Here is a 230,686-nt window from a genome sequence, read left to right as displayed (position 1 = left end):
GCAATTTATCGATATCGTGGCAATCTTGCGTTTGGCTGCGCCCCACGTTGGCATTATTCTCTCCACGCGCGAGAGCAAAGAGATGCGCGACTACCTCATTCAACACGGTGTTTCGCAAATTTCGGCAAACTCCAAAGCCACGGTTGGCGGTTACAGCGATGAAGAACAGGTCAGTCAATTTAGCCTTAGCGACGAGCGCTCGCTTTACCAAACTATCTACGATCTTATTGCCGACAATCAACTGCCAAGCTACTGCACCGCCTGCTATCGGCGTGGACGGGTGGGCAAGGTCTTTCACGAGGAGGTAAGCAGTGGGCGCATTGCCAAGCTATGTAAACCCAATGCTGTGCTCACCACGCTGGAGTATGTCTTGGACTACGGCGATGAAGCGATGCAAAAAATCGCTCTGCCCTTCTTAATTAAACAAGTGAACGCCATTGAGGACGATCAAATTCGTGCCGTGGCGATTCAATTTTACACCCGCATGCTCCAAGGTGAGCGCGATCTCTATCTTTAGGAGAAACCGATGCAGACGGCCATTCCCTCCCTTGTCCCAAATGTTGTCTTGACAGGCTTAGTCAATGCTGGTAAATCGAGCTTGATCAACGCGATGACCAGAGAGAGTATCTCGATTGTGAGTGAGCAAGCTGGCACCACCTCCGACCCGATCAAAAAGCGCTTCGAGCTCTTAGGCGTGGGGGCAATCAACCTTATCGACACCGCAGGGTTTGGCGACACCACCCATCTCTCCCATGCACGTTACCAAAAGAGTATCGCCTGCATCCAAGAAGCCCATTTAGTCTTACATATTATAGATGCCCAAACTTGGCACATATTTGATCAAAAAAAAGATCTCTCTTATGTCACAAAAAAATCGCTTCTGGTTTTTAGCAAGATCGATCTTATCTCGCCAGACGAAGAGATGAAATTGAGAGAACAATACCCTCAAGCCCTCTGCGTCAGTGTAGAAAATGAGGCAAGCATAGAGGCGCTCCTTAAGGCGATGGCTAATCAATTACATCAGCAAACGCCTTTATTACTAGACGGAATAAAGTTAGCCTATCCCCTCCTTGTGCATGTCATTCCTATCGACAGCGAAGCCCCCAAAGGGCGTCTCATCCTTCCACAAATGCAACTGTTGCGCGAGGCGCTCGATCTTCATCTCACCTCGGTGGTGCTACAGGTGGAAGAGTTGGCCACTTATCTTACCAAGCACCAAGAGATCGGCTTGATTGTAACCGATTCCCAAGCCTTTAAAGAAGTGAGCGCGATTAATACCAAGCGTCATCCCCTTACCTCCTACTCCATTTTACAAGCCAGGCAAAAGGGCGATTTTTCTTACTTTCTACAGAGCCTAGAGGCCATTGCTAAATTACCCAACCCAGCCGAAATCTTAATGATGGAGAGCTGTTCGCATAATGTGAATCATGAGGATATTGGCCGCATAAAAATTCCTAAACTCTTACAAAAACTCTTGCCCCACCACACCTTAAATTTCCACTTTTTTATGGGGCAAAGTTTCCCCCAGTCGTTAGAAACATACGACCTCATTATTCATTGTGGTAGCTGTATGCTCCCTGCCATCACGTTGCAACAGCGCACCAAGCAAGCGCAATTGGCGAAGATACCCATGCTCAATTACGGACTCTTTTTAGCCCACGCAAATCATATTGTGGAAGAAGCTATCGCGGTGTTTAGTGAAGAATATCCATAAGCTAAACAATGTCAATTATTCCGTAACCCTAATTTGAAAGGAACCTTCGTATGTAATATCTTTATAGTTAACGATATAGGTAACCTTGGTTACACCCACACTTTCAGCAGAAATTGCTCCCAACCACTCCATGAAAGTTTCTATGTCAAAGTCAGCGATCGGGATTATTCGAACAATGGATGAATTTGCTACGATAAACTTAATAGAGGTGTTTTTAAGAATATCAACAAAATGAGGATCTTCATTAATGGATGAATCTTCAAGGATATCAGACAAATTGCGGTTATTAATGAGAGGAACAAGCTGAATTAGATCATCTATGGTCATGCTAATATCTGCATAAGAGAAGAGATACTCTAACGTAGGCGTAGCTGACTGGCTAACCGACAATGGCTCGTTAGACGCTTCCGATGGAGAAGCCACAATATCTTCCGCAATAGTAGGCGCTGGCCGATAGATAAAGGGAATAACGAGCGTCTGCTCTGTCAAGCCAGTATCACTACTACTTTTATATATATTAAGAAGTAACTTAAAAAGATACTCATCTCTTTTTTCTACATTCATGGAATAGTGGTAGGTGCGTCTTCGCATCGTGGGTATGATTCCCACTGCACTTACACTATTGTTCATAAATTCACCATCGATAACAAAGAAGACATTAACACCAATTAATTGAACACGATTATGTAGCATGACAGTGAAGCTGAAACCATCCCCACTCCACTGAAAATGATCAAAGAGTACCTCTAAGACAGACTCAGGATCGTCCCAGCCCATAATGCTAACAAGCGAACCATTGTCGATGAGATAGCCTGTTTCAGAGAGCTCATTAATATCTATGGTGCTTGCCGTAATAGGACTACTTGGCGGTAGCGCCTCTCTAGCTAAACGTGGAGGAAGCTCGACTCGATCTTCGTAAGATGGATTGATGTTAGCAGGAACGGGGGGGGTATAAAGTAAAGGAATAACTATCGACTCAAAAAGTCTCCCGCGGTAGCTGGTTCCTCTCTGCGCAATTGATAAAACAAGCTCATGATCTGCTTGGTTGGTAACATCAAATAATGTCTTCTCTTTCAGACGTTTTCGTGGGCTCACATAAGTAAACCCCCAAGGCTTTTCGATATATCTATCTTCAGTCTTAAAGTTGACTTCAAAGTAATAATTTGTCTTATTGTTGACAGTAATAGGCACCTCTAAAAATGCATCACGCGAAGGATACCTAGTAATACCATTTTTACGTAAACTGGGAATCCACTTAAAATTCTCAAAGTGTACCTCAAGCGCCTCATCATTAGCATCCCAACCAACAATACGTAAGATGCTACCATTCGTAATGGCATAACCACTTATAGCCACGTCGTTAACATCGATGGTGATATTTTTTTCTATGGCTTGTGGAGAAGCGACAGGCTTGGCAGTAGTCGGCTGAAGAACAGGGCTCTCACTCGTAGGAGCAGAGCTATATTCAGGGGAATTATAGCTTGGCAGCGCACCGTAGCGTAGTGCAAAATAGAGGATACCCATGGCGATGCCAATGATATTAAGGCGTTGGTAGAGGCTAAATTTAACGCTATCCATATGATTTATTATATATAAATTAACACCTCATGTCAAGCGATGTTAAGCGAATTGATTATTATCTAATAAAAATTTAGTAAAAATGAATAACTATGAGTGGTACACTCATAGTTATTCTAAAGATAATTAAGCTATTAGCTTGCTTTTTTCTTATTTATCTGATATAGTAGAAGAATATCAGGAGGGATTATGTCTAAAAATATCACTCGCAAGCGACCATTAATCGTCTTTGCTTTAGTCTTCTTTATCTTCCTAGTTAGCTTTATGCTACTACCACAAAGAAATTATATTTTATCTAATGCAACGAAAGCCATAAACACACTTAAATTCGCTTTATTTTACAATCCAAAACAATTCGATGAATTAGACAAAGAAATGCGCAACTGGCTAAAACAGCAACGATTTAGCCTTAAAAATGGTTGGTTTCATGTTGATTGGAACACAGTAGAGCTTGCTACCATAAATTCAAATAGCTCTTCAACCACTGATAATATAGGGCTCAATATTGCAGAACTATTAAACACCGCATTTATGCAAGATGCACCTTTGAGCGACCAAACCCCAGGATTTATTAATCGTGGAGTTTTTGTTCATGGCTTGGATGAATTTGACGAAAATGGTAATATTTTTACTCCTAAAATGCTAACTACTGCCACTTCTTATGTTCAGAAAGATTTATCCTATAAGAACAAATATCCTATATGGAATGATACCTTTCACGTTTATGAATTGGGACTTGGAAGCCCTGGCATTATTTACTTTCCGGCAACCAATCAAAATTCTTCCCCGGATGTCTATAGTGTCTTTGCTCTCTTTCCCATAGATGCAATGAGTAATCAGCGATTTATGCAAGTTAATACAGTCGATTATGAGATCGAAGATGGCTTCCATGACTATCGAGAAGTTGTCATTCAGGCGTGGGAAGAGCATAAAAGCGTCAATTTAGCAAAACTTGAAGGAATGACTGATTTTATCTCTTACATGAGAGGAGATCCCAATAGACGCTTTGCTCCATTACCCTTATCTGCTGATAAAGAGGGTTATGAAACATTCTTCACTTATGGAAGAGAGTTAATCAAGCATAAAAATTTTAAGTGGAATGAAGCTATTCTTCGCCTACCAGAAGATAATTTTCCGAATCAGGTGGCTGCCATTTTTTATCTTTCTGCTAAAAAACACCGATATTACCGTGCACCTAGTGGTAAGATTAAAAAATATAATGTTCACTTAATGGAGGCGCAAAAATTACAATTAGAACTTTTTGAAACAAGTGGTATCTTTAAGCCAATTATAGAGATAAACATTGATTTTCTAATCAATAGACAGGCCCCATTTTTCTATCATAGTGAAGATCAAGTAGTACTGCTTTAATAGAGAAAACAGATATCTATGGATGAGCAAATGCAGAGTCAATTGAGCCGAGCGCAAGGCTGTTTGATGGGGCAAGTTGCCGGAGACTCGCTGGGGAGCTTGGTAGAATTTAAGAATCCCAAGATGATCCGTCAGCTTTACCCCAATGGCGTACGCAAGCTCGAAGATGGCGGGGTATGGCGTACGCTTGCCGGGCAACCCACCGACGACTCAGAGCTGGCTTTAGCCTTGTGGCACGATCCTTGATAAAAGAGAAGCGTTACGATGCTTCGTCGGTCTTAACCAGCTACCATCATTGGCTTGAATCCGATCCTTTTGACTGCGGATCCACTATCCATAGAGCCTTACAAGGCTACCACAATCAGGAGAGCCAAGCCAACGGTGCACTGATGCGTATTAGTCCTTTAGCGATTTTTGGCGTTCATACTAGCTTGGTAGAGGTTGCCACTTGGGCAAAGATGGACGCCTGCCTGACCCACCCACATAAAATTTGTCAAGAGATTAATATGCTCTACGTGATGGCGCTAAGCACCGCGATCAAGCGCTCGATAGCGCCAGACCAGCTCTATCAACAGATTCGCTTTTGGGCAGAACAACTTAGCGTCGACCCCATCATTATCGAGACGATCTATCTGGCAAAAACAGAAAATCAGGAGAATTTCATCCATCAACAAGGCTGGGTTATCATCGCTTTTCATAACGCGCTCTATCAGTTATTACATGCGCCCAACCTCGAGGAAGGCGTGGTGGATACCGTGATGCGTGGGGGCGATACCAACACCAATGCCGCCATTGTCGGGGCGCTATTGGGTGCGGTTTATGGCATCGAGGTTATTCCTGCGCAGTGGCAAGAGTCGGTACTAAATTGCCGTCCGCAGGCTGGCAAAGCAGGCGTCTATCAACCGCGACCAGAAGAGTACTGGCCCGTCGATATCCTCATGCTAGCGGAACAACTTCTTTAGCCTACCACCACGGGTAGCTCTAACAGCGTCTGTATTAATACCTTCTTTACTCGATCTCTTTGCCTCTTCACGCAGTAAGTATAGCGTAATTACTTGGCGCTGTCAAGCCAAGGGAGTAGTTTACATTCTTATCGAATTGTGCTATGATACTGCTATGGACGCAACCGATGAATCGCCCCTCTTTTACCTAAAAAGCGATACGCTAGGCTACAATGCCACAGGCATCTACCACCCAAATACGGGGGAATTTACCGTGTTAAAAGGAAGTCAAATTAGGCAAGATGAAATGCCTGGATTATCGAGAGATGGTAAAAGAGTTTCCTTACCTCAAGAACGCAAAAAATTATTTGACGAATTTCCAAATGGAATTCTACTTCGCGATTTTCGCTATAAAAAGCCCTCGACGGCGGCACAAATAGTCGCAGGAAGATCTATCAGTGGATTGGATGCATGGAAAGATCAAGCGGGAAAAACACTCAAAGAGATATTTCCGCGCGAGGCGCAAGCGTATGCGGAGGCTGAAGAAGCAACCCGAATTCCTGAAACGATTCCTTACTGTTGGTTGCTTGCCGTTAAGGAGAGCCAGTGGCAGGCGCCCATTGAGCAAGGCAACTGGCAATATGGCTCTAACGTAGAGCAACAGCTCCAGAAGTTGCGTAACATCCAACCCGATGACTTGGTGGTGTTGCACTGGACAAAGAATAGCACCCTTACCCACAACGATCAGACGTTTCCGAACGTCTCTACCATCTATATTAAGGCGCTCGGTAGCGTTACGCAGTCGGCAAATGCGCAAAACAACATCGAGGTGGATTGGTTTAAGATCTATGACACGCCTCGCGAGTGGTATTTTTACTCCTTGCCCGGCGCGCTTATTTGGAAGATTGACTACAATCACCATAAAGAAAAGGCGTATCATCCCAAGCTTATCGACTTTATTTTTCATGATACGCCACAAGATATTGATTGGTTTAGAAATCAACCTTTTTGGCAATCGCGCTATGGAGATTCCTTAGAGACGGAAGAGGAATCGCCCGCGGTGGAGCAGATAACGCTCTTCTTACCAGAAGAAGAGTTCGCCATGTTTGTGCGTCGGTTGCAGGAGAAGAAGAGTATCATTTTGAAAGGGCCACCAGGTACGGGTAAGACGCTCATCACCAAGCACTTAGCCCATGCACTCTCGCCTGATGTTCAATGTGAGACGGTGCAGTTTCATCAAAATTTCTCCTATGAAGATTTTGTGCAGGGGCTACGGGTGAATGAGGAGCAAAAATTAGCATTAAGAAGAGGCAAAATGCTCACCTTTATAGACCGCGCGAATAAACTACCAGAGATTCCCCATGTGCTTATTATTGATGAGATTAACCGCGGAAACCCCAGCAGTATTTTCGGTGAGATGCTTAGCATTATCGAGCACACCAAGCGCTCTCTCCAGCATGCCATTACCCTCGCCTACTCGACAGAGCCAACGTACTTACCAGCAAATCTCTATCTTATCGGTACAATGAATCTTGCCGATCACTCGATTGCACCCTTAGACTTTGCCTTTCGTCGACGCTTTGCCTTTCTCGAGTTAAAACCACTTTTTAATGAGACTTGGCAGGCCTATCTTAAAGAGAAGAGTAAGCCCGAAGAGCATGCACTTATTAATGAGATTCAAACGAGATTAGAAAATCTTAATCTAGCGATTGCTGAGGATACGGATTTAGGGAAAAATTTCTTAATTGGACACAGCTTTTTCACCCCTAACAACCCGATTGATTCCCTGCACCAATGGTTCAACGACATTGTGGAGAGTGAGCTTAAACCGCTTTTAGAAGAGTATTGGCCGCATAATATCGCCAAGGCTACCGAGCAAACCAACAAGCTCTCTATATCTGTAGATGTAGATTCTCCTACCCCATGAGCATCGATACACAAGCGGAGAGCGACCATTTTTTTATAAATAAAATACCGCTTAACAACATCTGGTGGCTCTTGCTCTATGATAGCATGCGCGAGCATGATTTTACGCAACTCGCTTATTTTAATAAAGAGAATTATTACAACGAGATGCTACCGCTTCTTTTCTTGAGGCTTTTTAAAAGTGCACTCGCCAAGCGATATAAAGAGGGATTGAGCCGAGACTATCTGCATACCCGAGAGGTTAATACACGAGTTCGTGGAAAAATTGATATCGCCTCGACTTATCAAAAGCAGTTGCTCCAGCAGGGTAGCGTTGCTATTCGCTATGACGTATTGGAGCTCAACCACACCCTCAATCAACTGCTCCTTACGGCACTTACATACATTCTAAAGGAGATTAAAAAATCGCCCACACTCATGGAGTTTCATACAACGCCCAATTTACTACAAGAGAGCGAAGCTCTTTTGAAACGATTAGCGCGACTGGGTATCCAAGCCAAGAACGCACGCGAAGTAAAACGATTAAAGATAAAGGTTATCCCGCGTAATCAAGACGATCGACGGCTAGTGAATTTGGCACAGCTTGCCCTCCACTTGAGCCAATTGATGCAACATACGCATCAACATAGCACACAAAGTCTCTACTCGATATCGCGCGACCCAAAATATCTTTATGGTATTTATGAGCGAGCGATTCGTAACTTTTTTCGATACAATTTAGCCAGCTACACGGTTGAGGCTCAACATGTGCCTATTATGTGGCAAGTTGCCCCCGAGTATCCAACAAAGCAAAACATTCTGCCTAGTATGTATTGCGATATTTTGATTAAAAAAGAAGCATTTTCGTTAATTGTCGACACGAAATTTACCTCGATGTATAGTGGCTCTCGCTCGGCACATCTTTATCAAATTTATACCTATGTGCACGAGCATCATGCCTCGGCTGGATTACTCCTTTATCCCTCAGTAAGCACGAACGAGGAGGAAGCGATGTCTCTTGAGGTTATTCCCAAAAAGAACGGTAAATACTTTTTTATCGCACAATTTTCTTTAATGGAAAAGAATTACACCAAGATAGAGTCAAACCTATGCGCTATCATTGAGGAAATCTTTTCTCAATTAAAACAAGCGACCCCCTATCGATAGCCCTCCTCCAATACCGCCGTGTATAACTCTTCTAAAATATTATAATAGGGATTTAAAATATGCTCAAAAGCACTTGCATACTGCTCAAATCTTGTACCTTTAATCTTTTCTGATTCAACGGTGGCTGTTAGATAAATCAAAAATTGTTCACTACCCACAGCCTCCACGATATCGCGGCCATAACTCCACGCATCAAGATACCGGATAAAATCTCTTGTTAAATTCCTAAAAATACGGAGCTGATCCACCAAGTTTTCGCTAGATGATTGATTCTCTTTGGTTAACACGAAATCATTATAATAAGAGGCAAAGCCAATATGCTCATTATGATAGGCTAGCACCTGAATCAGTGCCTCGTTAACTCGCTCATTCTCAATGGTTTCTCTTGATAAAAGATCTCGCAATAACATTAAGCGTCGCTCTTCGGCCATTTTATATAAGTCACGTCGAAAATTAATAGCATACCAATACATTTCATGTTCTGAAAAGTACCCTTCTTCCTCCGAGGTTGTATTTTCTAGAGTCTCTAAAAGTGCTAGCCAAGCACTTCCATCTAGCTCATTAAACCATTTATTTTCTTCAACAAAGGTACGACTGCCATAGATACGCGCTAATGCCTCCGTCCAAAAGTTGTCAGGCGATAAGGCGAGAGGAATATCGGGATACCACGCGTGAAAATGCTCTGCAGACTGCTCGCGAAGCATCCAGCCAATCAACAAGAGTCCGGGAATGGTATCGGGGCTAGTAAGATCCATCTCTTTTAACATGGCAATTTCTTTAGTAGAGAATACATTCTGCATCATCACGTCTACAACACGCGCGTCATAACCCCGATAATCTGCATAGTCTGCAGGATAGCCCAACTTCTCCCGATGCTGTACCGCAACGTAATAACGGTTATTCCAGTCAATCTCCTCTAACACCAGATGATTACTATGAGATTCCACCGATGGCATAACTCTAGTTAAGCGCATCGCCTGCTGATAGAGCGGATGTTTATCGGCAAGCCTAGCCAAATAGAGAATTGTTTCAGGATCGCCCTCACCTCCGCGCCAGCGATAATCAACCTCCTCCATCATTTTATAGAGATTTTCCACCTCTTTGAGATAGGTCTCTTTTTCTTGATGGCTATAGCGCAGTCGTTGCTCGATGAATTGCTGACTGCCCAGTAATCCTTTTAATGCCTCGAGATATCCATCCCAATCAAACCAGTGAATGTAATCGATAAATTGAATCGCGAGCAACTGCCCCGGAATCGTGTTTGGGTTGGATAAATTATATTTATCGATTAAATGATAGGAGATGTTCATGTCGATAAAGGTGGGCGCACCGCTTGCCGTTGACCACCACTCTCTCTTTTGCTTGGGTTGATAATCATCAAAGTGAGAGGGAAAGCCTACGGCAATTCGGTGATAGGCAAGAAAGTTAGCCAGCGCCTCGTAAAGCTTTGGCGGAAGAGGTCTCTTCGCTTGATAATCCTCCATCAACTGCGCTAACAAAAGTGCATGGCGGATATCTATAGTCTTTTTTATCGCAACTTCATAATCTGTCCAAAACCACCACACGCTTAAATCATTCTCTTGCCATTCCTCTGTCATTCTTTCTATCATCTCTAACCAAGTCATGCCACTGGTATCCATCTTTTTGGTAAATTCGGCGCTACCATAATAGCGAGTAAAAAATTCAGACCAAAAGCCGTTGCCAGCATAGGCGATATCGGGGTACCATGCGCCAAAAAAGTCGACTGGGGGATACATGATAAGCCAACTCATGAGCAACTGCCCAGCCAAGGTGTCGGGCGAGGTTAAGCCGTAATAGTGCAGGTTGTTGATCTCGGCATCGCTGAGTGTATACGCCATTAAGGTAGCGAGCAACGCCGCGTCAAAGCCTTGATAGTCGGCGTACATTTGCGGACGCTTAATCTCTTCGCGGTGGTGCAATAGCTCGTAACCAACCTCTTTCGTTTTATCGAAATCTGCTAGCGTTCGCCCCGTTAGCGACGCGTTAAGCGCTTCGGTCGTCGTATGGATCGACAAGACTTGTTGATAGACCCAGTGCGGGGATTCAGTTAATTCGATAAGCTCGGTTGGTTTCTCGAGGATAATCGCCCCATCAGAAGGAGGGATCGCGCTATCCGTGGGCGAAGGCGTGCAACTCACAATAAGCAGTAGCCATGGCAAAAACTTTCTCATGGCTACATTATATCTTCTTTACCCTAAAAAAACAATCCCATTAAAGCGCGTCGTCCTCGTCCGTATCCTCTTCTTGCTTATCTAGTTCGGCTTGGATACGCTGGCTATCCACACGTTCCACATCATTTAAAGTGCGTCCATCAGGGGTTTTCCACATGATCTTTCCATTGACCGAACCATTGAAAACAAATTTAGCCGCGGCAGAAGCCGTTCGGAAAAGAATATCTTCTTTCAAAATTTCATCATCATTTAACTTGTCTCTTAATAATCGTACCTTCGCTGGTATATAAGGACTATGCTCCTCTACCAAATCCACATAACTGCCTTTAAGCACAAGAAATCCATCGTTGGTAGGATAGCCATAAGCCTTACCACGATTATTTTTTGCTGTCAACTCATAGATAATATTATCGCTCTCTTCGTCATCGGAAGGCGTTGTCGGCGACTGCGTAATGGTATTATCCACGGGATTGATTACCACTTTACGGGTATTAATCGGCTCGAAGAGTTTATGCGCGAGCGCTCCGCCAAGGATAAGAATCACATTCTCGGCAAATTCATTCAGCGTGGAGATTTCTGATTCCGAAAGGGGGCTTCCCGACGGTGTCTGACTATTCATTATTTTATAACGATTTACCTCTTTCGCCCGTCGATGAAAGAGCTCTTCCAAGTAACGCACCCCTGCTTTATTGAGTGAATTTTTACTCGCCACCACCGCGACGGCTTCTTGCCAAAATTCCTTCTTTTCGTCGCTATAATGTTGCATGAGGCGCTTGTAAACATTATCGGTCTCCCCAATATAGACCATCATTTTGTCGTTTTCGTCCAAGCCAAAGAGAAAGTAGACGCCCGTACTTTGGATATCCTTACGGTGCGAAAGCTCTGGCAGGCGCGGGCGCGGAATGCGCATTAATTGCCCCGTCCAGTTAGATAGCTCGGCAATGGCAACGCCGTCTGGTCTGCCATTAAGTAAAAAGAGTTGAATTGGCTTCCCCATCATCGCTCCCTGTATAAAAAATTAGCATGACACGCTCGATGTCATGCTATTATAGATGATTATTTCGCTAATGTCAAGATCGCATGGATCATCGTGCTATCGACTTGACCATCCTCACCAAATCGATCGCCACGCTTGGCAACTTTAGCGCTTACGGCTTCCACGGCATCAGCTGGGATATCAGCTTGACTTAGTTTAATGGGCATATTAATGGATACAAAGAATTTTTCAGTCTCGATAATCGCAGCATCGGCGACTTCGCTATCGCTACCGGTTAAATCTAGAACATTACGGCCATATTGTGCCAAGCGACCCATCTTAATCTCCCGACGTACGCGCCAAAGATTAGGCATCACGATGGTCAAGGTGCGCCCGTGATCGGTGCCATAGAGAATCGTTAGCTCATGCCCAATCATGTGCGTCGCCCAGTCACTGGTTACGCCCATGCTAATCATCCCGTTCAGCGCCATCGTCGCTGCGTGCATAAAGATGGCGCGCGCTTCGAGATCCGCTAAATTTGCCATCAACTTAGGAGCAACCTGAAGAATCGTCTTTAAGACACCTTCTGCCCAATACGATTGCAACGTCTCGCCCTTATCTGTGGTAAGATATTGCTCCAATACATGCACATAAGCATCGGCAATGCCATTACTGGTTTGACGCAGATCACAACTTGCCGTCGCACTTGGTTCCATGATGGCAAATTGGGGGATAACCAGAGGATTGCCTCCCGCGCGCTTCTCGGTTAACCCAACGTTGGAGATCACAAAGCCGGCATTCATCTCGCTACCCGTTGCCGCCAAGGTAGGAATTACCGCAACAGGCACAGCATCTTGCCGACGATGACTATGCAACACAGCATCTTGCCAAGCGTCGCTCCCCGATGGAAGTTTGGCGGCCAAGCCAATAAATTTAGCAGCATCCATGACACTACCGCCACCCACGGCTAAAATCAAGGAAATCTTCTCGGCTTGCACCACTTCCACAGCCTTCATGCAGGTTTCGTAGTGAGGATTGGGTTCAATCCCTGCAAACTCCACAAGGTGATAGCCCGCCAAAGCTTTTTTTGTGCGATCGTAAATCCCATTCTTTTTGATGCTACCACCGCCATAAAGCATCAAGATGCGCTCGCTTTTCTGCACCAACGAAGGAAGTTCTTCAATCTTTCCCTCGCCAAAAAGCAGATTAGTGGGGCGATAAAAATTAAATGTCAACATACAGTTCTCCTCTCTCTTTACATTATAATATATGCGAACTCTTTAATCAATAGGTGCTAACACAAAAAACCGAATTCCCTATTCCCGCTTCACCGCTTGACAAGAAAAAGAAGGCGTGGTATAATTTAAGTAAATTTTTACTATTTTTCACTAAAAAGGAGATTCGCATGCCCACACTCCAACAACAGATCCAAAATAATGCTTTTCAGGAGACCTTCAATCAACTCTATCGCTATCCAGAAACCGCAAAAGAGCGTTATCTACTCCTAGTGCACTCCTTTAAGGAGCACTTTAAAACCGAGCCCACTGCCCTCTTTAGTACCCCAGGACGTAGTGAGCTTATCGGTAATCACACCGATCATCAGCAAGGAAAAGTCATCGCCACCGCCATCGATCTCGACATGATTGCCGTGGTTGCCCCAAACCAGCAGAACATCATCCGCGTTCAAACAGAAGGCTTTAACATCCCTCCGCTAAATCTCGATAACTTAGCCATCAATCCCGATGAGTTTGGCACATCCCTCGCCCTCATTCGCGGTATTTGCGCCCGATTCCAACAGTTAGGCTACGCCATTGGTGGATTCAGTGCATCCATTCAAAGCGATATTTTGGAAGGATCTGGACTCTCCTCTTCGGCAGCATTTGAGGTGCTTATCGCAACTATTTTATCGCATCTCTACAATCATGCAATGATTGATCCAATTACCATTGCACAAATAAGTCAATACAGCGAAAATCATTACTTTAATAAACCCTGTGGTCTCATGGATCAGCTGGCCTGTAGTGTGGGAGGTGTTATCGCTATCGATTTTTACAATCCAAAGATACCAAAAGTTACACCGATTCCTTTTAATCTGGCGCAAACGGATTATGAGCTCTGCATTATTAACACTGGCGGATCGCATGCCGATCTTACAGAAGATTATCGAGCGATAAAAGATGAAATGCAAGCCGTGGCGCAATTTTTTCAAAAAGAGCGATTAAGTGAGGTTGATCCGAGGCACTTTACGCAAAATTTACCTGACTTACGCCAGAAAGTAAGCGATCGCAGTCTCTTACGTACAATGCATTTTTTTGGAGAAAATATGCGGGTAGAGCAATCAATTAAATATTTACAAAAAAATAATCTACCAGAATTTCTTCGTCTTTTTGCTGATTCTGGCGCAAGCTCTTTTAAATATTTACAAAACATCTACTCTTCAAAAGATCCTCTTCATCAACATTTAGCACTAGCCTTAGCGTTAGCAGAAGATTTTTTATCCAAAAATGGCATCGCCCGTGTACATGGCGGTGGCTTCGCAGGGACAATCCAAGTATTTCTCAAGAGTGATAATTTACAAGAATTTAAAGAAAAGATGGACAATATTTTTGGACAAGATGCCAGTATCGTTCTTAACATACGCCCAATTGGAAGCATACAACTGCAACCACAAGATAATCATGGATAACAAGATACTAGAACCTCTACTCCAAACACTGCTAGGTTATGGCGAAGCTCATCAGCTTTTTTCTCGCGACGAACGGGACTATTGCTATAATCAATTACTCTTTTTCTTTGAGGTTGAGAAACTCAATAGCATCGATAATCAAGCGGTAGCCTTTACAACACTAAGCGAACTACTCTCTATGCTATATCCATTTGATAAAAATCATTTACCTCAAGAGTTGTTTGAATCCGCAGTCATGAACATCCTCATGCCAAGACCTCATGCCATTAATGATCGCTTTTGGCATCTTTATCGACAAAACCCAGAAGAGGCCACCAGCTATTTTTATCATTTAGCAATTGCTTCCCATTACATTAATAAGGATCGATTAAACTTAGATAAAAAGTGGAAGTATACCAGCCCCTTTGGCCTTCTAGACATCACCATAAATCTAGCTAAACCTGAAAAAGATCCTAAGGCTATTCTTCAAGCACATCAAAATAAGGAGAAAAAATATCCCACTTGCCCCCTCTGTAAAGAGAATGTCGGCTATGCTGGAACATGTAACCAAGCACCTCGGCAACAGCATCGTATTGTCCGATTAACCCTAGGGGAGCAACCCTATTATTTGCAATATTCTCCTTACTTATATTATGATGAGCATGCCATTGTTTTTCATGAGGAACACCGACCGATGCGTATTGATCGACAGGCATTTACCATGATGTTCGATTTTGTTGATCAATTTCCGCACTACTTTATTGGCTTCAATGCCGACTTACCGATCGTCGGTGGGAGTATTTTAAGTCATGACCACGCCCAAGCTGGGCGCTACACATTTGCCATGCATCGGGCCTCTACCATCGATAGGTATGAGACAAAAAGATATCCTTCGATAAAAATCGGACGACTCCATTGGCCCATCAGTACGCTACGCCTAGAGTCAACAAATCGCACCGAACTTATCGCTCTTGCCAATCAAATATTAACCCATTGGCGCAACTACAGTGATCCGCAAGTAGAGCTTCTGGCATCTACGGAAAAGACTAGGCACAACACCATTACGCCCATATTACGCAAAGAAAAAAAGATCTATATCCTCGATCTTGCCTTACGTAACAATCGTACCAATGACGCACATCCAGATGGAATTTTTCATCCACATCGTCCTTGGCACGCCATTAAAAAAGAGAATATCGGTCTCATCGAGGTGATGGGGCTAGCCATCTTACCAGGGCGACTGCTATCTGAATTGAGCATATTGAAAAGCTGGTTATTAGGCGATAATGTCTCAACCGATTTTATGCATAAATTTAGAGATATTTATGACTATGTTAATAAAAATTATCTAAATATAACCCAAGATAGTGTCGATAAGATTCTAGACCATGCCGTAGGCGCGGTATTTTTTCATGTGCTAGAAGATGTAGGAATTTTTAAGCAACATCCCTTAGCACAAGAGCGATTTTTACGTTGCTTATCGGCTCTTCTCGAAGGAGATTTACATGTCAGCTAAAGAGCTTACAAAAAATATTTACTTATATCAATTAACTAATGATTATCTTACCATTCAGGCGATAAATTTGGGCGCAATAATTACCGATATTCACCTGAAAGAGCAGAATAATGCATGCCCTAATATGATTGCATCTTATGATAATACCATGAATTACATTGAGCATTCTTATCATTATCTCAATACAATGATTGGTCCTATTGCGGGGCGTATCGCTTATGGTGGCGGGGATAAAATATTTTCGATTAATCAAGGATTACATCACTTACATGGTGGGTTTAATGGCATATCCGAACAGCTCTTTAACGTAGAAAAACACAAAGAGCCAAACAAAGAAATCTTGCGCTTCACACTAGAGAGCGAGCATCATAAAGATGGTTATAAAGGGCGATTTTTTTATCAAATTGACTATATTTTGGAGGCAAATACATTTAGTATCATCAGTCACTGTTATCCTAGCGTGCCTCAACATGTGAGTCTAACCTCTCACCTCTACTTCAATTTAAGTGGAGATCTCGCCTATCCAATAAGCGAGCATCTGCTGACATTACCGGCAAAAAAGAGACTTCGTATTCATCTCCATGGACATCCTGATGCCATCTTGCCTATCCAACAAGGTGATGCCTATGATTTTAGGAGTCCAAAAACAATCGGGGCGAACCTAGCTCTTGATGATTCAATTTTGAAGCGATTAAATGGGTATGACACGCCCTTTCTTCTTGAGCAAGGAGGCGTGATAAGCTTAGAAGATCCTACTAGTAAACGCAGGTTAGAGATGCGCACCAACGCACCTTCCGTGGTGGTCTATACGGCAAATCATTTCAATCATAAAATGATTCTAAATCAACACAAAAAGGGAGAGCCCTTAGATGCGATTGCTTTAGAGACACAACATATTCCCAATGCCTACCAACTTAATCCCCACTTTGCGCCCACCTATTCAGCAGATAATCCCTATCAACAAGCCACACACTATACCTTTTCAAGCCCGAATTTTCTCATGCCGGAGCGGTAGAGTCTCGTACTTTAAGCTCCGTCGCCAACATAATCTTTTGGGCAATCGGACTGGCATCTTGAAGCAAGCGTAATGCGTGATCTAAGGCAAGCCCACCCATCCAATGTGTATGTACCTTAATCGTGGTGAGGGCAGGCGTTACATATTGCGCAACGCTAATATCATTAAAACCGATAATGGATATCTCTTGAGGAATCTTGATACCCTCTTCTTGTAGCGCCTGAATGGCACCAATGGCAAGGGCATCACTAGAGGCGAAGAATATGGTGGGTAAATTATCGGTGTGTTGCAGAAATTCTTGCATCGCCTGATACCCATCTTGTACATGAAAAGGCGCTTGAATAATCCATTGTGGATTAAAAAGTCCCAAGGGTTCTGCTAGCGTGCGAAATGCAATATAGCGCTGATCGGTAAGCCAGAGATCGCTCTCTTTTGTCGACTCAATACCTGCAAGCATGCCGATCTTAGTATGCCCTAGTGCTTGCGCATAATCCAACACTAACCCTAAACTATAAGAAAAATCGATCACCAGAGAGTGCGCGCCATAGCGCATGGCGTCAAAGTCAACAAAGAGCAACAACCCTGATAGTCGCTGTAACCGTCGCACTTGAGGCTCGTCAAATTTACCCAAGGCAATCGTAATCTGCATCGCGTTATCGCTAAGGGCTTCTAGTGATTCCCGCACTATCGTAATACCTAGCTCCTGCGCCCGCTCATTGAGTCCGAGGCGAATCGACATATAATAGAGATCTTCAAGCTCCTCTGATTCGTTGTACCACTGGACTAAACGCACCAAAATCTTCCCAACTTGCGCTTTCTTTTTATGCTTGGTATACTCTAGCGTTTCGGCTGCTTCAAAAATACGTTTTCGCGTACTCTCGGCAACGCTCAATGTTGCATCATAAGCCAACACACGAGAAACGGTGGCGGGGGAGACCCCAGCCATGATCGCGATATCTTTTATTGTTGCCACCTATCACTCCTTGTTTAATCAACCCAAATCGACGAGACATTCTGGGTTGATTATCGACATCTACATGCAGATTGTCTATACGACAGCTTTACTTTTTCGCCAGTAATTGATAGATGCGTGCCGTAAAATCCCCCTTATCCGTGCCACTCATGCCGGTAAATTCGGGTTCACTTAGCCAGCCTACATGCATCAACTCATCACCATAGTACGATAATTCTCGTTCTGGACAGTAGTAAAGCAAGTTTGGATTGAGTCCTTGTAGGTTAAATCTTTTGAGCGCAGGATTAGCTCTCGCTAAAATTTTATACGATGCAACCAACGCCTGCTCTTTATCTTGCGAAACAACCATCCAGTAATAATAATTCGGATCGGCACTCTCCAAACGATAGAATTTGCCCAAAGCGATCACGCTCTGCCACTGTTTAAAAAAGGCAATTTGACGCACAATTTCGGTGCGCTCATCAGCAGAAATTTTAGTGATATCCAACTCATAGCCAAAAGTACCAAAATAGGCTACACTCGCCCGCATTGCCAATGATGTATGGCGATCGACTTGATGATTCGGCGACGTGGGCACATGCGATCCCATACTAATCAACGGGTATAGCATCGAGGTACCATGCTGAATCGCCAAGCGCTCGATGGGATCCATGTTATCACTCGTCCAAGCTTGCGGTGCATAGAAGAGCATGCCCGCATCAAAACGACCGCCACCACTTGCGCAAGATTCAAAGAGAATATTTGGATATTTCGTAATGAGACGATCGTAGAGCTGATAGACTCCCAAAATATAGCGATGAAAAAATTCTCCTTGCCGATCTGCCGGTAGGGAGGCAGAGTATGCCTCCGTAATATTACGATTCATATCCCATTTGATGTAATCGATGAGTCCATCAGCCAGAATTTTATCCATCATCGTAAAGACGGTATCGACCACCACTGCTTGCGAAAAGTCGAGCACATATTGATGGCGACTATAGGTTTTATGCCGATTAGGCACGCCAATTGTCCATTCTGGATGCATACGATAAAGCTTACTCACCTCATTGACCATCTCGGGTTCAAACCACAGACCAAACTTCAATCCTAATGCTTTAATCTCCCTAGCCAACGCCGACAACCCTTGTGGCAGCTTCTCTTTGTGGACAAACCAATCGCCAAGAGAACTTTTATCATTGTCGCGATGCCCAAACCACCCATCGTCCAAGACAAAGAGTTCGATGCCCACCTCTTTTGCTTGTTGGGCAATAGCGATAATTTTGTGATGATCAAAATCAAAGTAAGTCGCCTCCCAGTTATTAATCAAGATCGGGCGAAGCTCCCTTGCCCAACGCTTAGGCATCAGGTGATCTTGAAAGAGCTGATGGAAGGTCTGGCTCATCTGGTTGAGACCGCCATCGCTATAGACCATTACTGCCTCAGGGCTTTGAAAGTGCTCATTGGTCGTTAAATTCCAACCAAAACCAAAAGGATGAATGCCCAGTAACAGCCGACTCACATCATAGCTATCTACCTCGACCTGCGCTAAAAAGTTCCCGCTATACACTAACGTAAAGCCGTAAACCTCACCCTGACTCTCGGTGGTTTGGGGTCGTCGTAGCGCCAAAAATGGATTATGAAACGCCCCACTAGCACCACGCGCGCTGGATATCGCCTGTATACCATTAAGCAAAGGCCGCTCTTGTACATGGCGTTCGCGACTCCAAGCCCCATCTAACTGCATCATAACAAAATGATTATCATAAAAATCGATGCTCGTAGACATAAGCCGATCGATCTTGATAGGTTGCGCTCCTTTATTTTCTACCCTTGACGAACGCGTAATCACGGCTAAATCGTGGAAAATCGTATAGTACAACGTCAGCTCACATGCGATAAGTTCATCGTAGAGCGTGATAGCTAAAGTCTGTGCCTCCCCACCATCGCTAAAGGTCGCAGGGAGCCCATCGAACCTAGGCTTCCCCTCCATCATGGTGTGCTCCTTGTAGATAAAATGCGAAATTTTATCACCAATTGACGTAGTAATTTGTACGGCAGGCTCACGAAAATCGCCGGTGCCATAACTAGGATACTCCTGCTTAATCACCTCCAAAGAGAAGGAGAGGTCATCGCGATAGGCCACCGGCGCTAAAGCCCTTGCCTGCAAGACAAAAAGATGCGCAAAGGACTCTCGGTCTCTAATTGCTTTACCATAATAGAGATGCCCAAGTTCTCCGTTGGCTAAAATCATAAAAATATAACTTATTTCATCGTTAAATAGATGAAATGTTTTGCTTGATGCATGATACTGAATTGGCATAGTTCCTCCTACCTGTTCTCTTTAAGAATGATATACGCAAAGCCTGTTAGCCGAACAAGATTGATTGCTTGATTATCGAGCGTATAGTGCGTTTTTTGTAGCGGAAGCGCATGCTCTTGTTGGGTAAAATTCATGATAAAAAGATAGCGATGGTTAGCAATTTCTCGATGCGTGGCGATGAGCGGTAGACCAGCGAGTTCCAAGGTTTTCTCTATATGATGCTTGGTAAAAATGGCGTGAATTAGCTCTGTTAAACCAGCCTCAACTAAACCGCCAGCCACATGATAATGTCCCTGATGATGCGTAATACAAGGTTCTCCTTGGTAAAAATCTGCTTGGTAACGACTCATAACCTCGGCTCCAGCGAGTTTATTCAACTCACAAAAATGCTCCACAGCATAGCAATTATCGCCAATAACCGTGCTATTTTTATCCGCCTCTTCTAGTGCATCTAACTCGTGATAAACTAACCCTAAACTCGCCTCAAAGAGCGGATGGCGCGAGCGTGGATAGATCAGATCATCGTCATTGGCATAACCACTCATGTACGTAGAGAGGATGATACCTCCTTTCTCTTTAAAGAGATGGAGCTTCTGCCAAAAGGCATCGGGAGCGCTGTAGACCATTGGTAAAACGATCACTTTATAACGATCCAAAGAGCTATCGTAATTGACAAAATCAACGCCATATCCTTGCGAAACAATTGCCTTATAGTACATTTGGATAGTATCGAGATCGCCTACGCCAACCATGCGTGGGCCTTTATTGGCGCGAATCGCCACATGATTCGACCAATCCAAATAGATGGCGATGGAGTGCTTCGGCGTACTGCCTAAAATAGGGGCGAGATCTTTAAGCGATGCGCCCAAGGCTTTAACATCTTGATAGACGCGATTGTCGTCAGTGGAGTCGTGATCGAGTACGGCGGAGTGGAATTTTTCGGTCTGACCGCGCCCTTTTCGCATCTGAAAATAGCCAACCATATCAGCACCGTGAGCAACAGCCTGTATCGAACTTAGCGCGTGCATTTTTGGGCGCTTAAGCTTACACGCATTACGCCAGTTGGCGGCCGAAGGCGCTGACTCCATCAATAAGAAGGGGCGATTCCCTTTGAGCGATCGCATTAAGTCGTAGAGCATGCTGGTGTTGAGTCCAATCTGATAATCATCGCCACTGTGCCACTGTGGATAACTATCATAGGCGACCATATCTAAATGTTTAGCAAAGGCAAAACAGTCCAGATGCAAGAGATCCAATGAGAGTGGTTCGGTGGAGATCGGTGGGAAATTCGTGGTGGTGGGTAGAGTTGAATATTGCCGAATCGCGCGTACCTCTTCTTTGTAAAAATCGATTGTATTCTCGGTGGTAAAGCGATGCCAATCGAGCTCTAGTGGCACACTATTCTGCTCCCCAATGGGCATCGGTGGATGGATCTCCTCAAAGCTGGTAAAGTCGTGCGACCAAAATGCATTCCACCAACGCTGGTTGAGTGTCTCGATAGTTTGGTACTTTTCTTGCAAGAAATTTCTGAATTTAGCTTGGCAGAGATCACAATAGCAAAATCCCGAAAATTCATTGGAGATATGCCAAAGCATCACCGCAGGATGCTCACCATAACGCTTAGCAAGAGCACTATCAAGGGCGAACACTTTCTCTCGATAACTTGGCGAAGTCATGCAGTGATTGTGGCGATTGCCATGATAGGCGCGTCGCCCATAAGCATCAACCCGAGCGCTATCAGGGTAGCGACGCGTCAACCACGCGGGCTTACTGCCCGATGGCGTAGCTAAGACAATCTTAAAGCCATGCTCGTGTAAGCGATTAATTGTTTGATCTAACCAATCAAAGGTGTAAATGCCCTCTTCACGCTCTAGTTGTATCCAACTAAAAATATTGATAGAGACAAAATTGATATTCGCTGCCTTCAATAAGCGCATATCTTGCTCCAAAATTTCTGGATAATCCTTCCATTGATCTGGATTATAATCCCCGCCATGTAAGATCATCTCTACATCTAAAATTTTCATCTTTTATGCCTCCCTAGCTAGATGAGATCGTTTCGCACGATCGCGTTTTTCTAATAACATCACAATAATCACGGTCAATCCTGCAACTAAAATCAAAGTCAACCACGTAATCGCATTAACTCCGCCTGCCTGTGCAAAGCCCAGTGGCGAAAAGAAAACATACATCGCTATCATTGAGTAGATGACCCCTGCCCCCACTCTAAATCGATTAACCCAAGGCTCAATATTAACGGCGCGAGCGTTTGGCATGATAAAATCTTCTTTCATTGGAGCAATGCGTCCAATCAATAACATTAAAATCGTAGTAAGCACAAAGAGTATCGCCGAGATATGCAGAAAGTGTAACCCCGTATCCCAAAACAACTGTGTAATGCCGTAAATTACCACAAAGAAACTGATACCAATCTTAGCGGCGATGGCAGGTACGCGTTTGGTCATATATCCTACTAAAATAATCGTAAAGATTGGGACATTAAAAAAGCCTGCAACTTTCTGTAAATATTGAAATAAACCATCGCTACTATACATCAACATGGGGGCGATGAAAAGCGAGATAATCGCCACAAAAAGACCAAAAAATTTACCCATATTTACAACTTTTTTATCATCAGCCTTCCTACCCCAGATGGGCTTATAGATATCCAAGGCAAAGATCGTCGAGGCGCTATTAAGAATGCTATTAAGCGAACTCATGATGACGCTAAACATCGCTGCGGCAAAAAATCCGGTTAAAGGTTTGGGTAATACCAAATTAACTAATCGCGGATAAACAGTGTCAGGATTATCGATATTACCGCCGAAAATCTGAAATGCCATGATTCCTGGAAGTACAACGAAAAAGGGCGTTAACACCTTTAAGAATCCCGCATAAATGACTCCGGCTTGTCCTTCTTTTAGATTCTTTGCCGCTAGTCCGCGTTGAATAATGCCTTGATCCGTGCCCCAATAGTACAAATTTACTAAGAGTAAACCCGTGAAGAGCGTACTAAACGGTAAGGGATCGCTACTAGCACCAATGCCATTGAATTTCTCTGGCGTTGCCTCTAAAAAGTGACTAAACCCCGCGGATAAACTGCCATCACCTAAGTGGAGAATCGCATAAAGCGGAACAAGTAATCCACCGATGACAACCACAATACCGATAATTGTATCCGATACAGCCACCGCGCGTAAGCCACCTGCTATCGCGTAGATCGCACTAACAATGCCGATCAGCCAGACCATAATCCAAATACCTTGCTCATAACTTACGCCCAGCGTTCGCTCGATGTCAAAGAGCTGATGCATTGCCAGTGCTCCGGCATACAGCGTAATAGGATAGCCATTTACCACCAAACTTATCAAAAAGAAGATTGCCAGAAACTTACGGGTACTCTCCCCATAACGATTACCTACAAATTCTGGGATTGTCGTAATGCCTTGTTGCAAATAGCGAGGCATCAAAAAGATAGCCACCAAGACCAACGTAATACCAGAGACAACCTCCCAGCCCATCACCGACATATTGTGCGTATAAGACTGTGCCGACATACCGACAAAGTTTGCAGCGCTAATATTCGTCATTAGTAACGACGCCATAATTACCGTTGCACTCAAACTGCGCCCAGCCAAAAAGAATCCCTCACTACTCTCTAAATTAGTTTTTCGCGTCTTAAAATAGGTAAAGACGCCCACTGATAATAGAAATAAGATAAAGGATCCTAACATTAAAATATCCATTTTATAAATCTCCTTTTAAGTAAAAAATAGGTAAATATTTTACTAATAAATTACTTCATATTTTATTATAGAGCCACTTCTTTCTTATTGTCAAGTAAAAAAGAGACAACTTTTGCATTTATTAGTCATTTGTGGTATAGTGTAAGGCATGAAGAAAGAAGAACTCTCCCTGCGTACCAAAGAAGAGCTAGCATTAAGCTTAAAAATCTTGATGCAGAAAAAGGAATTTAAGAAGATTACCGTTACGGATTTAATTACCGAATGTAATATTAGTCGACCTACTTTTTACTATCATTTTAAAGATATTTACGCATTGATGCGCTGGGCATTTGAATACAATATTCTCACTGCGGTGCGCCAAAGTAGCCATACCGAATCATGGAAGGTTGGTTTGACGCTCTTTTTGGAGCATATCAAAGAGAATAGACCTTTTGTGATGATTGTCTATCAAAGCTTAGGCATGGATACGCTACACCAAATTTTTTCGGGCGATGTCTCAAGAGTGATTAATAATGTGGTACGAAAATTGATCGATGCATCACGCTATAGCCCCAAGCAACATCAATTTTTGGTCGACTTTTACAGCCACGCAATTATGGCATCGATTATGCATTGGGTCTTTACCGATATGCAAAATTCCGTGGAAGAAATGATTCAGCTGTTGGAATTAGCCTTAGAATCACCACACTTGGTATAAAAAAAGTCAGATTACTCTGACTTTTTCTCGCATACTACAAAACATATTTACCTAAATCATTGGCTTCGCGCTCTTTGGTCTTTAGCTCGCGATCAACGTAAGTAGCATCAATCAAAATATGTTCGCCACCCCGATCGGTAGCCTCGAAGCTTAGCGTCTCTAAAATTCGCTCCAGAATATTATGTAAGCGTCTTGCCCCAATATTCTCTTGCAAACGATTCTCCTCATAAGCAATCTCGGCAATGCGTTTAATCGCACTTTCATCAAATTCGATAAAGAGATCTTCAGTCTTGAGCAGTTCAATATACTGCTGGGTAATGGCATTTTGTGGCTTAATTAAGATCTGCTCAAACATCGCTACACTCATCTCTTCCAACTGCACACGGATAGGAAATCGTCCTTGTAATTCAGGGATAAGATCGCTTGGCTTACTATTGCTAAAAGCCCCAGCAGCGATAAAGAGAATGTAGGTTGTATCAATCATACCATACTTGGTGTTGACCATCGAGCCTTCGACAATCGGGAGGATATCACGCTGTACGCCCTCGCGACTCACCTCTCCGCCCTGTTTATTGCTTCCGGAGCTGATAATTTTATCGATCTCGTCGATAAAGATAATGCCACGACGCTCCACCCGCTCTTTAGCGATTTCGATGACCGCATCTTGATCAATGAGCTGTTCTCGCTCCTCTTGCATCAGGATATTATACGCGCGCTTTACCGAGACAACCTTCTTCTTACCACCGCCAAACATCGCGCTAATTTGACTACTAATTTGTTGACCCATATCAGAAAAGTCCGGTCCATCACCCATACCACCCAAGCCTACAGGAAAGACTTCCACACCAGGCATAATAGATCCACCCTTGCCACCCTTAGAGGAAAGCTCTACTTTATGATCGTCCATCTGACCACTCTTAATGCGCTCCAAAAGTTTCGCACGCGTGCGTGCAATTACCGCCTCCTCACTCTCTTGGGCTTCTTCGTTTTCAGATAATAACGAGATACGAGGTGGCTCATCTTCCTCGCTTTGCTCTTTATGATGCGATTTTGTTCCCGGTAAAAGGAGATCAAGCAGTCGATCATACGTTCGCTTTTCGGCTTCGGCTTGAATATTCTTCTCCATTTCGGCTTTAACCAGAGAAATCGCCGCGTTCATCAAATCGCGCACCATGCTCTCGACATCGCGCCCTACATAGCCAACTTCGGTGAATTTTGTCGCCTCCACCTTGATAAACGGCGCACCCGATAGCTTGGTCAACCGACGCGCAATTTCCGTTTTCCCCACGCCCGTGGATCCCACCATAATGATGTTTTTAGGCGATACTTCGTCACGCATCGCCTCTGGCAACCGCCCACGACGCACCCGATTACGCAGAGCAACGGCAACCGCGCGCTTCGCCTCGTCTTGCCCAATAATGTACTTGTCTAACTCCGCAACTAACTGCTTTGGCGTCATTGTCTCGTAATCAAACATCTACAGCTCCTCCACGATAATATTATGATTGGTATAAACGCAGAGATCGCCTGCAACGCGTAAGCTTCGTAGTGCAATCTCTCTTGCTGAGAGCGACGATCCATCCAGATACGCCAAGGCCGCCGAGTAAGCAAAATTCCCACCAGATCCAATTGCCATGGCATTATGCTCGGGTTCGATTACGTCGCCTGAACCCGATATCAATAACGTTTTTTGGCTATCGGCTACCAAGAGCATCGCCTCAAGCTTTCGCAATCGACGATCACTACGCCACTCTTTAGCCACCTCAATAGCAGCACGCGTTAAATCAAAACCACGCTCCTTCATCTTCGCCTCAAAGAGCTCTTCTAGGGTAAATGCATCGGCGGTACTACCTGCAAACCCACAGAGCACCTTACCATCAAACAACTTACGTACCTTCTTTGCCGTCGCCTTCATCACCACACTCTGCCCAAAGGTAACTTGTCCATCGCCAGCCATGGCAACATTTCCATCTTTACGCACCACTAAAATCGTGGTTGCCTTCATGCTATATTCCATCTTTAACTCCTTCTTGCGTGGGGATGCGCCTGTCGATAGGCCTGTTTGAGGCGCTCGACACTGACATGCGTGTAAATTTGAGTGCTACTTAACTGTTCATGACCCAATAACTCTTGAACTTCACGTAAATTAGCCCCTTCGTCTAGCAGATGGGTGGCGAAGGTGTGGCGAAAGAGGTGCACCGTTAGACGTGTACGCTCGGCCAACTTGTTTTCATATTTACGGATAAGATAATACAATGCTCGACGCGAGAGACGCTCACCTTTAAGCGTGATAAAGAGCGCTGGTTGACTGCTGGAAGCAAGTTCTTTGCGCTTGTAGTAATAATTTTCTAATGCTTGGCGGGCAACGTCAACCAAGAAGACAATGCGTTGTTTATCGCCTTTGCCACGAATCAAGACCTCGGTGCGACCTTCTACCTCTTTACAGTCTAAGTCGACCAGCTCTTGCGCCCGACAGCCCGTACTATAGAGTACTTCTAAAATTGCACGATCGCGCACTCCTTCAAAATCGTCGCTGGTGCAAAGCGAAACCAACTCACTAAATTGTTCATAAGTGAGATATTGAGGCAATCGCCCTTTACGTTTGGGTGCGCGCATCATCTGAAAAATATTATCCTCAATGTAGCTACGCTCTTGTAAGAAACGAAAAAAATTCTTTAAAGAGGAGAGTTTTCGCGCAATACTACTACTATCTTTGCCCTTTCTGGCGAGATCAATCATATAGGCAGAGGCCTCATGTTTACTGGTGGCGAGTGCGTCAATTTGATGAAGCTGATTATATGCAATCCACTGCTCAATGTCTCGCCGATACGCAGCAATCGTATGCTCGCTATAGCTACCAATCTGCAGAGACAACATGTACTCTTCTAATAACTGTTCAATCATCATTACAATATCGACCTATAAAGAAGAAGTATTAAGCATCTTGACAAAAAAAGAAATCTCCATAGAATGAAATTTGTGCCAAAGCCGATCGCTACGACAATTAAGCATCTTTTTGTAACCTTTTTTGCAAGGCATGGCTCGTTTACGATTTTATTATTGACATTAGAATTGCTCTTTATCCCAATTTTATGGCTACTTCACCTAGCCATCACGGCGATGCTCTCGATAAAGCAACACCGTCTCAAGCTTTTTATAGGGATGATAACTATTCACCTGCTTCTTAGTTTTCACCTCTATCGATATCTACACCCCACCATTGCGATACCCATAAATGCCATCAGCCAGATGCGTCTCACCCTCCAACAAGATGCCATCCCTAATGCTCTTGAACGCGCTACCGTACAAGCTTATAGCCTTACTTTAGGGGCAACCGAAATACAGGTCTATCAACGCTTACCCCTACGTGTATCCTTTCGAAATTTAGATAAAGTCCTGCCACGAGGAAGCGTACTCTCTGCGCCGATTAAGATGTATCAAGAAAAAAATGGTACGCTCTACATTAGTGTGGATGCTCGCCAGATGACACTAGAAAGATTCGCCTCTCCGCTCTGGCAATGGCGCGAGAAAACCATGCAACAGATCAAGCATCTACTGGAGAGTCGCCTACAATCGAGTGCCGGACTCTATTTAGCCGTAACCCTAGGCGATCGCTCCTTACTCTCGCCCCACACCGCGCGCCTCTTTCAAGCCACAGGATTAGCGCACTTACTAGCACTCTCGGGCATGCACGCCACCTTTTTAATCGCTACGATCTTTTTTCTTTTAAAGAAATTCTCTCTGCGCCAACGCTTTATCCTCCTCCTACCCATCGTCATACTGCACGCGCTTCTTGCCGGCATGCTCTACACCTTGCTTCGCGCGTACATCATGGCGATAACCCTCTTAATCGGACGCCTCGATTATCGCCACTTATCGGTTCTTGATACCCTCGCCTTTAGTAGTATTCTCCTGCTCCTTTATGATCCGCAAGTGCTCCTCTCCCTCTCTTTTCACTTGAGCTTCGTATCGGTGCTGGGCATTATCCTCTTTTATCGGCCTATCTTTAAACTCTTTAAACAATTAGCGAAACCTCTACCAAAGAAAGTCCGTAACCACTCCCTCACACAGGTCATTTTTGGATCGCTAGCCATCAGCTTTGCCGTAGAGCTTCTGCTTAATCCGCTTATTTTATTTCATTTTAAAGAGATGCAACTCTTCTCCTTTTTAAGTAACCTCCTCTTTCCGATACTATTTCTAGGCTTTCTTTTATTAGGAAGCCTCACCCTTATCGCCCCAGTGCTACTCCCTTTTCTCACCTTTTTTGACACCTTGATGCACCATGCTTTACAGCATTTAGATATCTATCGAATCTCCCCATCATGGCAATTTATCGCCATCATTCACCTGCCCCTTGCACTAAGCCTCCTTTTTTGGCATAATAGAAGACGATGAATGCGCCACTCAATTATGACTCACCGCAAGAAATTGCTCAATTTCTCGACTCTTTTGGCATTGCCGCGCGCAAGCGTTGGGGGCAAAATTTTCTCATTAATCGTGGTGCAAGAGAGAAATTGATCGATCTACTTTGCCTTTCGCCAAACGATCATCTACTGGAGATTGGGCCAGGTCTAGGTGCGATGACCTATCAAGCAATGACACATCAGCTTGCTGGCGTAACGCTCTTTGAGATCGATCCTGCCTATCAAAAGATCCTAAGAGAATTCTTCTCCCGTCACCCCCATTTTCAGGTGATCGATGGCGACGTTCTCCAAACATGGCAACCCTTTATCGCGCAAAACAACAAAGAAATTTCTTACAAAATTCTCGGAAACCTCCCATACAATATCTCGAGTGCCATCATCCAACTTCTTGCGCATACGCCCTTTAGCATTGCCGTACTTACCGTACAAAAAGAGCTTGCTCAACGCCTTATGGCTTCGCCCAAGAGTAAAAATTACAGTAGTCTATCGGTCTGGAGCCAGTGCAATTTTTCCATACAACATCACGTCAACCTCAAGGCAGGCTCCTTCTATCCTCAACCCAATGTCGATTCGGCGATCATCTCGCTAACTCCGCGTCAACCATTACAACCACAGTTACTGGCAATTCTCGATCACCTCTTAAAATCAGCGTTCGCTCACCGACGCAAAATCTTACGCCACAACTGGCAAAATCTCCTACAAGGTGTGATGCTAGCGTTACCTCAAGAAGAATTTGATGCCATTCTACGCGATCAGAATATATCCTACCATATGCGCGCCGAAGAGATCGATAGCGAAACCTACCTATCCATTGCCAAGGCCATAGCAATCTCATTAGAGGAGAAAAATCACCATGAATCTAACTAATCTTCATATTGCCATTGTTGCAGGTAGTACCAGTAGCGAGCACGATGTCTCTCTCACCTCTGCGACAAATATTTATCGTGCACTCAAGGAGATAACACCTAATCTCTATCCGCTCTACTTAGATAAAACAAATCAATGGATGCTCTTGGACGCAACATTAGAAGCGCCCTATCAAGACATCTCTCGTGCTAAGCCAATTTTACTTCAAAAAGAAGATATGAGGCTTGATATTCTCTCAAAAAAGCAACAAAAAATCGGTCAAATCGATCTCTTCTTTCCTGCCTTACATGGTAAATTTGGGGAAGATGGGGCGATTCAGGGCTATTTTGAACTCCTAGGTATTTCCTATGTCGGCGCAGACGTTACTGCCTCTGCCCTTGCGATGGACAAGGAATTTACTAAAATCATCCTCGCGGACGCAGGTATTCCTGTCTTACCCCATCTCGTTATCAATAAAAGAGATAATGAGTATCCCTCCTTTAGTGATGCATGTAAAGAACTCTCTCGCGATATACTTTTTGTCAAGCCAGCCAGAGCAGGATCCAGCGTAGGAATCAGCAAAGTACAGGATCAAATGCAGTGGGAAGAGGCATTAACTCTCGCACTTCTCCATGATGATAAAATTCTTATCGAACCTGCACTAGCAGTTCGAGAGGTGGAAATTGGTATCTTAGACGATGGCGAGCAAGTTCACGCATCAATTGCCGGAGAGATCGCGTATGAAAAAGGCTTCTATGATTATGAGCAAAAGTATTCCGCTGAAAGTCAGGTTCAACTGCATATTCCCGCGCTTATTCATGAGACAATCTTAGCAGAGTTCCAACAGCTCGCCATCAAGGCGCACCAAAAATTAGGCATTAAAGGGTTAAGCCGTGTTGACTTCTTTCTCACCAAAGATAGCAATGAAATTTTCCTTAATGAAATCAATACACTACCAGGATTTACGGATAAAAGTATGTATCCGTTACTTTGGCAAAGCATGGGTTTATCGCAAAGTCATCTCTTAAAAAAATTAATCGAATCCAGCCTTAAATCATAAGTAGCATGTTCACTAAAATTCTCTTTTTCAGTAGTACCATTCTTCTCTTTTTTTGGCTTCTACTTAAAGGCTTCAAATTTTCTTTACTACAGAATATTTATGCATTTTTTTTATCTTTTTTTATTTTTATTTTTGCATTTTTCGCTTCATGGAGCGTTAATCTCCTTCAACTTCCCGATATAATCACGCTATTTAGTGCACCGCTCATCGAAGAAAGTAGTCGATTTTTACTCTTTAGCTTATTACTCAAAGGCCATCCCTTTCACACCGCGCAACAAAAACTCCAACTCGCCCTCATTGCTGGGTTGCTCTTCTCGATTCTTGAAGGTGCTGGCTACTTGTTCACAACCTCAACCAGTGCATTCCTCTTGCGTCAAAATTTAACCACCCCATTACATATCTTTCTTTCTATGCTCCAAATAAGGTATAAATTAAAAGGATTTATTTTATCCATAATCATACACTCTTTATATAATATTTCGATAAATACTCATATAATATTTCTCTCTTTAGTGCAATTTCTTGTAATAAGTCTCTGGCTAATCATCTTCTACTGGCTCTATCAAAGTAAACCAAAACAATTTCGTGTCTTTTAAACTGGCTCAAAAAAAGATTTTAGTAAATGTAGTAAGGTATTTTTATACTGATTACTTGGTAAAATTGTATCAAGTTGATCAAGTGATTCTTTTAATAATTTACTACCATAATCCCTGGCTTGGTCGACCACGCCACTGGCTAATAAAAGATCTGCAACCTCTAAAGCAATCTCTTTATCATATTTAGATTGCAATAAAAGGGAATAAAGTTCTACTTTTTTCATAGGAAACTGCTCGGTATAGAAGATGATAGGTAAACTTTTTTTCCCTTCAACGAGATCATCTGCACGCTCTTTTCCAGCAATGCCTCCGTCAAGGTTAAAAACATCATCTAAAATTTGAAATCCTAAGCCAATATTAAACCAAATATCCCGAAGAGTCAAACGAGTATCAGCTGATAAATTACCCACGGTAGCGACAAGATCTATCCCCATAACCGCAAGCGCAGAGGTTTTCAATTTAGCCATGGTCTCATACTCATTTTGATTTGGAATAAGATCGCTGTTGTGCCAAGTGATATCAAGTGCTTGCCCCATATGCACTCGACGCATCGCTAAATGCCAAACCTGATAGCACGCTAGCTTATCTTTTGGGTTTAACTCCATCTTATCCAAGGCAACCAAGGGTAAAAAATAACCAAAGTTAGCACTATTGATGGCATTATCCTCACCGTAAATTAAATGCACCGCGCTTTCACCACGCCGTACCGATGATTTATCCTCAATATCATCAACAATAAGACTTGCATTGTGTGGGATTTCTACCAAAACCGCTAAGTCAAGCAAAGTTTCTAGCGATAAACCATAGGTTAATCCCAGTAATACGGTAGATAATGCTCGCCAACGTTTTCCCCCACGTGTTAATAAATCGTGCATGGGTGCAAGTAAATTCTGATGAGACTCCTGCCATTCGGCACGCCATGAGTCAGCATTAATGCCACCGGTATGAAGATCCCACCATTGCGGGTAGATCTCTTTGGGAATGAAATAAGCAAGACGTTGTTCGATTTTTTCTTGTAAAAAAGTGATATCTTCTCGATTTTCTTTCATTTAGTTACTCCTTTTCAATAATAATTGAATTCCAGTATCAGCAAGAAGTGCCCCAGCAACCATCACGGAAGCAACATAACTACCCAAAGATTTTTCACCCAGTTGCTTGGGCACATCATGTGGGCTTTTTGTAGGGATTTCTTTACTAAAGATTGCTTTAACATTGCGATAAATACCCAATTTTTTCACAGCAGTACGAAGCGCTCGAGCCAACGGATCTTGATAGGTAGAAAAGAGATCGACTACATGAAAATCGTGAGGATGTGTGCGTTGCGCAGCACCTAATGCACTTACAATTTCAATGTCATGTGTTTTTGCATAATGAATAAGATGTGCTTTACTGCCAACACTATCAATCGCATCTAAAATAAGATCTAAGTTGTAATTGCCTAAAATCATCGAAATATTATCTTTATGCATGACTTCTTGTATTGCAATAATTTCAAGATCTGGGCGAATTTTGCTTGCTCGCTCTCGAAATTCCTCTGCTTTACTTTTACCGATATTTTCTTGTGAGGTGATGATTTGTCTATTAATATTACTGCGAGTAATGATATCCCCATCAATAATAAGCAATTTTTTCACTCCTAGGCGTACCAAGACTTCGCAAGCATAACCACCCACCCCACCTAGACCAATCACAGCGACAAATGCTGACTGTATTTTAGCAAGCTCTTCTTCTCCGAAAAGTAAAGAGCTACGCGAATCCTCTTCAAGGAGACTCACGAAAGAAAAACCTTTGTCTTCGCAATGGTAATACCCCAACTCTCAAAACGCTCCAGATAACTACTGGCTAATCCTTGAAACCCCTGTACCGCAGACGTGCAATCACTAAGCAATACGATTTTTTCCAAGACACGAGGATCCTCTACATGCGCATGAAGATCGATCAAGGTCTGTCCCACACAGTGCGAGAGAGCTTGTCCTCCGACATAAAGTCGATCACAGTCAAGAAGTTTCTTCGCAAAAGTATCATTAAATTGAGTAGAAGCATCGGTAGGATCTGGAATAAGCGCAGAGAAGACACTGAAGTGTTCACTATAAGGATTTAACCCTTTGAGTAGCGCCTCTGGAGCTTTTTGGTGCGCTACTTGGAATTTTTCTAAAAATAAGATAACCTCGTCAGCCAGCGCATGACCCCATGTAGATAATATACAATGTTCAGGCCAGAGAGTATGTTTTGATCCTTTATCCTCTAAAGCCTTAATATAGCTCTCCGCACGTGCTTGATCTATGGGATTAATCGCCACAATATCACCATTTAACAGATTTTCTAAAGTAACATGCGAAAACGGTTCTGGCGACAAGCCATTATCCTTACGCCAAAAACGCGGATGCGCAATATCATAAACCCAATGGCTATCTAAACTGACAAAAACTTGATCAATATCACCTATTTTCTTATCTAAAAATTGCATCAAATGTGCTAAATCTTCGCGTGCATGCGGTACGTACAACGCGCCATCAGGATGACAAAAATCATTTTGTACGTCAACTAAAAGAACATGCTCTTTCATATGTTACTCACCTTTCCAAACAGGGATATCCCATTTTTTAATACGATCACGTTTAAACTCAGGGTCTTTACCCAGTTTAAGCTGTTGCGTAAAGTCATCCAGCGTTTCTTTTGCGACAGGAAAGAGGCGAACAATTGCATAGAGATTAACAAATGCCATCAAGATAACAAAGAGATCCCCTAAGTTCCAAACTAAAAGATTCTCCGCCAAAGGTCCAATAAAGACCATTAAGGCTACCGTAACCTTGAATACATTTAACATCAATCGATTCTCTTTGGTTAGGTAGGCTAAACTACTCTCGGCATAAAAATAGTTACCGATCACGCTGGTAAAAGCAAAGATAAAGATCAAAATAGAGACATAATAATTACTCAAACTACCAATCGATTGGGCAAGGGCCTCTTGCATAAGAACAATGCCTTGCGCCTCACTTACCCCCCAAATGCCACTGCCAAGAATGATAAAAGCCGTTACCGAGCAGACCACAAACGTATCGGTAAAGACGGAAAAACTCTGAATCAATCCCTGCTTAACAGGATGCGAGGTATTGGCAGCTGCAGCTGCAGCCGGAGCACTACCCATCCCCGCCTCGTTACTAAAAAGTCCACGACGAACACCCACCATCATCGTTCCCAAAAATCCCCCAAAAGCTGCGTCTGCTCTGAATGCACTGCTAAAAATAAGGGTAATCACCGATGGAATGTTTTTATAATTCATGATCACAACAATAAACCCCACCACAATATAACTCAATGCCATCACAGGTACAAAGAGGCTGGAGAAGTTGGCAATACGTTTAGCTCCACCCATCAAAATTAATATTGTCATGATGGCGAGAACAATCGCACTAATCTTAGGGCTAAGATTAAATGTCTCTTGAAAAGAGAGCGCAATCGTATTAACCTGAATCATATTGAGTACATATCCAAAAGTAATAACCATTAAAATAGAGAAGAGAATAGCAATACCGTTACTGTTTAATGCATTACGTAAATAATAGGCCGGACCGCCTCTAAAGTGTCCAGACTCACTAGAGGGAACTTTAAAAACTTGCGCAAGGGTACTCTCCACAAAGGCAGTAGCCATGCCCAAGAAGGCCATAACCCACATCCAAAAGATAGCCCCAGGACCACCTAGAGAGATAGCCATCGCGACGCCAGCAAGGTTACCCGTACCTACACGACTAGCAATACTAATAGCAAAAGCCTCAAAGCCTGAGATACCCGCCTTTTTTTTACCACTATCGTCGGTGTGATGGAATCCTTCCCCCAACATAGCTAACATTTTAGGAAAAAGTCGCAGTTGTACGAAGCCAGAAGAGAGCGTAAAATAGAGTCCAACTAAAATAATAATAGGAACGCCTAAGTACTGCCAAAGATTATCCACAATAAGGCTAATCAGTGCAGCTAGTTGATTAATGGTTTCTTGCATGTCTACCCCTTTAATATGCCCTCCAAGTAAAAAAGCATATCAGTATAATTATTATATTTTTTTTGATGAATGTCAAGCTTTTTTGATTTATTTTATGATAATAATAGATAAAAATAGGGAATATTATTTAATGCATAAGTATTATTCTGTCTAATAAAAAAGCCTTTTTTCTCAATCAAATCATTCTTTATCATATGCTTCTTCATCTCTTAGGTTTATTGTCGTATTTTGATCTCTTGCTCTAAGCTATAGAGCGGTTCAAGCACACTCTCTTAAAGAAGCTTAAATATAGGTAGAAATCAGCTAAAAAATATTAAAAAATGCCCCTTCCCTGTTCATCATCAAGAATAATGCGATGATGCTCTTCATCTTCGGTAATCACATCAACGCCCTGTGCATCCCAAGCGAGATGAAGAATCCTCTGGCTAAAGGGTATCTCTTGAATAATTTTACCCTCAACCGTAATGAGATAAAGGACTCTCTCACAATCCACCAGAAAAGTGCCGTTATCGAGAATGTGGAGACCCGCAATATACCATTGGCAAGCTACCACTTGGACCTTTTTCTCCAACATATCGATAAAAATAAGCTTATCGTGGATAGCAATAAGCGCCACACGCTGATCGGCGGTAATGTGTAGCATTAAATTGTCATCGCTCTCGGCACTAAAGGTAACACAGAGATAGCTATCGCCTCCCGTTAGTTCAAAGAGATAATGATGCGCGCCCCACGTCTCCACCAGATGCAGATACTCTGGCGTATGATGTCTTGCTTGAAAGTCGGTGATATCCTTGGCTAAGCTGATTTTATGCAACGCACAAACTTGATTATTAGGTAAAATGTATTTCATAATAATCTCCTTTCACTGTTCATTTTAATAAGAATAAGAGCACGCCGACAATCACGCCATTTAAAGATATGTTCATACGTTATTCCCTGCCTTTAGTAATTATTAATCTTTATATACTGACAATTTTTCTATATCATTGGGGATAAACTGTTTATTTGTATTAAAATAAGCAACCACATTGATATGAAGCAAAACACCGCGACGAAACCATAGCGTAGCTTGACCAAAGATATCCCCAAACTCTGCGCACACACCTAAATCATCTTCTAGTCCTTCATAATATAGGTAGGCACAGGAATGAAATCCATCCTCCGCGTAATAACCATCAAAATAAGTCGGAAACAGCGCTTCTGCTTGACTGGTCTCCTTCTCAGTAAACTGAATGTAGCAAAATGCCCCCGTATAGACGATATGAAGATGTTTCACCGCAGAAATTTGCGCCTGCCATACCGTATACCATTGAGGATTATACCATTGCATATGTTCATCAAACAGTACGATGAGACGTTGAGCAAACGCCCGCAGATGCGTCTGTTGTTCTAAGCTCAAAAAATAATTAGAGACGTTCTCTAAAACATACTTGTATTCCAATCATTACCTCCCGAAAAGAAAAAAGGTGAGTAAATAGATGATTGCCAGTACGATTGCTCCTTTTAAAAGAAGAGGACGCGCTTCACGTCGCATACGATGGCGATGCGCTTTTAATTGCGCCTCGAAGTGCGAATTTTGCAAATAGATCGTGCGCAATGGTTCTTTACAAAGCGAAAAACCAGCGAAAAAGCCTCGTCTAATGCTCTCTTTCGTTACTCCGTACTTGCCTAAAAATTGATACCAAGCGCGGTAATGCAACATCTGCACCCGAATCACCTACCAGAAAAAAAGATAAGAGCTACTAATCTCAACAATGCACTAATTAAATCAAACTCCATCTCTACCTCCTAAAAAAAGAAAAAAGGTATCGGCAAACCTATCGCCATACCTTTTTTTCTTCATTACATCATACATTCTTTTTTCTAAACAATGTTACTCTTTATATTCCTCTAGCAATGCGCGTAGTGCTTCCATCTCTTTTTGTAACGCTTGAATTTTACGCATGTTTTGCCAATAGATCAATCCAAAAGCCATCAAGAAGAGGGGGAGCAAGAATATTAGCCATGAAGAACTTTTTACCACCGCTGTAGGTTGATTGAGTAACGCCACCTTAAAGGCGTAATACTCCTGCTCTAACTTCTCTACCCGCGTGCTAAGATCCTCCACCAAGAGAACCACTTGTTCTTGCGACTCGCTCCTACGACGATTGCTTCGTTGACTTGCATAAAGCCACGTACTTAGTATCACCATCGCCACAATACCCACCAAAAAGAGCTTCATCTTCGTTTGCATAACACAACCTCCGCCTTTATTATAGCACAAAAGAAAAAAAATAACTATTCTTTTTCTTTATCTCTTGACATTTTTTTATCATTCTGCTATGATAGAGTTATCAAGAGCCTGTAGCTCAGCTGGATAGAGCATCAGTTTGCGGTACTGAGGGTCGGAGGTTCGAATCCTTTCAGGCTCGTTTTTTAAAACCAAGATTAATCTCTTGGTTTTTTTATTTATCCCTCCCCCAAATTTAACCACCTGTCACCTCATCAAAAAGAGATACCCAACAAACGCTAGGTATCTCTTCTCCTCTTTATCATTTTGTCATTTAACTCAAGCCTAATCGCTTGATCTTCCAGTAATCAAAAAGCACCAACGAAATTACCGTTACAATATAAGGAAGCGCCAAGAAGAACTCGCGCGGAATAACGCCACTGTTACTGCTACTCATCAGCGCGTAAGTCATTGCTGAACCAAAGAGAATCGAGGCCAAACTTACTCCGCCCACTGTCCAACGACCAAAGCCAATCGCAGCAAGCGCGATAAATCCCGTACCGTTAATCAGCGAACCGGTATATTGAATGGTTTGTGTAAGCACCAGCGTCGCCCCACCAATACCAGCCAATGCGCCACCAGCAACCACGCCGATATATTGCATGCGTTTGACATTCACTCCCGCCCCAGAAGCAGCCTGAGGATTCTCACCACATGCGCGCAGACGCAACCCGAACACCCGTTTATTCAAAAGATACCAAACCCCCACCATTACTGCCAAAGCGATAAACGCGCTCGGATAAATCTTGTAAGAGGTTAATCCAGACATACCGCTCTTAAAGGGATTGGTGCGCTCTTGATTGAAGATCAATTGTGCAAGGAAAATGGTGAGTCCTGAAGAGAGAAAGTTTAATCCCGTGCCCGAGATAATTTGATTTCCTTTAAGCGATATCGTGGCAAATGCATGGATGAGGCTAAAGAGCATACCGATCAACGCCGCCCCCAGTAGAGCAACGCTCACCGATAGACCATTACTCAATTGAGGCTCCAAAGTAACATGAATCGCTGCAGCCGTAAATGCACCAAAACCCATCAAGCCTTCCAAGCCAATATTGACAATCCCGCTCTTCTCATTAATTAATCCCCCCAGCGCCGTCAAGATAATTGGAGCGGAGATCATCAGCATCGAGGGTAAAAATGTCTGCCAAAAACTTATATCAAAAATATTCATGCTAGGCTCCTTCCTTATCTTTGTGTTCTGATGTTGATTGTGCACGCTTCACCTGCTCGCCAATGAGCCAACTCTGCATGCGCTTTTTAATACCAAATTCTAAGGCGATCAAAATAACCACAAAGGCGCTAATCATACTGGTAATCTCACGCGGAATGCCTCGAGATTGCATCAAGGGAGAAGCTGCGTTGAGTAGACCAAAGAAGAGTCCCGACAAAAGCGTACCAATCGCCGATCCCCCGGAGACTAAGCCCACCGCGATACCAGTAAAGCCATAACCATCTTGCCCTTGGATAACGCGTCCAAAGGTAAAGCTACCCAAGTAGACAATTCCCCCAGCAAGTCCAGCAAACGCCCCCGCCCCCGCCATCGCGATAAAAGCGGAACGCACTGGCGCTATCCCTGAAAATTTCGCAGCCATGGGATTAAATCCCGATGCGCGTAAGCTAAAGCCGTGCACCGTCTTCTCCATCACTAAATGATAAACCAACAACGCGATAAGCGCGATAAATATTCCATTATTTAATTGAGAGTTATTTGTAATACTCTGAAGCCAGCTATTCGTAAGGAGTGCTTCTTGCGGAAAATTTGCCGCCCGATAGGAGTTTGCATCGGGGAGAAAATTTTGCGAAAACCATCGACTAAAAAAGAAGGCAATGTAGTTGAACATAATCGTTAGTACCACCTCCGAAACCTGATACTTGCCCCGAAAGAAACCAACAATTCCGCCCCACATCGCGCCAGCAACACCACCTAGAAGCACCGCCAAAATCGCGGTTAATCCCATCATAGGAGGCAAGACAAAAGCAAAGTATTGCGCAAACGTGAGCCCCATAATGAATTGCCCCTCAGCACCGATATTAAAAAATCCGCTGCGAAAGGCGAAATTCAACGACAATCCCGTTAAGACCAATGGCATACTCAACATTAGCCAATTGCCAATATAACGCGCATTAAAGCGATGCCTTGTCAAATCATATCCTGTAATATTTTGAAAAATCGCATTATACATCACCATCGGTGACTTACCCACCATCAGTAAAAGAAGCGTAGAGAGCAAAAAGCCAATCGCCACCACATATAGACTCATTAAAAGCTTATTCTTCAACGAAATATCAACAAAACGCATTAAAAGCGTAGAGCGTGTTTTATCCATGTTATATCCTCTTTAATCGTTAACGAGTCGTAGCCATCATCTGACCAACAGCCTGCTTGGTTGCATCCTTGGCATCGAGAACACCGACAATCTTTCCGTGTGAAATCGCCGCAATGCGATCGCAAAGATTGAGGATCTCATCCAGCTCAAAACTAATCAGCAAGATCGCTTTTCCCTGATCGCGGTGTTCAATAATGCGTCGATGGATATACTCAATCGAGCCCACATCCAGACCGCGAGTAGGTTGGGAGACGACCAAAAGCTTATCCGCCAGAGCAATTTCTCGCGCTACAATTAACTTTTGACGATTACCTCCAGAGAGATCGCCCAACATCGATCGCCACCCATCCGCCGATCGTACATCGAAATTTTCCAATTGAACCTGCGCGTCATCGATCATTCGCTTTTTATTAAGCCAGCCAAAACGATTAGAATAGGGCTCTTTATAGTAAGATTTCAGCACATAATTTTCGGCTAAATTAAAGTCGCCTACACCACCTTGCGTCTCACGATTCTCTGGGGTTAAACCAAAGCCCATCTCCACGCGTTGGCGCACGCTCTTTTGGTTGATGCACTCCTTACCAATAAAAATTTTGCCCGACTCCGGCCGTAAAACCCCCGCCAAAGCCAGCGTAAGTTCACTCTGTCCATTGCCATCCACCCCAGCAATACCCACAATCTCTCCGGCATGCACATTCAACGTAAGCCCCTCAACGGCCAATGCGCCGAGGGGAGATCGTACCGATAAGTCCTCAATGCGTAAGACCGCACCCCCCACTTGCGCCTTCTTCTTAGGCGTAGTAAAGGAGACCTCATGCCCCACCATCATCCGCGCCAACTCAGCCTCGCTACAATCAGAAACCAAAGCCGAGCCCACCATCTGCCCACGACGCAACACCGTAACCTGATCAGCACAAGTCTTAATCTCTTTAAGCTTATGGCTAATAAAGATAATCGTTCTGCCTTGGCTCTTTAGGCGAAGAATAATCTGCATCAACTCATCAATCTCTTGAGGCGTCAACACCGCGGTGGGTTCGTCTAACACAATAATCTGTGCTTGGCGATAGAGCGTCTTTAGAATCTCTACCCGTTGCTGCATGCCCACATTGATATCACGAATTTTGGCATCGGGGTCAACATCTAAGCCAAATTGTGTTGACAGCTCCTTAATTTTGCTACGCGCCCCCGCATAGTCCAGATGGCCAAACCGATTCCTTGGCTCCATTCCCAGTACGATATTCTCCACGACGGTATAGCTTGGCACCAACTTAAAGTGTTGATGTACCATACCAATGCCCAATGCATTAGCGTCGTTGGGATTTTGAATATTCACTGGCTTGCCATAAATCAAAATCTCACCAGCATCTGCCTGAATGAGCCCAAATAAAATGGAAGTAATGGTCGATTTCCCCGCGCCATTCTCTCCCAGTAATGCATGAACCTCACCCTTTTTAATGCGCCAAGAGACATCATTATTGGCAAGCAACGAACCAAAACGTTTAGTAATTCCCTTAAATTCTATTGCATACTCTTCACTCATAGTACCATTATACAATCAATACTTCGTTGCTGTCTAGTAAAAAAAAAGGAAAAAAAACACTAGCTTTACGCGATAAATCTAAGTAAAAGAACTTCTTAGGCGATTCCCTTATTTATTCATTTTTGATAAATATGAGGATATGATATTGTTATTGATTTTTATAACCACTAATTCGGGGCGATTATAGATGCGTGGACGCTCTTTGTACACCGCAAGTCCACGGCTGACAATGTGCACCACAGCCCCATGCTCATACCGACCACCGGTATAGCTGGGGAAGAGACCTTGATTAGGCGCATACAACCCGTTGGACGCAAGCAAAGGAATACGCACTTGCCCGCCATGGGCGTGCCCCGATATCACGAGATCAAAGGGATAGCCTAGATAAGTCTCAATCCACTCGGGGCGATGCGCAAGCAGAATTTTAAGTGTATCATCCTCGCGCAAAGGGCTAAACGCTCGCTCCATGCTCCCCACATAATCGTACAAGGGCATCTCATAGCGACGCTTCGCAGGATCTTCTACGCCCGCAAGTAAAATCTCCTGTCCATGTACGCGAATGATTTCGTAGTTGTCCGATAAAATTGTAACACCATAAGAAGTTACCATCTCGCGCAAGCGATCGATTTCCCCACTCCAATACTCATGATTACCCGTAACATAATATGCCGGAGCTATCTCTTTAATTCCCTGAAAAAAGAGATGTGCGCCTGCTTCTGGAATGATATCATCGATAATATCACCGACTAAAAAGATGAGATCAGGATTTTGTTGCTTAATGTAATTAATAGTGATTGATTCTCCCCATGCATTGTGCTGTGCAAATCGCTAGCCACCACGATGGTCAAACCTTGCGATCCCTGCCACTTTTCGCTGGCTATCCGATACTCCGTAATCTCCAGCTCCTCGCTCCAGCCCACCCAAAAAAATGCTATCAAAAGCACCACGCCCAGCACCAGCCAACGGGTAATTTTTCCTAATTTTTTATCATCTTGTCTCATTTTTACATATTAATAAATTCCAAAAAATAATGCAAGAGAGCGCCCTTGTCAAAGATTACGTTTTAGGATATAATTCTTTCTTGAGCTATGAAAAATAACGAATCTAAACCCCTTATTGTCCAAAGCGATGGCACGCTTATCCTCGATACCCACGAGCCTCTCTTTGAAGAAGCGCGTAGCGCCATCAGTCTCTTTGCTGACCTAGAGAAGAGTCCAGAACATTTCCATCAGTACCGCATCAACGACCTCTCCCTCTGGAATGCCTGTGCCATGGATATCACCCTTGCCCACATCGAGACCACACTCAAGCAATACTCGCGCTACCCGATTCCGCCTAGCCTCATGGCAAAGGTAGAGCAACGCTACGATCGCTATGGGCACCTCAAGCTCGAGAGCCACCCCACCGATGAGACGCAACTCATCATGAAGGTGCTAAACAAGCCACACCTCATGCGTGAGTTGCAGAGCCAACCCAAATTACGCAAGCTCATCATCACCGAAGAGACCGACACCTTTCGCCTCAACGCCCTCGATCGCGGATTACTCAAGCACGAACTGATTAAGCTGGGCTGGCCCGTAACCGATCTCGCCCCACTCACCCAAGGCGATCCGCTCGCTATCGATCTCTTGCCCTCCACCCAACTACGCCCCTACCAACAATCGGCCGTTACCGCCTTTCTTGGCGACAAACAGCTTGGGCGTGGTTTTGGCACGGTGATTCTGCCCTGTGGCGCCGGTAAGACGCTCGTGGGAATTGGTACCATGCAGGCGCTTCAATGTGAAACCCTCATCCTCGCTGCCAACATCGCCGCAGCCAGACAGTGGATCCGTGAAATCGTTACCCGCACCACCCTCACCGAAGATCAAGTCTCCGAATATTCAGGACAGAGCAAAGTCATTGCCCCAGTAACCGTCGCTACCTATCAGATCCTCGTCTGGCGCAAGGCAAAAACCGAGCCATTTCTCCACTTTAACCTCTTTAAAGAGCGTAAATGGGGACTGATCATTTATGATGAAGCGCACCTTTTACCCGCGCCTGTCTTCCGTATTACCAGTGAGATCCAGAGTGTCAGACGTTTAGGACTCACTGCGACCTTAGTCCGCGAAGATAATGCCGAAGCCGAAGTCTTTACCTTGATTGGCCCAAAACGCTTTGATGCGCCATGGAAAGAATTAGAGCATCAAGGGTGGATTGCTACAGCACAATGTGTGGAGGTCAAGTGCGATCTCAACGAAAAAGAGCATCTTGAGTACGCCATCGCCCCCAATCGATCTAAAATTCGTATTGCTAGCGAGGCCGTGAGTAAGATTACTCTCGTTAAAGCGATTCTTGCTCTGCACCAAGGCAAACCCACCATCATTATTGGGCAATATCTCAGCCAGCTTCAAGCCATCGCAAAAGAACTCAACTTGCCCATTATCACCGGAAAGACTCCCCAAGATCTCCGCGATGACCTTTACAATCAATTTAGAAATAAGACGATTCAAACCCTCATTTTATCCAAAGTAGCCAACTTCTCCATCGATCTCCCCGATGCCACGATTGCTATCCAACTTTCAGGCAGCTTTGGCAGTCGCCAAGAAGAGGCACAGCGCCTTGGGCGTATTTTGCGCCCTAAAGAAGAGATGAGCTACTTTTATAGCTTAGTCAGTCGCTTTACCCTCGAGGAAGAATTCGCCATCAACCGAATGCGCTTCTTAACCGAACAGGGTTATACCTATCAAATTCTTAGTCAAGAAGATTTTTTTGACGATTAGGAGATGCCATGCAATCACGAGCATTAGTCGAAGCCTATTTTCTACAACTCACCGATATTCAATTGCGTAATCTCGCGCGCCACTACCTCTATACGGAGGACAAAATCCTTCCTAATCAAGAAATTGCCCGTAAACTGATCGCTTGGCTCCTCGATGAGCAACATCAACGTCAGTTAGTTGCCTTACTCGATGACCAAGATCGCTTTGTGCTCCAAGCGCTAGAAACACTTCATCAACTGCCTCTGGAGTATCAGCAAAATCAACATCTCCTCAAAGCACTCCTCTATCCCTTAAAACGACAGACAATTGCCTTTGCTCTACAAAATCTTCGCGAACGGCTATGGATTATCGACCCAGAATATTGTACCTATCCTCTCATCAATCCGCTACTCAAGCCAATCATCTTGCCCGATCTTGAGCAATCAACACTATTTACAACCCTTCCACACCAAGAAGAGAACCTTACTCCGCAATTTACCCCAGCCCTGATTCACGCCATTCTCACCATCTACAATCAGCCAGATAAAGAAAAAATTACCGAAGAATTACAGGCACACTTTTCCTCGAGCCTCCAGCGCCCACTCATTGATCTTCTCCTGCAACTATGTTACACAACCAACCTTATAAATCCCGATCATAGCCTCAACCTACCCAAACTTATCGCGATCTCTCACCTTGATTTGCTCCAACAAACCGCTCTTTTTTACGCACATCTACTCTACGACTACGCCCCAGAACTCGATCGCCTAGCCCTGCAACGCCTCCTCTTACTGCTCTTTCAAGAGAAAAACTTACTGCATCACGAAAGTTTCATTCGACTTTATGCAATGCATCTGGAGTATTTTAAAGTAAAAGAGATGCAAGCCCTTATACCAGCACTAGAACACTTTTTCCTGATTCGTAAATCGGAAACCCACCCTCACTACTACCAATCTCTAAATCTAAACAATAGTTACACACCGATTAGAATAGAAGGGAATCTTACCTTTTTTTACTCTTTTGAGCAACCGCTACAATGGCAATTGATCCTCACATCAACCCTCATCCATTACGATATTTTTAGCACCTATGCCCTCGATAAAGATCGCTTTATTCAAGCGAATCAGCAACAACATGATCCTCAAGCACTCTTTAACTTCTTTGCGGACGCGACACAAACTCCAGAAAATTTCAAACAGACGCTCCACTTTTGGCTCGAAGAGAGTACATCGCTACAGCTTTATCATGGATATCTGCTACAACTCCATAAATCCCTCAGTCACTTACTCCAAAATCAACTCTTCCTCCAACGCTTCGTCAACAAGGTGATATCGGAAGAATTTATCCTTTTAAAAGATGCGCCATGCAAAGAATTTTACCACTTCATCCACACCTTAGGACTACCCAAGCCCACCCTCATTCAAGGCGAAACGCACCCTCACATCATCCAAACACCAGCACCAGCGGAGCAATCCATCTTGCCAACCCATCTCTTAAAATCGCTTATCAGCCACACCTCTGACCTACCCCAGAGAGTAGAGCCTATATCTAAATCTAAAAATAAAAAAGATTCTATTAATATCCCCGTACACCATGCAGATAATCCTATCCAACAGCTTTATATCGAACGAAAATTAATTATTAGTGCAGAACAACTTATGCGCCTCTCAACATTTCGTCAACAGGCATCGGGCATCGACTACCACGCGAAAGTTCGCCTTGTCGAGCTAGCCATTAAAGAGGAGCGCGACCTGCTCTTACAAATCAACAACAACGGGGAAATTGTCGAACATTACCTCATGCCCCTTCACTTTGACAAGAAAGCAACGCAACAAATCAAAGCCTATGACTATCGACATAAAGCTAAAATCATCTTCCACATTAACGCCATCACGCACCTAGATGTCGTCGAGCGCTCCCTCCTCACAACAAAATAGAAGGAATGAGCACATGCTGAGCTTGATATCTTTCCCCTATATCTGCTAAAATGAGCCTATGCAAAGCTATTTAGAGCAATTACTAACTCGCCGAAATCCTATCCATATTCGTAAAGAAGAGGCGCGATTTTCAGATATTCTCACCATTTTACAGGATATAAACATTCAAAAACCACGCTATAAAACCATCCATCTTGCTGGAAGTAAAGGGAAAGGGAGCACGGCACATGCAATCACTGCGACGTTATATAGCCTCGGCTATCGGACGCTACTCTTCACCTCGCCTCATCTTATCGATATAAAAGAGCGCTTTTTACTCAATCTCACGCGTATTTCTACCGAACAATTGCATCGCGCGCTTCGTTGGTTACAACACCAAGAAGACGCATATCATATTACCCTGCCCTTCTTCGATGCAATGACGGCGATGCTCTTTTTTCTTGCCGATAGCCTACCCATCGATTTTTTAATCCTAGAAACCGGATTGGGTGGCCGATTAGATGCGACCAATCTCTGTGCAAGCGATATTACCGTTATCACGCCAATCGAGCGCGAGCACACCGCCATTTTAGGTGATACGCTCTTAGCCATCACTCAAGAAAAGGCTGGCATCATCAAGCCAAAGACTCCGCTCTTTATCGCCAAACAAGCTCCTCAAGTAGCACAATGTTTAGAAGAATCCGCGCAAAAACTAGGCGCACCCTACTTCCACTTTAACGCGCTCTTTGCCGCTATCAAGGAGCGCGCGCGTTCTCCTTTTCAACAAGAGATCATCTACAAAGAGAGATCATTTATCGTACAATTCCCCACCCCGATGAAGGTGCTTGCAGAAAATGCACTCTTGGCGCTTGCCGTCGTCGATTATCTCTTTCCTGAACATGATATTATACCAGTTTGGCAAGAGAGTATTCTTAGCCATCAACTGCCCGCACGCTACCAAAAAATAAAAGCAAATATCGTGCTAGACGCAAGCCACACCCCCAGCAGTTTTTGCGCTTTAGTGCAGACATTTTATCAAGAATTTCCTACGCAAGAGAAGATCTTAATTTTTGGCTGTGCTGTCGACAAAGATTTTATCTCTATATCAGAATCATTTTACTATTTTGATAAAATTTATTTTGTTGCGCCCAAGGGCATTCATCAACAGATGGAATTGTTAAGCCAACAATATCCTCAAGCTAACAGCTCTTACCATCCCGATTTAAAAACTCTCTTAGAGACGTTACCCCTCAAAAAAGAGCAAGCGCTCTTGATTACGGGCTCTTTTTATCTAGTAGCCGAAGCTCTCGAACATTTTCATTAATTTACTTAACTAATTAATACCTTAAAGGTAAATATGTTGGGGGATATAAGGAACTTCTCGGGCAAGCATACGTGTTTGCGTATTCTGTTCTAAATAGCGAGGTGCAACCAAATAATAGAGTAATCCTGGGATTTCGCGCAAATAATTGAAGAGGAATTGCCAACCCTTAGCACTAGATGTCGCACCAGAAAAGTAGACTTGCTCATAACCAAGTTGTTCTGCCGTAGATATCGAACGGGCTAGGTGAAAACTTGAGGTAACAATAATGACATCTCTAAAGTTGTATCTATCAATAATTTGCTTACTAAACGAAAGATTTTCCCAAGTACGTCGCGATCGATTCTCAATGAGGATATGCTCTAATGGCACCCCGTGCGCTAATAAATATCGTTGCATCACGCGCGCTTCACTCACCGCCTCGCCTGGCCCAACTCCACCACTCACCAGAATATAGGGCGCATAACCTTGATAGTAAAGCAATAGCGCCTCATTAAGACGCTCGCGCAACATCCCACTAACCTGCCCATTAGGCGCAGCACAGCCCAACACCAAAATAACATCGGCATGGGCAATGTGCTGTCTAACCTGTGATACAGTAACAATATAGATCGACGCCAAAGAAAAAATTCCAACTAGATAAAAAAACCCAAGCCAAACCATCACGCTCACCATACGACCTATACGTCTCTTCTGCTTCAAGGGTTACCAGCCTAAATAGCTCTTGATGTCAGCGACTTTATCCAGTTGCTCCCAACTAAATTCAGCGCGCCCAAAGTGCCCATAACTTGCCGTAGGAAGAAAAACAGGGCGTTTTAAATCGAGCGAACGTACAATATCCGCAGGTTTGAGCGCAAAAATTTCACGCACCATCGCCTCAAGCTTAGCACCGTCCACCGTGCTATTATCGTAAGTCTCCACAAAGATGCTCACCGGTTCGGCAACGCCAATAGCATACGCCAACTCCACTTGAATCTTTGGAGCAACCCCAGCGGCCACTAAATTCTTGGCAATATAACGCGCCATATAGGCAGCCGATCGGTCAACCTTAGAAGGATCTTTCCCACTAAACGCACCACCACCATGCGCAGCCGCTCCGCCGTAAGTATCGACAATAATTTTACGTCCCGTTAAACCAACATCCGCTTGAGGACCACCCATGATAAATCGTCCAGTCGGGTTGATATGATAGGTCGTCTTTTCGTCTAAAAAGTGAGAAGGAATCGCCTTAGCAATGACCTCCTCTTGTAGGAATTTACGTAGTGTGGCATTATCCACCTGCTCGCCGTGTTGATGACTAAGCACCACCGTATCGATATATTTAGGCATACCGTTCTCGTAAACCATGCTCACCTGCGCCTTACAATCAGGGCGCAGAAAATCGACCACGCCACTCTTGCGTACCCGAGCTGCCTCACGGACAATCGCATGCGCATACTCCAATGTTGCGGGCATATAATTTGGCGTATCCGAACATGCATAGCCAAACATAATGCCCTGATCGCCTGCCCCCTGCTCTTTCTGTGCCGATGCGTCTACCCCCATAGCAATGTCTGGTGATTGTGGTTTAATCACCGATAAAACCGCACAATCTTTATAATTAATGCCATATTCACTATGATCATAACCGATATTTTTTAAGACATCGCGCGCGCTCTGCACCACATCGATGTAACAATCGGTAGTAATTTCGCCACCCACAATCACCATGCCCGTGCTAGCATACACCTCGCAAGCCACCCGACTCTCAGGATCAGCACGAAGCGCCTCATCTAGGATAGCATCTGAAATCTGATCGCAAATTTTATCGGGATGCCCCTCACCCACACTCTCGCTGGTAAACGTATAACTCTTTCTTATTGACATATATCTATCTCCCCTTAGTACTAAATATTAAAATATTATACGAAAATTAACTTTTATACAATATCATCAATCAAATGTTGCATAATATAGTCTCGCCGATGCGGGGTATTTTGCCCCATATAAAAGGTAAGAATCTCTTTGTTTTGCTTTAAGCTATCAATCATCACTGGGGTAAGGCGAATTTGTTCACCAATAAACTGCCCAAATTCGTTAGGACTAATCTCACCCAGCCCCTTAAAGCGCGTAACCAATACACCTTTACCTAATTTTTTGAGCAAAGCATCTCGCTCACTCTCACTGTAGCAATAGTGCGCCTCTTTCCCTTTCTTAATGCGAAAGAGAGGCGTCTCTAAAATAAAAATCTTGCCAGCTACCACCAACTCCTCAAAGTAGTGAAGAAAAAACGTTAACAGTAAATTACGGATATGAAAACCATCAAAATCAGCGTCCGTTGCCAAGATGATACGCCCATAGCGTAGCTCTTCGGCGCTATTTTCAATACCCAAGGCCATCATCATATTATAGAGCTCTTCATTGCGATAAATTGCACTTTGGGGCGCACCGTAACTATTCCAAGGCTTGCCTCGTAGTTTAAAGATCGCTTGGGTGTGCACATCGCGTACCGAAGTAAACGATCCGCCAGCAGAGTCGCCCTCAACTAAAAAGATAGACGATCGCTCACCGCCTAGGTCGCCCACATGTAATTTACAATCGATAAGCTTAGGAATCTTCATAGAGATACGCTTAGCCGCAGCGCGCGCCTCTTTTTTCACCTCATTAAGCTCTTTGCGTAAACGCTCATTTGCTAAAATCTTATCTTTAAGGATCTTGGCAGTTGTCGCATTCTTATGGAGATAATCCTCCACTGCACGACTGACATCCGCAACTATCCAGCTACGAATATCACTGTTGCCCAGCTTATTTTTGGTCTGACTCTCAAAAATAGGATCCTTGACCTTAACAGCTACCGCACCAGCGATACCTTCTCGCACATCTTGCGCCGTAAATTTATCATTATAAAAGGCATTGACTCCGCGCAAAATTCCCTCTTTAAAGGCAACTAAATGCGTACCACCGTCGCTGGTAAACTGACCATTAACAAAACTAAAGTAAGTCTCGCCATACCCCTCGGAGGTATGGGTGAAGGCAAACTCTAAATGGGTTGCACGATGGCTAATCATCGGATAACGAATGGCATCTTCAGTCTCTTTTTCGAGATAGTCAAGCAATCCATTCTTACTGATAAATTTTTCCCCATTGAGCACCAATGTAAGCCCGCGATTCAGACACGCATAACTATGCATGCGCTGGGCAAGATACTCCATGTTAAAGCGATATGAGCCAAAAATTTCGACATCAGGGGTAAATTCAACATAAACGCCATTCTTTTCGTGACTTTTGCCCTTATCCTCTGAAAGAAGCTTGCCCTGCGAGAAGGTCGCCTCTTGGTAAATTCCCTCGCGAATGCTACGCACCAAGAAATGGCTAGAGAGTGCATTCACCGCCTTGGTTCCCACGCCGTTGAGACCCACGGAGAATTGAAAGACATCGTCGTTATACTTGGCACCGGTATTAATAATAGAGACACAATCGATCACTTTACCCAAGGGAATTCCCCGCCCCTCATCACGCACCGAAACACGCCCAAGCTCGACATCCACATCGATGACAACCTTCTTACCATGCCCCATGATAAATTCATCGATAGTATTATCCACCACTTCTTTAAGGAGAATATAGATACCGTCGTCAAAGTGGCTACCGTCGCCTAGTCTACCGATATACATACCACTGCGCAGGCGAATGTGCTCTAATGCAGAGAGGGTTTTGATTTTGCTTTCGTCGTACTCTTTTGCCATATCTGGTAATTATAGCCGAAAATCATAAAAAAGTAAAGCGTTCTAGCCATCTATATGCGGGGCTAAGAGTTGGATACGCTCGCCATCCACACGATTAAAGGTGAGAGAAAAGCGTGTACCGTGTCCGCTAGATCCATACTGAAAGATGGGGCTCTCCACGTCGATAAACGCACCATGCTCGCGCAAGATTTTAAAGACAATGGTGAGACCTAGTCCATTACCGTTCTTTTTGGTAGTGAAGTGGGGTTCAAAAATTTTGGCGATGTTTTCATTACTGATACCATCCCCATCATCCTCAAGAATCACTTCAACCCGATCGAGCAAAATATTGATGCGTGTATAAATATGTTTGGCGCCACTTTGCATGGCATTTTTTAGTAAGTTGACAAAACATTGTTTAATCAACCCCCGATCCAAAGAGAGCATTGGTACAGCAGAAGTACGTTCAGCTTGGGCGATGGTGATACCCAATTCCTCTGCTTCTACCTCCATTAAAAGGAGTGATTCTGTTAAAATTTGCGCGATATCCGCACGTTCTAAATGAATCTCTAAGGGTCTGGCGGCATTAAGATAGGCGTGTACCACCTCACCCAGACGTGTAATCTCTTCGCTAATAATTTGATAGGTGCTCTCCATCGACTCCGACCAGTGGACTTGGGTCATCGACTTTTTCAATAGCTGTAAGTGAATGGAGATCGCACCCAGTGGATTTTTGATCTCATGCGCAAGGGTCTGCGCCATCGTGCCAAGCCGTGCCATCGCCTCAATATGACGAATTTTAACCAACTGCGCACGCCTCTCGGTAATGTCTTCAATCCAGATCAGACTCCCCTTAATCTTCCCATGAAAGACCCAAGGTTTAATTTGACAAGAGACTAATCGCCCATGAATCCAAAATTCACTACTGCTGTCTAACGTTTGAATCTGAATGGAGACTTCCAAAAATTCCTTTAAATCGACATGCTCAATGCTAAACCATATCGGGCGCTCTTTCTGGAGATCTTTAATTTGAAAGAGTGTCAATGCTAATTTATTTGAATGCAGATATTTGCCCATCTCATCAACCACAAGAATGCCGTAGTCAATCGAGTTCATGGTAGCGCGTCCCTCTTCCATCTGCTGATTCAACTCATCCACAAATTGCGCCCAAGTCTCCGTCGAAATCTTCGACGCCCGCTCCATCACCTTACGTACCCGTCCAGCCATCTGCCCTCTCCTTAGCGCTCAAAATAGCGAATATATCCCGCAATACCCTCATGCAACGCAACTGCAAGCTCTTCCTGATAGCTCTTACTTGCTAGCAAGCGGGCCTCTGTCTCATTACTCACAAAGCCCAACTCCACCAAGACCGCCACCGTATGCGCCCCACGCACCACAAACCAAGCCTCCTCGCGCAATCCCCGATCTACCGTGCGATCGCTTAACCTACGGGCGAATGATTGCCTCAAAAATTCTGCCAAACGCTGCCCACCGGCAATAATCTCTTGATTGACAAACTCATTAATAAGATCTTGGACAATCGCAGAATTTTCTTCTCCCCGATAAATATCGCGCCGAATTGCCGGTGGTAGGTGCCAAACCTCAAAGCCTCGTGCATGACGATTGAGCGCCGCATTCGCATGAATCGAGATAAAGATTGCCACCTCGCCCTCGGCCAAGGGTAAATTATTCGCCATATCCACCCGCTGTTGTAATGACGGATAAGTATCCGAGGTACGTGTAAGGAGAATTTTTTTCTGCGGATAAGTTGCACGTAACAGTTGCGCTAAACGTAAACTCACCGCCAACGTAACATCTTTCTCTTTCACCACCAGCGATCCGTGACGCCCCACCGCACCACTATCACGTCCGCCGTGTCCAGGATCAATCAAAATAGTAGAAATACGATACGTATCGACAATCTCTCGTGGCGACAAGATCTTTCCCGTACGCAAAAAGTGATTCACCAGTTGGCTACTACGTCCATCAAAAGAGATAATTCCATCCGCATAATAAATCTTCGCAGGAACAACCATCCCGTTGCTAAAAATCAGGTAAGGGTGCTCCACAATAAAGAATACTCGCCGATCTTCATAGATAAGCTCACCGCGTTGCTGCCAACTATGCCAAGCCAATTGTGCTCCACTCTCTTGAAGTAATTGGTTTAATGTTGCCCCATACCCAGAGAGCGTAAAGCCCAAAAAGAGAGTAAGACTAAGCCAGCAACGCCCCAAACGTATCATAATACCAAACTGCCCCCTGCAGGCCACCCTTTTCGATTGCACGCTCAAACTCTAATAACCGATCGGGTTGATAAAGCTTCGGCTGATGCCCAGTAATCGCCTCATAACGAACAAAAATCTCCTCGCGCGTATTCCCATTAAAATCTTTTCCAAGAATAAATGCAGAGGAGAGATGCGTCGATCCACTACCAAACAAAAAATCACGCGTAGCTACATCATCGGCCTTTAAGCGCAAAAAAATCTCTTTTCGCGCTATTTCAGAAAGCGTAATCGCCTCTGCATAGCTATCGGCCACAGCAAGCACATTACCAGCCTTCTCCACGTTATTTTTCGGAAAGTGCACGCGATCGCCATGTTTAACCCTAATGAAGATCTCTTTAACACCCTCCATCTTGCGCGCCGCATCCAAATGGAGAATTTCAGCAATCTCCCCCGGAATCGAGATAAATGCTCGCTCAGCACAGACACTCTTTTGCTCTACCAACACATCTTCTTCCTCAAAAATCGATTGCCCTAAAGCTAGCTTGACCGCAAGCTCGGTAACATTAACCCCACTAGAGAGCGGATACGTCCAGCCCGACATATACCCACCCGACAGACGCCCTGCAATCTCACCAATATAAACGCCATCAGCCGTTAGCTTGATATCGCCTTTAGCAGCCCCATGGTGTAAACCAAGCGCAAAAACTCCCTTGGTAAATTCTTCGATGATCGCTTGCTTCTCTTCATTAGACAAGGAAGAAGGAATCGTGTGCCCCATCTCGATAAAGTATGGGGGATAAAAGATATGACGATCAGCGATACCATGAATATAGACCTTACCATCGGCGACAAGCGCATCCACACTCAACTCAGGGCCATCTAAATAGGCTTCAACAATCACCTTACCACTACGACTATACGCCCGTGCCTCCTCACCGGCATGGAGAATCTCCTTAAGCGTATGCGCACGCACCACACCGCGCGCACCCATCGAATCTACCGGCTTGATCACCACATCCCAAGGCTCGCTCAATTGCGCCTGACGTAACAATCCCTCAAGCGTCGGCTCATTGATCCCCATGGGTAACTCAATAAATGCAGGAACACGCACGCCATGTTGATGCAACATACTACGCATCCTCAACTTATCCGTCGCCGCCATCGCTGCATTTTTGCTATGCGCAGGTAACTGATACCGCTCTGCCAAAGTCGAGACCACATAGGAGAAGTCTGTACCAGCTGTAAAAATCGCAACCAACCTACGCTCTTCAATAAATTCATCCAGATAAATCATCAAAGCCGAAATATCCTTAAGATCGATCAGCGCTCGCTCATCGGCTAAGCTCATCAACGGCGCATGCGCATTGCCATCCACCACCAAGCTCGCATAACCTAAAGTCTCAATTGCTTTGAGTGCGGGTAATTGCATCATCGATGCTCCCAGCAATAGAATAAATTCTTGTTCATTATTCGTCATCTAAATCCCTCTTTTTTCTTGCATAAATCTCAAAGGTATCGCCTAATCCGCGAAGAGTAAAAAGACGCTTAAGAAGTCGCTCCTGCCACGATCCCAATACAATCTTCGCATATTTACGTTGAACATGCACGCCTGTCGTCTCAATGTGCAGTAGCTCCAAACCATAGCGTTGCAACAAGGCGCGTAAGCCCACCTTACGAAAGATCGTATAATGATCGTCTGGACTTGCTTCTAAAAATGCCGATAAATCCTTTTTCGCACTCAAGCCATCACCTTTGGGCGTGGAAAAAGCAAAAATCCCACCCACATTAAGGTAACGATTCACTTGACGCATCACCACATCTAACTGCTCAAAATGTTCAATCACATACCACATCGTAACAAAGTCAAAACGCTGATGCGCATAAGGAAGCTCTTGCGGAAAATTTGCCACTTGCGCACTAAATCCCAGCTCATTTACCACATAATCCACCACCTCTTTCGCCGTATCCACGCCATAAACCTGCAAACCCGCATCCGCCCCCGCCTGTAAAAAAGGACCATACGCACAGCCAATATCTAGCAAGCTCATCTGACTTTCGCCTCGCACTGAATGATAACGCATCACCCGTTTAAGCCTGAGCATTCCCATCTTTTTGATATATTCAAAATCCTCCAAATAACTCTTGCCATACTGCTTGCGGTAGCTATCATCAAAATAAGTAGCATCATAGGTTACCGCTTTGCGTACAAAAAGCATCAAATAGAGCATACCACATCCAGCACATTCAGCATAGCTTTTACGTTGCGTACGATAGAGAATGCTTGAGACCTTGTTGCTGTCACAAACGGGACAGGCATGTTTATACGCGGTCAACTCCATCAGCCGAACGGCTAACGATCGTGGGGGCATCAAACGTGCAGAGACAGGCATTGCTTGCATCACTTGCGTATAGGAATTACTCTGCAGACAACGCTTCAGCCAAGGGTGTCGTTTTTTGGAGATCTCCTTGACCCCTAAAGAAAAAAAGCCCTCTTGCGTTGCTAAATCTTCATGATACTGTGTAGGATTGAGTAAAATAGGCCAACATCCGGCAGCAAGCGCCTCGTAAGCCGTAATGCCAAAGTGCGTAAAGACAATATCAAAATCTTGATAAATCTCTGCCATATCCACATGCTCCATCACTTTAACCCCAGGCCACGCAATTGTTCGCTTAAAAAGTGGTCCTTTGACAACACTCCACTGTTTACTAGGAAAGTTGATCGATGCCAAAAAATTCCCCACCACTTCAGTCATTTTCGCCTGATCACTTCCACCAAATGTTAATAAAATACGTAGCTCGCCGTCGCTATGGTGCGTCTTTCGCCTAATGTGGTTAAGGCGAAGATAACCCCTCTCATCTTCATTTGCCAGCGAATGACTCTTACACCGTGGCAAAATATCAATAAGGTAAGGATAAATTGTCCGACCTGCCCCCCCCTCATCCAGCGCAACAACCAAGCCATGCTCACGCCATTGATGCGCAAAGGAAGCATCGCTTTGAAAATAATCCAAGACAATCAACGACCAGCGCTTCTCTTTGGGTACCTGATGCAACAACTGTTCCATCAAAATATGTTGCGCAATCTCTGCTCCCAACTCTTGATAAAAATACTCTTTTTCGATATAAATAAATGTTTTTACACGAAAAAATTGCTCCATATCTCGCATTAACGCTAAAATACGGCGCAAATGACCAAAGCCTAAGTTCGCCCTTACCTGCGGAACAAATAGTATCTCTATAAACTCATTTGATAAAGATTGCTCCTCATCCATGCAATATACTCCTCAATTATCGTTTGGCTGGGAAAGGCTCGATGTGTAAAAAATTCCACTAATCGTGTATAGTCTTCTGGTGTATCTAACGTACTGCGAAGATCAGGGGCAAAAAAACGACTCTCCACCACAGGCTTGATCACCTTATAGCGTTGCGGATGCCCATAAATATATGGCGTAACATGCTCCCGCTCAAAAGGGCTAGATGCGTTGGCATAGGCATCCAATAAAACCGTACGCCGAATCACCTCCACACCACTGCCGTGCGCAGTGGCCTCAAAACAGAAATAATCAGCATCACTGTCGATAGCGCCATCCAATGCTAACCTCACTAACTCTTGCCCCACAATTAAATTATCCGCAGTAGCACGAATCACATAATCCACCTTATACTCTTTTGCCACATGTGCAAAACGCGCGAGAACATCATCGGCATCGCCCGCCATAATCGCAAAGCCTGCCTCTTGGGCAATGGGTTCAAAGGAGGAAAAACTTGCAACATCACACGCCAACACATGCGCATCCGCCACGCCATAGACCCCTTGCATTGCGTATAAAAGCGAAGGTTTACCCGCATAAATCGGTAAAAGTGCCTTCTGCGCCAGACGACTAGAAGCTAAGCGCGCCTGCATAATCAACAAAGACGAAGCCATCGCTTATCCTTGTGGCTGAGCGGTATAGGGAAAGACCGTAACACTAGCGCCCCAATCATCAGGATTATTGGCCCCAGGGATTGGCATTAAACTGATATACCCAATCTCCTCTCCATCGTGCAAGACGCGCCATAAGAGATTATCGCCTTGAAAGACTTCCTCGCCAAACTCCTCACCTCGAGAGAAGGGCTTCCCATAGAGAACGCTCAACTCACCGACCAATGCTGGCATATCGCCCTGTTTAATTTGAAAGACAACATATTTAAAACGATCATCCTTAAAGTGAAAGCCCGCCTCCACGGCTTGACCAAAAAGTTTGCCTTCGTACGTTGCAAAAGAGTCAATAAGAAGGAAAATTTCTTGATCAGCAGTGATTTTCTCCTCATAAATAAACCGAAATCCACGCTCGCGCAACATCTGCTTCGTTGCTAAAACACTCATCTCAAAGGGAAATCCATCCACCGTAAATGTCTGCATCTGCATCGTTGCAGGCTTACTATCCTGTGTAATCTTATCCTGACAGCTCACCAGTAACATCGCCAAGAGAGCCCATCCTATCCATCTCTTCATCTCGTTTTCCTTGTTTTAAAATCTTGCTCCCAAAGAAGATACCAAATATGCCGATCGGTTTGTATGGTTATAGTAGAGACCGATATCAAAGTAACCAAACCCTAAATTCGCCACAATTTTGGCACCTGCACTCTGGTAAAAATTCTCCTTGGAAAAAGGATTAGCTACCTCCTCCTCAAGCAAGTAGCCGTACCACTCTAAGGCTATCATAAATCGTAAAAAAAAGCTATACTGCAATGCCGTTCTAAATCCCACCATCGTACGCCCCGTTAGCGCGCCAACCGCGTAGCCTGGGAGAGGATAGGTCTCGCGCTCGCCGAGCATGCCACCCAGTAATGCATATCGATAGAGATTAGGATTTTCACCAAACAATAAATTCCCATTGCTAGCAAAAAGCCAAGAGAGGCCATGAGGCATGGGTTGAATATAGCGAAGATCGAAGGCTAATCGATGATAAACGCCCTGATCTTGCGCATTTTTTTGGAAACCCACGTCGTAGTAGGCGGCAGCCTTGTACCCACGATTGGCATAGTACTGCTCATTAAGTTGATCGGCAACTAATGCAAACCGCCCCTCAATGTAATTTTGCCCATAATAGGTAAGAAAATGCTCATTATGTACATTAGCCGAGCTCCAGTTACCCACCTCCGTCCCTAATTGGGCGTAAAAATAGTTCTCATAAGCAAACTGTACACCCACTTGTGCGTGATAATGTCCCGGTAAGGATCGCTCTGTATTCAAAATATTAAAATTGGGAATCAAGCTCGCGTAAGTATTCGAATCGAAAATACTCAACTTTGCGTAGGTATTGAGCCAGTAGAGATCGCCTGGAAAGAAATCGATATAGAGCAATCCCTCCACTCCATGCTGGTAACCAAAGTAGATATTCGCATCGATTGCGCCAAAATTTTCAATGGAGGTAACCTCAATAGCCGTGCCCACCCGTAGACCAAAGTCACTACTTAATTGTAAAACTCCCGAAAACGTCAAAAACGGCTCTTCTTGCGCGTACAAATAGAGCGTCTGCTCATGCACCCAATAGCGCACCCGCTGATAGAAATTTTTATTAGCAGCGCGAGTAACCTCCATCGCCACCCAATCAGGGGAGGCACTCTGCCCTAAATCAATACGCAACTGACTCAACAAGCGCTGTTCGGCGCGCTCGTTACTCTCTAATCCCAAAACCTTAATCTCATTAATTAAGAGATTCTCCTCAACCTGTGCGGTAATTGGCACGATATTTTCCGTAGCAAAACGTTGCGCAAGCAGACGCAGAGACTCCTCCATAGCTAGGGCGGCAGTACGGCCACGCTCTTTAAGTCCGACATAATCACCAAACGAGGCGGGGGTAAAGCCATCTAATTCTGGCTTAATATGAATATCCACTAAAGGCATCACCGCCTGATCCGCTTCACGCCCTCTAAGCATTAAAATGGAGAGCAGACCACTTAGTGTCGTAATCGGTTGATCGGCAACGTTATCATCATAATCACTTAAATCGACAAGAATAATAATGTCCGCACCCAAGTCAATCGCCTCTTGGATTAAAAAGTTCCCAGAGACACCACCATCGACAACCAGATCCCCATCATCCATCAACGCAGGCGTAAAGACCCCCGGTACCGCAATACTCGCGCGCACCGCACGGCCAAGCGATCCGTCTGTATAAACGACACGCTCACCGGTATTAAGACTTGTCCCCGATGTGGCAAAGGCACGAGGGAAGGCACGAAAATTCTCATAAAATCCTGACTGCCAATAAATACGATCCAAAAAGTGCTCTACACTATAGGCACCAGATACGCCACTAGCTTCAGGCGCCGAGAAGTCCTTACGAAAACGTACATCTACCACCGTGCGCCAGTCATGACTGCGCCGAATGGGGTTGTGGTAAGGTCGACGATTCGCATCATCAAGCACCTCAAAAATATCCATACTACGCGTAATTTCATCTAAAGCAGCCGCATCAAAGCCTAGCGCGTAATATGCTCCCACCATCGACCCAATGCTTACCCCCGTTACGATATCGACAGGAATACCCATCTCCTCAAGCACCTCGATGACCCCCACATGCGCCAACCCCAGCGCTCCACCACCGCCTAAAACCAAGCCCACCTTAGGACGGGCAACCAAGGAAAATGTTACCATCATGCCCCAAAAAAATCCTATGCTCCACTTTGATAATTGCCTCACGCACCCTCCCCGTTGCCTGCTAAGTCGTTCAAAAGTTATGAAAAAATAGCTCCACCCTTATCAAGCGGAACTATATCATAGCTATAACATCAAGTTGAAAAACTTAAATCCTAATACTCTCGACGCACTGGTCTTGGTCGATCTTCGGCCTCTTTCACACGAAGCTGACGACCGTCAATCTCCTGTCCATCCAATGCCGCAATTGCTCTAGATGCCTCATCACTATTGCTCATCTCTACGAAAGCAAATCCTCTAAAACGACCACTCTCGCGATCTTTTGCTAAATGAACAGACTCCACGTTGCCGTACTCGGAAAATAACTGGCGAAGCGCCTGATCTGATGTGCGGTAATTAATGTTACCGACATAAACTTTAGAACTCATGATACTAAACCTTATAAAACGTAAATTTGGCACCTAAAAAAAGGACCGGCATTCAATCTCTACCGGAAAACTAACTTAACAAAAATCAATCAAACCAATAAGACAATGCTTCCTCAAGCATAAACTGCTTATCAACTTTTGTCAAGCCTCTTTGGCCGATCCTCTCTAATTTTTTAGCTCAACGTTGCCTGCCATAGGCCGTGGAGGTTGCAATACTCGCGCGCAACCACACTCTTACCGTGTGCAACATTGAAGATAGCTTCTGGGCTGGCAACAGGTTGTAGCATTTGCGAATAGTGGTTACCATCAACAATCAACTCGATAAACGAAATGTAGTGCTCTTGGGTCATCGGGTGAGCGACCGAGCCGACAGTAACCTTATAGCCGGTATCAATCTTTTCGATCACAGGTACGTGTTTTTCAGTAGATCCGTCAATCTCACCCCCCTTAAGTACTTGCATCTCATGTCCACAGCAAGTAAGCCCGCCGTGCCCTGCCTCTACTACATAAACCACGCGCCCACAATGCGGGCAACGATAAATGTCACTTCTATTCATCTTTATCTCCTTACATATAATATGATATAAACAGGATCTCTCATAACAATTTTTTACAAAAGATCTACAATAATTATACACTGTCCCATAAGAAAAATCAAGGATTTTTGAAGAAAATCATCAGACATAAAAAAAGATTGAGTTATTCCTTGTACTAGCCGATAATCTTAAAGAGAAAATTGTATTAAAAAAGGAGCAACCATGAGTGTATTTAAAGCCTATGATATTCGAGGCATTTATAATAAAGAGTATGACAAAGATGTTGTCTATAAAATTGGATTTTTCCTGCCCAGGCTCTTGCAGGTTAATGAAATTTATATCGGTAGAGATGATCGTATCAGTTCACCGGAGATCTTTAAGTACCTAAGCCAAGGTATCACGGACGCAGGGGCTAATGTTGTCGATTTAGGACAAACCACTACACCGGCTGTCTACTTTGCTACCGCACACTTTAACGCACAAGCCAGCGTACAAATTACTGCTAGCCACAATCCCAAAGAGTATAATGGACTCAAAATCTCGCGTGCTAAGGCGATTCCTGTAGGTGGTGAGACCGGTCTCAAAGAGCTAGAACAACTCGTACTCACCCAAGAAGTTACCCCCGTTACTGATACAAATAAAGGGAAAATTATCGCCAAGGATATCAAGAACGATTACATTCAATTTCTCCAAAAATTTGTTCCCACTCTCCACGGCTTACGTATCGGTATCGACTACAGCAACGGCATGGCAAGTCTCTATGTCCCAGAGCTACTCAAGGAGCGTGGCGCAGAAATTCATGCTATCAACCAGACCATCGACGGCTCTTTCCCTAGCCATGAGCCCAACCCACTAGAAGAGAAGAACTTAGTGCAAATTATCGATCTGGTAAAGCGTGAAAAGCTCGATCTAGGTATCATTTATGACGGCGATGCCGATCGTGCGATGTTTATCGATGAAAAAGGACAATTCATCCGCCCCGACATCATCACTGCCGTACTTGCCAATGCATTAGGCGTATCCAGTGGGGAGAATGTTCTTGTCGATATTCGTACCAGCCGTGGAGTCAGCGAGTATCTACAAAATCAACGTAAAGCTAATGTAAATATGTGGAAAGTCGGACATGCATTTGCCAAGCTCAAGCTGAAAGAGATTAATGCCGTAGTTGGGGGTGAGCTTGCGGGACACTATTACTTCCGCGATTTCTTCAACTGTGATTCGGGTATCTTAGCTTCGTTGCTCGTGCTCAAAAATGCACAACAGGTCAAAACAAACGAGCATCAACCCATCTCTGCCATCATCCAAAATATCGACATTTATGCAAACTCTGGGGAAATTAACTTTGTCATCAACGCCAAAACTGATGCTATCGCAGCCCTCAAAGCGTACGCAACCGCCATCAGCGACCTCCAAGCTACCCTCGACTTTGACGGCTATCGCTTTGAGTACCCAAATTGGTGGTTCAATGTTCGTAGCTCCAACACCGAACCCTACTTACGCATCGTCATGGAGGCTAACGATCAGGCAACACTGAGCAAACATCTCGACGAAGTAAAAGCCATTCTAGGCAAATTTAGCTAGAAAAGCGAGGAAAATAACGGTGCAAGAGTACGATTTAGACGATTTTGAAGACGACCTAGACGAGGAATTCATGCCTCAAGAAGAAGATTGGCAAGAATTTGACGATGAAGATTTTGACGAGGATTATAATGATGAAGAATTTGATGAATTTAACGACTAACCCCCGCCGATCGCTTGGCGTCGCCTTGGCACTAAGTCTCTTTTTGCTTGCACCGTTTGCCTATGCTCAACCCCAAAAGATCCTTAGTGATCCTTTGGTACGAGCGCTAGCCTATACATACAATGTACAACAAGAGAAGAATGTATCCCATTTGTCGCAAGAGCCACTCGACGGACACTTGCTACACGTGCGCGAGCAAAATAGCTGGCAAGGCATGATTCATCTTTATGATATTCAAGAGGTGAATGGGCAACGCCAGCAAAACCTTTTACTCTCCTTTTCCTATGACCTTAGCACCCCCACCCTGATTACCGCTACACAGCACCGGAGCATTCCGCCAGCGCACTTTTGGGGGCAGATGGGACCAGCATTAATCCTCTATGAGCCAATAAGTACGCCAGCTTCTATTCTCTGGCTAGAGCAGGGTAAGGAGACGCTTATTCTTGACAATGTAGCGAGTTCTACGATGATTAGCTACTTGGGCGGTGAACAATACCATATCGAACAGCGCCCCGATAACTTTCCCGCAATGAACCACCTCTTCGATGCAACCACAAAAAAGGTTTCGCAAAATTTCCCCTATCTGATTAGCCTACATCAAGCGACGCAACAAGTGCTCTACAGCCCAGATGGAATCCATCTTTATCTCCATGACACGCTCACCAACCGATCGCGCAAGCTAGATACAGAAGGCTTCACACTCTCGGATGCAGAGATAGCGAGCCCTTATCGTTCTATCAGCCAACGCATTACGAAGGTGGAGTGGCGAGTCGACGCAGATGCCGACTGGGGGCATCTCGTGCTGGAATTTACCATGGACAATGGCGGGCGCTCGCGTGCCTTCTACCATACAGTTACGGGCATGCGTATCTACTTTTAAGAGGGGATAGGTCGTTGATACTTAAAGAGATCGACGCGCGGTATCACCCCGGTATCTAGTGCGTCGCTGGTTTTTCCCCTTTCTAAAAAGAGCTCTTTACCATAATAGGCAATCATCTGCCCGTTGTCGCCACAGAGCTTAGAGGGGAGCGAAAAAAACTTCAAATGTGTATAACTTTGTATCATCGCTCGCAATGCCGAATTGGCCGCTACGCCACCGCCTATCACCACCTGATGCAGAGAGAAATCATTGCTAGCCTTCAAGATAATCTTAACCAGCTGGCGCACCGCTACATATTGGAAGCTCGCCATGATATTTTCTAAACTATCTTCTGCATCGGCGCGTAAAAACTGCTCTTTTTGATTGATGACCGCATTTTTGAGTCCACTATAAGAGCAATCGTACGCACCGGCATAACGTGGATTGAGCTTAGGATAAGGAAACGCATATGCTTGCGCATCGCCTGTTTGTGCTAACTTATCGACATGAACACCCGCCGGATAAGGCAAGCCATACGCCTTGCCCACTTTGTCAAAACACTCACCAATCGCATCATCTAGCGTCGTGCCGAGCACCTTCACCTGATCTTCTTGGTATCCCTCCACCACCGCAATCACCGTATGCCCGCCCGAGGCAATCACCCCTAAAAAGGGGAATGTCAATGTAGGATGCTCCTGTTTTGCCACAAAAAGATGCGCCAAAAGATGGTTCACCGCGATAAACGGTTTTCCAAGCGCCCATGCAAAATGTTTGGCAAACGTCGCCCCCACCAACAAACTCCCCATCAGCCCAGGACGATTGGTGTAGGCAACGAGATCGATATCTTCTGGATGGTAGGGCGACTGAGTGAAAAGCTGATCGACCACCGTCGAAATTTGCTCGATATGCAGACGGCTAGCCACCTCTGGCGCCACGCCACCATAACATTGATGCGCCTCAATCTGCGAGGCGATGACCTGATGCACCACCTCATCGCCTGCCAACAGCGCCACCGCACACTCATCGCAACTGCTCTCAATTCCCAAAACTATCATCATAAAATGGAGTATACCTCCTTTTTCTCGATTAGTAAAGACGCTTTTTATGCAAATATCGTCAAAATCGGCTCTATACCTTTTGACAGAAATAACTTTTTCGGCTATACTAGCCTCTAGGATAAAGAGAGAATGTTAGAACGATTACAAGATTCATTTGCAAAGATTACCAAAACCCTCGTCGGCAAGAGCAAAATTACCGACAAAAATATCGAAGATGCGATCGAAGAGATCAAAACTGCCCTCCTCGAGGCCGACGTCAACCTACGTGTCGCTCGTCGCTTCATTAATGCCACTGCCGAAGAGGCGCGCGGAGAGAAAGTTCTCAAAGCCGTCGACCCTGGGCAGCAGTTTGTCAAGATCATCTACGACAAAATGGTCGCCCTCCTCGGCGATGAGCGCAGTAACCTCAACCTACGTGGTCCTGATGTCGTTAGTACCATCCTCTTCTTAGGTCTGCAGGGAGCGGGTAAGACCACCAACGCCGCTAAGCTGGCACTTCACCTAAAAAATGAAGGTCGACGTGTCTTGCTCTGTGCTGCTGATTTGAGTCGCCCTGCCGCCGTAAAACAGCTTGAAATTTTAGGCGAACAGATCGGTGTGCCTGTCTTTACGGGTAGCGAACAAGATCCCGTCGCTCGATCCAAGGCTGCGCTGGAAGAAGCAAAAAAGCATCAATATAATGTATTGATTGTCGATACTGCCGGTCGTATGCAGGTCGACGTGGAGCTGATGAACGAAATTTCGGCCATCAGTAAAGCGCTTAACCCAGACGAAAAGATCCTCGTTGCCGATGCGATGATTGGTCAAAATGCAGTTGATGTCGCCAAGGCTTTCGACGAGCAATTGGGCGTTACGGGCTTCATTTTGAGTAAATTCGACTCCGACACCCGTGGTGGTGCTGCCCTAAGCCTCAAGAGTATTACAGGAAAACCAATCAAATTTATTGGTGTAGGCGAAAAGGTCGAAGCCCTTGAAATCTTCCACCCCGAGCGTATCGCTAGCCGTATTTTAGGCATGGGTGATATTGTCTCTCTGGTAGAAAAGGCGCAGGAAAAATTTGACGAAGAAGAGGCGTTGCGCATGCAACAAAAGCTCTTCTCCCCCGACTTTTCCCTCGAGGACTATCTCGAACAGATTAAGATGGTAAAAAAAATGGGTAAAGCCGGTGAACTTGCCAAGCTCCTACCTGGGGTATCGGCCAAAGATATCGAAGAGAAACTTGACGAACAACAGATGGTACGTGAAGAGGCAATCATCTTGAGTATGACCAAAAAGGAGCGTAAAAATCTCCTCATCTTCAACCCATCCCGACGTAAGCGCGTCGCAAAAGGTGCCGGTGTTACCGTGGTTGAGGTCAACCGCTTCATCAATCGCTTTGAAAAGATGAAGGTGCAAATGAAAAAAGTTATGAAAAATAAAGCCTATCAAGCGCAACTAGCAAAGAGCTTGAAAGGGTAGAATAGGAGAAAGTTGTGGTAAAAATTCGCTTAAAGAAATTTGGGGCTCCCAAGCGCCCTTATTACAGAATCGTTGCGGTGGACTCTCGCAAACCTCGCGATGGCAAGACGCTTGAAGAGCTTGGATTTTATCGTCCCGTAGAGAGCGATCAATTCAAAGTTGATCAGGAACGCGTGCAGTATTGGATCAAAAATGGAGCTCAAGCTACCGACACGGTGCGCGATCTCTTTAGAAAGTATAAAATTGCTTTAAACTAAAAGTGAGGAAGGATCATTGTGGAAAAAGAGTTAGTAAAGCATATCGTTGAGTCTCTCGTGGAATACCCTGATCAGATCGATATTCATGTTATCGAGGGAGAGAAATCGACTATTTTAGAGCTACGGGTCGCCGAAAGCGATCTGGGAAAAGTTATTGGTAAGCACGGCCGTATTGCAAAGGCTATTCGTGCTTTATTGTCTGCAAGTGCCAGTCGCACAGGTCGTCGCGTCTCTTTAGAAATCCTTGATTAATAAAGACGCGTACTTGGCTATTGGTAAACTCCACGCCCCCTTTGCACTCAAGGGGGGGGTGAAGTTTTTATCGTATTCTGAAGATGTTAAAGCTCTGCGTAAACTGATCGGGAAACCACTTCTTTTTCTTCGTGCGCAAGAGAAATTTACCATTCATATTGAACGCGTCGAAATTAAAGGAGATAGCCTCATTCTCTTTCTTGCTGGTTATGATAATCCAGAAATGGTAAAAGAGGCGCTCAAAGGCGGAGAACTCTACGCACCAAGATCGCTTGCCAGCACCTTAGCACGCGATGAATTTTATCTAAGCGATCTTATTGGATTGGAAATTATCTATGAGGGTAATGTGATTGGTCAATGCGTTAGCTACTTTGAGGCAGCACATACCGTTGTTGAGGTACGCATGCAATCGGGCGAATTGCGCTATTTTCCTTTTATTAAGGAGTATTTTGATATGCCTAATTTTACCAAAAAAGCGGTCGTTTTACTACGGGGAGATCTGCTAGAGTGAAATTCTCTATCCTCTCGCTCTTTCCTGAATTTATCGACGCATATTTTAAAAATTCGATCGCACATATTGCGGTGCATCGCAAGCAATTAATTGATATAGAAAATCTCAATATACGCGACTTCACCGAGGACAAACACAAAAAAGTTGACGATATCCCCTATGGTGGTGGTGCAGGCATGGTCATGACGCCACAACCGCTAGCCTCTGCTTTGCGCTACTGTATAACTCCTTCTAGCTATGTAATTTATGCCACACCAAGTGGCAAAGTCTTTACCCATCAAAAAGCCAAAGAACTTGCGCAAAAAGAGCATATCATCTTCATCGCTGGACGTTATGAGGGTATCGATCAGCGTATTATTGACTGCTTTGTCGACGAAGAGCTAAGCATTGGCGACTACGTCCTCTCCAACGGTGAACTAAGCTCCCTCGTCATGCTCGATGCCATCATGCGTCAAGTTCCCGGCGTCATCAAATCCGAGAGCCTCACCGAAGAGAGCTTCGAAGATAACCTCCTCGAGTACCCCCTCTACACCCGCCCCGAGATCTTTGAAGGACTCCCCGTTCCCAGCGTTCTCCTCAGCGGACACCATGTTGAAATAAAAAAGTGGAAATTTGCAAAAAAAATCGAAAAAACCCTTGCCAATCGTCCCGATTTAATGCATAATAGTAACCATAATCAAGACGATATACCACGAGACGATGACTCATGAATAAACCCATCCAAGGTTTATTCCGCTAAGCACGTATTGGGCGTATGAAAACCTAATGGAGGAAATTGTGGATCTGATTAAACATGTTGAATCGGCACAAATGAAAGAGAATGCTGAAGGCTTTAGCATTGGAGATACGGTACGGGTACACTTCAAAATTGTTGAAGGGAAAAACGAGCGCGTACAGATTTTTGAGGGCACTGTCATCGCCAAAAACAATGGCGGACTTCGCCGTAGCTTCACCGTGCGCAAACTCTCTTTTAATATCGGCGTGGAAAAGGTTTTTCCTCTACACAGCCCTCGCTTAGAGCGTGTAGAACTCGTACAGGCTGGTCGTATTCGCCGTGCAAAACTTTACTATCTACGCGATCGTGTCGGTAAAGCCACCAAGGTACGCCAACTCATCACGAAGAAAAGTACCAAAAAGTCGTAGTTTTTGCGATATAAACACTGTCCAAACCCTCGCGAGGACAGTGTTTGCGTGAGTCTATCATGGCATCAAATATCAGCAAACAACGAGGCTATGCCGGAGAGGATCTCGCCACTCAATTTTTAGAAAATTTAGGAGTAAAAATCTTAAAAAGAAACTTCAAGAGTGAGTATGGAGAGGTCGATATTATAGGAGAGGATAACGAAAATACTCTTGCCTTTGTCGAGGTAAAAAGCTGGAAAAAATATGATTTTACCGATCTAGAATTTTCCATCTCTAAAACAAAGCGAAAACGTATTATTCAAACATCCCTCATCTATTTGCTAGAACATCCTGAGTTTGATAACCATCAAATTCGATACGATATTCTATTTTTAGCGTGGAGGTCCAAGCAGTTGAATTACATAACAAACGCTTTTGAAGGAGACGGAACTCCCCTATGATTCGTATCGCAAAACCATCCGACCCACAAAAAATTCAGGAACTCAAGAAAAAAATCTATCAAGAAAGCTACCTAGAAGTCGCCATCCTCGGGATTGCAACCATCCTTACCGGTGGACTTTTAGAATGGAATGGAGTAGAACTTGTCGACGATGAATCAGTCCCCACAACCAAGAAAAAGAAACAACTCTAGACAGAATTCGCAACATCCTACTGCTAAACATGGTGGAAGGCGTGGGCGTAACCAGTCATCACAGCAAAAAAAAGAGTTGCTTCCTCCTGCTGATCGTGGCATTCAACGTATTCAAAAAAAACCCACCTTCAAAAGACGCGATTATCCTAAAAATAATATTCCACAAAAACAAGATCTTCAAGATCCTTGCCCCCTCTGCCAAAAGATAATTGGAAAAGAAGCAACGGCTATTAAGTTCGGAAAAGATTCTCATCCAGCTCACTTTCTCTGTGTAATTCGCTGGTTAGAAGAGAACAATCCTATTCAACCCAATGAAAAAATCGCTTATATTGGTGGTGGTAAGTTTGCTGTTGTCGCGCAATCTCCAGAGAAAAAAGCGCCTTTTGAAATTATTCGCTATCTTGATTTCACAGAAGAAGATTTACCGTCAGAACCCTTATGGCGTAGAAAATTTGCCATCACCCCAGAAATGCTCATCTCTATCGAAAAAAAGAGCGATCCCTCCTAATCTTACATTCTATATTCATTTTTTTCGCCCTTTTTTTATCCTTTTTTTCTCAAATGTATCCATATGCCCTTTTTCTTGAAGAGAGTAATACCTATCCTCTGTAAAAATAATATGATCGTATAAAGGAATTCCGATAATTATCCCAGCTCGCCATAATCTCTCCGTAGAAGTAATATCACCCTCAGAGGGATGAACACTACCGCTAGGATGATTATGCATCAAAACAATACTGACAGCGTTATCTGTTACCGCTAACTTAAAAATTTCGCGAGGATGCATCTCTACTCGTGTTAATGATCCGCGGGCGATAAAATGTTTAGCTAAAACTTCTTGACCAGCGTTTAATGAAATGAGAAATAAGTTCTCTTCAGTTCGCTCACCGTGATGATGCATCATTCGATGCAAATCTCCAGCATTGCGAATAACCGTTTTTGCTGGATATAATAATCTACGAAAAAATTCCTGTGACACCTGTAAATACTCTAAATGAGCTTGGCTTAAACCTAAATCGAGTAGTTTAGATTCCTCATGAGTAACCGGAGCATCTCTTGCTCGAAGCTCTAAATAATGAACGATCGCATCGCAAAGCTCATGAGAAAGAAGCTCTTTGCTTGAATCATTTTGACCTAACATCACACGCACTAACTCTATATTAGTCATCCACTTAGGATCTTTCATTATTGAAAAAAATTCCACAGTCCCCTACTCTAGGAGAGATGTTCACTCACCTTATGTCTCTTTGATCTACTTCTGAGGTTGCATTATAGCATACAATGACAGCTCTGACAAGCGCCCATAAAAAAGTGAGAGCAATACCGACATTGCGATATTGCTCATTTTTTAGACTAAAGCTTTCTAAATTCAGCTTTCGATACGCCACAAACTGGGCAGTACCAGTCTTCTGGAATATCCTCAAACGCAGTGCCTGGGGCGATTCCGCTATCTGGATCCCCTTCAGCGGGATCATAGATATATCCACATGGCTCACAAATATACTTGTCCATTACAACTCCTTCATACTAGAAAATCTAGCATAGATTTATTTTTAACTAAAATTAGGTCTACTCCCTAACTCTTTATCCAACAAATAAATAGCAGCGCCACTCTTGGTCTCGTGATTGATGCCAGCTAAGGCAAATTTGTCCAAGATCGTCTGCAAACTCATCTCCTCTTCCTCTTGTTCAGTAACATACCAATTTAGGAAGATAGCTGCACCCTCGTCCTGATGCTTAAGGGCAAGTTCACGCAACGACAAAATAACTTTCGCCACACGCCCTTCGGCCTTATAAACCTCTTCAAAGACCTCTAGCGCCGAGCTAAATTCGCTACGTGGTTGAGCAATCGCGGACAACGCAACCTTCGCTCCGCGAATTTCCAAATACTCGCGCATTTTCTGTGCGTGTGCTCGCTCTTCCTCTACCTGCAACTGCACCCACTGTGCCATTCCATCCAGACTATTATAGCGTAACCACAATGCCATTGCCTCGTAGTCATAAGCGGTCTGCAGCTCACCATGTAGTGCTTGATTAAAAGCGATTAAAATTTCTTCTTTCATTTTCATAATTGAAAACTCCTTTGTTTTATTTTAGCAAAATTTTACACAAATTGCAATACTTTTGGAAAAATTCTACCTAAATTGACTCCCACTAATCGGAAATTGCGCGCTTAGTGCCCGACTTCGTAGTTTAATATCCTGTAACATGGCGTCATTATCAATGGCTTTTAGGGTATCTACGATGAGCGTAGCTAACTCTTGCATTTGCGGTTCTTTCATGCCACGGGTGGTGAGAACCGGCGTGCCAAGACGGATACCCGATGTCTCCCGTGCAGGGGCTGGGTCGAAGGGGATGGCATTTTTGTTGCAGGTGATGCCCACCCGATCGAGAAGTTTTTCCGCGACATTACCCGAGACTTTCAGTGGGCGTAAATCGACAAGAACTAAGTGATTATCCGTACCACCGCTCACAATTCTTAACCCAAGATCTTGTAGGGATGTCGCTAAGACCTTGGCATTTTTTATCACTTGTTGTTGGTAGTTTTTAAAGCTTGGGCGAAGCGCCTCACCAAAAGCCACCGCCTTACCAGCAATCACATGCATCAACGGGCCGCCTTGACTAGCAGGAAAGATGGCGCTATCAACCAACTCGCTAAAGAGCTTGGTGCGTCCGCTCTTTGCCATCACAATGCCTCGATCATTTTCTCGATCTTTCCCCATCAAGATAAGCCCACCACGTGGTCCACGCAAAGTTTTATGCGTTGTCGATGTGATAAAATCGGCATGCTCCATAGGCGAAGGGTGATCGCCTGTCGCCACCATACCCGCAATATGCGCCATATCCACCATTAAATACGCGCCCACCTCCTTTGCGATAGCAGCGAATTGCGCAAAATCGATAAAACGCGCATAGGCCGAAGCTCCGGCAACAATCATTTTGGGGCGATGCTCTTTGGCAAGGCGCATGACCTCATCATAATCGATGCGCTCACTCTCTGGATGCACGCCATAACCAACCGCCCTATATAATTGACCCGAAAAACTAACCGGCGCCCCATGGGTAAGATGCCCACCCGCGCTCAAATCCATCCCCAAAATCGTATCATAGGGGTTGAGCGTCGCCATATAAACGGCCATATTCGCCTGCGAACCCGAATGCGGTTGCACATTGGCATACACCGCCCCGAAAAGTTCTTTTGCTCGATCGATAGCCAGCTGTTCTACCTTGTCGACCACCTCACACCCACCATAGTAACGCGCGTTGACATAGCCTTCGGCATACTTGTTGGTCAAAATCGATCCAACCGCCGATAAAACATTCGGACTAACAATATTTTCGCTGGCAATCAGCTCCAAATTCTCCTCTTGACGTAACGCCTCTTGCTCAATAATTGCCTCGACCATCTCATCCTTTATCACTATTTTACTCCTTTACGTGCCACGTCGTTCCCGAGGGCTCATCTACTAATATGATATCCATCGCCAAAAGTTCATCGCGCACCCTATCTGCAGACACAAAATCACGTTTTTCTCGGGCAATAGCACGTTCCTTTATTTTTTGTTCGATAAATTTAAGTAAATCCTCATCCACTTGCGGGCTAACGGTTTCCGCCACGGAAAAAAGATCTAAAGCAAGAATCTTCTCCAGTTCGAGAGCAATCTTCAACTTTTCCCCATTGTTCAACGTTTCGCTCTTCATGACTTGCCATAAAATCGACAAAAGTTCAGGTGTGCCCAAGTCATCAAGTAGTGCTTCCCAAGCGCGCGACAACCATGTTTGGGTTGCATCCGAATGAGTCGGTTCAACATGCGCAAGCTCTCTGATGCGCGCGCGTAGACGATGAAGCGCCTGTTGCGCGCCCTTGAGCGCCTCAAGGCTGAAGGTCAACTGCTTGCGATAGTGCGTCTGCAAGAGAAAGTAACGATAGGCTAAGGGATCAATCCCGAGCTCTTCGAGTCTATTCAATGTATAGAATTCCCCTGAGGATTTACTCATCTTTTGCGCGTTGCCCATCAAGAGAAACTCACCATGCACCCAATAATTGGCGCCTACGGATCCACAATGACCAAAATTTTGCGCCATCTCATTGGTGTGATGGGTAGCGATATGATCAACACCACCGCAGTGAATATCAAAATGCACACCTAAATACTCATGACTCAAGACACTGCACTCTAAGTGCCACCCCGGATAGCCCACCCCCCACGGACTAGGCCACACCATCGCCTGATCAGGGAACTTACTTTGGGTAAACCATAGGACAAAATCGCCACTCGATCGCTTCGCATCAGCTTGAACCACCCGCGCATGGGCATCTACCACCTCGCGATAACCGCGCAACGCACCGTACTCGGGATCTTTACTGGAATCAAAATAAAGATTTCCCCCCGCTTGATAGGTAAAGCCTTTTTGCTCTAAAATTTCGATAAACGTAATCATCGAGGCAATATACGCAGTTGCTCGCGGGTAGTGATGCGCAGGCTTAATGTTGAGCAACGCACAATCTTGTAAAAAAGCTTGCGTAAAAAATTCAGCAATTTCATGCACCCCCATGCCCTTAGCACGCGCACTCTGAAGCACCTTATCCTCACCCTCATCGCCATCACCACTCAAATGCCCCACATCGGTAATATTGACCACATGCATGACCTCATAATCGAGTAACTCTAGCGTGCGCCTTAGAATATCCTCAAAAAGATAGGTACGCAAATTGCCAATATGCGCGTAATTGTACACGGTAGGACCACAGCAGTAGAGCGAAACCTTATCTGCATGAATCGGTTTAAAAAGCTCTTTTTCTCGGCTTAATGTATTATAAATATAAAGTGATCCCTTCATGGTTCCCCCGATACGGTTACTTGCGTGCAAACTCTCTCTAACAGTATAATCAAAAATCGACAATTGAACAAGCCTTTTTACGAGGGATTGTGTAGCAGTTTTTTAGGAGAATTCATAATTTCTTCACATTCTTAGACTATATTCTAATCTAAAATAAGAACGAGTAAGGGAGAAGATCCCTCGCTAACGGAGGATGCGCCATTGCACAAGAGACTCTTTTTGATCATTATCACGTTGCATGCTATCTATTTGAGCTCAATCCATGCCCAGATGATGGGAGGTGGTCGACAATCGGCCATGCAAATCGAGAGACTGCAAGTACGTGAACTCTTCAATCGTAGCCTCTATGGCGGGCGATTTGAACCGATACAGACGTATCCCCAGCCATCGTTGGTTAGTGGAGTTATCCGTGCTATGCATGTTCGCCCTGGTGATTATGTACGCACAGGGCAACTGCTCTACACCGTGCAACAGACCGTGGTGGCGCAAAATTACCTACCCACGCCCATCTATGCCCAAAACAGTGGTATGGTGGTGCATATCGACCTCAATGTTGGGGAGCGCGTGCAAGCAAACACCTCGGTGATTACCCTTGCTAAAACCGATAAGATTAAAATTAGACTAGCAATTAGCGAGAAAGATTTCCACCAACTCTCCCTTGGCGACAGCGTCTACTTACCGGGGCGCATCGAGAGCGCCAATGCCCTCATCGAGGCGACCCAAGAGCGGATTCGGCGCTCTGAAGATCCACAATTTAAAGAGAGCATGCGCGAGATTATCCGCCAACAACGTCAAATTATTACCCAAAGCCAAGGCACTATCACCTACCTACCCATTATCCCCAATTATCAAACTGGTCTCTTTACCATCGAGGTTACCTTCGATTACGCCCCCGATCTCTTCTTTGGTAAATTTGAACGCGTCGAACTACGCACCAATCGCACCCACAGTATTGCAGTCCGTCAATCAGCGATTCTGGTACGCTATGGGCGAAGCCACGTCTTGCAAGTCGACGAAAATAATATCGTCTCTTATCGGCAAGTAGAGCTCGGCGAGGCTTTTGGCGACTATGTAGTCATCCTCACCGGGATTGAGGCGGGCGAAGAGATCATTCGCGAGCTTCCTGGACGTATCCCACAGTCAGGTGATACCGTACGCGTATCTCGGCCTAATCAACAGCCAGAGAATACCCAACAACAAGGCAATAATCAAACCCAAAACAACCAACAACAAGGTAATAACCCATCGCCAACCCTACCCCGCAATTAAGGAGACATCATGAAGCGCTTTATTGAACTTCTTATTAATAATCGGCGGGCAGGGTTTCTCATTCTCGCGCTCTTGCTGGTTGCAGGCATTATCTTCATTGGACAAACCCCCGTCAGCTTTTATCCACGTACCCAAAAACCTGCCTTTTTCGTACAAGTCTCTGCCACCGGCGTAGCTGCCGAAGACATGTATAATGACTATAATGCAAAAATCCAATCGGCCATTCTTGCTATTGCCGATCTAGAATCAAGCTCTGTTACCTACTTCACCGGACGTGGCGGTTTTATCGCCATTAACCTCGAATTCCCTTGGCGCATGAGCATTGCAGAGGCAGAGCTGGCGACACAAAGTTTTGTCAGTCAACTCACATCCATTCTTCCCAATTCCTTCAACAAGCCTCTCTTTGGTGCGCGTAGTGACGGCGGTGCCTCAGGAGAACTCTCGATAGCCCTCTACAGCTCCATGCTCACCAATGAAGAGATCTACATGGAGGCACTTACCCTCTTTGAAGATGACATCAATAACCTCTCCGAGGTCGATATCCTCGACATTAGTCCCATCCAGCAACTCAAAGCCGAGGTAACCTTCCATCCAGACACGCTTCTTAGCTATGGGTTTACGGTAGACAGTATTTTAAATCGCGTTAGCAGTGAGTATCGCACCGTGAGCATGGGTAACTTTCAAGATGGACGTAAGAGCTTTACTGTGCGTAGTTTAAGCTCAATTAGTAATATTTTCGATCTGGAAAAGATTCCAGTAGGTACCGTGGGCAAGCAGACGATCCTTCTTGGGAATGTTGCCGAGGTCAAAGTCTTTTATGATCTTCCGCGTAATGTCTATCGTGTCGATGGCGAGCCTGCTATCGTCATCAACGTTACCCCCAAACAAGGAGAGAGTGTCAAAGTGATGGCGGAAAAAGTTCTCGCCATCATCAACGAAAAGATGCCACTCTTCTCCCAAACCGTAGAGGCCGATGTCTTGCTCAACCCCGCCCAATTCATCGATGTCGCCATCAATAATGTGCTCAACTCCGCTATCATCGGCGCTATTCTCGCGATGATCGTAACCCTCCTCTTTCTTGGTGTCTTTCGCAACACCTTTATCGTCGTCTCGGCGATTCCTATCTCTATCATCTATGCCTTCATTTTTTTATATAACTTTGATATTTCGATTAATCTTATCTCTTTATCTGGATTAGCCTTAGCGGTAGGTATGTCGCTCGATGCTGCCATCGTTGTGATGGAGAATATCCATCGTCATCGTCTCGAAAATGCAAGGCTCCCCAACCCCTTGCCCATCAAAGAAGTCATCACCAAAGCCACCGCCGAAGTTGCCCAACCCGTCTTTATGAGCGCACTCACCACCATTGCTGTCTTCCTTCCCCTTAGATACACCTCTCCCCTCGCCGCGGCTATCCTTGGCGACCTTGCGCTTGCCATTATCTTCACCCTCATCACGAGTGTCTTTGTCTCCTTCACCGTCTTGCCACTCTTAGCCTACTACTTTTTTCGACCCTCCAAAAATGCAAAAAACATCCCACAAGAGAGAGAACCCCAACCCGATAGTTGGATGTTACGTCTTTCCCACGCGGTCATGGGATTTCTTCTCAAGCTCTATAAAGGCGGACTTAGCTTCTTTTTAGGCTCTAAATTACGTGGCATCATCCTACTAAGTAGCTCTGTGGTGCTCTTTGCTCTCTCTTTGCTTATCGTTACCACAGGGCAAATCCCTTTCCTTATTATGGAGGAGCCTAACAGTGCCAATCTCAATATTAAATTAACACACAGCGATGTCGATAATATCAACGACTTTATCCTCGAGGTCGAGCCCATCGAAGATCAAATCATGGATCTCATCGGAAAGCATTTAAGCACCCGCCTGCTTAAAACATCTGGCACGAACCAAGGCACACTCTCTCTCGGATTTACCAGTGCCAAGCATGCCGAAGAAGCTTTAGAAATTCTCCAAAGTCATCTTATCTCTGATAATACGTGGACATTTGTCGTATCCCAATATAACCCCGCGGCCATGCCTCTGCCAGATACTTTTGCCGTACAAGTAGCCGTTAGCGGAGCCTCACAGGAGAAGATTTTTCACTATTTAGAGCAAATCGTTGACCTTACCTTACGTGTACAAAATGCAGAAGGCACCCGTGCCTATACGAGTATTTTCAGCATTCCTAGCACTACCCCCACCAGCGAGCTTATCTTTCGTGCCAGAGACGAAGTCTTTATCGATCTCCCTGAATACACCAAAGCGCGCCTCACCTCGCTGATTACCACCTATCTTAATGGGAGTAGACCAGTAACCTTCCTCCTAGATGATGGACAGGAGATGCGTCCGCTCTTTCGTTTTCCTGCCCTCTCTAGTAAAGAAGATGTCGGTAATATTTTGATTCCTTACAACAATATGGCACTTCCTGTGAGCCACTTTTTTACCATCGAGGAGGATCAAGGGCTTAGCATGATTTCCATCACCGATCAAATTACCCTCACCGAAATACGTGGACGCACGCCCAAAAATACGCTACCTGCCGATCTGGTACGCTATGAACGGGAACTTGAAGATCTTATCAAAGAACATATCACCTTCGATGCGGGTTACTCCTATCGCATGCTCGATGCCAGAGCCATCACCAATGATGCCATTCGCTCCTTAGCTGTCGCCCTCGTGATTAGTGTCCTCCTCGTATTTCTCGTACTGACCATTCAATTCAACTCCTTTAAACTCTCCCTTATAATCCTACTTGCTATCCCCTTAGGTATCATCGGCGCTATCTTTTCCCTCGATGCAACCAACCTTAGTATATCGATTAACTCTATGCTTGGTATGATTTTACTGGGAGGAATTGCCATCAATAACTCACTCTTAATTGTCGATTTTTATATCCATGATACCCAAAGCAGATCAAAAAAAGAGGCCATCATCCATGCTTGTATGCTCCGTTTTCCAGCCATCCTCAGCACCACGGTTACCACCCTCTTAGCAATGCTTCCACTGGCTATCGCTATCGGTGATGGAGCAAACGTCATTCAATCGCTAGGTGTCGCGGTGAGTGGCGGACTGCTCTTATCGACCTTCTTCACATTATTTGTCATTCCCGTTACCCTCTTCCTATTTAGTAAAGAGAGAAACGTGCAAAATTACTAAATAAAGATTACAAAGAGAGAATAAAAAAGTAGATGTAAAGACATCTACTTTTTGTTATCAACATAAAAAATGATTATTGAATCCAAACAGCAAAACGCTCCATAGCACTGGCATTCATCGAGTAGAAACTGGGAACAAACCAGCTCTCCTCGGCCTCGACCCCAAAGACATCAGAGGCAAAACGCACAATACCAGAGACCAAAAAGCTCTTAATCATACTATCATCAGAGCTGTGGATAATGACATATTGATTCTTCTCCACATGTAAAACAAAGCTATCTTTACCTAATAATTCATAAAGCATATCGCTCCACTGCTGGAGAATTTCACTCTCTTGCACAGGATCATCAGATTGTTTGGTCAACTCATCAAGCAACGTCTCCGTGTTTAGCTCCAATACGTAGACACGACGATCGGCATCTTCCATCTGTTCGACATACTTCTGTAATTTATTTTCTGTAACATGCGCCGTACTATCTGCGCTCATCATAATGGGTTGATACTCCCGTCTTCGGCGCTCTGCAATAACCGATTCGGCTCTAGCTAACAACCCCATTATCTTTTAACCCCCAACTCTTTGTAGAGCTTTTTATAAAGCTTAAACGCCGGACTTTCGGCAAATTCAACCACCTTATCCTCTGGCAGATCCTTAAGAAAATCATCAAAGTACGCCAACATGGCGCGCATCTCTCCCTTTAAATCTGAACTAAGTTCATATGCCATCTCTTCATTCTCCTCGTCTTCATCTATTTTATTCAACCACTCATCTAATAAGCAAAAAGATTCTGCTTTATCCAAGGACGCATGCTCTTCGTGCTGAAGCTCATGATGCAACTCCATATACTCCACTGGCTCATCCTTAATAGCCAAGACAATGTCTCGCACTTGTTGAAAATCCAACTCTTGTACATTAAAATTTTCAAGAACTCTACTCATAGTATCGGGTGATTTCTTCTTTTCAATGAGATCTCTTTGCGAAAAATCATACGGATCTTCCTCTGAGGGAGAGATCTCTTCTTCTGATGGTGCAAGCAACAAAAATTCTTGCTCGCCATCTTGCACGATATACGAATCACTCTCCTCTATTTCAATAAGATCATCCTCATCCTCAAAAAAACTCTTCTCGGCTTCGGCAATTTCCAGCTCCTCTAACACTGCAGAAGAGAGCGATTCCTCCATACTTTGATCGATAAAATCATCATCCATATCAAAAGAGTCATAATCGAGTAGCGCATCATTATGGAGCTTTTTTTTCTCCACAACCCCTGTATCTTCTAGCAAATTGAGCCTATCCCCTTTCAACGCGTCTAACTCCAAGGGTGCTAACTCTACCTCATCACTCTCTAGATCTTTCTTAATAAAAGATAGATTCATTGTTTCATCCGAAGCAGGCTCAATGAATTGCTCAACGGTACTCAGAGGCGCGAGATTCTCCTCATCAGGCACAATAATCTCTACAGAATCCTCTGTTGGTACGATAGCAAGGGATGGCGCAGTCTCGTCAAAAAGGAAGAGATCCGAAGCAACAGCTATCTCCTTTTTATTAATTACCACGACTTCGCGTTCTAAAAAGGCTTGAATCGCTTCGGGTTCGCTAGGCAAGAGAGGTACTTGCTGAATCGACGCCAAAAGCTCGCGCAAATCGTCATTCACCACTAAACTCTCAGGCGAAGAGGCATCCATCGCCTCTGTCGGAACTTCTACCTGTATTAAGCCCTGCGCAAGCGGATTAAACTCCTCACAAGGTTCCCCAGTATTGGGAAGATCAAAGTGCGACAATAATGAGTTGCTAGAAGCAGAAGTCGGCAATGGAACAGCCGTATCCGTCTGTTCTTGAAGTTGATCCAACCGCTCGCGTACCAAATGAAGCTCTTGCAGTACCGATTGTAAAATCTCTTTATTGGGTTCATCCTGATGTTGCTGTTGTGCAATTTGTGCTAAACTCTCACGAATATTTAACCATTGACCATATGAATCAAGCTCTATTTTATCAAAATTGTCCACTCCACCTACTCCTCTATCTGCTTGTTGCTAAAAAATCTAAGATTATTGCCTCATTAATCTCTTGAGAAAAAGTCAGGATCGATACGCTTCTGTCGTGATTGCTCGTCAGCTTCTCGAGAGAAATAATACGCCATGTGGCGCGGAGTAGCTAGACACTCTTCTACAATACGATTGAAGAGACGAAATCCGCGCTCCACCTCCTCGCGCGTGGGCGGATGCTGTAAAGTAATTTGCATGCTATCATTACGCTTATCCTCAAAAATATAGTAGCTGCGCACCTCTTGCCAGAGCTCCCACGAGCCTAGCTCCACCTCCTGCCAGCGCACCACATCCTCAAGCATCACAGAGGCACGACCGTTCATGTAACAGAAGAGTTGATAAATCGCCTGTTGTATGTAGCCATAACTCAAGGAGACGTCGTATTTGAGCGCCATCATTGCCTGGAGATACGCAGGCTTTAAACTCTCAGGAGTAAGATAATGAAGAGGTAGGGTCATCTCGATAGGTGGCTCAATGATTTCATGATTGTGCCAGAGCATCGTAGCCTGGCACTTTTGACAGGTTGAGAGAGAGATCCTAGCGCTATTCTTGGTGTAGAGAATTTGCCACTGTTGTTCGGAATAAACACCACACAGCGGACAGATAAAGGCTTTGGCATATAAAGTAGGATAACTTTCTTCTCTCATAACATCTTTATGATACTCCAAAATGGAATAAAGTGCAAGTTCATTTTGGAGTATCTCTCCTATTTTACGCTTGAATTTCTCCTAACTTTTTAATGAGAACAGGAGCAACCTCATGGAAATTGGCAACAACACCCAAATCGGCAACTTGAAAAATCGGGGCTTCCTTATCGGTGTTGATAGCGATGGTAAGCTCAGAATTCTCCATACCAATAACGTGTTGAATTGCACCAGAGATGCCAGCTGCAATATAGAGGTCGGGTTTAACGGTCTTGCCCGTCTGCCCTACTTGACGCGAACTCTCAACCATTCCCTCTTCAACAAGGGCGCGCGTACCAGCAAGCTCGCCATGAAGCGACTGTGCAAGATTGATTAAGAGAGGCATACCTTCCTTACCGACACCGCGACCACCTGCTACCAACACCTTGGCTTCGGTAATGTCGATCTTTTTAGATTTATCCACCACCTTGTCGATGAAACGCACCTTAAATTTACTCTTATCAAAGGTGATCTGTTCCTCAATGACATCGGCTTTACGGCTGGTATCTTTAGCCAATTTAGCCATCACGCCGGGGCGCACACTCGACATTTGTGGACGATGGTCGGGGCAGACAATCGTCGCCAATAAGTTACCACCAAAGGTTGGGCGTGTCGACCACAACTCGCGCGTTGCCTCATCAATCGAGAGCTCGGTACAGTCAGCAGTAAGACCAGTGCGTAAGCGACCCGATAGCCGCGGAGCCAAATCACGCCCCAATGTCGTAGCGCCCACCAAAAAGATTTCAGGTTTGTACTTATTGACCACCGCGGTTACAGCTTGGGTATAAGCTTCGGTATCGTAATGAGATAGCACCGCATCATCAACAATAATTACGCGATCAGCACCATAGCTTGCCAACTCCGTAGCCAAGCTTTTAATGTTGGATCCCACCAAAACCGCCGTTACACTCTCTTTTAAATGCGCAGCCAAACGACTCGCCTCACCAATGAGCTCTAAACCAACGCTCTCTAAAACCCCATCGCGCTGTTCGGCAAAAACCATCACACCTTTATATTCTGCAATATTCATGTTAGCCTCCTTTAAATAATGAAGAGCTCTTTGAGCTTCTCCACAATAAGATCAGCCGCCTCTTCTGCATTAGCAGGCTGTACGATTTTACCCGATTGCTTGACACCCTTGGTATAAGACTTCTTCACCTTAGTAGGCGATCCAGCGAGACCAATTTGGCTCTCATCTGGTTGAATTTTGGCAAAATCCCAAATCTCTACCTCTTTCTTAAAGACCTCTACTAAGTGATTCACATGCATATAGCGCGGTTTATTGGCCTCGGTAAGCACGGTGATAAGACAAGGCAGATCCACCTCTAGCAGATAGTGTCCATCCTCAATTGCCCGCTCAATTTTAAGCGTCTTTTTGCCATCAAATTGAAGCTTTTTTACATACGATACTTGAGGCAAATCGAGCATCTCAGCCACCTGAGGCCCTACTTGCGCGGTATCCCCATCAATCGCTTGACGGCCTGCAATAATCAAATCGCTAGACAATTGCTTTAAGGCGGCAACTAATGTCGTACTGGTAGCAAGGGTATCTGCGCCACCAAATTTACGATCGCTCACTAAAATCGCCCGATCTGCACCCATCGCCATCGCCTCGCGCAGAGCAATCTCTGCCTGTGGTGGCCCCATGCTAAGCACCGTAACAGTTGCACCAAATTGCTCTTTTAGGCGTAACGCCTCTTCCAATCCAGCCTTATCGTCAGGATTAATAATGCTCGGCACACCGTCTCGAATCAACGTATTCTTTACAGGATCAATGCGAATCTCGGCAGTGTTGGGCACCTGCTTAACCAATACAGTAATATTCATTCTCAATCTCTCCTCTCTTTAACGCAACACCGCGCCAGCAATAACCATGCGCTGAACCTCAGAGGTTCCTTCGTAAATTTCTGTAATCTTGGCATCACGCATCATACGCTCCACAGGATACTCGCGCGAATAACCATAGCCACCATACAGTTGCACCGCCTTCGTGGTTACCTCCATAGCAACCTCCGACCCAAAGAGTTTAGCCATCGCCGCATCAGTGCTATAAGGGGCTTTGGCTTGCTTTTTCATGCTAGCACGATAGAGCAAAAGTTGGGCAGCCTCCACCTTAGTATACATGTCGGCCAATTGAAACTGTGTATTTTGGAACTGTGCAATCGAACGCCCGAACTGCTTGCGCCCCTTAACATACTCCACAGTAGACTCAAGCGCACCTGCAGCCAACCCAACCGCCTGCGCAGCCACTCCGATACGCCCGCCATCGAGGGTCATCATGGCAACTTTAAAGCCCATCCCCTCTTTGCCCAAAAGATTACCAGCAGGAATACGCACGTTTTGTAAGATCAACTCAGCCGTCGCACTTCCGCGGATACCCATCTTCTTCTCTTTAGGACCTACCGAAAATCCTGCGCGATCCGCCTCGACAATAAAGGCGGTAATACCCTTCGTTCCCTTACTCTTATCGGTCATTGCAAAAATAATATAGATATGTGCCTGACCAGCATTGGTAATAAATAACTTAGATCCATTAAGCACCCATTCATTGCTCTTCTCATCAAACACCGCTACCGTCTGCTGACCCGCCGCATCGGTACCTGCGCCGGCCTCGGTCAAACCAAAAGCTCCAAGCCACTCACCCGTACACATTTTAGGAAGATACTGCTTCTTTTGCTCCTCGGTACCAAACTCTAAAATCGGCGCCATCCCTAAACTCGTATGTGCCGACAACATAATCGAAGTAGTACCACAAACCTTTGCCAATTCTTCCACCGCGATGGTATACAAGAGCTGATCACCACCAGCACCGCCATACTGAGTAGGCACGTTAATGCCAAAAAATCCACAAGATCGCATCTTCTCTACCGTTTCGATAGGGAAGCGCTCCTCCTCATCGATAGCATGCGCAAGAGGTTTTACCTCATTATTCGCAAAGTCTCGCACCATCTGTTGAAACAACAAATGCGTTGCACTTAAATTAAAATCCATACTCTTTTACTCCCTTTTTTAATCGCGCTTTAAAATGGTTGCCTCGCCCTTAATCACTTCCGTACCATCTTGCTTGGTACAAGTAGTTGATAAAATGACGCGGTGTTTTTCTGGAATCAGCTGGGTAATCTCACACGTTGCCGTTACCGTGTCGCCTAAAAAGACTGGCGCAGTAAATTGCAGGGTTTGTCCCATATAGATACTGCCCTCACCCGGAAGCTTAGTGCCCAAAATCGCCGAGATAAAGCCCGCAGAGAGCATTCCGTGCGCCACACGCTGTTTAAAGACCCCCGATTTTGCCGCCTCTTCGTTCATGTGCGCGGGATTAAAATCCATGCTCAAACCTGCAAACATCGCTACATCAGCCTCGGTTACCGTACGACTCAACGACGCCTTCATGCCTACTTCTAGTTCTGAAAATTTCATTTTCAACCTCCAATACTATATATACACACGCAGTCTTGCCACATTTTCTTAGCGCAAGGAGAGTCCTCAAGCTAAGAAAAATTAAACAATACCAAATGTATTATACACGATAATCATGGTCAGCGAGGCTAAAACCGGCCCCACTACAGTGGTTACTCCCACGTCCAAGTAGCCCTTGCGCGAACTGACCCCACAGACAGCCAAAAGGGTTACCACCGCTCCACAATGAGGTAGACTATCCAAGCCACCAGCGGAGACCAGCATGACACGATGGATTGCTTGCGGATCGATACCCATCGCCAAAAATTCCGATCCCAAGGCCTCCAATGCGATCCCCGCACCGCCCGAAGAAGATCCGGTAATACCTGCAATCGCACTGCTAGCGATCGCTACTTTGTATAAACCGGGAATCGCCAAGCCCATCACTGCATCACGAAAGAGCGCAAAGGCTGCTGTCTGACGCACCACTCCACCAAATCCAATAATCAGTGCCGTGTTAAAGATAGGCGAAAGCGAACTCTCCGCCCCTTGATTGACCAAGTGCAACAGCGCACTTCGTCCACCAATCTCTTTACGATATAAAAATAAGCTCAATAAAATTCCCACCAATAAGGCTAAAATCAGCGACCAAGTATTATTGACTCCACCAAAAGGGGCAAAGTAAGCAACAACGCTCGCTTGTTTAAAGAGAAAAGTCAACGCTAAATTCACCAAGAAAATCGTCACTAAGGGTAAAATTGCTAACACCACCGACATGCTCTTCTCATTAGGATTCACCGCCAAATTCTCTATCGTCTCCCCATAGCCCTCGCCAAGCTTTTTTGCTTGCCTTACGCGCATGTTCAACCAGAGCATGCCCACCCCAAAGATAATGATTGCCCCGATTGTCCCCAAAATAGGTGCGGCAAAAATCGTGGTGCCTAAAATGTTTGTGGGCAAGGCGTTAATGCTCTGCGGAGTCCCTGGGAGCGCCGTCATGGTAAAGGTAAATGCACCTAATGCAATCGCCCCAGGAATCAATCGTTTAGGGATATCAGCCTCTGCAAAGAGCGCTTTCGCCAAAGGAAAGATCGCAAAAACCGCCACAAATAACGAGACTCCACCGTAAGTAAGCACCGCCGTAGCCAAAACCACTGCTAACATCGCACGTTCTTTACCCAATTTTTGCGCAATAAAGAGCGCTAAACTTCGAGCCGCACCAGTTTGACCCATAATCTTGCCAAAGAGCGCGCCACCCAAGAAGATCAAAAAGAAATCGCGCACATAGTTCATTGTCGAGGTCATAAAAGGACCTGTCAATGCCGTTAAAATAGGCATATCTCCAGACAACAACGCTAAGACTGCCACCGTAAACGGCGCAACAATCAACATGGAAATACCACTAAAAGAGAGTATCACCAAAATACCTAGTGCAATCAACAATGCCATCACTTCCATCTTCACCCATCTCCCTAGTTACAATTATGATGCTAATTAAAAGGACAAGTTCATCACTTGTTCTACAAAAATTCTGGCGTCCATCTCGCGCAAATTCTCGCTAATCAACGGGACAAACTCCATCTGATCGAGAATATCACGCTGTAAGTCGACCCCTGGAGCAATCTCGGTGAGCATAAACCCTTGCTCATTAAGCATAAAAACCGCACGCTCGGTAATATAGGTTACAGGCTTTTTCGCCTTTACCGCCTCTTTCCCCGAGAAGGTAATTTGCTCGACATGTTGTACAAATTTCTTATGTTTACCCTCTTCAAGAATGTTAAGTTTGCCATTATCAACCGCAATTTTTAAGCCGCCTGCCGTAAACGTGCCACAAAAGACTACCTCTTTGGCGTTTTGCGTGATATTAATAAAGCCTCCACAGCCTGCAAACTTAGGGCCAAAGCGCGAGACGTTAATATTACCAAACTGATCACACTGGGCTAGCCCTAAAAAGGCATGATCCAGTCCGCCACCGTCGTAAAAGTCAAACATATAGGGTTGATCGATGATTGCCCATGGATAGACCGATGCACCAAAATCAAGCCCGCCAGCAGGTGTTCCCCCCACAATTCCCGGCTCTACGGTAGGGATAAAGGCATCAATAAGCCCTTCTTCGCGAAGCACCTGAGGGATTCCTTCGGGCATGCCAATGCCATAATTGAGCATCACTTTATGCTTGTCTAGTGTTAAAGCACTGCGTCTAGCGATAATTTTTCGCTCATCTAACGGTAAGGCATCGACAGAATCGCTCGCCATATCTTGAGGCTCTTCCATGACAAAGGCCTCATTAAATTGTGTGCCGAAGGTCTGCATATGCATGCTCTTGTCGGAAGATTGCACCACGTAATCGACAAACGATCCAGGAATCACGACATCGTGTGGGTTTATATAAGTATCCTCTAGCACCTCTTCCACCTGCACCACGATCGTCCCACCATTATTACGGGTGGCGATGGCCTGCGCGAGCATTTCGGTGGTGAGTGCCTCGTGTTTCATGCTGATATTGCCATGTTTATCGGCGCAAGTACCGCGCAACAGGGCGAAGGTGGGCTTGGGAAGCGTGAACCAGAGAAATTCTTCATTATCTATCGTAATGAGTTTGACTAAATCTTCGGTAGTTTTGCTATTAACCTTACCGCCAGCGTTGCGCGGGTCAATATAGGTGCCGATTCCCGTGCGCGCGAGGATACCCGGCATGCCCGCCCCAAGTGCGCGCATGGCTTGGGCGATGACGCCTTGAGGAAAGTTGTAAGCCTCGATTTTATTATCCATCGCAAGCTTGCCCATCTTAGGCGTTAATCCCCAATGACCCGCCACCATACGTTTTACCAAGCCTTCTTGTGCAAGGTGATTGATACCACGCTCTTTGCCATCGCCTTGGCCGGCAGCGAAAATAATTGTAAGGTTTTGTGGGCTTTGACTAGCGAAATAGCGCTCTTTTAATACTACCATTAACTCTTCTGGTACTGCTGTACCGATAAATCCACCCGTAGTTACTATGTCATTGTTTTGAATTAAGGCGATAGCCTCTTTTGCCGAAACAAATTGCACCCGTTGCATGATACTCCCCACTCCTTTACTGCTAATCTAGTAATCTTATTGTAGCACATTTATCTAAGTGTGCATAGAGCATTTTTGGAAAATTTAAGAGTTATTTTATTAAATTATGATAAGACATCGCTAGGTTTCAGAATTTATTCTATTGGCATGTTGACAATTTACAAAGTTTGGATATCATATACATTAGTAATATATTTATTTTAAGGAAGGTTTCTATGAAACGTCTGTTTATGTTAATGAGCGCCATCGCTCTGATTAGTTTGAGCTGTACGGATAAATCGCCCAAGCTCACCGTTGACCCACAAGCCATAGAGGGTCGTGATGCCCTTTATGAGCACCTCATGGAGATGCAAGGTTTCTATGAGTCTGCACCGAGCGTTTTCGATGCCGTCCACGAAAACACCACCCCATACCCCAACACCTACAGCGACTACAAGAAACCTAATGCAAAAATCAGCGACAATCTTCTCAAAGAACTCTTTACTCCAGAGCAAATTAAGGCGCTAAAAGATGCCGGCATGCTCGACATCAACACCCCCCTTGGCTTCTACACGGCTATCATTTTAACCACCACCACTGAACTTCCGGAGTACACCGAAGAGAATGAAGAAGAAGTCTTCACCACACATTACCGCGACGTTACGGGCATGTTGTTAGGTAGTAAAGAAATCGCAACCGCTCTCTTTGACGAAGAGAAAATTGGCGAGTATATCAACAGCATTGAGATGGCTATCTTCCAAATTTACATGTCTGGTAGCATGCAGATACCAGGATTAGAAGGCGCTGAATTCTCCTTAGAAGATCTTGACGAAAGTGTTGAGGGAGAGTAAATCTCATTTTAAAGTGTATAAAAAAAGAGTCTGTTGCCAGACTCTTTTTTTCCTTAAAGTAAACGCTACTACTGTAGTAGACGTAATACGTTCTGACTGCTGGAATTCGCTTGAGCGAGCATCGCAACGGCAGTTTGAGAAAGGATTTGGTTGGTGGTGAGCTTCACAGTCTCTTCAGCCATGTTAAGATCGCGGATGCGAGACTCACTAGCTTGGAGGTTCTCAGCACCAATGTCAAGACCCTTGATGGTCATTTCGAGACGATTTTGGTATGCACCCAAATCAGCACGTTGTTTGTTTACCATCTGAAGAGCATTGTCCATTACACCAATTGCGCTGTTAGCACTCTCGGTGGTAAGAGCGTCGATGATGGTACCAGTACCAAACTCTTTCAATCCAAGAGCCGAAGCAGTCATCGTACCGATGTTCACACGAATGCGTTGATCCATGTTCGCACCAACATGAAGCCACATGCTGGCAGTAACTTCGTTACCACCGTTCTCGGCAGCAAAGCGACCAGTCAACAAGTTCATGCCGTTAAATTGAGCATGGCTTGCCACACGATCTACCTCATCAACGAGAGCAGCAATTTCTACCTGAATGTACTGGCGATCTTCATCGGCATACGTACCGTTGGCAGATTGAACAGCCAACTCACGGATACGATGGACAAGATCAGTGGTCTCTTGAAGGTAACCCTCAGTGGTTTGGATCATAGAAACACCATCAGCAGCGTTACGGCTAGCTTGGCGAAGACCACGGATTTGCGCTCTCATCTTTTCAGATACAGCCAATCCAGAGGCGTCATCGCCTGCCTTGGTAATGCGAAGACCGCTAGCGAGTTTGTCCATGTTTCCCTTAAGGTCGCCTTCAACAAGTTTGTTGTTGCGAGCACCATTCATAGCGCTCATGTTGTGATTAATAATCATTCTTTTCCTCCATGATTTGTCTTTGTACAGATCGTATCACCATCTAACATCCCTGTTACCGACGATACCATCCAAGTATGTCTACCTATAACATATTTTTCGTCATCTTTGGCTAAAACATTAAAAGAAATTGCCCAAGATATCGATTTTTTTTCTTTTTTTGAAGAAAATTTTAACAATTCCCCCAGTAATCGGCGTAGAATCGAGCATTCGCTTGCCGATAAATGAGAGGCAAAGAGGCGATTCCTGCGAAGACGTTCTCTTTCTTTTTACATTTAATATTGTAAACGAAACAAAAGAGGTCTATCGATGTCTAAACCGCTCTACATTCTCGACGGCTACGCGCTCATCTATAAATCCTACTACAGCATGGGTAAGCAAGCCCCATTGCGCAATAGTAAAGAGGAAAATATCACCGCAATAGTGGTCTTTTTTCGCTCACTCTTTTCTCTCATAAAAAATTTTGATATCGAACACTTTGTCGTGGCGCTAGATCCTATCGAACCGACCTTCCGACGCAAGCGCTATCCCGAATATAAAGCCCATCGCCCCGCCCCCCCAGACGAACTACGTAGCCAAAGCGATCACATTGAACGCATCTTAACCGAGTGTGGTTTTATCACCTTACGCATTGGGGATAACGAGGCCGATGACATCATCGCCTCGCTGGCTTGGCAACGCCATCAAACCGGATTAGCTACCGTAATTATCTCTGGGGATAAGGATTTAATGCAGTTGCTCAATGAGGAAATCACAATGCTACGTTTCACGACCAAGCGTGAATTTAAAGCAGGGGTCGAACCCATGAGCGCATCCGACGTTCTGCCCAAAATGGGCGTACCGCCTCACCAAATCCACGACTATCTCGCGATTCTGGGAGACGCCAGCGACAATATCCCAGGGGTCGCCGGTATCGGGGAGAAAGGTGCTATCAAGCTCTTAGAGAAGCACCACTCGCTTAAGCGTATCTATGACGAAATCAACCACGTAACCCCCGCCGGCACGCGCGATAAGCTGATCCGTGCCAAAGAGATGGCCTTCTTGAGTTGGGAGCTTGTCGACCTCAAACGCGACATCGACCTACCCAGCATCAACATAGAAGCGTTCCACCTCGCCTCAGTTCACTTTAGTAGGCTCCATCAAGCGTTAGAGGCGCTGGGCATCAAACAAATTTTATCCGATATCCCACCCATTGCCTCGCGTTTTCAGCACCAACTTGAGCTAAACTCCCAGCCCGACAGCCAACCGCAAAAGCTCCCGCTCACCTACGCCCTCATCACCACCATTCCCGAACTTATCAACCTCTTTAAGGAGATCGAACAAGCAGGTATTGTTGCCTACGACAGCGAGACAACTGGCCTCAACCCGCGCCAAGATCAGATCGTGGGGATGAGCTTTAGCCTCGACGGCAAGCACGGTTATTATATCCCCTTCTCTGCACCAAAAGGAGAAGCAACCCTCGCCTTTGACGAAGCGCTACCCCACCTCAAAAAGCTCTTTGCTAGCGGGGTCAAGTTCATCGGGCAAAACCTCAAATTCGATATGCAGTTTCTTTTTCCACTAGACATAATACTCACCCCATACTTCGACACCATGATCGCGGCATGGCTCATCGACAGCCAATCACCGGTCAACCTCGATACCCTCGCCAAGCGCTATCTCAACCACCAAACCATCCATTACAGCGATATTGTCGCCAAAAACCAACGCTTCGATGAGGTCTCCCTCACGCTAAGCACCGAGTACGCCTGCGAAGATGCCAGCCTCGCCTTCGCTCTCTACCAACTCTTTCGCCCACAAATGGAAAGCCTGCAGTTAGATCGACTCTTTTTCGATCTCGAGATGCCCCTTGTCTCGATTCTTGCGAGGATGGAGTGGCGGGGAATCGAGCTGGATGCCCAGGCCTTACGCGACTATGGTCAGCAACTTGAACGTCAAAGCAAGGAGCTAGAGGCGCAAATCATCGATCTCGTGGGGCATTCTTTTAATGTCCAATCACCAAAACAGCTCGCTCAAGTGCTCTTCGAGGAGTTAGGCTTTACCGACCTCAAAAAAGGCTCCACCGATGTCCACATTTTGCGCGAACTGCAACGCCTCCACCCAGAAGATCTCCTCATTCCAGCGGTTTTAGAGTACCGCAAAGTCGCAAAACTCAAATCCACCTACGTCGAAGGACTACTCAAAGAGATCACGCCCGAAAACGCCATCCACACCAGCTTTTTACAGAGTGGAACCGCCAGCGGTCGCTTGAGTAGCATTAATCCTAATCTCCAAAACATCCCCATCAAAAATGAAGAAGGGCGCAAAATCCGCCAAGCGTTTCAATCGCGCGAGGGCTACCAACTGATCAGTGCTGACTATAGTCAAATCGAACTGGTCGTGCTTGCTCACCTTGCCCAAGATCCCATCATGCTCGAGACCTTTGCCAATGGGCGCGATCTCCATCGAGAGACAGCAAGCTTCCTCTTTCAACTCCCACAAGAGCAGGTCTCCAGCGAACAGCGACGCATTGGCAAGACTATCAACTTTGGGGTGATCTACGGGATGTCGGCTTTTCGCCTTAGCAACGAGCTTAAAATTCCCCGCGCTTTAGCCACTAAATTTATCGACTCCTACTTTGCTCGCTATGCAAAAGTCCGAGAGTTCGTACAAAAGAGTGTCGCCTACGCCAACGAGCATGGCGAGGTGCGTACCGTCCTCCAGCGCCGTCGCCTCATCCACCAAATCAACAGTAAAAATCACAACGAACGCCTTGCCAGCGAACGCATCGCCCTTAATACCGTCATCCAAGGTAGTGCTGCCGATATCGTCAAGCTGGCCATGTTGCGTGTCAATACCCTCCTCCAAGAGTACCAACTCAATGCACACCTCTTGCTCCAAGTCCACGACGAACTCATCCTCGAAGTCCATCACGATCATCTCGATATCGCCAAGACTCTCCTCACCCAAGCCATGCAAGAGGCCGGAAAGAGTCTGCCTGCGCCAATTCCTCTTACCATCAACCTCGAAAGCGGAAAAAAGTGGGGAGAATTCCATTAATCGACTTTTCCAACGAAATTTAGTTGCATTTTTCGCGCACTAAGGATATACTATAAGAGACGTATAAGTAAAATTTACAATCTAATAGGAGGTTGAACATGCAACAGCATAATCCCTTAGCCATTATCCTTGGTGGTGGGCAAGGCAGTCGGCTCTATCCACTCACCGAGCAACGCTCAAAACCCGCCGTTACCTTCGGCGGTAAGTATCGATTGGTGGACATCCCCATCTCTAATTGTATCAACGCTGGATTCAATCATATCTTTGTCTTGACACAATTTAACTCAGCCAGTCTTCATACACACATCAACTCTGCTTATAAATTTGATCAATTTAGTGGTGGATTTGTCGAAATTCTCGCTGCCGAACAGACCCCCAGTAGCACCAGTTGGTTCAATGGTACAGCCGATGCAGTGCGTAAAAATATCACACACTATCATCCTTTTAATCCTAGTCACTATATCATTTTATCGGGTGATCAACTCTATCAGATGGATCTCAAAGATTTCCTTGCGCGCCACCAAGAGCAACAGGCCGAAGTTTCCATTGCCACCACCTGCGTAACCCGCGAGGCTGCCAACGAGTTAGGTATCCTCAAAATTGATGAACACGGACAAATCATCGACTTTTTAGAAAAGCCCGGTGCCGATAAAGATATCTCTGACATGGCTATCCCCGAGGCGTATCGCCAAAAATACAATATCGATCCAGCACATAACTACTTAGCTAGCATGGGAATGTATATCTTTAATCGGGGAACACTTGAAAGTTCTCTGGATAACGAAATGCTCGACTTCGGTAAAGAAGTTATCCCGCATGCCATCAAAAATCTAAAAGTCAACGCCTATCTTTACCGTGGATACTGGGAAGACATCGGCACCATTAAATCCTTCTATGAGGCAAACATCAATCTCGCCTCCAACCTCCCGTCCTTCAATATGTACGACTCACTCAATCCCCTTTACACTCGAATGCTCAACCTTGGTCCCACGAAATTTAATAACAGCGAAATCATAAATACGCTTATTTGTGAGGGCTCGATTATTTCGCAAAGCCACATCGAACAATCTGTGATTGGCGTGCGCTCCATGATCGCCGATCATGTGCATCTCTCTGGCGTACTGATGATGGGTGCCGATTTTTACGAAACCGAAGAACAAAAGAGCGCCAATCAAAAAAATGGTATCCCCAATGTTGGAATCGGCTCGAACACCCAGATTCATCGCTGTATTATCGACAAAAATGCACGTATTGGCAATAACTGTAAAATCGGTCTCTCGCCCAACTCCCTCAAGGATGGCGACTACAATGCCTATATCATTCGTGATAACATTATCATTATTCGTAAAAATGCCGTTATTGCCGATAATACGCTCATCTAGTTATTGACTTTATCCCTTAAATTGGCTAGAATTAGAGTAAATTTAGAAAGAAGAGGTTCAGATGTCTAAAGCACACCGAGGAAAAGGTTTGATTGGCGAGTACGCGAACAGAGGTAGAGGCACATGCCCCGCATGTAAGCGTACCGGCATCAAGACTATTTATGAAGTAGTCCAAGCCGACGATCAGAAGATGAATGTTTGCAAAGAGTGTAGCAAAGCTATCAAGAATAAAAAGGCTAGCTAAGCTTGCGCGTCCATTATGAACGCCTAGAACCCATCAGTTCTAGGGCAAGCTCAACCTCTCCCAGCGAGAGGTTGAGTTTTTCTGCAATCTCTTTGGCCTCTTTACCCTCCCGCCATAAACTTGCCACACGCTCGGCACTACCCTTACCTGCTTTTGGTGGATGTTTATCCACCACCGCTTTACTGCTGCCTTGTTGCATCGATTGGGTAGATTCACGTAAATGTTCTGATAAATTCTTCATACCAATAGAGATCTTTTGATCATAACTACTCTCGTGCTCAGTCTCTCGCTTAGGAGTTGCACCAGATTTTTGGATATCAACCACTGAAGTCACCAACGATTTACGTCGAGATAGATCATTGTAGGTCTGCCGTGATTGCTCCAACTTTTGGCTCTCTTTCTCCAGCAAACGCAACTTACGGTTCACCGAATCCATGACATTATCAGCATCCTTACGCATCTTCTCCATCAATGCCACATAACCGGCGACATTCTCTTCTAATGCCGCCATAAATTCCTGCATTTCACTGCGAATATCCTGCATATAAGTGCGATCGCGCTTAACTTGATTCATTTTAACCGTAATGATCCACCAAGAAAAAACAGCATTGAGGGTGAAAACTATCAAAAACCCAACCACTAGCATGACACTACCTCAAACTTAACTGGAAATATCAATATGCCCGCCCAAGCTTGGATCATGATAATAATGACTTTTCTTAGCAATCACCTCGTCATCAGAACCTTTCTGACTTGCTCGCCGTTGCTCATCCGAAGAGTCGTCTCGCCCTAGCGCCTCAATTTTATCATTTTCGCTCATGCTGGGCACCGCTTGACTCTTCTCCACATGGCGCAACTGCTCACTTTCTTCCATTTTTTTGCGCAATGCACGCTTTTGCTCTTTGTCAATCGCCTGCTCTTTACCGATATCTGCCTGACGGGCTAAGTAAGCCATCTGCTCAATCCCTGACACTCCCATACGCTCCTCCTTGAGACATACTGTTTTAGGATAAAGATACTTTATTCTTTGAGTACCTCTTCTTTTTCTCCTCTACATCGGGGGTAATATCATCGGTAATTGCCTCATAGCCTTTAATCTTAATCTGATCTTGTTCTAAATAGAACGTCTGCCCTTTATTGTATTCAGAGGTTACTTGATACTCATAATCACCGATGATAATTTCTACTCCACCATGAATTTTTAAGCTAGCAGCAATTTTTGCATCATCATGTCGCGCATTCAATTGCTCTTTGATTGCCTTCATTTGCTCTTTGTTCTCTTGAATTTCGCGATTAATCTCGTCGGCTTGGGCTATCATTTCGTCAAATTTACTCTTCTTTTCTGGTGGCAAGGGGCGTGTGCGACTTGCCTCACTCCAGTTATCAATAATCCGACGTAAATCAACAAGCGCGTCATGATGCTTCTCGTTCCTTGTTTCTAAGTCAGAAAGATTGTCTTTTAGCTTAGGATTTACACCCACCTCTAAAACCGTCGTTGTGCCAGAATTAGAGCCAAAGACCACCGCATTAATTTCGTCCAAAGCACGCACTCGGCCACCAACAATGGCAGCACGCTTACCCTTACAAAGAACCTTCCCAAGCGACAAAACATTAGAATTTAATATACCATCAGATACAACTACCATTTGATTGGCTTCTACATAACAGTTTTGAATAAAGCTCGCCCACAGACTCTTACCTGCCTTGACAAAACTCACCGCATCGCCTGAGGCACCATCACCATATTTATTCCCGTTAATTCCATTGCCCACAATAATATTTCCCTCGGCAGTAAGCTGACTACGACCCACCGATCCAGTTACGGTGATATCACCCTTGGCTTTGACCTCATAACCATCCTCAATATTACCATTGATAACAACCGTACCAAGAAAGTCGATATGGCTCTTCAAATCACCTTCCACCGTATAGATATTCTCGACACTAACAATATCCTCCTTGATGATTAACTGACCATTATTTGTGGCGATAACCTCCGTCTCATCATCAGAGATACGCACATTTGCGCCTAAATTGATCGCTTTTTTCTCCCCATTTTTCGCAGCAATCATGCTTCCGCGTACAGTCATACCAGGAATACCATCGGTAGGTTGCAACACACGTGCCACAACGTCTCCAGCAGCGACACTATGGATACTTGTCATTCGCTTAAAATCTATCGATCCCTTAGAATCTACCTGAATACTCTTTTCAGATAAATCCGTCTCATGTAAACATTGAATACGGGTATCCTCACCTGCACGCGCAGGTACTCCCATCGCCACGACCATGGCAGTGCGATACACTGGGTTCATTTCCAACTCATTGAGCGCATCCTCTTGAATACCAGCAAAAACACCCGCTTGATGTAGCGCATTCTTCATCTCTTCGTAGGTAACCGTTGCGCCACCCACCCCCGGAGTAGAAAGTGTAATCGTCGCCTTCATCTCATCATCAGACATCAGCACCGTAAAGCTACTATCAGCCGAAGCGTTGTGCGCGTACTCTGCCACTTTTACCCAAACGCCACTACTCTCCATTACTGTGCGCCGAACTGCCGCCTCATCTAAATGTGGAATAGATCGCATTTGTGAGGCTTTTTTAAGAATATCATCCACCTCGACATCTTTACCATCACCAACCGAAGCAACCACCTTGAGCATCACCTCGCCATTTTTGTTGAGTAAAAAGCCAAAGAGACCATCTCGTTGTTCTTCCTGCGCTAAATCAAGAGCATGGTGATCATCCAAGCCTGCCTTTTGCATAACTCCTTGCTTAGTAACCATATGTTTTCGTGCGGGGTAGACCATGACTCGCCAACTGCGTTTACCAAATGTCCCAAATAAAAAGCCTTTACTTCCACGGATTTGCACTTCATAATCTAATTTATGCAAAGGTAACGAGAGTTCGATGGAGGCTTGCGCAAGAATTTCCTCAAGGCTTTTACCCACCAAGACAATCGATCGATTGGCCTTTTCCTCTTGCCACGCGTGCTTCATGATTCTCCGAAATTCATCCAAATTCTTCATCGCTATCTATCCTGCCTTTGCCTACAAAATTCCTTTTCTTATATGCGATAACTTAGTACGTAAGCGCATAATCGCCTTGGTGTGGAGCTGTGAAACACGCGACTCAGTGACCTCCAAGACTTGCCCAATCTCCTTGAGCGTGAGATCCTCGTAATAGTAGAGAACCAAGACCATCTTCTCTTTATCCGGAAGCTCGTGAATTGCATCAACTATTAAGCGACGCACCTCACCCTTTTCAATGATGATATCAGGCTGTAGACTAGAGGGCGATTCAATCGACTCCAACAAAGAGGTCTTATCAGATTCATCGACACGCTTAGAGGTTTCATTGAGCGAAAGCATTGCAGATCCCGATACTTTAAGTGCTAATGCGTTGTATTCAGGCAGAGAAAGACCAAAATGTTCCGCAATCTCCTCATGCGTGGCGGTGCGCCCAAGTTTAGCCTCAAGATGTTGCGTCCCCTCATCCAGCTCTCGACTCTTCTGACGCACACTACGTGGCACCCAATCATCTTTGCGCAACTCATCATAAATTGCACCGCGAATGCGCGTAACCGCATAGGTCTTAAATTGCACATCTTTAGATGGATCAAATTTATCCACAGCATCCATTAGACCAAAGACACCAAAGCTCACCAAGTCATCAAACTCAACCGATCCCGGCATATTCGCCATCACCTTGCCCGCCACAAATTTGACCAACGGTGCATACTGATTGATGAATGCCTCGCGAATTTTGGGATCCTTGCTCTTTTTATACTCCTGCCAGTAGCTGTCTTCGCTCTCTTCGGTAATGACAATATCCCTCATCTTACCCTCTCTAGCTATCATCGCGACCAAGTGCCGTGCGCACCGCTTGCGCTAAGACTTCTGGGGACTCATGAGCAAAGGATTCTGCAGAGAGATCTTTAGAGCGCGCAAGAGTCTCTTGCTCCCCGCCCTCCACAGAGAAGGAATCCGAAGATGATCTGCTATAGTAAGGGTTTTCAATCGCATCATCAAGCACCACATTAACCCGCTGTCCCGTAGAGACGCTTTCGGAATTATGCATATCTGTACGAGAGAAATCATCCCCAGATTCTCCATGCTCTGGGCTTGAAGAATCTCCCTCTTCTTCCCCATTTTTCTCGGCTAAAGGCTCATTTAACTCGGGCAAAAAGCGTTCAACCGCACCCTTAATGATCCAGAGAAGGAAAAGAACAATCACAAAGGTTGCTATAGAGTTGGTGAGAATGAGTCCGATCTTAAAGGAGCTACGTACGACCCCGAGAATAATATTTATCACCAATGCAATGAGAAATGCAATGATTGCAGATGTTACGATTCGTTTCACTTTTTTCAACTCCTTTCCATCCCACACCTCCACAGATTACTAGCTGCACATTTTATGTTTGGAGTAGATCTATCTTTTTTCTTGAAAGGGCGACTTAGCCATGATAAGTCTAAGTCGCTATCATACACTACTTGCCTAGAAGCTCATCAATCTCTTTGACAAAATTCTCTTTGGGCTTAAAGCCTAAAGACGCACGCAATGCCTCTCCCTTTCTAAAGTAGATAACACAGGGGATGCTACTGATATTATAGCGCATTGCAAGCTCTTGTTCAAGATCTGTATTTACCTTACAGACAGAAACTTTGTCCGACATTGTTTTGGCGATGTCATCGAGCACTGGCCCCAACATGCGACAAGGGCCACACCACTCCGCCCAGAAGTCGACCATCGTCAACTTATCCTCATCAATTGCTGCCTGAAAGGTCTCCTTTGTTAAATGCTTGACCATACAATATTCTCCTTAAATTAAAATATATGTTAATACCATAATGTATTTTCGCAAATCTGTCTACAGGTTATCCAGCCACTTTTTGCCTATATCGACCGCAATAGAGGCTAAAGCAACCCCACACGCTAACGATTCTCCAGCACACTGCTCCACTCCTCTTGGTACTCTTGCAAAAGTATCGGCTCCCCAATAAATACTCCCTCATGCAAGAAATCTTGTGTTTGACCCTCAATCAATATTTGCACGCTACTAACCGGAGAAACGGTGGCAAGCGTACGTAAAATTTGATGTAATGCCCCTGCATAGCCTTCGCTCCCATAAGGGTTAAATTGCAAATCTTCAGAAAAATCTACATACAACACCTCGCCCTCAACCCACAAATTACGTAGCTCGACCTCTGGCGGAATCAAGCTAAAGAAGGGATCTTCTCCACTGAAAGAGACCGACAAAAGCTCACCCAAAAGCCGTTGCGCGCCCAAAATATCATGAGACATACGCCGTTCGATGGGAATATAGAGAATCTTCTCTTCCACCAAAGTTACCAAGTAATAGGCACTCTGTTGCTCTTGCACCCGACTTACCGGCTCTTTTTTTCCCAAAACCAGAGTCTTTAGGCTAATCACGCCTCCCATCGCCACCAAGACAATCAGCGCCAAAGTCAACGACAAAAAAAATGTATACCATCGACTCATGTTTGTTTTATGCGACACTCTTTCTTCACCTCAAACACCCACCCCCTCTGCACATAAGATACGCAAAAAAGCGCGCGCGTGGTATAAAATTTGCTCCATTGAGACCGAAAAAGAGTGAATTTCACTCCACTCTTTTTCGAACATCACTAAAAAAGAAGTACTTTAGCTAAGAATAAGTGGATTATTAGGTAATAGGTTGTTGGCTTTTGCCTCGGCATACGTGCCATACACCACGATCTCTCCACGTACAATTTTATCCGCCAACGCACGCACTTGTGCAATCACTTCCTCATTCAGGCGACTATTACGCGTAGAAAAGCCAACGCCACCTTCGGCAAGACCGTAGTAAACCGTGCCACCAGTAAATTGGTTGCTATCTACATCGATAAGGGCGTCGCTTACCGCCTTCTCCACAAGCTTGAGCATGCTTGTTAAGACAGCGCTCTCACCCTCGCTATACAGACCATCTTCATATTGATCAGAATCAACCCCCAACGCCCAGACATTCTTACCTAACATGCGTTGCTCTTTTGCCTCGGCGATGACACCGCTACCCGTACCACCCGCAGCGCTCAAAATTGCATAAAAGCCCTTATTAAACCAATCCTTGGCCTTGGTTTTCCCCACTTCCGGAGCACCCCAGCTATCGGCATAAAAATCTTCAATTAGAGCATCGGGCAAGACGCTCAAAATACCTTGAATATAGCCTAACTCAAAGCGAGAGATAACATCACTCTGCATACCGCCGACAAAGCCAAATTTAGGATCCGCAATGCCATCTGCCTGTGCCTGAAGCGCAACCGCAACACCTACCAAAAAGGCACCTTCGTGCTCCTTAAAAAGCACACCACGTAGATTATCGATATCGCCATTGCTACCATCAATAAGGAGATAGTGCTGATCAGGATTAGCCTTAGCAACGCGCTGGATAGGCTCCTCAAAGGTAAAACCCGTACCAATAATTAGGCGTGCACCCTCATCCGTAGCAATGTTGAGATTCTCCCAGATTTTATCTTGAGAGCTTGAATAGAGCTCCTCGTAGCGAACACCGCGCTGACTTGCATTTTCTGGCGTATCGCCAAAGTGTGCCGTAATCCCACGCCAAGTAGCCGCATTAAACGATTTATCATCAATGCCCGATCCCTCGTCCACCAAGATAACATCCTTCATTGCCATGCCACGTCCACCACCAGACGATTGATTATTCCCCGATCCGCCACAGCTAAACAGCGCCAGCGACGCCAAGGAAACGGCCAACAAACGTACATAACCTTTCATGTTTCACTCCTTCTCTCTTGCCTAAAAATAAAAAAACACCTATATTTATCATTATATATCCAATCTTTTCCCTTGTCAAGGCAGAATACGTCAAAAGCGTTTTATCCAAAGTGCTTGATACACTTATGCTTTTTTGTTAATTATTTTACAGATACGCTCTTTTTGTTAGTTGTTTATTTTGAGAATTTCTATTACAATGATACTCATTATGACAAAATGCATAATATCTCACCAAAAGCCCAACGATGCTCTATAAATTTTTTCAAGCTTTTGGTATACTAGTGTTAAATGTGAAAAGAAAATGAAAAAAGAAAGGACAAATGAGAAGAATGAAAACATCTTTACGGTTAAAACTAGGTCTGCTTAGCCTCTTCTGCCTACCTGCCTCGCTCTTCGCGCAGTCTTCTGAGGCTATCTTTCTAGATGAAGCACGTGTTGAAACGCTTATCATCTCCAACAATATCAATGTTAAAGGAATCCAAATTCAGTTCGATCAAGCCAAACGTGCCCGCGATCACATGTGGAACGAATTCCTTCCCCAAATTAGTGCAGGAGTAAGCTCCAACCGCGTCTACGGCTACAATCAGGCGCTCCTTGCTCATAGTAACCCCACCGGTGGCTGGGTTAACCAAGTAACCTTTGGCGCACAGCTCAACCTCACTAGCTGGGTCTGGATGGGCATGCTCAAAACTCAATACGAGTACGAAGCCGGCGAACTTAGCTTTGAACACGCCAAACAACAGATCATCTCCAGTGGTCTCATCACCTTCTACTCCCTCCTGCTTAGCCAAGAGCGCCTCAACCTCCTTGCCGATAGCGTACGCGTTGCCCAAGAGGCCTACCAACAGAGTTCTCGTCTATATAATAATGGCATGGTGCAACAACTAGACCTTCTCAATGCCGAGGTTAGCTACCAAAATCAGCTCAACCAGTACGAGCAAGCCCTTATCGACTACCAAGAGGCTGAGCTAAGCTTCAAACAGATGCTAGGCATCGCCTTCGACCAAGACGTCGTCCTCCTAGGCAGTGTCGACTTAGAGCCAAATAAATTCGACATCGACCGTACGCTAGCGGCCTTTTCGGGGGCGAACCTAGCCATCCAGCAAGCGCTCAAACAACAGCTTGCCAATGAGTGGGGATTGTGGTATAGCCATGCCGCCCAAACCTTTACGCCGTTCGTTCGCTTAGACTACGCCGCCCAATATAACACCTCCCCCCTATCCCATGCCGGTCTGGTAAGCACGAGCCTCATGCCCCGTAACAGCTTCTCCCTCACCTTAGGCTTTAGTATGAATCTCGATGCCATGCTCCCTTGGAGTAAAACCGGACAGAGTCTCTGGAAGCAACGCGAAGGCTTCTATTATCAGGCACTCAAAAACGATGAAGATATTATCACCAACGAGCGCGAGATTATCAATCAAACACAACAGATTAACAATATCGTAGAGCGTCTGCTCATCTTACAAAATGCCGCTAATGTTAGCGAACGCGCCCTAGAGCTGACAACGCAAGGATATAACCTCGGTGTACGAAATCAAATCGAACTTGATCAAGCGCTTATTAGTAGAAACCAAGCACGGCTTAATCTTGCTGTAGCGAAATTTGATTACTTCCGCGCCCTCCAAGAGCTAAGCGTAACCACTGGACAAAACCCATCAACGCTGATGAATTTCGCTCGTGGCACGTCAAATATCCCCAATACATTTTAAGGTAAGAGAAGGAGTTTTAAAATAACATGATGCATAACACCAACGTCAATGAGGTGAAAACCTTTCGCCGATCCAGCAGTCGATCGCCGATGGCTCTCATAATTATTCTTAGTATTATTGTCGTAGCAATTGTGGGCATTGCCCTCTACATGTTAATGAATAAGAATAAATCCAATGAAATTATTATCGAGCGAAAAGTCTACTCCGTAGCTACGCAAGAGATGCAAGCACAAGAAATTGTCGACTACTTCAAGATTAATGGCGATGTCATCGCGACCAATCTTATCAATGTCTTTCCCGATGTCCAAGTTGGTCGCCTGATGTCTTACAGTGTAAAAGTAGGCGACAAAGTGAGTCGAAACCAAGTCATCGGCTATATCGATCCGAGTCAACCCGGTATGACCTATGCGCCTAACCCAATCCGTAGCCCCATCGCCGGTACAATTATTGCCTTACCTCTTGATATCGGCACGCGTGTGGCATCCTCTTCGGTACTCGCGCAGGTGGGAAACCTTAACTCCTTACAGATCGAGGGCTTCATCCCCGAGCGCCTACTAGGACGCACCGCCCTTGGTGCCAATGTTACTATCCATATGCCGGCCTTCCCTGATGTTGTAAGCTATGGCAAAATCAGCGAGATTGCTCCAGCTATCGACGTGAATAGCCGAACTACACTCACCCGTATTCAAGTCAGTGATCTTCCTCCCCAAATGAAATCGGGCATGTTCGTCGAGCTCCTCATTGAGTCTGATCGCTACCAAGATGTCTTGGTGATTGCCCAGCGTGCGGTTATCACCCGTGGTGGTCGCTATTATCTCTTTGTTGTTAGCGACAGCGAAGCAGTAGCAAAACAACGCGGTATCAATGTGGAACAACGCAAGCAAGCCGAAGAAGAGGTTGCTCCTAAAAAAGGATTTTTGGCAAAGTGGAAGGAGTCCAGAGAAGAGAAAAAACGCCAAAATATGGTCGTTACCGTGAAGGACTCTGCCCCTATCTCTGGTTGGGCAACGCTTATCGAGGTGGAGCTTGGTTTTAGCATCGATGGGCAAGTGGTGGTTACCCAAGGCTTAGAGGCCGGTGATATTGTCATTGTCTCTGGACAAAGCGACCTAAGCAATGCCTTACCTGTTAATATTGTGGATGCACTAGAGAATTAAAGAGGATAAATTATTATGAGTATGGTTAAAAGCCTAATTAATAAGCCCGTGAGCGTCGTGGTGCTCGCTTCGCTTACCTTTATTATATCGATCTTTATGATCAACTTGCTTCCTCAAGAGCTGACGCCAGAGTTTGACTTCCCTACCATCTCTGTCATCACCACTTATCCTGGGGCAGGCCCCGAAGAGATTGAGAGTAGCATCACCCAAGTTCTTGAGAGTGTCTTTTTGAGCATCTCTGGAATTACCAAACTTAGTAGCACCAGTAGCGAAGGGCAATCGGTGGTAAGTATCTCCTTTGACTGGAACAAAAATCTCGATGTTGCCACCAATGATATTCGTGATAAGATCGATCTGGCGCGCAATGCACTCCCTGAAGGGGCAAATACCCCGATCATCTTTAGGCTCAACCTCAACACGATGATTCCAGTCATGATCCTCAATTTGTCGGGATTGGATATGAATAGCGATGAGCTTAAGGTGATTGCTGAAGATAAGATCATTCCTTACTTAGAGCAGATTAATGGCGTGGCCTCGGTAAATACGTTTGGTGGGCGCCAGCGCCAAGTACGCGTGGAGGTTACCCAAAACCGCCTTGAGGCCTACAATATTACCATGGGCGATATCTCCCGCTCGATTGCCGCGCAAAATGTGCAAGTGAGCGCCGGAAATATCAACATGGGCGATAGTCGTCTCCTCTTGCGCACCGCAGGAGAATTTGCAAACCTTACGGATATTGAAGATGTGGTCATCACCTATCGGCCAGTTCCCTACTCGCCCACGACCACTACGCAAGGCAGTAGCTGGAGTAGTACCAGCACCAATCTATCGGCGGGGGGAAATTCGCCTCGCATGGTGCCGATTAGGGTGCGGGATGTGGCAGATGTCTTTTGGGGCTTTGCCGATGCCGATAGTCATGCTGAGGTAAACGGTGTGGAGGCGCTTAACCTCAATATTCAGCGCCAATCAGGTAGCAATGCGGTGGACGTCTCCAAAGCACTGCGTCGACAAATTCCTGTACTTAATGCCCAGCTCCCTGATGGTATCGATATCGAGATTATCTATGATACGAGTAAAATTACGTCAAACTCAATTGCGCAGGTAGTCAACTCTGCGTTGTCGGGATTACTGCTGATTATTTTCGTATTGCTCATCTTTTTGCGTAATATTAAAAGTGCGCTCATCGTTAGCATCACCATGCCTCTCTCTATCTTTACGACGCTGATGTTTATGTACTTCTTCGATCTTACATTAAATATCATCAGTCTTACTGGTTTGACGTTGGGTGTTGGTATGGTGGTTGATTCTGCGATTGTTATTATTGAAAATATCTACCGCTATCGCGAAAAAGGGGTTAAATCGACCACTGCTGCCCACCTTGGTACCAGTGAAATGGCCTTAGCCATTACCGCCAGTACCCTCACAACAGTTGCGGTCTTCTTGCCGATGGTGCTCTTCCAAAAAGAACTTCAGTTAGTGGGTGTTTTGCTAGGCGACCTAGCCTTTACCATCGTCATTGCGCTTATCTCCTCGTTGGTCTTCTCGATTACGGTAGTACCAGTATTGGCAGGAAGCTTCTTAGCGATAGACACGCCTAAGCAAAAGCCTCTGAAAGGATTTATGGCGGTGATTGATCGTGGAATGGAGCGCATACTAAGCTGGTTAGACGCTAAGTATGCACGTGGTATTGAGTGGTCGTTAAACCATCGGTGGTCGGTTATTTTTATCTCCTTTGGGACACTGGCGGCATCGATTGTCTTGTTGATGTCTCCCCTTATCGGTACCGAGCAGATGCCTGCCATGGATAGCCAGACCTTTACTATCAACTTTACTCTGCCGGTCGATAGTACCATCGAAGCAACTATTGAGACAGGACAGTCATTTAGTCGTCGCTATCAAGAAGTGATTGCCGAAAAGAATGTAGGGAAAGCAGCTAGTTTTTACATTCTCTCCGCTGGTGGTAGCAATATGGGCTTTGGTGGCTCACTTAATGAGGGTTCACTCGATATCATCTTGGATGACGACTTTAAAAATCGCCCTTTAAGCATCAACCAAATGCAGGATATCGCGCGTGGTATTTTTAGCGAGTACCCTGGAGTTGAGTTTGGCTTTAGTGCCGGAGGTCCTCCAGGATCTGGTGGTGGCTCGGCATTAACCATCAACATTTCGGGTAACGATCAGCGTAAACTAGAGGAAGTTGCTAACACGATTGTAGAAATTTTACGCACAGTGCCCGAGGTCAAAGAGCCTACCAGTAACCTCTCTGCAGGCATTCCCGAGACAATTATTATCCCTAATCGTGATAAAGCTGGAGCCTTTGGTGTACCGATGGCGAGCATTGGTTCGGAGATTCGTAGTAATATCAATGGTTCTACTGTAAGCATTTATCGCGCTGATGGTGAGGAGATTGATCTCTTTTTGGTACTGCGCCCGGAAGATCGTATGTCGATTCGAGACCTTGATCGTATCTATGTTAATAGTCAAGTTACAGGGACACGCATTCCGATTGCCAACCTCGTGGAGATTGAGGAAGGCATTAGTCCGATGAGTATCCGACGCGAAAACCAGACACGTCAAGCCACGGTAAGCGCAAATGCGGGATTACGCCCCGACGGCAAACCCTTTGCACCAAGCATTGTCTCCGAAGCTGCATGGCGTGCCATCAATCGCGACTTTATCCCCGTTGACGGAGTAACCATCAAAGAGGCTGGCGACAACCAAGATTTCATCGATCTCATTCCGATCTTCCTTGCCGTTATCGCTATCTCGATTATCCTTGTTTATGGGATCATGGCATCGCAATTTGAGAGTCTAAAAGATCCGTTCATTATCATCTTGAGTATCGTTACCATGCCCATTGGTCCTATCCTTATCTACGCGATTTCGGGGCAACCCTTCAGTAGCTTTAGCGTTATTGGAATGATCATGCTGATCGGTATCATCGTCAACACCGGTATTATTCTCGTCGACTATATCAACCTGCTACGCAAGAGGGGCACCAACCTCCGTGAAGCAGTTATCGAGACTGGTCGTCTGCGTTTACGCCCCATTCTCATGACCACTCTCACCACGATTTTGGGTATGATTCCCCTAGCCACTGCCACCGGAGATGGTACCTCCATGACGCAACCTATTGGTGTAACAGTAGTAGGAGGAATGATCTCCTCTTCCATTATGACACTATTCCTAGTACCAGTACTCTATTACATGTTCAACCAAAAAGGCGAGCGCAAGAGAGTAGCACAACAGCAACGCGAACATGCGATTCTTTTAGAGCGTCGCCAACAAATGAATAAAGAGGCAAATCATGAGTAAACCCTTCTATCGTATTGAGATCATCATCAATCAGTCGCTACGTGATGAACTTCTGCAGGAGTTTCAAACCATTGAGTGTCAATATTTTACTGAAATCCCCCTCGCCTACGGGCAGGGGCGACAAGAGCCAAAGCAAGGCGATGGTATCTGGCCCGAGACCAATGGAATCTTTATCATTTATGGCGATGAAAAGACATTAAAAGATCTGCGTACCAGTATCGATTTAATTAAAGAGCGCTTCCCGCACGAGGGCATCAAAATGTTTGCCCTCAAAAGTCAAGGCTAACACATTTATTCATCCGCACTTAATCATTGAGATTAGGTGCTTTTTTTAGAAAGATAGCGTCAAAATTAGCGGCTAACTGCGCTTGTAACTCATCTATCGATATCCCACGTATCTGTGCGACAGCAGCATAAATAAGCAGGAGATCCTGCCAAGGCGTTGCTACTACGCCACGGCGCGGTTGATAAGGGGCATCTGTCTCCAAGAAAAGCCATGCAAGAGGGAGATTTTTTGCCAACTGTTGCGCTATCTTACTCCCCCACAGCAATGGCGTACCCACACTAAAATAGGCATGAACTCCACGTTTACGTAACGAAAGCGCCTCTAAGAACGTGCCTGAATAGCCGTGAAAAATGACCGCCGGTAACCGCTTAAGGCTAGATATTTGCGCAAAGATTTCATGCATGGCGCGACGTTGATGCACCACAATCGGGAGGTGATACTGCTGGGCTAATCGTAACTCTTCGACAAAGATGGATCGTTGTAAGGCAAGCGTATGGCGAAATTCTGGCCAAAGATCAAAGCCAATCTCACCGATAGCATGCAATGTTTTCTCTCCTTTTGTCGCTAAACGATCCGACAAATGCTCAAAATAATCCATGCGAACATCCTGCGGGTGCACCCCCGCCGAGCGATAGAGCCAAGGATGATCTAGACCAAAGAGCGTATCCACCTCTTTTGGCGTGTGCGTACTAAAAAGCGTCTTGGCTATAAGCCGATGATCTCTCGTATATGCCGATAGATGCGCATGAATGTCGATCCACATAACTCTATTTTACGCCATTTTTCACCGATAATCAAGACATGTCTCAATATAGTAATCACTCACTCTTTCTCTCGTTTTTTAAGATAGGTCTCTTTACCTTCGGCGGGGGCATGGCGATGATCCCTTGGCTTGAAGAGGAGCTACAGCGCTACGGCATGTCGCGCGAGGAGATTTTACGCATCTTTAGCTTGGCGCAGAGCATGCCTGGCATGATCGCTACCAATGTCTCCACGATTGTCGGGCGCAAACTTAATGGATTTTGGGGAAGTGTTTGGGCTACCTCGGGCGTTATTTTTCCCTCGTTTGTGATTATTTTGGTGATCGCCTTGGGCTTTAGCTCCCTTCTCTATCAAACCTCGATGCAAGGAGCGCTCAAGGCCATCCGTGCAACCGCAGCCATCATGATTCTCTTTAGTGCAAGTTCCTTAATTAAGAAAACCCTTTCAGGCAAAAAGATACCCACTAAGTTACGCGCGATGAGTATTGTCCTTGCGATCATTCTCCTCTCGCTCTTCACGAGACTCAATCCCATCATCTTTATTCTTACGGCCATTCTCACCGCAAGCATCGAGTATCTTATTCGTAAAAAACGAGGCTCCCTATGATATTATATATCAAATTGGCCTGGGAATTTTTTCTCATTGGTGCCATCAGCTTTGGGGGTGGGTTCGCAATGCTTCCTCTCCTAGAGCGCGCGCTTGTTAATAAGTGGATTAGCGAACAGCAATTTTTGGATATCCTCGCCATCAGCCAAGCCACCCCTGGGGCCTTTGCCATCAATCTTGCGACCTACGTGGGGGCGATTGCCTTACCGTACGCCATCTTAGGCTCACTTATCACCACCACCACGCTCTCTCTCCCCGGATTTTTATTAAGCTACTTCGTTGCCTACCCACTCTATCGCGCCAAAGAGAATCCCTTCATCGCCATCTTAATGAAACACCTCGCCCCTGCCACCCTAGGGCTCATTGGTTATGCCGGCGTAAATCTCTTTCTCTCGGAGCTCTTCACCCAAAATCCTACGCACCCCATTCACCTCACCACCGCGCTTGTCATGCTTCTCTCGGCAATCATCCTCAAATTCAAACTCATCAAGAGCGTCTATCTCATCTTTCTCATGGCCTTTTTAGGAGCAATTCTCACTTTTCTTTGAAAAATCTCTTGTAATATTTTTGTCTTTGATCTATAATTTTACTATAAAGTGAGGGAACTCTAATGGCACAGAGCACGGTATTAGTGAAGCTAGCGGATCTCCAAAAGTCCGATCAGGCAAGAATTATTGGGTACGAACATTCAGACGACGTGGCGTTGCATCGTCTGCTAACCTTGGGTCTCACCAAAGATGAAATTGTAACGGTAAAACAGGTCGCCCCCATGGGAGATCCCGTAAAAGTTGGTGTACGCGGATTCAATTTGAGCTTACGCAAAGATGAGGCGCAAGCACTTATTCTTACCAAAATTTAAGGTTAAGGAAGAATTAACATCGCATCGCCGTAAGAAAAGAAGCGGTACTCTTGCGCTATCGCTTCTTGATAACTTTTACGAATAAAATCGTAACCAGCCAATGCACTAACCAAAGCTAAGAGCGTTGATTTTGGCGTGTGAAAATTGGTAAACAAGCCAGTAATACACCTAAATTGATAGCCTGGATAGATAAAGATATTACTCTTTGCATCACCTGCATGAATTGTACCATCAGGACTTCTCTGCATTGCGCTCTCCAACAATCGACAACTTGTCGTACCAATCGCGATAATTGGACGCTTTTCTGCCATTGCTTGGTTAATCTGTCGGGCACTCGCCTCGCTAATATGGTATGGCTCGGTGTGCATCACATGATCCGTTAAGATCTCGCTACGCACTGGGGCAAACGTGCCTAACCCTACGTGTAGTGTTACAAACGCCTGTTCGATACCTCGTGCGCGTAATTTATCTAAAATATCCTGTGTAAAGTGAAGCCCCGCCGTTGGCGCTGCCGCACTGCCCACGCGTTGCGCATAAATGGTTTGATACCGCTCATCATCGGCATCTTGGGCTTGACGTTGCATATAAGGCGGAAGAGGCATTGCCCCGTATCGCTCAATATAACTCTCGGTTAGGTAGCTAAAATAGACGATCTTCGTCCCTTCACTCTCGCCATCACCAACGATTTTTGCCTGCACGCCCTCGGGTAGCTGATAGCTTTTTCCCACCTTTTGACGCTTTGCCTTACTCACCAAAACCAACCAGTGATGCGCATCTTGAGGCTCTAGCAGAAGAAACTCTACGCTCGCTCCATGTTCACTCTGCGCCATCAACCGCGCCTTACGTACCTTTGAGTCGTTAAAAACCAGTAGCGCATGATCAGGGATAAGATCGACGATCTCTTTAAAATTGTGGTGCGCTACCGATTGATTATGGCGATGCAACACCATCAACCGATCCTCCCCTCGCACAAGGCTGGGCTCACTAGCGATAAGATGCGCAGGCAAAATAAAGTCAAAATCACTGGTTTTTATCATTTTTTGTCGTTTCTCTCTTTTCAAAATCTCTTTTTTAGGATACCATAAAAGCGAGGCTTCGCCTAGAGGAGAGAGCATGAGCATTTTTGAAAAAATTTTGCGTAAGGAAATTCCTGCTAATATTATTTATGAAGACGATTATGCCATCGCCTTCCCCGATATTGCCCCACAAGCGCCCATACATATTTTGGTGGTGCCCAAACATCCTGCCAAAAATTTCTCCGATACCGCGCAGTGGTCGCCAGAAGCACGTGCAGGCTATATGCAGTCAATTAATCAGGTTATTGCCCAACTTAACCTTACCGATGGCTATCGTTTAGTCTTTAACACCGGCGAGGATGGCGGGCAAACCGTCGATTACCTTCATCTGCACATTCTCGCTGGCAAAGCCATGAGTTGGCCACCCTTTCCGCTTTAAAATCCAGTCAAGAAATTTTACTATAAGGTCGATAAGAAAGAGTATGCAAAAGTTATTATCTATATCTATCATTCTATTTATTCTCTCCCTCCCCCTCCTCGCGCAGGTAACCCAGAGTCCAGAGCCACCCTCGAGCCTGACCTTGCACATCAAAATCAGCAACATGACCTCAGCCCAAGCGCCAGAAATTTGGAACGATCACTTCATTTTGACTTACTCATCGCGTCAACGTGCACGTATCGTTACGGTTGCCTTTGAACATGAAAATTATCAAATTTTACATAAATTCTTGCGCAACGAGCATAATGTTTTCGTCTACTACGATACCCTGCCCGATGTGTCGGAACTGAAATATCGCATCAATGTTGACGGGGTTTGGCAAACCGATCCCCAAAATTCGCAAAGCATGCAAGATCCACGTGGCGTTAGTCTCTCCATCTTAGAAATTCCGCAAAATCGCGCCAACATTATGCGTGGCCCTATCTATCGTGGCAACGGGATTGTCGACTTTTATCTCTCGGCAAAACCCTCGGCAAGTGTCTTTTTAGTAGGTAATTTTACGCGATGGGATCCCTTCCTCCTCCCGATGAAAGAGATTGAAGAGGGGCTTTACCACTTGCAACTCCAGCTCGCAGAAGGGGAGCACCACTACTATTTCCTTGTCGATGGCGTACGGATGACCGACCCTGGTAACTTTCTTCAACGAGAATTTTTAGGGGAAAATGTCTCTGCTTGGCGCATGCCTGCCTTCTCCGATCCGCGTTCACGACGGTGAATCTCCTTCTTTTAGAAGAACAAGACTTTATCGCGCGTGATGAGATCGAAATTGTCGCGCGTGATACACGTTATCAACATATCAAAAAAATTCTTCGCCTTGCTCCCCCAGATACGCTCAAAGCAGGCGTTTGGCAGAAACATTTGGGTACGCTCCAACTCACCGCTTTTGATCATCACTCCTTACGCGGAATCTATCAGCCACATCATGATATTACACCGTCCCCTAGTCCCATCGATCTCATTCTCGGTGCTACGCGCCCGATTGTCATGAAACGTCTACTTAAAGATATCGCCACGCTTGGTATTCGCTCGCTCACCATTTTCGCAAGTGAAAACGGGGAAAAAAGTTATCTAGCCAGCTCACTTTGGCATGACGAGGCGTACCTTATCCCCATCAAAGAGGGACTATCTCAAGGCGTACTCGTCCACCCGCCCCAAATCAATCTAGCGCGCTCGCTTCATCATGCGTTAAAGATACGCAATGAACTATTTAGCCCAACCTCATACGCGTTCATTCTCGATCCATACAGCCAAGAACATCGACAAATTCCCTCAAAAATCGATATGACAGAGCAATCAATTACTCTTCTCATTGGCGCAGAGCGTGGCTTTACTCCCCAAGAAATAAACATGGCTAAGGAGCATTTTTTTCGCCCCCTAGCCATTAGTCCACGTATTTTACGCACCGAAACCGCCGTTACTGCAAGCATTATTCTCGCGCAACAAGCCTGCTTCTAAGCGGGCGTTTCTTGGCCTTTTCTGGCACTACGCATAAAATTATCGGCTTTATCATACTCTGGGCTTGTCAATAAACTGACACCTATATAACTTATCAGCGATAAGGTTATCCCGATCACCACTTGTAACACGCTCTGTTGCTCCCATGCGCTAGGCAACGGAAGATCAAGGGCTATCAACAAGTTATACAGAGAAAATATTAGACCTAATGTCATGGAGCTTAACGCGCCCTTGGTGTTTCCTCGACGCCAAACGAATCCCCCCAACAACGGCACAAAGACACCCGTGGTAATAATGTCCGAGGCCAACCACGCCACCGCTAAAATCGATTGAATCCTTAGCGCGATGACAATAGCCACTAAGGTTACCAGTAGCGTGGTGATTTTTCCTAACTGTAACTGCTTCTCTTCGTTCTTTACCGGATAGATATCTAGTGTGAAGGTCATCGCCGCAGTGTTAATCACCGAATCCATCGTCGACATAATCGCCGAGATAATCCCCACAAAGGTTAGCGCCGAGAGCACCGGTGGCAGGTAATCTTGTGTAATTGCCAATACCACGCCCCCTTCTGGCAGTGTTTCATATAAAACCAACCCCGCCATACCCGTCAAAACAACTATCAAATAGAGCGGAATAAAGACAAAAAAACTCATCAACGTCATCTTTTTGGCATCACCTACCGTCTTCGTCGCGGAGATGCGTTGCCACACATTCGCCTGAATCATCCACGAAGTCCCAAAGGTAACCAAATAGGCAAAGTGTTTTCTTGCACCCACCCAGAAATCAGTGTAATCTGCCTTTTCTAACTGCATAGCTCGCGCACTGATGCCCTGAAACCCATCGGCGTGGTGCATAGCAACAAAAAAAACCACCAGAGCGGCCAGCGTTAAAAAGATAAATTGAATGATGTCGGTGAGTACCACCCCACGAAATCCGCCAAAAAAAGAGTAAATTAAGACGATTGCCGTACCGGCGATGACTGCCCACTCGTAGCCGATGGATAAAAATTCTCCACCAAACTGACCAATCCCCACCATTTGTGAAGCTGCGGTAATCGTCATAAAGAGTAAGATCATCAGGCTCAACAACTTAGCAACAAGATTATTATAGCGACTAGCCATCATTTTACCTTGTGTCAAATAACCCACGCCACGAATCATCCGGGCAAAGAGGATCATCATTAACGTGGAGACTAAGACGGGGACACCGTAGTACCAAAAGGCACTTAACCCGTCATCATAGGCTAAATCTGCTGTCGATAACGCCGATCCAGCACCCCACCACGAGGCAATAAATGTAAGCGATAACGCCCAAAAGGGCAATGTTCTACCCCCAAAAAAATACTCAAAAACCGATGCTTTCTGCTTATCGCGAAGCACCGCAAAAATTAAAAGCGCAAAGTAGAGAAACAATCCTACCAACGAATATATTTGTATATTATTCAAAATTATCTCCTATGAGGTGTAAAATTTTTTCGCGGGCGTCCATGCGCTCGCTCTTTTTCTTGCCAATATAGACGAATTTGCCAACATCGATGCACTTTTGTCTTACGAAAATCGTAGGGCAAGGTGAAGTCGGTGATCTCTTTGATCTTGAAATTAGGCAACTTTCGATGCTGAAATTGAAGCTCTTGCAAGGGAGAAGAGAAGTAAATTACGCCACTCTTAGCGCGTAAAAGCTTTGCCGACTGCTCGATGAGCCACAAGTAATCGCGTTGAATATTGAGCGTACCCGCCATCGCTCGACTATTGCTAAATGCAGGCGGGTCGCAAATAATCACATCAAAATGATTTGCATATTGCGCCACCGCATCCTTGAGCCACTGCATAATATCGGCTTTAATGAATTTAAATTGATCGCCCAAGAGACCATTCCGCACAAAATTAGCCTTGGCAATTTCCAAATAGCGGGCAGAAAGATCAACATTGATCACTTCGCTTGCGCCACCGGCAGCCATACTCAAACCAAAAGATCCCGTGTAGCTGAATAAATTTAATACACGCAATCCGCGCGCGTACTTCATCAACTCACCACGTAAATTCCGATGGTCCATAAAGATACCAACGTCAAGGTGATCACTTAAATTTAATTGATAAAAGAGACCATACTCCTGCATTTCGATCTCCACACTCGCCTGATCCACCTCACGCGCCACGCCTCCACGCACGCCTTTTCGACGCTCTTTATAGAAGAGACGATCGGCAGAAATACCCAGCGCTTTTTGAATCACCAGCAAGTAGGCATCCGCAACCCACGCATCATCTTCTTCGAGATAAGCAACAACTACCGCATATTTATCGTTGTAAAAATCAATCGTAAGAGGAATGTTATTCTCGCGATCAAAAAGACGATAGCCCGTGGTCTCCTCGGCAACCGCCCACTCGCGTCGATGCGCCAGACGCTTCTTTAAGCTCCGCATAAAACTCTTCAAATAATACTCTTCCTGACTCATTTCGGGAGCTTGTTTGTCCATCCTACACATCCTTTCTAGGTAAAAATATTCCTTGCCCTAACCCTAAAGTAGAACATATCGCTCTGATTCTCTCCGCTAAAAGAGAGATCAAAGAGATCCTAACAATAAAGATAAAAAACAATAAATTTAAGATAAAAAACCTTTATCTCGCAAAATATCGATAGCCACTTGCTCTTCGCTCCAAGGCATTTTTCCCTGTGGCCCAATAATCGAACCCTCATGTCCCTTGCCTAATAAAAGCAACGTATCACCATGCGAGCAGAGGCTCACTGCGTGCTCAATAGCCTTCTTACGATCGGGAATCAAGAAGAGCGATTTATTCATCTGCTTTTGCTCCACACCGCTAGCAATATCTTGCAGGATAACGAATTCATCCTCTAAACGCGGATCTTCATTGGTTAAAATAATCACATCACTATGGAGGTCAGCCAGTCTACCTTGAATTGGGCGCTTCTCTAAATTACGCTCGCCTCCCGATCCAAAGAGTACCACCACTTTCCCCTTCGTTGTCTCTTTCATGTGGGGTAATAAACGCTCGAACGCCCCCGGTGTGTGGGCGTAATCGATAATCACTTTAAAGGGTGCATGCTGAACCAACACCATACGACCAGCGGGCGCTTTCAACACCGATAAATGCTCGGCAACCGTCATCGCGCTCACGTTAAAGAGTTTTGCCACACAGAGCACCGCGGCCAATGCATTTTCAATGTTAAAGCGACCCACCATCGGTAAATGCACTTGCTTACTCTCACTGGGACTCTTTAGTAAAAAGTGGAAACCATCCTCGCTGGACGCAATCTCCTCTGCCCAAAGGTCACTATTCGCCGATCCATATAGATAGGTTTTTGCTGGAGCGCTCGCCTCCACATAGAGATTGACATGTTCACTCAACCCGTTAATCACGGCAAAGCCATCCACCTGTGCCACTTTACGGAAGAGATTAGCCTTATCATCACGATAACGTTCCACCGTTTGGTGAAATTCCAAATGCTCAATCGTAACATTCGTAAAGACACCCGCAGCAAAGTGAATCTGCGCCAGACGCCCCGTAGCCTGCGACAATCCGTGACTAGTTGCCTCCAATACCGCATATTGGATACCCGCATCTAACATATGAGCAAGAGCCTCCTCAATTTGCGGAGCCTCGGGGGTGCTTTGACGAAGATTATTCGCCTCGATGGTGCTTCCCGTCTTAATATTGACTGTGGAAATCAATCCACAACGCTCGCCCATGGCTTCTATGAGCTGCATAATCAGTTGCGATGTCGTGCTCTTGCCGTCCGTTCCGGTAACCCCGACGATCTTCATGTTGCGACTTGGTGCACCGTAGTAAATAGAAGCTAGGTCAGCCATCGCTAGGCGTGTATTGTCGCAAAGCATATAGATCAAATCATCATTGTCCTCAATAAAAGAGGCGTTACTAACCAAAAAGTGGCGCACGCCCTTTTGTTTCGCTTGCTCAATAAAACGATGCCCATCAGTATGAATACCCACCAGCGCGCAAAAGAGCGCTCCCGTGCATGACTCATTGCTATCAAAAATAATCTTTTGAATACCCCAATCCAACAATTGAGACTGTGTAATCGTATTAAGTTCAGTGATAATCATCTAGTTTTACCCTCATATTCTGCTAAAAGTGTAATTCATTACCGATAAAGAGTTCAAAGAGTGATCCACGCATTTCCCAGCCAAACCAGCGGTTAATGTTAAGACCAAAACTGATACGCGTCGTAAGATTACGGGAGGAAAGTGGCACTAAACGCACTTCTACACCCATGCCAGCAAAAGGCTCCTGCCAGCCCTCGTTGCCCACCAGAGAGCTATGCATCATCCCACCGTCAAAAAAGAGTACGCCGTGGACATTGAAGATCTTAGCTAGACGCCACATCCATACATTAGACTCAAATTCGAAATTCCAATAAAAGAGCCCATTTCCGCGCATGGCTTCATTGCGAATACCACGCACTTTCTCTGCCCAATTATCACGCACAAAATAATCGGCTTTTTCTCGCTGCCAAGGTTGATACTCAATCCCGATACGCGCATTAAGCGCCACCCGATCTAAAAATGGGACATAGACACGTGCTTCGGTACCAAAAGTCGGTTGATATCCGCTCTTGTTCGCAGGAGCATCCTTCCACATCAGCCCATATTGATTCATTCTAAAAACATTAAAGTTATTATTATTATATAAGGAGAGCATATAGCCACGCTTAAAGTTACTGGCTAAAAGTTCCACCTCGCCATAACTAAAAGAATGGTTTGTGAAAAAATCAAGACCACGACGATACTCTTCTACCTCACGCACAAAAGTGTAATTGATACTTGTTCCTGCAGAAATATTGTAACGAAGCCAAGCATTCTTGATCCAAGGTGCAGCCATAATGTTCACCCAACCGCCCACCCGCGCATTACTGTTAAAGTAATGGGTGTCATATACGCGCGACACATCAGCCGGTTGTTCCAAGGCGATCTGCCCCAAAATACTCACCGACTGCCCCACGTTGAAATCCAAGTAAGCCACAGGACGCTGAATACTACCAAAAATCCAAAAGCTACCAAAGCTTAGCCCACCACGAAATAGCGTATAACCTCGATCTAAAGGATGCTGATAACCACCTCCCATCGAAACCGATAGACGATAATAGTGATCCTGAATATTAAAAAGGGAGCTAAAATCTATCGAATTATCCACATAATGTTGTCCATAATCATTTTTACGATAAGAAGTACTCAAAAACAATGGCTCCATTGTACCCATAAAATTATAATGCCTCGCGCGTAAACCAATGCTCGTACCCGCATCCGAGGTTATCTTAAAAGAGGGAAAACCCGTAACGTTAACTCCCTCTTCCACAAAAATCGTTAAATAAACAGGAATTTCTCCATCAAGCTCCTCCCCTAAGGTATAGCTCACCTTAGCGTTGCCCATAAAGATACGAAATTGGTTCAGTTCATTCTGCCAAAAGCGCGAAGCCTCATCCAAATCCTCAAGGGAAGTGAAAGTCATCCCCTCGCGTACCCGAATGCGTTGCATCAATTGCCCCTTCTGCGTCTTACCGCTCAAAAACCAACCACGGCTCTGCAATTGGTAGTCCACATCTACTAGACGATAAATTTGCTCCTGCGCTCCCACCTGTCGAACAAGCAACAACCACATCAGCAACACACCAATACTAAATATGTGAAGATTTATCTTAATCATGTACATCCCTAATCACACTGCCTTACAGTATTCACTAACCAGCAGAGTGTAACATCATCCATCTATTTTTTCTAAGATACCCTGTTTCGCCCCATCTTGTCAATCCTCAGCGTACCCTATACCCACGCACGATTTGACTTTGTTCGCCTTTTATGCTATACTTTATTACATTATGAAGCAAAAAGAGTCTACCCAGATGACGCAGACCCAAACCACAACCCCAAAGCCAAGCAGACCAAGCTCATTAAACCTTGCGCAAAAAACCCCATCCCCCAGCAAACATGAGACATTATTGCAAAGCTTTGAAGAAGTTAATGCCCTTCTATCTGATGTAGAACGAGAGCTTAAAACAGCTAAGGAGTAATTCATAATTTTTTAAAGGAGAAATGTTTATGATTCAAAATGGAGGCTATTCTGCCTACAAAAACACCAAAGTCATGACCGCAAGCCAAGCAAAACTCATCGTGATGCTCTATGCAGAGGTGATCCGCCAAATCAATATCGCCTTAGAGTTGATGAAAAAAGAGGATATTGTAACCCAATATGCAGCCATCAATAATGCCCTAAACAAAGCCTTAGACATTGTAGGCGAACTCACCGCAAGTCTCGACTTCGAAAAAGGTGGCGATATTGCTCGTAATCTTTTTAGTGTTTACTCCTACTTTACGCGCGAAATCAACGAGGCTAACCTTACCAAAAAACCTCAACAACTCCCAGAAGTCTTATCCCTACTCATGAGTCTCTCCGAGGCATGGAAGGCCATCGATGCGAATAAGCCAGATCCCAGTCGTTCTCTTAATATCGCTGGATAGTATTGCCTATGTCTGATGTGCTATACAAACACTTAAAGCATTATTTACTTACTGCTCAAAGAGAACAGCATATCTTAGCCAAGCTAGATCTTTTGCCGCACTTTAATGAAGCCTCCTTAAATACCTTTACCCATCAAGCAGCTTCATTAAACCAATTGATCACGCAATATCAAGGATGGATTGCCCTCTTAATAGATAAGTATGGACTCACGGAGGAGTCCAATCAACTTATCCATCAAATTGAAACCACTTTTCAGCAAAATTTGCGATTATTGCAATCCCTTCAAACCAAAATTACTCTCTATAAAGCAGAACTAGAGTCGCTCATCGCTAGTGCAAAGCCGACAACACGAACGCAACCCACATATCGCTTCAACACCCCCAATCATTACTTAGATCTGCACTTGTAGCTCAAAAAAAATCCTTTTAATACAGAGACAAAAATGAAAAAATTACTATTTTTACCCCTTTTTGCCCTTTTTATTGCCTGTCAGCAGAGTAATAATACCCAGCTATTGCAACAGATTATCGAAGCTCCCTACGGTAGCAACCAAGACTCAATCAAGAAGGTGTTTCCTGAAAAATTCTATTCATCAAGCCAACTTTCGCAAGAAACAATTCTTCAAAGTATTGCCAGTGTTGATTTTCTTAAGAGTGCACTCGATAACTTTGCCCATCGTACGCAAATCAAAACATTTCAGACAATCTTCTATAAAGAGACTTATCCACTCATCGTTTTTTTCGATCAAGATCAGCTCTATGCCCAGCTCATTCCCTTTACCCCAATGAGTGCAGAAAATTTTCGGCGTCTCTTTGATGAAGCAAGCGCGCATTTAGGCGCACCCAATGAAGAAGAGCGACAGAGTCATCAAGAAATTGTGATTTGGAATATTCCGCAACAAAATGCTTTTTTACAAATTGCATACAATCATCAAAGTCAAGAAGGCTTTCTCCTTCTGCTTAATTATGAAATTCGTATGCAAAATGATTTGCGCCTGTTTAAAGAGCTAAATATTAATCCTAATTTTTTAGCTAATATAGAGCTGGGACAAGATTATGCCACAGTAATAAAAGAGCATCCTCATTTTTATGCGGCTGCACATAATCGAGAAACTTTAGTTTATCTAGCGAAACTAAATAACCCATATAGCCCCATTTTTTATACCTACTTCTTTGAAAACGACCAACTATCCTCCATCTTCTTTCAAAATATCGAGGAACAAGAAGAGTATATCATAGAAATCTTTAATAAACTTTTGCAACAATCACCAGAGATCACTACTCAAAAAATCAGCGACTATCATACGATTGTCAGCTACAGTTGGAAAAGAGAAAACAACACCGGAGCACTCATTGTTATTCATTACTACGAAGGAGAAAATCAACAACAACGCCAATCACAAGCCGTTATTACAGAAAATTTTAACGCATTACGCGATCAACTACTGTAGAAGGAAATCCCTTCTACAGTAAAAGCATCAACTCCGGAGAAAATTGGCTCTCCCGTCCTAATTCATCGTAAGTAACGAGAACAATATAATACATTCTTCCGCGTTCTAAACCGTACAACAAGAGACTATTCTCTTGTTGTGCATCAAGAGGCGAGGCACCTTGCGCACTCACACCCAAATACTCCCCAGACTCTGTACCAAAATAAAGACGATAACCTGCAACGTTGCCTGCGATCACCGGTTGCCAAAGAATACGAACATCATTGCCCTCCCGTTGCATGCGTAACATACCAGGACGTGGCGGTAGAGGAACCATATAATAATGAAGCGTAATATCGCTCAATATAGGCGTACTTCGACGACTCTTACCAGCAAAAAATTCTACACGTAATTGTAAATAGCGATAATTCCCCTCATTCAAATAAGCAAGGTAGGTAGTAGCGTCTAACTCATGCCAACCAAAATCATCTGGCAAAGATTTTAATAAAAGCGCACTCTTATCGCCACGCAACCATACACGTATCGATGAATGATCCTCGCCAGCATGCTCTGCCACAATATCCTCAAAAATTTTACCCTCGACAAAAAGGGGCTCTGATATAAAATAACCTCGTTGATTAAAGCTATCCAAACTAACCCTATCCATAAAATTCCTAGAAATAAAAAGACCATCAAGATAACCAAAAAACTGTCCTAAGATGAGCGACTTATCTTGCGTAGGTTGAAAAATCGCAGGAAATGTGGGAAAATTCGCGTTATTGTGCCTATTCGTATAGTAACTATCCACAGGAATATTATTATTAAGCAACTGAATATATCCTCGCTTGGTATCGAAACTAACGGCATGATGAGACCAAGTATTTTTAAAAATAGGCTCACCTTTAAGCTCAATAAGCAAAGGCGTTCCATCCTCTTCAAAAAAGATATTTTCAAAACGCCAAACCAAATGCTCCATCGCGAAAAAGGCAGTTACATTCTGTTGCAAATACTCTCCCTTGTAAACGACAGAAGATTGATAACTAAAGAGAATCTCGCCATCCCCCAAACGTAGAGGATTTAACCAAAATCCAATAGTGAAATTCTGTTCAGAGAGAGAAAAAATCGATCCATCTTCTGGTAAAAGCGTCACCGCATCGGTTACCCGAAAAGCAGATGAATTACCTCCAACCCGAGATTGTGCATCAGAAAGGCTAAACGTTGAGCCTATCAGACGATAAGGATAATCTCTAAACTCGCCACTATCTTCAAAGTTAAGCAAGAGATCAAGATTTTCTATCATACTGTACGCACGTAAACGCATTACCGCCTGATTGCTCTTATTGCGTAGCGACTTAACAGCGTGAAAAGTCCCTTTTCGCCAATCATCAGACTCTTGGCGTAAACTCATTGAATCAGCGGCCAATGACCACAGCGCTCCAAGCCATATTAATGATATCAATAAAATTCTCTTCATACCTAACCATCGACCTCATCTATTCTAAAGTTTAAGAAAAAACAACCCAGAGACTACTCCGCACCCGATATTTTTAGTTTCAACTCCTGTAGTTCTTGCTGACTAAGCACATGCTTCACCGATAAATAACCTCCAATGCGAATGGTATCTTCCCCATCAGCAATATCCCCACCACGGTTGACAAGAATGCGTGCAGTCGGATGACGCGGATCGGTAGGATCGACATCCATAATGATGCCAATAGATCCGTCTGAAAGCTTGACGCCCGAGCCAAGAGGGAAAATAGAGAGCTCTTGCACCAGTATTTTAAGGATAGTTGGATCATACTTACTATTTAAGCTGTTAAGTAGATCGACTAAACTAGAGTGTCCGCTCTTGACTTTCTTAAAGTTACGCTCAAAAATTTGCGCATGATAGCTACAGGTTACGCCAATAATCTTAGCAAACAGAGATATTTCATCGGCGGTTAATCCATCATTATATCCCGTACCATCATTACGTTCGTGGTGCTGTAAGACCCCCAGCATAATCTCCCGCTCCAATCCTAATGGCTTTAAAATATTGTATCCTAAAATAGTATGCTTGGCTAAAACATTCTTCTCTTGTTCATTTAATACTTTATTCTCATCAAGAAGCTCCGGAGGCATGTGCAAAAGACCAATCTCGTGCAAGAAGGAGCTGGTACCCAAATACATTAAACGATGGGGAACAAGTTTCAATGTTTTCCCGATAACAAGACTTAAGATTGTCGTCTCTACCGCATGGGCGATAAAGTAATCGTCGCGAATAATATCAAAGTCATTAAAACGTAGCGCAAATCGACGATCATGGCTGATAAGATCGATCATATCGCGAATAATAACCCCTAATTCAGTCAGATCAATCACGCGTCTCTTTTTATAGCGTGTGTAAAAATCAACCGTGGCCTGATAAATGTGCGCATATACCGAGCCTGCGCGTAATAATCCCTCATCGTCATCACTTTCGCGATCATCTTTGGAGATTTCACGAAAGAGCGAACTAGAGGGAGTTCCCACGAAAACGCGATCAATGCGCCACTTGTTAAACAGCAGTTGTACGTCAGGAATGAGTGGGCTATTGATGCCACAGACAATATGTCCGTAATCGGCATCTAACCACACCCCTTTCCCCTCTAAGGCTTTATCGTTAAGCTCTTGGGTTGCCATAGGGCTTAAATCACTGGTTTTCCACAGCTCTTTACGCTGCATGATTGTTGTTATCTCTTCCATTTTAGATACTCCTTGCTGTGCAATGTGCTAAAATTCTACGCGCCTCACGCGCATGGCAATATCGCTTTTGGCATACCAGTTTCCCTCTTTAATATCGATAAGCGTTGGCTCACGCAACACTAACTCGCCAGAGACACGATGGGGACGGGTACGATAAAGCGTGCGTAACTTCAGAAAAATGGCATTCTTAATCGACTCCTCGATGGCTACTTTACGACTATCAAAACCAAAGTGCAACTCACTGCGCGCACTCCCACGCGCATGCGTAGCACCAAGCCGCTCTTTTTGTTGCATATAGCGATACTGCTCTGATGAAAGTGCATACTCAAAGGTCAAGCCTAACCAACTTCCACTCGTAGCAACACTCACCAAGCGCATATTTTTATCACCTAACTTAATCAACTCAATATGCTGGAGCAAAAACTCCTCACTCACCTGATGCTCACGCGAACTAGGGGTGTACTCAAACCATAATCCATAAACCATGCCACTCAAAATCCAACGCGCCTCTTCAAATAAAGAGAGAATTGCATAAAAGTGGGTCTCTTCTTCGGGGGCTAAGGAGTCTATAAATTCCTGTGAGTAGCGAGTGGCCACCCACCAGATATCGCGTTCCACAGCAGGAGAAAGCAATTCCGTATTAACCCAAACAAACGTCTGCACATAATGAGGAGCAACCCGTTGCTCTAGGGCGTAAGCAATATTCATAGTCAAAAAGATAGCACTAAGTAGATATCTCCAACGAACCATGCCCACTCCCTGCGCCCTTAACCTAAAGGCTCAAATGGGGAGAATGGTAACCAATCATCGTCCTTCTCTTCCTCTGGCTTTTCGGCTTCATCAGAACCTTCCGTAGAATCATTTGCGCCATCTGTATCATCAGTTGAGTCGTTACTTGAGGACTCGCTACCAGATTGGGCGTCGTCTGGTGCATTAGCAGCAGTTGAATCTTCCTTATCTTTAGATGAGTCAGGGTTTTGTGCCTGCTGGCTAGAAGATTTGCTCTCTTTCTCCTTGGCTTTACGCTCACGTTCTAGCTCTTTAAGACGCTCTTTTTGCGCCTTGGCATCCTCTTTAACCTTGCTCTTTTGTGCTTTCTCCTCGGCTTTACGCTCTTTTTCTAAGACCTTAGCCTCCACCTGTTCATACATAATAGGAACCATCACGCGCATCCAAGGAAGCATACTGGTAAGCTCATTTTCCAATTCAGCTTTCAACATCGAAAAGATTGCAAAGGCTTCGTCATACTTTTTGAGATACCGATAGAGCACAATCCCTTTTTCATATTGCGCTTCAAAAACCCTATCTGGCTTATCGGGAAATTTAGCAATAATCTCGTCATACTCAGCAACTGCCTGCTTATATGCCCCACGATTAGATGCATCATGGGCAACCTTAAAATGCATCTCAACACTCCAATTATCTCGATCTCCATACTTAATGCTTGTATCGGTAGCACAAGCACTGACAATCGTTATTAGTAATAAAAGTAAGGCAAATTTCTTCATATTCCCTCTTAGATTACCATGCTTTGCCAAGAAAATCAAGCAGATAGCAAAATAATCGCACAAAAAATGCCTAAATACAACTAATTTTTCAAATATTTTATGCCTAGCTATAGCTATTTTTTAGGATTTTTGCTAGTATGTTCTGTAGGAATAGTTGAGGATGCTCCGCTAAGCAAGAGAAATTTAAAAAAAGGACTTTAGAAGCATTGACCATGATCTATACAGCCATCTTCAAGCGACTATTCGATCTCTTCTTTGCTCTACTCTTTTTACTTCTTCTCTCCCCGTTACTTATTCTTATTTCAGTTGCCATTAAAATTGCCTCTGGCAATGCTCCAATATTTTATGGGCATCAACGTCTAGGTAAAAATGGCGTAATCTTTACCTGTTGGAAATTTCGCACGATGATCCCAAAAGCACAAGAGAAGCTTCAAGATATCCTTCAAAATGACCCTACGCTCGCGCAAGAATTCAACCAAACCCAAAAACTTAAAAGGGATCCACGTATTATTCCAGGCATCGGACACTTCTTGCGTAGAAGTAGCATGGATGAACTCCCTCAATTTTTTAATGTACTAAAAGGACAAATGAGTATCATCGGCCCTAGACCTATTACTCCAAGCGAACTCAATCATTACGGCGAACATCAAGCCCTCTTCCTAAGCGTCTTGCCAGGCATCACCGGACTCTGGCAAACCTCCGGGCGTAACAATCTCTCCTATCAATCACGCGTCAACCTAGACATCTATTATATTCGGCATCGCTCTCTTTGGCTCGATCTCAACATTGTCCTAAAAACCCTTATCACCATCATCAAGGGTAGTGGATACTGATATTTACATGTCAATAAACAAGAATCATTAACATTTAAAGTAGGATACATTATATGAAAAAAAGATTTCCAAAAATACTCTCAACATTGGCTATGCTTCTCTTATTTGCTCTCTCTACTCACGCGCAAACGCGTCTTTCCGTAGATATTAATGATCCCGTCTATCTCCTTATCGAGATCGGTGAAGTTAAAGGACTCCTTACCAAAATCACACAAGTTAAACCCTATACCCGCCACGACGTCTACACCTTTCTTAGTCAAATGAAAGCAAGAGAGTATGAGCTCTCTGCCCAAGAGCGGAAGATCCTCGATGAGTATATCTTACGCTTCTCCCCTAGCTTCACGCCAAAAGCCCCTATTAGTAACGCTCTTTGGAACGGTGGCTTTGACTTTGGTAATCAATATGGACACGCGCGCCTAGGTATTCGTACCGGTTACCACTTTCAATTTGCCGCCGAAGATATTAGTAAACAGTACACCTCCATTCCCATTGAGCTCTTTGTCGAAGGCGACTTTCTCCAATCAATGTTCTCCTATAAAGTAAACCTTATCCTCAATACAGGGATGAATAGCACCTACCCGTTTGCTCACTTTGGTGAACATGTTGCCATGGGCATGGGCTTTTGGCAACGCTGGTTTGGCTCTCCCAAAAATTTTGAAATTTGGGATACGGGTAATATGGATAGCTGGGCGCAAGCCTTGGAAATGACACCAGAGCTTACTGGTCAATTTTGGGACGATCGGATCTTATTACGTCTTGGTATCCTTGAAAATCGCCAAGTAGGCAGTGGTCTTATTCTCTCTAAAGACGCAGCCACCTTTGCTGCTGCCGAATTCGCTATCCGCCCCATCGATTGGTTTAACTTTTACTACATGACCGGATCCTTAAGTGGTGGAAGAAACACCCTCGGGAATGATTATCGCGATACAGAATTTCATAATGAGCAACTTGTGCAAAATAGCAAAATGTTTAGCTACCACATCGGCGAATTCTTTATCAGCGACTATTTCTACCTCAATGTCTGGGAGAGTGTTATTTGGGGCAGTCGCATGGAGGCCTCCTACTTAGTTCCTATGAATGTCTTCCTCATCGCACAAAATATGATCGGTGATCACGACAATATTGCCTTTGGCTTTGGTGCTGCTACCATTATTCCTAACATCGGGAAGCTCGAAACCAACCTTATGCTCGATGAATTTCAAGGAAAAAATATCGGTACTAGCCCCCGAAACATGCTGGCTTGGGATGTGGGTCTTCGCCTGCATATCCCATGGTTAGCGTTTACCCAAGTTAAACTCAAATACACCAATATTGGCCCTTATGTTTACTCGCACTACGCCCAAAACTACGCCCAAATGGGTCAAAATATGCGTGGGGATAATGTGCTCATTGATACTGGCTATCACCATCGAGGTAAAGCCTTGGGTAGCTTTCTAAAGCCTAACAGTGATCACTTTAACCTTAGCTTAGAGACACTCTTCTTCCCGGGATTAAGCCTCTCTGTAGGATACGATCTTGTCAGGCATGGTAATTCAGCACCCCACAAATACTGGCTTGGCGTTGATGGGCGCTACTACACCGATAGTCAAAAAGCCACCATGGACGAAAACTTCTTCCGTGGGGAGGTCTGGGCATGGGATCGTAATGGCATCACCGGCGAGCTTAATGGCTTTTTAGATTATGGTCAATGGGATTCTAATCCTTGGTTCAAGCACTTCCTTAAAGATGCTATCTACGACTGGACAAATGCCTTTTCGCTCAAACTCACCTACGACTTACGCTTTATCCCACTCTTTGATAAAAACAATCAACGCAGAGAGATCCCTGTTGTGATTGGTATTGGCTACACCTTTGCCCACACCTTCTATGACTTCAACGATCGCGACTTCTCGCACATCAACGATGCAGATATGGCATCGGCCATGGCTTGGGCAGGACGCTTTGGCTATACTTATCAAACTAATCATAAAAATATCTTCACCTTCACCATGTCGATATTCCCGCGTTAATATAAGAGAAAAAGTAAGCGGGTAAGAGCAATTATCTGCCCGCTAACGCTTTTTCCGCTCACCGAGTACCCATAATAAAAAGAGAAATCCAGCCAACAATAAAAAGGGAATCACCATTGCTGTTACCCAACTTACCGAGGTGTATTGAAGCCAAACATTCACCCATAAGTCGGCGAGCTGTACTAATAAAAAGCCACCAAAAAATCCACCAAAAAGGCGTAACAGTGCAAACTTTTTTGAGGGATCGTACCAAAAAATAGGAACAAGCAACAACAACAAAATCCACCACTCTCCCATACGTGAAGCGAAAAAGTGTTTCAACTGGTTTTGTTCACGCCCCAGTAGATGCTCCTCACCCAATCGCACATAAAGCGTGCTAGAGCTACTTTTTGCCCAATCCTCACCACGAAAACGTCGCTCAACTTCCTGCCACGTAGGCATCCACTCACTTAATGTTAATACTTCGGCAGTATACCAATCTTCTTCTGTGGTAACTCCGCGCACACGCTCCAAATGCCATTCACCCGCGTTCTCTACTGCACGCATCGCCTCTAACCAACGCCATCCTTCAGGTCTCTTTGGAGAAAGTGCTATCACTTGCAAACCTCGCACTTCACGCGTATTCTTATTGATGCCCTCTATTTCAATCAAATATTTATCTGTCAATAAAATAGCCTTCTTGCTCTTTACCGATGCCTCTCCCAAAATATCTACTTCAAACCATTCATTCTTGCGCTCCATACTTGGCAGTATCGACCAAGCTGTTGCCAACTGAAAGAGTATCAATAACAAGGCAAATAGCCAGATAAATCCTAACCCCTGATGCAAACTTTTTCCACATAAATAAATAACTTTCAATTCACTTTTTTGTTCTAATGTAAAGACCAAAATAACAATCGACAATAAAAAAATAATGGGCAATAATCCATGAAAAATCAAGCCACTACGCAACATCACCCAGACGAAGAGTCGCCCCAATGCTAAATCATCCTTATCCATCACTTGTAAAAAGAGAAGGGCAAAAAAGACTAAGTAAAGCAAGAGAAAGAGGATTAAGGTTGTACCACCCCAAGTTACTAGCCAATTTTTTATCAAATGTTTGCGAACTCTATCCATTACCTAATCCCCTCTTTTTATGCTGTATCGACCAAAACAAAAGCAAATTAACAAGATTAATCGTCATGACCGGTAACAATAAGGTGATAGGAGACCACCGGAGACGTAAGATTTGAAAGGATATTAAGTAAAAGGAAATCCAGTAAAAAATAAGCGCAACGACCCAGCCCAACAAGATCCAAAGCGATCGTTTACCTAGGCGTTCTACCAATAAAAAGGCAAGAAATACCAGTGTAATCACAAAAAGAAGATGCGAGGTGCGTAGGAGTACAACAAAAAGATAGCTCACAAAATCAGAGTTAAACCGAAAATCTTTTTTAATCGCTACACGCTCCTGTAAGTAGAGGTCGCGATCCGTTTCGGTCAGTAAGCCATTACGTAAAAGCGCATTAATCTCCACAAGTCGCTCACGTTGAAATGCAGTACGCCTGTAATGCTCATCGCGTAAAGCCAAACCTCGCGCCCACAAATCACGAAGGATTAAGCCATCATAGGGATTGTAGCTCTGTGTTTTAATCGAAAAAATCAACGGATAACGAAAGTCCTTTGCCACAATCGTACTCCAACTCTGCCCATTACTGTTACGCTCCACGACTAAAAGATCAACCTCCTCTGCGGACAAAGCGCGTAATCCCCCATCCATACTCACATCAGCGTTGGTAGCCCAGAGAACCAATCGATAGCCATCACGCATATCCACCACCAACCATTGCTCTTTCCCCTCAAATATCGCACCATAAAGAATCATATCGCCAAGCATTTTGGGTTCATTACTCTTGGTATCAATTTTAATATAGCGACTCAACACCTGACTATAATATTGCTCAAATGTCGACATACTATAGGGATAGAGACCAAAGGCTACTCCAAAGGTTAAGAAAAAAGTAAAAAGTGTATAGTGCAGGAGTGGGCGAAAAATCGCAAAAATGCCAAAGCCCAAGCTACGCATCGCGTCAATCTCTTTATGTAATTGTAAGCGAGTATAGCTCACCAAAAAAGCAAGGGAAAGCGCAATCGGGGTGGCTTGAATCATCGCCCCAGGAATAAAAAAGAGCACCATCACCAAGACATGACGAATCGAAACCCCCAACTCCAACCACTCTGGAGCAAAGTACCAAATATTACTCAATAATACAAAGAAAATAAATAATAGCGTTAAAAAAAGATGCGTCTTTGCAATGTCCACCAGAAGATATCGATATAACTGCTTCGCTCGCCACAGCTTAGCCATACAAATGCATTCCTATCCTAATCCACTAGCACCAAAACCAGAGCTAGCCCGCACCGTTGCATCTAAACCATCCAGCCGAACAAAAGTCCCCACGACAATCGGAGCAAAAACAAGTTGTGCAATCCGCATGCCCACCTCAATCGTAAAGGGGTGTTCCGAAGTGTTATATAAGATAACACCAATCTCTCCGCGATAATCGGCATCAATCGTACCCGGACTATTTAACACAACCACGCCATGATGAAGCGCCAATCCCGAACGCGAACGCACCTGCGCCTCATACCCTGCAGGAATGTCTAACGATATCCCCGTAGGAATCAACTTACGCTCTTGCGGTTTTAAGATCCAAGCTTCTGAAATATTTGCCTGTAAATCCGCCCCCGAGGCTAAAGCAGAAGCATACCTAGGCGCCCCATCAAGGGAACCTAGGTAATGGACAACAATCGTTGGATGACTAGTCATCACCAGATTTGCGTTTTGCTTCGTACTCTTTAATCATCGCCTCGGTAACATTATTAGGTGCCTTAGCGTACTTTAAGAATTCCATGGTGAACTCAGCCTTACCTTGCGTCAAGGAGCGCAAGACCGTAGAGTAACCAAACATCTCAGAAAGAGGAACTTCCGCCTCAACACGACACATCACGCCCTCTTCGGTAGAGCCTAAAATCACACCACGACGTTGGTTAATCGATCCAAAAATCGATCCTTGGAACTCGGTAGGCCCTTCGACAGCAACCTTCATGATCGGCTCCAACACCTGTGGCGAAGATTTCATGTATGCTTCACGGAATGCGCCACGACCAGCAGCTTGGAAGGCCATGTCCGAAGAGTCCACGGGGTGGAACTGCCCATCATTGATCATCATCTGCACACCTACAATCGGGAAGCCAATTAAGCTGCCCTTACCAAGGCACGAACGGAAACCTTTATCACAACTAGGCACATATTCGGTAGGAATTACACCACCCTTAATATTATTAACAAATTGATACTCACCCTCTGCCAACGGCGTCATCTCACCGGCAACACGCGCGTATTGACCTGCACCACCAGTCTGCTTCTTGTGGGTATAATTGAACGGCGTAGCCTTCGTAATCGTCTCACGATAGGCAACCTGTGGCATACCAGTCTCCACCTCGGCCTTGTACTCGCGCTTCATACGCTCAACATACACCTCAAGGTGAAGCTCGCCCATTCCCTGAATAACCGTCTCGTTACTTTCGGGATCGACATAGGTGCGGAAAGTAGGATCTTCCTTGGTAAAGCGGTTGAGCGCCTTAGCCATGTTGTCGCTGGCCTTGCTATCCTTTGGTTTAATCGACAACGAGATAACCGGAGCTGGCACAAACATACTAGTCATCGAGTAGTTGATATTAGGGGAAGTAAAGGTATCGCCCGAAGCACAGTCAATACCAAAGAGCGCAGCGATATCACCAGCGGGAGCTTCGGTAATATCAGTCATCTCCTTACTATGCATGCGCACAAGGCGACCGACCTTAAATTTCTTCTTGGTACGGGCATTCACCAACTCATCACCCTTGCGAATTTTTCCTTGGTAGACACGGATATAAGTAATCTGACCATACTGGGTATCATCAAGCTTAAAGGCGAGGGCTACCGCATTTTTGTGATTCTCATCACTGGCTAAGACGATCTCCTTCTCCTCTTGATCGAGATCAAGGGCAACATTCTCCACGTCGTTAGGCGCAGGCAGGTAGTAGGTAACGGCATTAAGCAACGGCTGAATCGCTTTGTTTTTATAAGCAGAACCAAGCATCACCGGTACAAACTCGCGCGAGATAGTCGCCTTGCGGATGGTATCTTTGATCAATTGCTCAGGGATCTCTTTCTCTTCCATCAAGAGCTCCATAAGCTCGTCGTTGAACATACTCAAGGCATCAAGCATATCATAGCGATAGGTATCAGCATCGGCTTGGAGTTCGGCAGGGATATCGCCTTCGGTCATATCACCATCTTCGTTAAAAGTGTAAGCCTTCATGGCAACCAAGTCGACCACACCACGATGCTCCTCTTCTAGCCCGATAGGAATCTGAATCATATGCGCGTTAAGATTGAGCTTTTCACGCAACTGATCGCGCACTTTGAAGGGGTTGGCACCGACACGGTCGCACTTATTAACAAAGGCAAGGCGTGGTACATTGTAGCGCTTGAGCTGGCGGTCTACGGTGATAGATTGCGACTGTACACCAGCAACCGAACACAAGACAAGGATAGCACCGTCTAAAACCCGAAGCGCGCGCTCAACCTCGATGGTGAAGTCGACGTGGCCTGGAGTGTCGATCAAGTTAATGTCATAATCCTTCCAAGTAACGTTGGTGGCAGCGCTGGTGATGGTAATACCACGCTCGCGCTCAAGCTCCATGTGATCCATAGTGGCGCCCACGCCGTCTTTACCGCGCACCTCGTGGATGGCGTGAATCTTATTACAAAAAAAGAGAATGCGCTCCGAGAGAGTTGTCTTACCACTATCGATGTGCGCACTAATACCGATGTTTCGTACCTTTGCGATGTCCATTGTTTTTCTTCAGTAACCTCATTTAGATTTAATTTTATGCCTTATAGTATAATTTTTTTTGCCATTATGTGCAAGAGGGGTGGGAGAGAAATTATGACAGAAACAATACAAGAAGTAAAGTGATGAAACAAAAATTAATCTAAATAAATATTACTTGCGTTTTTCTAAGGTCTTACCATGATAGCGTGCAGCTTTTACCCCATGATAACCAGCAAAACCCCAAAAACCTATACCCACTGTCCCCAACACTATAGCCCAAATTGTATGCCCATCACCTTTAGAACGGCTTTCTTCCGATACTTCGGTACTCTTAATCTCGTAATTTTCAATAAAACTTTGAATTACTGGTTTTTCATCATACATAGACAACTCCTTTAAAATTTTGTTTGAATTCATCACTTCACCTACAATATACTATCAAAAATTTGACCTGTCAAGAATATTTTTTCGCATGGATACTTACTCGTACTCTGCCTCGTCGATGGCGACCACCGCTTGGGCGAAGCGTGCTTGACTGGGTAAAACCGCCTTCTCTTTGGCAGGAAATTGGCGCTCGAAGGCGAGAAGAGCATCCGAGTCTACCGCAAACACATCCGACAATATCACTTTCCCCGCGTAGCTTTTGCCGGCGTTTTGCGTAAAATCGAGCGCGAGAAGCCCTTTGTAGTAGATGCCCTCTTCCAGATAGATACCGTACTTTTTGGCGCTCACAAAACCATACGGTGCATAGTGATAGTCATAGCCAAGTGTAACAATCAGCGGGTAGCCCAGCGCTTTGATCTTGGCTAGCGAGTGCTCCATCAACCGTCGACCCATCCCTTGGCGATGTAGCTTAGGCAAGATGCAGAGAGGCCCCATTGCTAGGGTGGCGAGTGGCTCACCGTGTAGAAGCTCGACTGTGGCTTTGCTATAAAAGACCGCGCCGACGATCGCATTATCCACCTCGATAAGAAAGGAGACATCGCGCACCCAATCGGCATGATGCAACATTTGGTGCACCACCAGATGCTCCTCAGCCCCAGGGCGATAGAGATTCCAAAATGCCTCGCGCGCCACCTCTATCAATGCGGGAGCATCCTTCTTTTCTATTAATCGTATATTAATATTCACATTATTATCCTTTGTCTATTTTTTTAATAATATTTGACACTCTGCCAGCAATCTTTGTGCCTCGCTATCGTCGGGATCAATCGCCAATAATCGCTCTAAATAGATGATAGCCTCGGTGTAGCGCCCTAAGCGATAATAGGTACCCGCTAAGTTATGCAGAGCATATCTATATTGCGGATCAACGGCCAGCGCTCGCTGATAATAGGCTATCGCCTCATCGTACCTCATGGCCATAGCATAGAGAATACCTAACATGTTCAAGCCATCAAGATGCTTTGGATCGAGGCTGATAAGCTGATGGTAGGTCTCCACCGACGCATCAAATGACTGATCACGATAGAGCACCCAACCAAGACTATATAAGATATCCACATCCTCTGGCTCAACCGCTAAGGCACGCTCGTAATAATCAATCGCCTCGCGATACCTACCTAACTCTTTATAGAGCCTAGCGAGATTATACAATGCATAAAAATATTCCGCATCGATCGCTATGGCTTGCTGATAATAAGCTATCGCCTCGTCATAACGCTCAAGATTATAGTAGCAGTTACCTACGTTAGAGCGCGCCAGCTCCTTCATCTCATCATCAGCATCATCCGAGGCAAGCACCTGCTGAAAATAGGGTATCGCCTCGGTATACTCTTCACTATCTCGCAAGGAATTCGCTAAATGAAAGATGACATTAATATTCTCTGGCTCGATGCTAAGCGCCCGCTGGTAGAGCGCAATTGCCTGCGGATGATTGCCCTCTTCATTATAACACCAAGCCAATCCTGCCATTGCCGGGACATTATTGGGGTCTAACGCAAAGGATTTCTCATAGTAAGAAAGCGCCTGCGCCACTTGATTCACCCGAGGGTGGGTATAATAGTATCCAATATTATTGAGCGCTTGCGTATTTGTAGGCTCTAAGCGTAACGCCTCTTGATAGGCAGATAGACCCTCCTCAAGATGCCCTAGGCGCATCAATACATAGCCCATATCGACAAGTGCGACCACATCATCGGGAACAAGTCTAAGTAACTCCTGATAATAGGGCAGAGCTTGCACGTAGTCGCCCTGACGATAATACCAAGAGCTTAAGTGATAGTAAGCAGGCAGGCAATCCTTATCTAAGGCAAGCGCCTTTTTGCTCCAAGCCACCCCTTGCGACGATCGTCCAGCTAAATCTAAGCTACGCCCTAACATCGCCATATTGACCACTTCATCAGGATCTCGTGCTATAGCTTGCTCGAAATAACCAATGGCTTGGTCATACTCCTGCAGATAAAAGTACATTCTGCCAATATAGTGATACCAACGCCCCAACTCTGGCTGGAGGTTCGCTAAACGTTCGTAGATCACAATCGCCTGTTGATACGCTTCCACCTGCGTATAACAGTACGCCAGATTCTCCCAACAACTCAAGCATGCCTCGTTATCTGCCACAATCTTCTCATATTCGGTAATCGCCTCGGCATACTCGCCCAATTGAACCAACGCATAAGCAAGATTATACCACGCTTTCACATCAAACTGTTGCGCCAGAGCCTCCCGATAACAGACCACCGCCTTGGCATACTCCTTATCTGCATAAAGTGCATGCCCTTCTGCTAACTTTGGTGGATTATCCCTTTGCATCGTCTTCTCCTATCCCTTTCTCCTCCATAAGCAACCTAAGCCTTACAATAGTGGTTGCAGCATCGCTATTCTCTGGCTCTATTGCTACAAGTTGCTCATAGCAGGCTATCGCCTCGGCATAGCGCCCTAGCTGATAATAGGTACTTGCTAAGCTATAAAGCGCATCTCTATATTGCGGATCAACTGCCAACGCTCGCTGATAATAGGCTATTGCTTCATCATGCATCTCTAGCCATCCGTACACAAACCCTACACTATGCAAAACTTCGGAGCTCTCTCCAGCTAAGGCTAATGCTTGCTGATAGGCGCTAATGGCGGGGTAAAAAAATCCACTCATCGCATAACAATCCCCCGCCTCTATCCATGCTTGAGGCGACATCTCTGTGGTGATTACTGGGGTGCAGATCAGGGGATCTTCTTTCTCGATAGAGATCCAACGTGCATAAGCAACCAGTGCCTCAGCGTGGCGATCTTCCCTCGTGTAAGTAGAGCCTAGAGTAAGCCAGGCCTCCTCATTCATCGGGTCAATCACGACAAGTTGCTCATAGCAGGCAATCGCCTCGGCATAGCGCCCTAAGCGATAATAGGTGCCTGCTAAGTTATGCAGAGCATATCTATATTGTGGATCAACGGCCAGCGCTCGCTGATAATAGGCTATCGCCTCATCGTACCTCATGGCCATAGCATAGAGAATACCTAACATGTTCAAGCCATCAAGATGCTCTGGATCGAGGCTGATAAGCTGATGGTAGGTCTCCACCGACGCATCAAATGACTGATCACGATAGAGCACCCAACCAAGATTATATAAGATATCCACATCCTCTGGCTCAACCGCTAAGGCACGCTCGTAATACGGTATCGCCTCGCGATACCTACCTAACTCTTTATAGAGCCTAGCGAGATTGTACAACGCATAAAAATACTCCGCATCAACCGCCAACGCTCGCTGATAATAGGCTATCGCCTCCTCATAACGCTCTAGCTTTTTATAGACAATGCCTAATTCGTTTAACGCATCCACATTATCAGGATCAACGGCTAAGGCCCGCTCGTAATACGCTATCGCCTCGCTATACCTACCTAACTCTTCATAGAGCCTAGCGAGATTATATAATGCATAAAAATATTCCGCATCGATCGCCATGGCTTGCTGATAATAAGCTATCGCCTCCTCATAACGCATCAGCTCTCTATGCGTAACGCCTAATCCATTTAAAATAGCCACATCGTCTGGATCAACGGCTAAGGCTCGCTGAAAATAGCGTATCGCTTCATCATAATGCTCTAACTGATAATGGGTAGTACCGAGGTGATATAAAGTGTTTGCATCATCAGGATCAACGGCTAACGCTCGCTCGTGATAGGCTAGCGCCTCGTCATAGCGCGTGAGCCTTTCGTAAAAAATACCTAATCCATTTAAAATCCGCACATCATCAGGCGCAACCGCCAACGCTCGCTGAAAATAGAGTAGAGCCTCGTCGTAGCGCTCTAACTCTCTGTAAACCACGCCTACGTTGTACAAAAATTCAGCACTCTCTGGCTCTAGGCTTAGTGCGCGTAAAAAATACTCCTTCGCCTCTTCATACTGATTTAAATAATAAAGGGCATCGCCTAAACCATTTAACGCATTGCTATCATCAGGAGCAATGGCCAAGGCACGCTGATAATAGTCGCGTGCTTCTTCATAGCGCTCTAACTTTCTATAAGTTAATCCTAGGTTACGCAAAAATTTAACACTCTCTGGCTCTAGGCTTAGTGCGCGTAAAAAATACTCCTTGGCCTCTTCGTACGCCTCTAGTTCATAATAAGCGACCCCTAATTTGTTCAAAACATCGCTATTCTCTGGTTCTAGGGGTAGCCCTTGTTGATAGTATTCGATGGCTTGGCGATACTCGCCCATTTCGGCATAACATTCAGCCATCTCCAGTAGCCCTTGGTGCGACATCTGCTCGACAATTTCTATATTTGGACAATCCATCATACGGTATCCCCCTTATCTTACTATAGCATAAAAATCAGAGGATGACAATATATAGAGGATAGCACAGAAAAATACTATTACATAAAAAACCAGATAGATGACTTATCTGGTTTTTTATACACTTGGTATACAAGGCTAGATGCCCGCTTATTTGCTCTGATAATAAAAGCTCACGTACCAATTTTCCTGTAAAAATTTGATAATCACTTGTTGATAGCTGTTGCGATAACGACTCTGCTCTTGCTCGGTCTTTTTTACATTAATATAGAGCACGCGATCTTCCATCTCATCTTGATAGGTACTGCGCTCTTGGGTCTTGGCCATTTTTAAGACCTCAAGGTGGGTATAGACTTGCTCTTGGCGCGAGTAGGTGCCATAACGAGCCAAGGCGTCTAACAGAGTTGCCACCGTATCGTAAAATTCGCCATTATTCTTCAGACGTAACGACTCCTTCATGCCTCGCTCGTCGTATACCTCAATGGTGTAAAGATAACCAAAGTCCGAAACTGTTTTGTAGAGACGAATCACCGGCGGTAGCGACTGCTCTTCCTCCAAATGCGCAACTAATCGATTATAAAAAAGCGCCGAGACCCCCGTTTGTTGCAGTGGTTTAAAGGTGGGTAGCGCAGGAGTTACCACCGGTGCAGGCGTGCTGATCGTTTGCGCGACAGGCTCACTTACCACACTGGCCACGGGGGTACTACCCTCACGCAACTGACGACGCACCGCCAATAGCATCTCTTTATTTAAAAGATCAGCAGGGATACTCTTAATAGCCACCTCACGCCAATTTTTATCCAGCTTTGTTAAATAGAATTTGCCTCGCATTGTTAGTTCATTATTAACCCCTGCATCGTCCATCGAGGCGATAATCGCATCGACGATCTCCACGGTTATATCATCATTTTCTAGCTCTGCATACGCACGCCAATCTTCGGCTAATTGCTCCAATACAAATTGACTAAAATCAATATCATCATTCATGCTATTCTCTTTCTCCTAAATCCTAGATTTTTATCGTAAAAAAGCGAAGTAGGCCTCCACTGAGCCATCAATATAAAAGTTGGTGCTACCACCACGCGCAAAGTCTACCTTCCAACTAGGATAGACCTTCTCGCCGATGATAAAGACATGCTCATCGCTATGATGCACCTCGGTTGTCTGGCGATTAAGATAGGCAATACGTTGCATAATATTCATTGGGGAGCCATTGTCGGTACGCTTGAGATCATTCTTTAGATAACACTTCTTCGCCTCATAGAGCATCTTTGTCTCGCCCTCTTGCTTAATTTCACTAAGATAGGTGACAATCTCTTTGACCTTCTCCTGATCAAAACTCAAAAGCGAATCCACCTCGCCATCGTCATAAAAAATTTGTAATTGATACTCCATGGCATAGCCCTCACTAAAGAGCGCCCGATCCATCTGCGTAACAATCACCAGTGGCGGACGCCCTCCTTTTTCTACAAAATAGTCATACACTACGGGTAATAGTCCCATGCTTCTTCTCCTTGTCGAACAATTTCTCTATTCTTTGCTATATTATCTATCGGCTACTTTAAAGAAGATCTAAATTTATCTTAAGCTTTCTTCTCCAGCGCGTAGGTGGCAATCGCCTGCGCATGGATAACCGTGGTATCAAACAGTGGTATCGATACGTCTTGGGGAGATAGCAATAAGCCAAGCTCGGTACATGCCAGTAACACGCCTTGCACCCCCTGCGGACGCATCTGCTCAATCAGATCTTGCAGTTGCTTACGCGAAGACGCTTGGATCATCCCAAGACAAAGCTCGGTATAGATAATATGATGCACCACGTCCATCTGCTCGGCTGACGGCACAAAAACCGTAAGCCCTGCCTGCTCCAATGCCTCGCGATAAAAATCTTGCGTCATGGTGTACTTCGTACCCAACAAGAGCACCCGCGAAACCCCCTCGGCTAAGAGCTTGTCGGCGCTGGCTTGCGCAATATGTAACAGCGGAATCGATAGTTGCGCGCTAACTCTCGGTGCAACCTTATGCATGGTATTCGTACATATCGCAATAACATCAGCACCAGCCTGCGCCAAGAGGCTAGCTTCTTCGGCAAGGATTTCTCCACTCTTTTGCCAATCCCCCCGCGCTTGAAGCTCGGCAATCTCGGCAAAATCGACACTAGAGAGCAAAATCTTCGCCGAATGAAGCCCACCCAACTCCTTTGCCACCGCCTCGTTAATCAACTTGTAATAAACCAACGTACTCTCCCAACTCATGCCACCCAACAGACCAATCTTCCTCATGTTACCTCCCTTAGTGTATAATTCTATTAATATTTTTATTTTGATAAATTTTACCTACTTGATGCCATACATATTCTCAAGAATTCTATCGGTTCATACATGAAAAAAATTACCACGACAATACCTGATCCCCGTAAAATATATAATGGAAGGTGCATACATCTCACATACACATCTCCCATTATAGAAATTTATTATCTTTTAAACAATGCTCTTACAGATAATCATTCAGCCCCAAGACAAAGGCATCATCCATCAAAATTGGATAAATAAAAACTAAATGATCTCTTGAGGATACATCTGCTTTAAATCCGCTTCTACTGTACTAATAGCCTTAATTTGCCACTTTTGTACTAAAACATCTAACACATTAGGAGATAAAAATAGAGGCAAAGTGGGACCAAGATAGATATTTTTAATATTCAAATGTAACAACGTTAACAGAACCACTACCGCTTTCTGTTCATACCAAGAGAGTACAAAAGTTAATGGTAGCTCATCAACCGAACAATGAAGCCGATTTGATAAACTTAAGGCAATATTAATCGCACCATACGCATCATTACATTGACCAACATCTAAGAGCCTTGGTAAATCACCAATCTTACCAAAATCTATATCATTAAATCGAAATTTACCGCACGCCAAGGTAAGGGTGAGCACGTCTTTAGGCAAGGCTTGCACCAGTTGTGTATAATAGTTTCGTCCTGTTTTAGCCCCATCACACCCTCCTACTAAGAAAATATGTTTTAAATCACCGGCTTTAATGGCATCAACTACAGCATCCATACTTTGATTAACTGCATGATGCCCAAATCCTGTAGTAAGCTCACTACCGCCATTAATACCCGTAAAGAGTTGAGGATCATCAAATCCCCCTAAAGCCAAGGCTTTATCAATAAGCGCAGTAAAATCCTTTTTACCATCAATATGCACCATGTTTGGGTAAGCAACGAGCGAAGTTGTAAAGACTCTATCTTCATAACTCTTCTTTACCGGCATAATACAATTAGTCGTAAAAAGAATCGGTGCAGGCAAATGAGAGAATTCAGATTGCTGGTTTTGCCAAGCCGTACCAAAGTGCCCTTTAAGGTGCTTAAAAGCACGCAACTTAGGATAACCATGAGCAGGTAGCATCTCACCATGCGTATAAATAGCAATACCTTTGCCTTCTGTTTGCTGTAACAGGAGATAAAGATCTTGCATATCATGTCCACTAATAACAATAAAAGGACCAGCTTCCACTCTCATCGATACGCTTGCTGGGAAAGGGTGACCAAAATGCTCATAATGCCCCTGATCTAATAACTGCATACACCTAAGATTTACCTCACCACATTTAAGATTTAATCCCAAGAGTTGATCCAAAGATAGTGATTCAGGCAAAATAGCAAGTGCCTCGTAAAAGAAGTGATCTACTTCCTGATCACTCATTCCTAGAACACGCGCATGATGAGCATAAGCAGCTAAGCCCTTTAACCCAAAAATAAGGAGCGATTTTAAGCTCCGCTCATCCTCTGAAGCTTGCCAGATTTCGGTCATAGAAAAGGTATTATCCATATTATGACTGTAACGTTTTAGTAAATTGATCCAATCCTCTACGTGTTGCTTATCAAAACTTACGTTAGTTACGGTAACAAAAAGAGCATCTTGTAATAATGCAGATACCTCAGGGTTAGGCGCATCACAATACTCCTTAGCCAACATAATCGCTGTCGCTAAGAGTTCATCTTGTTTGTTTGCCAACAAATCATCTTTACCGCAAACACCGACAGTTTTACAACCATTTGTTGCCGTTTGCTCACATTGAAAACAGAACATTTAAATCCTCCAATATTGACAATAGTAACTCTATCCTACTTGATTTTTTTATTTTTGTATGTTACATTTGTAACAATATGTTGTTTTCTTTAGAAATAATACAAATCCTTAAGCAAAATATTGTTTTTAACCAATTTAATAGCGAAGAATTAGGAGAAATTTTTTCATTGCTAAACGTAAAACAAAAAAAGTACGCTAAAGATCAAATAATTTTACAGCAAGGCGATCCACTAAATTACATCGGGATTCTTATCAGTGGCAAACTCATGCTTTACCACACAATATGCGAAGAGACACCACGGTTACTTAATGTTATTCATCCCGCACAGATGCTAGGCGAAGCCTTTGTGATTACCGGAAAACATATAAGTCAAGTTACAATAAAGTCCCAACAAAAAAGTAATATTTTATGGATGAATTATCATCCAACCAATTCCACAACATCACCCATACAGAAAGATCTCATTGCGCGATATCACCAATATCTAACAAAATCTCTTGCTGAAAAAATTATTTTTTTACAAAAAAAACTTTACGTTTTAGCACAACCAACATTAAAAATGTCAATGATTACACTTTTGCAATTTTATTATTGTGGAGAAGATTGGATTACTTTACCTTTTAAAACGCATGAGGAGTTAGCTGATTATTTATCTGTCAATAGATCCTTTTTATCTCGACTACTCAATGCAATGGAAAGAGATAATATTTTTAATAGAGAAAAAAATAAATATAAATTAAATACAAAATTTTTAATGTAAAAATTTTGTATTTAATTTATATTTATCCTGCTAACAGTCCTATAAGCGAAGCGCTTCCTTCATCCAGTGCAACTCCGATATCGGCTCAGAGGCGCTCTTATCCACAGATTGGCAAGAGCCTACCCCAAGACTCATCACCATCGCCACAACAAAAGCCAACCATTGTTTCATCTCTCTCCTCCTTTACGCGTATTCAACGTGATACCAATAAGGACGCTACTCATCTATCGATCTATCATTAGCTACATCCGAGGCCCGATTAGCTTCGCGCTGCATCGCCTCTGACCTAGCTCTAAAAATAGCCGCCTCCTCTCTATTTCTAGCTGCTTTTCCTCTAAAATATTCTGCCATTGCAGGATCTCTAGCTTGCTCTGCTGCTAAATCGAAGTCATTAGCATTCTCCTCAAACTCATTAGCAATATCATCCAAGTAGTTTGATGCCTCGCTAAGATGCTCTCCACTTTCCATTAGCTGCTCTTCTGTGGATACTATCGGCTGCGATGCACGCTCTTTTGCTTGCTCTTGTGGTACACACCCTACCATTACCATACCTGCTATAAAAACCAACCATTGTTTCATCTCTCTTCTCCTCACTTTTTTACGCGTTTACGCTTATGACGCATGTTAGTAGCCCTCTACCAAGGAGTATCCCTTGATATGGTAGAATTTCCCTTGGATAATCTTCACAAAATCAATAATGAGCAAGACGGTAAGTGCTAAGATCAGAAAAAAGGCTAAGAAGGGGCGGAGATACGCCATGAGAATAGCGCCTAGGCTAAGGGCTAAATAGAGCACGCCACGACGTTGCTGACCGGCTAAAAATTGGTGCACGCCAAACATGCCCAAAAAATAGACTAAAAGAAGCAACAAAATCTTGTTATACTGCTGTGGTTTTTCATTCATAAAAAACTCCTTAGGATATAAAATAATGGCTTCATTATACATGAACCTTAAGAGAAATACAAGGTTAGAATATAAGAATAATATATTTTACATAACTTTTATTCTGTCTTTTTATGCTATCCGCTTCTTTCATCTTCATGTAAAAAATTAACCTTTGCAAAAAAAACGATTCACCTCGACAAAGCTATCTCACATCACTATGTTCTTGCCGAATTTTCACATTATCGTCCAAGAGAGCTTGACTATCGCTTTAATATAGATTATCTTAGATAAAGAGAAACTTATAATGCACTTTTATGTGAGGAGAAGAAAATGAAGAAATTTGCATCACACCTTAGCGCCGGTAAGCTTAAGTTGTCGCTTATGGCGTTGCTTATTGGTGGTTTATTGTTTAGTTGTCAGCCTACTGGTAGCAATAACGATTCGTCTACAAAAAAAGAGAAGAAGGGTGGCGTTATCTCTTATGAGCACTCAGACCTTAAGCTAAAAGATGGCGAGGTAGAGAGCTACGGTTACAGCCATAACACCCAAGATACTTGGGAGGTTGTCGCAGGACATACCCAATCGCCTATCCAGATTAAGTCTAGCGATGCTGTACCGATGCGCGACAGTGGTCTTATCGATATGTACAAGAATATCAGCCTCAAGTCGGTCACCGATGAGAAGACCACGCTCTTTGCCGAAGTTGCTAGCAACACCACCATCAATGGACGTAGTTTTGACCTAATTCAATTCCACTTCCACAGCCCAGCCGAGCACGTTGTTGATGGCATCACCTACGATCTCGAGTTGCACTTTGTACACATCTCTCAAAGTGGTCGTCTTGCTGTATTGGGTGTGCTCATCAAAGAGGGTGCGTTCAATCCTACCTTCCAAGTGCTTCTTGACGCCCTTAAAGATCCCTCCACCGCACCTGCTACCCTCGATGTAACCCCACTCTTCCCCACCAACCTCAACTACTTCCACTATCTAGGATCGCTTACCACCCCACCTCTCACCGAAAATGTTGAATGGCAAGTCTTCGCGCAACCTATCGAGATCTCCGCAGAGCAACTCGCTGCCTACCGCGCTCACGAGCATTACAACAACACCGCCCGCCACACCCAACCACTCAATGGCCGCGCATTACTCAATGCCAATGCAGAAGGTCTCAAATAATTCTGTAAAATCCAACGAACATTTCTAGAAATCACTAAGAACCCCCTTGGAATTCATTGGGGTTCTTGCTATAATAAAGGGATGGAATATCCTTTTGTTCACTTACATAATCACTCCGAATTTTCTCTCCTAGATGGCTCTATCCGTGTTGCCGATCTCGCAAAAAAGACCGCTCAATCTGGCATGAGCGCCATCGCCCTGACCGACCATGGCAATATGTTTGGCGCATTATACTTCCAAAAAGCCTGCCAAAAAGCAGGCATAAAACCGATCATCGGGTGTGAGGTTTACATCGCACCCAAAGGGAGACAGATCAAAGACAAAGAGAGCCGTTACTACCATATGTGCCTCTTCTGTAAAGACGAAACTGGCTATAAAAATCTACTCTACCTCACCAGTCAGGCCTCCATCGACGGCTTCTATCACCGTCCACGCATCGACGACGCCCTCCTCCAATCTCACCACGAAGGCTTAATCTGCTCTAGCGCCTGTCTAGGTGGCGAAATCGCTCAACACCTCTTACGCAATCGCTATGAAGTTGCAAAAGAACGCGCCCTCTTCTACCAAGAGCTCTTTGGGGAGGGTAACTTCTATTTGGAAATTCAAGATCACGGCTATAGCGAAGAGCAACGTGTACGCCATCTCATGGTTCAACTTGCCAAGGAGACGGGTATTCCCCTCATCGCCACCAACGACATTCACTACCTCGAGCCCGAAGACAAAGAGACCAACGATATACTAATATGTATAGGAACCCAACGTAAACTCAAGGATAGTAGCCGAATGAGCGCCGCCGACAATTGCTACTTTCGCTCGGCAGAAGAGATGTACGCCCTCTTTAGCGACGTGCCCGAAGCACTCACCAACACCGTTGAACTTGCCAATAAATGTAACTTAGTTATCCCCGAGAGTGGCCCCATTCTCCCCGAATACACCATCCCCGAACCCTTTGCCAACCCGACCGAATACCTAAGGCACCTCGTCTTTGCTGGGTTAAAAGAACGATACCCCGAAGTTACGCCGGAACTAAGCCAACGCGCCGAATTTGAAATTGAGACGATCGCTTCAATGCAATTTTCTGGCTACTTTCTCATCGTCTGGGACTTTATCGACTGGGCAAAACGCCACGACATCTCCGTAGGGCCAGGACGTGGATCGGGGGCAGGATCGCTGGTGGCCTACGCCCTCAAGATTACCGATGTGGATCCGATCAAGTACAACCTTCTTTTTGAACGCTTTCTCAACCCCGAGCGCGTCAGCATGCCCGACTTTGATATCGACTTTAACGACGACCGTCGGGATGAAGTGGTCGCCTATGTTACCGAAAAGTATGGCGCCGATCACGTCGCGGGCATCACAACCTTTGGGACGCTCGCCACCAAGGCTGCCCTCAAAGACGTTGCCCGTGTCTTGGATATCGCCTTTGACGAGAGCCTCAAGATTACCAAGGCTGTTGACGAGACCGCGCTACCTGAGGAGCAAGATGTTAAACTCAATGTAACCACGGCGCGCACCTATAATCCCTACCTCAAGAGCCTCTATCAACAGGGCGGATCCTACAAACAACTCTTTGATGTTGCCGCCAAAATTGAAGGGCTCACGCGCCATATTGGTACGCATGCTTGTGGCAAGGTGATTGGAAAATCTCCCGTGGTTGAGTACGTACCGCTCATTTTTGACCAGCGCTCTGGCTCGATCAACACCGCGTTCGAGAGTAAAATTATTGAAGATTGTGGGCTAGTAAAGATGGACTTTCTTGGGCTTAAAACGCTCTCCATCATCGACAACACCGTCGCCATGATCCGTAAAGAGCAACCCGACTTCCACATCGATCGTATCCCCGAAGACGATGCCCTCACCTTTAAACTCTTCTGCGAGGGACGCACCCACGCCATCTTTCAATTTGAAAGTGAAGGCATGCAGAAAATTCTTAAAGATGCGCAACCCAGTAGCATTGAGGATCTTATCGCCTTAAATGCCCTCTATCGCCCTGGCCCCATGCAATTTATTCCTGCTTTCATTAAGGGTAAGCGCAATCCAAGTCGGGTGAAATACTTCCACCCCTCGCTCAAGGAGATCCTCAAGCCTACTTATGGCGTTATCGTCTACCAAGAGCAAGTTATGCAAGTTGCCCAAATCTATGCGGGCTACTCCCTTGGCGGGGCAGACCTCTTGCGTCGTGCAATGGGTAAAAAGAAGAAAGAGGAGATGGACAAGCAAGAGCAGATCTTTATCGAAGGAGCCATACAAAACGGACACACCAGAGAGGCTGCCGCCGAACTCTTTCAAATTCTCCTACCCTTTGCTGGCTATGGATTTAACAAGAGCCACGCTGCTGCCTATTCGATTATCGCCTACCAAACCGCCTACCTTAAAGCCCACTACCCAGCACAATTTATGGCGGCCAACTTAAGCAACGAGATGAATAGCTCACCCAAATCCTTTATGCGAGCGCTTGACGAAACCCGATCGATGGGCATTCCCATCTTTCCACCAGAAATCAACCATAGTGAGGGAAAATTTACCGCGCGTGAAGGCAAGATCTACTACGGTCTATTGGGTATGAAAGGATTGGGCGAGGCAGCTGCTGGCGATATTATCCGTGTGCGAGAGAATATCGGAGCCTTCACCTCCTTCATTCACTTTTTAGAGGAGCTTGCCAAGCAGAACGTCGCACCGAATAAGCGCGTGGTGGAGACGCTCATCTTGGCAGGATTATTTGACAAAATTGAACCCGATCGCACCCGCAGTTTTTTGCGCTATCATGCGAACAAAGCCTGTGATTGGGCAACAAAAATCGCCAATATCGACACTCAGGAGAACTCCCTTTTCGATCAAATGGAGGCACCCAGCTATGCGCCCTTCGCCTATACTGATATGCCCGATTATGAAGAGGATGCAGAGGGAAATCACCAATCGAATATCCTCACTGCCGAAGAAATCCTCGCACTGGAACATGAAATTTTAGGGTTTTATGTCTCTGGACACCCGCTAGAGCCGTATCGTCGGGCTTGGGAGCGTCAACAAAATATTAATCTTTTGGAACTTGAACAGAGCTCAAAACAGAACATCTATACCGTCATTGGATTAATGAAACACTTGAGCATTCGCCCCACCAAGAAGGGCTCGCTGATGGCAAGTGCCACCCTTGAAGATTTTAACGGGAGCATTACCATTGTCCTCTTCTCCAAAATCTTAACGCCAGATAACGATAAACTACTCAAAGCGCGTGAAGGCAAAGCACTGGGCGTACAAGGAAAAATCGAACTAGATCGCGGAGCTGATGCCCAGCTTTTGGTGGAACATATCTTTGTACCAGAAGAAAATGATGACGTTTTCCCTATCAAAAGTTGCCCTACGGATACCACAACCCACTCCGAGCGTCCCGCCCAAGCCATATACATCTATCTCAAAGAGCAGGCAATTAACCAAAAGAACATTAGTAGCTTAAAATTTCTCCTACAAAAACATGAAGGTGCACTCCATGTTAAGATCATTATTGGTGGAAAAGAGGGCATCACCTTGCCGATTGAAGGCATGCAAGTTAGTGCTAACCTAACCATTGACCCCCTATGGCTAGAGCTTAAGAGCGATCTAATTGAAGAGACGGAGGTAGCTTTTTAGTGTTTGAAAAAATCCTTACTATCACAAAAATAGTTGTGCAAACAATTTTGAATGCCTTTGCCCTTAGTGTTCTCTTGAGCATCGCGCAGAGACGCCTTGCCCTCTGGTTAGAACCACAGCTACCCAATGCCACCCTCTGGGTTACGTTGGGCGATTTGCTCTCGCAATTACTTATCTTGAGTATCTTAGCCATGCCGATGCTGGTTATTGCCTATCTTTTAATAAGGATTTTATCTTTTTTTCACAAGATCCCAGCCACCTTCACACCCTATCTGAGTGCCGTGGGCTTAGTGGGGATCGCACTCTGGCTTATCTATCAGTCGTCGTTTACTGGGCTCTATATCTACCTGACTTTTGGCGCTATCAAAAGTATTTCTGAACAATTTTATTTTATCGCCATCGGCTATCTTATGCTCAATCTCTTTTTACGCTCACTGAAAAACCAACGAGAATAACCCAACGATTAGCCAATAAAATTAATTTTTTCTTGACAAATAAAAAAGTGCGGTTTACAATGAATTTATAGACTAAATAAAAAGGTGGAATTCATGTTAAACCGAACAGAAATCGTAGAGAAGCTTCTCCATATTCTTTCTAAAGAAAAAGTTATTACCGACGAAACACTCCTCAAAGAGTATAGTGTAGATCGGTACTATAAGGTGGAGACGATTTGGGGGATCTACTCCATGCCAACGCCTGCAGCGATTGTGCGACCAACGAATAGCCAGGAAGTATCATCAATCTTAATGCTTTGTAACGAGCACCAAATCAATGTTGTACCACGCACTGGTGGATCGGCGACAGAGGGTGGATTAGAAACAGCGGTGGAAAATTCCATTGTGCTAGATGGTTCGAACATGAAAAAAATCATAAACATTGATACCTATAACATGGAAGCAACCGTTGAGTGTGGGGTAGTTCTGGAGACTTTAGAAAATGAAGTTCGTGCTCTAGGGTTTACTACAGGACACTCACCGCAATCTAAGCCACTCGCGCAGCTTGGCGGACTGACTGCCACGCGCTCAATAGGGCAATTTTCGACACTCTATGGTGGAATCGAAGATATGATTGTTGGTCTGGAGAGCGTATTTCCTAATGGCGAAATTTGCCGTATCAAAAACGTGCCAAGACGCGCAGCTGGTCCTGACATTCGCCATATCGTCATTGGTAACGAAGGTGCCATTAGCTTTATTACAGAAGTAACCGTAAAGCTCTTTAAATGGTATCCAGAAAATCACCTCTTTTATGGCTATATTTTAGATGATATGGAAGTTGGCTTTAAGGCTATTCATAATGTGATTACGGCTGGATATCGCCCCTCTGTTGTGCGACTTTACTCACCAGAAGACGCAGCGTATCACTTTTCTCATTTTGCGCAAAATAAGTGTGTCTTAATCTTTATGGCTGAGGGACCTAAGGGAATCGCGCAAGCCACAGGCAACGCAATCGAGGAGATTGTTGCCAAGTTAAACATTCAGCAGGTGGAAAGTCATTATATTGAAACTTGGTTTAACAATCTTAACTGGGATGAAAGAAAGGTTCAAGAAGAGCGCGATGAGATTAAAGAGACCAACAATTGTGGCTTTACTACCGAGGTTTCCGCCAGCTGGAGTAACGTCTATCCCCTATACAAAAATGCTATCGATCGCATCCGTAAAGAGATTCCTGATCTCACCCTGTTAGGTGCCCACTCTAGTCATAGTTATATCAACGGGACTAATCTCTACTTCGTATACTACTACGATATGAAGTGTGAACCCCAAGAGGAACGCACCAAATATCACGATCCAATTCAAAATATTATCGTAGAGGAGACACTCAAAGTAGGTGGATCTATGTGTCATCATCATGGAGTTGGAAAGCACCGCACCCACTTCTTAGCGCAAGAGTATGGTTCATCCTTGTACATGCTCAAAACACTCAAGAAGGCCTTTGATCCAAAGGGAATTATGAACAAGGGTACAATTTTTCATATCAACGAAGAGCTTTAAGCTCTTCGTCAGAATAAAAGGAGGCAAAAAGTGAGTCGAGAAATTACAGACTTTAACATGAGCTTTTTTTCTTTAAAAGGAAAAAATGCCATTATTACTGGAGGAAACGGCGGTCTTGGACAGGCATTCGCACTGGCATTAGCCAAGGCCGGCGCTAATATTTTCATTCCTAGCATCGTGGAGGATGATGGAACAACACAAAAACTCATCGAAAGTACTGGTCAGAAGTATCGCTTCATGCTAACCGACATTACTAAGGCCGGGGAGCCCCAAAAAATCATCGAAACATGTGTAAAAGAGCTAGGCAGTGTTGATATTTTGGTTAACAGCGCAGGCATGAGTATCAATGAACCAGACGTCTTAAAGTACAATCGATCGCAGTGGGATCCGATGATTGCACTTAACCTTACCGCGGCCTTTGAGCTTAGCCATGAAGCCGGTAAATTCATGATTCCACAACAGAGCGGAAAAATCATTAATATTGGCTCAATGTTTTCTTTCTTGGGTGGACAGTGGTCGCCAGCATATGCAGCCACTAAGCATGGTATCGTAGGCTTCACCAAAGCCTATTGCGATGAACTAGCTCAATTCAACATTCAAGTAAACGCTATCGCCCCCGGCTATTACGCGACAAAAATAACCGAACAGACTAGAGCAAACTCAGCGAGTAATCAGCGAGTCTTGGATCATATTCCCGCCGGACGCTGGGGCGATCGGTTAGACTTAATGGGAACCGTTGTTTTTTTAGCCAGTAAGGCCTCAGACTACGTTAATGGGCACACCCTTACCGTAGACGGTGGCTACTTAGTGCGCTAGACATCTGGGTTGGATAAAAAAGGAGGAATTTTTATGCTAACACAATATTTTATGGGCATCGATGGTGGGACACAAAGTACGAAAGTCGTTATTGTTGATACAAAAGGCAAAACAGTTGCGCAAGCCAGCAGAGCATTACAGCCAATGTATACCACCCCAGATGGTATTGCCGAACATCCAGCTGATGATCTTTTTGACTCACTCATGTTAACCATAAAAGATGCGCTCACTCACTTTAAAGAAGATAGAAGTCAAATTATTGCTATTGGGCTTGGCAGTATTCGCTATTGTCGTTGTTTGGTTAAGGCCGATGGAACGCTGGCACATCCGGTTATCAGCTGGATGGATCGTCGCATTAGTATGCCCTATCAAAACGACCAAAAGGATGTTCAGTATGTCGTAGCTACCACAGGATATCTCATGGGGCGATTAACAGGATCTTTTACAGATACAATCGCTAATTGTTTGGGGCAGTGGCCTATCGATGTTAATCAATGGAAAGTATTAGAGAATCCCCAAGATTTTTCAAGCTACGGAATCTCTAAAGAGATGATGTACGAAATGCGGATGCCTGGAGAAATTGGTGGATATCTAAGTCATGAAATAGCTAATCAGATTGGTTTATATGCAGGTATTCCCGTGGTGCACACCGCCAATGACAAGGCTGTAGAGGCACTTGGTGCAGGGCTTCTCAATCAAGAGACGGTACTTCTCTCCTTAGGCACCTATATCGCTAGTATGGTAGTTGCCGATGAGTCGCGTGCAACTAGCCAATTTTTTTGGACGAATATGGCATCACAACCCCATCGCTATCTCTATGAAAGCAATGGAATTAGACGAGGTATGTGGACAGTAAGCTGGTTAAAAAATCTCCTAGGAAAAGAACTTAGTCATCAAGCCAAAGAACACAATCTTTCTGCAGAGAACTATTTAAATAAAATTGCCGATAATGTGACCGTAGGCAGTGAAGGGCTTATTTGTATTCTAGACTGGCTGGCCCCACCCAACGAACCTCATAAAAAAGGCATGTTTATTGGCTTTGATCAACGTCACACTTACGGGCATATCTATCGTGCTATTCTAGAGGGCATCTCGCTCACAATGCGTCGCCATGCATTCAATATGACCCAGGAACTTAGCATTAACCCTAAGGAGCTGGTTGTTACTGGAGGCGGATCGCATTCAGATTTATTCATGCAAATTTTAGCTGATGTCTTCGCTATTCCCGTCTATCGCACCAAAAATGAAAGCATCGCAGGCTTGGGGGCAGCGATTTGTGCGGCTGTTGCCACAAAAGTCTACCCTAGCTTTGAAGAGGCTATCCAACACATGGTAGAACGGGATAAAACCTTTATGCCTAACCCAATGCATGTGGAAAAGTATGCAAAAATCGCTAAGGCTTATGAGTATCTTAGTGACAATATGGATACCATTTTACATCATCTGCACGACACATTCGAGGAGTTATAGATGAGTAATAAAAAATCTTATTTTGAATTACTCCTATTGGTACTAGCGGCAGGGGCAATTTATCCACTCATTTATTTACGCACTAACTTCCAAGAGCCTTTACTGAGCGCGCTAAACATGAGCATGGAAGAGCTGAGCCAAATCTACTCATTTTTAGGGATGATGTTCATCGTTGGATATGTTCCTAGCGGGTGGTTAGCCGATCGCTTTCCTGCTAAGTGGTTGATCTTATTTTCACTAGTTGCTACAGGTCTACTGGGAATCTGGCTGGCTACCCTACCCGGCTACACTATCGTGCGCATCATTTTTATAGGATTTGGCTTTTCCGCCGTCTTTACCTTCTGGAGCGCATTAATGAAAGCAGTAAAGATGCTGACAACCCCACAAACCGAAGGAAAATTCTTTGGTATTTTAGATGGTGGGCGCGGTTTAGTCGAAGCATTACTGGCAACCTTAGCCGTGGCTATTTTCGTTTTTATCTCAAACAAAAGCGCTAATAACAGCCAAGCAATGCAAGCTGTCATATTAATGTATAGCATTATGCTCTTTATATTGTCTGTTGCTATCTTCTTCTTTTTAACCAACACTAGCCCAACTACAGAGAGAAGCACAGAACATAAAACAAAAAAAGATTCACCGATGCTCTTGATGAAAACTATTTTAAGCATAAAAGAGGTTTGGCTCATTAGCGCAATTATTTTTACTGGATATACACTATTTTGGACAGTCTACTACTTTTCTGGATTTTTAGTCAGTAACCAAGGAGTTACGCCTGAGATCGCTGGATTTATTTTAGTTATCGTCATGTGGATGCGCCCAATTGGTGGTATTATTGGAGGCATGATTGCCGATAAAATTGGTAAATCCACGCTATTACTCATCTCCATGATTATCTCCATTATCGGCTTACTCCTCATCGCATTACTACCCCTAGCCAATGCCCTAATCTTTGCTATTATTATTTTAGTGGGACTAGCTAATTATACTATCCGTGGCGTCTATTGGTCACTACTGCAATTTTTAAATATACCAGCAACGCTACTTGGCATGGCGATCGGTCTTATCTCTTTCTTAGGCTATCTTCCCGATATTCTTTTGCCTGGTATAAGTAGCTATATTTATGGTCAATTCTCTAGCGATAAGGCCAATATTATCTACTTTATTATTTCAGCGACAGTTGGCATTATCGGCTTACTCTTTGTGCTGTATTTTAAGCAAAATATCGAAAACAAATGGAGTAAAAAAGAATAAGCCCAGACATTATGTGAAATTGCCCTTTGACAAAAATCATTATCTAATATAGAATAATAAAAAACATCAAGGGGCATCTTATGCAAACAGTTTCACCTATTCTCTTCCACAAGACATCTTTCGCGATGGGTGCACCAACTTTTGAAGATCTACCTAGTGATGCGCAAATAGAAATTGCCATCGCTGGACGTAGTAACGCCGGAAAAAGTACACTGATCAACAACTTAACGCGTCAAAATAAGCTTGCACGCGTCTCGCAGACTCCCGGCAAGACACGGGAAATGAATCTTTTTCATCTTTATTTAAAGGATAGAAACGAAGCGATCGCTCGACTGGTCGATCTCCCCGGATATGGCTACGCTAAGGTGAGTAAGTCGATGAAGAGTAGCTGGCAGGCCGAACTAGGACACTATCTTTTAGAGAGAGAGAATCTAAAAATACTTATCGTTATCCTCGATAGCCGTATGCCTATTACCGAACTGGATGCCATGCTCATCGATATGGCGAGTAAACGTGGGCTTCAACAAATTTTTATCTTTAATAAAATTGATAAACTCAACCAGAGCGAAAAGGCCAAGTGCCACGCCATGGCGCAAAAACTTGTCTACGAGACGCCCAACAGTAGCTATATTGTCTACTCCTCGCCAAAAAATATTGGTAGGGAGCTCTTGACAGAAAAAATTAGCGCCTCTTTGCACCATCATGCGCAAAAAAGTGAGCAAGATACTTGACACAATTGGCAAAAAATGCTAGAATACAAGTACGTTTTAACACTTGGAGAAGTGTCCGAGCGGTTTAAGGAGGCGGTCTTGAAAACCGTTGACGTGCAAGCGTCCGTGGGTTCGAATCCCACCTTCTCCGCTAGAAAAGTGCCAAAAAACGTCATACGGAGAGGTGCGAGAGTGGTTGAATCGGTCTTCCTGCTAAGAAGTTGTACCTCATAAGGGTACCGAGGGTTCGAATCCCTCCCTCTCCGCTATCATCAAGAGACTCAATATGAGTCTCTTTTTTTATGCCCTATTCTTATTGCAAAAAAGAAATAATCCATTAAATACTACTTGACAAATTATATATATAATTAACTTATCCTGTATTAAGGAGGTGAAAGTTTTATCTACAAAAAAATATCTTCATATTCTCTTCACTACTAGTTTATATTATCTCTACGACATATTCATAAAATCTTTATATTGATTTTATATATTATTCATAATCTATCCGTTTTAGATTAAAGGAGACAGACATGAAAACAAAAATTGGTTTACTCGCCCTCTTCTTCAGCCTTTTGGCGATGAAGAGCTTCGCCCTGCAAGACATTGAGGTGGGCTTGCGCCTAGGTGTCGATTTACCCACCAATGTGATTGGTTTTTACACCGATGATGGCAAGTATATCCCCAAGCGGTGCGACCTTGACGGGCGCTTTAACTCGATCAACTTCGCCGGTGCGGTGGTTGCCGACTTTGCCTTTAATGATTACATCATTTTAGGCGTGGCAGGGCACTTTAGCCTCTTTCGTAGCTATTCGCTCGCCGAGAAAGATATCGATGGCAGCGAAATCGGTAAGACCAAGGTAAATTTTCACACCTTTGCCCTAGACATCATGATGAAAGGACGCATGGCCTTTGCCGACGATCGCTATAGCCTCATTGCTGGCATCGGATTAGGGCCTACGCTCAACACCAAACCAACCTACAAGCAGACCATCAACAACCAAACGGAGCGCGGTTCTATCGACAACGGCAAGCTCTACGTGGGATTAAACCTCATCGCTGAACTTGGCTTTTCCATGCAAACAGTAGAGAATCAGTTTATCCAATTTGGCGTACGCACCACCCTCGATGTCTTAGCCTTTACCTACAACAAGGGCATGCCTAGCGCTAGCCTTAATGGACAATCTGCCATCAGCCCCTATAATGTTGGAATCTTTCTTGGCTATAGTTTTCGTTTTTAATCGCTACGTTATCTTAAACAAGAGAGGTTTCGCTGAGCCTCTCTTTTACTCTTTATCTTCTATCTTAAGTGTATAAACAAAGCCGTTATCTTGCCCCTTCTCTGGCTCTGCTAAAATCGGACTAAAAAACGAGGCATCGCGCGAAAAACCGTAGTTGTCGTAAAAGGTGTAGCTACACGAGATGTCTGTCCACAGTGCAATAGAGCGTGCGCGATGGGTTTTTGCATAAGCCACGAAGTTTTTCATCAACGCCCTCCCCGCTCCGTGTCCGCGCGCCTTGGGGTGTAAATAGAAGAGTTCGATCTGGGCATCGTGTGGATCTTTATGAAGCTTACACATTGCCTCAAGGGAGTAAACCTCTCTTAGTTGATGCAGGACAAAGCGAGGTTTTCCTAGCTGATGGGTAAGCAAGATGAAAGCAAACTTAGTGTAGAATGCGATACTTGCCAAGAAATTATACAATCGGCAGGCGACGGGTTGATGGTGCTTGAGCACTCCTGCCAACAAGCCTACGGGTTGACCATCCACCACCGCAACATCCACCCAACAAGAGGCTAAGAGCGCCATATCAAAAAAGAGCTCGTAGACTAACATCGGACGTTTAGCGTCAGGAAAGTATGCGTGCAAAGCCCATGTCTCCTTGAGCGCCACAAGCAAGGCTTTTCTATCACGCACGCGACGATATATGTTGATATCCATACTATGATGCTAGCATGGAAGAGCGCGATTGTCAAGCGATATTAAAAGAAAATTGCCCCCTTGCGCAGAGGGCGATGTAAGTAAAGAAAATCCTCTTGATCTCAGCAACTACCAAGAAAAAATTTACTAAGAAATGTCAAGTTTTACTGTTAAACTATTTATTGTCATCACATTTCTAGTTTTAGTTGTACAACGATTTCATTATACACTAATTTTGAGAAAATAGCAAGCCAAGCTACGAACTGTATTGACAAAATAACTATAATAATTATAATAACTAAAGAGAGGTGATACATTATGTGTAATGTAAGTGATGATATTCAATCAAACATAAAATTTGCGATTGATTTTGAAATTGAATCGTTAAAATTCGATATCGATGCAATTCAGAATTGGCTAGAAGGCTACCCAAAATGTAAAGCCATGGTCAACGTAAATAAGTTAACCAAACTCTTAAAAAAAGACAACATCAAAGACAGCTGGTATAATTCAGGAATGTTTGATGACTATGGCGATACAAATAAGCTTGAAGATTATGTCAATAGTTTAGGAAGTGAGTATAAAAACTATTGTGATATGGTTGACGGAAGTAAAGAAGAATTTTCTATAAAATTTCATGATGATGACAAGCATTATTATTATGTTCACACAGTAAATGGCGTAGATAATAATTACTATTTGGATGAGAACAATGAAACTTTAGATTTTACAAGTTGGTTTAAGATCTATAAATCAAAGGAAGATTTTGGTATCAATATGGATTATTAATTCAATTTTTCGGCTAGGTCGACACAGCCTTAATTGCCATTCATTCATGGATGGCAACTAATCATCTTTTAGAAAAGCGAGTACATCATTTTCTGCCTCAATTTTGAGCATACGTACATCACGCGAGCAATCCAAAAACCATGGGTATTTTTTCGCCATCTTGCGAATAATCTTTAAGACAAGTAAGTTATATTGAATGCTCTTATCCTGATAGAAGTAGACCGACCCTTGCTTCCATTTAACGCCATTCTGTTCTAAGTAGCGTCTTGCAAGATAGTAAGCTTTGATGTAGGCACGCTTCACTTTTTCCGTGATTTGTGCCGGTAAAATAATATCCATATCTAAATCTCGGGTAATATCATCACTGCTAAAGTGCTTTTCTAGGCAAGCGGTGTCAAAATCAAAAGTTATCGCGTACATATAATTATCATGCGTTTAGATAATGAATATGTCAAGGGTTTCAATTCATGCCCTCGCGTGGAGGGCAACACAAAGTTAGTCTCTTGGGCGGTACCGCTCGAGCATGTTTCAATTCATGCCCTCGCGTGGAGGGCAACGGGAGTACCAGCGGATTTATTGATAGAGTCAAAATATGGTTTCAATTCATGCCCTCGCGTGGAGGGCAACTGGTTAGTAGTACCAAGTCAACCAGCATTACTCTACAGTTTCAATTCATGCCCTCGCGTGGAAGGCAACCTCGATGCCATGCCCGAGGTCGATGACATCGCCCCCTGCGTTTCAATTCATGCCCTCGCGTGGAGGGCAACGCGTGGGTTAAAGGTGTTGCTAGCGGTGTGTACTTGTGTTTCAATTCATGCCCTCGCGTGGAGGGCAACAATGAAACGGGAATCGAACTCAACGACTACCGAAGAGTTTCAATTCATGCCCTCGCGTGGAGGGCAACTCAATTGAGAGGGCGCATAGAGCGGTTTATTAACGTTTCAATTCATGCCCTCGCGTGGAGGGCAACGATAGAATGGATATCGGCTTGTTGCGTGATATCCGAAGTTTCAATTCATGCCCTCGCGTGGAGGGCAACGACGTATCTCGCGCCTTAGCGCCTTATTTGTTTGGTGTTTCAATTCATGCCCTCGCGTGGAGGGCAACCGCGTGCTACCCGATGAAAAAAACCGCTATCACAAGGAGTTTCAATTCATGCCCTCGCGTGGAGGGCAACATTATCACGACTAATAAATGCCATTAAGCTGGATATGTTTCAATTCATGCCCTCGCGTGGAGGGCAACTGGTTAGTAGTACCAAGTCAACCAGCATTACTCTACAGTTTCAATTCATGCCCTCGCGTGGAGGGCAACGGTATCATCTTATGCCCTTCAAGATTGTAGAGAAGGGGTTTCAATTCATGCCCTCGCGTGGAGGGCAACACGAAAATCATATCCAGCGAGTGCCGAGATACTATATGTTTCAATTCATGCCCTCGCGTGGAGGGCAACCTATATGCCGACACTTCCAGGCGATAAAGTGAGCCTGTTTCAATTCATGCCCTCGCGTGGAGGGCAACTTCCTTTTTAATAGTTTTAACAAACGCTTTATCGGGTTTCAATTCATGCCCTCGCGTGGAGGGCAACCTACCCGATAGCACCGCGCCCTTGCCTCTTAATAGTGTTTCAATTCATGCCCTCGCGTGGAGGGCAACGTTTCTTTAATCAGATTAATTAGTGTCATCTGATTGTTTCAATTCATGCCCTCGCGTGGAGGGCAACGTAGCGTGTCCAGTACACGCTCCATATCACGCCCGATGTTTCAATTCATGCCCTCGCGTGGAGGGCAACAGGCATGAACGGTCGCCTAGAGATGTACGACGAGGTAAGTTTCAATTCATGCCCTCGCGTGGAGGGCAACATATAATTTATATTCATTTTACACCTCCTAAGTGTAGTTTCAATTCATGCCCTCGCGTGGAGGGCAACGGCGAGAAGCCCAGACCTATACAAGTTGAGTGGATAGTTTCAATTCATGCCCTCGCGTGGAGGGCAACCTATCGACTTCCACAGCGAGACCACGGAGCGACTAAGTTTCAATTCATGCCCTCGCGTGGAGGGCAACTGCATATAGCGGCATCGGGCGCGTGATGGATAGTCTAGTTTCAATTCATGCCCTCGCGTGGAGGGCAACGAACTCCACCCACATAGTACGCCCACCAGAGGGCGGTTTCAATTCATGCCCTCGCGTGGAGGGCAACATGCGTTGCGGGATAGCGAGCGCGAGAGTAAGGTGTTTCAATTCATGCCCTCGCGTGGAGGGCAACTCCTTGATGTTGATGATTACTTTCAGGTTATCTTTTTGTTTCAATTCATGCCCTCGCGTGGAGGGCAACATGCTGTGATCCCGTTTTTTTACCCACAAGGTGATCCGAGTTTCAATTCATGCCCTCGCGTGGAGGGCAACTGGTGGCAATATGACAGTGAGGGTAGACCTAGGCGAGTTTCAATTCATGCCCTCGCGTGGAGGGCAACCTCGCGTAAAAAATACCACGTACCGAAACCCTTGCAGTTTCAATTCATGCCCTCGCGTGGAGGGCAACGCCAAGATATACTAGCCACAGTATCACGTTTAGCAACCGTTTCAATTCATGCCCTCGCGTGGAGGGCAACCTACCATCTATGCTATCATGAATATAAAAATCCTCTGGTTTCAATTCATGCCCTCGCGTGGAGGGCAACACGAGCTAGAGCGCCTACGGCGTGAGTATGACGCCAGTTTCAATTCATGCCCTCGCGTGGAGGGCAACCGTGAATGAGGCTAGTGGAGGCTCGAAACGAGGCGAGTTTCAATTCATGCCCTCGCGTGGAGGGCAACATCGGATAGTGAAACATCACCGCTCCATCCACGCACAGTTTCAATTCATGCCCTCGCGTGGAGGGCAACATCAAGGTTTGAGCGAAGCACAAATCTTGCAATTAGAGCGTTTCAATTCATGCCCTCGCGTGGAGGGCAACCGATAGCCTAGATTGTCAGATTCAAAAACAACTGTAGTTTCAATTCATGCCCTCGCGTGGAGGGCAACGGATCTTGCGATGCATGAAATCCTGCATTTTCGCAGTTTCAATTCATGCCCTCGCGTGGAGGGCAACATTTGAAAATTATCCTTTGTTATTTTTTGCCCTAAATGTTTCAATTCATGCCCTCGCGTGGAGGGCAACTTGCTATATTTTCGAACGCACCAGAAAAATCGCCTGGTTTCAATTCATGCCCTCGCGTGGAGGGCAACACGGCGATCAAGATTGTGAGACCCGACGAACCCGAGTTTCAATTCATGCCCTCGCGTGGAGGGCAACTGAGATAGACAGGAGCGGAGTAGACGCTGAAGGAGGTTTCAATTCATGCCCTCGCGTGGAGGGCAACATATCCTAGTGAGTTGCGGTAAGTAGCGATGGCAAGGTTTCAATTCATGCCCTCGCGTGGAGGGCAACAATCGCCCAAATCTAAATAGTGAATTCCTAGAGTGGTTTCAATTCATGCCCTCGCGTGGAGGGCAACCTATTGAGATTCTTGACGTTGACGATTATTTTCAAAGTTTCAATTCATGCCCTCGCGTGGAGGGCAACTGACGATGACAATCTTGCACCACGCATTGAATGGAAGTTTCAATTCATGCCCTCGCGTGGAGGGCAACACGCAAGATGGAAAGAGAACAAGAGGTCATGAACGAACGTTTCAATTCATGCCCTCGCGTGGAGGGCAACCTTTTTCATATCCGTTTGACGTTGCACCACAGGCGATGTTTCAATTCATGCCCTCGCGTGGAGGGCAACAGAGAGTGATACGGCAGAGGATATTGCAGAAGCAAAGGTTTCAATTCATGCCCTCGCGTGGAGGGCAACCTGTAAAAGGAGGACGAAAATGTCTATATTCAAGAGTTTCAATTCATGCCCTCGCGTGGAGGGCAACTAGGGATGCGGTGCTAGAGAGGAGGGCTAAAAATGGGTTTCAATTCATGCCCTCGCGTGGAGGGCAACGCTCGCCAATTGACAGTATCAGTTTATGGCTTGCTGTTTCAATTCATGCCCTCGCGTGGAGGGCAACCGTCCATATTAGTGCTGGCTGGCTTGGTACGACTAACGTTTCAATTCATGCCCTCGCGTGGAGGGCAACCTGTACGGCTACGAGTCGCGTCTCGGTAGTGCCGTTTCAATTCATGCCCTCGCGTGGAGGGCAACAATTTTGCGCCTGTCGATGCTCCATATTTAGCGCGATGTTTCAATTCATGCCCTCGCGTGGAGGGCAACGCCGTTTTTTTCCTCCTACCGTTTCGGCGCTGGCATAGTTTCAATTCATGCCCTCGCGTGGAGGGCAACCTCGCAAGCCACCACCAGCAGGGATAGCGGAAGCATGTTTCAATTCATGCCCTCGCGTGGAGGGCAACTTTTTGCACTCAAGCGCTCTTTTTCGGCGTAGCTCATGTTTCAATTCATGCCCTCGCGTGGAGGGCAACCCTAGCACATCGCGTATCTGGTTTAGCACGTTCTGCGTTTCAATTCATGCCCTCGCGTGGAGGGCAACTAGGTATAGGTAAGACCACGCATATTCGTGAAGTAAGTTTCAATTCATGCCCTCGCGTGGAGGGCAACAGGAGGATAGCTTGACTACTGTTATCAGTCGTATCAGTTTCAATTCATGCCCTCGCGTGGAGGGCAACATGTTACTTGCCGCAACTCACTAGGATGTCTTTATAAGTTTCAATTCATGCCCTCGCGTGGAGGGCAACCGCAGGCAAAGCAGCAGGAAGAATCGCAAATGTGCTGTTTCAATTCATGCCCTCGCGTGGAGGGCAACATCCAGCGAGTGCCTAGGTACTATATCAAGCTATGGTTTCAATTCATGCCCTCGCGTGGAGGGCAACATCCTTTGCACGTGGTCTTTATTATCCGCGTATTTGGTTTCAATTCATGCCCTCGCGTGGAGGGCAACCCACTTATCGCCCTTCCAGAGTAGCCGATTTGGCACGTTTCAATTCATGCCCTCGCGTGGAGGGCAACCACCCACAATATCGACCGCCTGCCGTGGCGTATTCAGTTTCAATTCATGCCCTCGCGTGGAGGGCAACTAAATATCTTCTTAATGGTATTAATTACCGCCTTAAGTTTCAATTCATGCCCTCGCGTGGAGGGCAACCTAGAGCTAGTGGGATACATTACACAAAGCGGATACGTGGGTTTCAATTCATGCCCTCGCGTGGAGGGCAACGAGAAGGATGGCTAAAGGAGATATGATAATAGAACGAGTTTCAATTCATGCCCTCGCGTGGAGGGCAACAATTCGGGGTTGATGGGCTTGATTTTTTCCTCTATGTTTCAATTCATGCCCTCGCGTGGAGGGCAACAGACTACAAAAAACTCACAGAAAAAGAACTAAAAGGTTTCAATTCATGCCCTCGCGTGGAGGGCAACTTCACCAGCCTCGGCCATGAGACGATACCGCGCGGTTTCAATTCATGCCCTCGCGTGGAGGGCAACCCCACCAGCCCAAAAATCCATCTAACTCTATGCCATAGTTTCAATTCATGCCCTCGCGTGGAGGGCAACGACATGCGAACGGGCTCAAGATACTTTGAGTACATCGTTTCAATTCATGCCCTCGCGTGGAGGGCAACTGGATACAGCGGGGTACGCAAGCGGTATGATGATCGGTTTCAATTCATGCCCTCGCGTGGAGGGCAACCGCTATTGGATACATCAAGAGATTGTGGGAAGGAGGTTGTTTCAATTCATGCCCTCGCGTGGAGGGCAACTATAGGGGGCGATAACCGCCCCCACTCAAGGAGGGAAGGTTTCAATTCATGCCCTCGCGTGGAGGGCAACCTAGCGTGATGGCTACGTTGATGATATCGTGCATATTGTTTCAATTCATGCCCTCGCGTGGAGGGCAACGTTGCCTGATGCGGTCATCTATCGTGAGTTTTCCTTGTTTCAATTCATGCCCTCGCGTGGAGGGCAACCTAGCGTTGCTTTTTTTTCTATTGCAATTGAGCTTATGTTTCAATTCATGCCCTCGCGTGGAGGGCAACTTGCTTATTTATTTTTGTCAAGGTTACATAGACAAAAGTTTCAATTCATGCCCTCGCGTGGAGGGCAACGCTCCGCGTCGGTGAGCGGTTGGTTAAAGAGAGTGTTTCAATTCATGCCCTCGCGTGGAGGGCAACAGAGAAGCTTATGAAACGGTATAGGCTCATGGTTTAGTTTCAATTCATGCCCTCGCGTGGAGGGCAACAAGGCAAACGGGTTTTTGCGTTGATAAAGCTCCACGTTTCAATTCATGCCCTCGCGTGGAGGGCAACTTCATCACCACGTCTTGCATACTGACAGCATGCTCCAGTTTCAATTCATGCCCTCGCGTGGAGGGCAACCACTAACCCTACTACTATCATACTACAACAGCAGAAGTTTCAATTCATGCCCTCGCGTGGAGGGCAACTTAGTGCAAACGGGATTGAGAGCGAGCGAGCTAACGTTTCAATTCATGCCCTCGCGTGGAGGGCAACTCTTTTATAGTGGTTCTTTTTTATTTTCTGCTTGTCAGTTTCAATTCATGCCCTCGCGTGGAGGGCAACCCCTGATTTTCGGATTTCGTGTGCCCTCCACTTCGCGTTTCAATTCATGCCCTCGCGTGGAGGGCAACCAGGCATTAACAACACCTTTCAACTCTATGATATGATTGTTTCAATTCATGCCCTCGCGTGGAGGGCAACGCATAGATGCGACCCGTTGGCTTGAGTTTGGTGGTGGGTTTCAATTCATGCCCTCGCGTGGAGGGCAACAGCTCTAACCGCCGCATCAGCTCTTCTTCCCTTGTCGAGTTTCAATTCATGCCCTCGCGTGGAGGGCAACTTGAGCGTCATAATCTTCATCACTTTATTTTGAGTGGGTTTCAATTCATGCCCTCGCGTGGAGGGCAACCTTGGATTTTGCCATTCAACCGCTTGTCGTTTTGCTGTTTCAATTCATGCCCTCGCGTGGAGGGCAACGAGCGTCCCCTTACCCGTTCCCTGCTTGCCATAGAGTTTCAATTCATGCCCTCGCGTGGAGGGCAACGGCGATGCCACGCGCCCAGCCATCGACAAGGGCATGCGTTTCAATTCATGCCCTCGCGTGGAGGGCAACACCGCTACTACCAGAGCTAGCGTCTATATCGTGGGTGTTTCAATTCATGCCCTCGCGTGGAGGGCAACTAGCGCACCAGAGAGCGGTTTCAGTTACAACTTTCGTTTCAATTCATGCCCTCGCGTGGAGGGCAACTATCCTGTCGCTAGCTGGATCTGCGTACCGCTATCGCAAGTTTCAATTCATGCCCTCGCGTGGAGGGCAACCGCTAGACCAGCTAGTAGTATTGGCGAGCGACCACTGTTTCAATTCATGCCCTCGCGTGGAGGGCAACGAAATTTACTACATTCAGCCCCGTACAATAGGGGCGAGTTTCAATTCATGCCCTCGCGTGGAGGGCAACGTTGCATGGTTGCGCGGAAATCTAACCTCTATGCAGTTTCAATTCATGCCCTCGCGTGGAGGGCAACAAGAGTTATGCTGATGGAGTGTATATCACTATATCTGAGTTTCAATTCATGCCCTCGCGTGGAGGGCAACATTACCATGCTTAATACTGCCGTTAAATCTGTGCTGTTTCAATTCATGCCCTCGCGTGGAGGGCAACCCATGGCTAGATTACGGGGCGAGGAACGCCTAAAAGTGTTTCAATTCATGCCCTCGCGTGGAGGGCAACTATGGATAGAGGACGGCGATTACGTGAAATTGAGCAAAGTTTCAATTCATGCCCTCGCGTGGAGGGCAACGGTTTTATCGATAGCAAGTTGAAGGGTGAAGAGTTGCGTTTCAATTCATGCCCTCGCGTGGAGGGCAACTTTCTCCAGTATGCTCTTATCCATATTAAAATTCTCGTTTCAATTCATGCCCTCGCGTGGAGGGCAACCTTCACAAATCGATCGATATCCATCGTACCGCCAGGTTTCAATTCATGCCCTCGCGTGGAGGGCAACTATACGATACGGTGGAGGTGGTAGAAAAATGACATAGTTTCAATTCATGCCCTCGCGTGGAGGGCAACTCCTCCACTAAGCAGTGCATCTAAAACCCAAAAAAATGTTTCAATTCATGCCCTCGCGTGGAGGGCAACTCTACCCTTCCTATTTCCTTCGCTTACATGCTTTTATTTTGCACTTTTCGCGAACCTAGCCTCACTTTATCTCGCTATCCAGACAAAGCTTCCTCTCACGCAAAAACAACATCGGCGAGCAACAAAATCCTCTACTCCTCAGGGAGTCTAGCCCTTCCCCACTCGCCTAAACTATCTTATCACAGCTAGTCAAGCCTTGTCAATCACACCCTCACTCTCCCAACATGTTGCGAACCCTCCTCGTTTTTCACCATCACTACCACTTCGCACACGCACCCATCCCTAAAATAAAAGCAAATCATTCTCCATATCGATAGCCACTTTTGCTCCCACATGTTCTACCTTATTTTTCCAATTCTTTCCTAAGTGATAGTACCGCAAACTATCTACTTTCATGTTGATAGCTTGCTCCAATGATCGCTTCAACATCAGCAATTGCGCCGGATCCACTAGACACTCAAACACCGAATACTGCACCCGTATCCCATAATCCTCGCAGATACGCGCCACTTTACGCAATCGCCTTGCACCATTATCATCGCGTGCCACATCGTAACAGACCAAAACTTTCATTCTACCCTCCCATCATCGCACCACAAAGGCAGGATACCCTTCAATATTACCTCGCAAATACCTTGCCAATAATTGCCCCTGCACGTGCCATAAATGTGGTAATTTCAGCTTCTCTCCCGTATAAAAATGAAAATATGACTCTCTCTTTTGATCCACATACCCTTCAAGAAAGATCCGCCTCGCTTTATCCTTTATCCGCACACTTCCGCTAGCCGAGATATCAAAATCTTCGGGTGTAATTTGCCCCAAGTTAATCAAGCGTATCACCAAACGATCAATGACCAACGAACGAAATTCCTCCATCATATCCAACGCCAAACTCATCCGACCCGGACGATCCCGATGTAAAAATCCCATCGCAGGATCCAAACCCACACTCTCCACCAGCCCAATCATATCATGGTACAACACCTGATACCCATACGACAGCAACGCATTCACCCGATCCATCGGTGGGCGACGATTGCGTCCCTTCATAAAAAATTCCCTCTTATGCTTACGAATCCGATCGTTAAAATACTTAAAGTAGAGACTACTAGTCACCCCCTCATAACCGCGCAACTCATCGAGATCCTTAGCAAGTTCCACATACCGCAACTGATGCTTCAATTTACTGATATCTTCTATCAACCTGCGATCCTCTTTCGCATACTCTCGTTTGTAACGTTGCAACTCATGATGTTGATTGAGTATCTTCCCCATGACGATCGACTTAGCCACCGGCAACGCATTCTCTGCTTTGGTTGCTTCGTGTTGTGCGCGCCGTAATAAGACATTACTACCAGCCAAAGATCGATCAATCTTAAAAAGCATCCGATCATTCACGCTAAAATAACTCACCAAGATACCATGCTTGGCACAATAAGCCAATACTCGCGAGCTAACATAGACCGATCCTCGAATCACTAACGAATCGATATTGAGCGTAGGAAGCTTTTTCTTCTCCCCGTTCGCCAAACGTAACACAATACTTTCGCCTTCCATCCGTAAGCTACTCTTAGGCGACTCAATAAAGAGCGTATTCAACATCTTTTTCATCAATCCACCTCCGATGCCATCGTTTGCCAATAATCTGCCACAGCCATATTCGTTAAATCAGGAATACATAGCTCCACCAGCGAGCAAAGTGCACACTTCTTGCTCTTCTCTACAACAGGCAACTCTTTATTAAACAATAACTTATGAACATTCGTTAAAACATCTACGGTGAGCGATCTTAATGCTTCGTCTATCTCGATATAGCTACGGCTCTTTTCTTGATTGTAGTAAATCGCTCCCTGTGTAATCGATTGACCGGTCATCTCTTCCAAACAGAGTACCTGCGCACATAATTGCACCTTGTCTACCTCATAGATGCTCTTACTTTTTCCTACTTTATACTCAATCGGCAAAATTGTATCAGGGTGAAATTCAATCGTATCACACACCCCCATCAAGCCATAGCGATGCGACACCACCGTCGTTGCCGTCTCGATACGCACACCTTTTTCATAGCGAATACGCTCTTGGTGCGTCTTCTCATGCAGAATATCGCCTGCCTTGGTGTGATAGCTATCCGCCCAAATTTGTTCATTATACATTAGGGCGCATTGACGCGGACAATATTGATAGTGTTGTAAACTTGCTATCTGAATATAGTCATACTCTTGCATAAAATTCCTCCTTTTTTATGCAGTTCAACCCAATACGCGCATGATAACCATCATACGCGCTATAAACTTTCTATCTTTTCATCATTAATCGATGAGCTTTGACTTCCATCCAATCAGTGTTACTAGGATGGTTACATGTATCGCAAATTGGAGCTATATACACCCTAGTTATATCGTAATCATGATATAAATGACCACCAGCAGTCGCTAAATTTCCACAACCTTTGATAATACAGGTTTCCGCATTACTATCGCCTTCAGCATAAAATGATTGAAGCCAATTACCTCGATCTTTACTAGATCCACTAACATTTTTAACCTTTTGGTTTAAACTAGTTACTTTTGAACTCATATTATTCCTCCAATTTTATCTCACCTGGTGCATAATAAAGGATTACACACCAGATAAATTTATCTTACAACCTTTCGATTAGCTCGACACCTGCGGGAACGTTCTCTTTCGCGATGGTAATTTGATAGTCGCTAAAGGCTCGCGCTGGTGCATCACTAGAGGTAACACGCTTGGTTTGCACCAAATCAAAGAGCGTTTGAGCAGGAGCCTTTCCCATCTTGTTATCATGCTTAAAGACCACCAACTTCCGCACCGAAACCTTGCCACGGCTCGCCGATCGATCATGCTCGTACATGTTAAGGATCGCCTCCCACAAGAGCTCTAAATCATCACTGTCAAAGCCCGTCTGGTTCGCCAAGTTCGCACTGATAAAGCCCTCGGCACGGTAGAGACCATAGGGAATAAACGCTTTCTTACCAATGGTGCGGTTATCACCCTTTTGTTGCTCTGCCTCTTTTTCGGTAGCCACAGCCATACGCGTAATCGAAACCTCATTCGCAAAGATCGGTTCTTGGCTACGTGCAAAGGTCAATTGTACCGGCCCTCGCACTTGTCCTGCATTCACCCCCGTACTCATTACCGCGCCAAAAGTTCGCACGTCGTAAAATTGCTCGCACATCCAAGCCCGTGCCTTGTCCACCTGATCCTCACTGCCAATGCGCTTATTGCCCTTAGCGTCCTTCTTCTTATCCTCGCCCTCGGCAGAGTTATCCACTGCCTTTACCGAAACACTATTAGCATGGAGATAAGCCTCTTCATGAAAAAGATTAAGCACGCCCTTCTCCTTCACGTAAATACGGAAGTCTTTGCCCTCATCCACGCGATCTTTAAGCGGATACTTCAACTGCACGTAATTGCGGATCTTACGCTTAATCGAGACATCAGTGGTAAAGCCATAGCCGGTCTCTGGGTCGGTGCGTGGCAGATTACCCGCATCAGGGTCTCCGTTGGGATTACCATTCTCCACGTCAAAATAAAAGACAAAATCGTAACGATTCTCTAAATGATTACTCATGATTATATACTCCTTTTTTATTGATTACTCTCTTCTTTCTTCTCACTGCGTAAGCGATCGCTCATGGCAGCACGCTGGTGATAATAGCCCACAAAGAACAATCCCTGTTCCTCTAGCGACAAAATACGTGGGAAAATCACCCCCTTCTCATTCACATCGAAATGTGCCATAATCCGCTCCAGCTCTAGCTTAAAGTTAAAAGCCATGCCACCACCAATCTTACTTAAGTGATGCACATTCAACTTTAAAAGTAGCGGAAAGACCACCGCAGGACGTGTAGATACCGAGCCAATGTATCGATCACTGATACTCGCATTGGCACCAATGGCCATATCCTGCGCCCTCTCTAGCACCGCAAACAAGCGACCACTCAAATAACCATGGCTGGCTAACTCATCATTTAACACAACTAACCTCCTTTTTTTTCTCTCTTCTTCATTCATCGATGCAATACAAACCAATGACGCATATCGCTCTAAATACGATGCGTGATTACGCAATAAAATCGCCTTAATCAACGCCGTACGGGTATAGCCCGTATCATGATCGCGCCTAATACGACTAACCAAATGGGACAACAATGATCGATGATACTCCTGCCCAGTCAAAACAGATTGTAACAAGTAGTCAACAACAACGGGTGAAGTCTCCCGTTCCATTTTACTCTTAGTCGCACTCACTAAAGCATATAACGGAATAAATTCAGGCTGTTTGTCGGTAAAACGTACCAACTCCAGTTCGTTATAATATTTAGTGATAATTGCTTTATTCACCCCAATGGTGCTCTCCCAAAAAAAGCGAATGCCCAAACGTTGCATATTCGCCACTAAAGACAAAACATAGAAGGGTTGAGGATCCTTTATATTCAAGTCCTCATCAACAATCGTCATATCCGTAAGACCTTCTACAGGTAAACGAACATGCGTAAGATCAATCCACCCTTTATCAAGATTGTAGCGGATAAGTCGTCTTTTTAACTCCGCTATCGTCTGCTCTTCCTCTGGCTGCAGTGTATCTTTTAGTCCCTGCTCATACTCACTAGCACCGTTTGACCAATAAACTACCGTAGCATCGCCCAAACTAATTCGCTGATTTTTTGTACCAATTAACATATTGAGCGCTTCGGTGTATTTAAACGCTGTCTCCGCCCCAATAGGGGCATTAGCTCCACCTTTCTTATTATAGGAAGTCAACACACCGTAATTATAGGAGACAAATTTACTGCCACCACCGGGCATCTTGACGTTTGGGTGCAAATCGGCAATCACCACATTCTCCTTGCCGGTAACCATACAACGCCCACGCTCGCCTTCGGCACTACTGGCTTGATCTACCGCGTAAGCCTTAACACTTGCCAAATCATGCGCATACGCTCCACTAGGCAAGCGAAAAACAATAACTGCGTCTTCCATACGTTGCCAATCGTCCCATTTAGGCATATTATCTTGCACAAATTGCTCAAAATTATGGGGATTCCACTGCGCAAAAAAACGCTTTACCGGCTCAAGTAGTGGCTCATTCATACGAGAGATTTCGCTAAGGTGTAATGCCTTGGAAGCTTCAAATTTTTTTAACTTTTTTTCTTGTGTCTCAGGTTTTTTGGGTGTATAGCTATTACCAAGAATATATGTTAGCGTATCACACAAAAAATAAGCTCGAATGTTTTGACTACGCCCTTCTTGCTCGGGAACAATCATCGTTTTGGTAAATTCCATCTCTTTTGTCTTGGACGTACCATCTTTGTTTTTGCCTGTCACCACACGCTTTTTGTAGCGTAAATAATCTTTATCTACTAGCTCGCCAGCCTCATTCAGATGCAGGGCATACACCACCTTAGCCAAGCTAAATCCATACAGAGGCAACGCCTCGCGCACATCCTCGCTCTCATCTCCAGCAAAGCGATCGTACAAATCAGTAAGTTTTTGCAGAATCATAAGCTAAGTGCCTCCTTTTTAGGAGCATAGATAGTTCCCTCCTTCAGTTTGGCATGAAAGAAGAGCGGTCTTGGATTTTTTTTATCTGAAAAGTCAAAGTCATAAAACATCCAGCCCCAATCCTTATTCTTCTCCTCCTCGCTAAGCAAGCAAACATCCGCATCATTGGCTAGGCGAAAATAAGCCGTGCACTCCCGAGTGCCAAAATAGGGTTGGGTGAACGCACTTCCATTTTGTAAGCGTTCCATAATAATAGCAAGATGTTTGTCAGGGTTGGCATCATTAGCCAGCTCCTCGGGGGTATGTTCTTGCCACTTTTTCCGCGATACGCCTGCAAGGTCGGTCATACGAAAGTGAGCGTTAATAATATACGCCAACTTCGGACGCTCTTGCGGAGCATCTTCTTGCTTAATACCAGCAAGCATCAAAGTATACCGCTGGGTGCGTAGCTCCTCAATGTAAAAATCGTCCTTACCCTTAATGGCTAAACTCTTTACCTCGTTGCGTTTAACCGAAATAAAGCGCGAGGGACGCAAGACCTCAATGCTCTCTACCACCCACTCAATCGAGGGCTTCCAGTAGATTGCTTGCAAACAATTTCGAGCCGAACTAAAGGTCATTGCGGGATAAGAAACCCGTTCTGCTTTATTTTCAGGACGCGTCCACAGCGCCCGTTCGCCTTCCACATAAATGCGAATGCTCATAGCTTACCTCCTTTTAATAAAACTAAAAGCGATATCAACCAATAGAAAGAAAGTTGATATCGCCTACTTCCTTTTTACTAATTATATTCTACTTTATTAGAAAAAAATTGTCAAGAGGTTTTATAAAAATTTATTGAAAAAATTATTCCAAAAAAAATAGAATAAGTGAAATGCCTATAGTCAATCCTATAGGCGTAAAACTGATAAGATTATATCCAAACAAAAATAGAAAAAGTGGTTTCAATTCATGCCCTCGCGTGGAGGGCAACCTTAGAGACCTTAGTATAGCCAAAAGCAAGCGAAAAAGCAAGTAATTCATCTAATATATCGAACTATCACTCACCAGAATATCGCTTACCTCTTGCCTCAAGCCCATGCGTTCGTCATAGGTGGTCTGATAATACGCTGGTTCAAGGTAGTAGATACCCAGCGCATTCCCCCGACTATCCACTAGCTCTCGAATATGATGCTGATGGTGCAACTCATTATAGTGATTTTTATAGACACCCACGCTATAACGTGCGAGCTTACGTAAGTGCTTACGAGAAAGTCCCTTCTGTTCGATGTACTGAATCGACTCTTCAACCTCTTTATGATAAGGAATAACTACCGTCCACTGCTCATCTTTAATGAGAGAGAACTGCTGGCTAATCGACGCAAAGGGCATATTATTGAGCGCAGCACCCTTCGCAAAATTCCTACCGACATTCCTCACATCTTGCTCAATCGCATAGACATCTAGAGGATTACCTTGCGCACCTTTAACCCCGGCATTATTGATATGATAAATCTCTTGATAATAATCACGGATCGCATCTAAGTGAAATAATCTCTCCCCATATGCATCACGGATACGCTGATAGATGGCATGTTGTTGGGCGTGCATATCGGGAATCTTCACATCAGCCAAGGCAAAGATCACAAAAGCACCTCGCTCCACCTTAAATTCTCGATTGCATCGACCTGCCGATTGAATCAGATTCTCTAATCCCGCCTCCTCACGATAAACGACAGGAAAGTCTATATCCACCCCCGCCTCAATAAGGTGCGTACTCACCAAGTAACACGCCTTACCCTTGGCAAGATACTCTTCTTTGACTCTCGTTAAAATCTCTTGACGGTGTGCCACCGCCATCAGTCCACTCAAGTGAAAGACCGCCTCCTTATCTGCCACTTGCTCACAAATCGCCTGATACACCTTAGATGCCGTTCCACGTAAATTGACAATGACTAATGCCTGCGAGCATGCAATAACCTCCTGCGCCAACTCTTCTATGCTCTTCGCCGCGTGCGAAAGGTGTAGTGTTACACGAGATAAATCATCGGCTAATTGTTGAGGGTTAGGCATCATCTCCTTAATATCCTGTAGCGCCAAGTGCGATAATTGTGGAGCGTCAAACTGTGGCTGGGTCGCCGAGCAGAGCACCACCGAACAACCATACGCCACCAAACTACGCATCATGTGCAAAATAGGCGAGAGATACGCACGCGGAATGCTCTGAATCTCATCGAGAATAATCACACTGTTGGCGATGTGATGAATTTTTTTCGCCTTGGATGGCTTGTGCGTAAAGAGCGACTCCCAAAATTGCACAGCTGTCGTCAAAATAACCGGCTGTTGCCAACTCTCACTCAAGGCGTTGCGCAATGGCTGATACGCCTCTTCGGCATTCTCCTTAAATTGGAGCGCATCATAGGTACTGTAGTGGGCAAAGAGATTATGCTCTCCCACATATTGCTGATAAATGCCAACCGTTTGATCCAAAATTGAGGTAAACGGTGCCACATAAATCACGCGCTGTTGCTGGTGATGTTCTGCATGATGCAAAGCAAACGCCAGAGAAGAGAGTGTCTTGCCTCCCCCCGTTGGCACGGTGAGGCTAAAAATTCCTCGCTCTTGCGTTGCCATGGACAAGCACGATTGGTAAATCTCATTACGTTTTTGCTGTAATTTAATCGCCGTAACGTCGCTAGCCGAAGGGTGGGTACGATGAGCCAAAAATTGTCTATATTGAGCTACAAAATGAGTTTTTATCTCTGCAATAGAAGCAAAATGAATCTCGCTATCATCAGGCAAGCGAAACTTTGCACTCGCTAGATGATCCGCATGCACCAACGCCGAAAAAAGTAGACGCACCGTCATCATCGCATTAAACCCTAATTGACTATGCTTGGCATCATTGCTAGGCAGGTGATTTGTCTTGTCTATTAGACCTGAAGTAAAATCCGTTAACTGTGGTTCCAGTGCATGGAGATTGTCAAGCATCTCACGCCAAAATGCATAATCTATCGTTGAGTTAAACTCTTTTTTACTGATTGTATCACTCAATCCGGCATGGTGAGCGAGAATAGCGTATGAAGGTAAAAAAGTAAACAATGCATGATATTTAGGATTCATCGTTGCTTTCTTTTTCATTAAATATCCAAGAAACCCATCCACCCCTAGCTGTGCATGCGGTGCTTTAGGAACGAGGATCTTATCGGCTAAACGGCGCTCTTCTTCGGTGTTGGCGACTAACTGCGCGTGCTCTTTAGCCTGAGCCTTACGCAACCGCTCTTGAAAAGCGGGGTTAAACTTGCCATAATCATGAAAATACCCCGCCAGCTTTGCCCAGCTAGCCAACTCTCCATCCACATCTTTTAGCGTATCATACGCTAACTCTGCCACCTCACGCAAATGATCGTCTAATCGTTGCCAGAAGACCTCGCCCTCATCATTAATGTCATAGCGCGCATAAAACTCATCTTGATTAACATTTTCCATACTTTATTATCAAGGCAATCAAGACAATTGTCAAGATAAAACTTATTAAAATTACTTAATAATGATTTATATAAATACAAGAAAAAATTAAAAATTCCTCATCTCTCCTATAAAGAAAATGAGGAATCTTTTACTATTTTTTTATCTTATGCAAGACATTAACCGCCTCTTGCGCTAGTTGAGTAATTTTTGCCCAATCCTTCGCCTTAATCAAATCAGAATGCACCATCCATGTGCCCCCCACGGCGTGGATATTGGGCTGTTTGATATATTCAGGCAAATTAGCTAGCGTTACTCCGCCGGTAGGAATAAATTTGATGTGCGGATAGACCGAATAGAACGTCTTGAGCATTGCCACGCCACCAAATTGTTCAGCAGGGAAAAACTTTAAAACGTTCAACCCCATACTCGATGCTTGCTCCACCTCGCTCGGCGTACATACCCCCGGCGTGATCGGGATACCTCGTTTAAGCGCGTGCTCCACCACGGTAGGATTAAACCCTGGACTCACCAAGAACTTAGCACCCACCGCAATCGCCTGATCTACCTGCTCCGTTGTCAGAATCGTACCCGCCCCTAAAATGACATCAGGTCGGGCCTTGCTTATCGTCGCAATCGCCTGTGGGGCAACTTGCGTACGAAAGGTAACCTCGGCAACAGGCAAGCCACCCGCCATTAACGCTTCTACCAACGGCACGGCATCTTCCAACCGATCAATTTTGATAACGGGTAAGAGTCCTGCTTCACCTAATTTCTGCATAATGTCACTCATCGCTTCCCCCTAACGCGCCACGCGCGCGCTGCCACCCTTAACCAGATTTTCTACCTCTTTGAGACTCGCCATACTGGTATCCCCCGGTGTAGTCATCGCCAATGCACCATGTGCCACGCCATAATTGAGCGCCTCTTGCGGACTCTTGCCCGTTAAAAAGCCGTAGATCAAGCCACTTGCAAAGCTATCGCCACCACCCACACGATCAAAAATCGCCAAGTGTTCTAACTTCATGCTATCGTAGAATTTATCCTCATAACTTAAAAGCGCTGCCCAATCGTTATCGCTTGCCGTATGGACCTCGCGCAACGTAGTAGCCATCGCTTTAAAGTTAGGATACATCTGCTTAACTTGATCTAACATCTTCTTAAAGTTATTGCTATCGAGTCCTTTGATATGATGATCCAAGCCTTCCACGGTAAAGCCAAGCGAGGCGGTAAAGTCCTCTTCGTTACCAATCATCACATCGACATATTTAGCAATTTCGCGATTAACCTCCTGCGCAGCGTTCGGGCGACCGGCTTCGACCTGCGCTTGCCAGAGACTAGGGCGATAATTGAGATCATAGCTGATAATCGTGCCATATTTTTTCGCAATCTGCATCGCCTCGATAATGACCTCGGGCGTGGTGGACGAGAGCGCGGCGTAAATGCCTCCACAGTGAAACCAGCGCACACCCTCTTGACCAAAGAGCTTCTCCCAGTCGATGTCGCCCTTTTTAAGCTTAGCCGCTCCACTATTTGCCCGATCCGAGACGCCCAACGCTCCACGCACGCCAAAGCCACGCTCAGTAAAGTTGAGCCCCACCCGCACATCGCGCCCCACGCCGTCATACTTGAACCACTTGACATAGCTCATGTCCACCCCACCTTGATAGATGAGATCCTCCAAGAGCAAGCCCACATCATTTTGGGGAATACCCGTAACGATCGCGGTGCGCATGCCAAAGCATCGCTTGAGTCCACGTGCGACATTATACTCGCCCCCGCCTTCCCACACCTTAAACGATCGAGCTGTTTTAATGCGCCCTTCACTGGGGTCAAAGCGAAGCATGACCTCTCCCAAGCTAACCAGATCATACTTACATGTATCTGCCGATTTAATCACGATTTGCTTCATAACTACCTACTCCTTTCTTATCATCATGGTAAAAAATCATCACGCTTAGGAGTAAAGTTATCGATAAGTGTCCCCGCCTCCAAGCAGAGACATCGATGCGGAGTATTACTGGGAAAGACCAAGGTATCGCCTGCCGAACAGTGATGCTTCTGCCCATCAATCTCGAACTCAAACTGCCCGCTCAAGATATACGTGCTTTGCGTATGCATATGCTGGTGCCGAGCAACCTCCTGCCCTTCAATAAAATCGAAGCGTACCACCATAATATCATCACTATAGGCCATAATGGTGCGGATAACGCCATTGTCTAACTGCGCAGGCGTGCCGGTATCTTTGGCTACATACATCTTTTTTTCCCCTCCCTATTTGCTAACATTTAGCATCGATGGTATAATTCATTATACCATCAAAGAGCCAATTGTCAACCACTCTTTTCCTTCGATAAGAGAGAAATTACCCCTTTTTAGCTGGATAGCCAAAGAGACGTTGCCACCAGTGTTGACGTTTTTGCTTAAATTTACAGCTATTTTTGCATCGATAGCGACAGGTGTTTTTAAGATTACTCTCCATCAAAAGCACGCCCGAGCGCGCACGCATCTTAGGGGGAGGCGAGCCTGCCACTCCCGTGCGATTGTTACAACCCGTACACATCGGCACAATATAAATGAGCGAAAATTCATGCCGACGACGCATTAGCCGAACATGCGCCCCAGTTGTCGCAAGCTTGCCACACTCTGCCACCGCACAAAGAGGCGCTTGCTTCATGCCGAACCGTTGCATCCACTGCTTAAGCCAGCCCACCCACACCTTATCTTTACTGCTATCACAGGCATTAATGAGGAAATCTCCCCGTTTTGTTTTACGCAAAAACCACTCAAACACGCCTATAGTAAAGCAGAGATGAAGAATTTAATCAAGAGGGCGCTTGACAAAACTACTCCCATTATAGATAATAAGAAGATGCAATCTATCGACTATCACACAACAAAACTAGGCACACTTCGTTTCATTCTCGCCATCATCTTCGTTGGTCTCTTCTCATTTCTAAGTATCTATAGTTGGTATACAGGCGCCATGGAAGATATCTCTTTGTATCTGCATCATGACGGATTTGTTCTTGTATACTTAATCATTTCTATCATTCAATTTATCGTCTTTTTGGGTATCGCCATAGCGTTACAACCCAAAATGGTGTATGCCTTTACCGATTTTCGCCTTCAATGGAAGGGCGTTTTCCTCCTTTTAGGAGCATCTCTCCTGCTGACTTTGCTTAGTGGTTTCGTTATCCCTCCAGAGCTTGCTGAAAATCCCGCTGGAATACTCTTTCAACGCATGCGACATCTCTATCCGGCGCTTTTTGTCTTCATGATGATTCTTGTTGGCTATAGCGAAGAACTTCTTTTCCGCCTTTTACCTATCTCTTTTAGCAAAAAGCATCCCCTCCTCATCGGCGTAATCTGGCAGATCATCTTTGCTAGCATGCATCTCTATCAAGGAATTCTCGCCTTCTTCTTCACCTTTATTCTTGGCATGATCTTCTGGTTTGGTTTTCGTCGAGGCATGAGCCTGCACAGCGTAGCTTGGACGCATATTATCTACAACCTCACAGTTACCTTTTTTTATTAAAAAATTCTTGCGTAAATCAACAAGATAGGCTATAATAAAAGAATGAAAAAGCACGTTGTTCTCCTGATTCCATTTTTTCTCCTACTAACCTCGCTGGTCTCTAGCTTAGGCATCAATATCAGTAAAGAAGGCGTTGCTTCCTTGCCCGATGGCGCGGTACATGTCGATAAGCATCGCTACTTTTTTGTAGAAGAATATGAACTTATCGACAAAGGGAAAAAAGATCAATTACGCCTAACCGTGCGTGTTGGATCAGATTATAATATAAGCGGAAACATTTCTATCTCTAATTATTGGCAAATCGGCAGAGATACCCGCTACTTTTTTGAAATACGCGATCATAATCAAAAAAAATACAAGTCAATCTCTCAATTTAATATTACCCCTACGCTTGACGGCACCAGAAATATGACCATCGAGATTCGCTTTACCATACCGAAAGAATTCAATCTATCCGAAGCAAAGCTCTTCTTTACCGGCAAACCCGATCGCATCACCAAGACAAAAGGCGCCCCCATTCTCCCCCCTCAGCAAGAAGAGGAGAATGCATCCTAAACTACTCACGCAAATCAGGTATTTCGTGTTTTAGCAAGAAGTTGCCGTAAGCATAATTCCCTTCTAGGATAGAAAAGCTCTCCTCGCTTGCCCATGGTTGTAATTTACGATCACTGCCTACATAGAGGATTTTATCTCCGCGTATAATCCACGCTAAGCCATACTCCTCATCCCATGCACAGCTAAATGAGATGTAAATCTGAGGAATTTCCACTTCCAGCGGATGAATCGTGATATAGAGCGGGCGAATATATGCTAAAATATCCCTGTCGCTCGGAATGGGCGGGCGAATAAGGTGATAGGGTTGCTCCTTACGAGGTAACGTGGCGATAATCTCTTCCTTAAAAAATATCTTTATTCTTGATACATTTCGATATTTACGATGCCCCGCCACACGTTGCTCAACGCGTTTGACAATACCTCTAGCGATATCTTCTGCAATATTCCAACGTAACAAAAGCTCGCGTAGATCGATATAAAGATCCGCGGTAATCCTAGGATAGTCGCTATCCACAATCATACTATCGAGATCTTCTTGTGCGTAGATACAAAAATCTTCAGAAAAACGATAGGTATCGTGTGCCAGTTGATCGATAAGCTGATGCGCGTGATACTGCCAATGACGAATCGACGCCTCGGCATAGCCCACACTGACACGTGGATCGAGGTAGACATCCAACGCTTGACGAAAAATCGGGCAGGTTGCTTGCGCAATTAACTGTTCTGGAAAATCAGGATTGTAACGTAAGTGATCGAGCATAACGCAACCAAAAATCCGTCAACGCCGTTTAATATAAGCGATCGCGGGGCGCTCATTCATACTAGCACCCCCGCCCGATAAAGAAGCGCTACCTCGCAAAGAAGGGAGAATCATTAACCTTGCTGTCGATAAGTCAAAAAGATACCACTGATAATAGCCCTGCGCGCGTTGCTGTCCTGCAAAATAGTAATTAATCAGCAACTGTTGCCGATCGATCAGTAAATAGCCTTCTAAAATTTCCCCTCCGTGGGTAGGCAGAAAATACTCATCCTCACCATAACCAAGACGGTTGCGCGGATGTAAAATGGACAATGGCTGCAGCGCATGCGAGGCCAGCGCCGTAGAGGTCACATTGTCGAGGGTGAGGGTAATATTATTATCCAGAAGAATTCTACTATCAGAGATAAGACGAAAGCCGTGAAAAGGTTGCGGGGCTAGAATTTCGCGCTCTTGCCCCGTAGCAATATGACGCTGATAAAGCGACTTATTATTCATAAATCTTTTTGTATAATAAAGATATACGCCATCGCTAGAGATAGCAGGGCGTACGCCAAAAGGATTTTTTTTATAATTAAATTCATAGACAATCTTCATTTTATCCAAATCGAAAAGGACAAAATCATGCTCTAAAGGCACGAAAATTTGTTGCGCAAAGAGCGAGGACGCGAAAACAATCGAGACAAAATAACCTAATAGATAACGCATTAAGGGAGCTCCTTGATGAAGAAAAGTTCTCCTTGCTCACCCGCAACAGGCCATTGCTGTAAGAGATCGCCACTCTTGCCGTCATAGAGCGCCAACTGCGCAGTAGATGCTTGCGCGTACGGCATATGATGCCAAATAAGATACTGATCATTACCCATCGGTAATACAGCTGGCGTACGCCATGCTCCTGCCACCGAGGTAAGTATATTATTAAAGACGATATTTGTTGAAGTTATCTTTTTGTCTAATAAAGAGATATGATGAAGACGCTTTTCAAAAAAAAAGTAGATATGCTCGCTTACTTGATCGTAATATATGTGCGCCCCAGCGGGAATAACTATGGGCTGAGTACCTCGTGACTGGAGCTGTATCGTATATGCTCGCTGACTGGCAATTGTCCCTAGTGCCGGATTGGTATAATAATCGAGACGCTCCATGTGCGTACTAGCAAGCAATTGTTGCGAAGGGCTATAAATAATTTCACGCATGGCAAGTTCATGCAAATCGGGTAAGTTAAAGGGGAGTTCCTCTATAGTATTGGTGCTTCGTTGCCACAGCGCAGGACGATTTTTGTAGCGAATCAGGAGCAACTCCTGACTTATCACCTGTAAAATATCTTGTGGATAAAAGAGAACCTGATACTCATTCGCCTCTTCTAGGTTATTATAATATGTAAGAGAACGTGTCGTACTAAAAGAGAAAAATCCACCATCTGGCGCAAAAAACCACGGAAATGGCGCAAGATTTCGTTGTTCAAGGCGCTCATGTGCAGGACGCCCATTTTGGTATTGCGTGCGCAAAATACGGCTAAAATGTGGCTGAATACGCATGATACGTTCGCCTGATTGCGAAAAAATCGTAATCTCCTGCGCACCCACCGCAACAATATATCTATCATTAGCCCAGAGCATCGGCACAAAAAATAGCCACAACAGCATCGCTCCAAAGCGACTCATCATCCTCACCATATCCCCATTATACCATAATAAAAGAAAGATGTCAAAGTTTCCCCGCTATTTTCTTCATTGTCAAAAAAAAGACTTGACTTTTTTGGCTATTTCGTCGATGATAAAGATAGGAAAAATCTCTCAAAAGGAGCTAATCAGCTTATGATGCGTTCGCTTTGGACTGGTGCCAGTGGCATGAATAGTCAACAATACAATATCGATACCATCGCCAATAACTTGGCTAACGTTAATACCACCGGCTACAAACCAATGCGTGCCGAGTTTGAAGATCTGCTCTACCAAACCCAACAACTTGCCGGCTCCCCCGCTACAGACGAAACGGTGCGCCCACTTGCTACTCAAGTTGGTCATGGCTCCAAAGTAGCCGCCACCCAACGCATGTTTAAGCAAGGCAGCCTTCAAGCAACGGGCAATGTCAGCGATCTCGCCATTGACGGTGAAGGATTTTTACGTGTCATGATGCAAGATGGTACCTACTCATACACCCGCGACGGTAGCCTAAAAATCGATGCCGATGCCCAACTCGTTACTAGCCAAGGTTATCGCGTTGCCCCCGAGATTATCCTCCCCGAAGAGGCAATTCTCGATAGCTTCACGATCAGCACCACTGGAGAAGCCAGTGTACGCCTGCCCAATATCCCCGATCCTGTGGTCGTTGGGCAACTGGAACTCTATCGTTTTGTCAATCCCGCAGGACTAAGCTCCATTGGCGAGAACCTCTTCAAAGAGACGCCCGCCTCCGGAGAGTTCATTGCAGGACAACCCGGCAGGGATGGCATGGGTCGAATTCAACATAAATTCCTAGAAATGTCCGCTGTCAGTAGCATCGAAGAGATGGTATCCCTCATTGTGGCTCAACGCGCCTACGAATTCAACTCTAAAACCATCCAAACCAGCGATAATATGCTTGGAACCGCCGTACAGCTCAAGCGATAAAGTGAACAGCCAGCCTATCTATAATATCTTATTTTGAGAGGTTTTATCATGAATACTTATGCAAAATTGTTCGCTTTTTTAGCCTTAGGGTTATCCTTTGTCGCTTGTCCTAAACCACAAAACAACGAGAAAGTTTCCCTAGGAAAAGAAGTCCCTACCGTCATTCATATTACCGAGGCTGGCGGGGTAGATGACAACTCTTTTAACGCCTCTACTTGGCGTGGAATTAATCGCTTTTACAGTGAGTTTAACGGGAAAGAAGGCGTGCATTACTCCTATATGGTTACGCCTAATCTCGCTCAAATGGATGGTAATTTGAGTATTGCCACCGATGAAGATCGTTCACTTATCGTAGTGGCAGGCTTCAACTTTATCGATGCAGTAGAGCGTATCGCCCAGCTCAATCCTCAACAAAAATATCTCCTCATCGATGGACCAGATTTTGGTCTACCCAACGTAAAATCTGCCCACTTCGCCGATGAACAATCCGCCTTTCTTGTTGGTGCACTTGTCGCATATAAATCTCAAGAAGATGGTATTGAGAATCCCGTCTTCGGCTTCATTGGGGGAATGCCTGGTGGCGTAATTACTCGCTTCGAAATGGGGTATCTTCAAGGGATCAAGCATGTGCTAGGCAATAATGTTACCATCTTGAGTTATTATGCCGATGACTGGGCAAATCCCGCCAAAGCAAAAACCATGACCGGTCAATGGATCAATCAATACCCCAATTTGTACGCGATATTTAGTGCCGCAGGACCTACTGGTAACGGCACCATTGCGCAAATTAAAGAAAGCTATCAGAGTGGTCGCATTCTTTGGGCTATTGGTGTCGATTCTGACCAATATATAGAAGGTCTCATGCCCGATGGTCATAGCGTCGTACTTACCTCTGCCATGAAAAATGCCGATGCTGCTGTTTACAGTACGCTCTTCGATCTCGAACGCGATATCTTCCACTATGGGCAAGCAATATACGATCTGGATAATGATGGAGTGGGCTTCAGCCAAAGCAACACCATCGCGTTATCGGAGGATCTTCTTCTCAAAGTTAAAGCGCTTAAAGAGCAAATTCGCAATCGAGACATTACCGTATACACCACCCTATCACAGGTGCAAAAAGCCGGTCTTATTGCCAACTACACCACCGACGCCAAGGACGACTAGTGATTGCTTCTATTGACAAAGTATATAGTTATATTGTAGCTCAAGATAATGGATACTCCCCAAACCCATTCTGGGGAGTCCTCTCCTTGCCATGGTGCAAGCCGACGATGCGCACAGCTATCGCTAAATACAACATAAACAATCCCAATCACACACTATGGTTAGTGGGATTAACGCGAAAAGACAAAACCGGACATAACCGCGTGCTCTATCTTGCACAAATTTCAGAGATACTCTCGCATCACGACTATTTTTTTCGCTACCCACAAAAACAACCCAAATTAGAGCCAAACCTTCCCCACATCTTTCAAGTTGGTGACAATGTTTATCAAAAAGATGCGCAATCAACGTTTACACACAAAGCCATTCCCTCGGTACACAGCAACGATGAAGCAATGAAAAAGCGCGACCTAAGCTCGCCACATGTCCTACTCTCCTTTCGATATGTTTATTACGGGAAACAAGCACCCGTTCTACCAGAGAATTTGCAAGAACTTACGGTGGGACAAGGTTTTAAATCTAACTTTAGCGAAGAGCTTAGAGCCTCTTTGCAACAATATATCGATGAATTAAATCTTACCGAAAATTTAATCCTCGCCCCACCGCATATTTGGCCCGACCAAGATGACTCGTGGCAACAAACAACAAAAATTTTATAGGAAAGACCATGAGCGATACCCCCTTACTTGAAATTTTATCTTTAAAAAATGGTGACACTATCTATCTACTAGGAACAGCGCACGTCTCTGCCAGAAGCGTGGAGGATGTCCGCGAAGTTGCGCAAACATATCAAGTGGACGCCATTTGTGTCGAAATAGACGCGGATCGTTTAGCCAATATGCGCCAAGAAAAGGCGTGGAAAGAGAGCGATCTCATCTCGATTCTTAAGAAAAAACAAGGATTTCTCCTTCTCGTCAACTTGGCACTTGCTAGTTTCCAGAAAAAAATTGGCGATGAGCAAGGTGTTGCGCCTGGTAGTGACATGAAAGAAGCTGTGCTTATCGCGGAGTCAATGGGAATTACTCCCGCACTAGTGGATCGCAAAGTGAGTATTACACTGCGCCGTGTCTGGGCGATGAGCTCTTTTTGGCAAAAAACCAAACTTTTTAGCTCGCTCATTTTAGGTGTAAAAGAAGACAAAGCCGATGAAAACGACATCGAATCTCTAAAAAATAACGACATTCTCTCCCAAATGATGGAGGAGCTAGGCAAAGAATTCCCCTCAGTCAAGAGTGTCCTCATTGACGAACGAGACATTTATCTAGCCCACCATATCTATCACACCAAAGGCAATCGACGTCTAGCTGTAGTGGGTGCTGGGCACATGCGTGGGATTATCGAGCACATCCACGCCATGGAGAATGGTCAAACATTTAATATTGCAGAACTTGAACACATTCCAGCAAGATCTACTTTTAGTAAATTCCTTCCCTACGTTATTCCCATCGCAATGCTTGCGCTTATCCTCTTTGTCGCCAGTAATCAAGAATCAAAAGCTGATATCTTTTCGGTATTTAAAATATGGACAATTGCTAATATTGCCCCTGTATTGCTTCTCGGCACAATTGCCCTTGCCCACCCCTTAGCCCTTCTTGCCGGTGCTCTGCTATCGCCCATTACCAGTTTTATTCCCGTGCTCAATGCAGGATTAGTTGCCGCAACCATACAAGCAATGGTGCGTAAACCCAGAGCAAGTGATTTTGAAAGCATGACCAATGATTTTCCTCATGTTAAAAAACATTATAAAAATCGAGTTCTTCACACTTTGTTTGTTTTTATACTAATTAATATCGGCAGTTTAAGTGGTGCTTGGATTGCCACCGTCCTCATTGCTTCGATGAATAAGAGCTAAATCTAAGGATGCCCCTTATGTAGATCCACTTTTTTGCCGATAATGAAGCAAATGAATAAGGTTATCGCTGTTATTAATCAATTGGAATTCTCTTCCTATGCTAGTCAACCATGGAGAGACTTTGCCAATACCTATGAAGCATTATGCCATAAATTAAATTTTATTAAAGAAATATACACACTTACGCCACAGACATTTACACAAAAGGCTCATATCACAACCTATGACATCCTAAAAGAGATGCAAGCTTATATACACGAGCCCACCATTATCGTATATGTCGACGCGCAAGCACCATTTTTAGATATTGAGTTACTCAAAAAAATGATTCAAACTACACAACAATATCACTCGCAATATCATTTTGCTGAAGGGTATCCACTAGGACTTTGCGCGCAAATTATTCACTCATCTATCCTTGGGGATCTTACGATCTTAGCTCAAGAACATCAGGACGCGTTTCTTTACAAAACAAATAAATATACATTTTTTTTCGAATTACTGCGCAGTAAACTCAATGATTTTGATATCGAAACAACCCTAAGTCCGATTGATTTACGGGAAAAACGTATAGAATTGTCTTATGATAATAAAAATAACGCAAAGATTGCAGAACAATTTGTCAAGGCGGGCATTTTCGATGCAACCACATTATTAGCAAATATCGCCAAGCTCGATCAACTTAAAGTAGGTCTGCCTAACTACTACCCTATCCAAATTACCGCTAACTGTCCACAAGAATGTCATTATTGCCCGGCTCCAACCCTACCAAACTTTAATACCAATAAAATGATGGATATTGCTTTGTATAAAAAGATTTTAGAAAAAATTGTCGCATTCTCTGGGGAAGCAATCATTGGATTGAGCTTACTAGGAGAACCGGCACTACACCCTGAAATCGCGTCATTTATTGAGATCACCCTCGCCCACCCGAGCTTACGATTACATATCGAAACTAGTGGCATCGGCTGGAGTCAATCTGCTCGCGAAACGCTTGCTCAATCTGCCAGCCCTCGCCTCTCCCTTATTCTTAGTCTCGACTCCCTTGATAGGAGGGAATACGAAACCATGCGTGGGGAAAAATTTGAGGAAGCTATCGATTTTTTTCACTTTATGCTAGAAAACCCCGCACTAAAAGAACGATTTTGGGTACAACGGGTACGCTTAGAAGCACAAGAAGCAGGATTGCAAGCATTTTATCATCAAATAAAAGAGAAACATGAGCAAATAATTATTCAAAAATACCATAACTACGCAGGATTATTACCTTCTCAAAACGATATTAACATTAAACCTCTCACGCGCAGTGGATGTTGGGCATTACAGCGGGAAATGAGTATTTATCTGGATGGATCGGTTCATTTGTGTCGCGTAGATGTCTCGAAAAAGCATGACCTAGGGAGAATTCCAGAAAATTCCTTAGAAGAAATTTGGCAAAAACAGCAAGAATTCTACCGTTCACATCTGATGCATGATTATCCGATGATCTGTGCCAATTGTGAAGAGTACTATATCTACACATTTTAGGGGGCAACAAATCTATACGATTGTAAGTACATGCGCGCCCCTTAGCCATACCCACAGCTTCTCTGTAGCCATTTTACCTCGGGGGGTTAATCACTTCTTTAGCGATCAGATAGAGGCGCTATCAAGGTTTAATCCAGAAGAGATTCTTTTGTTTAATTATAGACCGACAAAACAGATAAATATTCCGATTAGAGAAATTTGGACAAAGGAGAGCTTATCGGCAGGTGAGATGGTTAATATTGCCATGACAGAGGCGAAAACTCCCTTTGTCTTTATTTTGTGGAATGATATTGAATTAAATGCGCAAGATGTCTCTCATCATTTATTTTTAAAGCTTGAGGAACGTGGGGATCTCTGCACGACACCTCAATTTTATAATCAAAATGGTATGCCAATTCCCTCTCTAACGCTTCCAATCTTTCCACCAAATGATATTTTTCGCGTCATTCGCACGCAACATCAAGAGAGTCAGACGGCAAAAACATTCATTACGCTGGACTTTTGTGGAGTCTACAATCGTGCGCGCTTTCTTAATTTAGGCGGATACGATCCGCAAATCACCTCGGAGTATTGGCAAAAAGTAGAATTTGGCATGCGCGCCTCTATGTGGGGGGAGCATATCATCTTTAATCCGGCTTTAGGGGTGAGCTATACCGACACCATTCCCGTCGATGATGAGAGCATCACGTTGAATACCACGCTCTTTGCCCTCAAGACATTAGAGGTAAAGATGAGCAAGCGCGGGGCTTATCTGCCATGGAAGAGTTTTTTTTGGCTGTGGAAAGAGAAAAATGGGTGGCAAATGTTTAAAGAGCTACGAGATTGGGTGTTGGAGAATCGCTTTAGATTTAAAAGTGATGCGCTCTTAGTCGTGGATAACTGGCAAAGCTATCCACGCGCTTAACTACGCAAAAAATATCAACTCCATTATCGCAAGCTACGCTGAAGCACCGCAATGCGACTCTTCGCTTCATTATTACTGGGATTCAGTTGTAATACGCGTTCGTAGGCATTTTTTGCACTATTAAGCATATAAATGCGTTCGCTACCCACTAGTAACGTAGCAGCCTGTTCGCGGGCATACCCCAACCTTGACCACCATTTATCGGATTGAGGATTGTGATAAACCGCCGTAGAGAGCGCCATCTCCGCTTGCTGATAGCTACCCCGCAAGAGATAAATTTCTCCCATATAATAATAAGTTTGTCCGATAGCTTCCCCAGTAGGATTGTAGGCGACGTAATCCATGAGGTAGGGAAGTGCATCGCTACCTCGACCTAGATGGTAATAAATTTCGCCAAGAATTTGGATGAGACGTGCATCTTTACTGTCAATACGTAAAAGTTGTTGCGCCTCATTAAGCGCCTCTTGATAGCGACTAAGTGGAATAAGTGCTCGTATTTTTGTGAGGGTAATCTCAAAATAGCCACTGCTATTCTCCGGATCAAGCCCATCTTGGACACGTTGAGCGAGGGAAATCGCCTCTTCATAACGTTCTTCACGCAAGGCTAAAAGCGCATCTCGGCTTAGACGATCCATCGTTTGCGCCGATAGGGCTGAGGTTAATGTCAAGATAAAGAGTGTCAATATTATCACATATTTCATTCTTGATGCTACCCCATTTTACAGATACCATTGAAGGTAGTGCCATTTTCAATAACCATGCGTCCGGTGATCACATCACCGTCGAGCACGCCCTTGCCAATGATCTCCACACGTGCGGTTGTTTTTACATCGCCTTTGAGAGAGCCCAATAGATAGAGCGAAGTTTCACTATCGACACGGCCTATGACTTGGGCATGCTTATCGATAAGAATGTTTTCTTTTGCATTAAGATTTCCTGTAACTTTTCCTTTAATTGCGATGCCACGCGAACTAGAGACGTTACCTTCTAGCACGACATCCTCTTGAAGAACGGTCTCAATAACAGTTTCGTCAATCTTTTTTGCATGAATTTCTGGCATATGCTACTCTCTTTCTCTCATTTTTAGATCTTCTTCCCTCTATTATATAGATTTTTTTACATATTTCAAGTAAAATAGAGTCAGTTTTAGAAAAAAAGGAAAAAAGATGCGTAATCAACGAGCAATCGACGTCTTAGTCTTGAGCGGTGGGCGAGCCAGACGTTTAGAGGAGTACCGAAAGATTATCAACAAAGAGCATTACCCGATGCTCGCAAAATACGCAGGAGAGGAGGGACCAAAAGGCTTGACCCTTCTAAATATTAAGGATGATAAAATACCCTTACTAGATCTTCACTTAGAGCAATATTGGCGCAATCCAAGCATCAAAGAGATTACACTGGGCTTGGGCTTTGCTAGCCAGATGATTATGGATTACTATCAGGGTCAAGAGCATACGCCATGCTTTGTGGTAGAAGAACGCCCCGCTGGTACGATTGCACCCTTACTCAAACTTTATCAAAATGGCAAGCTTAGCGATCGTCCGCTCTTATTAGCCAATGGAGATAATTTATTAGAGTTAGATTTAACTGAGATTTGGCAAAAAGCGGAAGAGATTCTCAACAATTTTAGCAAAGAACAACAAGCAGAAATCGCTATTAATATTCTTACTCTGGTTCCTTGGGAGCAATCAGATGCCTATGGCGTAGTCGATTTTGATGCGAAGACGCAGCTGATTCATCATTTTTTTGAAAAGCAATCCGTAGAGCAGAACCCTTACATTATAATAAAGGATAGACGCTACAGCTACATCAACAGCGGATTCTCGCTCATCCTCAACCCCAAAACATTGATCGAAACCTATGTAGATCCGACCATTTTTAGTCTTGTTGAAGATCTCGAGCAAGGCAAAAAAGCGTACGCTCTGCACGAAACCCAAGTTAAATACGAAACCCTCTACAGCACCCTCGCCCCAAAAAAGCGCCTCATCGGCATCCACCACCACGGCTTCTGGGCAGACTCAGGCAGCGAAACCCAAATCTTAGCCATTGAAGCACATTATGCGAAAATTGAGTAAATAGCTGGCAGTAAGTAGCCGATAATAGTAGTGTATGCTATTGCAAATCAACGAGGGGGTTATCGATTGAACGAAGAAGAGGAACTCAAAAACGCCGGTATTTATCTCTACAATGAAGGTAAATACGAGAGCGCCTTAGCCAAATTCCTGCTGACCTCACAGCAAGATCTCGGCGTAAGCATGATGTATTTAGGCTTCTGCTACACCCGTCTAGGGCAAACCGACGCCGCCATTGTCGCACTAGAGTCCATTCACTACGAACTACTCAACCCCGTCCAATATAAACAGAGTAAAATCGCCCTTGGCTATCTCTATATCGAAGCAAATCTCCTAGAAAAAGCCGAGGCTCTCTTCGAATCACTCAGCGATTATGACAACGAAAATAGCCAAGTTTTCAGCATGTGGGGCTATATCGCACAACTCCAAGGTCAGTACGATGTCGCTATCAGACGCTTTCGTCGCGCTATCCAACTTGACTCCGGTAATGCCAATGCCCTCAACTCACTTGCCTATCTCTACGCCCAAATCGATGACATCTCAAGCATGCAGGAGGCGCTCGGTCATGCCAGACGCGCAGTCGCCATCTCTCCCCAAAATGCCTCCTACCTCGACACCCTCGGCTGGGTCTGTTTAAAGCTAAACCGTAAAAGCGACGCCCTTGAGTATCTCCAGCGCGCCCTTTCCTATCGAGAAAATGACACCCTAATTAAGGAGCACCTAGAAGCCGCTCGGCAGGCTGTGACAAAACGATGATGAATAAAAAACTATCTTTATTACTCTTTTTTATTTTTATAAATACTTCGCTCTTCGCCCAAGAGAGTAATCCTTTCGACGGGGATGTGCTCTTTGAAGAAGACCTCGTGCAACCAATTAAACGCCTAGATGTTGACAGTATCAAAGCGATGGAGCTCTTCAATTGGGGCGTGCGTGCCTTTCATGAGGGTCTCTACAACAAAGCGCTTCTAGACTTTGAACAAGCTGTGCGTCTTAAGCCCAGCGAGCCACTCTATCGATTGTGGCTAGGGTATGCTAACTTTGCAACGGGGCTTGACGACTTAGCCATTCGTCAGTGGCAAGGATTGGTCAACGATGATCAAATTGGGGGTGGCTGGTTGCGCACACGCATCGAGACGCTTCAGTTTCGTACATCACCTAGCCGGGAAAATATCGATCAAGATCCATGGACAGTTCGCCATCAAACCGACGGAAGAAGCAATCAAACCATCCGTTTCGACTCCCCCACCGATCTTACCAGCGATCCACTGGGAACTCTCACCTATGTTGCCGGATACACCAGTAACAATATCGCCGTATTTGATGTAAACGGTAATCTTCGCACACGTTTTAGTGGCGGAGTAATGCCATTAAGCGGACCATGGGGTGTCTTGGCAATGAGCGATGGCAATCTATTTGTCAGTGAGTTTAGGGGTCAGCGTATCACGCTTCTCAACCCCAATGGTAGACGACTCCTCACCTTTGGAAGCACCGCAGAAGAGGGAGCACTCCTAGGGCCTCAGTATATGACAAGTACGGAAGATGGATATTTATATGTAAGTGATTGGGTCGGTAACAAAGTCGTTAAGTATGATTTTAACGGAAAATACATCATGACCGTAGGGTTACCTAACGAACAATTTAAAGGATTAAGGCAACCCACAGGCATTGCTGCCACCGCACAAGAGCTCTTCATTGTGGATAGTAAAGATCGACTTATCCATGTCTTTGATCACTCAGGTAATTATCTAAGAACCTTCGGACAAGGCTTACTCGAACGCCCAGAGCAGATCCGCATCGAACATAATCGTCTACTCATCGCCGATGGTAAGCGGGTCATCAGCTACGATCTTAGCACGGGGGATGTCATCACTGCCACCGATCTCAATGGTCGGGCACAACGTATTGTCAGTGTTGATATCGATCGCAACGGAACCATTGTGGTTGCCGATCAAATTAACAATAATCTCTCCTTTTTGATCCCTCGCTCCGAATTATATGGGAACTTTTTCGTCAATGTGCACCGTATTAACAATGACGCTTTTCCCACTACGCGGGTGATTGCTAGTATTCAAAGTCGCTCAGGCTCACCGATGCTGGGTCTTGACAAAAATAACTTCTTCATTGAAGAAAATGGTCTTCCCCTCACCCCCCTTACCGTAAGCACCCTAGACACCCGTAGAGATGGCTCTCTAGCCTCTGTTATTATGGTGGAAGGGAGTAAGCTCACCGAAAATTATCGAGAAAATCTCCTTCACGCTATTCAAGAATTGAGCAATAATTTTACTCCTAACGATGAATTTAGCCTCATTTGGGCAAGTGAGCAACCCATTCACCTTACCAATCAAAACAGTCAAGAAATAGTGGGACACTTTCATCGGCTCTTCCCGCAATCCCTTAGTTCAGCGTGGAACTTTGAACGAGGCTTACGCTTAGCTGGCTCCCAACTCATCAATCGAAATGCGCGCTTAGCCATCTTTTTTATCACTACCGGCGAACACGAACGTACGGTAGCGCAATATGCCTATCGAGACCTATCAAGCTATCTAAAAAACAATAATATTGCATTTTATCCTATCTACTTGAAACAAGGTAGCAGTAATCAATTTTATGACGCAATTGCTCAAGAAAGCGGTGGCAAGCCTTTTTACCTCTTCCGTCCACGAGGTCTTAAGGAGGTGGTGGATATCGCCAGAAGTCGCGCAACAGGACTCTATCAAATTGAATATCGCTCACCTCTTTTCCACAATCACGGAAGAGACTACATCAACCTCTCTATCATGGCAAATGTGCAGAGTCAAAGCGGGTTGACGAAAAGTGGCTACTTTCCGCCCATTATTTTGTCGGAAACAAGATAATTTATGGTTGAAATTTGTGCCTTCGTAGCTACCGGCTACCATGGGCAAATTGTCAAGGTTGAGGTTGATATGCGACGGGGACTACCGGGGGCTGAAATCATTGGGCTTCCCGATAGCGCCGTAAAAGAGGCTAAAGAGCGGGTACGCGTTGCCATTAAAAATAGTGGACACGAATTTCCGCGTGAGCGTCTGCTCATTAATTTAACGCCAGCGAGCATCAAAAAAGAGGGCTCTACCTTCGATTTAGCTATCGCCATCGCCATTCTCTATCACTCCGAACAAATTGCAATCTCAAACTGGAGTGGCTCTCTTCTCATTCTCGGAGAATTAGAGCTATCGGGACGGGTGCGCGGGGTTCGTGGAGCACTATCGGCAGTGGCACAAAGCATCAATCATGATATTCGTTACGCAATATTACCAATAGAGAACATTCACGAAGCCCAAGAAGTCCAATCCATAGAAATCTGGCCCGTCAGTTCCCTCCAAGAGGCAATGGAGGCACTTATTGCAATCTCACATCAAGAAAAACCACCCAAAAACGTAAACCAATCCTCACCGAATTTGCCCAATTATCCTTTCGACATGGCCGATCTTAAAGGGCAACCTACCGTCAAGCGCTTGCTCGAAATTGCCGCATCTGGCAGGCATCACTTTCTTCTCTTTGGTCCACCAGGCTGTGGCAAAACCTTATCTTGTAAAATTTTAGAATCAATTTCACCGCCACTCTCCTTCGAGGAAAGTTTAGAGGTGAGCCAAATTTATAGCCTTAAAAATGAACTCCATCAAGGACTCATCCATTACCCACCCTTTCGCATGCCGCATCACTCGGCATCAAGTGAAGGAATTATTGGGGGAGGAAAGCAAATCTTACCAGGGGAAATCAGCCTAGCACATCAAGGCGTGCTATTTTTAGACGAGACCCCCGAATTCGGCAAGCACTTGCTTCAAACATTGCGCGAACCGCTGGAAAATCGACGCATTAGTATCGCTCGTGCCGGACTCAATAGTTGGTATCCAGCTGATTTTCAATTAGCGATGAGTGCCAACGTCTGTCCCTGTGGTGCCTTGGGACGTAGCGATCGCACTTGTCTCTGCTCACCTGCCCAAATCGCTAAGTATTGGAAGCGCATGGGGGCAGCGATTTTAGATCGTATCGATATGCGCCTTGCTGTACAACCAGTTGCACCCGAAGAGTTGCTCGCAGAGCGTAGTGAATCCAGCCAAGAAGTACGCGCACGCGTTATTGCCACACGTCAGCGCCAAAAAGAACGTTATCAACACGAATCTATCACAACCAACGCACAACTGCAGGGGGAATTATTAGAAAAATATTGTCATTTAGAGGAAGCCGATCAAGCTATTTTCTTTAAAATTATGCAAAAGCTCTCCCTTTCAGCACGTGCAGGACATAGCATTTTACGGGTAGCAAGAACCATTGCGGACATGACATCTAGCCCCAATATTGCCAAGGAGCACCTCCTTGAAGCGGCGAGTTACCGTCGGTATGGAGATCAGGATCTCTACTGGATAGATATTTAATTCTCAAAAAGAATGAAAAATTATATTTATATACAAATATTATTAAGGAGAAGAGAGTATGAAAATTGCTGATTTTGATCGATGGGCGCGTGAGGTGATGGATTTTTCCCTTACCGATCGATCGATTAATGGGCTGCAAGTCGGGTCGCTGAATCAACCGTTAAGACGCATTGCTTTTGCCCTAGATGCCTGCGCCCAGAGTTTTTCCTTAGCCCAAGAGGCGGATATGCTCTTTGTCCATCATGGACTCTTCTGGGGTGCGTCTGCTGTCGACGATCACCATGCGATGTATCCACGTATCAAGCAATTAGTGGCGTCTAATCTTGCACTTTATGCGGTGCATATCCCTCTAGATGTTGCACCTCATTTTGGCAATAACCATGCCTTGGCGCAAAAAATTGGGCTAGAGAGTCTCCAACCTTTTGCGGGGGTCGGGGTTATTGGTGATCTGCCAAACCCACGCGCAAGCCAAAGCATCGCCCAAGAAATGTTTGCGCCCTATCCCTATACCCTTTGGAATCATCACAATCAGGCATTACAACGTATCGCAATTATTAGTGGCGGTGGTGCTAATGCGCGGTGGATTCAAGAGGCAATCGACCAAGGCGCCAATGGCTATATTACCGGTGAGGTCAACCACGCTATCTACCACTACACGGCCGAGATGCAACTCAATTTGATTGCTGGTGGGCACTATTGGAGCGAATATATTGGCTTGATGCGTTTTGCCGAAGAAGTACGTAAAGTTTTCCCTAATTTAGAGATAGATATTTATGATATACCTACAGGATGTTAACCGATGAAATCTAAACAACGATTACTACATACTATTATTATTCTTAGTGTGATCTTACTGGATCAATGGAGTAAGTGGCTGATTGTCAAGCACGTTCCCTTGTATAGTCACCCAGTTTTTAGCTGGGGTGGCGACTTTTTTCAGATTATCCACGTGCGTAATACAGGCGCGCTCTTCTCCTTTGGACATCAGTGGCCCTTTTGGATTAATATGATACTTCTAAAGATCATTCCGACGATCCTTCTCTTTTATTTGATGTTTCTTTTGATTGCGCCTCGCCCCATGATCGTAAAAATTCCACAAAAATTCCAATTAAACCTCAAACCGCTATCGGCGGTGGCCTTTGCCTTTGCGGTGGGTGGAGGATTGGGTAATATGATTGATCGCTTCTTTCGTCCGGCTGGGGTGGTGGACTTTTTAGATGTTAAATTTTACGGCATCTTTGGCTGGGAGCGCTGGCCTACCTTTAATGTGGCAGATATGGCGGTCGTCTTTTTTATGATTCTCTTTTTCCTCAGTGAAATTCTCCAAAAGAAGGAGCCAAAAGCATGAAAGAGCTTCCCCTCAAACTAAGCATCATGGTGATGGCAACCCTCTTTCACCTCATGCTCTTTTTGAGCATACTCTTTATCCTTTTAGAGATATCGCGTCCGTGGATTGTGCGCATCGCGGCCTCACTTATTTTGAGTCAACTACTCTTTATGGGCGTGGTGATACTTAGCCTGATGGGGTCGCTCTTTTTTTATGTTAAAATCGGTAAAATTATCGAAAAAAAGTTATAAAAAGGATAAGACGTAAGATGAAAGTTGCATTTACCGGCGGTGGTACGGGTGGGCATGTCTACCCGGGACTGGCAATTATCCAGAGCATGCAAGAGCTAGATCCATCCATAGAATATCTCTGGATTGGGGAGAATAAAGGCATGGAGGGGAAGATTTTAGGGCAAACCACGACGCCTTTTTATGGCATCCGTGCGGGAAAACTACGTCGCTATTTTAGCGTTAAAAATGTTACTGATATTTTTAACATTATTATAGGATTCTTCCAAGCTTGGCGGATTCTACGCAAAACATCGCCGGATCTCCTCTTTAGCAAAGGAGGATTTGTTGCTGTGCCGAGTGTTTGGGCGGCGCGCTTGTGTAAAATTCCTATTTTTATCCATGAGTCAGACTACGCGCTGGGGCTGGCTAATCGACTCTCGGCAGGCGCTGCGAAACAGATATTCGTCTCCTTTCCCCAAACTATCGAGCTGGCTTCTCCTAAATGGCGTAAAAAAATGACACATCTAGGTGGGCCGATTCGTCCTGCACTCTTACTAGGGAATCGCTTTAATGGGCGAAAAGCGTGGTTAGAGCGAGAAGAACAGCTCCTTATTTTAGTGATGGGCGGAAGTCAAGGGGCAAAAGCCATCAACGACTTAATTGTTGCCTATCTCCCCACGAAAACCGATCAAATTGTAATTGTCCATCAAACCGGACAATTACACGAACAATATGCACCGTACGCACAACGTGGATATCATCCAAAGGCCTACTTTCAAGATGAACTCGCCGATCTTATTGCTGCTGCCGACGTGGTAATTAGTCGCGCGGGGGCGGGGGCAATCAATGAATTTGGCGCAATGCAGAAAGCACTTCTCTTGTTACCTTTACGTGGGCATCAGAGCGATAATGCTAGGTGGCTCGCCGAAAAAGAGGCAGTGCACGTACTCTACCCCGATGAGGCAAGCCTTGAACACTTTAAGAGTAAAGTTCAACATCTTATTCATAACGATATACTACGCAAACAGTTAGCGACAAAGTTACATACCCTCATTAAACCCCATGCCAGCAAAAATATCGCGCAAATCATCCTCACCGAGTTACAAAAATAAGTGCATAAAGTTGTATAGATTTAGCATAAATACGACGATAATGCTAGTGAATAGTACAATTTTCAAGAAAAGGAGTCGCTATGTCCGTCTTAGACATTGTTTTTATCACCATCTTTATTGTTTACACCCTTAGAGGACTCATCATCGGCTTAGTCTCCTCCTCCATATCAATTCTAAGTAAGGCGGCGGCGCTCTTTTTAGCAGTGGGAGCAACCCCTTATCTCAAATTCTTGACTCCTTTTTGGATATTTTGGAGCATTATCTTCCTCTTTTTGGCTTTAACGATGCTTATTCGTATGCTCTTTCTTAAGAAAAATGACGAGAAAATTTCCTTTTTTGATCGCATCTTAGGTGCAATTATCGGCTTATTAGACGCAGTCTTTGTCGGGGGTCTTATTGCTTACTTTATGATGGCCTTCTCCCCACAATGGATGGATATTGTGGAAGCTAGCACCATTGGCGACATTTTTGCCAGTTACATTCATCAGGCGCAATCGGTCGTAACGCTATAGAGCCGTGCCCTTTGCATCCATTGTTGCACAAGAGAAGATCACCGCACAATTACTCCACGATTGGGAGAAGACCCAACTTGCGCCGGCTAATCTCTTTGTTGGCGGTGCTTTTTCGGGAAAATCGACCACTGCCTTAGAAGTGGCGCGTCTTATTCTGTGTGAGACCAAAGCCGAACAATGCTCCTGTCGTGCTTGTCTTATGCATCGCAAGCTAATGCATCCGCGCCTCTTTCTCTTGGGTAACCGCTACTTTAAAGAAGAGATTCGCGCCTCACTGCAAACGATGCACGCCTTTATTCAGCATAAAAAAGCGATTCCAGATGCGGTAAAACTCTTGGTAATTCAGAGTCTACGGAAATTGATTCGCCGTTTCGATAGTGCCCTTTGGGAAAGCGACGATGCGCGCTACAAAGAAGCTAAGGGACTGACCGTGGCGCTGAATGAGTTACTCTCAGAAAAGATTGATACAGAGCATGAAATCACAGCGGAAAATTTACTGATGATAGAGCAAAAGGCGCTCGAAGTGGCTGAAATTTTGCACCATTATGTCATCAATATTGGGCAAATTCGTTCCCTCATTCATCATGTGGGAATGCTCTCGGGCGAGAGTCGCGTGGTGATCATTGAAGAAGCGCATCTCATGCAGGAGTCGGCACGCAATGCCCTTTTGAAAATCTTGGAAGAACCTCAAAAAGAGCTCTACTTTATCCTAACCACCACCAACAAACAAGAGATGCTTCCCACCATTCTCTCGCGGTTGCGCCCCTACTACTTCCAAGAGAGAGCGCCCGAGGAGCAAAAGCGCATTATTCAAAAAGTCTTTCGTAACAACGAAATAGCAACCCTAGATGATCTCCTTAGCCCATTGCCTCTCACGCAAGCTCGCGATCTTGCAAATCGATTTTTTACCAGCGCACAAGCATCGAAAAGCATCTACTTTACCTATAATCAAGAAGAGAACGCCATCCTTTACCAGCAACTTCCTGCGATCTTGTCACAAGTAAAAGAACGTGTCCTACAAAGTACGCTCCCCTACCCAAACAAGCGCGAACTCTTCCTGCGCATCGACCAAAGCTACCTAGGCGCCCGCGATTACAACCAAAACCCCGAAATCCTCCTCTACACTCTGCACAAAGAGATTCAACGGCTTTGTAGAAAATCAGAAAAATCTCTAAACAAATAGCCTAATAATACCGAAAATTAAGGGTATCGGAGAATATAAATGCGGATATTAAAATCTTATTTTCTACTACTGTTTTTTTTACCCAGTTTCTTGCTCTTTGGACAAGAGGTGAGTTTTCATCTTCAGTTTCACAACCAACGTGTCTACTACCCCAACGACACCATTTGGGTGCGAGCTTCGGTGCGAAACAATAGCGCAGAAGATTACATCTTCAGCCTCGCCGATCAATCCGAACGTAACATCAATCTTTCGGTGCGTACGCTAGCTAATCAAGCGCTTCCTGTCTCGGAAAATTACATGATGCGCATTGCCAGCAATGAACCGATTTTTTATCGCCTCATCAAGCTTCTTCCCGGTGAAGAGCATAGCTTTTTGATCCGATTGAATGATTTTGTCGACATTCGTGAACCTGGTAACTTCATCGTGCAGGCGGAATTTATTCCCTCCGTAAAGAATGCGCAACCAACAATTAGCTCCAACTCATTGAGGTTGTCCTTACGTCCGAGTTCACCATCGACGCAATTTACGCATAGCATCGACGCACAGACCGGTGAAATCCTCGAGCGAAGCCCACTCACCCCCGATGAAGTTGTCAACTTTACCCTCAACGGTAGACAGATGAGTCAATGGAATCGCGTCTTCTTATACCTTAACCTTGAAGCACTTTATCAGCGTAGTAGCGATCGTCGTGCCTACTTCCTGAATGCCAGTGAAAGTCGTCGTGTAGAGCTTCTCGAGAATTTTAAGGAAGAAATTCGCTCAGGAGAGATTGAATCTGGTGTTGCTGTTGCTCCCGATGAGTTTGAAATTTTACAAGTCAGCTACACCCCTACCCATGCAAGAGTCTTAACACGACAGGTCTATTACCGTGCACAATTCAATGAGGTAAAACAATTTACTTGGCATCTTGAACGTCATGAATCTATCTGGTTGATTACTGGCTTTGCTATCGAAAATATTGGAAACCAATAAAAACACCTCAAAACATTCCTCTATGTTGTATAAAAAAAGAGTACCTAATAGGTACTCTTTTTCCATGCATTAAAGGCTAAGAAGCAACTCTTTACCTTAAAATCCAACACGAAAATTCATAAAATCAACAACCTCAATCTTGCAACCAAGCTCTTTACCAAGGCGATCAACGACCTGTTGCACAGTAACCTTAGGCTCTTTAACAAATTCTTGATCGACGAAGCTAATTTCAGCTAGATGGCTCTTGAGTTTACCTTCGGCAATATTCTGTGCGATATTCTCCGGTTTACCCAACTCCATGGTCTGTTTAACAAAAATCTCTTTCTGACTCTTCATATAATCAGCATCAATGGCCTGCATATTGAGGTAAAGTGGGTTAGATGCAACCACGTGCATCGCACAGTCGCTAAGCAATGCTTTAATTTGAGGATGATTCTTATCCCCACCCGTAACCTTTGCCTTTACGATCGAACCCATAGGCATACCGGTGTGAACATAACCTGCAGCCACTTCGTCATCGGCTAAGAGAAACGTTTGTACCCGACGCACCACCAAATTCTCTTTCAAGATGGCGGCAGCCTCTTTGGCAGGATGCTCCAACTCTTCGGTTACGGTGTTAGCGCCCGAAGCGTGTGCCATATCAGCAATTTTCTGACCCACCTCTTTAAATTGATCAGTGAGGGCAACAAAATCGGTTTCACATTTAAGCTCGATAGCAGTAGCCTTCTTCTCGTCAATCTTAATAAAGATATTACCTTCTGCCGTGATGCGCTCGCCACGTTTGTTAGCAGCGGCAAGTCCGCGCTCTTTGAGCAACTTTATCGCTTCCTCAAAATTTCCTTGCGCATCGGTGAGTGCCTTTTTACAATCGCCCATGCCCGCGTCCGTCTTGGCGCGAAGCTCTTTAACCATCTCTACGGTAATCGTTACACTCATCTTCTACTCCTCCGTATCGCCTTCATTTTCGTACTTCTCTGCATACTCCTGCTTACTGCGTAGGAGATCCACCTCTGACTCATCAAGCCCCTCGATAACCTGAAGCCCTACATCATTGTCAGCCTCTAAGACGGCGTTAGCGATGGTCTGGGTAAAAAGCGCAATCGCACGGATCGCATCGTCGTTACCGGGAATAGGAAAATCGATGCCTTCGGGGTTACTATTGGTGTCCAAAACGGCAACCACAGGAATACCCATACGGCGCGCTTCGGCAATGGCAATCGCCTCTTTGCGTGCATCAATCACGAAGAGCAATCCGGGGATCTCCTTCATATCTTTGATACCGCCAAGGTTCTTCTCTAGCTTGTCTTTCTCTTTTTGAAGCTTTGCTACTTCTTTCTTGGTGAGTGCTTCAAAGGTCCCGTCAATCTCCATCTTCTCTAGCTTTTTAAGACGTAATAAAGACTTCTTGATGGTGCTAAAGTTGGTGAGCATACCGCCTAGCCAACGGTTGTTGATATAGTACATTCCACAACGCTCGGCCTCTTTTTGCACGGCCTCTTGGGCTTGCTTTTTGGTGCCAACAAAGAGGATCGTCTTGCCCGCACTTACGGTGTGGCGCACAGCCTCGTAAGCATCTTTAATGAGGACGATAGTCTTCTGCAAATCGATAATGTGAATACCATTACGTTCTGCAAAGATGTAGGGCTTCATGCGGGGATCCCAGCGTTTGGTCTGATGTCCAAAGTGAACACCACTCTCTAATAAATTTTTCATTGTCACTACTGCCATGACACGCTCCTTATGCTTCGCTCTAGGCGAACTCTTCTCCTTAATGACAGACATTAAGGGAAATTTTCTCTGCACAGACGGCAAAGAATACACTTATATTACTCTATTTATGCGATATATGCAAGTAGCCCCAGTGGCGACGCAAGAGAAAACGCTCTACGATACTCACTCCGGCGTAGCTTAAGAGACCTAAAGTCATGAGCCAAAGGAGCGCAGTAAACATTAAGGGCATATTATAATTAGCTTTAGCGATATTCAAAAGCGCACCTAATCCCTTCGAGCCGGCAATAAATTCGCCCACCACCGCGCCCATAATGGAGAGGGTAAGTGAGACCTTAATGCTCGAAAAGAGATGTGCCAAGGTAGCGGGAAGCTCTAAAAAGCGTAACGAACGATACCATTTAGGACGAAAAAAACTCTTATGCTCGCGCACCTGTCCCATTGATATCTTAAATGCCTGATAACTGCCCATCAACATCGGCAACCAGACAATCAAAAAGACCGTCAAGACCCGCGCGAAGAGACCAAAACCAAACCACAAGACAATAAACGGCGCAATCGCCACGGTCGGAATCGTGTTCGCCATCAAGACCACGGGCATGCCGTAGTTGTGGAGCAGGCGACTACGACTAAAGAGATAGCCCAAAGGCAACGCGACGAACAACGCCAAACCAAAGCCAAGCAAGGCCGCCTGACTGGTAACCCACAGATGCTCCCCAATTAAACCACTACGCATCGTCTGCCACCAAATGTTGATGACCGCATTGGGATAGGGCAAGAGATAGTCGGGCCAACCTAGCGTATATTTCAACAGACTCACCACCCCCGTGAGTAGGGTAATAATGATCAATGTCGGAATAATATAATTGTGAATAGAGAAGCCTCGCACTAATCGCGGAGTTACCTCAAAGCCCACCTGCAAGCGCTCGGCCTCTTCGTAGAGAAAGCGATGCATCTGCTCCTTGCTCTGCGCAGGATTGATCAACGACGGCTCAACTGATTGTTGCTTATCGCCTTTGCCCACCAAGCCAATCGATGCTGGCGCACCCATCAAGCCAAAAATTCTATCGGCAAGCAACCAAGCCTCATCCAACGAGTGCGAAACCAAAATCAAACTCGTGCCTAACTCCGCACACATCCGCTGGGTAAGCTCCTGCAACTTCTCCCGATGATAGAGATCCAAGGCGCTAAAAGGCTCATCTAAAAGTAACAATTCAGGTTGATGCAACAACGCCCGTGCCAACTCCACACGCTTCTTCATCCCGCCCGAAAGTTGATAGGGAAAGTGCCCCTCGTAGCCCGAGAGACCCACTTGCGCCAATATCTGACGTGCCTGCGCTTCATTCTTCGCCTCACCATGCAAGATCTCGCGCAAGAGGATATTCTCTAAAACCGTCAACCAAGGCAACAAGCCATCGCTCTGCGAGACATACGCCACCCGCTTGGTATGCACCGAGAGATCCCCAGCCGTGGGCGATAAAATACCGGCAATCAACTTTAAAAGCGTCGTCTTACCACCACCGCTCAACCCGACAAAGGCGATAGACTCTCCGCGCTTCTGTTGAAAATGAACCCGCTCAAGAATCGTTTTTTCCGCATACCCAAAGGATAAATTCTTCGCCTCTACCAATATCGACATACTTAGTCCTTTATCCTTGCAAAAAAATCTTCATACCGAATAATTTCAATGCCCTTAGCTCTAGCACGCTTCATCTTACTGCTATTGCCCTCCACATCATCGGTTACCAAAAGAGTCGTCTTCGTACTAATATTATCCTCCACCAGATAGTTCGCACCTTCGGCCATCGCCTGTAGCTCCTTGCGCGACAACGCACCCTTGCCAGTAAAGACTACCACAATCTTATCATCAGACACTTCATCGCTAACAGCCTCTTCGGTTAAGAGAAGCACGCTTTTAAGATCCTCAAACAGCTCGCGGTTATGCTCTTCGCCCTTCCACTGGATAATGTTTCTGCCAATCACATAGGTCTCATCAGTAAATGCCATAAAGTCCTCTACGCTCTTAATGCTCAGCTTGATAAGGGCCTTTTTCGCCACCAAGGGGATACCCAAAATCGATAAGAAGGTCAATGCCGTCATGGTACGAGAAACCTCTACCTCGCGCAAAAAATTCTCAATGCGTTTTTCGGCGAATCCCTCCAAACTAACTAAATCATCATAAGTCAGTCGGTAAAGATCGCTTGGATGGCGAATCTTCCCCAATGCATAAAGCTTCGCGATGGTCTGCTCACCAATCTCTTTCATCTCTAACTTCTTTACCCAGTAAAGGATGCTCTGAATCGCCACCTCTGGACAAGATAAATTATTGCATTTAAGATGCACCGCACTGCGCGTCAAACGATGCCCACAACTAGGGCAAATCGATGGGATGAGCGTCGCATCTACAGCTAAGACCGATAACGCATCAAGATTCTCTTTGACAAAAGGAATCACATCGTTGGCGCGCTCTAAGAGAATACGATGCCCCAAGTGGAGACGCAGGCGCTCTACATTCTCCACGTTATTCAGAGTAGCCCGACTAATCTTCGCTCCCCCCATCTCCACGGCATCAAAAATGCCTACGGGAATCAAAAGCCCTTGCCGGCTCAACTGCCACTCAATCGCCACCAGTTGCGTGGTGCGACTCTGTGCAGGAGGCTTCATCGCCATACTATAATGATGATAACGATCCACCACCTTGCGCCCATCAATAGACACATGCAGTGCCGTATCATCCACGATAAAGATCAAGCCATCGGTCTCATAAAGCCACGTCTCACGCAGGGTTTTAAGATACTCCTCGACCATCACCGAAACATCAGCAAGCGATTGACAGAGGCGCTCCTCCACCACGGCAAATCCCCAGGCACGCAACTGCGCCAAACGCTCCATTTGGGAGGTCAACGCCTCTTCATTCAGCAACGCATAAGCGACAAAGTGGACATGACGCAACGCCTCCGAGACCTCTTTACGATTAACCAATCCTACACAATTATTACGTAAGGGTCGACCTTCTGTATCATAACTCGTGTTCTTAGGGAGATAGAGCTCCCCCCGAATCTCTAGTGCCTCTTTATGCGGAATCTCTAAAGCAATCCCCTGCAAATAGGGTGCTAGGTGCGAGATATCTTGTCCCACAACGCCATCTCCACGGCTTGCGATATAACGTAGCTGGCCATTCTCATACTTAATTGTCGCCGACAACCCATCCACTTTGGGCTGTGCCACTAAACGTATTTCGGGAATATCCAGCCAAGCAATCCACTTCTCAAGGTCAGGAAGCGTCTTGACCTTTGCCGAAGAGAGCATCGGGATAGGATGCACAATTTTCGCATCCAAGTCGCGCGTAATCGGCGAACCTACTTGCTGAAGCAAAGGATGCGTGCTATCCAACGATCGTAACTCATCCATCAGCTCATCGTACTCCTCATCCGAGATCGACGAATCTCCTTCGCTATAATACGATTGAATCGCCGACTGAAGCAACTCCTCCAACTCGATAATACGTTCTACTGCCATCCTATCCACCTCAAAAGGAATTCCTCTATCCGCACGCTTAAGAACATCGCAATCGCTCTCTTCATCTAGCGTAACCCTGTTGCTTCTTTCAAGCGTAGAATCTGCTCTTGCGCCAAGGCTCTTACCCGCGAAGCGCCATCCATCAAGATCTCTTCCATTTTTTCTGGATACGCCATCCAATAGGCGTACTGCTCACGAATTGGGGTAAGCTCCTCATTAAGGCGTAAAAAGAGCGCCTGCTTCGCCTCCCCCCAGCCCATACCCGGTTGACGATAGCGCTCGGCAAGTGCCTCTATCTCTTGTGCATTAGCGAAGGATTTATACAGTGAAAAGACATTGCATTGATCGGGATCTTTGACTTCATCAATCGATTGCGAGTTAGTTTGAATGCGATTAACCAACTTTTTCAACTGCGAATCACTAGCAAAAAGCGGGATAACATTGCCATAGCTCTTACTCATTTTTCTTCCGTCCAGACCCACCACCACCTGACTCTGTTGTGCAAAGTAAGGGCTAGGTAGCTTGAGAAGCTCCTCCCCATAGGCATGATTAAACGCCTCGGCAATATCGCGCGCCATCTCGATATGTTGCTTTTGATCATATCCCACCGGCACAAGATCGGCTTGAGCAATCAAAATATCGGCAGCCATCAGTACAGGATAGGTATAGAGCCCCATATTAATGTGATAATCAGGGTCGCGATTATCCATAATATTTTGCTCTACGGCCGACTTATACGCATGGGCACGATTAAGCAATCCTTTAGCACTAAAAGCCATTAACATGGTGGTAAGCTCATGCACTTCGGGTACGTCGCTTTGTCGATAAAAACAGGTATTAGTCGGATTCAAGCCACAGGCCAACCACGCTGCAGCCACACTTTTTGCGTAATCACGCAACGCGTTTGCATCTTTAATGCCATTCAGCGCGTGGTAATCGGCGATAAAGTAGTAAGCATCATGCTCTTCTGCTAACGCCAAGGCCGGGCGAATTGCTCCTAAGTAATTGCCTAAGTGCATCTCGCCCGTTGGCTTGATTCCGGTTAATGTTCGTTTACGCATAGTTCATCCTCTATGCATATTTTAATCAATTTCACCAAAAAATACAAGAGCAAAATCCGTTAGACGCGCATACGCTGGGTGAGATCTTCGCGTAGACTCGAAGCCCCAACGATCAGTTTCATCGGGAAGAGTTCACGCACGGGGGAGCTATCGATCTGTAATAATTGATTGATCATGATCGAAGCAGAGCGCCGTCCCCATAAATCAATGTCAAAAGCGACACTGCTTAAGTGCGGATAGAGATATCGTCCAATCGATAAGCCATCACATCCTACAATAATAATATCTTTGCCCACTTCTAAGTCATTTCTTCTTGCATAGTCATAAATGCCCAGCGCCGTCTGATCGTTAAAGACAAAAAAGACCAAAGGCCGACGAAATGCTCGCACATAAATACTCTTGGCAACGCGATACCCCGATTGCTCCTCTAAGCTACTGGTGTGCCAGTGTACCACCACCGATTGATGCTCCTGTAAGAAGTGACGAACCGCACGCATGCGCTCCTCCATATAAAATTGATTCAACGATCCCGTAACGCAATGAATCTCTTGATGCCCTTGTTCCACCAAATGCGCCATGGCATCGGCAACGCCCTTCATGTTATCTAAAAGAAGCGTGGAGACCCCCTTTGCCGATATCGTACGATCTAACAGTAGCACAGGCTTACCCGCCGAAGCGACCTGCGTAATCTCGCGCTCGCCAATAATCGAATCAAAGACAATAACCCCATCCAAAAAACCCTCACCCAAAAATCTCTGCGCCTTTGCCCCATGGCAAACCACAAACTCATACCCCTCACTACTCAACCCCTCGTTAATCCCACGAATCAACTTGCTATAAAATTCACTCACCTCATTACTAATAAACAATCCAACCACCCGCGTACGCTTACGCTTCAAGCTTTGAGCCACAAAACTCGGCTCATAATTTAACTCCTTTGCAATCTGTAAAATTCGCTCCCTCGTCTCCACCGAGATGCGCCCCGTATTATTAAGCACACAGGATACCGTCGAAATGGCCACTCCTGCCTCATGCGCTATGGCTTTGATACCCCTCAATTTCTCTTTCATACTCTCTCCTCCACCCATGCAGTACATTGTTGCTTTCACCTTATTGTTGCAGTTAGAAATGAGAAATTATTACATTCATGTCTTATTATAGATATTTATCATAAAATTCCCTTCTTTTTTCACACCATCCTCCTTTGTAAGCTTATTCCATTATCCTCTCTTTCAAAAAAATCTGTCAAGAGACTTTTCTCTATCCCGCGCACATGGAGAGTATTATTGTTTCGATTATTTATATAAAAATAGATAAAAAATGCATATTTATTACTAAATATGCGCTCCAAGAGAAGAAAAAATATCCTAAAAATCGTTTAATAGTACCTCGACTTTAGAGAAATCGTTAATGCTACCTCTAAGCTTAGGAAAAAAATATGCATACACAAAAAGATGGCTTTAAGCATGAATTTTAAAGAGAAGGAACATAACTACGGTAAAATTTGCCAGCAACATTGCACATGTTCATTGCTCCTTGGATGCCGAAACCTCAAGGCTGTCGCCCAAAAAGCAACAATATCCTGCGCAACTCCACCATAGAGCGTATCGCCGAAAATAGGAAAACCCAGCGCCGAAAGCGTCGCACGTACCTGATGACGATAGCCTTTATGCAGGCGAACCCGAAAGTGATATCTCGCCTCTGGCTCTATTTTATCTAGCATAACATGACTGTAATAACTATCACTAGCGTGCTTCGATCGACTCTCTATCGGCAATAAACGTACCGCCTCGCGCCCCTTACCACGATAGACAAAACGCGAAGCAATATCTACAAACCAGCCTTCCTGCATACGCCGAGTATCCCACGCGTGAGCAGAAAATCCCGTAGGTACAAAGCTCGCCGTTGCCAAGGAGCTTATCGCTTGATACTCCTTTTCCATCCGAAAATCCCGACTCTCTTGCCGTAGATAGTGATAACTATCGACATTTTTGGCAACCAATACCAATCCAGCCGTCACAAAATCTAAGCGCTGAATTAAGCCAGATTCTGGTAATACCGATAGGTTCAACGGTAACTGCTCGAGAAACAATTCCAACGAATCTTCGCTATGAGATTGTTTTAACGTATGCATATATCTGGGCTTATAGACAATCAAAATTGCCTCATCTTCATAAACCACTGTAATATTCTTTCGTTCGTTGCTTTTAAATAGAATCTCCATCCCTCTTGACCTTTTTGCTAAAATATTGAAAAATTATATCTATGAAAAGAATACCACTATCTATCACCATTATGCTCTTTCTCGTCAATCACTTATCGGCACAACTACGCTACAACTATGCGCCTTATAGCTTTGAGGCGATGCAGAACTATCCTTTTAAAAGTTCTGAAATCGTGCTTACCCAAGTATTACGCGAAACCCCAGAATACATTGGCTATGAGGCTTATTTCCATACCATGGGACGCAAAATGTCGCTCTTTGTGGGCGTGCCCAGAGGACAACTGGAACCCAGTAAAGGCGCGGTCATTCTTTTACGACCATTCCAACCTCACTACAACTATACCACTGGGCAGGCCGTCGAAAAGATAGCGCAAGCCTACATGCTTGCCGGCTACGTCGTCATTGCTCCAGATTTCTTTGGCTTTGGCCTCTCCGAAGATGCCCCCATGGGGATGGCGAACTCCGCCGAAACCTATCTGATGATGCCCATCAATACGGTAGAGCTCTATCTTACCCTACAACGATCGCCTCTCTTTCTTAGCCAGAGAATACCCTCAAGCTTACGTCCATTGTTGCCAGAACGTTTTCAACAGATTGCGCTGTGGGGTCAAGGCGATGGCGGCTATGTTGCCTTGCATACCCTCGCGCTCTTGGGCGAACCCATTCCCACTATCCTCTGGTCGCCAGTAACGCTCGACTTTGCGCATGCTTGGAGCTTTTTTCGCCAACAGTATAGCCTAATTGCTGGACGTAACGCACAGCAATTTGTGCAGGAATTCTTACGCTTCTATAAAGTCTCCGACTATGCTATCCTCAATAATCTCCACCGCATCGCCCAAACCACCCCCATTCGGCTCACCCACGGAGAGGCTGATGCGAGAGTTCCCCTTGCATGGAGCCAACAATTTATCAACAGCGTGCAAAAAGAGAACACGCAACGCAGAGCCGAAAACATCAAAAGCATCGACCTCTCTTATACGCTGATTGCCCAAGCGCCACACGACCTCATGAAGCATACGCCAAACATTGTCCTCAATGATATCGCGTGGCTTAAGCAATTTTATCTCCCATACTAAGAGAATTTCTTGATCAAATCCGCAAGGATAGGTGCAAATTCGGCATGCTGTTGCGCATAGCTAAAGGTGGCTTCTAAGTAGCCAGCAGGTTCGCCTACATCAAGGCGCTGACCACTAAAGCTTACACTCCCCACCTCCCCCAACGCCATCATGCGGTTGAGCCCATGGGTGTGATAAAATTCGCCCTTATCGGTAAACTTGTCCGCCTCTTCCTGCAGAAGCGTAAAAAATTTCGAGGTATATAAAAAACGACCAATGCTGGCTTGATTAGAAGGCGCAGTGCCACGCGCAGGCTTCTCCACAATCGAGGTAACCTTGCCTGCATCGTCAAAGGCAACCACCCCATAACGCTCCAACTCCTCGGTTGCACAAGTCATCGTGGCTAGCTGACATTGCCCATTCTGATGATAGGCATCAATTAACTGCTTGGCGAGAGGCTCCTCTCCAAAGTGAAGATCATCAGGATATGCCACGACGCAAGGCTCATTGCCCAACCAAGGTGCAGCTGCCAAGAGCGCATGTCCCGAACCATTCATCTCTTGTTGGCGCACAAACGCCACATTGATGTCGGCAGGGAGAATTTTCTCCAGCTTTTTGCGCGATTGCTCACGCGTAAAGAGCTCTTCTAACTCGCTCTCACGATCAAAATAGTCGTCCATCACCTTCTTGCGTCTGGAGGTTACCACAATAACATCCTTAATGCCACTGCGCACAAACTCCTCGATGATAAAAGCAATCGTTGGCTTATCAATCAACGGTAACATCTCTTTGGGTAGCGTCTTGGTGGCCGGCAAAAAGCGCGTACCATAGCCAGCGGCTAAAATGACTCCCTTCATTCTCTTACTCTCCTTGGGTTATTGGTATATCCACTTCTTCGATAGCATTCTGTGTCATTGTATCTTGATTAGAGGCAGATTGACTCTCGCTATCACCCTGATCAAGCTCTGCAAGCCAAGCTAGCTCCTCCTCTTCCGGCGTAGCTAAGGAGAAGTGAAGCTCCTCGATGAGCCCTTCTAGGGTAATGGCAGAAGCAGGCACCCAGCCTTGACGATCGATAAGATACCAGGCGTAGGGAGAGTCGATAAGATGGATGGCTTGATTCTCGCCATAGCCTGCAACAATGGTAAGGCGACGATCGTCGGTGAGATACCCTAAAACACGCGCACGATCGTGGGGTTTACTATAGATAGGGATGGCGCGTTCTTGGTTATCAGGAGCGCGATGGGCAGGATAGGAGCGCGCAAAGAGGCGCAGTTGCTTGCCTAGGGCGCTCATATTTTGAAGATCGAGAAGATCACTTGCCAATTTGGCAAAGGGCGTGTTGGCATGGTCGCGCTGAATTTGTTGGGCATATTTGATCGTGGTTTGCCAATCGTCACTAAAAAAAGCTCGCTGATAAAGGGCATGCGCTTGAAGCAATTGGGGTGAAAAGTGCACCACCTTTCGCTCGAGGTAGCCTTCTAGCGGATTGCCCAAGAGATCGACACTTTTGTAGGCAACAAAAGGCGAAAGACCTTGGCTGTCGTTACTAAAAATGAGGCGATAAGCAGGGACAAAGATCGCAGAAGAGGCACCAAAACGACGGTCGGGTTGAAAGTAATGGGTCGTGTATTCTGTGGTCATCCCGATGGCGTAGGTCTCGTCGATTAGGTAGGCTAAGGGGATATATCCTCGGCGATTATCGGCAAGATTTTGCACATAAAGATAGCTTCGTTCGAGGTCGGAGGTGTAGATGGTTTCGTCGAGCACGCGCACTTTATCGCCTTGCATTAAAAAAACATCGGCTTGGCTCTGGTTAGCCGTAGGCAACGAGACAAAGAGCGGAATCTGGTTGGCCATGACCCACATAGTGCGCACTTTTTGCTCTTGGCGATCTTGCAAAATCTGAAGATCTTGTGTCGTGAGCGCCTCGCTGTTACTCTCTTTTTCCTTGGAGCAAGAGAAGAGAAAAATGCTCAAAAAGAGCAAGAGTCCTAGGGAATATTTAGGGTTGAATGGCAACAATTTCATCTAATAATACCTCCGGGATTTGGGGCGTAGTCTCGATAATAGCAAGCGAAGAGGCATCCTCTAGGGCGATGGCTGGCAAAGGTAAATCGGCAAGCAAGAGGCTCTCGACCAACGTAGAGGGTTGCGGACTCACATTCACCGTAAGGCTCGGCAACTCAATCTCCAACTGGGCAACAACAACCATTCCAATCAACAGCACCATAGCAAGACTCAACCATAACGTCCACTTCATGCGTTAAGTTTAGCACAAAACAACCATTTTAGCAAGGCGCTTACGCATTAATTGACAAGGAAAGTACCCGATCTGTAAAAAATTTAGCGAAAAAGAGGTGTTTGCTCTTGACATCTTTGGGAAAAGATGCTAGAATGCTTGTATCAATAGCCGATAAGGCAAGATTTTGGGTCGTTAGCTCAGCTGGTAGAGCAATTCCCTTTTAAGGAATGGGTCGAAGGTTCGAACCCTTCACGACTCAAGACATTTATACCCCAAAAGAGTATCCTTGCGATACTCTTTTTACTTTATATCACAAGGATTATTCAATATGAGCAAATATTTTATCGAGACATACGGCTGTCCTATGAACGTTGCCGAATCTCAAGCCCTTGCCCAATCGCTGGAAGAAGGCGGACACACCAAGGCCAGCGCGCCAAATGAGGCCGACTGGATCATCGTCAACACTTGTAGCGTGCGTCAAAGTGCCGAGGATCGCGTTTATGGGCGTCTAGGCTTCTTCAAGAGCATCCGCACCGAGATTAACCCCGATCTCAAAGTTGCCGTGATGGGCTGTATGGCCGCCAAAAAAGAGGCCAAAGAGCAACTGATGAAAGCGCCCTTCCATGTTAATGCGGTGCTCCCTCACGACCAGCGCGACGACCTTATCAAAATGATGAGCGACCAAATCACCGACGAAGTGCCTAAATTCTCCTTCTACACCTACCACCCCAGCGACGACGGCATCCATGCCTATGTCCCCATCATGCACGGTTGTAACAACTACTGCACCTTCTGTATCATCCCCTATCTTAGAGGCAAAGAGATTAGCCGCCCCAAAGAGGAGATCGCCCAAGAGCTACAACGCCATGTCGACCAAGGCGTCAAAGAGATTACGCTCTTAGGGCAGAATGTCAACAGCTATCAAGATGGCGAGGTCGACTTTCCAGCGCTCATTCGTTATCTTAGTGCGCAGGTGAAGGGTAAGGTGTGGTTTCGTTTTACCAGTAGCCATCCCAAAGATTTTAATCTTGATCTCATCGATGCGCTTAAGAGTGATGCGCGCTTTTGTCCACATCTGCATGTGGCGGTGCAACATGGTAGCGATCGCATTTTGCGTGAGATGGCTAGAGAGACGCGTCGCGATAAATTCGAAGCACTGGTACGCGAGGTACGTGCCCAATGGCCACAGGCCGCCTTGATTACGGATCTCATGGTGGGCTTCCCAAGCGAGAGCGAGGAGGACATGCAGGCACTCTTTGCCATGCTTGATACGGTGCAATTTGAAGATGCTTTTATGTATTATTATAATACGCGTCCCGGTACGCCAGCTGCCAAGCGTACGGATGTGGTGCCTGAAGCGATTAAGTCACTACGACTGCAACAACTTATCGACAAACAGCGCGCCATTAGCCATCAGATTTTACGTAAACAAATTGGGCAAGAGCGCGAAGTGCTCTTAATTAGCCCCGCCAAAAAGACCGAAAATGGGTTTCTTGGACGCACCCAGCGCAATGAGAATGTCATTGTGGTGGGTAAGCAATTTAACGTAGGAGATTTTGTTCATGTGCAACTGCGCGATATTAATGGACAAACCCTCCTTTGTGATGTATTATAGTAATGTAAGATGTGCGCATGCGTGGGTAAGGTGCTTTTACCCTTACTCGCCGTTCACAACATAGGAGATTTTTATTTATGTACAAACTAATCCTCTCAACCCTCGCCCTCGTGCTTGTCGGTATTTTTATGGCGATGAATTCTAGCCAAAGAGTCGTTTTGAACCTTTTGTTCACTAGCTTAAACGATTTTCCCTTAGCCTTAGCGTGCCTACTCTTTTTGGTATTAGGATTGGTGGGAAGCATCCCCTTCTTCCTTGCCGATCGTATCCAGCTTCTTCAAAAACAGAAGCAAGAGGTGCGTCGCCTCAACACCTACCTTGAGGCTGCCCGTAGCGAAATCAAAGAGTTGGAAAAAAGAGTAAAAAGCCAAGAAGAGCCTCTGACAGAGCGTTAATATCGCGCCCCTTTGCGCCGATAACTAGGGTATATGTCTAATGTTATCGTCTTTGCAAATCAAAAAGGGGGAGTCGGAAAGACCACCAGCGCCGTCAATATTGGTGCCTCCCTGGCGGAAAAGGATCAAAAAGTCTTATTGATAGATTTTGATCCCCAAGGAAATTTATCCAGCTCTGTAGGGTTATTTAATAACGAGAAAACTATTTATAGCGCGTTGGCTGGGCAATTTTCCATCAACGAGGTCATTCACGCCATCCCCGAATTTAAGTTAGACGTTATTCCCGCTACCATCGACCTCTCGGCCGCCTCCTTAGAGCTCGCCGATCAGGAGAAGCGGGAGTACTTTCTTAAAGAGCTCCTAGATCCAATCAAAGAGCGCTACGACTTCATCCTGATCGACTGCCCACCCTCCCTCGATCTTCTCACGATTAACGGCATCGTCGCCTCGGATGCCATCATCATCCCCGTGCAGTGCGAATTTTTTGCTGCACAAGGCTTTCTCACCCTACTCTTCAACACCATCAGTCGGATTAAACAGCGCCTCAATCCAAAACTTCACATCCTTGGCGTCATATTCACCATGTACGATAGTCGCACGCGTCTTGCCCAAGAGGTTATCGAGATGGTGGTAGAAAAAGTCGGGGATCCCTCGCTCTTCTTTAAAACCGTCATTCCACGCAACGTCAAACTTGCCGAAGCGCCCAGCCACAGTCAACCCGTTACACAATACGCCAGCGCCAGCTCGGGGGCAGAACGATATAGAAACTTAGCACAAGAGGTCTTAGAGCGTGTCAAAAAGTAGATTAGGCGCCGGCGCTGCCTCGCTTTTGGGGAGTTTAGCCAGCGAGGGAAAAGAGCAGATTCAACAGGTAGCCATCGGTGAGGTAAAACCCAATGAGCAACAACCTCGTCAATATTTTGATGAGGAGAAGCTTAGCGAACTTGCCCAGTCGATTAAACAGAATGGTATCTTACAGCCGCTCTTGGTAGAAAAAGTTGCGGGCAACTATCTATTAATCGCCGGTGAGCGCCGACTACGTGCTGCCCAACTCGCGGGATTAAATCAAGTCCCAGTCGTGGTAAAGCAATTTAACGCCGAGCAGAAGCTTGAGGTTGCCCTCATCGAGAATATTCAACGCGAAGATCTCAAACCTATCGAGCAAGCCAATACATACGCGCAACTCATTAGCCTGCTTAACTTATCGCATGAAGAGTTAGCAAACCGCATTGGTAAGAGCCGTAGCGCAGTTACCAATACCTTACGTCTCTTACAATTACCTGCACCCATTCAAGAAGCACTGGAGCAGGGAAAAATGAGCGCAGGTCATGCCAGAGCCTTGCTCTCCTTGGAGAATCAACCAGAACTCCAGCAAAAGCTCTCGCAAATGATTATTGAAGAAGAAATTTCGGTGCGCGAAACCGAAGAACGCGCCAAAACGATGGTACAAACATCTCATAAGAGTAGCTCATCTAAACCCAAAACCACGCGATCGGCGCAGATTCTTCACACCGAAAAGAAATTAATGGAAAACTTAGGAGTCAAACTCCAAATCAAGGGTGATGAGCATCGGGGGGTGATAGCCATTCGCTATCATTCACAGGAGAAATTAAACCGCATTATTGCGTTACTTGAACACTCTGATAAAGAAGAATAGCCATGGGAGGTTCTTGTGTCTGTAACGCCAGAGATTTATTTACGTTTTAGCCGGCTCATTTATGAGCACAGTGGGCTTACCTTTAACGACATTAATATGAGCATTTTGCAGAGTCGTTTGGGTGAGCAATTGCGCAAGCATAACAACATCACGTTGGAAGATTACTTCAAGTTGGTGAGCTCGCGCCAGAGTGAGCTTAAGCAGTTGTTGGCAGCGGTTACCACCAACTTAACTAAATTTTTTCGCAACCAAGCCCAGTACGACGCACTTCAACATTTCATTATTCCCAAACTTGTCGAACATAAGCGCCAAACGCGCGCGCGCCCCTTTATTCGCTGTTGGAGTGCTGGATGCTCTACCGGTGAAGAGGTCTACACCAATGCTATCTGTTTACGAGAGTGGTTGCCGCCTGACTTTAGTTTTGAAGTGATCGGCACCGATCTCAACCCCGAAAATCTCGATGTTGCGCGCAAGGGCGTTTATAGTCGTGAGCGGGTGGAAGAGATCCCCAACGGCTGGGCAAATAAGTATTTTATCCCCAAAGCAGAGGAGTATGAAGTCAATTTATTATTGCGCGAAGGCGTGCGTTTTGACTATCACAACCTTAATGATCCAGCCTATTCGATCAATTTTGATATCATTTTTTGTCGAAATGTCTTGATTTATTTCGACGAAAGCGCCAGATTAAAAGTAACTAAAAATTTTTATGGAGCTCTCAACGATCTTGGCTACTTGGTAATCGGACACTCCGAAAGCCTTTTTGGACTAGATACCCCATTCAAATTTATTCGTACGCAGTGGAGCTCTTTGTATGGAAAAAATTAGCTGGCAAAAGATAGCCGTCAGCGAAGGATGAAGCGATGCAGAATAAAGAAACTCCCCAGGTGGGCGAGAGGAATTTGATTGGTAAAATGAAGGATTGGCCTAAGTATGAGCCTACGCGGTTCACAAAGTCGGCAGATATTGTCTGTATTGGCATCTCCACGGGAGGGCCAGCAGCGCTCATTAAGATGCTTGGACAGATTGAAGAAGATTTTCCTTTACCTATTGTGATTGTTCAGCATATTCCCCTCGATTTCGTCGATGACTTTGTGCGTAGCCTCTCCTCCAGCGCCAAGCTACCTATTCGTATCGCCGAAGAGGGGCAGAAGGTGAAACGTGGGGAAATTTTAGTCGCCCCCGGTAATCAACATCTCACCATTGTGCGCGAAGGTCTTTATAAGAAAGTCAAACTCACTAGCACACCAGCGGTGGGTGGGCATCGTCCTAGTGTCGATGTGCTCTTTGCGAGTGTCGCGCAGGCATACCATGGGCGCGTCATTGCCGTTCTCATGACTGGTATGGGGAAAGATGGCGCCAGAGAGATGGGTGAACTCTATAATTTGGGGGCAATTACCGTTGCTCAAGATGAAAAGAGCTCGGTGGTTTACGGCATGCCCAAAGCTGCCGTGGATGCTGGCTACGTCCATTACGTCGTAAGCTTGGATCGGATGGCGAAAACGCTCATCTCACTGGCAAACAAATATAGCGATTACATCCCTGCCCCTGCAAAAAGTTGATATTTTTTTAGGCGACTTGCCCCGCAACCCTATCAAAATATCACAGAAAAAAAACTCCTAGCTCCTTGCATCATCGTATTTATAGGCGATTCATCTTGATGCTCGGCGAAAGAGCATCGTGATTCCTCTAACTAAAGAAAAATTTTCTTTATCGGCAGAAGTAAAAAAAAGTTAAGCGTTTTATCAATTTATTGCACCTATTTGCCGATCTTCTAAGTGTAATGAAGTGCTTACGGATATTTACATTTATTATTCTCTTCTTGATGGGGTTCTCCCTATGGTCGAGTGAGCATGTCGTAGAGGCAGGGCAGACGCTCTACTCTATCGCCAGACTCTATAATACCTCCGTCGCTACGCTTCAAGAGCTAAATCAACTTAGCGACCCCACCCAAATTCGCGTGGGGATGATCCTAAAAATTCCTTCGCAAGAAGAAAGTAGTGTAGTCGCAACTAGCCAAGGTTATCACACTGTTCAGGCAGGCGATACCTATTATAACATCTCGCAACGCTATAATTTAAGCGTTGAAGAGTTACTTAAAATCAATCAGCGTACTGCCGATACCGTCTTAAAGATTGGGGAAGAGCTCCGTATTCGTCCACCGAGCAATACAGCTAGCACCCCACAAACGCCACCGCCCACCTCATCGCCCGAAGCCCCGCAAAATACCACACCGCGCCCACCCGAACAAGTGGTTGCTCAACCCAACACGCAAACAACTTCGCTACAGTGGCCCATCAAGGGCACGATTAGTCGCTACACCGGACGACAAGAGGGCGTAACCATCGCCTCACAACGCGCCAGCTCGGTGCTTTCTGTTGCATCAGGCACCGTGATTTATCTAGGACCCCATCGCGAATTAGGCACAATCGTTTTGGTAGAAAAGAGCGGAGGGTATGTCTACATTTACGGCGGACTCGATGCCGTCTTTGTCATTAAAGGACAAGAAATTAGCGTCGGCACTCCCCTCGGTATGATCACCGAAAATACCGGAAAAATTACCTTCTCCGTCTTCAAAGATGCCAACCCTATCGACCCCGCACAAGCACCTCGTTCCTAAAAATGAGAAAAAATACTTGACATTTTTTTGTTTATGTGGTAAATTAAATTACCTGACACTGGTTAGGTTAATAGCCAAGAAGGTTTTAACCTCCTTTTTTCCTTCTTGGTTTTTTCTTTACCTTCCCACAAGATACACTTTACCTATTCCTCTTTTCTGTCGATAAATGTAATCATGAAACAGTATGTATATCTTCCCTTATTTATCCTCTCCTTTTTTTCTTTGCTCAACTGCAGTGCCTCTCACCTCGAAAACTCTTTTACCGCCCCACGCGACGATCACGCTCGCCTAAAAACACTCACTCTCATGCGTACACCTCACCCCGATGCCTCCCTCTCTACCAAAGAGCTTCAACAAGCAGGCTTAGGTAGCGATTACTACTATTCCTATCATCTATTAGCCATGAATGAAGAGAAAAAAGCCTTCCATCTGCTTCTTGCTGGTATTCGCTCCGATAATCCTTGGTTTGAGTACCACGCCCTACAGACCATGAACTTAGCAAAGGATGCGCAACAACGTGGACTTATCGCTAAGCAACTCCAAAAACTCAGTAAAAACGATCAAAAAGCAACCGCAATTCTTTATACAAGGGCGCAACTGGCTTATCACCAACAAGAATACGAAGAATCCTTACAGCATTTGCAAGCAACCGATCCCCTGCGTCTTGAAGCATTAACCATTAAAGAAGATGCAAATACATTAAAAATCTTAAATAATATGCATCTTAAACGTGCATTTTGGCAAAATGGAGTAGAAGAATTACTGCTCAAGTGGCCCTTGCATCCGCAGTTTAGCGAGATTGTTACAGAACTGGTTGACAATACTACATCGGAATCTTTTCCTTTATTGCCGATTGTACAAGCAATGAAGACGATGCAAGATCGTCGCACACGAGAGAATTTTCTTGCCCTTGATGCCCTTATCACAACCAAAGCAACCCATCCCTTTCTCTCATATCCAACAATGGTGCGCCCGTATATTCAACTGGCAGGCTATGTCAATCAACGTGAGGTGGCTATTGAGCAACTCCAATCAGCCCTAAAGCATATTGATCCGTCTCACCCCGCTTACTTTGAAATTCAACGCGCGAATGCCGTGCTACATTGGCGACTTGGACGCTACAAAACCAGTGTAGAGCTCTTCGCTCCTATTATTAGCCTTGCCACAAATAATCAAGATTATAATGACGTGGTTTGGTACTATCTCAATTCTCTATATAGAAATAATCCTAAAGATTTTATGGACGCAATTGCTTCACAAAAGATTCTTATCCATCAAGAGGCTAGCTGGTTTGACGATCTTTTTCAAATCATTTTACGCGACTTTGTTGCCAATCGAAAATTCGCAGAATTAGAAAAAGTTCACAATCTCATCATCGATCGCCAAGCATCCAACCAAATGCGCGCACAGTATGGCTGGGTGTTAGCGCGCGCCATGCATCACGGCTTTATCCCGCTTAACCGCGCCAGAATGCTGGCTTATCTCCAAGAGGCAACCCTCGATCCCTTCAGTTATGCTGCTTTTATGGCAGCCACCGCCCTCAATGAAGTGCCCGTTGCCCTGCACAATGTACATCGCCTTTCCTCCCCTCTTCTTCAAGAAGAGAACGATCTTAGCGCTATTTTAGAGATCGACAAAACCTCGGAAGCCTTCTCGAGCTTTGCTAGTGCTGCCGCGGTAAGTAAACAACCATCAGCTGACCTCCATTTACTGGGATTTATCTACTATGGGCTCAATCAGATAGCAATTGATAAATCTATAGCTACACGCACATTAGTTCAAACTGATACCTTGCGGTTACTTGCCCGCGCACTCGATGAGCAAGGGGAGCATTTGCAAGCTATTCGTATGATGAATCGTGCGCGAAGTAAACCGCTATTTCAACCCGATCAAGGGGATTTACGCGTACTCTACCCGCGTGCTTTTTATGAAGAAATCCATCAAGCTGCCCAAAGCATCGATCTCAAAACAAGCATTTATTTAGGGCTCATCCGCACTGAGTCAGGCTTTTCTCCAGAAATTCAATCCCGCGCTTCGGCGCAAGGGCTTGCGCAAGTGATGCCGGCAACCGCAAAGGATATGGCGCGTCAATTAAGAATCCCTGAAAATGACATTGATCTCTCTGACGTAACACAGAATTTGCTCATTAGTAGTAACTATATTTACTGGATTCAAGGGCGTTTACCAGGACTTTATGCACAACTTGCTGGCTATAATGGTGGCCCCAATCGGGTGAGACGTTGGCGGGAGGAGTGGAAAGATCTTCCCGAAGAGCTCTTTATTGAGGCGATTCCCTACGCCGAAACACGCAACTATGTAAAATCAATCGTTGTCGCCAGCGCCACTTATGAATATTTATACAATAATGAGACCCCTCTCTTGGTGATTAGTCATATTTATCCGTCATTCAAACGTACAAATACCTATGCATCTCAATAAAACGCAAATCCTCGCGGTGGAAGAATCGGCACATCGTCTCTTAATTATTGCAGGAGCAGGCACCGGAAAAACGGCGGTCATTACCCAGCGCATCGCCTACCTTACGCAAAAAAAGGGAATACCCTCAAGGGATATTTTAGCGCTTACCTTTACCAACAAGGCAGCCAAGGAGATGCAAATCCGTGCAATAAGCATAGCGTCGGAACTTGAACGCACTACCTTCACGACGTTCCACAGCTTTGGCGCGAAATTTCTGCGTGAATATGGAAAAGTGATGGGATTGTATCGCTACTTTACGATTTATGATGATCAAGATCAGCTTGCTCTCCTCAAACGACTTTACCCAAGCGAACCGAAAAAACAGCTTTTAGAGTGGCGACATCTTATCAATAAAGCAAAAGATTATGCGCTTTCACTAGAAGAATTGGATAATTATACTCATAATATCGAAGAATTCAGAGCGATGTTTGATGACTATCAACAGACATTGAGAGCTAATCAAGCCGTTGATTTTGGCGATCTGATTCTTTTACCTCTGCAAATTTTGGAGCAATATCCTTTGATTAAAGCAGAACAAGAACAACGATGGCACGCCATTTTAGTGGATGAATATCAAGATACAAACCGCACGCAATCGGCGTTATTGCAAAAACTAGTGGGAAAAGCGACCTATTTAACCGTCGTAGGTGATGAGGATCAGTCGATTTATGCCTTCCGCGGGGCTGATACCACCGCGATTCTTGAATTTGATACCATCTTTCCAGAGACAAAAATGATCAAACTCGAACAAAATTATCGATCGCATCAACATATTTTACATATTGCAAATTATTTAATTGATAAAAATATCAATCGCCTAGGAAAAAGACTCTTCACCGAAAATTCGTCGCAAAAACCTGTAGAATTTCATACATTTACCGACGAGATTGAAGAAACTAAATGGATTATTAATCAAATTAAAGCAAACGCATTGTATAAAAATAGAACAACTGCGATTCTTTATCGTACCAACGCGCAGAGTCGGATTTTTGAAAAATATCTTACACAAGAACAAATTCCCTATAAACTAGTGGGTGCCATGCGGTTTTTTGAAAGAGAGGAGATCAAAACAGCGATTGCTGGCTTAACACTCCTAATCAATCCTTATGACACTGTGGCTTTTAGGCGAATCTTAACCACGCCCAGCCGAGGTGTAGGGGCAAAGAGCATCGAAAAAATCGAAGATCTGCAAAAAGAGTTAAAAGAATCTTCTCTCATTGACAGCGCCATACAAGCCAAACTTCCAAGTAAAGCGCGCGTATCCATCGAAAAAATCGCGCTCACTTATCAAGCATTACAAAACCAATTGGAGGAAAATTCGCCCTTAAAAACACTTCTCGCCACATTGCTTCATGAGCTCGAACTGTTTCAGCACTATCAAGAGAAAGATCAAGAGGAAGGCAGTGATCGGTTGGAAAATTTACAGGAGTTACTTTCGGCTCTCTCTTTTTATCCCACGGGTAAGGATGGGCTTATCGCCTTTTTAGAGAGTCTACAACTCAACCAACAACCCGAAGAAGATCAAGAGCAGACGACACTCAATCTTATCACCATTCATAATACAAAAGGGTTGGAGTATGACTGCGTTTTTTTAACCGGCATGGAACAACACCTCTTTCCAAAAATCAACACCCATTCGAGAAATATTGTAGAAGAGCTTGAGGAGGAACGCAGGCTCTGCTACGTGGCGATAACTCGTGCCAGAGAAGAGCTTTATGTAACGCATGCCCAACAACGTACTCTTTATGGGGAGCGCCGTTATCAACAACCTAGCCAATTTTTACAAGAAGCATATCTTTCCGAGGATGTTACGCTTCATCACCACGATGTAGAAGCACAAAATAATGGAGATCATATCTATTATATAGGAAGATGGGTGCGTGATGAGGAGTATGGCGTGGGAAAAATCCTGAAGACGCACCACACGCGCGCAGGACATTTAACCCTCACGATACAATTTAAAGAGCGTATCGCTACCTTTTTTCCACAATTTCGTCAGCTTGAGCCCATCGTCTTTGACGGACTAGAGGAATTCTGATATCAAGCTAATTCAAACTCCCCGTATACGCGATACCCGCTTCTGCCATTTGGAGCAATTTTTGTAACTCTTCATGATCAGGCATTGCGACTAAGAGCTTTTGAAAATCACGTTTAGCTGCTGCAAATTGGCTGGTCTTAAGATAAAGAGCGCCACGTGCCAAGACGGCCTGTCCATTACCGGGAGAAAGCTCGATGACCTTCGTCATATCAGTAATAGCCTCGGGAAAGCGTTCTAGCTTCATAAAGACTAAGCCACGTTGATAAAAGAGATCGCCTACGGAAGAATTCATGCTGATTAGGGTATTCATATCATTAAGAGAGAGCTCATACTGCTCTAAAGCCATGTAAACCGCAGAGCGGGTACGTAAGGCAAGTTGGTGATTAGGATTGATGCGCAAAACTTGGGTAAGATCTTCGGCTGCACGACTGGCAAAGCCTGCATTATTATAGATAGAACCGCGCGCATAGTAGGCTTCGACAAACGTGGGATTAAAGGCAATAGCTCGAGATAAATCTGTAATAGCACTAGAGATATTCCCTAAAAAATTATAAAGACTGGCGCGTTCATATAAGATGGCAGCACGCTCAATATCGCTGGTAGCCGACTCAAAACGTTGGCTCTCCAATTCGATACGGGCTAAGACCTCTTGGCGCTTGGCAAGCTCTTTGGCTGCCGAATCTTGCGCAAAAGCCAGCGGTGCAATCAACGCAATGATAAGAAAATAGATGAGTGAACGCAACATTTCTCTTCCTCCACGATAAAATTATATCCGATAAAACTCTAGCTGTCAAGCTTAATCAACAACATTACTCGCCAAAAATAAAAATTCTAGAAAAAATGAAGATTTTTTGTAAAAAGATATTTTATATTCTGCTAAAATGGTGTATACTCTTTACAGGCTATAAAGAGTATCATGATTAAGGTTATCCAGATTTATGGACGATAAATAAGGATGTTTTTACATAGAAGGAGAAAAATATGAAAACAAATTTAGCCTATGTCGCAGACCCAAATCATAAGCGAAAGTATGAAGGGGATTGGCCTACCTTACCCAAAATGTTGCATAATTCCGCGCAATCTTTTGCCGATAATCTCTGCTTTACCGTCTTGGATCCAGAAAACCCCTTTAGCATGACATACAAAGAGGTCTTAACCAGTGTACAGCGCCTCTCTTCGATGCTTACCCATGATCTTAATGTGCAGGCAGGCGATAATATTGCCCTTTGTGGCGCCAACAGCCCAGAATGGGGCATTGCTTTCTTTGCGATACTCTGGTCGGGGGCTACGGTTATTCCTTTAGATGCCACCGCTTCTATCGAAAAGAATAACTCACTAGCAAAGCGCGCCGACGTACGCTTTGTTATTGGTGATGAGGAATTTTTCAAAGAGGGATTTGGTTCCGCCTATAGCGCCCACAATCTCTGCCTCAACAAAACGCATCCTCGCTATATCCTTGAGATAAGCGCGCGCAAAGAGCTCGCAGAAGTTCCCACCTATAACAATGAGCAACTCGCTGCCATCCTCTTTACCTCAGGCACTACGGGCATGGAAAAGGGCGTAATGCTTACCCATCGCAACCTCGTCTCCGATGCTTACTGCCTAGAGAGTATGGTCTCTTTTACCCCTAAGGATATGTTCTATGCGATTCTTCCCATCCATCACACCTACTGTATGCAATCCTCGTTTATTACCCCCCTCACTAATGGGGCAAGCATTGCCTTTGCAAAGGGCATTGTTATCTCGCAGATGATGAAGGAGCTGGCGCTCAATAAAATTACCGTTATCGCGGGAATTCCTCTGCTGTTTAATAAATTGCTCCAAGGTATTTTGGACGGTGTGCGTAAAAAGGGCGCAATCAGCTATGGCTTAGTCCGCAGCCTCATGGCGATTAACGCCTTATCGCTTAATGTCTTTAATAAAAATGTGGGCAAAAAACTCCTAGGATTTGTCCTTAAAAAAGCCAATCTACAAGGAGTCAATCTCATGATCTCCGGCGGAGGTCCTATCCCACCTACCACCATCAAGCTCTTTAACCACCTAGGCATTACCTGTGTGCAAGGCTACGGACTCACCGAGACTTCGCCGATTGTTACGCTTAATCCGGTCAATCGCAATAAACATAAGTCGATTGGGCTACCCATCGATCTTACCGATATTATTATTCATAATGTCGACAATGACGGTAACGGAGAGATCGCGGTTAAAGGGCCGATGGTCTTTGAAGGATATTACCACAACCCCGAGGCAACTGCCGATGCCTTTACCTCCGAGGGTTACTTTAAAACTGGCGATTTAGGCTATATCGATCCCGATGGTTATGTCTACATTACAGGGCGATCGAAAAACATTATTGTTACCGAAGGCGGAAAAAATGTCAGCCCAGAGGAGGTTGAAGATATCTTCCAGCTCACCCCAGAGTTTGAGCAAGTCTTGATCCGTGGCTATCTTGCCAACGCAGAGACACAGAGCGAAGGTATCGAGGCGTTAGTCTACCCCAATAAAGATCTATTCAAAGGTAAGTCTGAAGCCGAAATCACCGAGAGTATTCTTGAACTCATCCGCGCTGGTAATAAACGGCTTAGTAGCTATCAACGTATTGGTCAAGTGCGCCTATTAGACCAACCCATGGAACTTACTGGCACCAAGAAAATTCGTCGACACACCGTTGACAAAGATGCAGGTAAAATTATAATGTAAAGTTTTTACAATATTATCAACAAACCTAAAAGGAGGATGGTATGAGTACCATTAACAAAGAAGAGTGGCTACGCGACATCGAAAAGCGTGTCTCCGTAGACTTTTTTAAGACACTTTCCGAAGCCTCGCTAGAAGAGCTTCATTATGTCTTTAGTCGCGAAGCCTTAGGTCTGCTAAAAAATAACTGGACGCAGACCAGTAATCATTGGAACAAAGAAAAAGCCAAAATGGCCTATTATTTTTCCGCAGAATTTTTGATGGGGCGCTGGCTTAGCAACGCCCTCATCAATATGAATCTCTATGAAGAGGCTGGCGATGCTGCGAAAAAGTTGGGCATCGATATGAACGCCCTAGAAGAGGCGGAGACCGATGCAGGATTGGGTAATGGTGGATTGGGTCGTTTGGCCGCCTGTTTCCTCGACAGTCTTGCTACAGGAAATTACCCATCGATGGGCTACGGCATCCGCTACAAATACGGGATGTTTGAGCAAAAAATTATCAATGGTTACCAAGTAGAAAAGCCTGATAACTGGCTAGTTCACGGAGATGTTGCTTCCATTAAGCGCCCCGATGAAGCGGTCGAAGTGAAATTTTGGGGACGCGTCGCCATTGAAAAAGATCATAACAACAAAAATTACTATCATCTTTATGATTACGAATCCATCATCGCAGTACCCTACGATCTGCCCGTTCCAGGGTATGGCACCAGTACGGTGCTCACGTTAAGACTCTGGCAAGCGTCCTCTCCCGATGGCTTTGATCTCGATCTCTTCCAAGCCGGTGAGTATAGTCGTGCCGTCTCCAAAGAGACCCAAGCCGAAAATATTAGCCGTGTCCTTTACCCTAATGACAACACCGTTGGTGGTAAACAATTACGTCTTCGCCAGCAATACTTCTTTGTGGCCGCTGGTCTGGCTGACTTGATTCGTCGCTTTAAAAAGCAGTGGGGTACCGACTTCTCCAAGCTCCCCGATGCCGTTGCCATTCAGCTCAACGATACCCACCCTGTAGTAGCTATCCCTGAACTCATGCGCATTTTGGTAGATGAAGAGCACTTGGATTGGGATACCGCATGGGGTATTTGTATCCGCGTCTTTGCTTACACCAACCACACCCTTCTTGCCGAGGCGCTCGAAAAGTGGCCTATTAATATCTTCGCGCCGTTGCTACCTCGTATTTATCAGGTGATCGAAGAGATTAATCGTCGCTTTCTCCACTTTCTACACCAAAAATTCCCTGGTGATTGGCAAAAACACAAAGAGATGGAGATCATCAATGACGGTGTCATTAAGATGGCGTGGTTGGCGATTGTTGGTTCGCACTCCATCAACGGCGTAGCGCAACTCCACACCGATCTTCTCAAAACGCAGGAACTCAAGATGTGGTATGAGCTCTTTCCTGAAAAATTCAACAATAAAACCAATGGTGTTACTCAACGGCGCTGGTTGCTCAAAGCCAACCCTGCCTTGGCGAACTTCATCACCACCCGTATCGGCGATGGCTGGATTACCAATCTTGACGAGTTAAGCAAGCTAGAGCAGTTTGCCAGCGACCCCAAAGCACAAGAAGAGTTTATGGCAATTAAACTCAAAGACAAGCAACTTCTTGCCAAGTATATCCAACAACACAATAATATCAAGGTGAACACCTCCTCCATCTTCGACGTACAAATCAAGCGCCTGCATGAGTACAAACGTCAACTCCTCAACGCACTCCATATCATCTACCTCTATCAGCGCATCAAGAGCGACCCCAACTACCACGTTACTCCGCGTACCTTTATCTTTGGGGCAAAGGCTGCAAGTGGCTATCACATGGCAAAGCTTATCATTCGCCTTATCAATGCGGTTGCCGATGTGGTCAACCATGATCCTGTGGTAAGTGATAAGATTAAGGTGGTCTTCTTAGAGAACTATCGGGTAAGTCTTGCCGAGAAGATTATTCCTGCTTCCGATGTTTCTGAACAGATCTCTACCGCAGGTTATGAGGCATCAGGTACTGGTAACATGAAATTCATGATGAATGGTGCTATCACATTAGGTACGCTGGACGGGGCGAATGTAGAGATTGCCGAACTTGTGGGTCGTGAAAATTCTGTTATCTTTGGTCTCACTGCCGACGAGGTAAATGCGCAAAAAATGTCTTACAATCCGCATCAAGTCTTAGCACAAGATCCTGAAATCGCTGCGGTAGTAGAGGCTTTACATGACCCTATTTTTGCTTCCGAGAATGTGCATATGTTTGAACCTATCTACCAAAGCTTGTTGTATGGCGTAGATGGTAATCCTCCCGATAAGTATATGGTATTAAAGGATTTCCGTTCCTACATCAATGCGCAAAAGCAGGTAGAAGCACTCTATGCCGACGAGAAGAACTGGGCAAAAATGATGCTCATCAATATTGCTCGTTCTGGTAAATTTAGCTCTGACCGCACCATCAAGCAGTACGCGGAAGAGATTTGGGATATCAAACCCTATCCACCTAAGAAATAATCAAACGCTTGATAAACGAAATGCCCCAAATCTGGGGCATTTTTCTTACATACAATAGAAATAACCTTTGATTTACTTAGAGCTAAATTGTTGAAACATCTGCACCAAGTAGTAAACTTTGGTATAAAGCTCAACCATGTACTTACCTAAATTAGGGCGATCCGCACCTTTTTCAATCTCGCGCCAGTTAATGATAATCTCGCTCTTTAATTGAAGCTTGTAGTCCTCAATGTAAATTTTGAGATAGCGCCCCAACGTCATATAATGACCTGCAATCTTCATCATCACATCGCGCGCATCGGAATTAATCTCGTCCAAAATACCATTAACTGTGTTCTTGGCAAATTTATCCTTATCCACCGATCGTAACGCGTTGCGTAAGCGAGAAATACGGGTACTATCTTCACTTAATGTAGCGTCGAATTTAAGAATATCATCTGCGCTAGGCAAGAGCGCTTGAAATGCTGCCGAAAATTCTTTATAGTGCATGTTTTGCGACCATTTCCCCTTAAGAATAAGGAGGTCAACCAGCGTTTTAATATCCTTATCTAAATACTCATAAGCAAAAAGCACCGCCGTATTAAGCACCTCGTGATATTGATACTCCAGCGTGCCCTTCCCCACCAACATCGCATTGTTTTTCTCTTTATTGTAATTTTTGAGAAAAACCGTAACCTCGGTTGTATTAAAGATCTCTTGCAACACCTTCGACATCAATCGGCTACGCTCTAATGAGACAATGCGCCCAATCTGCTTTTTCGCCTCGTCCTTAAGAGAAGCTAAATAAGGCTTGATAATATCCACCCGCGTAGGCTTAAAGTTCGCCTCATAGTAAGGATCCTCTTTTGCCAAACGGATAATCAGTTGGATGGTCTCTTCATTCACCATATCCCGAGTTGAGGCAAGCACCTTATCCCAGTTACCACGATTAATTAACTCGACATTGCGATATTGGTGCAAAATAGCAAATATCTTATTCCAATCCACATTACCCATAATTCCTAGCGCGATATGCAAAAACTCATCCAACGACTCGGCAATACCAGAGACTGCGGTAGAGTGAAAGGTGGGCTTATACTTAAAGTTATTCTCCGGATAGCCGTCGTCGAATTTATGAAGCATGTAATAATAGTCAAACATACAAAATTCAGCAAAGGCTACAAGATAGGAATAGATCATATTAACCTGCGCAGCGATTTGATTACTAGAGAGTACCATACTAATCTCTTCAATCCCGCTATTGATATGATCTTTAAGTGCTTGTGCATTGCGCATCTGCACGTAAGCCTTCTCTATTTCATCAGAACGCAACAGGTTGATGGTCTTCATCGACTCCTTAGACAAGAAGGATTCAATAATGATCGCCCGAATCTGTTGTGACTTCATAATATTTTGCAAGGAGGTGGAAGCAGGCCCCACCACGGTATGAATATCATGAAAAAAACGCGCCATACCCGGTTGCACCTGCAGAGAACCAACCTTAAAATACTTGCCACGCTTTTTGAGAATACTCTCCACGCCACGCAACATGCGCGCGCGCTCTTTTTGCGGGTCGTTTTTACTACCAAACAATAAATCTAATATTGCTGTGAAAAAATTGTTATTTGCGGCCATAATCCTACACTTTCTTTTATTAAAATATACAATAAGCGCCAGTTATCTGGTTATTGCCTACTCTCTATATCTTCGTCTCATGGAGACAAACTCTTAAGCAAAAGCGATCTAGCGAGGATGAATGGAGACTTCATCGATGCCCTCGACCTCTTTAAGCTTGACTTTAATATACTCATTATCTTGTGCAGCGACATCTAACCCGACAAATTCCGGTAAAACAGGAAGCTCTCGACCGGGGCGCTTGACAAGGGTAAGCATCGAAATTTTGCTGGGTCGCCCTTGCGTAAAGATAGCATCCAAGGCTGCGCGCACGGTGCGTCCGGTGTAAAAAACATCATCAATAAGAATGACATGTTTGTTGGTGATATCAAAATCGATATTGATTGCCTTAACATTGGGAGAATCATAATTTTTGCCCAAATCGTCGCGGTAAAAGTTGACATTAAGAATGCCCAAAGGCAGTTGCCCTGCAATCCCGTCACGTTGCATCTTGGCGTGAAGCAGAATGCGTAAGCGCTCGGCAAGTTTATCTCCACGGCTCTGAATCCCAATAAATACCAAATTCTCCACCGCCGGCACATGTAAATAGAGATCGATTGCCATACGCTCTACGATCGTCTTTACCTCATCTGCGTCCAAAATTACTCTCATTTTCAGTAGCCTCTCTCAATTGCAATTTTTTACTTATCTATCTTATCTATTAGTTTACGCTTTTTTTCATCTTTTTACTAGAGCCTTTCTTTACTTTTTTGCCTCTTTTTGTTATAATAATTTTTATATTATAGCAAAATTTTAGGATATTTACCATCCTAAAGCGAAAGGAGTCGCTATTTATGGATAAAGATAACCCATCTGCAACCCAAAATGCCACGTTGCAGATCCAAAATATGACCTGTGCCGCTTGCAGTAGTGCTGTGGAGCGTCGCGCAAAAAAGATTGATGGAGTAGAGCAAATTAGCGTAAATCTGGTTACCGGTAAGGCTAGTCTCTACTTTGACCCCACCAAAACCACTCTCCAAGATGTCATGCAGAGTATTACAAAAATAGGCTACCCCACCACCCAAGCCAAAGATTCCCTTGCCGATGCGCAAATCTCCTTTCAAAAGCAACAGCAAGAGCTTCTCCTCGCCATGACCTTTGGGACATTGCTCTTCCTGCTTGCCATGGGATCGATGATCGCCCCTAGCCTCTTTCGACCCTATCTCAACCTCAAACCTTGGATGCAAGCCACCATCCAAGTCGGTCTGCTCCTGCCTGTGCTCTACGCATCACTCAATATCTACCGTAAAGGCATTCTTGGCATCGTTCACCGCATGGCAAACATGGACACCCTCATTGCCGTTAGCACCATCACGGCGATCATCTACTCCTTTTGGTTGCTCTTTCCTGCCAGTGGCGCGCACCATCATCTAACAGAGCATCACCAGATACACTTCTATTTTGAGACGGTCGCCGTGATCCTAGCGCTCATCAAGCTGGGAAAATACCTCGAGGCTAAGAGCAAAAAGCGCGCCAACAGCGCCCTTGCCAAACTCTTCGAACTGGAGAGTGATACCGCGCTCATTATGGACGACGCCCACCAAGTGCACACCGTACCTGCCCATACGATCCAAGTCAAGCAGAAAATTTTGATGCGCCCCGGTATGCGTGTTCCTTTTGATGGGATTATTGTGGAAGGCAATCTCGCCCTCGATGAGTCGCACTTGACTGGCGAGAGTCTGCCTGTCGATAAGACCATCCTCGACGCAGTCCACGCCGGAAGCCTCAACCAAGCCGGAAGCGCCACCATCGAGGTAACGCGCATTGGCGAAAATACCACCCTCGCCCAACTACGTCGCATCGTCGAGCAAGCAGGTCTTAGTAAAGCACCCATCGCCCGCCTTGCCGACAAGATCTCTGCCATCTTCGTCCCCATCGTCTTCCTCATCGCCCTCTTTAGCGCCATTGCCTGGTGGATAGCCACCAAAGATCTCACCTTCGCCCTCACCATCTTTATGGCGGTGCTCGTCATCGCCTGCCCTTGCGCCCTAGGATTAGCCACGCCCACCGCTATCGTCATCGGCGTCAATCGCGCTGCCACCCTAGGCATCCTCATTAAAAATGGCGAAGCCCTTGAGAATATCGGGGCAACCCAAACCATCATTTTTGATAAGACAGGCACGCTAACCACCGGTAACATTGCGGTTATCGACTGGAAACTATCCCCCAATAGCCCAATGAGTGAGGAAAAATTTCTCCAGCTAGCCGTAAGCGCCGAGCAACGTAGCGAACATCCTATCGCCAAGGCAATCGCAGGGCTTGCCAAGAGCCAGAACATTGCCACTCTGCCCGTTGAGACCTTTCATAATGAAGTAGGCTTTGGCATTCACGCCACCATCGCCCAAGAGAGTATCTTGATTGGCCTTGGTATTTTGACACGAGAAGATCTGCTCGATAGGACAATTCTTCAACAACTAGAAACCGAGGCGATGCAAGGCTTTTCGGCGATTCCTGTAGCCATCAATGGGGCGTTTATCGGTTACTTTCGGCTAAGCGATACCATCAAAGAGAGCTCCAAGGAGCTTATTCAATCCCTTCATCAACATAACATTGAGACGATTCTCCTCTCAGGCGATCAGCTCGCCACCACCAAGCGCATCGCCCAAGAGCTTCACATCGATCGCTACTATGCGCAAAAAATCCCACAAGAAAAAGAAGCAATCGTCGCCGAAGAGAGCCTCAAGCGCCACACGATGATGATTGGCGATGGCATCAACGATGCAGCCGCTCTGCACCGCGCCCAC

The 230,686-nt window shown here is 45.0% G+C and carries 211 protein-coding genes, 4 tRNA genes and 1 CRISPR repeat array (2 of these 216 only partly in view); of the genes, 98 read left to right on the top strand and 117 right to left on the bottom strand.

The window, feature by feature from the left end; all coding sequences use genetic code 11:
* On the top strand, positions 1-517 hold the 3' portion of the coding sequence (hydG, locus tag PVA46_RS03530) for a [FeFe] hydrogenase H-cluster radical SAM maturase HydG (protein ID WP_167695378.1). 845 nt of this gene lie to the left of the window's left edge; the window shows 517 of its 1,362 coding nt (coding positions 846-1,362); its start codon lies beyond the left edge, outside the window; it ends in the stop codon at positions 515-517.
* Between the two features lie 9 nt (positions 518-526).
* A complete protein-coding gene (gene hydF / locus PVA46_RS03525) occupies positions 527-1,714 on the top strand; it encodes a [FeFe] hydrogenase H-cluster maturation GTPase HydF (RefSeq protein ID WP_167695377.1) in 1,188 nt (395 codons plus the stop codon).
* A 15-nt stretch (positions 1,715-1,729) separates the two neighbouring features.
* Here hydF and PVA46_RS03520 read toward each other — a convergent pair whose 3' ends face one another.
* Positions 1,730-3,292 carry a hypothetical protein gene (locus PVA46_RS03520; RefSeq protein WP_167695376.1) on the bottom strand — a complete coding sequence of 521 codons (1,563 nt, stop codon included), beginning with the start codon at positions 3,290-3,292 and terminating at the stop codon, positions 1,730-1,732.
* 189 nt (positions 3,293-3,481) lie between these two features.
* Here PVA46_RS03520 and PVA46_RS03515 point away from each other — a divergent pair, with 189 nt between their 5' ends.
* The 5 genes from PVA46_RS03515 (at position 3,482) to PVA46_RS03495 (ending at position 8,676) form a co-directional block, all read left to right on the top strand.
* Positions 3,482-4,663, top strand: a complete 1,182-nt coding sequence (locus PVA46_RS03515; protein WP_167695375.1) for a hypothetical protein — start codon at positions 3,482-3,484, stop codon at positions 4,661-4,663.
* A 30-nt stretch (positions 4,664-4,693) separates the two neighbouring features.
* Positions 4,694-4,909 carry an ADP-ribosylglycohydrolase family protein gene (locus PVA46_RS03510; protein ID WP_212603951.1) on the top strand — a complete coding sequence of 72 codons (216 nt, stop codon included), beginning with the start codon at positions 4,694-4,696 and terminating at the stop codon, positions 4,907-4,909.
* Positions 4,840-5,625, top strand: a complete 786-nt coding sequence (locus PVA46_RS03505; RefSeq protein ID WP_212603843.1) for an ADP-ribosylglycohydrolase family protein — start codon at positions 4,840-4,842, stop codon at positions 5,623-5,625. The genes PVA46_RS03510 and PVA46_RS03505 overlap by 70 nt, the downstream gene beginning before the upstream one ends.
* A gap of 154 nt (positions 5,626-5,779) precedes the next feature.
* A complete protein-coding gene (locus tag PVA46_RS03500; protein ID WP_167695374.1) occupies positions 5,780-7,531 on the top strand; it encodes a DUF4357 domain-containing protein in 1,752 nt (583 codons plus the stop codon).
* A complete protein-coding gene (locus PVA46_RS03495; RefSeq protein WP_167695373.1) occupies positions 7,528-8,676 on the top strand; it encodes a 5-methylcytosine restriction system specificity protein McrC in 1,149 nt (382 codons plus the stop codon). Before PVA46_RS03500 ends, PVA46_RS03495 begins: the two co-directional genes overlap by 4 nt.
* Here PVA46_RS03495 and PVA46_RS03490 read toward each other — a convergent pair.
* From PVA46_RS03490 to PVA46_RS03480, 3 genes are read right to left on the bottom strand one after another with little or no spacing between them, the layout of a single operon-like run.
* On the bottom strand, positions 8,667-10,868 hold the full coding sequence (locus PVA46_RS03490; RefSeq protein ID WP_167695372.1) for a hypothetical protein: 2,202 nt from the start codon (positions 10,866-10,868) through the stop codon (positions 8,667-8,669). The two genes, PVA46_RS03495 and PVA46_RS03490, sit on opposite strands and share 10 nt — an antisense overlap.
* 40 nt (positions 10,869-10,908) lie before the next feature.
* A complete protein-coding gene (locus tag PVA46_RS03485; protein ID WP_167695371.1) occupies positions 10,909-11,868 on the bottom strand; it encodes a GIY-YIG nuclease family protein in 960 nt (319 codons plus the stop codon).
* Between the two features lie 56 nt (positions 11,869-11,924).
* Complete coding sequence (locus tag PVA46_RS03480; RefSeq protein WP_167695370.1) at positions 11,925-13,082, bottom strand: iron-containing alcohol dehydrogenase; 1,158 nt, start codon at positions 13,080-13,082, stop codon at positions 11,925-11,927.
* Positions 13,083-13,249: 167 nt separating this feature from the next.
* Here PVA46_RS03480 and PVA46_RS03475 point away from each other — a divergent pair, with 167 nt between their 5' ends.
* From PVA46_RS03475 to PVA46_RS03465, 3 genes are read left to right on the top strand one after another with little or no spacing between them, the layout of a single operon-like run.
* Positions 13,250-14,530 (top strand): galactokinase, encoded by a 1,281-nt coding sequence (locus tag PVA46_RS03475; protein WP_167695369.1) that lies wholly within the window; start codon positions 13,250-13,252, stop codon positions 14,528-14,530.
* Positions 14,523-16,025 carry a UDP-glucose--hexose-1-phosphate uridylyltransferase gene (locus tag PVA46_RS03470; RefSeq protein WP_167695368.1) on the top strand — a complete coding sequence of 501 codons (1,503 nt, stop codon included), beginning with the start codon at positions 14,523-14,525 and terminating at the stop codon, positions 16,023-16,025. Before PVA46_RS03475 ends, PVA46_RS03470 begins: the two co-directional genes overlap by 8 nt.
* On the top strand, positions 16,015-17,040 hold the full coding sequence (locus PVA46_RS03465) for an aldose epimerase family protein (protein WP_167695367.1): 1,026 nt from the start codon (positions 16,015-16,017) through the stop codon (positions 17,038-17,040). Before PVA46_RS03470 ends, PVA46_RS03465 begins: the two co-directional genes overlap by 11 nt.
* Here the strand turns inward: PVA46_RS03465 and PVA46_RS03460 are convergent.
* The 4 genes from PVA46_RS03460 to PVA46_RS03445 form a co-directional block, all read right to left on the bottom strand.
* Positions 17,024-18,013 carry a LacI family DNA-binding transcriptional regulator gene (locus PVA46_RS03460; RefSeq protein WP_167695366.1) on the bottom strand — a complete coding sequence of 330 codons (990 nt, stop codon included), beginning with the start codon at positions 18,011-18,013 and terminating at the stop codon, positions 17,024-17,026. The two genes, PVA46_RS03465 and PVA46_RS03460, sit on opposite strands and share 17 nt — an antisense overlap.
* An 88-nt stretch (positions 18,014-18,101) precedes the next feature.
* Complete coding sequence (locus tag PVA46_RS03455) at positions 18,102-20,312, bottom strand: alpha-galactosidase (protein ID WP_167695365.1); 2,211 nt, start codon at positions 20,310-20,312, stop codon at positions 18,102-18,104.
* Between the two features lie 8 nt (positions 20,313-20,320).
* Positions 20,321-22,339 carry a beta-galactosidase gene (locus tag PVA46_RS03450; RefSeq protein WP_167695364.1) on the bottom strand — a complete coding sequence of 673 codons (2,019 nt, stop codon included), beginning with the start codon at positions 22,337-22,339 and terminating at the stop codon, positions 20,321-20,323.
* 3 nt (positions 22,340-22,342) lie between these two features.
* A complete protein-coding gene (locus tag PVA46_RS03445; RefSeq protein WP_167695363.1) occupies positions 22,343-24,058 on the bottom strand; it encodes a solute:sodium symporter family transporter in 1,716 nt (571 codons plus the stop codon).
* A 148-nt stretch (positions 24,059-24,206) separates the two neighbouring features.
* Here PVA46_RS03445 and PVA46_RS03440 point away from each other — a divergent pair, with 148 nt between their 5' ends.
* Positions 24,207-24,755, top strand: a complete 549-nt coding sequence (locus PVA46_RS03440; RefSeq protein ID WP_167695362.1) for a TetR/AcrR family transcriptional regulator C-terminal domain-containing protein — start codon at positions 24,207-24,209, stop codon at positions 24,753-24,755.
* A gap of 34 nt (positions 24,756-24,789) precedes the next feature.
* Here the strand turns inward: PVA46_RS03440 and hslU are convergent, their stop codons facing one another.
* From hslU to xerA, 3 genes are read right to left on the bottom strand one after another with little or no spacing between them, the layout of a single operon-like run.
* Positions 24,790-26,232 (bottom strand): ATP-dependent protease ATPase subunit HslU, encoded by a 1,443-nt coding sequence (gene hslU, locus PVA46_RS03435; RefSeq protein ID WP_167695361.1) that lies wholly within the window; start codon positions 26,230-26,232, stop codon positions 24,790-24,792.
* Positions 26,233-26,772: an ATP-dependent protease subunit HslV gene (hslV, locus tag PVA46_RS03430; protein ID WP_167695360.1), complete on the bottom strand. Its 540-nt coding sequence runs from the start codon at positions 26,770-26,772 to the stop codon at positions 26,233-26,235.
* Positions 26,773-26,774: 2 nt separating this feature from the next.
* Positions 26,775-27,659: a site-specific tyrosine recombinase/integron integrase gene (xerA, locus tag PVA46_RS03425; RefSeq protein WP_274360327.1), complete on the bottom strand. Its 885-nt coding sequence runs from the start codon at positions 27,657-27,659 to the stop codon at positions 26,775-26,777.
* Positions 27,660-27,734: 75 nt separating this feature from the next.
* On the opposite strand from xerA, the gene PVA46_RS03420 reads away from it, so the two are divergent.
* From PVA46_RS03420 to PVA46_RS03410, 3 genes are read left to right on the top strand one after another with little or no spacing between them, the layout of a single operon-like run.
* Positions 27,735-29,150 carry a ComEC/Rec2 family competence protein gene (locus PVA46_RS03420; protein ID WP_274360326.1) on the top strand — a complete coding sequence of 472 codons (1,416 nt, stop codon included), beginning with the start codon at positions 27,735-27,737 and terminating at the stop codon, positions 29,148-29,150.
* Positions 29,147-30,046, top strand: a complete 900-nt coding sequence (gene rsmA / locus PVA46_RS03415; protein WP_167695357.1) for a 16S rRNA (adenine(1518)-N(6)/adenine(1519)-N(6))-dimethyltransferase RsmA — start codon at positions 29,147-29,149, stop codon at positions 30,044-30,046. The genes PVA46_RS03420 and rsmA overlap by 4 nt, the downstream gene beginning before the upstream one ends.
* A complete protein-coding gene (locus tag PVA46_RS03410) occupies positions 30,033-31,085 on the top strand; it encodes a D-alanine--D-alanine ligase family protein (protein WP_167695356.1) in 1,053 nt (350 codons plus the stop codon). Before rsmA ends, PVA46_RS03410 begins: the two co-directional genes overlap by 14 nt.
* Before the next feature lie 592 nt (positions 31,086-31,677).
* Here the strand turns inward: PVA46_RS03410 and PVA46_RS03405 are convergent.
* The 8 genes from PVA46_RS03405 to PVA46_RS03370 form a co-directional block, all read right to left on the bottom strand.
* The gene (locus PVA46_RS03405; protein ID WP_167695355.1) at positions 31,678-32,730 is read right to left on the bottom strand and encodes a polyprenyl synthetase family protein; all 1,053 of its coding nucleotides are present in this window, start codon (positions 32,728-32,730) and stop codon (positions 31,678-31,680) included.
* A complete protein-coding gene (locus tag PVA46_RS03400) occupies positions 32,731-33,495 on the bottom strand; it encodes a tRNA threonylcarbamoyladenosine dehydratase (protein ID WP_167695354.1) in 765 nt (254 codons plus the stop codon). It abuts the gene before it with no gap.
* Positions 33,453-34,247, bottom strand: a complete 795-nt coding sequence (locus PVA46_RS03395) for a cysteine hydrolase family protein (RefSeq protein ID WP_167695353.1) — start codon at positions 34,245-34,247, stop codon at positions 33,453-33,455. The genes PVA46_RS03400 and PVA46_RS03395 overlap by 43 nt, the downstream gene beginning before the upstream one ends.
* A 3-nt stretch (positions 34,248-34,250) precedes the next feature.
* A complete protein-coding gene (locus PVA46_RS03390) occupies positions 34,251-35,678 on the bottom strand; it encodes an alanine/glycine:cation symporter family protein (protein WP_167695352.1) in 1,428 nt (475 codons plus the stop codon).
* A gap of 313 nt (positions 35,679-35,991) precedes the next feature.
* On the bottom strand, positions 35,992-36,528 hold the full coding sequence (locus PVA46_RS03385; RefSeq protein ID WP_167695351.1) for a hypothetical protein: 537 nt from the start codon (positions 36,526-36,528) through the stop codon (positions 35,992-35,994).
* A 102-nt stretch (positions 36,529-36,630) separates the two neighbouring features.
* A complete protein-coding gene (locus tag PVA46_RS03380; RefSeq protein WP_274360325.1) occupies positions 36,631-37,077 on the bottom strand; it encodes a hypothetical protein in 447 nt (148 codons plus the stop codon).
* Positions 37,078-37,122: 45 nt separating this feature from the next.
* Positions 37,123-37,380, bottom strand: a complete 258-nt coding sequence (locus PVA46_RS03375) for a hypothetical protein (protein WP_167695349.1) — start codon at positions 37,378-37,380, stop codon at positions 37,123-37,125.
* Between the two features lie 171 nt (positions 37,381-37,551).
* Positions 37,552-37,911, bottom strand: a complete 360-nt coding sequence (locus PVA46_RS03370; protein WP_167695348.1) for a hypothetical protein — start codon at positions 37,909-37,911, stop codon at positions 37,552-37,554.
* A gap of 104 nt (positions 37,912-38,015) precedes the next feature.
* Here PVA46_RS03370 and PVA46_RS03365 point away from each other — a divergent pair.
* Positions 38,016-38,089, top strand: a tRNA-Arg gene (locus PVA46_RS03365).
* Positions 38,090-38,221: 132 nt separating this feature from the next.
* Here PVA46_RS03365 and PVA46_RS03360 read toward each other — a convergent pair.
* The 5 genes from PVA46_RS03360 to PVA46_RS03340 all read right to left on the bottom strand — a co-directional run bounded on the left by PVA46_RS03360 (position 38,222) and on the right by PVA46_RS03340 (position 42,815).
* The gene (locus PVA46_RS03360; RefSeq protein WP_167695347.1) at positions 38,222-39,118 is read right to left on the bottom strand and encodes an ABC transporter permease; all 897 of its coding nucleotides are present in this window, start codon (positions 39,116-39,118) and stop codon (positions 38,222-38,224) included.
* A gap of 1 nt (position 39,119) precedes the next feature.
* Positions 39,120-40,274, bottom strand: a complete 1,155-nt coding sequence (locus PVA46_RS03355) for an ABC transporter permease (RefSeq protein ID WP_167695346.1) — start codon at positions 40,272-40,274, stop codon at positions 39,120-39,122.
* A 19-nt stretch (positions 40,275-40,293) separates the two neighbouring features.
* On the bottom strand, positions 40,294-41,814 hold the full coding sequence (locus tag PVA46_RS03350; protein ID WP_167695345.1) for an ABC transporter ATP-binding protein: 1,521 nt from the start codon (positions 41,812-41,814) through the stop codon (positions 40,294-40,296).
* A gap of 108 nt (positions 41,815-41,922) precedes the next feature.
* Positions 41,923-42,549, bottom strand: a complete 627-nt coding sequence (locus PVA46_RS03345) for a metallophosphoesterase (RefSeq protein WP_476701399.1) — start codon at positions 42,547-42,549, stop codon at positions 41,923-41,925.
* Between the two features lie 11 nt (positions 42,550-42,560).
* Complete coding sequence (locus PVA46_RS03340; RefSeq protein WP_167695344.1) at positions 42,561-42,815, bottom strand: hypothetical protein; 255 nt, start codon at positions 42,813-42,815, stop codon at positions 42,561-42,563.
* Positions 42,816-42,902: 87 nt separating this feature from the next.
* Between PVA46_RS03340 and PVA46_RS03335 the strand changes: the two genes are divergently transcribed.
* The 3 genes from PVA46_RS03335 to PVA46_RS03325 are packed head-to-tail and all read left to right on the top strand — an operon-like array spanning position 42,903 to position 47,792.
* On the top strand, positions 42,903-44,573 hold the full coding sequence (locus PVA46_RS03335; RefSeq protein ID WP_167695343.1) for a DNA repair helicase XPB: 1,671 nt from the start codon (positions 42,903-42,905) through the stop codon (positions 44,571-44,573).
* A gap of 8 nt (positions 44,574-44,581) precedes the next feature.
* Entirely contained in the window at positions 44,582-46,489 is a 1,908-nt protein-coding gene (locus PVA46_RS03330; RefSeq protein ID WP_167695342.1) for a hypothetical protein, read from the top strand.
* A 58-nt stretch (positions 46,490-46,547) separates the two neighbouring features.
* Positions 46,548-47,792, top strand: coding sequence for a bifunctional folylpolyglutamate synthase/dihydrofolate synthase (locus PVA46_RS03325; RefSeq protein ID WP_167695341.1), 1,245 nt, complete (start codon positions 46,548-46,550; stop codon positions 47,790-47,792).
* Between the two features lie 21 nt (positions 47,793-47,813).
* Here the strand turns inward: PVA46_RS03325 and PVA46_RS03320 are convergent, their stop codons facing one another.
* The 12 genes from PVA46_RS03320 to PVA46_RS03265 all read right to left on the bottom strand — a co-directional run bounded on the left by PVA46_RS03320 (position 47,814) and on the right by PVA46_RS03265 (position 61,346).
* A complete protein-coding gene (locus PVA46_RS03320; RefSeq protein WP_167695340.1) occupies positions 47,814-48,491 on the bottom strand; it encodes a YdcF family protein in 678 nt (225 codons plus the stop codon).
* A gap of 3 nt (positions 48,492-48,494) precedes the next feature.
* Positions 48,495-49,655, bottom strand: coding sequence for a methionine adenosyltransferase (gene metK, locus PVA46_RS03315; RefSeq protein WP_167695339.1), 1,161 nt, complete (start codon positions 49,653-49,655; stop codon positions 48,495-48,497).
* 53 nt (positions 49,656-49,708) lie between these two features.
* Complete coding sequence (locus PVA46_RS03310; RefSeq protein WP_167695338.1) at positions 49,709-51,514, bottom strand: DNA topoisomerase IV subunit B; 1,806 nt, start codon at positions 51,512-51,514, stop codon at positions 49,709-49,711.
* A gap of 42 nt (positions 51,515-51,556) precedes the next feature.
* Positions 51,557-52,720 carry a sensor histidine kinase gene (locus PVA46_RS03305; protein WP_167695337.1) on the bottom strand — a complete coding sequence of 388 codons (1,164 nt, stop codon included), beginning with the start codon at positions 52,718-52,720 and terminating at the stop codon, positions 51,557-51,559.
* A gap of 11 nt (positions 52,721-52,731) precedes the next feature.
* Entirely contained in the window at positions 52,732-53,736 is a 1,005-nt protein-coding gene (locus tag PVA46_RS03300) for an N-acetylmuramoyl-L-alanine amidase family protein (RefSeq protein ID WP_167695336.1), read from the bottom strand.
* On the bottom strand, positions 53,708-55,195 hold the full coding sequence (locus tag PVA46_RS03295) for an ATP-grasp domain-containing protein (protein ID WP_167695335.1): 1,488 nt from the start codon (positions 55,193-55,195) through the stop codon (positions 53,708-53,710). The genes PVA46_RS03300 and PVA46_RS03295 overlap by 29 nt, the downstream gene beginning before the upstream one ends.
* The gene (locus PVA46_RS03290; protein WP_167695334.1) at positions 55,185-56,990 is read right to left on the bottom strand and encodes a methyltransferase domain-containing protein; all 1,806 of its coding nucleotides are present in this window, start codon (positions 56,988-56,990) and stop codon (positions 55,185-55,187) included. Before PVA46_RS03290 ends, PVA46_RS03295 begins: the two co-directional genes overlap by 11 nt.
* A complete protein-coding gene (locus PVA46_RS03285; protein WP_167695333.1) occupies positions 56,954-57,643 on the bottom strand; it encodes a cytidylyltransferase domain-containing protein in 690 nt (229 codons plus the stop codon). The genes PVA46_RS03290 and PVA46_RS03285 overlap by 37 nt, the downstream gene beginning before the upstream one ends.
* Positions 57,644-57,646: 3 nt before the next feature.
* Positions 57,647-58,213: a hypothetical protein gene (locus PVA46_RS03280; RefSeq protein WP_167695332.1), complete on the bottom strand. Its 567-nt coding sequence runs from the start codon at positions 58,211-58,213 to the stop codon at positions 57,647-57,649.
* 15 nt (positions 58,214-58,228) lie between these two features.
* Entirely contained in the window at positions 58,229-60,364 is a 2,136-nt protein-coding gene (locus PVA46_RS03275; RefSeq protein WP_167695331.1) for a patatin-like phospholipase family protein, read from the bottom strand.
* Positions 60,365-60,516: 152 nt separating this feature from the next.
* On the bottom strand, positions 60,517-60,789 hold the full coding sequence (locus PVA46_RS03270) for an RNA recognition motif domain-containing protein (RefSeq protein ID WP_167695330.1): 273 nt from the start codon (positions 60,787-60,789) through the stop codon (positions 60,517-60,519).
* Between the two features lie 173 nt (positions 60,790-60,962).
* Positions 60,963-61,346, bottom strand: a complete 384-nt coding sequence (locus PVA46_RS03265) for a desulfoferrodoxin (RefSeq protein WP_167695329.1) — start codon at positions 61,344-61,346, stop codon at positions 60,963-60,965.
* Positions 61,347-61,547: 201 nt separating this feature from the next.
* Between PVA46_RS03265 and PVA46_RS03260 the strand changes: the two genes are divergently transcribed.
* Genes PVA46_RS03260 through PVA46_RS03250 form a run of 3 tightly spaced genes read left to right on the top strand, consistent with a single transcriptional unit; the run spans position 61,548 to position 63,946 of the window.
* Positions 61,548-62,906 carry a phosphomannomutase/phosphoglucomutase gene (locus PVA46_RS03260; protein WP_167695328.1) on the top strand — a complete coding sequence of 453 codons (1,359 nt, stop codon included), beginning with the start codon at positions 61,548-61,550 and terminating at the stop codon, positions 62,904-62,906.
* Between the two features lie 19 nt (positions 62,907-62,925).
* Complete coding sequence (locus PVA46_RS03255) at positions 62,926-63,066, top strand: hypothetical protein (RefSeq protein ID WP_167695327.1); 141 nt, start codon at positions 62,926-62,928, stop codon at positions 63,064-63,066.
* Positions 63,035-63,946, top strand: coding sequence for a hypothetical protein (locus tag PVA46_RS03250; RefSeq protein WP_167695326.1), 912 nt, complete (start codon positions 63,035-63,037; stop codon positions 63,944-63,946). Before PVA46_RS03255 ends, PVA46_RS03250 begins: the two co-directional genes overlap by 32 nt.
* Here PVA46_RS03250 and tsaD read toward each other — a convergent pair.
* Positions 63,943-64,983: a tRNA (adenosine(37)-N6)-threonylcarbamoyltransferase complex transferase subunit TsaD gene (gene tsaD, locus PVA46_RS03245; protein WP_246226701.1), complete on the bottom strand. Its 1,041-nt coding sequence runs from the start codon at positions 64,981-64,983 to the stop codon at positions 63,943-63,945. The genes PVA46_RS03250 and tsaD overlap by 4 nt on opposite strands.
* A gap of 129 nt (positions 64,984-65,112) precedes the next feature.
* Here tsaD and ffh point away from each other — a divergent pair, with 129 nt between their 5' ends.
* Genes ffh through PVA46_RS03200 form a run of 9 tightly spaced genes read left to right on the top strand, consistent with a single transcriptional unit; the run spans position 65,113 to position 69,743 of the window.
* Entirely contained in the window at positions 65,113-66,441 is a 1,329-nt protein-coding gene (gene ffh / locus PVA46_RS03240; protein ID WP_167695325.1) for a signal recognition particle protein, read from the top strand.
* 14 nt (positions 66,442-66,455) lie between these two features.
* Positions 66,456-66,698, top strand: coding sequence for a 30S ribosomal protein S16 (rpsP, locus tag PVA46_RS03235; RefSeq protein WP_167695324.1), 243 nt, complete (start codon positions 66,456-66,458; stop codon positions 66,696-66,698).
* 18 nt (positions 66,699-66,716) lie between these two features.
* Positions 66,717-66,950: a KH domain-containing protein gene (locus PVA46_RS03230; protein ID WP_167695323.1), complete on the top strand. Its 234-nt coding sequence runs from the start codon at positions 66,717-66,719 to the stop codon at positions 66,948-66,950.
* On the top strand, positions 66,943-67,461 hold the full coding sequence (gene rimM / locus PVA46_RS03225) for a ribosome maturation factor RimM (protein ID WP_167695322.1): 519 nt from the start codon (positions 66,943-66,945) through the stop codon (positions 67,459-67,461). Before PVA46_RS03230 ends, rimM begins: the two co-directional genes overlap by 8 nt.
* A complete protein-coding gene (gene trmD, locus PVA46_RS03220; RefSeq protein ID WP_167695321.1) occupies positions 67,458-68,171 on the top strand; it encodes a tRNA (guanosine(37)-N1)-methyltransferase TrmD in 714 nt (237 codons plus the stop codon). The genes rimM and trmD overlap by 4 nt, the downstream gene beginning before the upstream one ends.
* Before the next feature lie 55 nt (positions 68,172-68,226).
* A complete protein-coding gene (rplS, locus tag PVA46_RS03215) occupies positions 68,227-68,604 on the top strand; it encodes a 50S ribosomal protein L19 (RefSeq protein ID WP_212603842.1) in 378 nt (125 codons plus the stop codon).
* Between the two features lie 59 nt (positions 68,605-68,663).
* Positions 68,664-69,044: a YraN family protein gene (locus PVA46_RS03210; RefSeq protein ID WP_167695319.1), complete on the top strand. Its 381-nt coding sequence runs from the start codon at positions 68,664-68,666 to the stop codon at positions 69,042-69,044.
* On the top strand, positions 69,041-69,235 hold the full coding sequence (locus PVA46_RS03205; RefSeq protein WP_167695318.1) for a hypothetical protein: 195 nt from the start codon (positions 69,041-69,043) through the stop codon (positions 69,233-69,235). The genes PVA46_RS03210 and PVA46_RS03205 overlap by 4 nt, the downstream gene beginning before the upstream one ends.
* Positions 69,186-69,743 carry an LIM domain-containing protein gene (locus PVA46_RS03200; RefSeq protein WP_167695317.1) on the top strand — a complete coding sequence of 186 codons (558 nt, stop codon included), beginning with the start codon at positions 69,186-69,188 and terminating at the stop codon, positions 69,741-69,743. The genes PVA46_RS03205 and PVA46_RS03200 overlap by 50 nt, the downstream gene beginning before the upstream one ends.
* 15 nt (positions 69,744-69,758) lie before the next feature.
* Here the strand turns inward: PVA46_RS03200 and PVA46_RS03195 are convergent, their stop codons facing one another.
* The 5 genes from PVA46_RS03195 to cysS all read right to left on the bottom strand — a co-directional run bounded on the left by PVA46_RS03195 (position 69,759) and on the right by cysS (position 74,107).
* Entirely contained in the window at positions 69,759-70,439 is a 681-nt protein-coding gene (locus tag PVA46_RS03195) for a JAB domain-containing protein (RefSeq protein WP_167695316.1), read from the bottom strand.
* Between the two features lie 149 nt (positions 70,440-70,588).
* Complete coding sequence (rd, locus tag PVA46_RS03190) at positions 70,589-70,747, bottom strand: rubredoxin (protein ID WP_167695315.1); 159 nt, start codon at positions 70,745-70,747, stop codon at positions 70,589-70,591.
* A 41-nt stretch (positions 70,748-70,788) separates the two neighbouring features.
* Positions 70,789-71,304, bottom strand: a complete 516-nt coding sequence (locus PVA46_RS03185) for a ferritin (protein ID WP_167695314.1) — start codon at positions 71,302-71,304, stop codon at positions 70,789-70,791.
* Positions 71,305-71,370: 66 nt separating this feature from the next.
* Positions 71,371-72,654: a serine hydroxymethyltransferase gene (locus PVA46_RS03180; RefSeq protein WP_274360334.1), complete on the bottom strand. Its 1,284-nt coding sequence runs from the start codon at positions 72,652-72,654 to the stop codon at positions 71,371-71,373.
* Between the two features lie 7 nt (positions 72,655-72,661).
* Entirely contained in the window at positions 72,662-74,107 is a 1,446-nt protein-coding gene (gene cysS, locus PVA46_RS03175; protein ID WP_246226699.1) for a cysteine--tRNA ligase, read from the bottom strand.
* A 171-nt stretch (positions 74,108-74,278) separates the two neighbouring features.
* On the opposite strand from cysS, the gene PVA46_RS03170 reads away from it, so the two are divergent.
* Both PVA46_RS03170 and PVA46_RS03165 read left to right on the top strand, forming a co-directional pair.
* Complete coding sequence (locus PVA46_RS03170; protein ID WP_167695313.1) at positions 74,279-75,346, top strand: efflux RND transporter periplasmic adaptor subunit; 1,068 nt, start codon at positions 74,279-74,281, stop codon at positions 75,344-75,346.
* Positions 75,347-75,355: 9 nt separating this feature from the next.
* Entirely contained in the window at positions 75,356-78,496 is a 3,141-nt protein-coding gene (locus PVA46_RS03165) for an efflux RND transporter permease subunit (RefSeq protein WP_167695312.1), read from the top strand.
* Positions 78,497-78,569: 73 nt separating this feature from the next.
* On the opposite strand, the gene PVA46_RS03160 is transcribed toward PVA46_RS03165, so the two are convergent.
* The 9 genes from PVA46_RS03160 to PVA46_RS03120 form a co-directional block, all read right to left on the bottom strand.
* Positions 78,570-79,052, bottom strand: coding sequence for a hypothetical protein (locus PVA46_RS03160; RefSeq protein ID WP_167695311.1), 483 nt, complete (start codon positions 79,050-79,052; stop codon positions 78,570-78,572).
* Positions 79,052-80,500, bottom strand: coding sequence for a hypothetical protein (locus PVA46_RS03155; RefSeq protein ID WP_167695310.1), 1,449 nt, complete (start codon positions 80,498-80,500; stop codon positions 79,052-79,054). The genes PVA46_RS03160 and PVA46_RS03155 overlap by 1 nt, the downstream gene beginning before the upstream one ends.
* A gap of 53 nt (positions 80,501-80,553) precedes the next feature.
* Positions 80,554-81,186 carry a hypothetical protein gene (locus tag PVA46_RS03150; protein ID WP_167695309.1) on the bottom strand — a complete coding sequence of 211 codons (633 nt, stop codon included), beginning with the start codon at positions 81,184-81,186 and terminating at the stop codon, positions 80,554-80,556.
* Between the two features lie 64 nt (positions 81,187-81,250).
* Complete coding sequence (locus PVA46_RS03145; RefSeq protein WP_167695308.1) at positions 81,251-82,252, bottom strand: electron transfer flavoprotein subunit alpha/FixB family protein; 1,002 nt, start codon at positions 82,250-82,252, stop codon at positions 81,251-81,253.
* An 11-nt stretch (positions 82,253-82,263) separates the two neighbouring features.
* On the bottom strand, positions 82,264-83,049 hold the full coding sequence (locus PVA46_RS03140; RefSeq protein WP_167695307.1) for an electron transfer flavoprotein subunit beta/FixA family protein: 786 nt from the start codon (positions 83,047-83,049) through the stop codon (positions 82,264-82,266).
* An 18-nt stretch (positions 83,050-83,067) separates the two neighbouring features.
* Positions 83,068-84,213 carry an acyl-CoA dehydrogenase gene (locus tag PVA46_RS03135; protein ID WP_167695306.1) on the bottom strand — a complete coding sequence of 382 codons (1,146 nt, stop codon included), beginning with the start codon at positions 84,211-84,213 and terminating at the stop codon, positions 83,068-83,070.
* An 18-nt stretch (positions 84,214-84,231) separates the two neighbouring features.
* The gene (locus PVA46_RS03130; protein WP_167695305.1) at positions 84,232-84,639 is read right to left on the bottom strand and encodes a MaoC family dehydratase; all 408 of its coding nucleotides are present in this window, start codon (positions 84,637-84,639) and stop codon (positions 84,232-84,234) included.
* A gap of 81 nt (positions 84,640-84,720) precedes the next feature.
* On the bottom strand, positions 84,721-86,076 hold the full coding sequence (locus tag PVA46_RS03125; protein ID WP_167695304.1) for a GntP family permease: 1,356 nt from the start codon (positions 86,074-86,076) through the stop codon (positions 84,721-84,723).
* Positions 86,077-86,112: 36 nt separating this feature from the next.
* The gene (locus tag PVA46_RS03120; RefSeq protein WP_167695303.1) at positions 86,113-87,678 is read right to left on the bottom strand and encodes an acyl CoA:acetate/3-ketoacid CoA transferase; all 1,566 of its coding nucleotides are present in this window, start codon (positions 87,676-87,678) and stop codon (positions 86,113-86,115) included.
* Positions 87,679-87,893: 215 nt separating this feature from the next.
* Between PVA46_RS03120 and PVA46_RS03115 the strand changes: the two genes are divergently transcribed.
* A complete protein-coding gene (locus PVA46_RS03115) occupies positions 87,894-88,508 on the top strand; it encodes a hypothetical protein (RefSeq protein ID WP_167695302.1) in 615 nt (204 codons plus the stop codon).
* Positions 88,509-88,576: 68 nt separating this feature from the next.
* Here the strand turns inward: PVA46_RS03115 and PVA46_RS03110 are convergent, their stop codons facing one another.
* Positions 88,577-89,437, bottom strand: a complete 861-nt coding sequence (locus PVA46_RS03110; protein WP_167695301.1) for a flagellin N-terminal helical domain-containing protein — start codon at positions 89,435-89,437, stop codon at positions 88,577-88,579.
* 309 nt (positions 89,438-89,746) lie between these two features.
* On the opposite strand from PVA46_RS03110, the gene polA reads away from it, so the two are divergent.
* The 3 genes from polA (at position 89,747) to PVA46_RS03095 (ending at position 94,102) form a co-directional block, all read left to right on the top strand.
* Positions 89,747-92,476, top strand: a complete 2,730-nt coding sequence (gene polA / locus PVA46_RS03105) for a DNA polymerase I (protein WP_167695300.1) — start codon at positions 89,747-89,749, stop codon at positions 92,474-92,476.
* Between the two features lie 98 nt (positions 92,477-92,574).
* Entirely contained in the window at positions 92,575-93,858 is a 1,284-nt protein-coding gene (locus tag PVA46_RS03100; RefSeq protein ID WP_167695299.1) for a glucose-1-phosphate adenylyltransferase, read from the top strand.
* Positions 93,859-93,919: 61 nt separating this feature from the next.
* Positions 93,920-94,102, top strand: a complete 183-nt coding sequence (locus tag PVA46_RS03095) for a hypothetical protein (RefSeq protein ID WP_167695298.1) — start codon at positions 93,920-93,922, stop codon at positions 94,100-94,102.
* Positions 94,103-94,115: 13 nt separating this feature from the next.
* Here the strand turns inward: PVA46_RS03095 and PVA46_RS03090 are convergent, their stop codons facing one another.
* The 8 genes from PVA46_RS03090 to PVA46_RS03055 all read right to left on the bottom strand — a co-directional run bounded on the left by PVA46_RS03090 (position 94,116) and on the right by PVA46_RS03055 (position 100,882).
* Complete coding sequence (locus PVA46_RS03090) at positions 94,116-94,676, bottom strand: hypothetical protein (RefSeq protein ID WP_274360324.1); 561 nt, start codon at positions 94,674-94,676, stop codon at positions 94,116-94,118.
* 87 nt (positions 94,677-94,763) lie between these two features.
* Positions 94,764-95,081 carry a hypothetical protein gene (locus PVA46_RS03085; protein WP_167695296.1) on the bottom strand — a complete coding sequence of 106 codons (318 nt, stop codon included), beginning with the start codon at positions 95,079-95,081 and terminating at the stop codon, positions 94,764-94,766.
* A 25-nt stretch (positions 95,082-95,106) separates the two neighbouring features.
* The gene (locus PVA46_RS03080; RefSeq protein WP_167695295.1) at positions 95,107-97,131 is read right to left on the bottom strand and encodes a FapA family protein; all 2,025 of its coding nucleotides are present in this window, start codon (positions 97,129-97,131) and stop codon (positions 95,107-95,109) included.
* A gap of 21 nt (positions 97,132-97,152) precedes the next feature.
* Positions 97,153-97,941, bottom strand: coding sequence for an RNA polymerase sigma factor WhiG (gene whiG / locus PVA46_RS03075; protein ID WP_167695294.1), 789 nt, complete (start codon positions 97,939-97,941; stop codon positions 97,153-97,155).
* 10 nt (positions 97,942-97,951) lie between these two features.
* Positions 97,952-98,464, bottom strand: a complete 513-nt coding sequence (locus tag PVA46_RS03070; RefSeq protein WP_167695293.1) for a hypothetical protein — start codon at positions 98,462-98,464, stop codon at positions 97,952-97,954.
* 127 nt (positions 98,465-98,591) lie between these two features.
* Positions 98,592-98,912: a thioredoxin gene (gene trxA / locus PVA46_RS03065; RefSeq protein ID WP_167695292.1), complete on the bottom strand. Its 321-nt coding sequence runs from the start codon at positions 98,910-98,912 to the stop codon at positions 98,592-98,594.
* A 125-nt stretch (positions 98,913-99,037) separates the two neighbouring features.
* Positions 99,038-99,604 carry a GerMN domain-containing protein gene (locus PVA46_RS03060; RefSeq protein WP_274360323.1) on the bottom strand — a complete coding sequence of 189 codons (567 nt, stop codon included), beginning with the start codon at positions 99,602-99,604 and terminating at the stop codon, positions 99,038-99,040.
* Positions 99,605-99,766: 162 nt separating this feature from the next.
* Positions 99,767-100,882 carry a BMP family lipoprotein gene (locus tag PVA46_RS03055; protein ID WP_167695290.1) on the bottom strand — a complete coding sequence of 372 codons (1,116 nt, stop codon included), beginning with the start codon at positions 100,880-100,882 and terminating at the stop codon, positions 99,767-99,769.
* Positions 100,883-101,211: 329 nt separating this feature from the next.
* Here PVA46_RS03055 and PVA46_RS03050 point away from each other — a divergent pair, with 329 nt between their 5' ends.
* From PVA46_RS03050 to PVA46_RS03035, 4 genes are read left to right on the top strand one after another with little or no spacing between them, the layout of a single operon-like run.
* Positions 101,212-102,591 carry a TolC family protein gene (locus PVA46_RS03050; RefSeq protein ID WP_167695289.1) on the top strand — a complete coding sequence of 460 codons (1,380 nt, stop codon included), beginning with the start codon at positions 101,212-101,214 and terminating at the stop codon, positions 102,589-102,591.
* A gap of 26 nt (positions 102,592-102,617) precedes the next feature.
* Positions 102,618-103,748 carry an efflux RND transporter periplasmic adaptor subunit gene (locus PVA46_RS03045; protein WP_167695288.1) on the top strand — a complete coding sequence of 377 codons (1,131 nt, stop codon included), beginning with the start codon at positions 102,618-102,620 and terminating at the stop codon, positions 103,746-103,748.
* A 15-nt stretch (positions 103,749-103,763) separates the two neighbouring features.
* Entirely contained in the window at positions 103,764-107,063 is a 3,300-nt protein-coding gene (locus PVA46_RS03040) for an efflux RND transporter permease subunit (protein ID WP_167695287.1), read from the top strand.
* A complete protein-coding gene (locus PVA46_RS03035; protein ID WP_167695286.1) occupies positions 107,056-107,349 on the top strand; it encodes a PG0541 family transporter-associated protein in 294 nt (97 codons plus the stop codon). The genes PVA46_RS03040 and PVA46_RS03035 overlap by 8 nt, the downstream gene beginning before the upstream one ends.
* Positions 107,350-107,368: 19 nt before the next feature.
* Here PVA46_RS03035 and PVA46_RS03030 read toward each other — a convergent pair whose 3' ends face one another.
* Positions 107,369-108,112 carry a TatD family hydrolase gene (locus PVA46_RS03030; protein WP_167695285.1) on the bottom strand — a complete coding sequence of 248 codons (744 nt, stop codon included), beginning with the start codon at positions 108,110-108,112 and terminating at the stop codon, positions 107,369-107,371.
* A gap of 38 nt (positions 108,113-108,150) precedes the next feature.
* Between PVA46_RS03030 and PVA46_RS03025 the strand changes: the two genes are divergently transcribed.
* The 3 genes from PVA46_RS03025 (at position 108,151) to PVA46_RS03015 (ending at position 109,576) form a co-directional block, all read left to right on the top strand.
* A complete protein-coding gene (locus tag PVA46_RS03025; protein WP_167695284.1) occupies positions 108,151-108,717 on the top strand; it encodes a chromate transporter in 567 nt (188 codons plus the stop codon).
* Positions 108,714-109,265, top strand: coding sequence for a chromate transporter (locus PVA46_RS03020; protein ID WP_167695283.1), 552 nt, complete (start codon positions 108,714-108,716; stop codon positions 109,263-109,265). Before PVA46_RS03025 ends, PVA46_RS03020 begins: the two co-directional genes overlap by 4 nt.
* 62 nt (positions 109,266-109,327) lie before the next feature.
* Positions 109,328-109,576 (top strand): FeoA family protein, encoded by a 249-nt coding sequence (locus tag PVA46_RS03015; protein WP_167695282.1) that lies wholly within the window; start codon positions 109,328-109,330, stop codon positions 109,574-109,576.
* 2 nt (positions 109,577-109,578) lie between these two features.
* Here PVA46_RS03015 and queA read toward each other — a convergent pair whose 3' ends face one another.
* Complete coding sequence (queA, locus tag PVA46_RS03010; RefSeq protein ID WP_212603841.1) at positions 109,579-110,613, bottom strand: tRNA preQ1(34) S-adenosylmethionine ribosyltransferase-isomerase QueA; 1,035 nt, start codon at positions 110,611-110,613, stop codon at positions 109,579-109,581.
* 76 nt (positions 110,614-110,689) lie between these two features.
* Here queA and PVA46_RS03005 point away from each other — a divergent pair, with 76 nt between their 5' ends.
* From PVA46_RS03005 to PVA46_RS02995, 3 genes are read left to right on the top strand one after another with little or no spacing between them, the layout of a single operon-like run.
* Entirely contained in the window at positions 110,690-111,031 is a 342-nt protein-coding gene (locus PVA46_RS03005) for a histidine triad nucleotide-binding protein (RefSeq protein ID WP_167695281.1), read from the top strand.
* Between the two features lie 43 nt (positions 111,032-111,074).
* Positions 111,075-111,806, top strand: a complete 732-nt coding sequence (locus PVA46_RS03000) for an early set domain-containing protein (protein WP_167695280.1) — start codon at positions 111,075-111,077, stop codon at positions 111,804-111,806.
* Positions 111,764-112,546 (top strand): RsmE family RNA methyltransferase, encoded by a 783-nt coding sequence (locus PVA46_RS02995; protein WP_167695279.1) that lies wholly within the window; start codon positions 111,764-111,766, stop codon positions 112,544-112,546. Before PVA46_RS03000 ends, PVA46_RS02995 begins: the two co-directional genes overlap by 43 nt.
* Here PVA46_RS02995 and PVA46_RS02990 read toward each other — a convergent pair.
* The 4 genes from PVA46_RS02990 to PVA46_RS02975 form a co-directional block, all read right to left on the bottom strand.
* The gene (locus tag PVA46_RS02990; RefSeq protein ID WP_167695278.1) at positions 112,543-113,991 is read right to left on the bottom strand and encodes a sodium:solute symporter family protein; all 1,449 of its coding nucleotides are present in this window, start codon (positions 113,989-113,991) and stop codon (positions 112,543-112,545) included. The two genes, PVA46_RS02995 and PVA46_RS02990, sit on opposite strands and share 4 nt — an antisense overlap.
* 2 nt (positions 113,992-113,993) lie before the next feature.
* Positions 113,994-115,019: a class I SAM-dependent methyltransferase gene (locus PVA46_RS02985; protein WP_167695277.1), complete on the bottom strand. Its 1,026-nt coding sequence runs from the start codon at positions 115,017-115,019 to the stop codon at positions 113,994-113,996.
* Between the two features lie 126 nt (positions 115,020-115,145).
* Positions 115,146-116,627, bottom strand: coding sequence for a UDP-N-acetylmuramoyl-L-alanyl-D-glutamate--2,6-diaminopimelate ligase (locus PVA46_RS02980; protein ID WP_167695276.1), 1,482 nt, complete (start codon positions 116,625-116,627; stop codon positions 115,146-115,148).
* Between the two features lie 22 nt (positions 116,628-116,649).
* Positions 116,650-118,224, bottom strand: a complete 1,575-nt coding sequence (locus PVA46_RS02975; protein ID WP_167695275.1) for a BamA/TamA family outer membrane protein — start codon at positions 118,222-118,224, stop codon at positions 116,650-116,652.
* A 172-nt stretch (positions 118,225-118,396) separates the two neighbouring features.
* On the opposite strand from PVA46_RS02975, the gene PVA46_RS02970 reads away from it, so the two are divergent.
* From PVA46_RS02970 to PVA46_RS02955, 4 genes are read left to right on the top strand one after another with little or no spacing between them, the layout of a single operon-like run.
* Positions 118,397-118,588, top strand: a complete 192-nt coding sequence (locus PVA46_RS02970) for a hypothetical protein (protein WP_274360321.1) — start codon at positions 118,397-118,399, stop codon at positions 118,586-118,588.
* A gap of 28 nt (positions 118,589-118,616) precedes the next feature.
* Positions 118,617-119,036, top strand: a complete 420-nt coding sequence (fliS, locus tag PVA46_RS02965) for a flagellar export chaperone FliS (RefSeq protein ID WP_167695273.1) — start codon at positions 118,617-118,619, stop codon at positions 119,034-119,036.
* An 8-nt stretch (positions 119,037-119,044) separates the two neighbouring features.
* Positions 119,045-119,446 carry a hypothetical protein gene (locus PVA46_RS02960; protein ID WP_167695272.1) on the top strand — a complete coding sequence of 134 codons (402 nt, stop codon included), beginning with the start codon at positions 119,045-119,047 and terminating at the stop codon, positions 119,444-119,446.
* A 33-nt stretch (positions 119,447-119,479) separates the two neighbouring features.
* On the top strand, positions 119,480-120,487 hold the full coding sequence (locus tag PVA46_RS02955) for a hypothetical protein (RefSeq protein WP_167695271.1): 1,008 nt from the start codon (positions 119,480-119,482) through the stop codon (positions 120,485-120,487).
* A 13-nt stretch (positions 120,488-120,500) separates the two neighbouring features.
* Here the strand turns inward: PVA46_RS02955 and PVA46_RS02950 are convergent, their stop codons facing one another.
* From PVA46_RS02950 to PVA46_RS02935, 4 genes are read right to left on the bottom strand one after another with little or no spacing between them, the layout of a single operon-like run.
* A complete protein-coding gene (locus PVA46_RS02950) occupies positions 120,501-121,940 on the bottom strand; it encodes a fibronectin type III domain-containing protein (RefSeq protein ID WP_167695270.1) in 1,440 nt (479 codons plus the stop codon).
* Positions 121,941-121,993: 53 nt separating this feature from the next.
* Positions 121,994-123,190: an HD-GYP domain-containing protein gene (locus PVA46_RS02945; RefSeq protein WP_167695269.1), complete on the bottom strand. Its 1,197-nt coding sequence runs from the start codon at positions 123,188-123,190 to the stop codon at positions 121,994-121,996.
* Between the two features lie 27 nt (positions 123,191-123,217).
* The gene (locus PVA46_RS02940) at positions 123,218-123,940 is read right to left on the bottom strand and encodes a hypothetical protein (RefSeq protein WP_167695268.1); all 723 of its coding nucleotides are present in this window, start codon (positions 123,938-123,940) and stop codon (positions 123,218-123,220) included.
* 17 nt (positions 123,941-123,957) lie between these two features.
* Positions 123,958-124,698 (bottom strand): hypothetical protein, encoded by a 741-nt coding sequence (locus tag PVA46_RS02935; RefSeq protein WP_167695267.1) that lies wholly within the window; start codon positions 124,696-124,698, stop codon positions 123,958-123,960.
* A 212-nt stretch (positions 124,699-124,910) separates the two neighbouring features.
* Between PVA46_RS02935 and PVA46_RS02930 the strand changes: the two genes are divergently transcribed.
* Complete coding sequence (locus PVA46_RS02930; protein ID WP_167695266.1) at positions 124,911-125,531, top strand: sugar transferase; 621 nt, start codon at positions 124,911-124,913, stop codon at positions 125,529-125,531.
* 53 nt (positions 125,532-125,584) lie between these two features.
* Positions 125,585-127,540 carry a hypothetical protein gene (locus PVA46_RS02925; protein WP_167695265.1) on the top strand — a complete coding sequence of 652 codons (1,956 nt, stop codon included), beginning with the start codon at positions 125,585-125,587 and terminating at the stop codon, positions 127,538-127,540.
* Positions 127,541-127,582: 42 nt separating this feature from the next.
* Here PVA46_RS02925 and PVA46_RS02920 read toward each other — a convergent pair whose 3' ends face one another.
* From PVA46_RS02920 to hcp, 12 genes are all read right to left on the bottom strand, one after another.
* A complete protein-coding gene (locus PVA46_RS02920; protein WP_167695264.1) occupies positions 127,583-128,656 on the bottom strand; it encodes an LptF/LptG family permease in 1,074 nt (357 codons plus the stop codon).
* A complete protein-coding gene (locus tag PVA46_RS02915; RefSeq protein WP_167695263.1) occupies positions 128,649-129,887 on the bottom strand; it encodes an LptF/LptG family permease in 1,239 nt (412 codons plus the stop codon). The genes PVA46_RS02920 and PVA46_RS02915 overlap by 8 nt, the downstream gene beginning before the upstream one ends.
* A 12-nt stretch (positions 129,888-129,899) precedes the next feature.
* The gene (gene dut / locus PVA46_RS02910) at positions 129,900-130,349 is read right to left on the bottom strand and encodes a dUTP diphosphatase (RefSeq protein ID WP_167696270.1); all 450 of its coding nucleotides are present in this window, start codon (positions 130,347-130,349) and stop codon (positions 129,900-129,902) included.
* The gene (fusA, locus tag PVA46_RS02905) at positions 130,342-132,423 is read right to left on the bottom strand and encodes an elongation factor G (RefSeq protein ID WP_167695262.1); all 2,082 of its coding nucleotides are present in this window, start codon (positions 132,421-132,423) and stop codon (positions 130,342-130,344) included. The genes dut and fusA overlap by 8 nt, the downstream gene beginning before the upstream one ends.
* Before the next feature lie 150 nt (positions 132,424-132,573).
* Positions 132,574-132,786, bottom strand: a complete 213-nt coding sequence (locus PVA46_RS02900; RefSeq protein WP_167695261.1) for a hypothetical protein — start codon at positions 132,784-132,786, stop codon at positions 132,574-132,576.
* Between the two features lie 96 nt (positions 132,787-132,882).
* Positions 132,883-133,533 (bottom strand): GNAT family N-acetyltransferase, encoded by a 651-nt coding sequence (locus tag PVA46_RS02895; RefSeq protein ID WP_167695260.1) that lies wholly within the window; start codon positions 133,531-133,533, stop codon positions 132,883-132,885.
* Between the two features lie 15 nt (positions 133,534-133,548).
* Complete coding sequence (locus PVA46_RS02890) at positions 133,549-135,156, bottom strand: tetratricopeptide repeat protein (protein WP_167695259.1); 1,608 nt, start codon at positions 135,154-135,156, stop codon at positions 133,549-133,551.
* Entirely contained in the window at positions 135,143-137,137 is a 1,995-nt protein-coding gene (locus tag PVA46_RS02885) for a tetratricopeptide repeat protein (RefSeq protein ID WP_274360320.1), read from the bottom strand. The genes PVA46_RS02890 and PVA46_RS02885 overlap by 14 nt, the downstream gene beginning before the upstream one ends.
* Positions 137,138-137,287: 150 nt before the next feature.
* On the bottom strand, positions 137,288-138,124 hold the full coding sequence (locus tag PVA46_RS02880; protein ID WP_167695257.1) for a hypothetical protein: 837 nt from the start codon (positions 138,122-138,124) through the stop codon (positions 137,288-137,290).
* 30 nt (positions 138,125-138,154) lie between these two features.
* The gene (locus tag PVA46_RS02875; protein ID WP_167695256.1) at positions 138,155-138,640 is read right to left on the bottom strand and encodes a hypothetical protein; all 486 of its coding nucleotides are present in this window, start codon (positions 138,638-138,640) and stop codon (positions 138,155-138,157) included.
* Between the two features lie 80 nt (positions 138,641-138,720).
* Positions 138,721-139,419 (bottom strand): aspartate/glutamate racemase family protein, encoded by a 699-nt coding sequence (locus PVA46_RS02870; protein WP_167695255.1) that lies wholly within the window; start codon positions 139,417-139,419, stop codon positions 138,721-138,723.
* A 276-nt stretch (positions 139,420-139,695) separates the two neighbouring features.
* The gene (gene hcp / locus PVA46_RS02865; protein ID WP_167695254.1) at positions 139,696-141,240 is read right to left on the bottom strand and encodes a hydroxylamine reductase; all 1,545 of its coding nucleotides are present in this window, start codon (positions 141,238-141,240) and stop codon (positions 139,696-139,698) included.
* A gap of 77 nt (positions 141,241-141,317) precedes the next feature.
* Between hcp and PVA46_RS02860 the strand changes: the two genes are divergently transcribed.
* Positions 141,318-142,001: a Crp/Fnr family transcriptional regulator gene (locus tag PVA46_RS02860; RefSeq protein WP_167695253.1), complete on the top strand. Its 684-nt coding sequence runs from the start codon at positions 141,318-141,320 to the stop codon at positions 141,999-142,001.
* 39 nt (positions 142,002-142,040) lie between these two features.
* Here the strand turns inward: PVA46_RS02860 and PVA46_RS02855 are convergent, their stop codons facing one another.
* Genes PVA46_RS02855 through PVA46_RS02845 form a run of 3 tightly spaced genes read right to left on the bottom strand, consistent with a single transcriptional unit; the run spans position 142,041 to position 142,904 of the window.
* Positions 142,041-142,172, bottom strand: a complete 132-nt coding sequence (locus tag PVA46_RS02855) for a hypothetical protein (protein WP_274360319.1) — start codon at positions 142,170-142,172, stop codon at positions 142,041-142,043.
* A gap of 45 nt (positions 142,173-142,217) precedes the next feature.
* Positions 142,218-142,580, bottom strand: coding sequence for a hypothetical protein (locus PVA46_RS02850; RefSeq protein ID WP_167695252.1), 363 nt, complete (start codon positions 142,578-142,580; stop codon positions 142,218-142,220).
* A 45-nt stretch (positions 142,581-142,625) separates the two neighbouring features.
* Positions 142,626-142,904: an NINE protein gene (locus PVA46_RS02845; RefSeq protein WP_167695251.1), complete on the bottom strand. Its 279-nt coding sequence runs from the start codon at positions 142,902-142,904 to the stop codon at positions 142,626-142,628.
* Between the two features lie 312 nt (positions 142,905-143,216).
* Between PVA46_RS02845 and PVA46_RS02840 the strand changes: the two genes are divergently transcribed.
* The 11 genes from PVA46_RS02840 to PVA46_RS02790 all read left to right on the top strand — a co-directional run bounded on the left by PVA46_RS02840 (position 143,217) and on the right by PVA46_RS02790 (position 155,165).
* Positions 143,217-144,062 carry a carbonic anhydrase family protein gene (locus PVA46_RS02840; protein WP_167695250.1) on the top strand — a complete coding sequence of 282 codons (846 nt, stop codon included), beginning with the start codon at positions 143,217-143,219 and terminating at the stop codon, positions 144,060-144,062.
* 81 nt (positions 144,063-144,143) lie between these two features.
* Complete coding sequence (gene dnaE, locus PVA46_RS02835) at positions 144,144-147,686, top strand: DNA polymerase III subunit alpha (protein WP_167695249.1); 3,543 nt, start codon at positions 144,144-144,146, stop codon at positions 147,684-147,686.
* Between the two features lie 35 nt (positions 147,687-147,721).
* Positions 147,722-148,141 (top strand): hypothetical protein, encoded by a 420-nt coding sequence (locus PVA46_RS02830; RefSeq protein WP_274360318.1) that lies wholly within the window; start codon positions 147,722-147,724, stop codon positions 148,139-148,141.
* Between the two features lie 93 nt (positions 148,142-148,234).
* On the top strand, positions 148,235-149,677 hold the full coding sequence (locus tag PVA46_RS02825) for an FAD-binding oxidoreductase (RefSeq protein ID WP_167695247.1): 1,443 nt from the start codon (positions 148,235-148,237) through the stop codon (positions 149,675-149,677).
* A gap of 30 nt (positions 149,678-149,707) precedes the next feature.
* Positions 149,708-150,493 (top strand): SDR family oxidoreductase, encoded by a 786-nt coding sequence (locus PVA46_RS02820; RefSeq protein ID WP_274360317.1) that lies wholly within the window; start codon positions 149,708-149,710, stop codon positions 150,491-150,493.
* Positions 150,494-150,526: 33 nt separating this feature from the next.
* The gene (locus tag PVA46_RS02815) at positions 150,527-151,963 is read left to right on the top strand and encodes an FGGY-family carbohydrate kinase (protein WP_167695246.1); all 1,437 of its coding nucleotides are present in this window, start codon (positions 150,527-150,529) and stop codon (positions 151,961-151,963) included.
* A complete protein-coding gene (locus PVA46_RS02810) occupies positions 151,964-153,214 on the top strand; it encodes an MFS transporter (RefSeq protein ID WP_167695245.1) in 1,251 nt (416 codons plus the stop codon).
* Between the two features lie 80 nt (positions 153,215-153,294).
* Positions 153,295-153,945, top strand: coding sequence for a ribosome biogenesis GTP-binding protein YihA/YsxC (yihA, locus tag PVA46_RS02805; protein ID WP_167695244.1), 651 nt, complete (start codon positions 153,295-153,297; stop codon positions 153,943-153,945).
* Positions 153,946-153,990: 45 nt separating this feature from the next.
* Positions 153,991-154,075: transfer RNA gene (locus tag PVA46_RS02800), tRNA-Ser, on the top strand.
* Between the two features lie 27 nt (positions 154,076-154,102).
* Positions 154,103-154,190: transfer RNA gene (locus PVA46_RS02795), tRNA-Ser, on the top strand.
* A gap of 267 nt (positions 154,191-154,457) precedes the next feature.
* Positions 154,458-155,165, top strand: a complete 708-nt coding sequence (locus PVA46_RS02790; RefSeq protein ID WP_167695243.1) for a hypothetical protein — start codon at positions 154,458-154,460, stop codon at positions 155,163-155,165.
* A 45-nt stretch (positions 155,166-155,210) separates the two neighbouring features.
* Here the strand turns inward: PVA46_RS02790 and PVA46_RS02785 are convergent, their stop codons facing one another.
* Positions 155,211-155,864 carry a GNAT family N-acetyltransferase gene (locus PVA46_RS02785; RefSeq protein ID WP_167695242.1) on the bottom strand — a complete coding sequence of 218 codons (654 nt, stop codon included), beginning with the start codon at positions 155,862-155,864 and terminating at the stop codon, positions 155,211-155,213.
* Between the two features lie 297 nt (positions 155,865-156,161).
* Between PVA46_RS02785 and PVA46_RS02780 the strand changes: the two genes are divergently transcribed.
* Positions 156,162-156,632 (top strand): hypothetical protein, encoded by a 471-nt coding sequence (locus PVA46_RS02780; protein ID WP_167695241.1) that lies wholly within the window; start codon positions 156,162-156,164, stop codon positions 156,630-156,632.
* A 57-nt stretch (positions 156,633-156,689) separates the two neighbouring features.
* Here the strand turns inward: PVA46_RS02780 and PVA46_RS02775 are convergent, their stop codons facing one another.
* The 13 genes from PVA46_RS02775 to PVA46_RS02715 all read right to left on the bottom strand — a co-directional run bounded on the left by PVA46_RS02775 (position 156,690) and on the right by PVA46_RS02715 (position 176,545).
* Positions 156,690-157,052, bottom strand: coding sequence for a hypothetical protein (locus PVA46_RS02775; RefSeq protein ID WP_167695240.1), 363 nt, complete (start codon positions 157,050-157,052; stop codon positions 156,690-156,692).
* A gap of 37 nt (positions 157,053-157,089) precedes the next feature.
* Positions 157,090-164,778: direct repeats of the CRISPR family, unit length 32 nt; unit sequence GTTTCAATTCATGCCCTCGCGTGGAGGGCAAC.
* 282 nt (positions 164,779-165,060) lie between these two features.
* Entirely contained in the window at positions 165,061-165,351 is a 291-nt protein-coding gene (cas2, locus tag PVA46_RS02770) for a CRISPR-associated endonuclease Cas2 (RefSeq protein WP_167695239.1), read from the bottom strand.
* Between the two features lie 12 nt (positions 165,352-165,363).
* Positions 165,364-166,389, bottom strand: coding sequence for a CRISPR-associated endonuclease Cas1 (gene cas1 / locus PVA46_RS02765; protein WP_167695238.1), 1,026 nt, complete (start codon positions 166,387-166,389; stop codon positions 165,364-165,366).
* Complete coding sequence (cas4, locus tag PVA46_RS02760) at positions 166,389-167,003, bottom strand: CRISPR-associated protein Cas4 (RefSeq protein ID WP_167695237.1); 615 nt, start codon at positions 167,001-167,003, stop codon at positions 166,389-166,391. Before cas4 ends, cas1 begins: the two co-directional genes overlap by 1 nt.
* Positions 167,004-167,073: 70 nt before the next feature.
* The gene (locus tag PVA46_RS02755; RefSeq protein ID WP_167695236.1) at positions 167,074-167,355 is read right to left on the bottom strand and encodes a hypothetical protein; all 282 of its coding nucleotides are present in this window, start codon (positions 167,353-167,355) and stop codon (positions 167,074-167,076) included.
* Between the two features lie 64 nt (positions 167,356-167,419).
* Positions 167,420-168,370 carry a type I-C CRISPR-associated protein Cas7/Csd2 gene (cas7c, locus tag PVA46_RS02750; protein ID WP_167695235.1) on the bottom strand — a complete coding sequence of 317 codons (951 nt, stop codon included), beginning with the start codon at positions 168,368-168,370 and terminating at the stop codon, positions 167,420-167,422.
* Positions 168,371-168,387: 17 nt separating this feature from the next.
* A complete protein-coding gene (gene cas8c, locus PVA46_RS02745; RefSeq protein WP_167695234.1) occupies positions 168,388-170,304 on the bottom strand; it encodes a type I-C CRISPR-associated protein Cas8c/Csd1 in 1,917 nt (638 codons plus the stop codon).
* A complete protein-coding gene (cas5c, locus tag PVA46_RS02740; protein ID WP_167695233.1) occupies positions 170,301-171,008 on the bottom strand; it encodes a type I-C CRISPR-associated protein Cas5c in 708 nt (235 codons plus the stop codon). Before cas5c ends, cas8c begins: the two co-directional genes overlap by 4 nt.
* Before the next feature lie 319 nt (positions 171,009-171,327).
* The gene (cas3, locus tag PVA46_RS02735; protein ID WP_167695232.1) at positions 171,328-173,772 is read right to left on the bottom strand and encodes a CRISPR-associated helicase Cas3'; all 2,445 of its coding nucleotides are present in this window, start codon (positions 173,770-173,772) and stop codon (positions 171,328-171,330) included.
* A gap of 133 nt (positions 173,773-173,905) precedes the next feature.
* A complete protein-coding gene (locus PVA46_RS02730) occupies positions 173,906-174,544 on the bottom strand; it encodes a bifunctional 4-hydroxy-2-oxoglutarate aldolase/2-dehydro-3-deoxy-phosphogluconate aldolase (protein ID WP_167695231.1) in 639 nt (212 codons plus the stop codon).
* A gap of 9 nt (positions 174,545-174,553) precedes the next feature.
* A complete protein-coding gene (locus PVA46_RS02725) occupies positions 174,554-175,663 on the bottom strand; it encodes a sugar kinase (protein ID WP_167695230.1) in 1,110 nt (369 codons plus the stop codon).
* Positions 175,664-175,686: 23 nt separating this feature from the next.
* Complete coding sequence (locus tag PVA46_RS02720; protein WP_167695229.1) at positions 175,687-176,010, bottom strand: cupin domain-containing protein; 324 nt, start codon at positions 176,008-176,010, stop codon at positions 175,687-175,689.
* Positions 176,011-176,116: 106 nt separating this feature from the next.
* Positions 176,117-176,545 (bottom strand): hypothetical protein, encoded by a 429-nt coding sequence (locus PVA46_RS02715; protein ID WP_274360316.1) that lies wholly within the window; start codon positions 176,543-176,545, stop codon positions 176,117-176,119.
* Between the two features lie 18 nt (positions 176,546-176,563).
* Between PVA46_RS02715 and PVA46_RS02710 the strand changes: the two genes are divergently transcribed.
* Both PVA46_RS02710 and PVA46_RS02705 read left to right on the top strand, forming a co-directional pair.
* Positions 176,564-177,289 carry a CPBP family intramembrane glutamic endopeptidase gene (locus tag PVA46_RS02710; RefSeq protein ID WP_167695227.1) on the top strand — a complete coding sequence of 242 codons (726 nt, stop codon included), beginning with the start codon at positions 176,564-176,566 and terminating at the stop codon, positions 177,287-177,289.
* Between the two features lie 42 nt (positions 177,290-177,331).
* Complete coding sequence (locus tag PVA46_RS02705; protein ID WP_167695226.1) at positions 177,332-177,844, top strand: hypothetical protein; 513 nt, start codon at positions 177,332-177,334, stop codon at positions 177,842-177,844.
* Position 177,845: 1 nt separating this feature from the next.
* Here the strand turns inward: PVA46_RS02705 and PVA46_RS02700 are convergent, their stop codons facing one another.
* From PVA46_RS02700 to PVA46_RS02690, 3 genes are read right to left on the bottom strand one after another with little or no spacing between them, the layout of a single operon-like run.
* Positions 177,846-178,604, bottom strand: a complete 759-nt coding sequence (locus tag PVA46_RS02700) for a DUF6985 domain-containing protein (protein WP_167695225.1) — start codon at positions 178,602-178,604, stop codon at positions 177,846-177,848.
* An 18-nt stretch (positions 178,605-178,622) separates the two neighbouring features.
* Complete coding sequence (locus PVA46_RS02695; RefSeq protein WP_167695224.1) at positions 178,623-179,309, bottom strand: hypothetical protein; 687 nt, start codon at positions 179,307-179,309, stop codon at positions 178,623-178,625.
* Complete coding sequence (locus PVA46_RS02690; RefSeq protein WP_167695223.1) at positions 179,309-180,268, bottom strand: hypothetical protein; 960 nt, start codon at positions 180,266-180,268, stop codon at positions 179,309-179,311. The genes PVA46_RS02695 and PVA46_RS02690 overlap by 1 nt, the downstream gene beginning before the upstream one ends.
* A gap of 150 nt (positions 180,269-180,418) precedes the next feature.
* Between PVA46_RS02690 and flgG the strand changes: the two genes are divergently transcribed.
* From flgG to PVA46_RS02660, 6 genes are read left to right on the top strand one after another with little or no spacing between them, the layout of a single operon-like run.
* Positions 180,419-181,213 (top strand): flagellar basal-body rod protein FlgG, encoded by a 795-nt coding sequence (gene flgG / locus PVA46_RS02685; protein WP_167695222.1) that lies wholly within the window; start codon positions 180,419-180,421, stop codon positions 181,211-181,213.
* 48 nt (positions 181,214-181,261) lie between these two features.
* Positions 181,262-182,380 carry a BMP family lipoprotein gene (locus PVA46_RS02680; RefSeq protein ID WP_167695221.1) on the top strand — a complete coding sequence of 373 codons (1,119 nt, stop codon included), beginning with the start codon at positions 181,262-181,264 and terminating at the stop codon, positions 182,378-182,380.
* Entirely contained in the window at positions 182,380-183,039 is a 660-nt protein-coding gene (locus PVA46_RS02675) for an Nmad2 family putative nucleotide modification protein (RefSeq protein WP_167695220.1), read from the top strand. The genes PVA46_RS02680 and PVA46_RS02675 overlap by 1 nt, the downstream gene beginning before the upstream one ends.
* 8 nt (positions 183,040-183,047) lie before the next feature.
* A complete protein-coding gene (locus PVA46_RS02670; RefSeq protein WP_167695219.1) occupies positions 183,048-184,232 on the top strand; it encodes a TraB/GumN family protein in 1,185 nt (394 codons plus the stop codon).
* A 51-nt stretch (positions 184,233-184,283) separates the two neighbouring features.
* On the top strand, positions 184,284-185,759 hold the full coding sequence (locus PVA46_RS02665) for a spiro-SPASM protein (protein WP_167695218.1): 1,476 nt from the start codon (positions 184,284-184,286) through the stop codon (positions 185,757-185,759).
* Positions 185,731-186,663, top strand: coding sequence for a hypothetical protein (locus PVA46_RS02660; RefSeq protein WP_167695217.1), 933 nt, complete (start codon positions 185,731-185,733; stop codon positions 186,661-186,663). The genes PVA46_RS02665 and PVA46_RS02660 overlap by 29 nt, the downstream gene beginning before the upstream one ends.
* 23 nt (positions 186,664-186,686) lie before the next feature.
* Here the strand turns inward: PVA46_RS02660 and PVA46_RS02655 are convergent, their stop codons facing one another.
* Entirely contained in the window at positions 186,687-187,364 is a 678-nt protein-coding gene (locus PVA46_RS02655; protein ID WP_167695216.1) for a tetratricopeptide repeat protein, read from the bottom strand.
* Positions 187,365-187,372: 8 nt separating this feature from the next.
* Complete coding sequence (locus PVA46_RS02650) at positions 187,373-187,723, bottom strand: bactofilin family protein (protein ID WP_167695215.1); 351 nt, start codon at positions 187,721-187,723, stop codon at positions 187,373-187,375.
* Between the two features lie 106 nt (positions 187,724-187,829).
* Here PVA46_RS02650 and PVA46_RS02645 point away from each other — a divergent pair, with 106 nt between their 5' ends.
* The 11 genes from PVA46_RS02645 to PVA46_RS02595 all read left to right on the top strand — a co-directional run bounded on the left by PVA46_RS02645 (position 187,830) and on the right by PVA46_RS02595 (position 198,465).
* Complete coding sequence (locus PVA46_RS02645; protein WP_167695214.1) at positions 187,830-188,738, top strand: sugar phosphate nucleotidyltransferase; 909 nt, start codon at positions 187,830-187,832, stop codon at positions 188,736-188,738.
* Positions 188,739-188,804: 66 nt separating this feature from the next.
* The gene (locus PVA46_RS02640; protein WP_167695213.1) at positions 188,805-189,491 is read left to right on the top strand and encodes a tetratricopeptide repeat protein; all 687 of its coding nucleotides are present in this window, start codon (positions 188,805-188,807) and stop codon (positions 189,489-189,491) included.
* Complete coding sequence (locus tag PVA46_RS02635; RefSeq protein WP_274360315.1) at positions 189,491-191,590, top strand: hypothetical protein; 2,100 nt, start codon at positions 189,491-189,493, stop codon at positions 191,588-191,590. Before PVA46_RS02640 ends, PVA46_RS02635 begins: the two co-directional genes overlap by 1 nt.
* A 3-nt stretch (positions 191,591-191,593) precedes the next feature.
* On the top strand, positions 191,594-193,129 hold the full coding sequence (locus PVA46_RS02630) for a YifB family Mg chelatase-like AAA ATPase (protein ID WP_167695211.1): 1,536 nt from the start codon (positions 191,594-191,596) through the stop codon (positions 193,127-193,129).
* A gap of 58 nt (positions 193,130-193,187) precedes the next feature.
* On the top strand, positions 193,188-193,925 hold the full coding sequence (locus tag PVA46_RS02625) for a Nif3-like dinuclear metal center hexameric protein (protein WP_167695210.1): 738 nt from the start codon (positions 193,188-193,190) through the stop codon (positions 193,923-193,925).
* A gap of 3 nt (positions 193,926-193,928) precedes the next feature.
* Entirely contained in the window at positions 193,929-194,477 is a 549-nt protein-coding gene (gene lspA / locus PVA46_RS02620) for a signal peptidase II (RefSeq protein ID WP_167695209.1), read from the top strand.
* Positions 194,474-194,707 carry a hypothetical protein gene (locus tag PVA46_RS02615; protein ID WP_167695208.1) on the top strand — a complete coding sequence of 78 codons (234 nt, stop codon included), beginning with the start codon at positions 194,474-194,476 and terminating at the stop codon, positions 194,705-194,707. The genes lspA and PVA46_RS02615 overlap by 4 nt, the downstream gene beginning before the upstream one ends.
* A gap of 17 nt (positions 194,708-194,724) precedes the next feature.
* Positions 194,725-195,798, top strand: a complete 1,074-nt coding sequence (gene murG, locus PVA46_RS02610; protein WP_167695207.1) for an undecaprenyldiphospho-muramoylpentapeptide beta-N-acetylglucosaminyltransferase — start codon at positions 194,725-194,727, stop codon at positions 195,796-195,798.
* 80 nt (positions 195,799-195,878) lie between these two features.
* On the top strand, positions 195,879-196,310 hold the full coding sequence (locus PVA46_RS02605) for a CvpA family protein (RefSeq protein WP_167695206.1): 432 nt from the start codon (positions 195,879-195,881) through the stop codon (positions 196,308-196,310).
* Positions 196,311-196,314: 4 nt separating this feature from the next.
* On the top strand, positions 196,315-197,493 hold the full coding sequence (locus PVA46_RS02600) for a hypothetical protein (protein ID WP_167695205.1): 1,179 nt from the start codon (positions 196,315-196,317) through the stop codon (positions 197,491-197,493).
* A 39-nt stretch (positions 197,494-197,532) separates the two neighbouring features.
* A complete protein-coding gene (locus PVA46_RS02595; RefSeq protein ID WP_167695204.1) occupies positions 197,533-198,465 on the top strand; it encodes a hypothetical protein in 933 nt (310 codons plus the stop codon).
* A gap of 96 nt (positions 198,466-198,561) precedes the next feature.
* Here PVA46_RS02595 and tsf read toward each other — a convergent pair whose 3' ends face one another.
* The 7 genes from tsf to PVA46_RS02560 form a co-directional block, all read right to left on the bottom strand.
* A complete protein-coding gene (tsf, locus tag PVA46_RS02590) occupies positions 198,562-199,401 on the bottom strand; it encodes a translation elongation factor Ts (protein ID WP_167695203.1) in 840 nt (279 codons plus the stop codon).
* A gap of 3 nt (positions 199,402-199,404) precedes the next feature.
* Positions 199,405-200,193 carry a 30S ribosomal protein S2 gene (rpsB, locus tag PVA46_RS02585; protein ID WP_167695202.1) on the bottom strand — a complete coding sequence of 263 codons (789 nt, stop codon included), beginning with the start codon at positions 200,191-200,193 and terminating at the stop codon, positions 199,405-199,407.
* 103 nt (positions 200,194-200,296) lie between these two features.
* Positions 200,297-201,832 (bottom strand): ATP-binding cassette domain-containing protein, encoded by a 1,536-nt coding sequence (locus PVA46_RS02580; protein ID WP_167695201.1) that lies wholly within the window; start codon positions 201,830-201,832, stop codon positions 200,297-200,299.
* Positions 201,833-201,834: 2 nt separating this feature from the next.
* Positions 201,835-203,712 (bottom strand): BRCT domain-containing protein, encoded by a 1,878-nt coding sequence (locus PVA46_RS02575; protein WP_167695200.1) that lies wholly within the window; start codon positions 203,710-203,712, stop codon positions 201,835-201,837.
* A 65-nt stretch (positions 203,713-203,777) separates the two neighbouring features.
* Positions 203,778-204,773 (bottom strand): tryptophan--tRNA ligase, encoded by a 996-nt coding sequence (gene trpS, locus PVA46_RS02570; RefSeq protein ID WP_167695199.1) that lies wholly within the window; start codon positions 204,771-204,773, stop codon positions 203,778-203,780.
* 59 nt (positions 204,774-204,832) lie between these two features.
* Complete coding sequence (locus PVA46_RS02565; RefSeq protein ID WP_167695198.1) at positions 204,833-205,843, bottom strand: LacI family DNA-binding transcriptional regulator; 1,011 nt, start codon at positions 205,841-205,843, stop codon at positions 204,833-204,835.
* Positions 205,844-206,265: 422 nt separating this feature from the next.
* The gene (locus tag PVA46_RS02560; RefSeq protein ID WP_167695197.1) at positions 206,266-206,997 is read right to left on the bottom strand and encodes a pseudouridine synthase; all 732 of its coding nucleotides are present in this window, start codon (positions 206,995-206,997) and stop codon (positions 206,266-206,268) included.
* A gap of 41 nt (positions 206,998-207,038) precedes the next feature.
* On the opposite strand from PVA46_RS02560, the gene PVA46_RS02555 reads away from it, so the two are divergent.
* Positions 207,039-208,073 (top strand): alpha/beta hydrolase family protein, encoded by a 1,035-nt coding sequence (locus PVA46_RS02555; RefSeq protein WP_167695196.1) that lies wholly within the window; start codon positions 207,039-207,041, stop codon positions 208,071-208,073.
* Here the strand turns inward: PVA46_RS02555 and PVA46_RS02550 are convergent.
* Genes PVA46_RS02550 through PVA46_RS02540 form a run of 3 tightly spaced genes read right to left on the bottom strand, consistent with a single transcriptional unit; the run spans position 208,070 to position 210,315 of the window.
* Positions 208,070-208,909: a UTP--glucose-1-phosphate uridylyltransferase gene (locus tag PVA46_RS02550; RefSeq protein WP_167695195.1), complete on the bottom strand. Its 840-nt coding sequence runs from the start codon at positions 208,907-208,909 to the stop codon at positions 208,070-208,072. The genes PVA46_RS02555 and PVA46_RS02550 overlap by 4 nt on opposite strands.
* A 4-nt stretch (positions 208,910-208,913) precedes the next feature.
* On the bottom strand, positions 208,914-210,083 hold the full coding sequence (locus PVA46_RS02545; RefSeq protein WP_167695194.1) for a hypothetical protein: 1,170 nt from the start codon (positions 210,081-210,083) through the stop codon (positions 208,914-208,916).
* Positions 210,058-210,315, bottom strand: a complete 258-nt coding sequence (locus PVA46_RS02540) for a hypothetical protein (protein ID WP_167695193.1) — start codon at positions 210,313-210,315, stop codon at positions 210,058-210,060. Before PVA46_RS02540 ends, PVA46_RS02545 begins: the two co-directional genes overlap by 26 nt.
* Positions 210,316-210,483: 168 nt before the next feature.
* Between PVA46_RS02540 and PVA46_RS02535 the strand changes: the two genes are divergently transcribed.
* The 10 genes from PVA46_RS02535 (at position 210,484) to PVA46_RS02490 (ending at position 221,097) form a co-directional block, all read left to right on the top strand.
* A tRNA-Lys gene (locus tag PVA46_RS02535) sits at positions 210,484-210,556 on the top strand.
* A gap of 69 nt (positions 210,557-210,625) precedes the next feature.
* On the top strand, positions 210,626-211,912 hold the full coding sequence (gene miaB, locus PVA46_RS02530) for a tRNA (N6-isopentenyl adenosine(37)-C2)-methylthiotransferase MiaB (RefSeq protein WP_167695192.1): 1,287 nt from the start codon (positions 210,626-210,628) through the stop codon (positions 211,910-211,912).
* 77 nt (positions 211,913-211,989) lie between these two features.
* Positions 211,990-212,307: a lipopolysaccharide assembly protein LapA domain-containing protein gene (locus PVA46_RS02525; protein ID WP_167695191.1), complete on the top strand. Its 318-nt coding sequence runs from the start codon at positions 211,990-211,992 to the stop codon at positions 212,305-212,307.
* Positions 212,308-212,340: 33 nt separating this feature from the next.
* Positions 212,341-213,111, top strand: coding sequence for a ParA family protein (locus tag PVA46_RS02520; RefSeq protein WP_167695190.1), 771 nt, complete (start codon positions 212,341-212,343; stop codon positions 213,109-213,111).
* Positions 213,098-213,964, top strand: a complete 867-nt coding sequence (locus PVA46_RS02515) for a ParB/RepB/Spo0J family partition protein (RefSeq protein ID WP_167695189.1) — start codon at positions 213,098-213,100, stop codon at positions 213,962-213,964. Before PVA46_RS02520 ends, PVA46_RS02515 begins: the two co-directional genes overlap by 14 nt.
* A 15-nt stretch (positions 213,965-213,979) precedes the next feature.
* On the top strand, positions 213,980-214,789 hold the full coding sequence (locus PVA46_RS02510) for a CheR family methyltransferase (protein ID WP_167695188.1): 810 nt from the start codon (positions 213,980-213,982) through the stop codon (positions 214,787-214,789).
* 35 nt (positions 214,790-214,824) lie between these two features.
* A complete protein-coding gene (locus PVA46_RS02505) occupies positions 214,825-215,523 on the top strand; it encodes a CheB methylesterase domain-containing protein (RefSeq protein WP_167695187.1) in 699 nt (232 codons plus the stop codon).
* A 263-nt stretch (positions 215,524-215,786) separates the two neighbouring features.
* Positions 215,787-216,581 carry a M23 family metallopeptidase gene (locus PVA46_RS02500; RefSeq protein ID WP_274360313.1) on the top strand — a complete coding sequence of 265 codons (795 nt, stop codon included), beginning with the start codon at positions 215,787-215,789 and terminating at the stop codon, positions 216,579-216,581.
* 174 nt (positions 216,582-216,755) lie between these two features.
* The gene (locus PVA46_RS02495; RefSeq protein WP_167695185.1) at positions 216,756-219,020 is read left to right on the top strand and encodes a flagellar assembly lytic transglycosylase; all 2,265 of its coding nucleotides are present in this window, start codon (positions 216,756-216,758) and stop codon (positions 219,018-219,020) included.
* Positions 219,007-221,097: an ATP-dependent helicase gene (locus PVA46_RS02490; protein ID WP_167695184.1), complete on the top strand. Its 2,091-nt coding sequence runs from the start codon at positions 219,007-219,009 to the stop codon at positions 221,095-221,097. The genes PVA46_RS02495 and PVA46_RS02490 overlap by 14 nt, the downstream gene beginning before the upstream one ends.
* A 7-nt stretch (positions 221,098-221,104) precedes the next feature.
* On the opposite strand, the gene PVA46_RS02485 is transcribed toward PVA46_RS02490, so the two are convergent.
* Positions 221,105-221,842, bottom strand: a complete 738-nt coding sequence (locus PVA46_RS02485; RefSeq protein ID WP_167695183.1) for a tetratricopeptide repeat protein — start codon at positions 221,840-221,842, stop codon at positions 221,105-221,107.
* Between the two features lie 236 nt (positions 221,843-222,078).
* Here PVA46_RS02485 and PVA46_RS02480 point away from each other — a divergent pair, with 236 nt between their 5' ends.
* Complete coding sequence (locus PVA46_RS02480) at positions 222,079-223,797, top strand: AMP-dependent synthetase/ligase (protein ID WP_167695182.1); 1,719 nt, start codon at positions 222,079-222,081, stop codon at positions 223,795-223,797.
* Positions 223,798-223,838: 41 nt separating this feature from the next.
* Positions 223,839-226,289, top strand: coding sequence for a glycogen/starch/alpha-glucan phosphorylase (locus tag PVA46_RS02475; protein ID WP_167695181.1), 2,451 nt, complete (start codon positions 223,839-223,841; stop codon positions 226,287-226,289).
* 72 nt (positions 226,290-226,361) lie between these two features.
* On the opposite strand, the gene PVA46_RS02470 is transcribed toward PVA46_RS02475, so the two are convergent.
* Together PVA46_RS02470 and pyrR are read right to left on the bottom strand one after the other, a co-directional pair.
* Positions 226,362-227,903, bottom strand: a complete 1,542-nt coding sequence (locus tag PVA46_RS02470) for a hypothetical protein (protein WP_167695180.1) — start codon at positions 227,901-227,903, stop codon at positions 226,362-226,364.
* A gap of 108 nt (positions 227,904-228,011) precedes the next feature.
* Positions 228,012-228,554 (bottom strand): bifunctional pyr operon transcriptional regulator/uracil phosphoribosyltransferase PyrR, encoded by a 543-nt coding sequence (gene pyrR, locus PVA46_RS02465; RefSeq protein ID WP_274360312.1) that lies wholly within the window; start codon positions 228,552-228,554, stop codon positions 228,012-228,014.
* A 182-nt stretch (positions 228,555-228,736) separates the two neighbouring features.
* On the opposite strand from pyrR, the gene PVA46_RS02460 reads away from it, so the two are divergent.
* On the top strand, positions 228,737-230,686 hold the 5' portion of the coding sequence (locus PVA46_RS02460) for a heavy metal translocating P-type ATPase (RefSeq protein WP_167695178.1). It continues 303 nt past the right edge of the window; 1,950 of the gene's 2,253 nt are visible here — the first part of the coding sequence; its start codon is at positions 228,737-228,739; the stop codon falls past the right edge of the window.

The organism is Entomospira culicis, assembly GCF_028748145.1.
Classification (GTDB): domain Bacteria; phylum Spirochaetota; class Spirochaetia; order WRBN01; family WRBN01; genus Entomospira; species Entomospira culicis.
Note: the sequence above shows the minus strand (reverse complement) of the source record. Positions and strands in the feature narration are given on the sequence as shown.

Excerpts from the sequence above, each read along its gene's own strand:
- hydF (WP_167695377.1), top strand. The coding sequence starts at position 527 with ATGCAGACGGCCATTCCCTCCCTTGTCCCAAATGTTGTCTTGACAGGC.
- PVA46_RS03520 (WP_167695376.1), bottom strand. The coding sequence starts at position 3,292 with ATGGATAGCGTTAAATTTAGCCTCTACCAACGCCTTAATATCATTGGC.
- PVA46_RS03515 (WP_167695375.1), top strand. The coding sequence starts at position 3,482 with ATGTCTAAAAATATCACTCGCAAGCGACCATTAATCGTCTTTGCTTTA.
- PVA46_RS03510 (WP_212603951.1), top strand. The coding sequence starts at position 4,694 with ATGCAGAGTCAATTGAGCCGAGCGCAAGGCTGTTTGATGGGGCAAGTT.
- PVA46_RS03505 (WP_212603843.1), top strand. The coding sequence starts at position 4,840 with ATGGCGTACGCTTGCCGGGCAACCCACCGACGACTCAGAGCTGGCTTT.
- PVA46_RS03500 (WP_167695374.1), top strand. The coding sequence starts at position 5,780 with ATGGACGCAACCGATGAATCGCCCCTCTTTTACCTAAAAAGCGATACG.
- PVA46_RS03495 (WP_167695373.1), top strand. The coding sequence starts at position 7,528 with ATGAGCATCGATACACAAGCGGAGAGCGACCATTTTTTTATAAATAAA.
- PVA46_RS03490 (WP_167695372.1), bottom strand. The coding sequence starts at position 10,868 with ATGAGAAAGTTTTTGCCATGGCTACTGCTTATTGTGAGTTGCACGCCT.
- PVA46_RS03485 (WP_167695371.1), bottom strand. The coding sequence starts at position 11,868 with ATGATGGGGAAGCCAATTCAACTCTTTTTACTTAATGGCAGACCAGAC.
- PVA46_RS03480 (WP_167695370.1), bottom strand. The coding sequence starts at position 13,082 with ATGTTGACATTTAATTTTTATCGCCCCACTAATCTGCTTTTTGGCGAG.
- PVA46_RS03475 (WP_167695369.1), top strand. The coding sequence starts at position 13,250 with ATGCCCACACTCCAACAACAGATCCAAAATAATGCTTTTCAGGAGACC.
- PVA46_RS03470 (WP_167695368.1), top strand. The coding sequence starts at position 14,523 with ATGGATAACAAGATACTAGAACCTCTACTCCAAACACTGCTAGGTTAT.
- PVA46_RS03465 (WP_167695367.1), top strand. The coding sequence starts at position 16,015 with ATGTCAGCTAAAGAGCTTACAAAAAATATTTACTTATATCAATTAACT.
- PVA46_RS03455 (WP_167695365.1), bottom strand. The coding sequence starts at position 20,312 with ATGCCAATTCAGTATCATGCATCAAGCAAAACATTTCATCTATTTAAC.
- PVA46_RS03450 (WP_167695364.1), bottom strand. The coding sequence starts at position 22,339 with ATGAAAATTTTAGATGTAGAGATGATCTTACATGGCGGGGATTATAAT.
- PVA46_RS03445 (WP_167695363.1), bottom strand. The coding sequence starts at position 24,058 with ATGGATATTTTAATGTTAGGATCCTTTATCTTATTTCTATTATCAGTG.
- PVA46_RS03440 (WP_167695362.1), top strand. The coding sequence starts at position 24,207 with ATGAAGAAAGAAGAACTCTCCCTGCGTACCAAAGAAGAGCTAGCATTA.
- hslU (WP_167695361.1), bottom strand. The coding sequence starts at position 26,232 with ATGTTTGATTACGAGACAATGACGCCAAAGCAGTTAGTTGCGGAGTTA.
- hslV (WP_167695360.1), bottom strand. The coding sequence starts at position 26,772 with ATGGAATATAGCATGAAGGCAACCACGATTTTAGTGGTGCGTAAAGAT.
- xerA (WP_274360327.1), bottom strand. The coding sequence starts at position 27,659 with ATGATTGAACAGTTATTAGAAGAGTACATGTTGTCTCTGCAGATTGGT.
- rsmA (WP_167695357.1), top strand. The coding sequence starts at position 29,147 with ATGAATGCGCCACTCAATTATGACTCACCGCAAGAAATTGCTCAATTT.
- PVA46_RS03410 (WP_167695356.1), top strand. The coding sequence starts at position 30,033 with ATGAATCTAACTAATCTTCATATTGCCATTGTTGCAGGTAGTACCAGT.
- PVA46_RS03405 (WP_167695355.1), bottom strand. The coding sequence starts at position 32,730 with ATGAAAGAAAATCGAGAAGATATCACTTTTTTACAAGAAAAAATCGAA.
- PVA46_RS03395 (WP_167695353.1), bottom strand. The coding sequence starts at position 34,247 with ATGAAAGAGCATGTTCTTTTAGTTGACGTACAAAATGATTTTTGTCAT.
- PVA46_RS03390 (WP_167695352.1), bottom strand. The coding sequence starts at position 35,678 with ATGCAAGAAACCATTAATCAACTAGCTGCACTGATTAGCCTTATTGTG.
- PVA46_RS03385 (WP_167695351.1), bottom strand. The coding sequence starts at position 36,528 with ATGAAATACATTTTACCTAATAATCAAGTTTGTGCGTTGCATAAAATC.
- PVA46_RS03375 (WP_167695349.1), bottom strand. The coding sequence starts at position 37,380 with ATGTTGCATTACCGCGCTTGGTATCAATTTTTAGGCAAGTACGGAGTA.
- PVA46_RS03370 (WP_167695348.1), bottom strand. The coding sequence starts at position 37,911 with ATGCAAACGAAGATGAAGCTCTTTTTGGTGGGTATTGTGGCGATGGTG.
- PVA46_RS03360 (WP_167695347.1), bottom strand. The coding sequence starts at position 39,118 with ATGAATATTTTTGATATAAGTTTTTGGCAGACATTTTTACCCTCGATG.
- PVA46_RS03355 (WP_167695346.1), bottom strand. The coding sequence starts at position 40,274 with ATGGATAAAACACGCTCTACGCTTTTAATGCGTTTTGTTGATATTTCG.
- PVA46_RS03350 (WP_167695345.1), bottom strand. The coding sequence starts at position 41,814 with ATGAGTGAAGAGTATGCAATAGAATTTAAGGGAATTACTAAACGTTTT.
- PVA46_RS03340 (WP_167695344.1), bottom strand. The coding sequence starts at position 42,815 with ATGAGACAAGATGATAAAAAATTAGGAAAAATTACCCGTTGGCTGGTG.
- PVA46_RS03335 (WP_167695343.1), top strand. The coding sequence starts at position 42,903 with ATGAAAAATAACGAATCTAAACCCCTTATTGTCCAAAGCGATGGCACG.
- PVA46_RS03330 (WP_167695342.1), top strand. The coding sequence starts at position 44,582 with ATGCAATCACGAGCATTAGTCGAAGCCTATTTTCTACAACTCACCGAT.
- PVA46_RS03325 (WP_167695341.1), top strand. The coding sequence starts at position 46,548 with ATGCAAAGCTATTTAGAGCAATTACTAACTCGCCGAAATCCTATCCAT.
- metK (WP_167695339.1), bottom strand. The coding sequence starts at position 49,655 with ATGTCAATAAGAAAGAGTTATACGTTTACCAGCGAGAGTGTGGGTGAG.
- PVA46_RS03310 (WP_167695338.1), bottom strand. The coding sequence starts at position 51,514 with ATGGCAAAAGAGTACGACGAAAGCAAAATCAAAACCCTCTCTGCATTA.
- PVA46_RS03305 (WP_167695337.1), bottom strand. The coding sequence starts at position 52,720 with ATGGCTGGACGGGTACGTAAGGTGATGGAGCGGGCGTCGAAGATTTCG.
- PVA46_RS03300 (WP_167695336.1), bottom strand. The coding sequence starts at position 53,736 with ATGATACGTTTGGGGCGTTGCTGGCTTAGTCTTACTCTCTTTTTGGGC.
- PVA46_RS03295 (WP_167695335.1), bottom strand. The coding sequence starts at position 55,195 with ATGACGAATAATGAACAAGAATTTATTCTATTGCTGGGAGCATCGATG.
- PVA46_RS03290 (WP_167695334.1), bottom strand. The coding sequence starts at position 56,990 with ATGGATGAGGAGCAATCTTTATCAAATGAGTTTATAGAGATACTATTT.
- PVA46_RS03285 (WP_167695333.1), bottom strand. The coding sequence starts at position 57,643 with ATGGCTTCGTCTTTGTTGATTATGCAGGCGCGCTTAGCTTCTAGTCGT.
- PVA46_RS03280 (WP_167695332.1), bottom strand. The coding sequence starts at position 58,213 with ATGAAGAGATGGATAGGATGGGCTCTCTTGGCGATGTTACTGGTGAGC.
- PVA46_RS03275 (WP_167695331.1), bottom strand. The coding sequence starts at position 60,364 with ATGATGGTAACATTTTCCTTGGTTGCCCGTCCTAAGGTGGGCTTGGTT.
- PVA46_RS03270 (WP_167695330.1), bottom strand. The coding sequence starts at position 60,789 with ATGAGTTCTAAAGTTTATGTCGGTAACATTAATTACCGCACATCAGAT.
- PVA46_RS03265 (WP_167695329.1), bottom strand. The coding sequence starts at position 61,346 with ATGAATAGAAGTGACATTTATCGTTGCCCGCATTGTGGGCGCGTGGTT.
- PVA46_RS03260 (WP_167695328.1), top strand. The coding sequence starts at position 61,548 with ATGAGTGTATTTAAAGCCTATGATATTCGAGGCATTTATAATAAAGAG.
- PVA46_RS03250 (WP_167695326.1), top strand. The coding sequence starts at position 63,035 with ATGATGAAGAATTTGATGAATTTAACGACTAACCCCCGCCGATCGCTT.
- tsaD (WP_246226701.1), bottom strand. The coding sequence starts at position 64,983 with ATGATGATAGTTTTGGGAATTGAGAGCAGTTGCGATGAGTGTGCGGTG.
- ffh (WP_167695325.1), top strand. The coding sequence starts at position 65,113 with ATGTTAGAACGATTACAAGATTCATTTGCAAAGATTACCAAAACCCTC.
- rplS (WP_212603842.1), top strand. The coding sequence starts at position 68,227 with ATGGAGGAAATTGTGGATCTGATTAAACATGTTGAATCGGCACAAATG.
- PVA46_RS03210 (WP_167695319.1), top strand. The coding sequence starts at position 68,664 with ATGGCATCAAATATCAGCAAACAACGAGGCTATGCCGGAGAGGATCTC.
- PVA46_RS03205 (WP_167695318.1), top strand. The coding sequence starts at position 69,041 with ATGATTCGTATCGCAAAACCATCCGACCCACAAAAAATTCAGGAACTC.
- rd (WP_167695315.1), bottom strand. The coding sequence starts at position 70,747 with ATGGACAAGTATATTTGTGAGCCATGTGGATATATCTATGATCCCGCT.
- PVA46_RS03185 (WP_167695314.1), bottom strand. The coding sequence starts at position 71,304 with ATGAAAATGAAAGAAGAAATTTTAATCGCTTTTAATCAAGCACTACAT.
- PVA46_RS03165 (WP_167695312.1), top strand. The coding sequence starts at position 75,356 with ATGAAGCGCTTTATTGAACTTCTTATTAATAATCGGCGGGCAGGGTTT.
- PVA46_RS03160 (WP_167695311.1), bottom strand. The coding sequence starts at position 79,052 with ATGGGGTTGTTAGCTAGAGCCGAATCGGTTATTGCAGAGCGCCGAAGA.
- PVA46_RS03150 (WP_167695309.1), bottom strand. The coding sequence starts at position 81,186 with ATGAGAGAAGAAAGTTATCCTACTTTATATGCCAAAGCCTTTATCTGT.
- PVA46_RS03145 (WP_167695308.1), bottom strand. The coding sequence starts at position 82,252 with ATGAATATTGCAGAATATAAAGGTGTGATGGTTTTTGCCGAACAGCGC.
- PVA46_RS03140 (WP_167695307.1), bottom strand. The coding sequence starts at position 83,049 with ATGAATATTACTGTATTGGTTAAGCAGGTGCCCAACACTGCCGAGATT.
- PVA46_RS03135 (WP_167695306.1), bottom strand. The coding sequence starts at position 84,213 with ATGGATTTTAATTTAAGTGCAACGCATTTGTTGTTTCAACAGATGGTG.
- PVA46_RS03130 (WP_167695305.1), bottom strand. The coding sequence starts at position 84,639 with ATGAAATTTTCAGAACTAGAAGTAGGCATGAAGGCGTCGTTGAGTCGT.
- PVA46_RS03125 (WP_167695304.1), bottom strand. The coding sequence starts at position 86,076 with ATGGAAGTGATGGCATTGTTGATTGCACTAGGTATTTTGGTGATACTC.
- PVA46_RS03120 (WP_167695303.1), bottom strand. The coding sequence starts at position 87,678 with ATGCAACGGGTGCAATTTGTTTCGGCAAAAGAGGCTATCGCCTTAATT.
- PVA46_RS03115 (WP_167695302.1), top strand. The coding sequence starts at position 87,894 with ATGAAACGTCTGTTTATGTTAATGAGCGCCATCGCTCTGATTAGTTTG.
- PVA46_RS03110 (WP_167695301.1), bottom strand. The coding sequence starts at position 89,437 with ATGATTATTAATCACAACATGAGCGCTATGAATGGTGCTCGCAACAAC.
- polA (WP_167695300.1), top strand. The coding sequence starts at position 89,747 with ATGTCTAAACCGCTCTACATTCTCGACGGCTACGCGCTCATCTATAAA.
- PVA46_RS03100 (WP_167695299.1), top strand. The coding sequence starts at position 92,575 with ATGCAACAGCATAATCCCTTAGCCATTATCCTTGGTGGTGGGCAAGGC.
- PVA46_RS03095 (WP_167695298.1), top strand. The coding sequence starts at position 93,920 with ATGTCTAAAGCACACCGAGGAAAAGGTTTGATTGGCGAGTACGCGAAC.
- PVA46_RS03090 (WP_274360324.1), bottom strand. The coding sequence starts at position 94,676 with ATGAATCAAGTTAAGCGCGATCGCACTTATATGCAGGATATTCGCAGT.
- PVA46_RS03085 (WP_167695296.1), bottom strand. The coding sequence starts at position 95,081 with ATGGGAGTGTCAGGGATTGAGCAGATGGCTTACTTAGCCCGTCAGGCA.
- PVA46_RS03080 (WP_167695295.1), bottom strand. The coding sequence starts at position 97,131 with ATGAAGAATTTGGATGAATTTCGGAGAATCATGAAGCACGCGTGGCAA.
- whiG (WP_167695294.1), bottom strand. The coding sequence starts at position 97,941 with ATGAGGGATATTGTCATTACCGAAGAGAGCGAAGACAGCTACTGGCAG.
- trxA (WP_167695292.1), bottom strand. The coding sequence starts at position 98,912 with ATGGTCAAGCATTTAACAAAGGAGACCTTTCAGGCAGCAATTGATGAG.
- PVA46_RS03060 (WP_274360323.1), bottom strand. The coding sequence starts at position 99,604 with ATGAGTCGATGGTATACATTTTTTTTGTCGTTGACTTTGGCGCTGATT.
- PVA46_RS03055 (WP_167695290.1), bottom strand. The coding sequence starts at position 100,882 with ATGAAAGGTTATGTACGTTTGTTGGCCGTTTCCTTGGCGTCGCTGGCG.
- PVA46_RS03050 (WP_167695289.1), top strand. The coding sequence starts at position 101,212 with ATGAAAACATCTTTACGGTTAAAACTAGGTCTGCTTAGCCTCTTCTGC.
- PVA46_RS03045 (WP_167695288.1), top strand. The coding sequence starts at position 102,618 with ATGATGCATAACACCAACGTCAATGAGGTGAAAACCTTTCGCCGATCC.
- PVA46_RS03040 (WP_167695287.1), top strand. The coding sequence starts at position 103,764 with ATGAGTATGGTTAAAAGCCTAATTAATAAGCCCGTGAGCGTCGTGGTG.
- PVA46_RS03035 (WP_167695286.1), top strand. The coding sequence starts at position 107,056 with ATGAGTAAACCCTTCTATCGTATTGAGATCATCATCAATCAGTCGCTA.
- PVA46_RS03030 (WP_167695285.1), bottom strand. The coding sequence starts at position 108,112 with ATGTGGATCGACATTCATGCGCATCTATCGGCATATACGAGAGATCAT.
- PVA46_RS03025 (WP_167695284.1), top strand. The coding sequence starts at position 108,151 with ATGTCTCAATATAGTAATCACTCACTCTTTCTCTCGTTTTTTAAGATA.
- PVA46_RS03020 (WP_167695283.1), top strand. The coding sequence starts at position 108,714 with ATGATATTATATATCAAATTGGCCTGGGAATTTTTTCTCATTGGTGCC.
- PVA46_RS03015 (WP_167695282.1), top strand. The coding sequence starts at position 109,328 with ATGGCACAGAGCACGGTATTAGTGAAGCTAGCGGATCTCCAAAAGTCC.
- queA (WP_212603841.1), bottom strand. The coding sequence starts at position 110,613 with ATGATAAAAACCAGTGATTTTGACTTTATTTTGCCTGCGCATCTTATC.
- PVA46_RS03005 (WP_167695281.1), top strand. The coding sequence starts at position 110,690 with ATGAGCATTTTTGAAAAAATTTTGCGTAAGGAAATTCCTGCTAATATT.
- PVA46_RS03000 (WP_167695280.1), top strand. The coding sequence starts at position 111,075 with ATGCAAAAGTTATTATCTATATCTATCATTCTATTTATTCTCTCCCTC.
- PVA46_RS02985 (WP_167695277.1), bottom strand. The coding sequence starts at position 115,019 with ATGGACAAACAAGCTCCCGAAATGAGTCAGGAAGAGTATTATTTGAAG.
- PVA46_RS02980 (WP_167695276.1), bottom strand. The coding sequence starts at position 116,627 with ATGATTATCACTGAACTTAATACGATTACACAGTCTCAATTGTTGGAT.
- PVA46_RS02975 (WP_167695275.1), bottom strand. The coding sequence starts at position 118,224 with ATGATTAAGATAAATCTTCACATATTTAGTATTGGTGTGTTGCTGATG.
- PVA46_RS02970 (WP_274360321.1), top strand. The coding sequence starts at position 118,397 with ATGAAGCAAAAAGAGTCTACCCAGATGACGCAGACCCAAACCACAACC.
- fliS (WP_167695273.1), top strand. The coding sequence starts at position 118,617 with ATGATTCAAAATGGAGGCTATTCTGCCTACAAAAACACCAAAGTCATG.
- PVA46_RS02960 (WP_167695272.1), top strand. The coding sequence starts at position 119,045 with ATGTCTGATGTGCTATACAAACACTTAAAGCATTATTTACTTACTGCT.
- PVA46_RS02955 (WP_167695271.1), top strand. The coding sequence starts at position 119,480 with ATGAAAAAATTACTATTTTTACCCCTTTTTGCCCTTTTTATTGCCTGT.
- PVA46_RS02950 (WP_167695270.1), bottom strand. The coding sequence starts at position 121,940 with ATGAAGAGAATTTTATTGATATCATTAATATGGCTTGGAGCGCTGTGG.
- PVA46_RS02945 (WP_167695269.1), bottom strand. The coding sequence starts at position 123,190 with ATGGAAGAGATAACAACAATCATGCAGCGTAAAGAGCTGTGGAAAACC.
- PVA46_RS02940 (WP_167695268.1), bottom strand. The coding sequence starts at position 123,940 with ATGGTTCGTTGGAGATATCTACTTAGTGCTATCTTTTTGACTATGAAT.
- PVA46_RS02935 (WP_167695267.1), bottom strand. The coding sequence starts at position 124,698 with ATGAAGAAATTTGCCTTACTTTTATTACTAATAACGATTGTCAGTGCT.
- PVA46_RS02930 (WP_167695266.1), top strand. The coding sequence starts at position 124,911 with ATGATCTATACAGCCATCTTCAAGCGACTATTCGATCTCTTCTTTGCT.
- PVA46_RS02925 (WP_167695265.1), top strand. The coding sequence starts at position 125,585 with ATGAAAAAAAGATTTCCAAAAATACTCTCAACATTGGCTATGCTTCTC.
- PVA46_RS02920 (WP_167695264.1), bottom strand. The coding sequence starts at position 128,656 with ATGGATAGAGTTCGCAAACATTTGATAAAAAATTGGCTAGTAACTTGG.
- PVA46_RS02915 (WP_167695263.1), bottom strand. The coding sequence starts at position 129,887 with ATGGCTAAGCTGTGGCGAGCGAAGCAGTTATATCGATATCTTCTGGTG.
- dut (WP_167696270.1), bottom strand. The coding sequence starts at position 130,349 with ATGACTAGTCATCCAACGATTGTTGTCCATTACCTAGGTTCCCTTGAT.
- fusA (WP_167695262.1), bottom strand. The coding sequence starts at position 132,423 with ATGGACATCGCAAAGGTACGAAACATCGGTATTAGTGCGCACATCGAT.
- PVA46_RS02900 (WP_167695261.1), bottom strand. The coding sequence starts at position 132,786 with ATGTATGATGAAAAACCAGTAATTCAAAGTTTTATTGAAAATTACGAG.
- PVA46_RS02890 (WP_167695259.1), bottom strand. The coding sequence starts at position 135,156 with ATGCAAAGGGATAATCCACCAAAGTTAGCAGAAGGGCATGCACTTTAT.
- PVA46_RS02885 (WP_274360320.1), bottom strand. The coding sequence starts at position 137,137 with ATGGATTGTCCAAATATAGAAATTGTCGAGCAGATGTCGCACCAAGGG.
- PVA46_RS02880 (WP_167695257.1), bottom strand. The coding sequence starts at position 138,124 with ATGAATGATGATATTGATTTTAGTCAATTTGTATTGGAGCAATTAGCC.
- PVA46_RS02875 (WP_167695256.1), bottom strand. The coding sequence starts at position 138,640 with ATGGGACTATTACCCGTAGTGTATGACTATTTTGTAGAAAAAGGAGGG.
- PVA46_RS02870 (WP_167695255.1), bottom strand. The coding sequence starts at position 139,419 with ATGAGGAAGATTGGTCTGTTGGGTGGCATGAGTTGGGAGAGTACGTTG.
- hcp (WP_167695254.1), bottom strand. The coding sequence starts at position 141,240 with ATGTTCTGTTTTCAATGTGAGCAAACGGCAACAAATGGTTGTAAAACT.
- PVA46_RS02860 (WP_167695253.1), top strand. The coding sequence starts at position 141,318 with ATGTTGTTTTCTTTAGAAATAATACAAATCCTTAAGCAAAATATTGTT.
- PVA46_RS02855 (WP_274360319.1), bottom strand. The coding sequence starts at position 142,172 with ATGAAACAATGGTTGGCTTTTGTTGTGGCGATGGTGATGAGTCTTGGG.
- PVA46_RS02850 (WP_167695252.1), bottom strand. The coding sequence starts at position 142,580 with ATGAAACAATGGTTGGTTTTTATAGCAGGTATGGTAATGGTAGGGTGT.
- PVA46_RS02845 (WP_167695251.1), bottom strand. The coding sequence starts at position 142,904 with ATGAATGAAAAACCACAGCAGTATAACAAGATTTTGTTGCTTCTTTTA.
- PVA46_RS02840 (WP_167695250.1), top strand. The coding sequence starts at position 143,217 with ATGAAGAAATTTGCATCACACCTTAGCGCCGGTAAGCTTAAGTTGTCG.
- dnaE (WP_167695249.1), top strand. The coding sequence starts at position 144,144 with ATGGAATATCCTTTTGTTCACTTACATAATCACTCCGAATTTTCTCTC.
- PVA46_RS02825 (WP_167695247.1), top strand. The coding sequence starts at position 148,235 with ATGTTAAACCGAACAGAAATCGTAGAGAAGCTTCTCCATATTCTTTCT.
- PVA46_RS02815 (WP_167695246.1), top strand. The coding sequence starts at position 150,527 with ATGCTAACACAATATTTTATGGGCATCGATGGTGGGACACAAAGTACG.
- PVA46_RS02810 (WP_167695245.1), top strand. The coding sequence starts at position 151,964 with ATGAGTAATAAAAAATCTTATTTTGAATTACTCCTATTGGTACTAGCG.
- yihA (WP_167695244.1), top strand. The coding sequence starts at position 153,295 with ATGCAAACAGTTTCACCTATTCTCTTCCACAAGACATCTTTCGCGATG.
- PVA46_RS02790 (WP_167695243.1), top strand. The coding sequence starts at position 154,458 with ATGAAAACAAAAATTGGTTTACTCGCCCTCTTCTTCAGCCTTTTGGCG.
- PVA46_RS02785 (WP_167695242.1), bottom strand. The coding sequence starts at position 155,864 with ATGGATATCAACATATATCGTCGCGTGCGTGATAGAAAAGCCTTGCTT.
- PVA46_RS02780 (WP_167695241.1), top strand. The coding sequence starts at position 156,162 with ATGTGTAATGTAAGTGATGATATTCAATCAAACATAAAATTTGCGATT.
- PVA46_RS02775 (WP_167695240.1), bottom strand. The coding sequence starts at position 157,052 with ATGTACGCGATAACTTTTGATTTTGACACCGCTTGCCTAGAAAAGCAC.
- cas2 (WP_167695239.1), bottom strand. The coding sequence starts at position 165,351 with ATGAAAGTTTTGGTCTGTTACGATGTGGCACGCGATGATAATGGTGCA.
- cas1 (WP_167695238.1), bottom strand. The coding sequence starts at position 166,389 with ATGAAAAAGATGTTGAATACGCTCTTTATTGAGTCGCCTAAGAGTAGC.
- cas4 (WP_167695237.1), bottom strand. The coding sequence starts at position 167,003 with ATGCAAGAGTATGACTATATTCAGATAGCAAGTTTACAACACTATCAA.
- PVA46_RS02755 (WP_167695236.1), bottom strand. The coding sequence starts at position 167,355 with ATGAGTTCAAAAGTAACTAGTTTAAACCAAAAGGTTAAAAATGTTAGT.
- cas7c (WP_167695235.1), bottom strand. The coding sequence starts at position 168,370 with ATGAGTAATCATTTAGAGAATCGTTACGATTTTGTCTTTTATTTTGAC.
- cas8c (WP_167695234.1), bottom strand. The coding sequence starts at position 170,304 with ATGATTCTGCAAAAACTTACTGATTTGTACGATCGCTTTGCTGGAGAT.
- cas5c (WP_167695233.1), bottom strand. The coding sequence starts at position 171,008 with ATGAGCATTCGCATTTATGTGGAAGGCGAACGGGCGCTGTGGACGCGT.
- cas3 (WP_167695232.1), bottom strand. The coding sequence starts at position 173,772 with ATGGAAAATGTTAATCAAGATGAGTTTTATGCGCGCTATGACATTAAT.
- PVA46_RS02730 (WP_167695231.1), bottom strand. The coding sequence starts at position 174,544 with ATGAGTGACATTATGCAGAAATTAGGTGAAGCAGGACTCTTACCCGTT.
- PVA46_RS02725 (WP_167695230.1), bottom strand. The coding sequence starts at position 175,663 with ATGAAGCAAATCGTGATTAAATCGGCAGATACATGTAAGTATGATCTG.
- PVA46_RS02720 (WP_167695229.1), bottom strand. The coding sequence starts at position 176,010 with ATGTATGTAGCCAAAGATACCGGCACGCCTGCGCAGTTAGACAATGGC.
- PVA46_RS02710 (WP_167695227.1), top strand. The coding sequence starts at position 176,564 with ATGAAGAATTTAATCAAGAGGGCGCTTGACAAAACTACTCCCATTATA.
- PVA46_RS02705 (WP_167695226.1), top strand. The coding sequence starts at position 177,332 with ATGAAAAAGCACGTTGTTCTCCTGATTCCATTTTTTCTCCTACTAACC.
- PVA46_RS02700 (WP_167695225.1), bottom strand. The coding sequence starts at position 178,604 with ATGCTCGATCACTTACGTTACAATCCTGATTTTCCAGAACAGTTAATT.
- PVA46_RS02695 (WP_167695224.1), bottom strand. The coding sequence starts at position 179,309 with ATGCGTTATCTATTAGGTTATTTTGTCTCGATTGTTTTCGCGTCCTCG.
- PVA46_RS02690 (WP_167695223.1), bottom strand. The coding sequence starts at position 180,268 with ATGATGAGTCGCTTTGGAGCGATGCTGTTGTGGCTATTTTTTGTGCCG.
- flgG (WP_167695222.1), top strand. The coding sequence starts at position 180,419 with ATGATGCGTTCGCTTTGGACTGGTGCCAGTGGCATGAATAGTCAACAA.
- PVA46_RS02680 (WP_167695221.1), top strand. The coding sequence starts at position 181,262 with ATGAATACTTATGCAAAATTGTTCGCTTTTTTAGCCTTAGGGTTATCC.
- PVA46_RS02670 (WP_167695219.1), top strand. The coding sequence starts at position 183,048 with ATGAGCGATACCCCCTTACTTGAAATTTTATCTTTAAAAAATGGTGAC.
- PVA46_RS02665 (WP_167695218.1), top strand. The coding sequence starts at position 184,284 with ATGAATAAGGTTATCGCTGTTATTAATCAATTGGAATTCTCTTCCTAT.
- PVA46_RS02655 (WP_167695216.1), bottom strand. The coding sequence starts at position 187,364 with ATGAAATATGTGATAATATTGACACTCTTTATCTTGACATTAACCTCA.
- PVA46_RS02650 (WP_167695215.1), bottom strand. The coding sequence starts at position 187,723 with ATGCCAGAAATTCATGCAAAAAAGATTGACGAAACTGTTATTGAGACC.
- PVA46_RS02645 (WP_167695214.1), top strand. The coding sequence starts at position 187,830 with ATGCGTAATCAACGAGCAATCGACGTCTTAGTCTTGAGCGGTGGGCGA.
- PVA46_RS02635 (WP_274360315.1), top strand. The coding sequence starts at position 189,491 with ATGAATAAAAAACTATCTTTATTACTCTTTTTTATTTTTATAAATACT.
- PVA46_RS02630 (WP_167695211.1), top strand. The coding sequence starts at position 191,594 with ATGGTTGAAATTTGTGCCTTCGTAGCTACCGGCTACCATGGGCAAATT.
- PVA46_RS02625 (WP_167695210.1), top strand. The coding sequence starts at position 193,188 with ATGAAAATTGCTGATTTTGATCGATGGGCGCGTGAGGTGATGGATTTT.
- lspA (WP_167695209.1), top strand. The coding sequence starts at position 193,929 with ATGAAATCTAAACAACGATTACTACATACTATTATTATTCTTAGTGTG.
- PVA46_RS02615 (WP_167695208.1), top strand. The coding sequence starts at position 194,474 with ATGAAAGAGCTTCCCCTCAAACTAAGCATCATGGTGATGGCAACCCTC.
- murG (WP_167695207.1), top strand. The coding sequence starts at position 194,725 with ATGAAAGTTGCATTTACCGGCGGTGGTACGGGTGGGCATGTCTACCCG.
- PVA46_RS02605 (WP_167695206.1), top strand. The coding sequence starts at position 195,879 with ATGTCCGTCTTAGACATTGTTTTTATCACCATCTTTATTGTTTACACC.
- PVA46_RS02595 (WP_167695204.1), top strand. The coding sequence starts at position 197,533 with ATGCGGATATTAAAATCTTATTTTCTACTACTGTTTTTTTTACCCAGT.
- tsf (WP_167695203.1), bottom strand. The coding sequence starts at position 199,401 with ATGAGTGTAACGATTACCGTAGAGATGGTTAAAGAGCTTCGCGCCAAG.
- rpsB (WP_167695202.1), bottom strand. The coding sequence starts at position 200,193 with ATGGCAGTAGTGACAATGAAAAATTTATTAGAGAGTGGTGTTCACTTT.
- PVA46_RS02580 (WP_167695201.1), bottom strand. The coding sequence starts at position 201,832 with ATGTCGATATTGGTAGAGGCGAAGAATTTATCCTTTGGGTATGCGGAA.
- PVA46_RS02575 (WP_167695200.1), bottom strand. The coding sequence starts at position 203,712 with ATGGCAGTAGAACGTATTATCGAGTTGGAGGAGTTGCTTCAGTCGGCG.
- trpS (WP_167695199.1), bottom strand. The coding sequence starts at position 204,773 with ATGCGTAAACGAACATTAACCGGAATCAAGCCAACGGGCGAGATGCAC.
- PVA46_RS02565 (WP_167695198.1), bottom strand. The coding sequence starts at position 205,843 with ATGAAAGAGAAATTGAGGGGTATCAAAGCCATAGCGCATGAGGCAGGA.
- PVA46_RS02560 (WP_167695197.1), bottom strand. The coding sequence starts at position 206,997 with ATGGAGATTCTATTTAAAAGCAACGAACGAAAGAATATTACAGTGGTT.
- PVA46_RS02555 (WP_167695196.1), top strand. The coding sequence starts at position 207,039 with ATGAAAAGAATACCACTATCTATCACCATTATGCTCTTTCTCGTCAAT.
- PVA46_RS02550 (WP_167695195.1), bottom strand. The coding sequence starts at position 208,909 with ATGAAGGGAGTCATTTTAGCCGCTGGCTATGGTACGCGCTTTTTGCCG.
- PVA46_RS02545 (WP_167695194.1), bottom strand. The coding sequence starts at position 210,083 with ATGAAATTGTTGCCATTCAACCCTAAATATTCCCTAGGACTCTTGCTC.
- PVA46_RS02540 (WP_167695193.1), bottom strand. The coding sequence starts at position 210,315 with ATGAAGTGGACGTTATGGTTGAGTCTTGCTATGGTGCTGTTGATTGGA.
- miaB (WP_167695192.1), top strand. The coding sequence starts at position 210,626 with ATGAGCAAATATTTTATCGAGACATACGGCTGTCCTATGAACGTTGCC.
- PVA46_RS02525 (WP_167695191.1), top strand. The coding sequence starts at position 211,990 with ATGTACAAACTAATCCTCTCAACCCTCGCCCTCGTGCTTGTCGGTATT.
- PVA46_RS02520 (WP_167695190.1), top strand. The coding sequence starts at position 212,341 with ATGTCTAATGTTATCGTCTTTGCAAATCAAAAAGGGGGAGTCGGAAAG.
- PVA46_RS02505 (WP_167695187.1), top strand. The coding sequence starts at position 214,825 with ATGCAGAATAAAGAAACTCCCCAGGTGGGCGAGAGGAATTTGATTGGT.
- PVA46_RS02500 (WP_274360313.1), top strand. The coding sequence starts at position 215,787 with ATGGGGTTCTCCCTATGGTCGAGTGAGCATGTCGTAGAGGCAGGGCAG.
- PVA46_RS02495 (WP_167695185.1), top strand. The coding sequence starts at position 216,756 with ATGAAACAGTATGTATATCTTCCCTTATTTATCCTCTCCTTTTTTTCT.
- PVA46_RS02490 (WP_167695184.1), top strand. The coding sequence starts at position 219,007 with ATGCATCTCAATAAAACGCAAATCCTCGCGGTGGAAGAATCGGCACAT.
- PVA46_RS02485 (WP_167695183.1), bottom strand. The coding sequence starts at position 221,842 with ATGTTGCGTTCACTCATCTATTTTCTTATCATTGCGTTGATTGCACCG.
- PVA46_RS02480 (WP_167695182.1), top strand. The coding sequence starts at position 222,079 with ATGAAAACAAATTTAGCCTATGTCGCAGACCCAAATCATAAGCGAAAG.
- PVA46_RS02475 (WP_167695181.1), top strand. The coding sequence starts at position 223,839 with ATGAGTACCATTAACAAAGAAGAGTGGCTACGCGACATCGAAAAGCGT.
- PVA46_RS02470 (WP_167695180.1), bottom strand. The coding sequence starts at position 227,903 with ATGGCCGCAAATAACAATTTTTTCACAGCAATATTAGATTTATTGTTT.
- pyrR (WP_274360312.1), bottom strand. The coding sequence starts at position 228,554 with ATGAGAGTAATTTTGGACGCAGATGAGGTAAAGACGATCGTAGAGCGT.